Annotated in this window: 190 protein-coding genes, 6 tRNA genes, 1 other RNA gene, 3 pseudogenes and 1 riboswitch (2 of these 201 cut by a window edge); of the genes and pseudogenes, 81 read left to right on the forward strand and 119 right to left on the reverse strand. The window is 60.8% G+C overall.

Annotated features, from left to right (window positions below; genetic code table 11):
• From I6L39_RS17475 to I6L39_RS17530, 12 genes are all read left to right on the forward strand, one after another.
• A protein-coding gene (locus I6L39_RS17475; protein WP_216990367.1) for a hypothetical protein crosses the window boundary here: on the forward strand, window positions 1–82 show its final stretch. 119 nt of this gene lie to the left of the window's left edge; only the last 82 of its 201 coding nucleotides appear in the window; its start codon lies beyond the left edge, outside the window; its stop codon occupies window positions 80–82.
• Window positions 83–552: 470 nt separating this feature from the next.
• On the forward strand, window positions 553–1,995 hold the full coding sequence (gene nrfA, locus I6L39_RS17480) for an ammonia-forming nitrite reductase cytochrome c552 subunit (protein ID WP_216991832.1): 1,443 nt from the start codon (window positions 553–555) through the stop codon (window positions 1,993–1,995).
• Window positions 1,996–2,046: 51 nt separating this feature from the next.
• Window positions 2,047–2,679, forward strand: a complete 633-nt coding sequence (gene nrfB / locus I6L39_RS17485; RefSeq protein WP_042076464.1) for a cytochrome c nitrite reductase pentaheme subunit — start codon at window positions 2,047–2,049, stop codon at window positions 2,677–2,679.
• Window positions 2,676–3,368, forward strand: coding sequence for a cytochrome c nitrite reductase Fe-S protein (gene nrfC, locus I6L39_RS17490; protein WP_216990368.1), 693 nt, complete (start codon window positions 2,676–2,678; stop codon window positions 3,366–3,368). Before nrfB ends, nrfC begins: the two co-directional genes overlap by 4 nt.
• A gap of 87 nt (window positions 3,369–3,455) precedes the next feature.
• Window positions 3,456–4,409 carry a cytochrome c nitrite reductase subunit NrfD gene (gene nrfD, locus I6L39_RS17495; protein WP_216990369.1) on the forward strand — a complete coding sequence of 318 codons (954 nt, stop codon included), beginning with the start codon at window positions 3,456–3,458 and terminating at the stop codon, window positions 4,407–4,409.
• 162 nt (window positions 4,410–4,571) lie between these two features.
• Entirely contained in the window at window positions 4,572–6,533 is a 1,962-nt protein-coding gene (gene nrfE, locus I6L39_RS17500) for a heme lyase NrfEFG subunit NrfE (RefSeq protein WP_216990370.1), read from the forward strand.
• Complete coding sequence (locus tag I6L39_RS17505) at window positions 6,530–7,105, forward strand: DsbE family thiol:disulfide interchange protein (RefSeq protein ID WP_216990371.1); 576 nt, start codon at window positions 6,530–6,532, stop codon at window positions 7,103–7,105. The genes nrfE and I6L39_RS17505 overlap by 4 nt, the downstream gene beginning before the upstream one ends.
• Window positions 7,102–8,292 (forward strand): heme lyase NrfEFG subunit NrfF, encoded by a 1,191-nt coding sequence (gene nrfF / locus I6L39_RS17510; protein ID WP_216990372.1) that lies wholly within the window; start codon window positions 7,102–7,104, stop codon window positions 8,290–8,292. Before I6L39_RS17505 ends, nrfF begins: the two co-directional genes overlap by 4 nt.
• A gap of 349 nt (window positions 8,293–8,641) precedes the next feature.
• Window positions 8,642–9,562 (forward strand): serine hydrolase, encoded by a 921-nt coding sequence (locus tag I6L39_RS17515; RefSeq protein WP_042076471.1) that lies wholly within the window; start codon window positions 8,642–8,644, stop codon window positions 9,560–9,562.
• Between the two features lie 160 nt (window positions 9,563–9,722).
• Window positions 9,723–9,863 carry a DUF2256 domain-containing protein gene (locus I6L39_RS17520; protein ID WP_216990373.1) on the forward strand — a complete coding sequence of 47 codons (141 nt, stop codon included), beginning with the start codon at window positions 9,723–9,725 and terminating at the stop codon, window positions 9,861–9,863.
• Entirely contained in the window at window positions 9,863–11,383 is a 1,521-nt protein-coding gene (locus I6L39_RS17525; RefSeq protein ID WP_216990374.1) for a cryptochrome/photolyase family protein, read from the forward strand. The genes I6L39_RS17520 and I6L39_RS17525 overlap by 1 nt, the downstream gene beginning before the upstream one ends.
• A gap of 153 nt (window positions 11,384–11,536) precedes the next feature.
• A complete protein-coding gene (locus I6L39_RS17530) occupies window positions 11,537–12,790 on the forward strand; it encodes a D-amino acid dehydrogenase (RefSeq protein ID WP_216990375.1) in 1,254 nt (417 codons plus the stop codon).
• Between the two features lie 67 nt (window positions 12,791–12,857).
• Here I6L39_RS17530 and I6L39_RS17535 read toward each other — a convergent pair whose 3' ends face one another.
• The gene (locus I6L39_RS17535; protein ID WP_216990376.1) at window positions 12,858–13,532 is read right to left on the reverse strand and encodes a TetR/AcrR family transcriptional regulator; all 675 of its coding nucleotides are present in this window, start codon (window positions 13,530–13,532) and stop codon (window positions 12,858–12,860) included.
• 166 nt (window positions 13,533–13,698) lie between these two features.
• Here I6L39_RS17535 and I6L39_RS17540 point away from each other — a divergent pair, with 166 nt between their 5' ends.
• Window positions 13,699–15,633, forward strand: a complete 1,935-nt coding sequence (locus I6L39_RS17540; protein WP_216990377.1) for an amidohydrolase — start codon at window positions 13,699–13,701, stop codon at window positions 15,631–15,633.
• A 30-nt stretch (window positions 15,634–15,663) separates the two neighbouring features.
• On the opposite strand, the gene I6L39_RS17545 is transcribed toward I6L39_RS17540, so the two are convergent.
• A complete protein-coding gene (locus I6L39_RS17545) occupies window positions 15,664–16,788 on the reverse strand; it encodes an HPP family protein (protein ID WP_216990378.1) in 1,125 nt (374 codons plus the stop codon).
• 360 nt (window positions 16,789–17,148) lie between these two features.
• Complete coding sequence (gene metE, locus I6L39_RS17550; RefSeq protein ID WP_216990379.1) at window positions 17,149–19,413, reverse strand: 5-methyltetrahydropteroyltriglutamate--homocysteine S-methyltransferase; 2,265 nt, start codon at window positions 19,411–19,413, stop codon at window positions 17,149–17,151.
• A 161-nt stretch (window positions 19,414–19,574) separates the two neighbouring features.
• Between metE and I6L39_RS17555 the strand changes: the two genes are divergently transcribed.
• The gene (locus I6L39_RS17555) at window positions 19,575–20,510 is read left to right on the forward strand and encodes a LysR substrate-binding domain-containing protein (protein ID WP_216990380.1); all 936 of its coding nucleotides are present in this window, start codon (window positions 19,575–19,577) and stop codon (window positions 20,508–20,510) included.
• 90 nt (window positions 20,511–20,600) lie between these two features.
• On the opposite strand, the gene I6L39_RS17560 is transcribed toward I6L39_RS17555, so the two are convergent.
• From I6L39_RS17560 to I6L39_RS17570, 3 genes are all read right to left on the reverse strand, one after another.
• Window positions 20,601–21,395, reverse strand: a complete 795-nt coding sequence (locus I6L39_RS17560) for a siderophore ferric iron reductase (RefSeq protein WP_216991833.1) — start codon at window positions 21,393–21,395, stop codon at window positions 20,601–20,603.
• 65 nt (window positions 21,396–21,460) lie between these two features.
• Window positions 21,461–23,605: a TonB-dependent siderophore receptor gene (locus I6L39_RS17565; RefSeq protein ID WP_216990381.1), complete on the reverse strand. Its 2,145-nt coding sequence runs from the start codon at window positions 23,603–23,605 to the stop codon at window positions 21,461–21,463.
• A 264-nt stretch (window positions 23,606–23,869) separates the two neighbouring features.
• Window positions 23,870–24,778, reverse strand: coding sequence for an AraC family transcriptional regulator (locus I6L39_RS17570; RefSeq protein ID WP_216990382.1), 909 nt, complete (start codon window positions 24,776–24,778; stop codon window positions 23,870–23,872).
• A 250-nt stretch (window positions 24,779–25,028) separates the two neighbouring features.
• Here I6L39_RS17570 and I6L39_RS17575 point away from each other — a divergent pair, with 250 nt between their 5' ends.
• Complete coding sequence (locus I6L39_RS17575; RefSeq protein ID WP_216990383.1) at window positions 25,029–25,769, forward strand: SDR family oxidoreductase; 741 nt, start codon at window positions 25,029–25,031, stop codon at window positions 25,767–25,769.
• Between the two features lie 63 nt (window positions 25,770–25,832).
• Here I6L39_RS17575 and I6L39_RS17580 read toward each other — a convergent pair whose 3' ends face one another.
• Window positions 25,833–26,732: a LysR family transcriptional regulator gene (locus I6L39_RS17580; protein WP_216990384.1), complete on the reverse strand. Its 900-nt coding sequence runs from the start codon at window positions 26,730–26,732 to the stop codon at window positions 25,833–25,835.
• Window positions 26,733–26,833: 101 nt separating this feature from the next.
• On the opposite strand from I6L39_RS17580, the gene I6L39_RS17585 reads away from it, so the two are divergent.
• The 3 genes from I6L39_RS17585 to I6L39_RS17595 all read left to right on the forward strand — a co-directional run bounded on the left by I6L39_RS17585 (window position 26,834) and on the right by I6L39_RS17595 (window position 30,209).
• The gene (locus I6L39_RS17585; RefSeq protein ID WP_216990385.1) at window positions 26,834–27,472 is read left to right on the forward strand and encodes an NAD(P)-dependent oxidoreductase; all 639 of its coding nucleotides are present in this window, start codon (window positions 26,834–26,836) and stop codon (window positions 27,470–27,472) included.
• Window positions 27,473–27,885: 413 nt separating this feature from the next.
• Window positions 27,886–28,956 (forward strand): isopenicillin N synthase family oxygenase, encoded by a 1,071-nt coding sequence (locus tag I6L39_RS17590; protein ID WP_216990386.1) that lies wholly within the window; start codon window positions 27,886–27,888, stop codon window positions 28,954–28,956.
• Between the two features lie 89 nt (window positions 28,957–29,045).
• Complete coding sequence (locus tag I6L39_RS17595) at window positions 29,046–30,209, forward strand: PLP-dependent aspartate aminotransferase family protein (protein WP_216990387.1); 1,164 nt, start codon at window positions 29,046–29,048, stop codon at window positions 30,207–30,209.
• Window positions 30,210–30,290: 81 nt separating this feature from the next.
• On the opposite strand, the gene folD is transcribed toward I6L39_RS17595, so the two are convergent.
• The gene (gene folD / locus I6L39_RS17600) at window positions 30,291–31,148 is read right to left on the reverse strand and encodes a bifunctional methylenetetrahydrofolate dehydrogenase/methenyltetrahydrofolate cyclohydrolase FolD (RefSeq protein ID WP_216990388.1); all 858 of its coding nucleotides are present in this window, start codon (window positions 31,146–31,148) and stop codon (window positions 30,291–30,293) included.
• 203 nt (window positions 31,149–31,351) lie between these two features.
• On the opposite strand from folD, the gene I6L39_RS17605 reads away from it, so the two are divergent.
• The 6 genes from I6L39_RS17605 (at window position 31,352) to I6L39_RS17630 (ending at window position 37,361) form a co-directional block, all read left to right on the forward strand.
• Window positions 31,352–31,428 (forward strand) — tRNA-Pro (locus tag I6L39_RS17605).
• Between the two features lie 37 nt (window positions 31,429–31,465).
• Window positions 31,466–31,542: transfer RNA gene (locus tag I6L39_RS17610), tRNA-Arg, on the forward strand.
• 123 nt (window positions 31,543–31,665) lie between these two features.
• Window positions 31,666–31,741, forward strand: a tRNA-His gene (locus I6L39_RS17615).
• A gap of 149 nt (window positions 31,742–31,890) precedes the next feature.
• Window positions 31,891–33,108 carry a J domain-containing protein gene (locus I6L39_RS17620; protein ID WP_216990389.1) on the forward strand — a complete coding sequence of 406 codons (1,218 nt, stop codon included), beginning with the start codon at window positions 31,891–31,893 and terminating at the stop codon, window positions 33,106–33,108.
• Between the two features lie 381 nt (window positions 33,109–33,489).
• A complete protein-coding gene (locus I6L39_RS17625; RefSeq protein ID WP_254203679.1) occupies window positions 33,490–35,487 on the forward strand; it encodes a DEAD/DEAH box helicase family protein in 1,998 nt (665 codons plus the stop codon).
• A 17-nt stretch (window positions 35,488–35,504) separates the two neighbouring features.
• The gene (locus I6L39_RS17630; protein ID WP_254203680.1) at window positions 35,505–37,361 is read left to right on the forward strand and encodes a DEAD/DEAH box helicase family protein; all 1,857 of its coding nucleotides are present in this window, start codon (window positions 35,505–35,507) and stop codon (window positions 37,359–37,361) included.
• 23 nt (window positions 37,362–37,384) lie between these two features.
• Here I6L39_RS17630 and I6L39_RS17635 read toward each other — a convergent pair whose 3' ends face one another.
• From I6L39_RS17635 to I6L39_RS17720, 18 genes are all read right to left on the reverse strand, one after another.
• A complete protein-coding gene (locus tag I6L39_RS17635; protein ID WP_216990390.1) occupies window positions 37,385–38,434 on the reverse strand; it encodes a hypothetical protein in 1,050 nt (349 codons plus the stop codon).
• A 43-nt stretch (window positions 38,435–38,477) separates the two neighbouring features.
• Complete coding sequence (pglZ, locus tag I6L39_RS17640; RefSeq protein WP_216990391.1) at window positions 38,478–40,520, reverse strand: BREX-1 system phosphatase PglZ type B; 2,043 nt, start codon at window positions 40,518–40,520, stop codon at window positions 38,478–38,480.
• Window positions 40,521–40,552: 32 nt separating this feature from the next.
• Complete coding sequence (locus I6L39_RS17645) at window positions 40,553–41,161, reverse strand: hypothetical protein (protein WP_216990392.1); 609 nt, start codon at window positions 41,159–41,161, stop codon at window positions 40,553–40,555.
• The gene (locus tag I6L39_RS17650) at window positions 41,158–42,438 is read right to left on the reverse strand and encodes an AAA family ATPase (protein ID WP_216990393.1); all 1,281 of its coding nucleotides are present in this window, start codon (window positions 42,436–42,438) and stop codon (window positions 41,158–41,160) included. Before I6L39_RS17650 ends, I6L39_RS17645 begins: the two co-directional genes overlap by 4 nt.
• A 10-nt stretch (window positions 42,439–42,448) precedes the next feature.
• Complete coding sequence (locus I6L39_RS17655; RefSeq protein ID WP_216990394.1) at window positions 42,449–45,874, reverse strand: DNA methyltransferase; 3,426 nt, start codon at window positions 45,872–45,874, stop codon at window positions 42,449–42,451.
• A 126-nt stretch (window positions 45,875–46,000) separates the two neighbouring features.
• Window positions 46,001–49,474, reverse strand: coding sequence for a BREX system P-loop protein BrxC (gene brxC, locus I6L39_RS17660; protein WP_216990395.1), 3,474 nt, complete (start codon window positions 49,472–49,474; stop codon window positions 46,001–46,003).
• A gap of 17 nt (window positions 49,475–49,491) precedes the next feature.
• Window positions 49,492–50,040 carry a BREX protein BrxB domain-containing protein gene (locus I6L39_RS17665; protein ID WP_216990396.1) on the reverse strand — a complete coding sequence of 183 codons (549 nt, stop codon included), beginning with the start codon at window positions 50,038–50,040 and terminating at the stop codon, window positions 49,492–49,494.
• Window positions 50,041–50,053: 13 nt separating this feature from the next.
• A complete protein-coding gene (locus tag I6L39_RS17670) occupies window positions 50,054–50,818 on the reverse strand; it encodes a hypothetical protein (protein WP_216990397.1) in 765 nt (254 codons plus the stop codon).
• A 186-nt stretch (window positions 50,819–51,004) separates the two neighbouring features.
• Entirely contained in the window at window positions 51,005–51,436 is a 432-nt protein-coding gene (locus I6L39_RS17675) for a hypothetical protein (protein ID WP_254203681.1), read from the reverse strand.
• Between the two features lie 248 nt (window positions 51,437–51,684).
• A complete protein-coding gene (gene rmuC, locus I6L39_RS17680; RefSeq protein WP_216990398.1) occupies window positions 51,685–53,508 on the reverse strand; it encodes a DNA recombination protein RmuC in 1,824 nt (607 codons plus the stop codon).
• A gap of 308 nt (window positions 53,509–53,816) precedes the next feature.
• The gene (locus I6L39_RS17685; RefSeq protein ID WP_216990399.1) at window positions 53,817–54,761 is read right to left on the reverse strand and encodes a hypothetical protein; all 945 of its coding nucleotides are present in this window, start codon (window positions 54,759–54,761) and stop codon (window positions 53,817–53,819) included.
• Between the two features lie 155 nt (window positions 54,762–54,916).
• Complete coding sequence (locus I6L39_RS17690) at window positions 54,917–55,789, reverse strand: hypothetical protein (protein WP_216990400.1); 873 nt, start codon at window positions 55,787–55,789, stop codon at window positions 54,917–54,919.
• Complete coding sequence (locus tag I6L39_RS17695; RefSeq protein WP_216990401.1) at window positions 55,786–58,548, reverse strand: hypothetical protein; 2,763 nt, start codon at window positions 58,546–58,548, stop codon at window positions 55,786–55,788. Before I6L39_RS17695 ends, I6L39_RS17690 begins: the two co-directional genes overlap by 4 nt.
• Entirely contained in the window at window positions 58,545–59,153 is a 609-nt protein-coding gene (locus tag I6L39_RS17700; protein WP_216990402.1) for a hypothetical protein, read from the reverse strand. The genes I6L39_RS17695 and I6L39_RS17700 overlap by 4 nt, the downstream gene beginning before the upstream one ends.
• A complete protein-coding gene (locus I6L39_RS17705) occupies window positions 59,150–60,406 on the reverse strand; it encodes a hypothetical protein (RefSeq protein WP_254203683.1) in 1,257 nt (418 codons plus the stop codon). The genes I6L39_RS17700 and I6L39_RS17705 overlap by 4 nt, the downstream gene beginning before the upstream one ends.
• 348 nt (window positions 60,407–60,754) lie before the next feature.
• A complete protein-coding gene (locus I6L39_RS17710; RefSeq protein WP_216990403.1) occupies window positions 60,755–61,237 on the reverse strand; it encodes a hypothetical protein in 483 nt (160 codons plus the stop codon).
• A 72-nt stretch (window positions 61,238–61,309) separates the two neighbouring features.
• Window positions 61,310–62,245: a cell division protein FtsZ gene (locus I6L39_RS17715; protein WP_216990404.1), complete on the reverse strand. Its 936-nt coding sequence runs from the start codon at window positions 62,243–62,245 to the stop codon at window positions 61,310–61,312.
• A gap of 129 nt (window positions 62,246–62,374) precedes the next feature.
• Window positions 62,375–62,644, reverse strand: a complete 270-nt coding sequence (locus I6L39_RS17720; RefSeq protein WP_216990405.1) for a DUF4258 domain-containing protein — start codon at window positions 62,642–62,644, stop codon at window positions 62,375–62,377.
• Window positions 62,645–62,799: 155 nt separating this feature from the next.
• Between I6L39_RS17720 and I6L39_RS17725 the strand changes: the two are divergent.
• Window positions 62,800–62,999: pseudogene (locus I6L39_RS17725) on the forward strand (IS3 family transposase); the annotation flags it as partial.
• 107 nt (window positions 63,000–63,106) lie between these two features.
• Here I6L39_RS17725 and I6L39_RS17730 read toward each other — a convergent pair.
• From I6L39_RS17730 to I6L39_RS17750, 5 genes are all read right to left on the reverse strand, one after another.
• Window positions 63,107–63,988 carry a GIY-YIG nuclease family protein gene (locus tag I6L39_RS17730; RefSeq protein ID WP_216991853.1) on the reverse strand — a complete coding sequence of 294 codons (882 nt, stop codon included), beginning with the start codon at window positions 63,986–63,988 and terminating at the stop codon, window positions 63,107–63,109.
• An 87-nt stretch (window positions 63,989–64,075) separates the two neighbouring features.
• Window positions 64,076–66,292 carry a tetratricopeptide repeat protein gene (locus I6L39_RS17735; protein WP_216990406.1) on the reverse strand — a complete coding sequence of 739 codons (2,217 nt, stop codon included), beginning with the start codon at window positions 66,290–66,292 and terminating at the stop codon, window positions 64,076–64,078.
• Window positions 66,293–66,414: 122 nt separating this feature from the next.
• Window positions 66,415–66,606, reverse strand: coding sequence for a hypothetical protein (locus I6L39_RS17740; RefSeq protein WP_216990407.1), 192 nt, complete (start codon window positions 66,604–66,606; stop codon window positions 66,415–66,417).
• A gap of 308 nt (window positions 66,607–66,914) precedes the next feature.
• Window positions 66,915–67,280: a hypothetical protein gene (locus I6L39_RS17745; protein WP_216990408.1), complete on the reverse strand. Its 366-nt coding sequence runs from the start codon at window positions 67,278–67,280 to the stop codon at window positions 66,915–66,917.
• A gap of 184 nt (window positions 67,281–67,464) precedes the next feature.
• Window positions 67,465–67,674: a DUF4258 domain-containing protein gene (locus tag I6L39_RS17750; RefSeq protein ID WP_216990409.1), complete on the reverse strand. Its 210-nt coding sequence runs from the start codon at window positions 67,672–67,674 to the stop codon at window positions 67,465–67,467.
• A 101-nt stretch (window positions 67,675–67,775) separates the two neighbouring features.
• On the opposite strand from I6L39_RS17750, the gene I6L39_RS17755 reads away from it, so the two are divergent.
• Entirely contained in the window at window positions 67,776–68,693 is a 918-nt protein-coding gene (locus I6L39_RS17755; protein WP_216990410.1) for a WYL domain-containing protein, read from the forward strand.
• A gap of 66 nt (window positions 68,694–68,759) precedes the next feature.
• On the opposite strand, the gene I6L39_RS17760 is transcribed toward I6L39_RS17755, so the two are convergent.
• The 4 genes from I6L39_RS17760 to I6L39_RS17775 all read right to left on the reverse strand — a co-directional run bounded on the left by I6L39_RS17760 (window position 68,760) and on the right by I6L39_RS17775 (window position 71,506).
• On the reverse strand, window positions 68,760–69,038 hold the full coding sequence (locus I6L39_RS17760; RefSeq protein ID WP_216990411.1) for a hypothetical protein: 279 nt from the start codon (window positions 69,036–69,038) through the stop codon (window positions 68,760–68,762).
• Window positions 69,039–69,162: 124 nt separating this feature from the next.
• On the reverse strand, window positions 69,163–70,053 hold the full coding sequence (locus I6L39_RS17765; RefSeq protein WP_254203684.1) for an HDOD domain-containing protein: 891 nt from the start codon (window positions 70,051–70,053) through the stop codon (window positions 69,163–69,165).
• The gene (locus I6L39_RS17770) at window positions 70,037–71,281 is read right to left on the reverse strand and encodes a DUF3596 domain-containing protein (RefSeq protein ID WP_216990413.1); all 1,245 of its coding nucleotides are present in this window, start codon (window positions 71,279–71,281) and stop codon (window positions 70,037–70,039) included. The genes I6L39_RS17765 and I6L39_RS17770 overlap by 17 nt, the downstream gene beginning before the upstream one ends.
• A gap of 15 nt (window positions 71,282–71,296) precedes the next feature.
• The gene (locus I6L39_RS17775; RefSeq protein WP_021140683.1) at window positions 71,297–71,506 is read right to left on the reverse strand and encodes a hypothetical protein; all 210 of its coding nucleotides are present in this window, start codon (window positions 71,504–71,506) and stop codon (window positions 71,297–71,299) included.
• Window positions 71,507–71,637: 131 nt separating this feature from the next.
• On the opposite strand from I6L39_RS17775, the gene I6L39_RS17780 reads away from it, so the two are divergent.
• The gene (locus I6L39_RS17780; protein ID WP_010674971.1) at window positions 71,638–71,838 is read left to right on the forward strand and encodes a helix-turn-helix transcriptional regulator; all 201 of its coding nucleotides are present in this window, start codon (window positions 71,638–71,640) and stop codon (window positions 71,836–71,838) included.
• Between the two features lie 490 nt (window positions 71,839–72,328).
• Here I6L39_RS17780 and I6L39_RS17785 read toward each other — a convergent pair whose 3' ends face one another.
• From I6L39_RS17785 to I6L39_RS17800, 4 genes are all read right to left on the reverse strand, one after another.
• Window positions 72,329–75,637, reverse strand: a complete 3,309-nt coding sequence (locus I6L39_RS17785; RefSeq protein WP_216990414.1) for a tyrosine-type recombinase/integrase — start codon at window positions 75,635–75,637, stop codon at window positions 72,329–72,331.
• The gene (locus I6L39_RS17790; RefSeq protein ID WP_043133682.1) at window positions 75,622–78,000 is read right to left on the reverse strand and encodes a site-specific integrase; all 2,379 of its coding nucleotides are present in this window, start codon (window positions 77,998–78,000) and stop codon (window positions 75,622–75,624) included. Before I6L39_RS17790 ends, I6L39_RS17785 begins: the two co-directional genes overlap by 16 nt.
• Entirely contained in the window at window positions 77,993–78,571 is a 579-nt protein-coding gene (locus I6L39_RS17795) for a hypothetical protein (protein WP_043133680.1), read from the reverse strand. Before I6L39_RS17795 ends, I6L39_RS17790 begins: the two co-directional genes overlap by 8 nt.
• Window positions 78,572–78,902: 331 nt before the next feature.
• The gene (locus tag I6L39_RS17800; protein ID WP_021140686.1) at window positions 78,903–79,355 is read right to left on the reverse strand and encodes an antitoxin Xre/MbcA/ParS toxin-binding domain-containing protein; all 453 of its coding nucleotides are present in this window, start codon (window positions 79,353–79,355) and stop codon (window positions 78,903–78,905) included.
• Between the two features lie 254 nt (window positions 79,356–79,609).
• Here I6L39_RS17800 and I6L39_RS17805 point away from each other — a divergent pair, with 254 nt between their 5' ends.
• From I6L39_RS17805 to I6L39_RS17815, 3 genes are all read left to right on the forward strand, one after another.
• Window positions 79,610–80,917: a Fic family protein gene (locus I6L39_RS17805; RefSeq protein WP_021140687.1), complete on the forward strand. Its 1,308-nt coding sequence runs from the start codon at window positions 79,610–79,612 to the stop codon at window positions 80,915–80,917.
• Window positions 80,918–80,995: 78 nt separating this feature from the next.
• On the forward strand, window positions 80,996–81,247 hold the full coding sequence (locus I6L39_RS17810) for a type II toxin-antitoxin system Phd/YefM family antitoxin (RefSeq protein WP_010674977.1): 252 nt from the start codon (window positions 80,996–80,998) through the stop codon (window positions 81,245–81,247).
• Window positions 81,248–81,599: 352 nt separating this feature from the next.
• Complete coding sequence (locus I6L39_RS17815; RefSeq protein WP_216990415.1) at window positions 81,600–82,694, forward strand: helix-turn-helix transcriptional regulator; 1,095 nt, start codon at window positions 81,600–81,602, stop codon at window positions 82,692–82,694.
• Between the two features lie 75 nt (window positions 82,695–82,769).
• Here I6L39_RS17815 and I6L39_RS20300 read toward each other — a convergent pair whose 3' ends face one another.
• Window positions 82,770–94,877, reverse strand: coding sequence for a tandem-95 repeat protein (locus I6L39_RS20300; RefSeq protein ID WP_254203685.1), 12,108 nt, complete (start codon window positions 94,875–94,877; stop codon window positions 82,770–82,772).
• A gap of 91 nt (window positions 94,878–94,968) precedes the next feature.
• Between I6L39_RS20300 and I6L39_RS20305 the strand changes: the two are divergent.
• The 5 genes and pseudogenes from I6L39_RS20305 to katG all read left to right on the forward strand — a co-directional run.
• Window positions 94,969–95,420 (forward strand): annotated as a pseudogene (locus I6L39_RS20305) (transposase); the annotation flags it as partial.
• A 155-nt stretch (window positions 95,421–95,575) separates the two neighbouring features.
• A complete protein-coding gene (locus I6L39_RS17950; RefSeq protein WP_216990417.1) occupies window positions 95,576–95,830 on the forward strand; it encodes a helix-turn-helix domain-containing protein in 255 nt (84 codons plus the stop codon).
• Window positions 95,830–97,140 (forward strand): type II toxin-antitoxin system HipA family toxin, encoded by a 1,311-nt coding sequence (locus tag I6L39_RS17955; protein WP_216990418.1) that lies wholly within the window; start codon window positions 95,830–95,832, stop codon window positions 97,138–97,140. Before I6L39_RS17950 ends, I6L39_RS17955 begins: the two co-directional genes overlap by 1 nt.
• A 358-nt stretch (window positions 97,141–97,498) precedes the next feature.
• Window positions 97,499–97,574, forward strand: a tRNA-His gene (locus I6L39_RS17960).
• A 600-nt stretch (window positions 97,575–98,174) separates the two neighbouring features.
• A complete protein-coding gene (gene katG, locus I6L39_RS17965) occupies window positions 98,175–100,346 on the forward strand; it encodes a catalase/peroxidase HPI (protein WP_216990419.1) in 2,172 nt (723 codons plus the stop codon).
• Window positions 100,347–100,571: 225 nt separating this feature from the next.
• On the opposite strand, the gene I6L39_RS17970 is transcribed toward katG, so the two are convergent.
• The 4 genes from I6L39_RS17970 to I6L39_RS17985 all read right to left on the reverse strand — a co-directional run bounded on the left by I6L39_RS17970 (window position 100,572) and on the right by I6L39_RS17985 (window position 104,281).
• A complete protein-coding gene (locus I6L39_RS17970) occupies window positions 100,572–101,141 on the reverse strand; it encodes a hypothetical protein (RefSeq protein WP_216990420.1) in 570 nt (189 codons plus the stop codon).
• 507 nt (window positions 101,142–101,648) lie between these two features.
• A complete protein-coding gene (locus I6L39_RS17975; RefSeq protein WP_209792619.1) occupies window positions 101,649–102,632 on the reverse strand; it encodes an autotransporter outer membrane beta-barrel domain-containing protein in 984 nt (327 codons plus the stop codon).
• Between the two features lie 857 nt (window positions 102,633–103,489).
• Window positions 103,490–103,577, reverse strand: a tRNA-Ser gene (locus I6L39_RS17980).
• Window positions 103,578–103,825: 248 nt separating this feature from the next.
• Window positions 103,826–104,281, reverse strand: a complete 456-nt coding sequence (locus I6L39_RS17985; RefSeq protein ID WP_209428955.1) for a YbjN domain-containing protein — start codon at window positions 104,279–104,281, stop codon at window positions 103,826–103,828.
• Window positions 104,282–104,441: 160 nt separating this feature from the next.
• Between I6L39_RS17985 and I6L39_RS17990 the strand changes: the two genes are divergently transcribed.
• Window positions 104,442–105,779, forward strand: coding sequence for a flavohemoglobin expression-modulating QEGLA motif protein (locus I6L39_RS17990; protein ID WP_216990421.1), 1,338 nt, complete (start codon window positions 104,442–104,444; stop codon window positions 105,777–105,779).
• Between the two features lie 56 nt (window positions 105,780–105,835).
• Here I6L39_RS17990 and I6L39_RS17995 read toward each other — a convergent pair whose 3' ends face one another.
• Window positions 105,836–106,417: a thymidine kinase gene (locus I6L39_RS17995; protein WP_216990422.1), complete on the reverse strand. Its 582-nt coding sequence runs from the start codon at window positions 106,415–106,417 to the stop codon at window positions 105,836–105,838.
• An 85-nt stretch (window positions 106,418–106,502) separates the two neighbouring features.
• A complete protein-coding gene (locus I6L39_RS18000) occupies window positions 106,503–108,083 on the reverse strand; it encodes a Na+/H+ antiporter NhaC family protein (protein WP_216990423.1) in 1,581 nt (526 codons plus the stop codon).
• An 87-nt stretch (window positions 108,084–108,170) separates the two neighbouring features.
• A riboswitch (Lysine riboswitch) is annotated at window positions 108,171–108,342 on the reverse strand.
• 319 nt (window positions 108,343–108,661) lie between these two features.
• Here I6L39_RS18000 and I6L39_RS18005 point away from each other — a divergent pair.
• Window positions 108,662–109,066 (forward strand): H-NS family nucleoid-associated regulatory protein, encoded by a 405-nt coding sequence (locus I6L39_RS18005; protein WP_216990424.1) that lies wholly within the window; start codon window positions 108,662–108,664, stop codon window positions 109,064–109,066.
• A 73-nt stretch (window positions 109,067–109,139) separates the two neighbouring features.
• Here the strand turns inward: I6L39_RS18005 and I6L39_RS18010 are convergent, their stop codons facing one another.
• From I6L39_RS18010 to I6L39_RS18030, 5 genes are all read right to left on the reverse strand, one after another.
• Window positions 109,140–109,703: a cob(I)yrinic acid a,c-diamide adenosyltransferase gene (locus I6L39_RS18010; protein ID WP_216990425.1), complete on the reverse strand. Its 564-nt coding sequence runs from the start codon at window positions 109,701–109,703 to the stop codon at window positions 109,140–109,142.
• Complete coding sequence (locus I6L39_RS18015) at window positions 109,700–109,930, reverse strand: DUF3820 family protein (protein WP_042076511.1); 231 nt, start codon at window positions 109,928–109,930, stop codon at window positions 109,700–109,702. Before I6L39_RS18015 ends, I6L39_RS18010 begins: the two co-directional genes overlap by 4 nt.
• Window position 109,931: 1 nt before the next feature.
• Window positions 109,932–110,603, reverse strand: coding sequence for a 7-carboxy-7-deazaguanine synthase QueE (gene queE, locus I6L39_RS18020; protein ID WP_216990426.1), 672 nt, complete (start codon window positions 110,601–110,603; stop codon window positions 109,932–109,934).
• Window positions 110,604–110,664: 61 nt separating this feature from the next.
• Complete coding sequence (gene queC / locus I6L39_RS18025) at window positions 110,665–111,372, reverse strand: 7-cyano-7-deazaguanine synthase QueC (RefSeq protein ID WP_042076649.1); 708 nt, start codon at window positions 111,370–111,372, stop codon at window positions 110,665–110,667.
• Between the two features lie 52 nt (window positions 111,373–111,424).
• Window positions 111,425–112,084: a tRNA-uridine aminocarboxypropyltransferase gene (locus I6L39_RS18030; RefSeq protein ID WP_216990427.1), complete on the reverse strand. Its 660-nt coding sequence runs from the start codon at window positions 112,082–112,084 to the stop codon at window positions 111,425–111,427.
• On the opposite strand from I6L39_RS18030, the gene rrtA reads away from it, so the two are divergent.
• Window positions 112,050–112,628, forward strand: coding sequence for a rhombosortase (gene rrtA / locus I6L39_RS18035; protein WP_244462922.1), 579 nt, complete (start codon window positions 112,050–112,052; stop codon window positions 112,626–112,628). The two genes, I6L39_RS18030 and rrtA, sit on opposite strands and share 35 nt — an antisense overlap.
• A 104-nt stretch (window positions 112,629–112,732) precedes the next feature.
• On the opposite strand, the gene pyrF is transcribed toward rrtA, so the two are convergent.
• From pyrF to cmk, 6 genes are all read right to left on the reverse strand, one after another.
• A complete protein-coding gene (pyrF, locus tag I6L39_RS18040) occupies window positions 112,733–113,431 on the reverse strand; it encodes an orotidine-5'-phosphate decarboxylase (RefSeq protein WP_042076513.1) in 699 nt (232 codons plus the stop codon).
• Window positions 113,432–113,577: 146 nt separating this feature from the next.
• The gene (gene lapB / locus I6L39_RS18045) at window positions 113,578–114,744 is read right to left on the reverse strand and encodes a lipopolysaccharide assembly protein LapB (RefSeq protein WP_042076514.1); all 1,167 of its coding nucleotides are present in this window, start codon (window positions 114,742–114,744) and stop codon (window positions 113,578–113,580) included.
• A 9-nt stretch (window positions 114,745–114,753) separates the two neighbouring features.
• The gene (locus I6L39_RS18050; protein WP_042016623.1) at window positions 114,754–115,038 is read right to left on the reverse strand and encodes a LapA family protein; all 285 of its coding nucleotides are present in this window, start codon (window positions 115,036–115,038) and stop codon (window positions 114,754–114,756) included.
• 156 nt (window positions 115,039–115,194) lie between these two features.
• Window positions 115,195–115,479 (reverse strand): integration host factor subunit beta, encoded by a 285-nt coding sequence (gene ihfB / locus I6L39_RS18055; RefSeq protein ID WP_005337145.1) that lies wholly within the window; start codon window positions 115,477–115,479, stop codon window positions 115,195–115,197.
• Window positions 115,480–115,571: 92 nt separating this feature from the next.
• Window positions 115,572–117,242 carry a 30S ribosomal protein S1 gene (rpsA, locus tag I6L39_RS18060; protein ID WP_011705690.1) on the reverse strand — a complete coding sequence of 557 codons (1,671 nt, stop codon included), beginning with the start codon at window positions 117,240–117,242 and terminating at the stop codon, window positions 115,572–115,574.
• 93 nt (window positions 117,243–117,335) lie between these two features.
• On the reverse strand, window positions 117,336–118,028 hold the full coding sequence (gene cmk, locus I6L39_RS18065; RefSeq protein WP_042076515.1) for a (d)CMP kinase: 693 nt from the start codon (window positions 118,026–118,028) through the stop codon (window positions 117,336–117,338).
• A 263-nt stretch (window positions 118,029–118,291) separates the two neighbouring features.
• Here cmk and ribA point away from each other — a divergent pair, with 263 nt between their 5' ends.
• Window positions 118,292–118,885, forward strand: coding sequence for a GTP cyclohydrolase II (gene ribA / locus I6L39_RS18070; protein ID WP_042076516.1), 594 nt, complete (start codon window positions 118,292–118,294; stop codon window positions 118,883–118,885).
• Between the two features lie 64 nt (window positions 118,886–118,949).
• Here ribA and I6L39_RS18075 read toward each other — a convergent pair whose 3' ends face one another.
• Window positions 118,950–119,858 (reverse strand): LysR family transcriptional regulator, encoded by a 909-nt coding sequence (locus I6L39_RS18075; protein ID WP_209792631.1) that lies wholly within the window; start codon window positions 119,856–119,858, stop codon window positions 118,950–118,952.
• A gap of 93 nt (window positions 119,859–119,951) precedes the next feature.
• Here I6L39_RS18075 and I6L39_RS18080 point away from each other — a divergent pair, with 93 nt between their 5' ends.
• Window positions 119,952–121,193 carry an MFS transporter gene (locus I6L39_RS18080; protein ID WP_216990428.1) on the forward strand — a complete coding sequence of 414 codons (1,242 nt, stop codon included), beginning with the start codon at window positions 119,952–119,954 and terminating at the stop codon, window positions 121,191–121,193.
• Here the strand turns inward: I6L39_RS18080 and I6L39_RS18085 are convergent.
• From I6L39_RS18085 to I6L39_RS18105, 5 genes are all read right to left on the reverse strand, one after another.
• Window positions 121,178–121,732 carry a VOC family protein gene (locus I6L39_RS18085; RefSeq protein ID WP_216990429.1) on the reverse strand — a complete coding sequence of 185 codons (555 nt, stop codon included), beginning with the start codon at window positions 121,730–121,732 and terminating at the stop codon, window positions 121,178–121,180. The genes I6L39_RS18080 and I6L39_RS18085 overlap by 16 nt on opposite strands.
• Window positions 121,726–122,490: a hypothetical protein gene (locus I6L39_RS18090; protein WP_042076523.1), complete on the reverse strand. Its 765-nt coding sequence runs from the start codon at window positions 122,488–122,490 to the stop codon at window positions 121,726–121,728. The genes I6L39_RS18085 and I6L39_RS18090 overlap by 7 nt, the downstream gene beginning before the upstream one ends.
• Before the next feature lie 153 nt (window positions 122,491–122,643).
• Window positions 122,644–123,369: an oxygen-insensitive NADPH nitroreductase gene (gene nfsA / locus I6L39_RS18095; RefSeq protein ID WP_216990430.1), complete on the reverse strand. Its 726-nt coding sequence runs from the start codon at window positions 123,367–123,369 to the stop codon at window positions 122,644–122,646.
• A 67-nt stretch (window positions 123,370–123,436) separates the two neighbouring features.
• Window positions 123,437–124,999, reverse strand: coding sequence for an AbgT family transporter (locus I6L39_RS18100; RefSeq protein WP_209792638.1), 1,563 nt, complete (start codon window positions 124,997–124,999; stop codon window positions 123,437–123,439).
• A 154-nt stretch (window positions 125,000–125,153) separates the two neighbouring features.
• Window positions 125,154–127,094, reverse strand: coding sequence for a bifunctional diguanylate cyclase/phosphodiesterase (locus I6L39_RS18105; RefSeq protein ID WP_216991839.1), 1,941 nt, complete (start codon window positions 127,092–127,094; stop codon window positions 125,154–125,156).
• A 289-nt stretch (window positions 127,095–127,383) separates the two neighbouring features.
• Here I6L39_RS18105 and I6L39_RS18110 point away from each other — a divergent pair, with 289 nt between their 5' ends.
• From I6L39_RS18110 to I6L39_RS18125, 4 genes are all read left to right on the forward strand, one after another.
• Complete coding sequence (locus I6L39_RS18110) at window positions 127,384–127,965, forward strand: DUF2982 domain-containing protein (protein ID WP_245195876.1); 582 nt, start codon at window positions 127,384–127,386, stop codon at window positions 127,963–127,965.
• 82 nt (window positions 127,966–128,047) lie between these two features.
• The gene (locus tag I6L39_RS18115; RefSeq protein ID WP_042076529.1) at window positions 128,048–128,992 is read left to right on the forward strand and encodes a LysR family transcriptional regulator; all 945 of its coding nucleotides are present in this window, start codon (window positions 128,048–128,050) and stop codon (window positions 128,990–128,992) included.
• Between the two features lie 46 nt (window positions 128,993–129,038).
• Entirely contained in the window at window positions 129,039–130,061 is a 1,023-nt protein-coding gene (locus tag I6L39_RS18120) for a response regulator (RefSeq protein ID WP_042076531.1), read from the forward strand.
• Between the two features lie 53 nt (window positions 130,062–130,114).
• On the forward strand, window positions 130,115–130,546 hold the full coding sequence (locus I6L39_RS18125) for a PAS domain-containing protein (RefSeq protein ID WP_042076534.1): 432 nt from the start codon (window positions 130,115–130,117) through the stop codon (window positions 130,544–130,546).
• A gap of 63 nt (window positions 130,547–130,609) precedes the next feature.
• On the opposite strand, the gene ltaE is transcribed toward I6L39_RS18125, so the two are convergent.
• The 3 genes from ltaE to I6L39_RS18140 all read right to left on the reverse strand — a co-directional run bounded on the left by ltaE (window position 130,610) and on the right by I6L39_RS18140 (window position 132,902).
• Complete coding sequence (ltaE, locus tag I6L39_RS18130) at window positions 130,610–131,626, reverse strand: low-specificity L-threonine aldolase (RefSeq protein WP_216990431.1); 1,017 nt, start codon at window positions 131,624–131,626, stop codon at window positions 130,610–130,612.
• An 86-nt stretch (window positions 131,627–131,712) separates the two neighbouring features.
• A complete protein-coding gene (locus I6L39_RS18135; RefSeq protein WP_216990432.1) occupies window positions 131,713–132,420 on the reverse strand; it encodes a short-chain dehydrogenase in 708 nt (235 codons plus the stop codon).
• A gap of 74 nt (window positions 132,421–132,494) precedes the next feature.
• On the reverse strand, window positions 132,495–132,902 hold the full coding sequence (locus I6L39_RS18140) for a transcriptional regulator (protein ID WP_042076539.1): 408 nt from the start codon (window positions 132,900–132,902) through the stop codon (window positions 132,495–132,497).
• Window positions 132,903–133,059: 157 nt separating this feature from the next.
• On the opposite strand from I6L39_RS18140, the gene I6L39_RS18145 reads away from it, so the two are divergent.
• Window positions 133,060–133,959 (forward strand): aldo/keto reductase family oxidoreductase, encoded by a 900-nt coding sequence (locus I6L39_RS18145; protein WP_216990433.1) that lies wholly within the window; start codon window positions 133,060–133,062, stop codon window positions 133,957–133,959.
• 70 nt (window positions 133,960–134,029) lie between these two features.
• Here I6L39_RS18145 and I6L39_RS18150 read toward each other — a convergent pair whose 3' ends face one another.
• Both I6L39_RS18150 and I6L39_RS18155 read right to left on the reverse strand, forming a co-directional pair.
• The gene (locus I6L39_RS18150; RefSeq protein ID WP_042076544.1) at window positions 134,030–134,275 is read right to left on the reverse strand and encodes an RNA-binding protein; all 246 of its coding nucleotides are present in this window, start codon (window positions 134,273–134,275) and stop codon (window positions 134,030–134,032) included.
• 244 nt (window positions 134,276–134,519) lie between these two features.
• Entirely contained in the window at window positions 134,520–135,062 is a 543-nt protein-coding gene (locus I6L39_RS18155) for a hypothetical protein (RefSeq protein WP_216990434.1), read from the reverse strand.
• Window positions 135,063–135,235: 173 nt separating this feature from the next.
• Here I6L39_RS18155 and mepA point away from each other — a divergent pair, with 173 nt between their 5' ends.
• The 6 genes from mepA (at window position 135,236) to I6L39_RS18185 (ending at window position 139,589) form a co-directional block, all read left to right on the forward strand.
• Complete coding sequence (gene mepA / locus I6L39_RS18160; protein ID WP_216990435.1) at window positions 135,236–135,979, forward strand: penicillin-insensitive murein endopeptidase; 744 nt, start codon at window positions 135,236–135,238, stop codon at window positions 135,977–135,979.
• Between the two features lie 42 nt (window positions 135,980–136,021).
• Window positions 136,022–136,627, forward strand: a complete 606-nt coding sequence (locus I6L39_RS18165; RefSeq protein ID WP_216990436.1) for a LemA family protein — start codon at window positions 136,022–136,024, stop codon at window positions 136,625–136,627.
• Window positions 136,624–137,358: a YgcG family protein gene (locus I6L39_RS18170; RefSeq protein ID WP_216990437.1), complete on the forward strand. Its 735-nt coding sequence runs from the start codon at window positions 136,624–136,626 to the stop codon at window positions 137,356–137,358. The genes I6L39_RS18165 and I6L39_RS18170 overlap by 4 nt, the downstream gene beginning before the upstream one ends.
• A gap of 22 nt (window positions 137,359–137,380) precedes the next feature.
• Window positions 137,381–137,998, forward strand: a complete 618-nt coding sequence (locus I6L39_RS18175; protein ID WP_042076556.1) for a TPM domain-containing protein — start codon at window positions 137,381–137,383, stop codon at window positions 137,996–137,998.
• 145 nt (window positions 137,999–138,143) lie between these two features.
• Window positions 138,144–138,231, forward strand: a tRNA-Ser gene (locus I6L39_RS18180).
• A gap of 83 nt (window positions 138,232–138,314) precedes the next feature.
• Window positions 138,315–139,589, forward strand: a complete 1,275-nt coding sequence (locus I6L39_RS18185) for a site-specific integrase (protein WP_234925030.1) — start codon at window positions 138,315–138,317, stop codon at window positions 139,587–139,589.
• A 79-nt stretch (window positions 139,590–139,668) separates the two neighbouring features.
• Here the strand turns inward: I6L39_RS18185 and I6L39_RS18190 are convergent, their stop codons facing one another.
• A complete protein-coding gene (locus I6L39_RS18190) occupies window positions 139,669–140,709 on the reverse strand; it encodes an IS481-like element ISAs19 family transposase (protein WP_216990438.1) in 1,041 nt (346 codons plus the stop codon).
• A 662-nt stretch (window positions 140,710–141,371) separates the two neighbouring features.
• On the opposite strand from I6L39_RS18190, the gene I6L39_RS18195 reads away from it, so the two are divergent.
• The 15 genes from I6L39_RS18195 (at window position 141,372) to nuoN (ending at window position 158,335) form a co-directional block, all read left to right on the forward strand.
• Complete coding sequence (locus I6L39_RS18195) at window positions 141,372–142,130, forward strand: flagellar motor protein (protein WP_042076558.1); 759 nt, start codon at window positions 141,372–141,374, stop codon at window positions 142,128–142,130.
• Window positions 142,105–142,983 (forward strand): flagellar motor protein MotB, encoded by an 879-nt coding sequence (locus I6L39_RS18200; RefSeq protein WP_216991840.1) that lies wholly within the window; start codon window positions 142,105–142,107, stop codon window positions 142,981–142,983. Before I6L39_RS18195 ends, I6L39_RS18200 begins: the two co-directional genes overlap by 26 nt.
• Before the next feature lie 260 nt (window positions 142,984–143,243).
• Window positions 143,244–143,648, forward strand: a complete 405-nt coding sequence (locus tag I6L39_RS18205) for an NADH-quinone oxidoreductase subunit A (protein ID WP_042076561.1) — start codon at window positions 143,244–143,246, stop codon at window positions 143,646–143,648.
• A 29-nt stretch (window positions 143,649–143,677) separates the two neighbouring features.
• Window positions 143,678–144,352 (forward strand): NADH-quinone oxidoreductase subunit B family protein, encoded by a 675-nt coding sequence (locus I6L39_RS18210; protein ID WP_042076564.1) that lies wholly within the window; start codon window positions 143,678–143,680, stop codon window positions 144,350–144,352.
• A 38-nt stretch (window positions 144,353–144,390) separates the two neighbouring features.
• Entirely contained in the window at window positions 144,391–146,160 is a 1,770-nt protein-coding gene (gene nuoC, locus I6L39_RS18215; RefSeq protein ID WP_209428957.1) for an NADH-quinone oxidoreductase subunit C/D, read from the forward strand.
• A 72-nt stretch (window positions 146,161–146,232) separates the two neighbouring features.
• Window positions 146,233–146,772, forward strand: coding sequence for an NADH-quinone oxidoreductase subunit NuoE (gene nuoE, locus I6L39_RS18220; protein ID WP_084202673.1), 540 nt, complete (start codon window positions 146,233–146,235; stop codon window positions 146,770–146,772).
• Window positions 146,769–148,154, forward strand: a complete 1,386-nt coding sequence (gene nuoF / locus I6L39_RS18225) for an NADH-quinone oxidoreductase subunit NuoF (RefSeq protein ID WP_216990439.1) — start codon at window positions 146,769–146,771, stop codon at window positions 148,152–148,154. Before nuoE ends, nuoF begins: the two co-directional genes overlap by 4 nt.
• A 57-nt stretch (window positions 148,155–148,211) precedes the next feature.
• Window positions 148,212–150,941, forward strand: coding sequence for an NADH-quinone oxidoreductase subunit NuoG (nuoG, locus tag I6L39_RS18230; RefSeq protein ID WP_216990440.1), 2,730 nt, complete (start codon window positions 148,212–148,214; stop codon window positions 150,939–150,941).
• A complete protein-coding gene (gene nuoH / locus I6L39_RS18235) occupies window positions 150,938–151,903 on the forward strand; it encodes an NADH-quinone oxidoreductase subunit NuoH (protein WP_042076569.1) in 966 nt (321 codons plus the stop codon). The genes nuoG and nuoH overlap by 4 nt, the downstream gene beginning before the upstream one ends.
• A 10-nt stretch (window positions 151,904–151,913) precedes the next feature.
• Window positions 151,914–152,456: an NADH-quinone oxidoreductase subunit NuoI gene (gene nuoI / locus I6L39_RS18240; protein WP_042076570.1), complete on the forward strand. Its 543-nt coding sequence runs from the start codon at window positions 151,914–151,916 to the stop codon at window positions 152,454–152,456.
• Window positions 152,457–152,465: 9 nt separating this feature from the next.
• Window positions 152,466–153,005 carry an NADH-quinone oxidoreductase subunit J gene (gene nuoJ, locus I6L39_RS18245; protein ID WP_042076572.1) on the forward strand — a complete coding sequence of 180 codons (540 nt, stop codon included), beginning with the start codon at window positions 152,466–152,468 and terminating at the stop codon, window positions 153,003–153,005.
• 79 nt (window positions 153,006–153,084) lie between these two features.
• Window positions 153,085–153,393, forward strand: a complete 309-nt coding sequence (gene nuoK, locus I6L39_RS18250; RefSeq protein ID WP_010675036.1) for an NADH-quinone oxidoreductase subunit NuoK — start codon at window positions 153,085–153,087, stop codon at window positions 153,391–153,393.
• Window positions 153,390–155,237, forward strand: a complete 1,848-nt coding sequence (nuoL, locus tag I6L39_RS18255; RefSeq protein WP_216990441.1) for an NADH-quinone oxidoreductase subunit L — start codon at window positions 153,390–153,392, stop codon at window positions 155,235–155,237. Before nuoK ends, nuoL begins: the two co-directional genes overlap by 4 nt.
• A 73-nt stretch (window positions 155,238–155,310) precedes the next feature.
• A complete protein-coding gene (gene nuoM, locus I6L39_RS18260) occupies window positions 155,311–156,828 on the forward strand; it encodes an NADH-quinone oxidoreductase subunit M (RefSeq protein WP_216990442.1) in 1,518 nt (505 codons plus the stop codon).
• 43 nt (window positions 156,829–156,871) lie between these two features.
• A complete protein-coding gene (gene nuoN, locus I6L39_RS18265) occupies window positions 156,872–158,335 on the forward strand; it encodes an NADH-quinone oxidoreductase subunit NuoN (RefSeq protein WP_042076576.1) in 1,464 nt (487 codons plus the stop codon).
• Between the two features lie 247 nt (window positions 158,336–158,582).
• On the opposite strand, the gene purL is transcribed toward nuoN, so the two are convergent.
• On the reverse strand, window positions 158,583–162,476 hold the full coding sequence (gene purL / locus I6L39_RS18270) for a phosphoribosylformylglycinamidine synthase (RefSeq protein WP_216990443.1): 3,894 nt from the start codon (window positions 162,474–162,476) through the stop codon (window positions 158,583–158,585).
• A 149-nt stretch (window positions 162,477–162,625) separates the two neighbouring features.
• On the opposite strand from purL, the gene mltF reads away from it, so the two are divergent.
• Window positions 162,626–164,119, forward strand: a complete 1,494-nt coding sequence (mltF, locus tag I6L39_RS18275; RefSeq protein ID WP_216990444.1) for a membrane-bound lytic murein transglycosylase MltF — start codon at window positions 162,626–162,628, stop codon at window positions 164,117–164,119.
• 324 nt (window positions 164,120–164,443) lie between these two features.
• Here the strand turns inward: mltF and I6L39_RS18280 are convergent, their stop codons facing one another.
• The 20 genes from I6L39_RS18280 to trmJ form a co-directional block, all read right to left on the reverse strand.
• Window positions 164,444–164,674, reverse strand: a complete 231-nt coding sequence (locus I6L39_RS18280) for a zinc ribbon domain-containing protein (RefSeq protein WP_216990445.1) — start codon at window positions 164,672–164,674, stop codon at window positions 164,444–164,446.
• A gap of 106 nt (window positions 164,675–164,780) precedes the next feature.
• Window positions 164,781–166,277: a ribosome biogenesis GTPase Der gene (gene der, locus I6L39_RS18285; protein ID WP_216990446.1), complete on the reverse strand. Its 1,497-nt coding sequence runs from the start codon at window positions 166,275–166,277 to the stop codon at window positions 164,781–164,783.
• A 74-nt stretch (window positions 166,278–166,351) separates the two neighbouring features.
• On the reverse strand, window positions 166,352–167,536 hold the full coding sequence (gene bamB / locus I6L39_RS18290) for an outer membrane protein assembly factor BamB (protein WP_209792666.1): 1,185 nt from the start codon (window positions 167,534–167,536) through the stop codon (window positions 166,352–166,354).
• Window positions 167,529–168,179: a tetratricopeptide repeat protein gene (locus tag I6L39_RS18295; RefSeq protein WP_042076593.1), complete on the reverse strand. Its 651-nt coding sequence runs from the start codon at window positions 168,177–168,179 to the stop codon at window positions 167,529–167,531. Before I6L39_RS18295 ends, bamB begins: the two co-directional genes overlap by 8 nt.
• Window positions 168,180–168,182: 3 nt before the next feature.
• Window positions 168,183–169,460: a histidine--tRNA ligase gene (hisS, locus tag I6L39_RS18300; RefSeq protein WP_042076595.1), complete on the reverse strand. Its 1,278-nt coding sequence runs from the start codon at window positions 169,458–169,460 to the stop codon at window positions 168,183–168,185.
• A 138-nt stretch (window positions 169,461–169,598) separates the two neighbouring features.
• Window positions 169,599–170,714, reverse strand: a complete 1,116-nt coding sequence (ispG, locus tag I6L39_RS18305) for a flavodoxin-dependent (E)-4-hydroxy-3-methylbut-2-enyl-diphosphate synthase (RefSeq protein ID WP_042076598.1) — start codon at window positions 170,712–170,714, stop codon at window positions 169,599–169,601.
• Between the two features lie 10 nt (window positions 170,715–170,724).
• Window positions 170,725–171,654, reverse strand: a complete 930-nt coding sequence (locus tag I6L39_RS18310) for a RodZ domain-containing protein (protein ID WP_209792669.1) — start codon at window positions 171,652–171,654, stop codon at window positions 170,725–170,727.
• Window positions 171,644–172,435, reverse strand: coding sequence for a PilW family type IVa pilus biogenesis/stability lipoprotein TapF (gene tapF / locus I6L39_RS18315; protein WP_216990447.1), 792 nt, complete (start codon window positions 172,433–172,435; stop codon window positions 171,644–171,646). Before tapF ends, I6L39_RS18310 begins: the two co-directional genes overlap by 11 nt.
• 11 nt (window positions 172,436–172,446) lie before the next feature.
• Complete coding sequence (locus I6L39_RS18320) at window positions 172,447–173,550, reverse strand: bifunctional tRNA (adenosine(37)-C2)-methyltransferase TrmG/ribosomal RNA large subunit methyltransferase RlmN (RefSeq protein WP_042076601.1); 1,104 nt, start codon at window positions 173,548–173,550, stop codon at window positions 172,447–172,449.
• A gap of 166 nt (window positions 173,551–173,716) precedes the next feature.
• On the reverse strand, window positions 173,717–174,145 hold the full coding sequence (gene ndk, locus I6L39_RS18325; protein WP_042076603.1) for a nucleoside-diphosphate kinase: 429 nt from the start codon (window positions 174,143–174,145) through the stop codon (window positions 173,717–173,719).
• A gap of 268 nt (window positions 174,146–174,413) precedes the next feature.
• The gene (gene pepB / locus I6L39_RS18330; protein WP_216990448.1) at window positions 174,414–175,706 is read right to left on the reverse strand and encodes an aminopeptidase PepB; all 1,293 of its coding nucleotides are present in this window, start codon (window positions 175,704–175,706) and stop codon (window positions 174,414–174,416) included.
• Between the two features lie 103 nt (window positions 175,707–175,809).
• Complete coding sequence (pepB, locus tag I6L39_RS18335) at window positions 175,810–177,114, reverse strand: aminopeptidase PepB (RefSeq protein ID WP_216990449.1); 1,305 nt, start codon at window positions 177,112–177,114, stop codon at window positions 175,810–175,812.
• A gap of 156 nt (window positions 177,115–177,270) precedes the next feature.
• Window positions 177,271–177,609, reverse strand: a complete 339-nt coding sequence (gene fdx, locus I6L39_RS18340) for an ISC system 2Fe-2S type ferredoxin (RefSeq protein ID WP_042076608.1) — start codon at window positions 177,607–177,609, stop codon at window positions 177,271–177,273.
• Between the two features lies 1 nt (window position 177,610).
• The gene (gene hscA, locus I6L39_RS18345; RefSeq protein WP_216990450.1) at window positions 177,611–179,461 is read right to left on the reverse strand and encodes a Fe-S protein assembly chaperone HscA; all 1,851 of its coding nucleotides are present in this window, start codon (window positions 179,459–179,461) and stop codon (window positions 177,611–177,613) included.
• Between the two features lie 28 nt (window positions 179,462–179,489).
• Entirely contained in the window at window positions 179,490–180,008 is a 519-nt protein-coding gene (gene hscB / locus I6L39_RS18350; RefSeq protein WP_216990451.1) for a co-chaperone HscB, read from the reverse strand.
• A gap of 131 nt (window positions 180,009–180,139) precedes the next feature.
• Entirely contained in the window at window positions 180,140–180,463 is a 324-nt protein-coding gene (iscA, locus tag I6L39_RS18355) for an iron-sulfur cluster assembly protein IscA (protein ID WP_042076614.1), read from the reverse strand.
• Window positions 180,464–180,478: 15 nt separating this feature from the next.
• A complete protein-coding gene (gene iscU, locus I6L39_RS18360) occupies window positions 180,479–180,862 on the reverse strand; it encodes a Fe-S cluster assembly scaffold IscU (RefSeq protein WP_010675059.1) in 384 nt (127 codons plus the stop codon).
• 53 nt (window positions 180,863–180,915) lie between these two features.
• Window positions 180,916–182,130 carry an IscS subfamily cysteine desulfurase gene (locus I6L39_RS18365; protein ID WP_209792677.1) on the reverse strand — a complete coding sequence of 405 codons (1,215 nt, stop codon included), beginning with the start codon at window positions 182,128–182,130 and terminating at the stop codon, window positions 180,916–180,918.
• A 52-nt stretch (window positions 182,131–182,182) separates the two neighbouring features.
• Complete coding sequence (gene iscR, locus I6L39_RS18370) at window positions 182,183–182,686, reverse strand: Fe-S cluster assembly transcriptional regulator IscR (RefSeq protein WP_025327241.1); 504 nt, start codon at window positions 182,684–182,686, stop codon at window positions 182,183–182,185.
• Between the two features lie 94 nt (window positions 182,687–182,780).
• Window positions 182,781–183,515: a tRNA (cytosine(32)/uridine(32)-2'-O)-methyltransferase TrmJ gene (gene trmJ / locus I6L39_RS18375; RefSeq protein WP_042076617.1), complete on the reverse strand. Its 735-nt coding sequence runs from the start codon at window positions 183,513–183,515 to the stop codon at window positions 182,781–182,783.
• Between the two features lie 181 nt (window positions 183,516–183,696).
• Between trmJ and I6L39_RS18380 the strand changes: the two genes are divergently transcribed.
• Entirely contained in the window at window positions 183,697–184,107 is a 411-nt protein-coding gene (locus I6L39_RS18380; protein ID WP_216990452.1) for a hypothetical protein, read from the forward strand.
• Here I6L39_RS18380 and I6L39_RS18385 read toward each other — a convergent pair.
• A complete protein-coding gene (locus tag I6L39_RS18385) occupies window positions 184,078–184,596 on the reverse strand; it encodes an SCP2 domain-containing protein (protein WP_209792695.1) in 519 nt (172 codons plus the stop codon). The two genes, I6L39_RS18380 and I6L39_RS18385, sit on opposite strands and share 30 nt — an antisense overlap.
• A gap of 189 nt (window positions 184,597–184,785) precedes the next feature.
• Between I6L39_RS18385 and I6L39_RS18390 the strand changes: the two genes are divergently transcribed.
• The gene (locus tag I6L39_RS18390; protein ID WP_042076621.1) at window positions 184,786–185,781 is read left to right on the forward strand and encodes a peptidase U32 family protein; all 996 of its coding nucleotides are present in this window, start codon (window positions 184,786–184,788) and stop codon (window positions 185,779–185,781) included.
• Between the two features lie 12 nt (window positions 185,782–185,793).
• Window positions 185,794–186,666, forward strand: coding sequence for a U32 family peptidase (locus I6L39_RS18395; protein ID WP_216990453.1), 873 nt, complete (start codon window positions 185,794–185,796; stop codon window positions 186,664–186,666).
• 70 nt (window positions 186,667–186,736) lie between these two features.
• Here I6L39_RS18395 and nlpI read toward each other — a convergent pair whose 3' ends face one another.
• From nlpI to queA, 7 genes and pseudogenes are all read right to left on the reverse strand, one after another.
• Window positions 186,737–187,669: a lipoprotein NlpI gene (gene nlpI / locus I6L39_RS18400; RefSeq protein ID WP_280136285.1), complete on the reverse strand. Its 933-nt coding sequence runs from the start codon at window positions 187,667–187,669 to the stop codon at window positions 186,737–186,739.
• Window positions 187,670–187,759: 90 nt separating this feature from the next.
• Entirely contained in the window at window positions 187,760–188,128 is a 369-nt protein-coding gene (locus I6L39_RS18405; protein WP_042076660.1) for a rhodanese-like domain-containing protein, read from the reverse strand.
• 105 nt (window positions 188,129–188,233) lie between these two features.
• A complete protein-coding gene (gene secF, locus I6L39_RS18410) occupies window positions 188,234–189,181 on the reverse strand; it encodes a protein translocase subunit SecF (protein WP_042076626.1) in 948 nt (315 codons plus the stop codon).
• A 9-nt stretch (window positions 189,182–189,190) separates the two neighbouring features.
• Window positions 189,191–191,043 (reverse strand): annotated as a pseudogene (secD, locus tag I6L39_RS18415) (protein translocase subunit SecD).
• An 18-nt stretch (window positions 191,044–191,061) separates the two neighbouring features.
• On the reverse strand, window positions 191,062–191,397 hold the full coding sequence (gene yajC, locus I6L39_RS18420; RefSeq protein WP_042076628.1) for a preprotein translocase subunit YajC: 336 nt from the start codon (window positions 191,395–191,397) through the stop codon (window positions 191,062–191,064).
• Between the two features lie 50 nt (window positions 191,398–191,447).
• Window positions 191,448–192,584 (reverse strand): tRNA guanosine(34) transglycosylase Tgt, encoded by a 1,137-nt coding sequence (gene tgt, locus I6L39_RS18425; protein WP_042076631.1) that lies wholly within the window; start codon window positions 192,582–192,584, stop codon window positions 191,448–191,450.
• 118 nt (window positions 192,585–192,702) lie between these two features.
• Window positions 192,703–193,770, reverse strand: coding sequence for a tRNA preQ1(34) S-adenosylmethionine ribosyltransferase-isomerase QueA (gene queA, locus I6L39_RS18430; RefSeq protein WP_216990454.1), 1,068 nt, complete (start codon window positions 193,768–193,770; stop codon window positions 192,703–192,705).
• A gap of 211 nt (window positions 193,771–193,981) precedes the next feature.
• On the opposite strand from queA, the gene I6L39_RS18435 reads away from it, so the two are divergent.
• From I6L39_RS18435 to ahpF, 3 genes are all read left to right on the forward strand, one after another.
• Window positions 193,982–194,428 (forward strand): CBS domain-containing protein, encoded by a 447-nt coding sequence (locus I6L39_RS18435; RefSeq protein WP_042076634.1) that lies wholly within the window; start codon window positions 193,982–193,984, stop codon window positions 194,426–194,428.
• A gap of 629 nt (window positions 194,429–195,057) precedes the next feature.
• A complete protein-coding gene (gene ahpC / locus I6L39_RS18440) occupies window positions 195,058–195,624 on the forward strand; it encodes an alkyl hydroperoxide reductase subunit C (protein WP_042076637.1) in 567 nt (188 codons plus the stop codon).
• Window positions 195,625–195,766: 142 nt separating this feature from the next.
• Entirely contained in the window at window positions 195,767–197,347 is a 1,581-nt protein-coding gene (ahpF, locus tag I6L39_RS18445; protein WP_216990455.1) for an alkyl hydroperoxide reductase subunit F, read from the forward strand.
• A gap of 69 nt (window positions 197,348–197,416) precedes the next feature.
• On the opposite strand, the gene I6L39_RS18450 is transcribed toward ahpF, so the two are convergent.
• Window positions 197,417–198,736: an MFS transporter gene (locus tag I6L39_RS18450; RefSeq protein ID WP_216990456.1), complete on the reverse strand. Its 1,320-nt coding sequence runs from the start codon at window positions 198,734–198,736 to the stop codon at window positions 197,417–197,419.
• Window positions 198,737–198,854: 118 nt separating this feature from the next.
• Here I6L39_RS18450 and I6L39_RS18455 point away from each other — a divergent pair, with 118 nt between their 5' ends.
• A complete protein-coding gene (locus I6L39_RS18455) occupies window positions 198,855–199,100 on the forward strand; it encodes a hypothetical protein (protein ID WP_042076661.1) in 246 nt (81 codons plus the stop codon).
• Between the two features lie 133 nt (window positions 199,101–199,233).
• Here I6L39_RS18455 and I6L39_RS18460 read toward each other — a convergent pair whose 3' ends face one another.
• Together I6L39_RS18460 and I6L39_RS18465 are read right to left on the reverse strand one after the other, a co-directional pair.
• Window positions 199,234–200,802 carry a diguanylate cyclase gene (locus I6L39_RS18460; protein ID WP_216990457.1) on the reverse strand — a complete coding sequence of 523 codons (1,569 nt, stop codon included), beginning with the start codon at window positions 200,800–200,802 and terminating at the stop codon, window positions 199,234–199,236.
• A 309-nt stretch (window positions 200,803–201,111) separates the two neighbouring features.
• The gene (locus I6L39_RS18465; RefSeq protein WP_216990458.1) at window positions 201,112–201,861 is read right to left on the reverse strand and encodes a class I SAM-dependent methyltransferase; all 750 of its coding nucleotides are present in this window, start codon (window positions 201,859–201,861) and stop codon (window positions 201,112–201,114) included.
• Window positions 201,862–202,292: 431 nt separating this feature from the next.
• On the opposite strand from I6L39_RS18465, the gene I6L39_RS18470 reads away from it, so the two are divergent.
• Window positions 202,293–202,505, forward strand: a complete 213-nt coding sequence (locus I6L39_RS18470) for a hypothetical protein (protein ID WP_157005364.1) — start codon at window positions 202,293–202,295, stop codon at window positions 202,503–202,505.
• Window positions 202,506–202,552: 47 nt separating this feature from the next.
• Entirely contained in the window at window positions 202,553–203,041 is a 489-nt protein-coding gene (locus I6L39_RS18475; RefSeq protein WP_216990459.1) for a VOC family protein, read from the forward strand.
• Between the two features lie 85 nt (window positions 203,042–203,126).
• Here the strand turns inward: I6L39_RS18475 and gcvP are convergent, their stop codons facing one another.
• The 6 genes from gcvP to I6L39_RS18505 all read right to left on the reverse strand — a co-directional run bounded on the left by gcvP (window position 203,127) and on the right by I6L39_RS18505 (window position 211,482).
• Window positions 203,127–206,003 (reverse strand): aminomethyl-transferring glycine dehydrogenase, encoded by a 2,877-nt coding sequence (gene gcvP, locus I6L39_RS18480; RefSeq protein ID WP_216990460.1) that lies wholly within the window; start codon window positions 206,001–206,003, stop codon window positions 203,127–203,129.
• Window positions 206,004–206,237: 234 nt separating this feature from the next.
• A complete protein-coding gene (gene gcvH / locus I6L39_RS18485) occupies window positions 206,238–206,627 on the reverse strand; it encodes a glycine cleavage system protein GcvH (RefSeq protein WP_042076214.1) in 390 nt (129 codons plus the stop codon).
• Between the two features lie 74 nt (window positions 206,628–206,701).
• Window positions 206,702–207,802, reverse strand: coding sequence for a glycine cleavage system aminomethyltransferase GcvT (gcvT, locus tag I6L39_RS18490; RefSeq protein ID WP_216990461.1), 1,101 nt, complete (start codon window positions 207,800–207,802; stop codon window positions 206,702–206,704).
• A 381-nt stretch (window positions 207,803–208,183) separates the two neighbouring features.
• Window positions 208,184–209,404: an FAD-dependent 2-octaprenylphenol hydroxylase gene (locus tag I6L39_RS18495; RefSeq protein ID WP_216990462.1), complete on the reverse strand. Its 1,221-nt coding sequence runs from the start codon at window positions 209,402–209,404 to the stop codon at window positions 208,184–208,186.
• Between the two features lie 100 nt (window positions 209,405–209,504).
• Window positions 209,505–210,728, reverse strand: a complete 1,224-nt coding sequence (gene ubiH, locus I6L39_RS18500; protein ID WP_216990463.1) for a 2-octaprenyl-6-methoxyphenyl hydroxylase — start codon at window positions 210,726–210,728, stop codon at window positions 209,505–209,507.
• Window positions 210,729–210,912: 184 nt separating this feature from the next.
• The gene (locus I6L39_RS18505; RefSeq protein WP_216990464.1) at window positions 210,913–211,482 is read right to left on the reverse strand and encodes a UPF0149 family protein; all 570 of its coding nucleotides are present in this window, start codon (window positions 211,480–211,482) and stop codon (window positions 210,913–210,915) included.
• A 173-nt stretch (window positions 211,483–211,655) separates the two neighbouring features.
• Here I6L39_RS18505 and zapA point away from each other — a divergent pair, with 173 nt between their 5' ends.
• Window positions 211,656–211,988: a cell division protein ZapA gene (gene zapA, locus I6L39_RS18510; protein WP_042076205.1), complete on the forward strand. Its 333-nt coding sequence runs from the start codon at window positions 211,656–211,658 to the stop codon at window positions 211,986–211,988.
• A 16-nt stretch (window positions 211,989–212,004) separates the two neighbouring features.
• A non-coding RNA gene (gene ssrS / locus I6L39_RS18515) (6S RNA) lies at window positions 212,005–212,187 on the forward strand.
• A 132-nt stretch (window positions 212,188–212,319) separates the two neighbouring features.
• Here ssrS and emrD read toward each other — a convergent pair.
• From emrD to I6L39_RS18535, 4 genes are all read right to left on the reverse strand, one after another.
• Window positions 212,320–213,519 (reverse strand): multidrug efflux MFS transporter EmrD, encoded by a 1,200-nt coding sequence (emrD, locus tag I6L39_RS18520; protein ID WP_216990465.1) that lies wholly within the window; start codon window positions 213,517–213,519, stop codon window positions 212,320–212,322.
• Window positions 213,520–213,879: 360 nt separating this feature from the next.
• The gene (locus I6L39_RS18525; protein WP_010675092.1) at window positions 213,880–214,542 is read right to left on the reverse strand and encodes a glutathione S-transferase family protein; all 663 of its coding nucleotides are present in this window, start codon (window positions 214,540–214,542) and stop codon (window positions 213,880–213,882) included.
• A gap of 31 nt (window positions 214,543–214,573) precedes the next feature.
• Window positions 214,574–215,182, reverse strand: coding sequence for a glutathione S-transferase family protein (locus I6L39_RS18530; protein WP_209792725.1), 609 nt, complete (start codon window positions 215,180–215,182; stop codon window positions 214,574–214,576).
• A gap of 124 nt (window positions 215,183–215,306) precedes the next feature.
• Complete coding sequence (locus I6L39_RS18535) at window positions 215,307–215,762, reverse strand: hypothetical protein (RefSeq protein WP_216990466.1); 456 nt, start codon at window positions 215,760–215,762, stop codon at window positions 215,307–215,309.
• A gap of 201 nt (window positions 215,763–215,963) precedes the next feature.
• On the opposite strand from I6L39_RS18535, the gene suhB reads away from it, so the two are divergent.
• Window positions 215,964–216,767: an inositol-1-monophosphatase gene (suhB, locus tag I6L39_RS18540; protein ID WP_042076198.1), complete on the forward strand. Its 804-nt coding sequence runs from the start codon at window positions 215,964–215,966 to the stop codon at window positions 216,765–216,767.
• 102 nt (window positions 216,768–216,869) lie between these two features.
• On the opposite strand, the gene I6L39_RS18545 is transcribed toward suhB, so the two are convergent.
• Both I6L39_RS18545 and I6L39_RS18550 read right to left on the reverse strand, forming a co-directional pair.
• Window positions 216,870–217,745: an OmpA family protein gene (locus I6L39_RS18545; RefSeq protein WP_209428953.1), complete on the reverse strand. Its 876-nt coding sequence runs from the start codon at window positions 217,743–217,745 to the stop codon at window positions 216,870–216,872.
• A 68-nt stretch (window positions 217,746–217,813) separates the two neighbouring features.
• Window positions 217,814–219,787, reverse strand: coding sequence for a methyl-accepting chemotaxis protein (locus tag I6L39_RS18550; RefSeq protein WP_216991841.1), 1,974 nt, complete (start codon window positions 219,785–219,787; stop codon window positions 217,814–217,816).
• Window positions 219,788–219,932: 145 nt separating this feature from the next.
• Between I6L39_RS18550 and rnt the strand changes: the two genes are divergently transcribed.
• Both rnt and I6L39_RS18560 read left to right on the forward strand, forming a co-directional pair.
• On the forward strand, window positions 219,933–220,592 hold the full coding sequence (rnt, locus tag I6L39_RS18555; RefSeq protein WP_042076194.1) for a ribonuclease T: 660 nt from the start codon (window positions 219,933–219,935) through the stop codon (window positions 220,590–220,592).
• Between the two features lie 244 nt (window positions 220,593–220,836).
• Entirely contained in the window at window positions 220,837–222,159 is a 1,323-nt protein-coding gene (locus tag I6L39_RS18560) for a Na+/H+ antiporter family protein (protein WP_042076192.1), read from the forward strand.
• 69 nt (window positions 222,160–222,228) lie between these two features.
• Here the strand turns inward: I6L39_RS18560 and I6L39_RS18565 are convergent, their stop codons facing one another.
• The 6 genes from I6L39_RS18565 to I6L39_RS18590 form a co-directional block, all read right to left on the reverse strand.
• Window positions 222,229–223,401: an MFS transporter gene (locus I6L39_RS18565; RefSeq protein ID WP_254203687.1), complete on the reverse strand. Its 1,173-nt coding sequence runs from the start codon at window positions 223,399–223,401 to the stop codon at window positions 222,229–222,231.
• 104 nt (window positions 223,402–223,505) lie between these two features.
• The gene (locus I6L39_RS18570; protein ID WP_216990468.1) at window positions 223,506–224,411 is read right to left on the reverse strand and encodes a LysR family transcriptional regulator; all 906 of its coding nucleotides are present in this window, start codon (window positions 224,409–224,411) and stop codon (window positions 223,506–223,508) included.
• Window positions 224,412–224,612: 201 nt separating this feature from the next.
• On the reverse strand, window positions 224,613–226,526 hold the full coding sequence (locus tag I6L39_RS18575) for a DEAD/DEAH box helicase (protein WP_042078831.1): 1,914 nt from the start codon (window positions 226,524–226,526) through the stop codon (window positions 224,613–224,615).
• A 180-nt stretch (window positions 226,527–226,706) separates the two neighbouring features.
• A complete protein-coding gene (locus I6L39_RS18580; protein WP_216990469.1) occupies window positions 226,707–227,168 on the reverse strand; it encodes a hotdog fold thioesterase in 462 nt (153 codons plus the stop codon).
• A gap of 126 nt (window positions 227,169–227,294) precedes the next feature.
• Entirely contained in the window at window positions 227,295–227,783 is a 489-nt protein-coding gene (locus I6L39_RS18585; RefSeq protein WP_042078829.1) for a hypothetical protein, read from the reverse strand.
• Window positions 227,783–230,686, reverse strand: partial view of an FAD-binding and (Fe-S)-binding domain-containing protein gene (locus tag I6L39_RS18590; protein ID WP_216990470.1) — the 3' portion only. Its footprint extends 156 nt past the window's final position; only the last 2,904 of its 3,060 coding nucleotides appear in the window; its start codon lies beyond the right edge, outside the window — the gene reads right to left on this strand; it ends in the stop codon at window positions 227,783–227,785. The genes I6L39_RS18585 and I6L39_RS18590 overlap by 1 nt, the downstream gene beginning before the upstream one ends.

Raw genomic sequence — 230,686 nt, forward strand, 5'->3', positions numbered from 1 at the left:
TATTCACCAAAATAAAGACCTGTTTTCTCCTGCGGAGGGAAAGGATGGCCCTTCTGGCTCCCTCTGGCGCGACAGCTTCTGACACGCGCCGCCCTCGCCTCCAGGGTGCGCTATTTCAGCAGGCTGAGCATCTCGTCCTCTCCCCTGTCGACATAAAATGAATATTTACTCAATACAGACCTGTCTAGACCAGGGGGGCCGCCCATCTCCCGCCTCCCCCCGGCACCTCCTCCTACCTGGCGCCACTCCCTTGCCATCCCCCCTGACGAAGGAAAAAGGTGGGACTAACCATCGGATGGATTTCAATAATTCAACCTGGATCCCACTTTTTGGATCCTCCCCCCCTGCCAATTGATCTAGCGCAACTCCCGGGGGGATAAATGATTATCCATTTTACCCATTTGGTATTATCTCCGGGAGCAATTGCATAAACAGCATTTTCTATGCAGCCATAACAATTAATCGGCCTGCCATGCCCGTCGATGATGAGCACAGATGTCCACAGCTAGATGGAACGGTCAGGCCCGACATGGACTTTTTTATCTGGGAGTGATGACCGTGGGTTCATATAACAAAGCTTGCAGACAGGGCCTCGCCGCTCTGCTGCTGACCGCCCTGCTCGGTGCCGGCACTCTGGCGCAGGCAGAGGAGGCCGCCCCCGAGGGCAAGGTAGAGGCGCGCAGCGAGCTGTTCGCCAAGGATCACGCCGATCAGTTCACCAGCTGGAAAGGCACCAGCGAGAGCAAGGAACGCACCGACGCCCTGGCGGAAGATCCGCAGATGGTGGTGCTCTGGGCCGGCTACCCCTTCTCCAAGGATTACAACAAGCCGCGCGGCCACTTCTATGCGCTGACCGACGTGCGGGAAACCCTGCGTACCGGCGCCCCCAAGACCGCCGAAGACGGTCCGCTGCCCATGGCCTGCTGGAGCTGCAAAGGCCCGGACGTGGCCCGCGTCATCGACGAGAAGGGTGAGGATGGCTACTTCAAGGGGATGTGGGCAAAAGGCGGCCCCGAGATCGTCAACACCATCGGCTGCGCCGACTGCCACGACACCGCCTCGAAAGAGTTCAAGGAAGGCAAACCTGCCCTGCACCTCTCCCGTCCCTATGCCGACCGCGCCATGACCGCCATCCACAAGCCGTTCAAGGAGCAGGGGCGCTTCGATCAGCAGTCCCAGGTGTGCGGCCAGTGCCACGTGGAGTACTACTTCAGCGGCCCCACCAAGGCGGTGAAATTCCCCTGGGACAAGGGCACCACAGTGGAGCAGACGGAGCAGTATTACGATGAAATAGGCTTTGCCGACTGGACCCATGCCCTCTCCAGGACCCCCATGCTCAAAGCCCAGCACCCCGAGTACGAGACCTGGCGCGCCGGCATTCACGGCCAGAACAACGTCGCCTGCGTCGACTGCCACATGCCCAAGGTGCAGAACGAGCAGGGCAAGGTCTACACGGATCACAAGGTGGGCAATCCCTTCGATCGCTTCGAGCAGACCTGCCGCAACTGCCACACCCAGAGCAAGGAGATGCTGCAAGGGGTGGTCAAGCAGCGCAAGGATGCCGTCACCGAGATCAAATTGAAGGTCGAGAAGCAGCTGGTGCACGCCCACTTCGAGGCCAAGGCCGCCTGGGATGCCGGCGCCACCGAGGCCGAGATGAAGGACATTCTGCAGGACATCCGTCACGCCCAATGGCGCTGGGACTTCTCCATCGCCTCCCACGGGGTGCAGATGCACGCCCCGGAAGTGGCGCTGCGCATGCTGGGAACCGCCCTGGACAAGGCCGCCGACGCCCGCACCAAGCTGGCACGCCTGCTGGCCGCCAAGGGGATCAGCCACGAGATCGCCATTCCTGACATCTCCAGCAAGGAGAAGGCCCAGGCCGCCCTTGGCATGGACATGAAGCAGATGAACAGCGACAAGGCCCAGTTCCTCAAGACCACAGTCCCCGCCTGGGATGCCGAGGCCAAAGCGGCCGGACGGCTCGCACAATGACGAGGCATGCGGGCCCGCAGTGTCGGGCCTGCAGCCGGATGGAGGCTTCCTATGGGTGATTTAACGATGGATTTCTTACGACTGATGCTGATGGCAGCCATGCTGCTGACCAGCCTGCAGGGCCAGGCCGCCGATGCGGCAACCGCCCCGGCACCGACTACACATGAAGTGGAATTTCTGCGCAGTGCCGACAAGGCCTGCACCGACTGCCACAAGGAGCAGGTCGAAGGGATGCACGGCAAGCACGGCCAGGCGACCAACCCCAACAACCTGGCGCCGGTCACCTGCACCAACTGCCATGGTCAGCCCTCCCCCCAACACAGGGAAGGGGTCAAGGATGTGATGCGCTTTAGCGACAGCTTCAATGACAAGCAAAGCGTCCTGGCAGACAAGCAAAGCGCCTTGGCAGAAAAGCAGAGCACCGAGAGCTATCCCATCGCCGAGCAGAACGGGGTCTGCATGAGCTGTCACGAGCCCAAACCGCTGCGCGAGGCGCTCTGGGCCCACGACGTGCACGCCACCAGGCTCACCTGCACCAGCTGCCACCAGCTGCACCCGGCCAAGGAGCCCATGGTGGCAATTCCGGAGAAGTCCCGCATCAAGCTCTGCGTCGACTGCCACAGCAAGCAGCATCAGGCCAAGGCAGCCAACCAGACTGCCAGCCTGGGCAAGGAGGCGCCATGAGCTGCTCTCGCCGTGACTTCATGGCGGGCATGGGCGCGGGGGCCCTCATCATGATGACGGGGGCTGCTCGTGCCAACACCCGCTCCCTTGCCACCACCCTCGCCCACAGCCAGACCATCGACGGGATCCGCTTTGGCATGCTCCACGACGAGACGGCCTGCATCGGCTGTACCGCCTGCATGGATGCCTGCCGGGAGGTGAATCAGGTGCCAGAGGGGGTCTCGCGCCTCGAGATCATCCGCTCCGGCCCCATCGGTGAGTATCCGGATGCGGAGTACCACTTCTTTCGCAAGTCCTGCCAGCACTGCGACAACGCCCCCTGCGTACACGTCTGCCCGACCGGTGCCTCCCATATCCGCAAGGAGGATGGCATCGTCGACGTCAACCCGGATCTCTGCGTCGGCTGCATGTATTGCCTCGCCGCCTGCCCCTATCAGGTGCGCTTTATCAACCCTGTCACCAAGGTTGCCGACAAGTGCGACTTTTGCCGCAAGACCAACCTGGCGGCGGGCAAGGAGCCCGCCTGTGTCGAGTCTTGCCCCACCAAGGCGCTGGTGTTCGGCAATCTGGATGACCCGGACAGCCCCATCGCCAAACGGCTGGTAAAGGAGACCACCTATCGCTACAAGCAGGCACTCGGCACCTCGCCCAAGATGTACCGCGTGCCCAAAGGGGAGATAACGTCATGACGCTGCAAGAGGCATTTCACTTCCCTTCCCTCGTGTGGGGATTTGTCCGATCGCCATCTACTGCAGTAACAGAAGGAGGAATGGATCATGTTGCATGACGCATTTCATTTCCCTTCCCTCGTCTGGGACTGGCCGATCGCCATCTATCTCTTTCTGCTCGGCATCTCCGCCGGGGCCACCACCCTCTCGGTGCTGCTGCGCCGCAAGGGGGCCGGCAGCGAGAGCGGCATCATCAAGGCGACCGCCATTCTGGCGCCGGTGAGCGTGGTGCTGGGGTTACTGATCCTCATCTTCCACCTGGCCCGTCCCTGGACCTTCTGGAAGCTGATGTTCCACTACCAGTTCGACTCCGTGATGTCGATGGGGGTCATGCTGTTTCAGGTCTACATGGCGGTGCTGTTCGCCTGGCTGGCGGTGGTGTTTCGGACCGAGATCGAGACCTTGCGCCGTCACCTGCTGCAAGAGAAGTTCGCCTTTGTGGATGATCTCATCGCTTGGCTTGCCCGCATCGAGCGGCTGCTGGCGCCGCTCTTGTTGCTGCTTGCCGTGCTCTTGGGGGCCTACACCGGCTTTCTGCTGTCGGCACTCAAGACCTATCCGCTCTTGAACAACCCGGTGCTGCCGGTGCTGTTCCTCATCTCCGGCGTCAGCTCCGGCATCGCCTCCACCATCTTGCTGGCGGTCACCCTGTTCAAGGAGAACCATCACAGCCAGGGGGTGAGCTTTGTCCACCGCTTCGAGCGGCCGGTGCTGGCGGTGGAGGTGTTGCTGCTGGTCTGCTTCTTTACCGGCCTCTACTTCGGTGGCGGCCAGAAGGAGGCAGCCATGTGGGCCGCCATCGGCAGCGGCTTCTGGGCTCAGGTGTTCTGGCTCGGGGTGGTGGGCATCGGCATGCTGCTGCCCCAGTTGCTGGCCCTGCTGGCCCCCGCACCGCTGCGGGCCAAAAATGGCTATCTGGTGCTGGTCTGCAGCCTGACTCTGGTGGGGATCCTGCTGCTGCGCTACTTCGTGCTCTACGCCGGTCAAATGACAGTCGTATAACGGTATGATCACCAGCGCCAGCCACCCTCGGGTGACTGGCGCTTATTTGTTGCGATGAGTTGTTGCGATTGATTGTTGCCAGAAATGTGGATGTTATTCCCCAGCGCCGGTACGGTGCAGACGCTGCGGCATAACATAGACGAATGATTGACTGGAGGTTGTGTGCTGGCGGAGCTCGGCTATCTCTCACTGTTGCTGGCGACCGGGCTCGCCCTGCTGCAAGGCACCCTGCCCTGGCTGGGGCTGCGGCTCACCTCACGGCCGCTGCTGGGCTGCGCAACACCGCTGGCCCTCCTGGTCGCGCTCCTGCTGTTGGCCGCCCTGCTGCTGCTCGCCAGCTGTTTTGGCCAGGATGACTTTACCCTGGTCTATGTGGCCCAGCACGCCAACAGCGCCCTGCCCCTTGGCTTCAAGCTGGCGGCCGTGTGGGGCGGCCACGAGGGCTCCATGCTGTTCTTCGTCTTTGCGCTGGGGCTGTGGGGCGCCCTGGTGGCCCTTTGCTCCAGACGGGTCGATCCGCTGATCCGCACCCGGGTATTGGCCATCATGGGGCTGATCGTCGGGCTGTTCGGCCTCTATACCCTGATCTTCTCCAGCCCGTTTGACCGCCAGTTCCCGGGGCCACTGGAGGGGCGCGATCTCAACCCCATGCTGCAGGACATCGGCCTCATCATCCACCCGCCCCTGCTCTATCTCGGTTATGTCGGCTTTGCGGTCAACTTCGCCTTCGCCATGGCGGCGCTGCACTCGGGTCGGCTCGATGGCGCCGTGGCCCACTGGAGCCGCCCCTGGGCGCTCGGCTCCTGGGTGTTTCTCACCGCCGGCATCGTGCTGGGCTCCTGGTGGGCTTATTACGAGCTCGGCTGGGGCGGCTGGTGGTTCTGGGATCCGGTGGAAAATGCCTCCCTCTTACCCTGGCTACTCGGCACCGCCCTGCTGCACGCCCTGGTGGTGTGCGAGAAGCGCGGCGCTTACGGTCACGCCGTACTGCTGCTCTCCATCTTTACTTTCTCGCTGAGCCTGCTCGGCACCTTCGTGGTGCGCTCCGGGGTGCTCACTTCGGTACACGCCTTTGCGGTGGACCCCAGCCGCGGCCTCACCCTCTTGTTGCTGCTCGGCTTGCTATTGACCTGCGCCCTCACCCTGTTTGCCCTGCGGGCGGACATTCGCGCCCCCTATGCCCGCTTTGGCTTGCTGTCAAAAGAGGGGCTGCTCGGTGCCACCATCCTGCTGCTCAGCGTGGCCTGCGCCAGCGTGCTGCTCGGCACCTTCTACCCCATGGTGTTCCAGTCGCTCCATCTGGGCTCGCTCTCGGTGGGCGCCCCCTATTTCAATACCATCTTCGTGCCGCTGGCCCTCTGCCTGATGGCGCTGATGACCCAGTTGCCGCGCCTGCGCTGGCAGCATCTGGCAACCCAGCGCCGCATCAAGGTGCTGCTCCCATGCCTGTTCGGCCTGCTGGGGGGCGCCTTGCTGAGCCTCGCCTATCCCGAACCGCTGCGAGCAAGCTGGCTGGGGCTTGCGGCCAACGTGCTGAGCCTCTGGCTGATGGCCAGCCTGCTGCTCCCGCTCTTGCAACCGACGTCGCGGCGCGAGCTCACCCTCAATCGGTTCGGCAGCCTGCTGGCCCACCTCGGGGTGGCGGTATGCGCCCTCGGCATCGCACAGGTGAGTCACCACAGTCAGGAGGGGGGCGCCGTGCTCGCCGCAGGCCAGCCCTATCGGCTCGGCGCCTTCGAGTTTCGCTATGAGGGGAGCGAGCCCATTATCGGCCCCAACTACACCGCCGAGCGCATCACTCTCAGCGTGCATAAGGACGGTAAAGAGGTGGCGCGGCTGACGCCGGAGCGGCGTCACTACAGCGTGCGCACCATGAACATGAACGAGCCCGGCATCGCGTGGGGAATGCTCGGCGATCTCTACGTGGTGCTCGGCGATAAGATGGGACCCGGCGCCTATGCCATGCGGCTGCACTACAAGCCGCTGGTGCGCTGGATCTGGCTCGGCGGCCTGCTGATGATGGCGGGCGGCGCCCTGCGCCTGCTCGCCCGCCGGCCGCTGCTGGCTAGCCATCCAGCCCCAGCTGCCGCCCCCAACCCTCGGCTTGAACAGGAGTCCTTATGAACGCCCGTTTGCGCCTGTTCGTGCCGCTCGTGCTCACCCTGGGGCTCGGTGCCCTGCTCTGGCTCGGCCTTGGCAACAACCCCTACAGCCAGGATGAGGCCGTCGCAGGGCGTACCCTGCCAGCCTGGCAGAGTGACGATCTGTTTGGTGGCGCCCCCATCCACACCGCGGCGCTCAAGGGGGCGCCCTTCGTGCTCAACGTCTGGGCCAGCTGGTGCCCCAACTGCCGCGCCGAACATCCGCTGCTGGGTGAGCTGGCCAGCGCCGTGCCCCTCTACGGCCTCAACTACCGGGACAAGGGAGATGCCGCCCGCGCCTGGCTGGCAAAGGCAGGCAACCCCTATCGCGCCGTGCTGGCCGACCCCGACGGCCGACTCGCCCTGGAGCTCGGCGTCTACGGCACGCCGGAGACCTATCTCTTCGCCGGCGACGGTACCCTACTGATCCGTCATACCGGCCTGCTCACCCGGGAGATCTGGCAACGCCAGTTTGCCCCCCTGCTTGCAAAGGCCCGCAGCAACACCGCCGGCCAGCCCGAAGTGGAGAGACAAGCGCAGGAGAGCAAGCCATGAGCCGTCTCGGCCACACCCTCATCGCGCCGCTCTTGCTGGCATTAAGCCTCGGAGCCCTTGCCAGCGGGGTCGACACCTATGAGTTTCGCCACCCCGAGCGGCAGACCCGCGCTCAGGATCTGGCCCGCGCCCTACGCTGCCCCCAGTGCCAGAACCAGAACCTGGTGGAGTCCAACTCCCCCATCGCCCGGGATCTGCGGCTCGAGGTCTATCGCTGGGTGGACGAGGGGCAGTCTGATGAGCAGGTGATCGCCCGCATGACGGAGCGCTTCGGCGATTTCGTGCGCTACGATCCCCCCTTCAAGCGCAGCACGGCGCTGCTGTGGGGCGGCCCCGCCCTCTTGCTGTTGCTGGCCCTCAATCGCCTGCGCAGGAGCCTGCATCGCCGGCAACCGGCGCGGGTGCCGCTTATCGGCGACAGAGCCGAGGGGGCGCTCGCCCACGACCCCAGGGCCGAGCTGAACCGGCTGATCATGGCCGAGCAGCAGGCGGGGCTTGCCCCCCACAGCCGCCTCTACCGGGAGCTGGAGCTGGCCCGCCTCGCCAACGCCACCCCAACCGCCGAGCAAACTCTGCGCGATCGGCTGGTAAGGGATCGCACCGCTCGTCCGCAGCTCTGGCTGCGCGCCTGGATACTGCTTGGGGCCCTGCTGCTGGCGCTGATGGCCGGTATTTATGCCGGCACCGGCCGCTATCAGGCGTGGCAGGCTTATCAGTCGCGCCCCGATCCGCTGGCGGGATTGAGCCCGCGGGATCTGCAAGACAAAGAACTGGGCGCCCTGCACCAGCGTCTGCAAGCCAACCCCGCCGATCTCGAGGCCTGGGCGGCGCTCGGGCAGTTGTATCTGTATCGGGACGAGTACGACAACGCCCTGCTCGCCTACCAGCGCCTCGCCCTGCAGGAAGGGGGGGCCAGCGCCGCGACCCAGGCCGCCCAGGCCACAGTGCTCTACTACCAGGCGGGCCAGCAGCTGACCCCGGAGGCCAAGCGCCTGCTCGATAGTGCGCTCAAGCAGGACAAGGGTGAGGTGAGCGCCCTGATGCTGCTCGCCTCCGATCACTTCCTGCACGGCCGCTACTCCCGGGCCATCGCCCTCTGGCAGCAGTTGCTGGACGAGGAACGCCCCCGCATCAACCGGGCCGCGCTGATCGAGGCCATTCAGACCGCGCGGATGATGGGGGGCTGAGTCGGCCCCGACGGCTGCAAAAACGGCGCCCCCTTTTCCCTGCGCTGACGCTGTTTCCCCCGTCATCAGGGTCATTAATGGCGTTTTCGACGGGGCAATGCTTCCTGAGGTGCGAAAAGAGTCGTCAGCACGGCCATCACCGGCTTATAGTGCGCACCGTGTCGGGAGCACAACGGACCTAGGCCGGTCCGTCATGACTCCCCTGGGTGCGCCCATAGCCCCGAAGCAGGTTATTTCAAGGTGCGCCAACCCATAAAATTAAAATATCGGGCCGCCAGACGTTGTGAAGCGTCAATTACCGTCATATAACTTAGCCAAATGTCCCTGTGAGTCGTAGTAGAGTCCAATCATGAACCTTCGCCCTTTTCTTCCCCTGCTGCTCGGCGCCTTCCTCCTTCCCGCCAGCATGGAAAGCGCCCATGCCAACCCGTTTTCTGCGACCTCTTCTTCCACCAACAGCCTGCTCGAGCCTCGCACCAATCTCGCCCTGAGATCCGATGCCTACGTGGTCGCCAACCCGAAAACCGGCGAGATCCTGGCCGAACGCAACGCCAACCGGGTGATGTCCATCGCCTCCATCACCAAGCTGATGACGGCGCTGGTGGTGCTGGACGGCAACCAGCGCCTCAACGAGACCCTGACCGTCACCATGGACGACGTGGACAGACTCAAGGGCACGGGCTCGCGCCTCGCGGTGGGCTCGCGCCTGAGCCGCGCCGACATGCTGCACATTGCCCTGATGTCGTCGGAGAACCGCGCCGCCTCGGCATTGGGACGGCACTACCCGGGTGGCCGCAAGGCCTTTATCGAGGCAATGAATGCCAAGGCCCGCATGCTCGGCATGTGGAGCACCCATTTCGCCGACAGCACAGGTCTCAACCCGCGCAACGTCTCCACCGCCCACGATCTCGCCAAGCTGGCCGCCGCTGCGTCCACCTACCCGCTGATCCGCCAGTACACCGCCTCCGAGCAGCGCCTGGTGCGCAACGGCAAGCGCCAGCTGCACTATCTCAACTCCAACCGCCTGGTCCGGGAAGGCGAATGGCCCATCCTGGTCTCCAAGACCGGCTATATCCGCGAGGCGGGTCGCTGCCTGGTCATGGGCACCCGGGTCAACAACGAGCCCGTGGTCATGGTGCTGCTCCACGCCAACACCACCAATGAACGGGTGGCCGATGCCAGAAAGATCAAGAGCTGGCTGGAGACCTCGGGCCGCATGACCCTGACCGCCCAGTCCACGCCTCCCGCCAAGCTGTTCAGCAACCAGTAACGGCCACAGAAGGCCCCCGCACCTGCCGGTGCGGGGGCCTTCTCATTGCGCCTCTCCCCTCACGAGCCGCAGCGCCGCCTTTCCCGTCCCGCGGTGATCCCATCCTGGCTGCGCTTCGTTATGCAGGCAGAGATAGTCAACCCAGTGAACGAGGCGGAGCATGCACCTCAAACCCCATCTACCCGAGAAGATCTGTCCCGTCTGCCAGCGTCCTTTCGCCTGGCGGCGCAAGTGGGCGCGCTGCTGGCAGGAGGTGCGCTACTGCAGCGAACGCTGCCGCCGTCAGAAGGAGCACGCCTGATGGAGCTGCGCCTCATCCTCGGCGATCAGCTGAATGCCGGCCACAGCTGGTTTCGTACGCCGGATCCCAGGGTCTGCTACCTGATGGCGGAGCTGCGCCAGGAGACGGACTACTGCCGCCACCATCGCCAGAAGGTGCTCGCCTTCTTTGCCGCCATGCGCGCCTTCGCCGCCGCCCTCACCCAGGCGGGCCACCGGGTCTGCTACCTGACCCTGGACGAGAGCGCCCCCTGGCCCGACTTGCCCACCCTGCTGACGGCCCAGCTCGAAGCGCATCAGGCCGAGCGCTTTGCCTGGCAGAGCCCGGACGAGTGGCGCCTTGCGAGCCAGCTTACCCAGTGGGCTGCGGGCCTCGCCATCCCGGCCCGCGAGGTGGACAGCGAACATTTTCTCACCCCCCGTGATGGCTGGCAGCGCTACCCCCACGGCCGGATGGAGTTCTTCTACCGCGCCCTGCGAAAGCAGTACCAGGTGCTGCTCGATGAAGGCGGCCAACCCCTTGGCGGGCGCTGGAACTTCGATGACGAGAACCGCGCCAAATTACCGGCGAGCCAGCCCATCCCGACGCCCCTCACCTTTGCCAACGAGGTGAGGGAGATAGACGCCATGCTGACCCGCCACGGCGTCAGCACCATTGGCACAGCCGATGCCGACGCCCTGCCCTGGCCCGTCACCCGGCGCCAGAGCCGCGCACTGCTCGAACACTTTCTGGTGCACTGCCTGCCCCACTTCGGCCGCTATCAGGACGCCCTGAGCGAGCGGGGCTGGAGCCTGTTTCACAGCCGCTTGTCATTTTCGCTCAACAGCAAGATGCTCCATCCCCTCGAGGTGATCCGCGCAGCCGAAGCCCATTGGCGGGGCAACCAGGCCACCATTTCGCTCTCCCAGGCGGAGGGCTTCATTCGCCAGATCCTCGGCTGGCGCGAGTTCGTCCGCGCCCTCTACTGGGAGCAGATGCCGGACTATGGGCGCGTCAATTTTCTGGAGGCCGATCGCCCCCTGCCCGGCTTTTTCTGGAGCACAGAAACTAAAATGGCCTGCGTGCGCCACGCCATCCGCCAGTCTCTGGATCACGCCTATGCCCACCACATCCAGCGGCTCATGGTGACCGGCAACTTCGCCCTGCTGGCGGGTATCCACCCGGATGAGGTGGACGCCTGGTATCTGGGCATCTACGTGGACGCCATCGAGTGGGTGGAACTGCCCAACACCCGCGGCATGAGCCAGTTTGCCGATGGCGGCCTGATGGGCAGCAAGCCCTACGCCAGCAGCGGCACCTATCTGGCGCGCATGGGCCACTACTGCAAGGGGTGCCGCTATGAGGTGAAGGCCCGCAGCGGGCCGGACAGCTGCCCGTTCAACAGCCTCTACTGGCACTTTCTTTGGCGCCATCGGGACAAGCTGGGAGCCAATCCCCGCCTCACCCTCCCCTATGCCAACTGGGACGGCCAACCCGAGGCGCAGCGGCAGGCCATACTGGCGACGGCGGAGCACCATCTGCTCCACCTGGAGCGGCTCTGAATCGACCGGATTTCATGCCAGAAGGTGAGTGAATGACAACATTGAGAGCCAGTTAACAAAATGTGAATAGCAATAACCACCAATGACATCGACACCAGTTGAATATCCTGTGGCGGCTGATTAAGGTGGAGGCCCCAGTCAAGGAGAGACAAGATGGACATAGTGGTACTCGGTGGTGGCGTGGTCGGCGTGACCAGCGCCTGGTATCTGGCCAAGGCCGGTCACAAGGTGACCCTGCTGGAGCGACGTGACGGGGTGGCCCTTGAAACCAGCCATGCCAATGCGGGTCAGATCTCCCCGGGTTATGCCTCTCCCTGGGCGGCTCCCGGGATCCCCCTCAAGGCGGCCAAGTGGTTGCTGCAAAAACACGCCCCCTTCACGGTGCGCCCCACGTCGGATCCCTTCCAGCTGAGCTGGATGCTGAAGATGTTCGCCAACTGCACTCCGGCCGCCTATGCGGTCAACAAGGGGCGCATGGTGCGGCTGGCCGAATACAGCCGCGACTGCATGAAGGCCCTGAGGGAGGAGCTGGCCCTCGAGTACGAGGGACGCCAGCTCGGTACCCTGCAACTGTTCCGCAGCCAGGCCCAGCGCGATGCCAGCCAGCGCGACATCGCCGTGCTGGAAGAGTACGGCGTCCCCTACCAGTCCCTGGATGCCAGCGGCTGCGAGGAGGTGGAGCCCGCCCTGGCACGGGTACGCGGCAAGGTGGTGGGGGGCCTGCGCCTGCCGGGAGACGAGACAGGGGACTGCTTCCGCTTCACCCGGGCCCTGGCTGACGAGGCTCGTCGGCTCGGGGTGACTTTCGTCTTCAACTGCCCCATCGACGAGGTCGAGATCGCGAAGGGACGCGCCGTGGCGGTCCGGGCCGGCGAGCGGCGCTTCCAGGCCGACGCCATCGTCTGTGCCCTCGGCAGCTATGGCACCGGCTTCCTGCGCCCCCTCGGGATAGCGCTCCCCGTCTACCCGGTCAAGGGCTACTCCCTCACCCTGCCGATGACGGATGCCAATGGTGCCCCCCGCAGCACTGTGCTGGACGAAACCTACAAGGTGGCCATCACCCGTTTCGACGAGCGGATCCGGGTCGGCGGCATGGCCGAACTCTCGGGCTTCAACCTGGCGCTCAACCCCAAGCGCCACGACACCCTGGCCATGGTGGTAAGAGACCTCTTCCCCGAAGGGGGCGATCTCGCGCAGGCCAGCTTCTGGACCGGGCTGCGCCCCATGACCCCGGACGGCACGCCCCTGGTGGGCCCGAGCCCCATCCCCGGGCTCTGGCTCAACACCGGCCACGGCACCCTGGGCTGGACCATGGCGGCGGGATCGGGCCAGTTGCTCAGCGATCTCATCTCGGGCAGCGCCCCCGCCATCAGCGACGAGGGGCTGACCCTGGCCCGCTACGGCTAGCTCTGCCACCGGGTTCAGACGAGAGAGGGAGTGCCAGGCACTCCCTCTCTCGTATTTTCACGCCTCGTCAGGGCACGGGTACCAGCCCGGGCAGGGAGTGCCAGACCCGCGCCGGATCCGGCTCGGCGATGGCCGTCGCCACCAGTTGCTCGCTCCAGCGCCGATGGAGTTGCCACAGTGCGCTGCCCGCCTCCCCCTGCCCCTTGGTACACTGCCTGGCCACGTCTGCGGTGCGGTAGAAATAGCGCACCAGGGTGGTGAGCTCGGGCTCTGGCCAGCGGCAGCCGAAATGGCGCAGCCGCTCGGACCAGAACGCTATCTGGCGCCCCTCGTGCTCCTGCTCCACCTGGTGCAGGGCGGGGATGAGATCCATCGCCTGCCACAGCGCCCCGTAGCCGACGAAACGCGCGTCCAGCGCCTCCAGCGCCTCATCCAGCAGCAGGAGTGTCTGCGGCCAGCTGTCGGCCTGCGTGCGGATGACCTCCTGGGCCTCGCACACCGCCGAAAGCCAGGCCATGGCCAGCTGGCAGATGATCGCCTCCTTGTTGGGGTAGAGATGGTAGAGGGACTTGATCCCCACCCCGGCCCGGGCGGCGATGGCATTGGTGTTGAGGGCCGCGAACCCCTGCTCCTGCAGCAGATCCAGGGTGGCCTGCTCGATGCGCGACGCCACCTCCTGACTGCGCTGCTGCCTGGGCTGGCGCCGCATGCAGAGGCCGTCAGGCAGCGAATGTTCCCCCATACCATTTCTCCCGCCATGGTGACTGTCTTTCATAACTACATGATGAGACAAGATAAACACAAGTCAAAAAAAGTGCAGCAATCACTGGCATTTTCACCAAAGGCTGCAATAACCATAGGTGCCCATATTTGCAGTAATCACTGTAATCAACCCAGGAGAGCACGCTATGGATAGCCCATTCCCCCCCTTCAGGCCGGGTCTCATCGCCCTGCTGGCCGGCACCCTGCTGATCGGTTGCCAACAGGACAGCAGTGAACCGCCGCCGGCCAACACCCTCTACCTCAACGCCAGGATCCACACCCAGGATGACGCCCGCCGCCAGGCCGAGGCCATGGTGGTGCAGGGCGGCAAGTTCACCTATGTGGGCTCCCGCGAAGGGGCCGAGGCCCTCAGGAACCAGGCCACCCGGGTGGTGGATCTGCAGGGCAGGATGGTGCTGCCCGGCCTGCACGACAACCACATCCACCTGCTCGGCACTGTGGCGCTCGACATGTGCGATCTGGACGGCGAGGCCGTCAATCTGGATCAGCTCGTGGCCAAGGTCAGGGAGTGCCTGCCCCGCTACGCCCCCGAGAAGGGGGACTGGCTGGTGGTCAACCAGTGGTCCCCCTATGACGGCAACGCCCCCACCGCCGCCCATGCCACCCTGCTCGCGGCCCTGGACGCGGCGGCACCGGACAATCCCGTGATGCTGGCCGGGGTCGACGGCCACGCCGGCGGTTACAACAGCCTGGCGCTGGCCCAGGCGGCGGACAAGGACGGCAATGTGGTCGGCTTCAACCCCGCCACCCTGGCGCCCGGCGGCGTGTTCGAGGCCTTGATCCCCTATGTGGATCTGGCCAGCGGCGTCGTGCGGGACGCCGCCCGCAGCGCCATCGCCGTGCCCGACACCGGGGTGCTGAGCGCAAGCGGCGAGCAGGCCGCGGCCCAGTACGACCAGATCCTCCCCGCCATCGCCGAGCTGATGGCGTCCCGCGGCATCACAGGGGTGCAGGACGCCTGCGCCAGCGACTTCATCCGCGATCGGCTGCGCACCATGCAGGAGCAGGGGCTGCTGCACATGAGGATCACCGCCGCCACCTGCTTCCACCAGGATGACTACGCCGGCAGGCTGGACATCGAGGGGCACCTGGCCAAGGCGAACCAGGTGCGCGATGCCTTCGCAGGCAACCCCCTGATCAAGGCCGACACGGTGAAAATCTTCCTCGACGGGGTGCTGGAAGGGGATCCCTTCACCACGCCCCCCTTCCTGCCCAACGCCGGCATGCTGGAGAACTACCTGCACCCACACCTCGCCCTGGACCCCGCCAGCGGCGAGGTGAGCATCACCGCGGACAGCGAGGACGCGGGCAGCAACGGCATCGTCAACTACCGGGAGGCGGATCTGGCGCGCTACGTCACGGCGCTGGATGAAGCCGGTTTTGGCATCCACATGCACAGCATCGGCGATCGCAGCACCCGGGTGGCCCTCGATGCCCTGGAGGCAGCTCGCTCCCACCACGGCGACAGCGGCATTCCCCACACCCTGGCCCATCTGCAGGTGGTGCATCCGGACGATCAGCGCCGCCTCGGCGCGCTCGGCCTCTACCTCACCTTCACCTACGCCTGGACCACGCCCCAGCTCGCCTACGACATGCTGGTCACCCCCTTCATCCAGCCAGGCAAGGCGGGGCAGCCCCTCACCGAGGCGCTCTACGATCCCCAGGGCTACCTGCACGGCGCCCTCTACCCGGTCGAGAGCAGCCGCAAGGCGGGAGCCGTGCTGGTGGCCGGCAGCGACGCCCCGGTGGACAGCCGGGATCCGCGCCCGTTCGAGAACATGGCGGCCGGTATAGTGCAGTCCGCCGGCAGCGGCGATGAATATCGCGCCAGCCAGCGCACCTCGCTGACCGAGATGCTGGCCGCCTACACCATCAACGGGGCCAGGGCGGTACGACAGGGGGACATCACCGGCTCCATCGAGGCGGGCAAGTCGGCGGACTTCATCGTGCTGGACCGAGATCTGTACGCCCTGATTCAGGCCGGCACCCCGGAGCGGATCGCGGACACCCGGGTCGAGCAGACGGTCTTCATGGGGGAGACCGTCTACCGCAAACCCTGAACGACACGGGCCCCTCGCGGGGCCCGTTTCTTATGGCTCGCTGGCGGGAGCCCCCTCTTTCGCCATTCCGGGTTTCAGGGCCAGGGTGAACAGGGCCGCCACCATGTCGGACTGGGTGATGATCCCCACCAGTTTGTCCCCTTCCACCACCGGCATGTGGTGCAGGCCGCCGTCGGAGAAGGCCTCCACCAGATCGTAGAGCGGCTGGTAGCGCCGCGCCGTGCGCACCTCCCGGGTCATCAGATCCGCCACCCTCAGCCGCTCGAGCTCGGCGCGAGCCCTGGGCTGGCGGCCTGCCCGGTCGATCATCAGATCGTGCAGGGTGATGATGCCGACCAGCCTGCCCTCCTCGTCCGACACCGGCAGCGCCTTGATCTGGTGGTGGGAGAGCAGGTGCCAGGCGGTCATGGCAAACGCTGTCGGCGCCGTGACGACGAGATCCCGCGACATCACATCCTGGCAGCGCACCGTGCCCACCCGCCCCCGCAGGGCGTGCAACTGGGCCTCCTGCAGCAGCTCCTGCAGATCCTGGCGGCTGATGTCCAGCAGCTCCCCGTGCTTCTCCAGGGCGAAGTCGATGTCCCCGGTGGCGAGCCGGGCGCTCGGCTGGGGATCCGCGGTCTGGTGGCGGTTGGGGGCCACCTTGCCGCCATGGGGATAACGGCGTCCCAGCAGCCGGTTGTAGAGCAGCCCCAGACTCAGCAGCAACAGGGAGTTGAGCAGCACCGGCAGCAAGACGTAGCTCACCCCCAGCGCCCGGATCCCCTCCCCGCCGATCACGGCGGTCAGGGCCACGGCGCCGCCGGGCGGGTGCAGACTGCAGGTGATGAACATGGCGGCGATGGCCAGCATCACCGCCAGGGCCGAGGCGAGGGCCATGTCCTGCACCAGGCTGGCACTCAATACCCCCATCAGCGCCGACACCCCGTTGCCCACCAGGATGGACCAGGGCTGGGCCAGGGGGCTGGCCGGGGCGGCAAACAGCAGCACGGCGGAGGCCCCCATGGGGGCGATGAGCCAGTGCACCTCGAGCCCCAGCCCCCACCGGCACAGCCAGGCGGTGCCCAGCAACCCGACGAGGGCGCCGAGGGCGCCGTAACAACTCTCTTTGAGGCTGGTATTGGTCGATACCGGCAAGAAATCCCTGAACTGCATCCTGCTCCCGCTGACGATAAGATTTATTTGAAATGCGCGATTCTAGCCATTTCTCCCCGCCCAGCACCAGCGTGGGCGTCATCGCGGCCTCAGGATCCCGGCGCCCCGGGCCCGGCACGCCTCAATCCGGTGATCGGGGATCGCAATGCCCCTCGACATCCGCTGGCTGCCTGGGCGCGTGGACGGCCCCTGAGGCTCGGGTGCCGCGCCGCTCGCCAGGCCGCCTCCCGAGAAGGACGCCACCACGCAAAAAAGAGGGAAGGCCTCGGCCTCCCCTCCCTCATTGCGCGGGTTTTACTCGTTATCGGTGCTTGGACCCACTGGATGCCTGTGTCGCCTGGCCGGTCAGATGCCCGCGGCTCAGGCCAGCTCGGCGCGCAGCGCCCGGGTCGCATCGACCATCACCTTCAGAGCTGCGGTGGTCTCTTCCCAGCCGCGGGTCTTGAGGCCGCAGTCCGGGTTGACCCAGAGCCGCTCGGCCGGGATCTGTCTGGCCGCCCTGCGGATGAGGTCCTCAATCCAGCCCTGGCTCGGCACGTTCGGCGAGTGGATGTCGTAGACGCCGGGGCCGATCTCGTTCGGGTAGTTGAAGCGCTCGAACGCTTCGAGCAGCTGCATCTGGCTGCGGCTGGTCTCTATGGTGATCACGTCCGCATCCAGCGCCGCCACCGCCTCTATGATGAGATTGAAGTCGCTGTAGCACATGTGGGTGTGGATCTGGGTGCTGTCCGCCACCGGGCTGGCGCTCAGCCGGAAGGCCCGCACCGCCCAGTCGAGATAGGCCTGGTGATCCTGCTTGCGCAGGGGCAGCCCTTCGCGGATCGCCGGCTCGTCGATCTGGATGATCTTGATGCCGGCGGCTTCCAAGTCAGCCACCTCGTCGCGAATGGCCAAGCCAATCTGCAGGGCGGACTGTTCGCGACTCACGTCTTCCCGCGGGAAGGACCAGCAGAGGATGGTCACCGGGCCGGTCAGCATGCCCTTGACCGGCTTGTCGGTCAGACTCTGGGCAAACTGGGCCCACGCCAGCGTCATGGGGGTCGGACGGTCGATGTCACGGGTGATCACCGGCGGCTTGACGCAGCGGGAGCCATAACTTTGCACCCAGCCGAAGCGGGTGATGGCAAAGCCGTCCAGCAGCTCACCGAAATACTCCACCATGTCGTTGCGCTCGGCTTCGCCGTGCACCAGCACGTCCAGCCCGATGGCCTCTTGACGTTCGATGGCATCCTTGATCTGGGCCTGAATGCCCGCCTCGTAGGCCCCGTTGTCGATGCGACCGGCACGCCACTCCTGGCGCAGCCCCCGGATCGCGGCGGTCTGCGGGAAGGAGCCTATGGTGGTGGTGGGCAGGAGCGGCAGCTTGAGATCCGCGCGCTGGGCCTCGGCACGCACCGGGTAGGCGCTCTGGCGGCTGAAGTCGCTGTTGGTGAGGCTGGCCAGCCGCGACTGCACCGCCTTCTTGTGGACCCGGCTGTCGGACTCCCGATCCACGATGGGCTGGCTGTAAGCCTCGATCTTGTCCAGGGCGCCGCCGTCCAGGTAGTCCGCCAGCAGCCCCAGCTCATAGCACTTTTGCAGGGCGAAGGCGAACCAGCTGCGGGTCTGGGGATCCAGCTCGTGCTCCAGGGTCAAATCCACCGGGCTGTGCAGCAAGGAGCAGGAGGAGCCGACCCAGAGCCGCTCGCCGAGCCTCTCTTTCAATGCCTTGAGGGTCGGCGCCAGCCTGGCCAGGTTGGCGCGCCAGACGTTGCGGCCGTTGATGACGCCAGCGGAGAGCACCCACTGGGCCGCTAAATGCGGAACGAGCGTCTCTAGCTGCTCGGGGGCTGCCACCAGATCCAGGTGCAGGCCGTCCACCTTCAGGCTGGTGATGATGTCGCGCTGATGAGCCACCGAACCGAAATAGGTGGTGAGCAGCAGCTTGCAGGGGCCGCTCAGGCGCTCATACGCCTTGAGGTAGGCCAGGCGCCACTCATCCGGCAGGTCCAGCGCCAGGGCCGGCTCGTCGATCTGTACCCACTCCACCCCCTGGGACGCCAGTTTGGCCAGGATCTCCTGGTAGACGATCAGCAGGCGATCCAGCAGTTCGAGACGGGAGAAGCCGCTCTCTTTCTCCTTGCCGAGCCACAGGTAGGAGACGGGGCCCAGCAACACCGCCTTGACCGGCAGCCCCAGGGCCTTGGCCTCTTCCACCTCGTCAAAGAGCTGGCTCCAGCCCAGCTTGAAGCGCTGGTCACGGTAAAATTCCGGCACCAGGTAGTGGTAGTTGGTGTTGAACCACTTGGTCATCTCGGCAGCCGCCGCCGCCGGGCCGGTCGGCGCACGGCCACGGGCCACCCGGAACAGGGTGTCGAGGTCGGTGTCGCCGTGGCGGTGACGGGCAGGCACGGCGTCCACCAGCAGGCTGGTACCCAGCACCTGATCGTACCAGGCAAAATCCCCCACCGGCAGCAGGTTGACCCCGGCGGTACGCTGGGCATGCCAGTGGCGCTCACGCAGGCTCTTGCCCACGGCGACCAGCTCGGCCTGAGTGGTTTCGCCACGCCAGTAGGATTCGAGGGCAAATTTCAGTTCGCGCTTGGCGCCGATACGGGGAAAGCCCAGGGTGTGTGCGCAGGTCATAGGTTCCATTCCTTATGCTCGTTTATCTGATGAGGATCTGGATTGTTTGGCCATCCAGATGTTTACACATCCAAAATGACAAGATAAGGTGGCCCTGGCTATTGAATCCTCTTCAACTGGCTCTCAAGAATTTCTCAACTGACGCACAAAGGAGCAGTGCCATGGTCGCGCCCACCCCATCCAGCCCCCCTCAGAGCAGCAATCCGGGCATCGATCTCAAACACCTGAAGACCATCAGCGCCCTGGCGGAGCAAGGGTCCCTGGCCGGGGCCGCGCTCACCCTCAACCTCACCCAGTCCGCCCTCTCCCACCAGCTCAAGGAGCTGGAGACCCGCCTCAATCTGGAGCTGTTTCTTCGAAAGAGCCGCCCCCTGGTGCTGACGGCGGCAGGCCAGCATCTGCTGGCCCTGGCCCGTCAGGTGCTGCCCGCCCTGGCCCAGACCGAGCGCCAGTTGCTGGCCCTGCATAGCGGAGAGGCGGGCAGGCTGCACCTGGCGCTGGATTGCCACAGCTGCATCCAGTGGCTGCTGCCGCTGTTGCCGGACTTTCGTCGCCAGTGGCCCGGGGTGGATCTGGAGGTCGAATCGGTCCCCGGCTTCGATGCCATCAGCGCCCTGCTCGGCGGCCAGCTCGACCTGCTGCTCACCTCGGATGTGCAGGCCCGCGGGGATCTCCACTTCGACCCCCTGTTCGCCTTCGATCTCGAACTGGTGATGGCGCCGGATCACCCCCTCTGCCAGCAGAGTGGCATCGCGCCGGACGACTTGCGCGCCGAGGTGCTGCTGGTCTACCCGGTGGAGCGGGCCCGCATGGACGTGTTCAGCCGCTTCCTGCAACCCGCCGGGGTGGAGCCCGCCCGCTGCAAGCCGGTGGACAACACCTCCGTCATGCTGCAGATGGCTGCCGCTGGCCTCGGGGTCGCCGCCCTGCCCCGCTGGGCCAGCGAGGAGTTTGTCCGCCAGGGGTTGCTCCAGGCCAGGCCCCTGGGCGGCGGGATCCGCCGCCATATGTATGGCGCCGTGCGCGCCGCCGACCGGGATCAGCCCTGCCTACAGAGCCTGTTCGAACGCATTCGCACCCGGATGGCCGCGCAGTAACAGGGCATGAAAAAGCCGCCCCTCGGGGCGGCCAGATGCCACAGGCGCAGGGCCGTGGCGTCACGACCCCTTGCTGCCCACTCTTCCTGCTTAAGTCTCCACCCCCTCGCAACTGCCCTGGCCGTGTCGCCGTGGACAGTTGTCGCACAGCTCCCCGTCCCGGCGCTTGTAGTGCAGACAGCAGCGCTGGCGCACATAGCCGGGGAAGACCGCCTCCAAAGGCCGCACTGCCTCGCGCCAACCCGCCAGATGCGAGGCCGGCAGGCCGCAGGCGGCAAGCCAGCGCGGTGCATGAGCCGCTACCTCGTCCCGGTTCACCTCTCCAAAGAAATCGGGCACCCTGACCAGGGCCGCCAGCAGATCGTCCGCCAGGAGCGGATGCACGAATCCGGGCCGCAGTCGCTGCACCCCGGCAAACAGCTCGAACAGCTGCTGCCAGTGGCTGCGCACCCGTGTGCCCGCCGCCTTGATCAACACATCGACCTCCCCCTTGATCATGGGCTCCCGGGGCAGACAGAAGCCGGACACCAGCCCGGCCTCATACCCCTGCCCCAGTCTGTCCAGCGCGGGCACGGCGCCGACCCGATAGACGGCCACCATGGCCAGATAGATGGACTGCCAGCAGAGCATGCCCCAGCTGCGGGTCAGCCAGTAGGCGGGGCCCGCCTCCGGGTGTGCCTGCCGCCAGTGGGCATGGAGGGCGGCCACCACCTCGGTCGGGGTCGCCTCGGTGTGAGTGGCCAGCAACGGAGGCCGACTCCCCGCCGCCAGTCCTTGCCCCCTGAGGGAGGGGATCAGGCTGGCCGCCGCCGCAAACAGGGTGTCGTGATCCGCCGCCAGGGTGCGCTCGGCATGCAGCGCCAGCGCCCCCAGGCCCCGTGGCAGGACGTGCTTGCGGTCATCGCCGCCCGCAGAGGGTGAATGCCCCGGACGCAGCCCGGGGCGCAGGGTCAGAATGCGTATTTGAGTCGAGCCTCCAGGTTGCGCTGTGCCCCGAACCAGCAGTTGTTCTGGTCGTAGCAGGAGTAGTAGGTCTTGTTGAGCAGGTTGCTGGCGCTGAGCGACACCCCCACCCCCTTCAGGCTCGCGCTGAGGGCGGCAAGATCGTACGAGGCGGACATGTCCATCAGCAGGTAGTCCGGCACCTTGTCGGTGTTGGCGGCATCCATCTCGGCCTCCCCCACGTAGCGCAGGCCGGCGCCCACCCGCATCCCCTCCAGGCTGCCGCCCAGCAGGTAGTTGCTCCAGAGCGACGCCATCTGCTCGGGCACCCAGACCGGGGTCTTGCCCTGCAGGCTGGTGGTGTCACGGGTGATCTCCATGTCGATGAGGGTGTAGCTGAAAGCCAGGTCCAGCCGGCTGGTGAGATCGGCACGCCCCTCCAGCTCGACCCCCTTGGAGACGGTCTCGCCGGTCTGCAGCTTGGGCCCGTAGACGTTGTCCGGATCCGTGACCAGGGCGTTCTCCTTGGTGATATGGAAAGCAGCGACAGTAAAGGTCTTGCTCATGTCCTCGGAGAGGAACTTGAGCCCCCCCTCCCACTGGTGGCCGGTGGCCGGCTTGAACGCCTTGCCGTCCTTGTCTGCCCCCGGCACCGGCTCGAAGCTCTCGGCATAGCTCACGTAGGGCGAGAGGCCATGGTCCAGCTCATAGAGGGCGCCGAGACGCAACGAGAGGTTGTCCTGATCGATCTGGGCCAGGGACTGGCTAGCCGCCCCCAGGTAGAGGGTATGGCTGTCGGTGTCCATCCGGTAGCGGTCGTAACGGGCGCCACCGATGGCCACCAGGCGGTCGAGGCGCACCTGATCCTGCAGATAGACGCCGGTCTGGGACTGGCGGATCACCTTCTGATCCTGGTAGTTGAAGGTGAGTGCTCCCGGCACTATCTGGCTGTGGTCCGGGTTGAAGATGTCGATGCCGGGGGCCGAGTAGTCGAGGGTGTCCCGGTAGAGGATGTGGGCATCCAGATACTGGTAGTCGACCCCGAGCAGCAGGTTGTGCTGGGCCGCGCCGGTCTGCACCTTGCCCGCCAGCTGGTTGTCGATGACAAAGCCGCGGGAGTCTTCATCCGTCAGGTAGGCGTTGCGCGCCAGGGTGCGGTAGTCCGCCGCCAGGGCCGCGTTGTAGGTGTTGCGCTGATAGGCGGACGCATCCATGTAGCGGGCATTCTGCAGCAGCTGCCAGTCGGCGTTGAGGTCGTGGCTCAGCTTGTAGCCGAGCAGGGTCACGTCCCTGTTGTATTCGTTCCAGTTCTCGTCGCCGAGGAAGGTGTCGCTGCCAAGCTGCCCCAGGGGATTGCTCTTGACCGAGCCGCTGGCGGGCACTGTGGTGTAGATGCCGGCGGCGGGATCCTTCTGGTAGTAGAGGTTGAGGTTCAGCAGGGTGCGCTCGCCGAGCTGCCAGTCCAGGGAGGGGGCGAACACGTAGCGCTCCTCTTCGGAGGTCACCGCCTGGCCCTCCTTCTGGCGGGCCAGCCCCACCACCCGGTAGGCGAACCTGTCGTCGATGGCCCCGGTGCTGTCCAGGGTCATCTCCTTGAGTGCGCCAGTGCCGGTCGCCAGGCTCACGTTGTGGCTGGCCTCCCGCTGGGGGCGCTTGGCGATGAGGTTGACCATGCCACCGGGGGGCATGCTGCCATAGAGCACCGAGGTCGGCCCCTTGAACACCTCCAGCTGCTCCATGGCCACCGGATCTATCTGGGGTTGCAGGTTCCACTCGTTGTATTGCAACAAGAGACCGTCATAGAAGTTCTGGTAGTTGTCAAAGCCGCGGATGTTGAACAGATCCAGCCGGTTGACCGCCCCGCCCCGCAGCTCGGTGTTGACGCCAGGCACGTAGCGCAACGCCTCGCTCACCGAGCTCACCCCCCGCTGCTCCAGCGTCTCGCCGTCCACCACGGAGATCGCCTGGGGCGTTTCGATGGGGTCGAGCCGGGTCTTGGTCGCCGTGTTGCGATAGGTCTGACCCAGCACGGTCAGGGTCTCGTCGGCACGCGCCGCTTCGGTGCTCGCGGGAGCGGCGGCCAGCGCCGGGCCAGCCAACAGGGTGGAGATGGTCGCGGCGACCACGGTCAATGGGGGGTGAACAAGTTGCATCTGATCCTCGACTGCCTACTGCATGTGAATAGTAACAAATATCATTTGCATTTTATTGTTCTATTTCGCCCCGAAATTAACAATTTGGGGCATCTTGGCGGGAAAAGCGGAGAAATCAGGAGGAAGTCAGCCTCAACCGACAACATCCATCGGCAACGGGCGGCACGGGTGGGTTCAAATGGTCATCTGTCTCGGGCTCGATACGCCTTGGGTCCTGGGGCGCAGACTGATGACACCCGGCATGAGGGCGGCAGGAGCAGGCGATCAAGGCTCTTCGCAAGGGGCGATGGGCAACCAGTACTCCATGCGGGCGTCCGGCTGCCTGGCGTCGAAATCGGGGGGATAGCGCTCCAGCTCGAAGCCATCCAGCCCCCGGTAGGAGGAGCCCGGCAGCCAGTGCTGGATGAACCAATTGAGACTCTGCCCCAGTTGCTCGATGGGGCCCAGGTGAGTGAGCACCGCATACTCCTGGGCCGGCACCTCGAGGCGCGACAGGCCTGGCGGCGGTGTCCCCTCCCCGGCCGCCATCCCGGCCCAGTAGGGCAACCTCGGCCCCGCCCCCGAGACGTCCACCACACCCAGCCATTCCCTCGACGGGCACAGACCGCCGGCCTCCCGCAGGGCATGCCAGATGGCGGGCACCGTCTGCTGGAAGTCGGGCTCCTTCGCAAAGAGGCCCAGGATCTCCCCCCTGACGCCGTGCAGGGTGAAGCCGGGCTGGCTCTCGATCCGCACCTGCACCAGCCTGGGCGGGGTGGGCAGCGCCGCCGCCCGCACCAGCGGGGTGCGCAACCCCAGCCGCAGGCCGCGCTTGCGATAGGCCAGGGGCGAGCAGCCAAACTGCTGCTTGAAGGCGCGGCTGAAGCTCACCTCTGAACCAAAGCCATGGCTGAGCGCCAGATCCAGCACCCGCTGCCGGGTCGAGAGCAGCGCCTCCGCCGCCTGGCTCAGCTTGAGTTCGCGCACATAGTGGGCCACCGTCTGGCCGGTCTCGTGCAGGAACACCCGCTGCAACTGCCAGCGGGACCAGCAGCTCTGCTCGGCCAGCAGCTCCAGGGAGAGCACCTGATCCAGGTTGGCGTGAATATAGTCCAGCACCCGCTCGATGCGAGTGAGGTGGGCATGCGCCTCGGGCGCCTGGCCTGGGGATGGAAGGGGGGATGTCGGTGTCATGATGCGCTCGAAACCACTGCCGGCAGGGGCTCGCTCGCCCGGGAGGCCACATTAAACATGGCCGCCGTGCCGGCGGCAAGCCTTCGCCGGCGACGGCGGGACGAGGCGCCGCTCTCCTCGTCCGCCAACCGCCCTCCTGGTCTGTCACAAAAGTGACGCCTTCTCCTGCCACAGTGGATGCCGACAACATTGTCAATTGCCCGGGCAGTGCAGGGCACTCTTCCCGTCGTGACATGCCAAGGAGAGCAGCATGAAGAAAATCGCCTTGATCACCGGAGCCCGTGGCGGCATCGGCACCGCCATCACCACCGCCCTGCTGGAGCAGGGCTATCGCATCATCGCCACCCACTCCAGCACCAGCGCGGCGGCGGCGAGGGAGTGGTTCGACACCCAGGGGCACCAGCCGGATCGGGTGCGCCTGCTGGCGCTGGACGTGGCCGACACCGCCATGTGCCGCGAGACCCTGGGCCACCTGCTGCAGGAGGAGGGACGGGTCGACGTGCTGGTCAACAACGCCGGCATCACCCGGGACGGCGCCTTCAAGCGGATGACGCCGGATCAGTGGTTCGAGGTGATCCACACCAACCTGTGCAGCCTCTACAACGTGACCCAGCCGCTGTTCGACGCCATGTGCGAGCAGCGCGACGCCCGCATCATCAACATCTCCTCGGTCAACGGCCAGAAGGGGCAATTCGGCCAGGTCAACTACTCGGCCGCCAAGGCGGGCATGCTGGGCTTCACCAAGGCGCTGGCGGCGGAGGGGGCCCGCTTCGGAGTCACGGTCAACGCCATCGCCCCCGGCTATACCGCCACCCCCATGGTGGCGGCGATCCGCACCGATGTGCTCGACAGCATCAAGGCCGACATTCCCATGCGCCGCCTCGCCAAGCCCGAGGAGATCGCCGCCGCCGTGGCCTTCCTCGCGAGCGAAGCGGGGGCCTATATCACGGGGGAGACCCTGGCCATCAACGGCGGGCTCTACATGAAATGAGCGCGGGCAAGGGACGGGGGCGCACGGGCGATCCCGATCGCCCTTGCTCGCTCCCGCGGCCACTCACTGGGCGCGGCTCTGACCGTGCTCGGCGAAGTGGCTGCGCAGGGCGCTGATCACCCGCCGCACCTTCTCCGGGATCTCCCGCTGGGGCGTGATGGCGTGGATCTCCATGGCGGGCGCCCGAAAGCCGGGCAGCAGTGCCAGCAGGCGGCCCGAGGCGAGATCCTCGGCGATCTCTCCCTCGGGTTGCAACGAGATCCCCTGTCCCGCCAGGGTGAACTGGCGCAGGGGCAGCACGTTGTTGCACAGCACCCTGGGCCTGGGCTTCACCTTGTGGGGCTGCCCTTTCTCATCCAGCAACAGCAACCCTCCCCCCAGCATCTCCGAGGCCAGCCAGTCGTGGGTCAGCAGATCCGCCGGGCTGCGCGGCGTCCCCTTGCGCGCCAGGTAGGCGGGGGCGGCGCACAGCAGCATCCGGGTCTGTCCCAGCCTGCGAGCCACCAGGGTGGAATCTTCGAGCGTGCCGACCCGCAGCGCCACGTCGATGCGATCCTTGATGAGATCCCGCTTCTCGTCGTCGGCGATGATCTGGATGCACAGGCCCGGATGCGCCTGCAGCAGCGGCGAGAGCGCCCGTGCCAGAGGTTGACCCGCCATCCCCACCGGGGCGGTGATCCGCACCTCCCCAAGCAGGCTGTCGCGTACCTCCGAGAGGCGCAGCTCGGTCTGGCTCAGGGTTTGCTGCAGGGACTGGCACCCCTGCCATACCACCTCCCCCGCCTCGGTCAGGCTGAGGCGGCGGGTGGAGCGGTGCAGCAGGGGCAGGCCGAGCATCCCCTCGAGCTGGCCGATATGCTGGCTGACGGCGGACGGGGTCATGCCGAGGGCCTTGGCGGCGCCGGTCATGCTGCCCGCCTCCACCACGGCGGCGAAGATGGCGTAGCGTCTGAGCTGATCCATTATGAAGCCCTGCTTACAAGTGAATGCAATTTTCAGTGGATTATTAAATTACATCCGGGGGCGTAGGATAGCCCCATTCCCACAGCGAAGGAGAGTTTCCCATGAAGATTGCCCTCATCGGTGCCAGCGGCTTTGTCGGTTCCGCCATCCTCCAGGAGGCCGTCAGCCGCGGCCATCAGGTCACCGCCATCGTGCGTGACGTGAGCAAGGTCACAGCCCATCCCCAGGTCCGCGCCGTGGCGGTGGATGCCCAGGACAGCCAGGCCCTGGCCCCAGTGCTCGCGGGGCACGATCGGGTGATCAGTGCCTACAACCCCGGCTGGACAGTGCCGGACATCTACGACCAGTACCTCAAGGGTGCCAGCGCCATCGTGGCGGCGGCCAAGGCGACCAGCAGCTGGTTGCTGGTGGTCGGCGGCGCCGGCAGCCTGGAGATAGCGCCGGGCGTGCAACTGGTGGATACCCCGGAATTTCCGGCCGAGTGGAAGCAAGGGGCGCTCGCGGCCCGCGACGGCCTCAGGGCACTGCGCCGGGAAACCGTCCTCGACTGGCGTTTCGTCTCCCCGCCCGTGTTCCTCGAACCCGGCGAGAAGCGCGGCGGCTATCGCCTCGGTGCCGATCGGGTGCTGTTTGACGGTGACAAACCCGCCGGGATCTCGGTCGGCGATCTGGCGGACGGCGTACTGAACGAGGCGGAGCAGCCGGCCCACCTGCGCCAGCGCTTCACCCTGGGCTACTGAGCCCAGGCTGTCGCGCGTCGCCAGTCAGCAGGCTCAGCTGTTGATCCATGACGGCGGGGTTCATACCTGACCGTCCACCGCGGGGAGGCATCAGCCTCCCCGCAGCTTTCCCTTGTCCCTCTCCCTGTCGCCGTCCCGGGTGGATGGCAGCCGTGCCCGCACCCGGCAGGGTTGCACAGTCGGCAGAGGGCCACTTTTCCCGTTTCATCCTCCAGCACCCCCACGAGGGTCGAATTCTATTTCGAATTTTGTATATAACTAAGAATAATTCGTTGTTTTGCCGTTATAACTCCGAACCGTAGTATCACCTCAGTTCAATTGGCGCCCCCACCCAGGATCCACTTCGGATGGCGCGCCGCCGTGTTAACCGGTCAGGGATCAAGGTTCCCGGCCCGATAGCTGAGGAGATGCAGATGGAACATTCATCACTGCCGATCATCGATCTCGCCGCGCTCCAGGGCGCCCCCGAGGTACGTCGCCAGATGCTGGCCAAGCTGGGCCGGGCGGCCCGCGAGGTCGGCTTCTTCTATCTGGTGGGTCACGATCTTCGCGAGGAGGAGCAGCGGGAGACCCTGGCACTCGCCGCCCGCTTCTTCGCCCTGCCTACGCAGGAGAAGCTGGCGGTGCAGATGGTGCACTCCCCCCATTTTCGCGGCTACAACCAGGTGGGGGCCGAGCTGACCCGGGCGCGGCCGGATCAGCGGGAACAGTTCGATATCATGAACGAGGAGGCCGCGCTCGATACCGCCCAACTGACCCATCCCTGGCAGCGGCTGATCGGCCCCAACCAGTGGCCTGCCGCCCTGCCGGGGATGAAGGCGCAGTTGCTGGCCTGGCAGGATCGGCTGAGCGCCATCACCCTCACCCTGCTCGATGCCTTCGCCGAAGTGCTGGAGCAGCCGGCCGGGGTGTTTGACGAGAGCATTCGCGGTGCCCCCTACCAGCACATGAAGCTCATCCACTACCCGGGACAGGAGGCGGGGGGCAGCGGCCAGGGGGTGGGCGCCCACAAGGATCCCGGCTACCTGACCCTGGTGATGCAGGACGATCACTCCGGCCTCGAGGTGGAGACGGCCCAGGGCTGGATCCCGGCGCCCCCCCTGCCGGGGGCCCTGGTGGTCAACATCGGCGAATTGCTGGAGCTCGCCTCCGACGGCTACCTCAAGGCCACCCTGCACCGGGTGCAGAGCCCGCCGCCCGGGGTGTCACGCCTCTCCTGCGCCTTCTTCATGGCGGCCAGGCTGGACGCGACGGTGCCGCTGCTGTCACTCTCCCCCGAGTTGGCGGCGCTGGCCGAGGGGCCCCAGAGCGATCCCGCCAACCCGCTCTTCTACCAGGTGGGGGAGAACGTGCTCAAGGGACGGCTGCGCTCCCACCCGGATGTGGCGGCCCGCCACTATGGCGTCGCCCCGGCGTCCGCCAATCCGCAGACAACCAGCGGGCAGACGGCAAAGAGCGAGCGGCGCGAGCCACAGCTCGCCTGACGCAGCCATGCAGCATTAATACGGGGGCGCCGCGGCGCCCCGGATAACACAAGCAGTTGGGCCACAGCCTGGCAATGACGGAGTCAAAAATGAAATTCAAGACCATGAGCGTGCACAGCGGCCAGCGGATCGACCCCCAGACCGGCGCCCTCACCACCCCGCTCTACCAGAGCAGCACCTTCAGCTACTTCAACGCCCAGGCGGGCAAGGAACGCTTCGCCGGTCAGGCCCCCGGCTTCATCTATAGCCGCTTCGGCAACCCCACCACCGCCGAGCTGGAGCAGAAGCTGGCGGCCCTGGAGGGCGCCGACGAGGCCCTGGTGGTGGCGAGCGGCATGGCGGCGGTGAGCGCCATCATGTATGCCCTGGCGGACAGCGGCGATGAAGTGGCCTATATAGGCCCGCTCTACGGCGGCACCGATGCGTTTCTCAAGCAGACCTTCAGCCGCGCCGGCATCAAGGTCACCGCCTACGAGAGCGATCAGGATCTGCTGGCCAACATCCGCACCGCCACCAAGGTGGTACTGTTCGAAACCCTGACCAACCCCACCCTCAAGGTGGTGGATCCTCGGGTGGTGGTGGAGGCGGCCCGCAAGGTGGGCGCCATCACGGTGTGTGACAACACCTTCCTCACCCCCTACCTGCTGCGCCCGCTGGAGCTCGGCGTCGATCTGGTGATGCACAGCGGCACCAAGTACCTGGGTGGTCACGGCGACATCATCGCCGGGGTGGTGGCGGGCTCCCACGCCCTGATGAAGTCGGTGCGCACCGTGGCCCTCAAGCATATCGGTTCCCCCATAGGCCCCCAGGAGGCCTACCTGCTGCAGCGCGGGGTCAAGACCCTGCCCCTGCGCATGGATGCCCACCTGCACAATGCCCAGAAGGTGGCCGACTTCCTCGCCGCCCACCCGGCGGTGAAGAAGGTGATCTACCCGGGGCTGGCCAGCCATCCGGGCCACGATGCCCTCGGCGCCTTCGCCAGCGGCTTTGGCGGCATGGTGAGCATCGAGCTGGAAGGCGGATTTGAGCGCTGCGCCACCCTGCTCGACAACCTGCAACTCTTCGTGCAGGCGGTGAGCCTCGGTGATCTCGAGAGCCTGGCCTGCCACCCGGCCAGCACCACCCACGCCGCCATGGACGAGGCGAGTCGCCTCGCCGCCGGGGTGAATGACGATCTCATCCGCTTCAGCATCGGGGTGGAAGACGCCGACGATCTCATCGCCGATCTGGCGGCGGCGCTGGCGCTGATCTGACCTTCGGGGAACAGAGACCGCGCAATGAAAAAGGGAAGGCCAGGCCTTCCCTTTTTGCTGTTTGCGCCAGAGGGCGCTGACTCAGGCGTCGTGATAGTCCTGGCAGGCGCTCAGGGTATTCTCCATCAGGCTGGCCACCGTCATGGGGCCCACACCGCCGGGCACAGGGGTGATGAAGGCGGCGTGACTGCGCGCAGTTTCAAACTCCACGTCCCCCACCAGGGAGCCGTCGGCCAGACGGTTGATGCCCACGTCGATCACCAGGGCGCCGGGCTTGACCCACTCCCCCGGAATGAAGTTCGGCTTGCCCACCGCCACCACCAGCAGATCGGCGCGGCGTACCTGGGCCTCCAGATCCTGGGTGAAGCGGTGGCAGGTGGTGGTGGTGCAGCCTGCCAGCAGCAGCTCCAGGGTCATGGGCCGGCCGACGATGTTGGAGGCCCCGACCACCACGGCGTGCAGACCGTGGGTCTTGACGCCGGTCGCCTCGATCAGGGTCATGATCCCCTTGGGGGTGCAGGGGCGCAGCGCCGGAATGCGCTGGGCCAGACGGCCCACGTTGTAGGGGTGGAAGCCATCCACGTCCTTGTCGGGGCGAATACGCTCCAGCACCTGGGTGGTATCGCAATGGGCCGGCAGGGGCAATTGCACCAGGATGCCGTCCACGGCCGGATCCTCATTGAGTTTGTCGATCAACGCCAGCAGCTCGTCCTGCGTGGCCGTGGCGCTGAGATCGTAGGAGCGGGAGACGAAACCCACCTCTTCACAGGCACGACGCTTGCTGCCCACATAGACCTGGGAGGCCGGATCCAGCCCCACCAGGATCACCGCCAGACCCGGTGCCCGCTTCCCCTGTGCCAACCGCTGTTGGACTTGCGCGGCGACCTGGTTGCGAATCGTTTGCGCAACCTGTTTTCCATCAATGATTTTGGCAGACATCGTTCTTCACTCATCCTGTGTTCAACTGCGGCGCATTGTCGCATTTTTTTGGCGCGGGTGTTAGCGGCTCTCGCCTGACGGGCAATAAGTAGGCACTTGAATTTACTGGCGGAAAAAGTCGTTGACGCTGACTTTGGCGCTTGGGTATGATGCCCGCCCGTTGCCCAGTGGTGCCGCCGAAGGTATGCTGGAGCACGAATTTTCGGTGATTAGCGCAGCCCGGTAGCGCATCTGGTTTGGGACCAGAGGGTCAAAGGTTCGAATCCTTTATCACCGACCAGGTTCATCGGGAAGTCCTTAGGATTTCTTGATACAACGCGCCCTTAGCTCAGTCGGATAGAGCAACGGCCTTCTAAGCCGTGGGTCGCAGGTTCGAATCCTGCAGGGCGCGCCATTTAAAATGTGTTTTAAATCAGTGTGTTATTGATGGTGAAGGTGATTTTTAGCCCGTTCATCAATATCTCCCTCGATAGCCTTGGCGAGTCCTTGGCAAACACAGATGGCAAAGATTTCAGTGGTGGCTGTAGCTCAGTTGGTAGAGTCCCGGATTGTGATTCCGGTTGTCGTGGGTTCGAGCCCCATCAGCCACCCCATTATTTCTCTGTTGCTGGTAGCAGATGGCTTTGATATTGCCAGCCGCTTATCAGCAAGACAGACCCGTGCAATTTATGCGCGGCGATAAACCGGCCCCGTGCCGGTTTTTTTGTTTTAGCGAACATAATCACGCCCATGGAGGCGGCCTATGTCTCTTCGTAATCCAGCTCGCAAGCAGCCCGCTCGCCAGCCCTCCCCCACGACGGGTAACCCCGCCCTCGACCTCTTCCACCGCAACTGGCAAGCGCTCGAAAACCTACAGGCAAAAATCGACAAGCAAGCCCTCAACGGCCGCGATATCTATCAGCGCTTCACCTCCGAAATAGAGCCCCTTGAGCGTCAGCAGTGCGAGCTCATCTTTACCCTCGCCAAGCGACTGGTCGACTTTACGGCTCGCAAGAGCTTTACCCAATGGCAACGGGAGACATTGCACCACTGGATCCACGATCTCATCAACTATCTCGAGTCCAATCCGTTTCGTGGCGAGATGGATTTGGCCCCCCTCTATCACCAAATCCAAACCAATACCGCCCTGCACATGGATGACGAACAGCTCGAATATCAGTGTGATGAACTTACCCATATGCTGATGGAAACTTGTGGTCACTGCCCCGAAGACATCGACACCTTGCGCGATATGGTCAAAAACCCCGATCTGTTGCACGAGTACCTGATAAACGCGGCGAAGCAGAAAATGGCCAACGGGAGTGACACCGCTGGTGAGGAAGAGGATGCCCTCTTCGACGATGATGAGTTGTTCTCCGATGAGTCCCCCTTCAGCGCTGAGCAGCAAGATGCTTTTGCCCACACGCGCACCCGTCGTGAGCAAGAGGAAGAGACGCGCATCGAACAGTTGTTCAGCAAATCCAGCCTCAAGCAGCTCTATCGCAAGCTCGCCCTGGCGCTGCACCCGGATCGGGAACCCGACCCCGCCATGCAGGCGGAAAAGACCCGCATCATGGGCCAACTCAGTCAGGCTTGGGAAAACAAAGAGATGTTCACCCTGTTGCAGCTGGCCCACGCCCACCTACCCGAGTTCGATAACCTGCTCAGTGACGAGAACCTTGCTTACCTCAACCCGATGCTGAAACGCCAGCTACGCGAGCTCGAAGTCAGCTACTACGGCGGGCAAGACGGGCTGATGGGCGCGGTGCTGCACAAATTCAAGCAATCATCCAAGAAAAAGACCGAGCAGGCCTTTGCCGAACATCGGGACTATTTGCTGCGTGATATCGACCACCTGACTACCCAGCTGGCCGAGATCACCACCCTGCAGACCCTCAAACCCTATCTGGCGGCCCGCTGGGATCAGCAGCAAACGAGGTGGCGTGAGGAAGAGGACGATATGGAATGGCTGTTTCGGTAACGGCCAGCGCTGACCGACCATCTCCCCAAACAATCAAGGCGCCACTGGCGCCTTGATTGTTTTCACACTGCTTGTTTTTACACTGATCGTGCTATCGGATAGCCAGCCTTAAATCGAGTCAGTGCCATTTCAGACAATCCGCAGTACGGGAAGGCCAACTGGCACCTTGATTATCTTCCCACTGATTGCAGCGACCAGAGTGATCTGCTCTTGGACAAGTAGAATCTTCACCACGAATTTACACCTGGATGGCTTGAGGCCGGTTCGCGCCCCAATAAACCGGCGATAAGCATCGTACGTTCTACGGACTCTTTGTTGGAGTCAGCAACGAGCTGTGTGAAACTAGTGGTATCACTCATTAACTGAACTGACCTCTCTTCCATGACAGCTAAAGCCGACTCTTTGCGACAAAAAGTTAACGCCATCCTTACAGGAAAAAAATTACACGATCATCAACGTATCGCAGCACAAAAAACATTCGATGCACTGAGTGGTAATGTCCGAGCGGTTATCACTGCTGCAGAGATGCAAGCTGGTAAGTCTGGTGTGGCACTCGCTCTTTGTTGTTTGCAGCGTCTCTCACTGACTGATGAAGAGATCTGCGACCGAACTAAGCTCAAAGACACTCTATATTTGGTGACCATGCCTGACGTTGCCTTGTTAGAGCAGGCAGAAAAAGATCTGACGGATGCCAAAAACGTTGTTGTGAGTAACTTTATTCGATTCGACCAAGATTTAGAGCGAAGTTTTAAAGGCAATCCGCCCAAACTGATCCTGATTGACGAGTGTCACTATGGCTCAAATGCAGCAGCTATTCGGTACTGCAAGGTTTTTGATTACCTCGAAAAAGAGAATAAAGATTGCAAAGTAGTGTTTATCTCTGCGACGCCATTTGGGGCTCTCTATGCGGCAGAGACTGAATATGATGTTGCCAAGCACGAAGAAGAAATAGCAAAACATAATTACAGAGATAAAGAGGCTATCGAAGCTGCAGAAGCAGCCGAAGAGGCAGCTCGCAACTCAATTTTACGGCGTGATTTTAATACCAAATTGGTATTCCATCGCACCAGTAACGAGTACTACGGTGTTCGGGAAATGCTGCGTTGCAATAAAGTCACGGGATTGGATTCTGACTCGAGGAATATTCTTGATGACTCGCCTGCTAAAGAAAAACTATTGAGCTTACTTGAACAACATGAAGGTGCTGGATGGGTATTGGTCAGGGTGCCACCAGGTGCCGCTATGGAGGCAAAAAATGGTTTTATTCAAGCTGGATTTGCAGATCAGAATGTTCATATTCTTGGCAAAGATCTCAGTGGTGTCCCAGAAGACCAATTAACGACTATTGAACGGTTTAAAAAAGAGTTCGATGAGTGCATCGACTTTGACGAAAAGCTTATTGCGATTACTGTAGCTGGCTGTCGAGCAGGGATTAACTTTGGTCAAGATATGAAACAGCGCCTAATTGCTACCTGGGACAGTACCGTCACCAGTGTCGCCGCTGTGGTGCAAGCTAACATTGGCCGTGCCTGTGGCTACCATGACAATCGAGATGCACATCACTTTACCAGTTTAAATGCTGCCCAAGCCTATGGGGCAATCCTGGATTACCTTGATAAAAACACCAGTGAACATGCTGCCTCTGATTTTGACGGTCTAAAGGAATTTTTTGAAGATGTATGCCAAGAGTTTAATGTCAATGGTTTGGATGTAGGGTTAACGGTTAAGAATAAGCGACGTCGCCCCATTGGTGATGTTGAAACTTACATGACCGATAGCTACGTTGCCGTTCCAGCCAAGTTGCTTGAGCCTGATTACGACTTCACACAACACACCGATGACAAATTAATCCTACAGGCCATAGCACTGCTGCGCGAAGAGCTACTCAGAGATTCTGGTCCTTCGGTAAAGTCTTCTCGTGCCATGCGTGGAGCCAAGAAAAACTGGGTGAAAGCACAATGGGTCAATGGCGATACTTATGATAATAAAGAAAAAGCCCTAAAAGAGGGTACGATGAGAGAAAGGACTCTGAAGTTCACGAAACAACTGGATGATAATTCGCCACTGGAGTTCAATACCATTGTCATGCCTGGCTCTGGTGAATACACAGAGCAAAAACTTGTCACTGCCACTATATTCAGCATTTATAACATGTCTCGGCGAAACAATGTCAAAAAATGGGTCATGACTGAAGATGATGTTCATGAAATGTGTGATCATTTTGGTATAGAGCACGATAGCACCATGTTCGTACTCTATAAGCGTGGTGAATATAATGCCGAGGCAAGCCGTATGAAAGCAGCCGCCAATGAACTGCCAGAAAATGAAACTATCATCCATGATGAGTCACAATTTTCTGAGCAACAGCGCAACGCTTAAGCGAGTTAGACAGTCACATGAACAATCAGGTTACACGGCATAGAGAAAAAGTTGCATCAGTACTATCTGGTCATACTTTTTCACATCAGATAAATGCGGCGCAGCGTGCTTTTCGTCATTTTGAAAATGGTTCAAGAGCGGTCGTCATCGCGGCAGAGATGCAATCAGGAAAATCCGGTATTGCCTTGGCACTCAGTTGCCTGCAGCGGAATTCATTATCTGACAGTGACTTATGTGATCGTCGTAAGTTAAAGGATACCTTGTACTTGGTCACGATGGCTGACCTTGCGCTGTTAGATCAAGCCAAGTCTGACTTCGCTGCATGCCCCAACATAGTGGTAAGCAACTTTACAAACTTCAGGTTTTCCCTGGCATCCGAGTTTAAGCATCAACCACCACGATTGATCATCGTCGATGAGTGCCACTACGGCACTCATCAAGATGGCGTTCGCTACAGCGATGTATTCAATTACCTTGATAGTGAAAATAAAGATTGTAAGATTGCATTTATCTCTGCAACACCTTTTAGCGCTCTCTATGCCGCTGGCGCTGACTCTATTCTAAAACATCAGTACCACACTCAACTGGTATTTCACAAAACAAGCAACGACTACCACGGTATTCGGAGCATGCATAAGCGTCATCAGATCGTGAAACTTGATCCGACACAGCGCGATTTTTGCCAAGACTCGTTATTACGAAGACGATTTATTAGACAATTCCTTGAACATCAAGGCCCTGGTTGGAGTCTAGTTAGGGTACAAAGTGGTGCAGCTGCTTCAGTGAAGGCCATACTGCTCGAGCAAGGAATTGCAGAGGACCAGATTTTTATCATTGGCCAAAAGCTAGCTGGCGTCGAAGAACATGAAATTAGCTCGATTCAAGACTTCAAATACGCTTATGATGCAGCCAGCCTCTTTGATGATAAACTCATTGCCATTACCGTGGCAGGCTTTCGAGCAGGAATAAACTTCGGCTCAAAAATGAAAGAGGAGCTAATCAACAGCTGGGATAGTACCATCTCCAATATCGCCGCAATCGTCCAAGCAAATATTGGTCGTGCCTGTGGCTACCATAACAATATCACAGCAATCCATTATACTAACCTTGATGCTATCGGGGCTTACAGTGAATTACTGGATCATCTTGAGTCTCAATCTGAACACTGTGACTTTGCAGCCTTACAAGCGCAGTTTGAACATATCTGCGAACGCTACGAGGTCTCTGGTTTTGACCGAGGCCTAACCATTAGCAGTAGTGTCGACCATACCGTAAAAACATCTATTCAACGGGACCAGCTTATCTATTTAACTGAGCGATATCGCATCGTCCCAGCAAAATTGCATGAAACAGAACCAGACTTCAGCAAATACAATCTCGATAGTGATGAATTAGAAGCGATTAGGCTTATTCGAGAAGAGTATCTTAAAGATGGTGGGCCTTTTATAAAAAGTGGCCGGGCTATGCGAGGGGAACATCAAAACTGGATTAAGGCACAGTGGGTCAATGGTGCAACCTACAATGACTTTACCGAGAGTTGTGCCAAAGAACGAACTTTATCATTTATTAGAAACCTTGATCAGGGTGAGCCACTATTATTTAACCAGATCGTCTATCCTGGTGGTGGTGAGAGTACAGATAGCAAGCGATTGATGGCGACAATTTTCAGCGTTTATAACTTATCACGGCAACAGAGTGCCTATAAACGCACCATGGATGAAGATGACCTTATTGAATTATCTGCTGCACTAGATATTGACTACGATGACACCATCATCGTTTTATTTAAGCGGGGTGTGGCGCTGGCATCGTCAACTGATGAAACCAACATATCATCGACAAGGATTAAAAGTCACTCCATTTTCAAAAAATGATTTCATACACTTGGCCATTTATTTTAAGTAGATGGCCAATCCCACATCATATCAACATAGTACTTATCTCTTAACCAAGAGAGATCGCTTTCCCACTCACTTATTGCACATCGCATATCGGCCCTTGTTTTTCTTTTTGCATTTCTGACCAGCGCAGCAATAGTATATGCGATTTTATATAGCCTTTGCGATGATTTAGGAGATCCCCACTCATCCATATAGGACTGGCTTTCGACCAATGGCAATTGGTTTTTATATACTTCATTTAAAATCTTTTGTCGTTCATTTTTAAACAATCCTTTATCGCCGACTCTATACCCAACCGCTTGTAGGATGCCAATCTTAGGCCAGTTAATCTCCGTCAAACTGTGATTTGACGTGAGTATAGTGGTCGTGGGCCACGAAAATTGTGCCACATTCCCTACTTTACGCAGAGTTAAAATATCACGTCCAGAACCTTTATTTTTGAATTTTTTGTTTTCAACACTCCGTGTTATCGGGGTCGTGTTTAACTTTTTGAATAAATAATCCCGATGATGGTAGACTCTAATATACTCATCAAACTCAGATTGAGCTGACTCTCTTGAATAAGGCCAGTCATTAGAAAGCGATATAGAAAGAGAAGATGCTATACCTTGCCTCTCATTGTAATCATGAAGTTGATTCAGCTCTGCTAGTTCGATGAGTAAGTTATCTATAGCTGACGCAGGAAATATAAATGATGGCGGTCCTTTTATACGCAATAAAGTTAATACTTTTCGTTTGTTCTTGTTCTTTTTGGGAGGCTTAAAATTGACATTACCAACTATCGGAGTCGTATTTAACTTTCTAAATAGATAATCCCGATGATGGTAAATTCGAATATAACCCTCCGCGTCAGTAGACGATCCAGCCGTTGAGTAGGGCCATCCGCTCGCTGGTGATATAACAAAAGGCAGTGCCTCATCTTGTGCGTGATGGGGCAACTGATCCTGGCTCACAGCGGCAGCAATATTCCAGATACTTCTCGACTCTACGCCACCACGATGCGGGACGATAGGTGCTACTTTTTTACCTACTTTTTTCTTTGCCATCTCAAACAGGGAGTTGTACCAACAACTCCCACCTATACCCTTGTTACCTTGAAACCATCAGCTCTGGCGTTAAACACTCCTGCAGACTCACACCGCCGTGATTATAGTGATCCCCCGCCTGGAACAAACTGATCCCGGGGGCCATCACTACTCGCACTGCGGGGTTCCAATGCCAGGGGCATTGCAGGTAGTCACTCTGGCCATTACCTTTCAAAATGGCGCAGCGCGGAGTGCGCAGTTCCGTCATGTGTTTGGTCAGCTCAGCCTTAGGTAACTTCCCTGGGCTCCATAACCAACCATGGTCGGTCACCACATGTACCCTCGTCCAACCGGCCTCCAGCAGGCTCACTATCCGCTCAACCACCCCTTTTAAGGCATGATCGATAAATTTCGGCAGGCTTTGCTGACGCTCGTGGCCCAGATTATCCAGGTCGCCACATTGCACCCAGGCCTTACCTTGCTCTGGCTCACCACAATCGTGACCTTCCAGATATTGCCAACCGGCTTGGGTTAGCCCCTTCTTGAAATGATGGCTCGAGAAATCGGCGCCACTGTCGGCAAACTGCGGGACAAAATCGTCGTTTTCCAGATCACCGGTCAACAAGGGGCTAAGGGGCGTCACTGCGGCTTTAGCGGTCGCAGTCAAACTGGGGAGCGCACTCCAACGGGTTTTCAAGCTGGCTTGCAGGGTAGCCTTCTCCAGTAGATGCTGAAGACGGTAGCCCATATCAAGACGCAAGCCATCGACAAAAAAGAGCACGGTACTGGCGCCCTGATATGATCCGACTGGCTCTTGCACTCCCTGACCACCAGGATAGCCCTGGCTCTTCACCAAGTGCTGGAAGTGCAGGGTCACAGCCTCCAACCAAGGGGTATAAAGTTTGCCAAGCAGCGCGGCGGCCACCTGCTCCATGGCGCTATCGCTCGCCAAGGCCATCACCTGCAGGGCAAGATCATCGGTCTGCCATACCTTCTCCTGGTAATGGCTGGCCATGGTCTCGATATCCGGCCCGCCCAGTGGTTGACGAGTCAGCTCGGCAAGTTGAGCCAAGGGGGCAAGCAGCATCGCCCAGGGCGAGAGCCCGAGCCCGGCCCATAACCACTCACGCCGAGTTGCATGCTCAACGTTGAGCGACATTAGGCGAGTGCGGAGGATTACGACCTCTTCTGCTACCAAGGCGGTGAGCGTCTGCGCCAACCGTTGCTCTTCATGCTGATTACAAAAGGGGTAACGGGCAGGCTCAAAGATCAATTCGCTGGGTTGCACCTGATGCAATGTTCTAACCAACGAAGCGTGGTGTGTGGCCGTGTCGCTAAAACGCTCCCACACGGCTTGCCATGGGCCCTGCGCGTCACAAAGCAGCGGTAACAACGCAGCTATCTCAGCTTTTGCAGGATCAACACCAAACGCATCTTGGCTCTGCCCACAGAAGTGCTGCCAGCGGTTGCTCTGCTGCCACTCCTTTTGGATGGCTTCAGGCTCATTGAGCCAAGCCAGCATATTGCGGATTGGGTCGCCCCCCGCCAACGCATAGAGATCGCTAGTTTCTAACCGTTTGCCCTGCAAACTAGCGGCCTGGGCTTCAAGCAGATCAGGCAACACCTCTAGCAACGCTTGCTGGGTTTTACCATCTTTAGCGACATCAAGCTGCAACCCCACTTTGGGATTACTTAAAAAAGAGCCCACGCTCCAATCCCGACCGGCAGTGTTATAGGCCCACCAGCAGCCGCGATATTGCAATTCGGCAAGAGGCTGCAAGGCAAGCGAGCATTGGTCGATGGCTCGCAAATCTTTGCGACTGACGCCGGGCAGATAGAGGATCGGGATGGTATCAGTAGGTAGGGATTGCTCTGGTGCAGTACCTGCAATCATGCACTTTAGCCAAATGGCAGGACCGGTACGCTCGGCGGGTCGATACTCCCCCAGCTCGAGCAGCTCGGGTAAATAGCGCTTGATAATCGGCATGGCGGCTTGCCACTGCCGGGTTTCATCGGTCCAGAGCACCACTGCGGGCGGTACCTGCACCTGAGAGTTATAACGCGCACTGTCGCGCAATTGGGTAACCAGATAGTCGATAACTTGCATGGAATTCTCGATTCTGTTTCGCGCCTTAAGGCTTAAGCCAACCCCTGGCGGATCAGCTCGCCATGAACAAAGGGAGAGTGGCGTTGTAAAAAAGCGAGCGAACAGTCATTTCTCAGATAGTTGTCATAATGGCGGGCGCGCATCTGGTTATGCTCCTGGCTATCCAGCTTGAGACGGGTAATGGTCTCAGCGGCGGCATCGGCATGCGGTGTTCCGGCAGGATAACGCGCATGGTTGACCGCAATCTCACCATTGGCAAAGTTGATGATAAAGGTCTCAGGGGCCAAACCGATGGGGTCTAGCACATCATCAAACTTATTCTTATTGCGGTTCGGACCAAAGGCGCTCAGGCGGTAGTTATCCCACTCATAGGCCTCACCCGCATTCTGCGATTTGGCCACAAAGTGATCGGTCGAGGCCGCGCCAATAACCCACTCAAAATAGATCGCCAAATAGGCGCAGACACCACTGTAGGCATCCCACAGCTGCTTGTTAGAACGCGTCCAATAGTTGGGCAAATCCGATGCCACTGGTGGTGGGGCATTGGGCGCTATGCCATTAGTGGCTAACCAATCATGCCCCGGCTGGCGCACTCTGGCATCAAAATCAACAGGCTCAGGTTGCAATTGCACCGGGATCATAACTGCCAGCCCTTCTTATCGCAGATGGCACGCCAGCGAAATAGAAACTCATCGGTCGGCTTTAACGCGAGCAGCAATTTCTGATACATGGCAGCGAGCGCCTGGGGATCCGGAGCCGCTTGCCCCAAGAGCGCCGAAGCTTGCTTGATCAACTGTTCATACTCTTGCGGTCGCCCACTGGGTAAGTCAAAGGCATCACTGGTTAACCAACTGGTGACATCCCCCTGCTTCTCAAAAGCTCGCCGGGTGAGCATCACCTCGCCTTGGGCCAGATCCAGATCAAACCAGGCATCTTGGCTGGCATCAAACAGCGGCTCGACCGAGGCCATCACCAAGGGGGAATGGGTCGCGGTGATCAACTGCACCTTGGCCTGTTTATCAAGCAACCCCATGACGCTCAGCAAGGTGGGCACTATGCTGCGCTGCCAGCTGGGGTGCAGGTGAGATTCAATCTCGTCGATCAAAAAGGTGATCTGGGGGGTCACCGGTTCCCCCAGTTGCTTGGCCGCCTGCTGATGCTCTTGCCAGGCCCACACCAGCAGATAGGCCAGGGCTAAGATACGCCGCATCCCTGATGAGGCATGCACCACCGGAACATCTTTTTGGTACGGCATGCGGATGGTCGGGATATCCCGCGCATCATCCAGGCTGATCCGGGTTAGCTCTCCCAGGGTCAGGATCTCATCAGGAGAAGGGGAGAGCGCCTTAAGTACCGCTTTCAGGTGTTTAAATGCCGCCCCTTTCTCTTTTTGCCAGCTGGCTAGATCGCGAATAAGGCCATTACACAACCAACTGCCATCGCTACTGGCCAGGCCATCCCATACTTCACTGGGGCTTAAGACATAAGCGGGCAGACGCTCTTGAATATCGAGCTCTCCCTGGGTGCGCCAGTAGTTACGGTGCGGATCCCACAACGCGAAACTCCCGTCAGCCATGGCATAGAGCACCAGGCCAGGGTTGGCAGGCCGCCCGGGGCGGCCGGTCCAGCTCTGTTCACGGCGGGCAAAGGTACTCTGGTACTCTTCACGTTTACTCTTGGCGGTAAATGAAAAGCTGATGCTCGCCTCCCCAACCTCACTGGGCAGGGCTTTACGCCCTGTGGTGAGCTTAGGGTTGATCTCAGCTGGCCAGCGGCGAGTCAGCGCCCACCAGGCGATATCCAGCAAAAAGCTCTTACCCAAGCCATTATCGCCGGTGAGCAGATTGAGCCGCAGGCCAAAGGCCAGCGACAAGCTAGGGGCAGGGCCAACATTGACCGTCTTGAGCGTATCGATCATAGGGCTTCCATCATTTGGGTTGGTTTGCTCTGGCGGCGCGTTTGTCTTCTAGCGACAAGTGGTGATCGTTAATACGCGCCCCCTCTTTTTCACCATATTGCAGGCCCAGAGTGTACCAAGGGGCTGTGGCGACGTCGTTACCGCGATCCTTGTTCCAGTTGATATTGGGCTTAAAGCGCAGGATACCGGCGCCTTTTTTGCCGACATCGGCCGCTTTGAGGAAGGGACGGATATTGAGGCGCACGCCGTCATTGAGGTCCGGCTCCCAACCGATGGGTTGTTCGGCTAGGGTCTTCCAGCGCACAAAGATATCGAGCCCCTTTTCACCGGCCAAGATGGCCTCGAGGCGCTGTTGCAGGTTTTTGGCGGCGGTCAGGCGCTCTTCGGCACCATCACGGGCTTCTTTTACCCCCTGCTCCTGGATGCGGATCCAGTCGCCCAGGTAGGTGTAGATCAGGCGCTCTAAGCCGGAGCGATCGAGCTTGTGATAGTTGACCAGGGCGGAGAAGCCATCTTTTAGGCCGTCCCAGATATGCCAGATAAAAGGTCTATGTTGGAACAACTTGCAGTGCTGCTCGAAGAACTTATCGCGCAGCCAAAGCTCCAGGCTCTTGCTACCTACGGCGGTCAGCAGCTTATCCAGGGCACCGTTTTTCCAGTCATCCTCGTAGGCCGCCACCAACAATTTTTCCAATCGGGTATGGGCCGGAGCTTCACCGCGCACAGCTGGGAGGCAGACGATACCATCTTCATCGGCAAAGGCGTTCAGCTTGGTCACCTCATCGACCAGCTGACGTTGCTCATCGGCCAGCTCCATCTCTTCGTCCAGCTCGGCAGGCCACCGATAGCCCAGCAGGCGCGCTACCGCGACTTGCAGCACTGTCTCATCGAAGCGTACCGGCCCCTCTTTGGTCCATTTACTGCCCTCATCCCAAATCACCGATGCACAGGGGTGTCCATGGAAAATCCATTGAGTTGGATCATTCGTGTAGGATTTTGGTAGCCCGTTTGGATATTGCTTTTCGGCGACTTTGGACCAATATCCGAGATCGAAGGGCACTTTAGTAATCGTCGCTGCCGTAACTTTTAAAGCCTGGTCAACCGCTCTAACATTGCTATGAAATTGCTCCGACTCTACATAGGACCAAATAGCAGGTAAAATATCCTCATTAGAAGGGCAAATTGGACAAATGTTGTCATCAAATGCCTCTCCGGCATACAAAAATGGTTCGAGCTTGCGCATCTTATTAACGACAACACCATTTCTGTTAAAGACATTTTGTCCATGTAATCTACATCCCAGTTGAGACGTAAGTTCTACATCATCAAGAGAAACTTTACAGACTTGCTCTCTACCTGACCAAAATGAATTACCATTTGGGGAATTTAACCAATACACGTGTTTTTTGGTTATTAAAGGGAACTCCCAATAATTAAAGAGGAATCTTGGACCATCACCTGTAGTGCTTCCCTTCCCATAATCCGCTAAACTAGCCAAAAGTAATTCATTGAATGATTGATCAAAAGACACTCGCGAGTCCGGATTCTCCAACTGCTTCACTTGCTCCACGCTCTTAAGCGGTTCAATCAGCAGTTGTGCGGATTTGTCAGCGGCGGTTTTGGGGGCGGAGACATCCACCCCACGCAGCAACGCCTCTTTAGGCGCCACACCTTTGCTTAGGGTAATTAATATCGCCTGAACCACCTCACCGGAAATAGTTTCAAAAGCTCGTGGGCCAAGGCGAGCTAATAGATTCCAGGTCTGTTCGGTTAATAGCTTCTCGCGGAACTTCTTATAGCTGGTTAAAAACAGCCAGTTTTGCGGTAAGACAATCGTCGAGCTGCCGCCTTGGGGGTTAAAGTCCAGGCAGCGCTCCAAAAATACGGTGGCCAGATCGGCTTTGGCTTCCGAGTAGTACTCTTCACAAAAATCCTGCAACTCGCTGCACTGCTTACCACGCCCCAAATAGGGGACATTGGTAGCCACCAGATGGAAATTGCCCGCCAGCAACCTAGCCGCCAGGGCCAAGCCTTGAGCCGCGACTTGTGTCTCTTTGCTCTCATCGTCGCTCTCTGCTGCATTCTGCGCCTGGGCATCGAGCAATTGCTGCCAGGGGGCCGGGGCTCCTTGAGCCTTGCCTTCGTAGTGGGCACGTTTGATATCGATCAGGCTGCCCAGCACGGGAGCGTCGCTAAACTGGCGCATCAGCCAATCGAGAGCGGGTTCTAACTGCGGATTTTGTTTGGCGAGCTGCAGCCACTCATTGCTGGCGGCCAGCACATCTTGCCCGGAGCAGGCGATCTGCAAGGCAGGCAGTGGCCGATAACCACCGGCATTGGGGAAGCGCCAGGCTTCCAGCGCCAGGGCAAAGGCGGCTATCTCGATGCAGCGGCCATCCAGCTCCAAACCATGTAGGTTTTGCGCGAACACCCGCTCAATCGCCGTGCGCGCATCACAGCCTTCCAAGTGCATGCGCATCGGCACCAGCATCAAAAACAGCGCCACCAGGAAGTGGCCAGAGCCGCAGCAAGGGTCGAGGGTTTTTAGCTCGCTGATATCTTCAGGCCAGGCGTCGTACCAACCACCGGCAGGCTGCCAGCGCTCGCCTTCGGAATCCGTCACTTTAACAAAGCGCAGGTAAGAGAAGGGCACACCAGGGATCGCGGCGCGCTCGCGCAGTTCCTGCTCATCGCTGGCATGACGCAGGTGATCATCGGTGAGGCGACGTTTGGCCCACCAGCCACCCAGGGCGTTATCCAAGAGGAACGAGACCATATAGGGCTCGGTAAAGAGCTGGGTGACCGGGCTCAGTTCATCGGCACCGATGGGCACACCCGAGTCGTTCACCTCTTTTTTACGCTTGGTCTGCCAAAACTGATAGCACCAGCCCAGGCTGTCTTGTGCCTCGAACACCGCAGGTAGCAAGGCCATGATCAAGCCTTCTAGGGTGCGCTGATGGTTGATGGGCAGGCGCACCGCCAGCACAGGAGAATCAACCCTAAACACCTGGGGCAACATCTTGGCTGCCAAGCGCCCTGCTAGCTCCCAGGCACTGGCGCAGTCGGGCTCTTCTTCTAACAGCTCTGCGCACTCATCCAGGGTGACCGGGGTATAAGCGTCATACATCAACAGGTTGTTTTGCTCGAGAAAACGGGCAAACAGCATGCGGTGCCACTGCTCGTAAGCCATCTCGGCCAGCAGGTGAGCTGTCTCTTGCTTGCCATTATCGTGAAGCGGGTCGCCCAGTTGGCGAGCGTGGGCCCGCAGGCGGTTACGCAGCTTGCGCTGTCCGTCGTTCAGAAAGGTGGGCACAGTGGCATCAGCCACCCCTAAGCGCTCAATCTCTTCCCGGCAGGCGGTTTCAACTACCTCACGGGCAGCGAGGACGGTGCTTTCCAGCTGGGTTCTGAGAGTCTTATCCAGGGCTTGTCTCATGGTGTTAGCTCGATATGTGGAAGATGGGTGACCCCATGTTCCTTAAATAGAATGCAGGGATTGGGCTAAGCGCCGATGCGGCAAGTCTGCCGCATCGGCCTTATTGTTTCTCTTTTGTTCAGCGCACTAGCTGACGCGTACCGGGTTACCTTGGGCCAGTTCGCTACGCACCTGATCTTCTACCTGGGTCAGCCAGGCTTTCAGATCTTGTTCTGATTCAATCAGCGGCTTTGGCAGCGAGATATGGCGGACCTTGGGTTTGAGTAGGGTGACTGCATCGCTCAGGGCCTTATCAAAATAAGAGGTCAAGGCTGAAATTCGATCGTTCCACCCCTGCCAGGAGCAGTTATCCAGGCTCTGCTGCACTTCTTGCAAGCTACCCAGTTTGAGTGCTGGCAACTTGGCAATGCCGTGCTTGGTGAGCAGTTGACTCTGCTGATCGCCGGTGAGCTTGGCCCAACTTGGGTCACTGTCGAGTTCGCGGTAGCAGGCCTGGTACTCCTGCTCATAGCGGTCACAGTGCGCCATGATGGCATTACGCAACGCGTCTATGGCTTTGTTGAGTAGCGGCTGCACCGGGGAAGGGCTTTGCAGCAGGGTACGACCGGCACGCAGCGCCTCGCACTCTTGATTCAGCTCAGCAAACACCGCCAGTTCACGGCAGTAGGGCAGCAGACCTTGCAGGTTGTCCCACTGCTCTTTGCGCTCGGCCACCAGCTCAAGCTGTGCTTTCCAGCTCTCGTATTCGGCTTGCAGCGCCTCTTTGCTTTCAAACGCGGCGAGCAGTTGATCATTGCCCGAGAGCTCCAATAGCTTATCGAGTTGCAGGGTTGAGGGGGGCTGTGGCAAGGGGGCCTCCCCCCCCAGACGGCGAGCCAGCGCCTTGGCCTGTTGTAATGCCTCGGCAAGCTTGCTGCTCTCTTCCCCGGCGTTACAACTCACCCCCAAGCTGTTGATCAGGCTCCGCACCTTGATCAATTGTACCTTGCCGATGGTGGCTGTTTCGGGGCGGAACTGGGTCGGGCCGACCTGGGCACGCTCCAGGCTGCGCGCATCAGTGGCGTTGAGTTTGGCATCGCTGGCTTTGAGTACGCCAGCGGCCAACATGGCAAAGAGTGCGCCATCAATGGCATCGCGGGACCAGCCGTAAGGGGCTTTACCAAAGTGTTCGCGTACCTCACCACCGGTTTTCATCACTCCGATAAACTTTTTGATTTCACGGCAGACCGGGTGGTTTTGCGCCTCGCCCTGGTGGCCAATAACCTCTAGCGCATCGGCATCCCCCTGGCTGGCACGGGTATAGACCTTGGCCCACTCCTTGTGATCGGCCATATCGAAGTTGCGATAGAGGCGCACGCAGGCCGTTTCTGCCCCTGCTTGAAGTTGCGCCACCAAGGTATCGCCCCCCACTTCACTGCCACCGGAGAGACGCAGCCACATCATCCCTTCCATCTCAGCGGTCAAGCGCTTGACCTCGGCTTCGGCATTGCGCTGGCTCGACATCATAGCGGCACGGGCCTCTTTACCCGCTTCGGTCACCACCGCATTTTGTTTGACGTCCAGGGTCATGGTAGCCGCCTGTTTCTCAACGATGGCTGCGTTAAGCTTGCTCTTACCTTCTGAGGGGATATAAAGATAAAGGGTGCCATTATCAGCGCTATCGGCGCGCGCCAAATCTTGCAGTTGCCGCTCCGGTAATCCCGGTGCCCAGACGTAGAGCTTCTCTTGTGCATCGTTGGGCAACTCATCATCGAACGCAACATTCAGGGTGCGCCCCTCTGCCACCTGGCCTTGGGTAAGGCGTACTTGGCTGACCAACTTGCGCACTATGGTGCGCACCAGTTGATTGCGCAGGCCATCGAGTCGTGCTGGATCGGCACGGAGCTCCGCTTGCTGCTGACGATACATGTCATACCAAGCCTGGCTCTCGGCCGTTTGCAGGCGATACTCAACGCCACTTGCAGACTGCACCGCCATGATCAGCGAGGCTTTTTCCAACGCCTGCAGCGCCGCATTGACCCGTGGCCGCAGGTCGTGTTTCTCATTCTCCAAATCTTCGATCAGCAAGTCAGCCAGGGTTTCTGCACTGGCGTGAATGCCGTAGTCAATTTCGCTTGGCAATTTGCTGATCATCAGGATGAGGGAGAGGATCCGCCCCTGCAGGACCTCTTCAGGCGAGCCATCTTTGAGCTTGCCAATCTCGGCATAGATCTCTTGCCCCACCACCCCGCTATTGACTAGATCATTGACGATTTGATCGTAAATAAAATCGGCAGGGATCAGACAGCCAAGCGGCTTTTCTGCCCCGTAACGGGTCGCATCATGGGTGATACGCAGTTGGTTACGCAGCTGTGAGCCGGTACCGGTTTTATCCAGTGCGGGCAGCAACTTTTCCCAGAAACGACGACGCACCGGCAGCAGCGGATAGTCGGCTACCATCCACTGTTCGTCATCGCGCTGATGTTCAAACTTGGAGCCCCGCAGATGGCGGCTGATCTCACCCAAATTTTTCTGGATCATTACCTCGACGGCGCCCTTGGCACTCTCTTTTTTCTGCAGGATCACTTTGCGGATAACCGCATCCACATCGGTGTCGGCCAGCTGTACCTTAACCACAAAGCGGCCCATCAGACGTTGCAAGTTGGGAGTGTCACTTAGCGCACTTTGCCCTGTGGCGACAAACAGCATCTTTGATTTGAAGGCACTGTCTTTACAGCAGGTTTCGATGACCTCCTGCACGACATGAGCCCGATCTTCATCGCTACCAACAAACTGTTGCACTTCATCCAGCACGATGAGGGTCAAAGGTAATTGGCCATTGCGTGCCAGGGCGTCCATCACCGCATCCACCATCTCATCATTGGTAATGGTGGCCACATTGGGGTATTGAGCGCGCAGCGCTTTACCCACTTCGGCGATCGACGGCGCCAGATCCGGAAATGCCTGTAACAAGGCAGCCGCCAGAATGGGCGAGACATAGAGATTGCGCAGCTCTTTTTGCCAGGCGTCTTGTTCACCTACGGCTTTGGCATGCAAGCGCACATACTCTTGCACCTGCGGCAACACACCTTCGGCTTTCAACCACATGACAAACCGCGCCAGGTGGTACTGCTCCGGCAGGCCAACGGACTTGAAGATGATGGACAAGAACGCCAGGCGCACGTCGCCCTTCATCCCCGCCCCCAGGGTACCCGAAGCGGCATGCAAGCCCTGATACTGGTGAGAGCGTTCGGCAAGCTTGGCAAACTGCTCGCGGATGCCGGCAGGGAGATCGGCCAGGCTCAAGGGATCGGCACCATCAGAGAAGCGTTGATTGGTCCAGAAGGTGCGTAGCATCTTGGCCAAATGAGATTTACCCGATCCGTAGAAACCGCTGATCCAGACACCTGACTGCTCAACCTTGGCGTCTAGCTTGCTCAGATAGGCCGCCAGAATTTTCTGCATGCCCGCCTCATAGGCACCATCACAGACAAAGGTTTTAAGCTCATAACGCAGGGTTGCGAAGGACTCGGCACTCTGATCATCGTTGACGACGGCCACACCGTTGTTGGCCAACTCAGATTGCAGCGGATCGTTGCTGTAAATCTCTCTATTTAGCATCCCGTAATTCCTTGTTGTTATTCGTTATGGTGACAGATGGCGGTGGCGTGATACCCCCACCCATCCTTGGCATCTAACAGGCTGAAGTTGTTGTCGTGATATTCGCCGGGGAAGAAGACCACCAGCTTGCCCTTTACCGCAGGAGAAAGCGCCTTCACCAGCTCAGAGACAGAGGCAAAACCAAACAACGTGCCAGTACCCAGCAGGGCCACTACATCGTTGCTTCCCAAGGTTTTATCGACTTCCTCTTTCAGGCGCTCGGCCAGCTCTTCGGCAAAAAATTCATAACTGCCCACCAGCAACTCCGGCTCGTCAAAATAGGCGTCTGCATAGTCGTGTTCCCCCATCCACTTGGGGAATGCATCTGTGATATCCAGCAACTGCCAGCGGTGGCCATGTTGTTCTACCGCCAGTTGGAACTCTGGCACGCGGGCACGCAGCTTGAGCTCATCCTCTTTGTGATACACAACGAAGACGGCACGTTCTTCGGCGGATAGCACGGAACGCCAGGGCACCGATATATAAGTGGTAAAACGCTTAATCAGTTTTGAGAGGCGATCACTCATGCCCTCGTTCTCCTCAAGATGCTGGTGCTATTGACCATAGGGGGAAGCGGATTTCGACAATGCCACTGGCCTGCTTATAGCTAATTACGCCATGCAGCGATGCCATGTAGGCCAACTCATATCCCTCTGCCGGATCCAGGCCTAGCAGTTGAAACCAGGGAGTCTGAAACAGCCCTTGCCCGGCACGCCCTTCACAGTGACCGAGAAAGAGTGCAAATGCCGCATTGACATAGGCCACGACCGGACTGGTTCTCACCTTTTTGTATTTGCCTTGTAGGAACCCGGCGTGTGTCCAACTGCCGTTGATATTCTGGGCAAACGAGCGCAGGGAAGCCGGGCTGAAACGGTTAGGGTCAGGGGCGGCTAAAACGTGTTCCACCTGTTCACGTTCCAGCACCTCTCCCAACGGGGTCGTACTAATCAACGACTGGGTCTGCCTTAATAACGGGTCCCTGGCCAGCGCAAGTTGCAAGGTCAACAGAGGTTGAGCCTCTTCACTTCGCTCCCATAGCTGGCGAAACACGTGAAACAAAGGGATCTCAGGGGAGATACCATACAGATCGACCAGGTGGCGGAACGTCAACTTGCGGGCATTGTCGCTGCTTTTATGCAGCACATTGTAAAGCTCGATATCTTGCTGATAGTCATGCCGGGTTGCCTGCTCAGGGCGACCATCCAGCAGCGTTTTGAGCTCGCTATACATCAAGCTTCTAGCCGAGTGAGCCCCATTTTTACCAAATTTAAAGCCCAGCTTAACCAGGTGTTCTTCGCTACTCATAAGTGCTCTATTGACCCTAACGGCGCTCAGTTCAAGCTATCAAAGGAGCGTCATTCTACCCCTCAGAGGGCGATTGCTCTATGAAGCCAGGTCACCAAAATCGATCATTTCTACTGTTTGGCCAAAATGCACGCTGCGTCAGCGATTCATCTTGGCGGTCTCGCAGGTCAGAACTACAGCCTGAGTTCACTTTGCACCAAACACTGCTGGCGGTGTGCTCGGGCCATCGCACCTGACCTGCCCCAAGGAGTTGGTGCGACAGCGAGTGCCATCGGAGGAACGCAGATTGCCAAGGCTATCCTTGCGCCAGGTGACGGTCTCGCCGGTGCCGGGATTGCTAACCCGCACATTACCCAGACTGTCTCTGCGGTAGGTGGTGCCCTCGCTGCTGCGGACATTGCCGAGGGAGTCTTTGCGCCAGGTGGTGCCACTTTCCGAGTCTCTGACGTTACCAAGACTGTCTTTGCGCAGAGTGCCGCTCTTGCCATCATCACACTGGTAACGGGTATTACCGAGGCTGTCTTTGCGATAGGTGCAGTCGGCAGCCCCAGCACTCTGGGCCACCAGCAGTAACAGGACACAGGCGCACAGGCCGAGCGGAGTTAAAGAGGGGGACATAAGCGCGCTCCTTGATACGGGTTGGGACTCTCTTCAAGCGGGGCCAGTATATGCCGCCTGTAACCCCACGCCGATACTGGTTACATGAACATGTCGCATTTTGGCGCAGATGCGGGGGGCCTGAGCACCGCGCCGACATTCATCGGTTCTTGATGTCTGTTGGATGACGGCGGTAAGGATTTGCAGCCCAGACAATCAAGGCGCCTAGGGCGCCTTAATTGTTTAACGCAAGCTGCAACTTTAACGGGCTATGCCGTCGTCGCCGTTTCCTCTATGGCGATCGTGCCGGGCTCTTCCAGTGCCTCGACGATCAATGACAGCCGATCCTGTTCGAAGTCCATATGCACGGCGTCCAGTTGCGGCAGTGTCTTGCTGGCCTTCGCCGAGAGTTTGTTGAATCTCTCCACTTTGCCATACAGACCTTGTTTGCCCACCAGCGCCTTGACCGTGTTGTTGTAGTGATTGCTGGCGGTGTTGAGCGTGCCGCCCAAGCTGCTCAGACGTTCGGCAACGAGACAGACCTGGTTGTAGATGTCGCCGGCTTTTTCACTGATCTCGCGAGCCTCGGTATTGCTGCGTTCGATCATCCACAGATTTGATACCGTGCGCAGGATGGGGATCAGGGTTGTATGCGAGACCAGTACGATGCCCTTGTTGTATCCATACTCGAATAAATCCTTATTGTGCTTCAACGCTTCGATATAGGCGGGTTCAATCGGCATGAACATCAGCACAAAGCTGGGGCTGTGCATGCCAATCAGGTTGATGTAATCCTTCGATGCCAGATCGTCGATATGCTTGCGCACCGCTTTGAGATGCTCTGCCATCGCCAGTTGATACGCTTCCGGGCTCTCGGCCGCGACCGCCCGGTCATAGGCCACCAGGGAAACCTTGCTGTCGATGATGATGTGTTTGCCATCCGGCAGTTTGATCAGATAGTCGGTCTGCTTGTGCTTGCCTTCCGCATCCTTGAAGCTGCTCTGCACTTCGTAGTGGGCCTCTTCAATCAGCCCACTCATCTCCAGTGTGCGGCGCAGTTGCGCTTCCCCCCAGGCTCCGCGCTGCTGTGAATCACCCTTGAGGGCCGACGTGAGGTTGTTGGCCTCCTTGCTCATATTCAGACCAATTTCCAACACCTTCCGGATCTCGGCATTGAGCTGAGCGCTGCCTTGCACCGAGACATCGTGCACCTCGTTGATCCGTTTCTGGAATCCTTCGATCTGCTCGCGAAATGGCTTGAGCAGGCTATCGATCCCGATCTGGCTGCTCTGAGTGAACGACTTGCCCTTCTCGTCAAAAATCTTGTTGGCGAGGTTTTCAAACTCCTGTGCCAGTGTCTTCTTGGCATCGGCAAGTTGCCCCATCTGCTCCTGGAAGTGCTCTTCCCGCTTTTGCAGCGTGGTCTTGAGCTCGGTGTGTTCGTTATCAACCTGATGCAGCCGCTCCTGCAGGCCGAGAATGGCGTTCTCACGCTCTTTCAGGGTCTGTTTGGCATCCAGCAGTTGTTCACGGACTTCGCGCTCCGCGCTTTGCAGGGATTGCGCATGTTTGCCTTCATTGGCCAACTTATCCTTGAGCTGGTTGATCGCATCTTGGGCGGCTCGGTTTTGCTCATCCGCCAGATTCAAGCGTTCACGCAAGTCGGCGATCTGCTCTTTCTGACCACGGTTTTCGGCCTGTGCCGTCTCCAGACGCTTTTCCGCGTCATGTTGCTGCTCCTTGGCCGCGCTCAACTGCTGCTGCAAGGCCTCGCAGTCAACCTTACGTTCGCTCACTTGCGCCGCCAACTCTTGCAGCTGCTCTTTGGCACCCTGTAGCTGGGTCTGCACCTTGCCAGCCTCCACCTGCTGCCCATGACATTGCTGTTCCGCCGCCTTGAGCTGCTCCTGAGCCTGTGCCAATTGCTGTGTCAGCAAGCCCTGTGCCTGCTGCGCCTGCCCCAGTTGGCTTGTGAGCTGACCGAGCCGGTTGCCGTGGCGCAGCGCCGCCACAAAGTAGCCAATCACGCAGCAAGCGACTGCAATGATGACGCTGATGACAATGATCTCCGTAGTCCACTGGCTGATTTGCATGAACACTCCTTAGCGTGCTTGAAAGGCAGGTGTAAGTGGTGCGAATAGTGCTTTTGCCCGGCGATAACCACGATAATCGCGTCAATGCCCATGCTGGCCACTATTGTGCAACAGGCTAACACGCCCGATTTCATGGAAACCGATGGTGACTCACACTCCCGCCTGCTGATGCTCAACTGAGCAGAATGTTTATTAAAAATCCCGTTGGATGGCGACGTTCACAGGCTTGTCGGCCGCACCTTTGAGCATGGCGTCGAGCTTGTCGACGGGCTGGGATGGTATGCGGTCCCCGGGGTTGGCTCATCTTCCTATTCGACGTCTTCTTCGTCCGCTCGCGCGTGGCTCATGGCGCGGCCTTGGGCCGCAAACTCACTGCGGCGCGCCCAGCTGAAATCTGCCAACACCAGATCCGGGTAATAGGCGCTGTTAGTGCCCATCATGACGCTGACCACAAAGTCCTGTATCACCTTCAAATACTGAATGAGGCCATCAAGCGTGGGGGATGGCGTATGGATAAAGGCCTGAACCACCCCAGATACATGAATGCTGACGGCAGCCAGCCCCTCACTGAGCGTGAAGGCGAGATCTTCCCCTGCGTGCCACCCCTCATCCAACTCGAAGTAATGGATGAGGGCCTTGCCAAGTTGCTCCGCCGTGCGCCATGCCTCCAGGCCGTGCACCTCCCCGGTCTGCCCGCTAATCGCACGCGTTACCCGTTTATTTTCCTCCACAACATCGGCAACGCTTCGCGCTGGGATGCCCTCGATATGCGGCGCCACCCCCTTGCAGAACAGACAATGGAAGAAGGGAAACAGCAATTCATGCACGACGCTGGGCGAGCCGAAATAACCCGCTTGGGACGCCGTTTGCAGCATCTGCGCAAAGCCATCGGCGGGGACTTGCCCGGCGGCATAAAAGGCAATTTCGCTTTCAATGATCGATTTAGCCTCCTCCAAAGACCAGCCGAAATGATCAGGATCCAGCGACAACCGCATTCTCGATGCCAACCACCAACCTTCACTGTCACGCACAAAGAGCACTTCCAACGCCTTGCTCCCCGTCCAGCTCCGGTATAGGTGGAGAGTTTCTCCTTCGAAATAGCAAAACCATTTGTACTCCATCGCCGGAGGGATAAATCCCTGTCGGATGTTGGCCATCTGCTCATCGCGAAAGCGCAGGCTCAGCGGAAGGGTGAGCGCATCTCGATGCAATGGTTGTAACCCTTGCCAATCATGCCGTGTCGCCGCCTTCATCCTTTATCTCCCAAGTCATCAGTTAAAACCCAGATGACTATATCGTTCGAGCAAAGCCGCTTCGATACTGGGGTTTTGCACATGTCGTATTTTCAAGCAGATATTTTCAAACTAATAGACAGATAAGAGGCAGGCGAGACGGACGGGGCAGTTCCTCACAACCACACGGCTTCCTGCTCCAGCGCCATCCCGCTGGCTTGCATTGACCGGATCAATTGCTTCACTTCCACGTCGAAATCGGCTGTCGCAGGGTGTGTCAGCATGGCGTTGAATTCGCGCTGGGTATCCTGCCAAAGCGTGGCACAGCCGAAACGCTCGAGACGAGATGGCCACTCGGGCATCAACCACAGGGCCACGCTGTGGCCAAGACGGCTGCGAAGCCGGGCAAAGTTGAGCAGACCCACTCCGTCGTAGTCGGGAAAGAAGTGGATCGCTGGCGCCCGCTGGCGCAAGGCGAGCCAATCCAACAACGTGTTGGGCAATTGGCCACTGTAATAAGCAACACTGGCGGGCTGGGCGCAGGGTAGCCAGTCCAGCTGGTCAAACAGCGCCTGATTTTCCACTAGCCATAGCGGATGTTCGGTATACCAGGTGCTGTCGGCGTGCACAGTCAGAGCGGCGACGCCCAATTGATCGGTGCTCAGTCGCAAGTCCAGCCGGCTGTCTTTATCGTTTCGCCACGCCACCTGACCAGGCCCGGCCTTTAACAGCAGATAGCTGAACTCATGCCCATGGTCTGCCCCCTTGCTACGGCGAGTTCCGGCGATGTTACGCGCTCGGCGTGGCAGTCCATCGGCCAATTCGGCTTGCTCTATCGGCACCAGTTGTCGCCATTGGTGTTCCACCACGGCGGGCAGCCTTATCTCAAATACGACTCCCCTGCCCTCGGGCCGCATCTGTATGCTACCGGTAGCTCGGGCAAAGCTGCTCAACTCACGTCGTTGCCCCTCGCTCAGTTGTGAGCTGGCAAGCCCTCCTCCAGGGGCTTGGCGCAATTTGCGCAAGGCGGCGATCAAACTACGGCTCATGGTCGCTCCTTGGGAGAAAGCACCAGCCAACTCTGCCGATTGATATGGTTCTTGCCGGCATGGTGATGAATAGGTACGCAATAGCGTGCCGTGGTCAACGGGGCTGGCGAGGCGCAGATCAGGGCAAAACCGAATTCTGCCGCCACATCGATCAGATTTTTCTGGTTGCGGGTATCCAGCGCCAGCGCCTCATCCAGATAACAGATGGTGCGGATGCGCTTGTTCTTGTGATGCATCAGGTGGAGCATGGCCAGCCCGGTCACTAGCTTGGCCATCAATACAGTTCCGTTGGAGGCCGCACTGTCTATCTCGGTGAAGGACTCCTCCTGCTGTTCCTGCTTACCTATCACAAACTCCAGGCGAAACAGATCGGCGACACGGAGCCCTTGCCGGGCGTTGCCCTCATCAAACAAGGTCTGTTTGGCGCGATCCAATCGCACATCATCCAGCACGCTTTGCTGATTAAACAGATCGAAGCTTTCCCCCGTCTCCACCTGAGCGGACTTATCGAGCAGGGTTTCGATGGCTTCCACCAGGTGTGCTTCATCCCTGGGCTCGATTTTGAAGACCCTGAGGTCGGACAGTTGACGCTGACTCACCAGTCGGTTGAAGCCCCGCATCTGCGCCTTGAAAGCATTCAGCCCCTGTCTGAGCTGTTTCAGGCTGGCGGTGACATTGATCACGGCACTGCGGGCCTTCTTCTCCAATGCCTCGGCTTCTTTTGGCAACATCTGATGGAAATCGAGGATCCGGCTCCACTCCTCGTCCTGAGTCGGGCAGTGTTCATACTTGGTTAGTCCGCCAGCGTGCAAATCCTGCAAACCGCGCTGCAACGCGCTGTTCAACGCCAACAATTGACGACTATCGGTCTGGAATTCTTGCAAACGGGTATATAGAGTATCCAGCGTTCTGGTGGATCCCCCAAGCCAAGGATGGTAGGAAAGAGATTCCAGATAACCGAATTCTGGCCCCTGATCCTCGCGCTGGTTACGCATAGTGACGATGCCGTTATGCTGATCATCCAGTCGCATCTGCGCTTGTCGCAAAGCATTGAGTTGATCAACCAAGCTCAATTGCTGCTGGTTAATCGCTGCCAACTCGGCCTGTAGCCTATCCAGCTCTTGTTCATGGGCTATCAACTGCTCTGCTCGCTGGTCACTCTGGGCCAATAAATGCTGCCAGGTGTCGAAGTCGGCCAGCTCCTGCCGCAGTTGTTGCAGCTCCTGCTCTAATCGTTGCTTGTGTGACTCGGCCTGGTGACGCTGCTCGGCTGTTTGCCGCTGCCCCTCCAAACTGGCGATATGCCTGTCGGTATCCCTGATCTGCTCCTCCAGCTCGGCTTCACTGAGTTGCTGAAACTGGGGGTGCAACTGATGAAGGTTGATGCGCAGGCCAGCCAGCATCAGCGTCTCGCCCGGCGTCTGTGACAACTGTTGTGTCAACCGGGGCATATCAAGTTCGAAATCTGCCGGTCCCAACTGCATCACTCCGGCCTGGAGCACCCGGTTTAGTCGCAGTAACTCCTCTTCACTCAGATGCTCAGCCATGTGTCGATAGAGATTGTCGGTCAAGGTCTCCTGCTGCCGATGCAGGCTCATCGACAACTGCTGTTGCCGACGTAAATCTCGCCTTATGTCCTCTACGCTGCGGCTCTTGACCTGCCCCAGCAGGGTGATCTGAGCCTCCAAATTCTCCTTGACCGCCGCCAGCTGTGTTTCAAGTTGCTCACGTCCCGAGAGCAGGGTAAACCGACGCTCCAGCTCCGCTTGCTGCTGATTAAGCGCCAGCAGCTGAGTATGGGACTGCTGCTTTACGACCCGTTCGACACTCACCTCCTGAATACGGATCCCCGATTGCTTTTGTGCCGTCTCGCATTGCAACACCTTGGCTGCCAATTCCTCTGCTGTGGACTCATAGTAGGAGTGCCACTGCTTGAGGTCTGCTTCTATCTGTGGGCGCCAGACAATGAGCTTGCCTCTGAGCGTCAAACGCTCTTGCACTTGTTTGGCCAAGCTCACGATCCGTGCAGACTGATTGACCGCCGCCTGATACTGAGCCCGTTCACTATTGACCTCGCTAAATGCCTTTTCCCACTCTTGCCGAAAGTCGATGGCCGCATCCGACAAGTCCCGTTTGAAGATTTCCAACAGATAATTTTTGACATCGGCCGAGGTGAGCCTATCCAGCCGTAAGGTACGAGTGAGGACCTGTCTATAGGCAGCAGCATCCGATTGATGCTCCAGATGAAAGAGGGTGAAATCGGGCTCGCTGGCGGCCCGCTTGCGACGACCACCATACAGGGCATCGCGAAAATCATTGGAACTCTTGTAGACAAACACCAGCCGCTGGCGCGTGGCCAGGTGGTTTACCAGTTGGGGCTCCGCCACCAGAGCGCCGCCGTCCAACCGATAGTCATCCAGATCCAACGCTCCCTTGTAGGCAAAGTACTGATAGTCATGGCTGACCCCCTTGCCGACACATCCCAGCACCACGGTCCCCGTTTCTGGCAGACAGGCTTCCAGCAGTATGTAGGCGCTGTTGTTGGGGAAGTAGAATCGTTTGGACTTCTCCAGATCGTGGGCGCCAAAGTCCATGCGTCGCTGGTCGATGATCAATAAAAACTGCAGCGCGTTGATGAGGCTGGTTTTACCTGTGTTATTGGGGGCGATGAGTGAGACGGCAGCATCCAGCGGCAACTCGGCTCTCTGATACCCGGCACTGCCCAACAATACCAGACGCTCAAACCCGTACTGGATCATGCTTCCTCCTCCTCATCCAAACCCACCTCTGCCGCTTCATCCTCCTCGCCGCCCTGCGGCTCATCGAATGAATCGTCTTGGCCAGATGCGATCAACGATTCGAAGTGTTCCAGATAGCGATAGACCGCCGGCAATAACTGCCAATAACCGTTAAGTGACAAGGCAAATCCGAGCTTGACCGCGCTGTCCAGCAACGCGATGAAGCCATCCAGCTCCAACCCCTCGGCCTCCAAGATCTCCTGATGACGCTCGTGAGCCTTGGCCAGCAAGGCCTTGTCTACCCGCCACTCCGTAAAGCGAGACAAGGGTCTGCCCTCATCAGCCTGGGTATCAAACAGGCACATCCATAACAACGCTAGGCGCTTGCTAGTCTTGCTGGCTTGGCTGGCGGGCTCCTCGATATGAAACCAGGCATAGCCACGTGGCTCGACTTTAAGCTCAAACCCCAGGGCGGCAAAAATGGCCTGATAGCTTTCCTGACACCGCTCCAGCTCGGCCCACAGGGCAGGCTCCGCCACCCGGTTGAGGTGCTTGCCGCTGTTGAACAGGCGAAACAGCTCACTCAGGGCACCGAGCGACTCCAGATGCGAAATAGAGGTAGTCATGATCTCTGGATCCTGTAGGGGTGATAACTGACCAGCACCTCTTGCAGATCCGTTGTGGTGCTATCTGGGTGAAGGCTCGCCAGCCAAAGGGGCTCACGCACCAGTTCGTGGTAGAGTCGCAACAAGGTGGCATCCGGCTGCTCGCCATAATGCTGTAGCAACCAGAGCATCAAGTTCTCTACTGGCAGGCTCTCTTGCAGATGTTGCGTGAGGGTCTCTTCATCAATGGGCTCTACCAGTGAGGCATCGAAGGGGACCTCCGTCGGGAAACGGATGTGTTCCGGTATGTACGCCAGGGCGCTGGCCATAAAATCCCTGACCTCGAAGCCCACACTAACGCGTCGCGGTCGCTCCTGCCGCCAGACAGGCAAGGCCCCCTTCGTATTGCGCAACGACAGAGCTCGCGTGAGGCCACGTTTGCGCACACGCCCCAACAACTGGCTGATGGCGGCAGACAGGCCATTATGCTCGCGCAGCTCTTCACGCAGCGGCAGCAAGGTGGCGGCACATTGCTGGGCCACCAACCTTCCCAACCGCTGCAACTCCTTGGCTTGATAAGAAACCTGGCGTAACTGTAACTGATGGGTATAAAGCCCACCTTGTATGGTGATGGCCTCTACAGCCCGATCCAGAGCCCTCTCCGCCTGCTCCAGAAAGGGATAGAAGTTGCCCGCAAGCCCGGAGTCCATCATCTCGTTCATGGGCTCCACATACTGGTCATAGGCTTCAAGCACTGAGCGATAACGTTGCGCTATTGGCATGGCTGCATCCGCAGACTTGGCCTGCTCGGCCAGCTCCAATATGGCATGGCGATCCTGATCCAACTGCAAACTGATCTGCCGCAACAGGTCTGACATCCTGGCTGAGCCCTGACGCAAATAATCGGAATTAAGTGGTTCAGAACCTTCCAGTATCTGTGCCGTCGCTTGTTTGATGGCCTCGATACGCGCCTTGAGCACGGCAGAAAGCCCTAACTCATGCTCACGTAACAGCCCTCGCGCAAATTCTTGCACCAAGGGGTTGACCTGCAGGGTATCGGTTCGCTCAAGCCACTGCAGGACATCGCTGCTACATAGGCTGCGCAAGATTTCTCCACACTCAGGCTCGCTGTCACTGCCCCGGCTGGACTTGCCAATCAGCCTCAGCACCATCGCCTCATCGAAAGCAGGCCATTCCCGCGACGCCCGAACCAATGCTTCGATGACGTCCCAATGTTTATGCAGTTGGAATATCAGACTTTTGGGATTTGCCATGCGGTATCCTTGTTCACTCCCTTGGCCCCAGTCCAAAGAATCATGCGATGGACAGCTGGCGTCATTTGACCACAAGAGCATAGAAAGCTACCCAGCTGGCAACAATACTGGATACTTCTACATGTCGTTTTTTCAAGCAGATATCTGACAACACGGGTTTCATCCCAAACGACTGCCAGGCAAATGGATGCTTAGATGGGGCCAAAAAAAGAAAAAAGCTAGCTGACTTGAGATCTGAGCCTGTGCTTTCAGCTTGCATCCGCGTTGATAATTACCCCTCGATTGAGACTCATTCCTTTTACACTACCTTTAATTGCCCATCAGGGGTATTGAGCGATATCGCCGCAACTATCGCCTCACCATTCCATCGAAACCTTTTATGAAAATCTCTTTGCCATCCGAGAAATCATAGGGAACGAAGCTAAGGGGGATCACTTCATTGACCCTCGGTGTTCGGCTGCGGCTATCTAGGTGTACCTCGCCAGTATCAGTGCAATTACCTATCCAGTTTTTACCACCCCGTTCATCGAAAATAGCATCCTGCTCCGCGCACCATGTCAGCACCCCGTCCTCATCGACATCGAAGACCCTCACCCACCAGGTCACCACTTTGCCATCGATGGCTTCGGATCCCTGTTGCCGGAGCAACTCTGTGCCATCAGCGGGATAGAACCTGCGTTTGTACTCGGCATAATCGAGGTTGCTGGCGCCATTTTTAAAGGTGAATAGTCGATCGAATGTATCGCTGGCCTTGGTAACTCCCCACACGAGCAATACGGCCAGTAATAGCGGGGCGCAACCCGAGTGATTGTTATATCTTCTTGTTCCCATCGAGTGATTCCGCAGTTGGCCATGGGCCTTTGATTTAACGGTTTGATATTACGCGGTACGCTGGCAGCAATCTCAGGCCACACCGACGGCGTTTTTCAAGGTACCTGTCGCCACCAAGGTGACCCGCAATCCCCCCTGCATCTCGGGATCGATCACTGACCCGACGATGACTGTCGCGTGTTCGGCTGCCTGGGCCTTCACGGCATTCCCCACCGCCTCAAATTCTTCAATCGTCATGTCGAAATCAGAGGTGATATTGACCAGAATGCCGCTGGCTCTGGCTAATTCACCCTCTGCCGCTGACAGGCCGTGGATGGCTCGCTTGACCGCTTGCTCTGCGCGATCGTCACCGAAGGCTGTGCCCATCCCCACCATGGCTTGCCCCATCCCAGCCATCACTGCCCTCAGCTCTTCCATGTCAACGTTGATCAGGCCCGGGCGGGAGATCAGTTCTACGATGCCCCGTATCGCAATCGCAGCATTAGTCGCGCCATGCCCCTCCTCCCCTCTGTGTGCGCCACCGGACAAGGTAAACAGGGTGTCCGCATGTCTGAAAATTTTCGCACTCTGTTGTCTGGCTGTGATCATGGGCTGTTCGCTCTCCACCGTGCAGGGATCGAGCGCCATGGCCACCGTCAGAATGCCCATCTGCTGCGCTACCTCTGCTGCGACTGCGGCTATCTGGGTAGCAATTGTCTCCGCCATGCCGGCGATGATGAATACCATGTCGGTCCCCGCCAGCAGTGTTCGCAGCTTTTCGCTGTCTGCCTGGCTGATTAGCTCTGCAACCTCAACATGGCTATCAGATCCGTTGCTCTCGCCATCGAGCAGCAGGGCACAGTTGGCGTTGACACGGGCAAGGACCTGGGGGTCGGTATCCACCACGATATAGTGCACGCCGTCAACGCTATCGCGCATCACCTGCTCAATGATGCCGATACCTGCGCCGCCGATACCAACCACCTTGATGATGGCTTCATCACTTTGGCTATCGATAAATTCAAACATGTGGCCTCTACAAAATAGTTACTTAAGGTTATGAAATAAATGTGTTTTTTAAGTTATGACCAGTTCTGGCAAGAAGCTGCCTAGCCTTGGTGAAAATCCAATGCAGCGTGCGCGTTCCCCTGCTTACGCTCAGTGACGATCCCGCTTAAAGTGGGTCGTGCGATGGCCCACCGTGACCACCTCCCCCCCTTGCAGCACCAGATAGTGGCGACGCAGTTGCTGACAATCCTGCCAGCTCCACTCACCGCTGCGGCTTAGTCGTGCCAAGCTGTGATGATCGAGAAAGACCACTTCCCGCCCCTTGTGATAGTGAGAGCTACCAAAGCTCAGTAGCACGTCGACCACTTGCTCGCTGATCCCACGTTGCTGCATACGTTGCAGTGCATGCTGGCTGTACATAGCGCTCTCCTTTGCTTCACAGAGTTGGTAAGGCCAGTATATGTCGCCTGTATACTCATGCCGATACTGGTTACATTCACATGTCGCATTTTGGAGCACATATGACCGCTGGGGCGCTCACCTGGGATTAGACTTTGCATTTTCGACTGCTGGAGATCGTGCTGATGTGTGATCAGGGCAGCCAGTTTACTGGCGGGGAATGGCAGGAGTTCCTAAAGGTTCACAACCTGAGTTGTAGTATGAGCCGACGTGGAAACTACCACGACAACGCCGTCGCCGAGAGCTTCTTTTAGTTGCTCAAGCGGGAGAGGATCAAACGAAGGATTTACCGACAAGAGACAAAGCTCGCAGCGACCCTGTCTGTCAACACTCCTTTCCCAAGATCCCGCGAAGAGCCTTTTTAAGGGCCCCGAATGACAAATACCTTAGTAAGGCCACTTATGATAGGCACACATGTTTCGCTCAATATTTCACGATGCTTACCCTTGAGAACCATGAGCACAAATCTGCGATCCGCTCCTCTGGCTCGCCAGTCTTAAAGCAAAGTTTGGGTTCAAAATCGCGAAAGCGACCTTCACCTTGCACTTTTTTATTCTTCGCATCTCCAAGCAGAAGCACGGATCCATCGAACACGATCTTTCCGTTTCTCAGAAACTCTCTTGTTGACGCTGTCGTAGCGACAGTAATACTAGGGAGACACGTCTTAGACATCATGACGATAAAATCAACGCCATCGATGCGCACCAGCAATCCTAACCACCCATTTGACTCTCCTGGGGCGTAAGGACGATCTTCTTGTTCTGTAAATTTTCTGACGGCAAAACCGGCATTCTCTAGGCGCTGGGAAATTTTCGTCATGAAGTCATATGCACCAACCTTGCATAGCGCCTCGACCTTTTGCCTTGAGAACTCGCCATCATTACTCCGCTCCCGTGGTGGGACATCAATTCCAGGCAGTTGAGCGTGATTGCCAAAAGGGCGTATGAATGCATTGCGGTATCCGCGGTTCAGATTGGTTAATGCATCGAATCCATACATCCAGTTTATCAGTGTTGCTTCCACCGATAGTGCCTCCACCTCAGTCTCATAGCGGCCTACGACCAGTTGAACAGGCTCCTGCCCGCTGTTGGCAATCTGCGTCAACCGTGTCTGTTTGGGGCCCTCAGATGATTCCCCCTTATCGAGCGCACGACGAGCCTCCGCCCAGTGACTGTTCACTCGTTCGCCTTGACCTTTACCTACATAGAACACTTCGCTGTTTGCAGGATCAATTAGCACATAGACATAGTACGGAAAAAGTACTGGATCCATTGCGGGTAGATCGGAAAATAATTGTTCAGACATGTAGTCATCCTTATAAAGATGGAAAGTAATTCTTGCCTTATTGGTATCGATTAGTCTTATCGATATCATGGAATGCGAGACTCAAAATCAGCTTAGGCGAGTATGCTTATATTCAGATGCTGCACGAAACCAATTCGCGGCCTGCTGATAGTCCTGGGTGACGCCTTGCCCAGTAAAATACATATCACCCAGTTTACACCGCGCCTCATCATCTCCCTGTGCTGCTGCTTTGTGGTACCAGAGCGCAGCTTGTTGGTAATCTTGTTCAGCAAAATAGTGGTCACCCAACCTGATTTGTGCCTTGGCATAACCCTGTTCTGCTGAGTTGTGATGCCATAAGAGCGCCTGCTGAAGAGTCTGGTCGTTAGTATGCATCTGGTTCAGGTTAAACTGCGCCTCAGTATGCCCCTGCAAAGCAGCTTCATGAAACCAGGCTGCAGCTTGCTGGTCATCTTGAGGAATACCTTGACCGTAGAGGTACAATTTCCCCATGATGCATTGAGCTTCTGGATCGCCCTGTCCAGCCTGTTGCCTTATCAACTGCTGTGCATACTCATCGCCATTGCCCGCTGCATTACGAAGCCACAATGCCGCCTGTTGGGGATCCTGTGGAACACCTCGCCCATCTCGATATATTTCCCATAGCTCACGTTGGGCCTTAGCATGGCCTTGCTCGGCCGCTAGCTTGAGCCAGTACACCGCCTGCCTATTATCCTGCGTGATGAAGTGCCCCCATAAATACTTGAGTCCCAGATAAAATTGGTCGTCGGCTATGCCCTGTTCGGCTGACTGGCTGAGACCATTTAATGCTTCGCAGCACCAAGATTCACACTTCTGCCTGTCTTGTGGAACACCGTCTCCCCTGCGGTACATATCCCCGAGGGCAATTTGTGCATCAGCTTGACCCTGTTCAGCCGCACGCTGATACCAAGAGATCGCCAGCTGTAGATCTTGAGGGATGCCCTCTCCAAGGTAATACATCTTTCCTAAGGCATTCTGGGCGGCAGCGAGCCCCTGCTCTGCTGCGCAGTGGTACCAGGAGGCTGCCTGCTGAAAATCCTTTGAGACAACCTCACCACAATAGTACATATTGCCCAACGCATACTGCGCATCCATATGCCCTTGTTCGGCTGCTCGTTGATACCAATCTTTGGCCTGCTGATAATCCTGCTCGATCTCCTGTCCAAAGTAATACGCATCTCCCAAGGCAAACTGTTCATCAGCAATGCCCTGATTGGCACCAATATGCGCCACTTTTAATTGTGCCAGTCTGTCACCATTCTCGGCCGCTTTGCGATACCAAAACTCAGCCTGCTGATCATTAGTTGGCGTACCTTGTCCGCTCGAATACATCTCACCCAGGCAACGTTCGGCCAAGCTATGCCCCTGTTCAGCCGCTTTACGACCCCAGAATATGGCCTTCTGATAGTCCTGCTCCGTACATTCGCCTTTAAAGTACTTTCGCCACAAAGTGAATTGAGCGTCCGCATGGCCCTGCTCGGCCGCTTTATGGCACCAAGACATGGCCAGCAGATCGTCCTGTAAGTCAGAATCCTCGTCGGAAAACAGGTGCCCCAAGTTGTATTGGGCATCAGCATGTCCCTGCTCAGCCGCCTTTTGGTACCATGACATGGCCTCATGCTCGTCTGGCGGGAGACCTACTCCGCAGAAATATAATTCTCCCAGCCTGAATTGAGCTTCAATATGTCCCTGCTCGGCCGCTTTACGGTACCATGGCTCGGCCTGCACCTCATCCAGCGCAACTCCTAGTCTATTGCAATACATTGACCCAAGAATGAATTGGGCTTCTGCATCCCCTTGCCAAGCAGCCTTGTGGTACCAGACAAAGGCCATTTTATAGTCTTGTGGAATGCCGATCCCATTGAAATACATTTCCCCCAGTTTTATTTGCGCCTGCAGATCCCATTGCTCGGCCGCCTTACTCAACCAGTACGTGGCCTGCTGGTATCCCTGCGTAACCCCCTGCCCGTCAATATACATGCGCCCCAGCTTGAACTGAGCTTCAGAGTGACCACGCTCTGCAGCACTACGGTAATAAGATGCTGCCTCCTGGCAGTCCTTCGGTATGCTTACCCCGTCGTAATACAAATCCCCTAACTTTAATTGAACATCAGGATTGCCTTGTTCGGCTGCCTTACCAAGCCAGAATACAGCCTTTTGGGTGTCCTGAGGGACTTCTCGCCCTTCAAGATACATACCTCCTAAGAAGGCTTGTGCAAAAGCATTACCCTGCTCAGCTGCATCATGAATATCCTGAACGGTTTCTAATTTCGATTCTGACATTTGCGGCTCCGGTAAGGGTCCTGTTAAAGGGTTCAATACAGCAATGTAGGAAGTTATACCACAGGAAATGGTAGGAAAAAGAGCATCAGTGATTTAATTACAAAACATCGCTTACCTATCACTCATATCAAAGTAACAAGTAAGTTACCTGTGCCAATGATATGCCCATTTTTATTTTTGGTGGTATTCGTTCTTGGATCATAGACACCTTTTACATACCCATTCTTATCCTTGATAGTTTGTACACTTGCATACCCAGTTGAGATAAAACCAATAATATAGCCTGAGCTATTTTTCAAAACCTGGTCAGTCAATTGATGCCTCATTTATTACCCGACTTAAAAATATGCTTGTACTCAACGAACTTATATCCGCTACGATTCCGACCATCTTAATAATGGTTTCTTCGTTAATATCATCAATACCATCGAATATGGACACCCTCCAAATTGTTTTTATTATTCATCTAGCGCATTATTTAAACCACAATTAACACTCTATAGTTCATTCTATCTCTAGGAGAAACATCCTATTCAGATAGGTGAACATGAATACCCCCATGGCAGTAAAAATAAAAATCACTACCTTTCAATTAGTTACGCTGGACTCCTTGATAGTCCGATTAGGTATTTTCACTTCCCACAATGGAATCAATAACTTTAAGTACATATTCTACATCATCCTCACTGGTGAGTTCCATTTTGATCCATCGTTTGCCAGTAGGTGGCGGTACTATATCAGTAATGTTGATTTCGTGTTTTGGCCCTGGTATTGCAGCGCTATCAACACGCATTTTTACACGCAACGAAGATGACCTAATCATTGGTTTTAATACGCAAAACACGTAATTGTAACATGGATGTTTTATACGATAATCTGGACTGTTAGTTGTATAGGGCTTGGCAAAAAAACTAACTTTTTTATCAAACCTATAAAACAATTTTTGAATTTTTTCCTCTGAATTATTTAGAATTTCTGTAAACGACATTATCCTATTCCTATATTAGATAACAAAGCTAAAGATGGTACATGCCTCCACTAGCGCATAGCATAATCCATCTGTTCAATCAACTTAGCACGAATCAAAGCTATTAACTTATCGAGATCACATCTTAGTGACGATCCCGCTTGAAGTGGGCAGTATGATGGCCCACTGTGACTACCTCTCCCCCTTACAGCACCAGGTAGTGGCGACGCAGTTGTTGGCAATCCTGCCGGCTCCACTCACCACTGCGGCTTAGTCGTGCCAAGCTGCGGTGATCGAGAAAGACCACTTCACGCCCCTTGTGATAGTGAGAGCTACCAAAGCTCAGCAGCACGTCGACCACTTGCTCGCTGATCCCACGTTGCTGCATACGCTGCAGTGCATGCTGGCTATACATAGCGCTCTTCCTTGCTCCACACAGTGGGTGCGCCCAGTATATGTCGCCTGTATACTCATGCCGATACTGGTTACATTCACATGTCGCATTTTGGAGCACATATGACCGCTGGGGCGCTCACCTGGGATCAGACTTTGCGTTTTCGACTGCTGGAGATCGTGCTGATGTGGGAGGGGCGCCTGACCACCAACCACCTCTGCACCGCCTTCAACATTGGCCGCCAGCAGGCGTCGAGGGATATCAACCGCTATATCCAAGAGTTCTCGCCACAAGGGCTGGAGTACGACCGCAATCTCAAGGGCTACAAACCTACCGCTCAGTTCAGCCCTCGCTTTAGCGAAGGCAAGGTGGATGAGTATCTGTTGCTGCTGCACCGGGAGAAGCAGCATCAGCGCCAGCATAAGGCAGGTGTCTTGGCACTGCCGCTGATGGACCTGCGTTACGGCCATATCGAGATCCTGGATGTGCCTAACCGTCATATCGACCCCGTTATCGTGCGCGGTCTGGTGCAGGCGGCTCGCAGCCAGTTACGGGTGGATGTGGATTATGTGTCGCTCAGTTCGGCCGAGCGTAGCGGGCGCAATATCGTTCCCCATACCCTGGTCTATGACGGCATTCGCTGGCATGTGCGGGCGTATTGCGAGAAGAAGAGGGATTATCTGGACTTTGTGATGAGCCGCTTTCGGGGCAAGCCGGAGCTACTCGACGCCTCGGCCCACGGCCGCGATCAGGATCTGGAGTGGAACAATCGGGTGGTCGCCGTGGTGACCCCCAATCCCTGTCTGGGTGATGAACAGCAGGCCATTATCGCCAGCGACTATGCGATGACCGACGGCAAGTTGCTGATAGGACAGCGCGTCCCCTTGATGCATTACGCTCTGGAGCGGATGCAGGTGAGCTACAACGGGGAACATGCTAATAATCCCCTGCTCTACCCACTGGTGCTCGCCAACCGGGAGGAGCTGATCCGGCAAGGCTGTATCTTTAAGCTCAAGAATGCAGATCTGCAAATTTCATAGCGGGCTGGTGCTTTGTAGTGGCCCAGCTCACAACGCCACTACGAGCACCTGACTGTTTATCCGTCATTACACCCGACCAAAACGATCAGGATCGGCTGGAACATAATCGTCCTCAAACATATTCTGCAAGCGATGGTTTTGACGCAAACACGCAAGCGTCTCAAAGAAACAATCTTCACAGAGATGCACTTCGTATCTCTCGCCATCGTGCCGTACCGAGTCATACCCCCAGTGGGCTGACAATGTGCCGTATTCCTGTGCCATTGTCTTTGTCGTGCTGTCACCACACACATCACAGATCACATCTACGACCTGCTCCGTCGGAACTATCGCTTTTACCAACATATTGCCTCCCGCATTATCTCAACACGCAACCTGTTTACCCCCGGCAAGAGCCCCATCGGACGTTGTGGGTGATGCCATCTTGCCAGCTCTTCTTTAAAGCCAGTTTAAGCCCACAACCACGCCGTCAATCCAGCCGCTTGTATATCCGCGTATCGCTGGTCGATTTCCGAAACCAGTAAAAATCGGGCAATCCTGCAAACACCCTGCGCCAGTTGAATACTTCGGCTGATAATCGATCCGCCATCTTGACGATAGTCTCCGGCATATACTGGATAAGCGGCTTGCCAATCGATGCGGACAAGCAGGCCGACAGGGCTTCAAATGCCCGGGGATCCTGGCTCATCAGACATTGCAGGTGTGGCTCCAACTTCATGAAGTTCAGGGCTTCATGCTGGGAGCAGATCCCCTCGCCGGCTTCCACGTTGTAGTAGAGGTAGAGTTTGCCCACATCGTGCAGCAATCCCCCTAGGAAGGCGACGTCGGCGGTGCGTCCATCAAGCCGGTATTGACGACACAACATCCTGGCTGTCATCGCCACTTCTACACTGTGCTCCAGCAAGCCACCCACATGGTCATGATGATGGTGATGGCTCGCCCTGCCTCGATAAAACCCGGTGATAAAACGCCGGTCACGTAGGATCCCGAGGGAAAAGCGCCGTAACCCGCCGGGCGGTAACATGGTATAGAAGCGCCACAGTGCCTGGATCATCTGGCCATGCGACTCATTGAGGGCCAAACCAAGGTGAAACTCCCACAGTTGACGCCCCTCGTCCCCTGTGATGCCTTCCAGAGCGCGACAACTGCGCAATGTGACAGACTGCTGATCCATCCCCAGCATTGCCAGTACCAGCTGCCCCGACGGCGCAATAGTTGCCATGCATTTATCTGAGACCGAGACTCGATGGACGGCCTTTGGCGATAACAATTCCCAACACTCATACTCGCCCTCGCTATCCGCCAGTCTGGTTGCCCACATCAGTTCGCCGCAATCCGCATATTCAGTGACGTGTACCATGACCCGCCTCCCCATCGTGTGAATCCCACCTTTCCGCCAGCGCCTTCGAGGCAAGCCGCTGCTGCTCGAATCCCGCCAACATCTGCTCAAAGGCATGCCCATCCCGACCCGACAGATCAGGCACGTAACGGGAATAGACCCGGAATAACATCTGAGTGCTGTTATGGCCCAGTTGCTTTGCTATCCACTCAGGGCTCTCACCTGCCGCGAGCCAGAGCGTGGCGGCGGTATGCCTTGTCTGATAGGGCTTGCGCTTCTCCAGCTTTAACAACGACAGCAATGGGTACCACACCCGATTGGCCACATTGCGATCCTCGAACGGGCTGCCGTGCTTCGTGCAGAAAACAAACCCATCTAGTGAGACCTTGCCATCGAAGCGGTCGCGTTGAGTGAGAAATGCCTGATAAACCTGCTCACTCATCTGCACCGCGCGATAGGAGCCATCGGTTTTCGTCGGGATCAGTTCATTGCGGACCCATGCCTGATACACCAGGATCTGCCGGCGCTCGAAATCGATGTGGCGCCAGGTTAAACCATGGATCTCGCTCGAACGTAGCCCGGTAAAAAACCGGATGGTGTAATAAGGGCGAAAGTCAGCCCTCACCACTGCCAGCAGTCGACCAATCTCTTCAAGACTGAAGGGCATGATGTTGCTACGGGGGATCTTGAGTGCTCGGATATTGCGCCAGGGCGAGTCAAAACCGAACCGATCTGCCGCATCTGCCAACATCATGCGAAGCGGCGTCATGATGTGGTTGACCCGTGAAGCTGAGATCGGCTTGCCACCTCTCCCGGGCAAACGAGCGATCATCGTCCTAAATGCCAAGATCGCAGACTTATCGATCACGCTCAGCGGTTGATTGCCAAAGTGCGGCAGCAGATGGCAATCAAGAATGTCGCGAATGGTCTCCTGCTGGGAGGTTCGCCACTCGGCCGATTTTTCCTGGTACCACTGCTCAGCAAAATCAGACAACAGAGGGCACCCAGCCCGCAACACGGCTTCCCGCTCGGCCAGTTTGGTGAAGTAGCCACAACGCGGGCTGTTTGGGAAGGTTTTGCAAAAATCAAACTGCCCGAGGGTGATTTGTGCCTCCAACCGTTCACAATACTGCTTCAGTTTGTGGCGATTTTGGCTTGTATCGGGTAACCCAGTGCGCTCACGACAGCGCTTCCCCTTGAAGCAAAAATCGAGGTAAAGCAATTGGTTAAGGCTATATACTGTTGCCATAAGAATCCACCTCCCCTAGCCCTGAAACGACTCGAACATTGCGCTGTGCTTGAGCATTTCCTCTTCGATAGGCTCCCAGAGAAACAACAACTTACGACCGCCAAACGGGCGAATATAGTGCAGCCCTTCGAGCAGGACAGAGTCTTTCAGCTGATTGCGGATAGTACGTGGATCGAACTTGATGCGAGCAGAGAGCTCTTCTGTTGTCAGGTAGGTGTATGCCATAATCATTCTCCAAACGCTGATTTATCTAACTTGGAGATTAAATTGATCTCCTGCAGAACAATCTAGACACAAGAAAACACAATTGCAAGCCATTTTAATCTTCAGGAGATTATTTTGATTACGGAGAGAGCATGATTAAGTGTCATTTATCCAAGATCATGGGTGAGAAACGGCTAAAAATTGCCGATGTTGCCAGAGAGACAGGACTCAATAGAGGCACAATTACGCGCATGTACAACGAAACTGCGACTAGAATAGAACTTGATGCTATTGAAACATTATGCCGTTATCTCAATGTAAAGATTGAAGATCTGTATGAGTTCGTTGATTAACGATAGCTATCTTTACCAACTGAGAGCTAGGACGCAGACAAAGCGTCAAGTCCTCAACCCGCTTTCGTCGAACACACTTGGCAGTGCAAAAGTGAAGAGCCACGAGCTACCTCAAACGAAACGCATTATGAGGGCAAGAAATGAGCCGAAGTCGACGAAAGACCCCCATGTTTGGCTACACAACAGCGACGTCTGAAGCTGAAGACAAGCGGATTTGGCACAAACGCTGGCGCGCTCAGTTGCGTGGCCAGCTATCACGCGACGCAACGACGGATGACTTTTTGCCAATACTCCAATGCGCCGTTTCGAGCCCTTGGAACATGGATAAGGATGGGAAAAGCTGGTTCAGCCCTCGACAGCAGCGCCGGCAAGCAGAGCAATTCCTGCCCCTTCAGGGCCTATCCACATCAGATGCGCAGCGCGCAGTGGTCAGGCAGCTGGCAAAATGGCGAAGCAAATAGATTTTATTCTATTTCAGCATGTTGCACGTTCAATCTGTAAGCTCACGCGCGGTTTGACGTGCAAAGTCGGCTTTCTTCTTGTTACCTAGCGATACCAGCTCTTGGATGCTCATTACTTTCAGCGCCACGACATAGGCGACTGTCCGCAGCAACGGAGTGCTGTAGCGCGCCATTGGTTTTACCGTGTCAGCATTTTGCTGCCGCTCAGTAGAACGCTGACAGATACCCGCCTCGTCAGGATGAATTATTCGCAGTAGTGCCCGGTTAGCCCCACTTTTTTCAATGAATTCACTCTTCACGCGATAGCGTGAGATGACCTCCCGCCATGGGGATTTTTCACTCCGTTTGGCGCCACATCGTACCTCGATCGCAATCCGTGTCGCTGGCAGCAGTAACACCGTCACACTCAGGAAGGCTTGCAACATCTGTGGATCCGTGAAGGGGATCCCAGTGTTGCGAGTATTGCTTCGGACTAGCAGATAGCCAATCCATTCGATGAAAGCCGCTCGTTGCTCGCGATAGACCTGGCGAGCCAGTTTAACCACTTTACGGAGTTCGACTTGCTCCTTATGACTGCGCAAGGCTCCAGGAAGCAAATTCAGATGATGTGACGTTGAGTAGAGCAATCGCTGTGCTCCCCGCTGAGTCTTAAATGCTTTAAGTAAATGAATTTTTTCAACTAACTCATCGACCATAGCGGGTGTGAGTTGATAACGATTGAGTTGATCGGTGATATCTTCATGTCGTGCGAACCGTGCGATCAGCTCCAGAGCGGCATCAAAATCCAGCTTGTGTTTAACCAAGGGAGGGTAAGGTGCACACTCCATCAGGACCCAGGAGACCTGTTGAAGATAAGGCGAAAGCGACTGGAGCAGGGCCTCCCGGCAGCGCTGCCATGTCAAGGGCCCCTCCAACCAGTCGTTCTGTGTGAGCTTTGCACGAGACAGCCCGGTGAAGTGGTGTCGCAGTGACAAAGACCAGTCGTACTTGGCCTGCAACAGACACGCTGCATTGACCCAGTGGGTAAAATGCAAATATGAGTGCAACGTCGTCTCCGGGCTCTGATGGCCAGCAAACTGGGCCAGCGCCCAATAATCCCCCTGAGTGGATGAGTGTGTGATGGTCTGGTAGATAGCGGTACACTGTGCGGCCGACCAAGGCAGGAAATGTGCCCACCCTGGCAAACTGTGCAGTGCCAGAGCTTCGTGATGTAGCAGCAGTTGCAGGCGGCTCAATGCCGTATGCCGCAGATGATGGAAGGTATAGTATTTCCCACCAACCTGCCGAAGGATACTGGTTAACGGCCCCCTGATCTCTTCATCCGACATCGGTATCAACCAACCGCTCTGTGAGGGAAACGCCAGCGCGTTCGCGTTTTTCGCCTTTCGCGGCCATAACCCAGACAAGTGCGCATCCAATCGAGTACGCTCTTCCGGGGTCAGCAAGACCCCCAGGGGGATCTTGCGGGTGGCACTGTCACTCTTGCCATCATCAAGCCGGGTATCGCGGATATATAGCCAGCACTCTGGACTGCGTTCGATATCTTTTAACCTGAGCTTTTGGATCTCGCTCAAGCGCAGTCCAGCACGATAAGCCACGATGTATAACGCGCTCAGACACTCTCGGTAACTCGATGAGGTGTGCGTCATCCGCTCCATTCCACGCAGCAACTGTCGAAAGAGAGGTTCACTGAGATAGGTGGCACGCACATGGGGCCTCTGGCGCTCGCGCGGGACCAGCTCCTCCGGCAATGGGGCCAAGTGGTAACTCGCCACCGCATAGCTGTGCAGGCTGGTCAAGCGTGCAGCCATGTAGCTGACAGCATTCTTTTGGCTAACGGGCGCCTCGGAAGAGGAACTTTCCGGCTCTGCGGAGGAGGATCTTTCCAGGTCCGTCCGTTCAACCGCACCAGAGAGCGCCGGGTCGACGACCAGATTTGAAGTCCCCCCATACTCTTCCAGCAATGCTCGATAACAGCTCAGAAAACGATCGCCATCCCATAAGCCGAGATCATGATCAAAGCACCGAACAAGCCATTGCTGACCACCGCGACTAAGGTAACTGCGCAGCGTCGAAGGCTTGTTTTTGTTCTTTGCGATGCATTGATGTAGCCACCCAACCAGGATCTGCTCTGACTTGCTGAGGGTCTGCTCATTGCGCAACCGGTTCAGTCCTGCGAGGCAGCTTGCCTTCGTCTGCTTGCGAGTCGCGCTCTCCTTTTCCGCCAACACCGTTCGCAACCGAGCCAGTAAGGATGAATAAGGGTGGTCTTCGCCATGGTAGCGCCAACGCTTGGAACTGCCTGCCGTCAGGTTATCGACTAATCCGGTACTCGCCTCCTGCGCCAAACACACCACTTGGTGACCATCCGCAACCGTCGGATGATGCAGTGAAAGCCAGTTTTCATGAGGCAGCGGTACACTGTGTAACGCCCCAGATGCCACATGAGTCAGGATCTGTGGCCAGCGGACCCCGGCTTGCCCACCGGTTACCAGACTCGCCCCTTGGCAAAACTCTTTGATCCCGCGCAGGGGTGCAGTCAGATGTCTCTGGGCCCATAAGCTGAATGTGTCGAGCTCAACGGCAAGCTCAAACGTTTTGCCGCGCCGACGATACCAGCGCTGTACCAACCCCAGAGTCGGCAGGCTTAGGAAAATCTGGAGCTCGGTAACCCCCTTCCCTGCTCTATCGTGCGCATTGGTGGCCAACGCCTTGCTCTCTAACGTCAAAGGCAACCAAACAACTGAGCCATTCGTGCATAATCTTCGCCGCTCAGCGATGGCCAGCATCAGTGCGTGCAAAATCGCCGTCTGGTGTACACCGCAGTAAAACACCGCGCTATGAAGAATGTCGGCCAGTAAATCTTCAGCTTCGATCAGGCTAGTGTCGCGGGCCTCGATCTGTCTATGCCAGTTCAGCAGCGCTTGACTACAGCGCTGCGCTTTGTCAAACCACTTTTCAGTGTAAGGTAGCGGGCGCCGAAGCACCGTCAGGGGGATTGTCGGCAACGGCAACTGCCAATACCCGCTGGTATTGCCCTGCTGCAGGCAAAGCAGGATGGCTCGCAGCCCAGCCTTGAATTCAGACTGTCGCCTATACTTGCCCGTCAACGTGCTCATCGCCAATGGCCACAGATACTCAAACCCTCGGACATCGGCTGGCTCCTTGAATAGGCCGGGCAAATGTTGCAACAGCGCATCCAGTGCTCGACGCTCTATTTGCACCTGAGCACGTTTGAGACGATCCCGACGCATAGCCCGACCAGACCGAAGAACGTTCGCTGCACGCTCATCTTCCTTTCGAAGCTGTTCACGCCAATCGATCAGTGGATTGTCCATTCGCCCATCACCTTCAACCCGAGGGTTTGATGCCATTTGTCCAGCACGTCCGTCAGGGTAAATAGATCGCTCAACGCCGCACTACTGTACTGGTTTGTGAACTCTGTCCCCATCTCCTCATGACCAAGCAGCGCATCGATAAACTCGGTGGCCACGCCTTGCTCCAGCAGGTGGCTGCGCACCGAATGGCGATGCCAGTTTGGCGCCAGGGGCAACAGATTTTCGAACTGCCTCATCATCGAATTTGGGGTGACGATTTCTGTGCCTTCCAGGCTGCCATCTTTGGCCTCGACCGCCCAGAACAGGAGCGCTCCAGCTCCACTCAATGCTTGCTCCGCCGCCGACACTAACGGCGCCAGCAGCGGCTCACGCTGACATGCCAAATATGTCAAATAGCGCTCCCAGGCTTGCAGTTGCTGCACTGCCAACGCTGACAATGGCACCAACCTGGCCGAGCTCACAGATCGTCCCTCTTTGTCTGTCAGCCGGATAAAGCGACTGATGAGGCAGTAATCGCCACGCCTGCCGTACATCTCCGTCACGGGCCTGGCGGCAGTAGAAAGATGGAGGATCAACAAACTGTGGCGCACGAGGAGGTTATGATATTGCGTCAGCGTTGGACGCTGCTGCCGTGACCCACTGAGTCGTGCACAGAGGTACTGCTGATAATTTCCTAGGAGTCGAGCAAGCTCGCCAACGCTAGGATAGAGGCGTGATCCGACAGCTCCTTGTTCTAATTCCGGTGCCAGCACCACCGCGGTCATCCCCATGGAGGCCAAATAACGGCGCCAGATCTGCAACACGTCTTTACGTGGCACATGACTGTAGGCCATAGGGGAACATTGCTGAGCCGCCTTGCCACGCAGGATACCGGCAATGGCGCTATCAATCCCCTCTCTTTGCAACCAAGCACGCTGGTAGTTTTGCAGCTGTCGCATGGTCAAGGCCGTGCCAGCTCGCTCATTTGCTCGCGCTAAACAATCCACCTGCGCGCTACTACTCAATGTCCTCCAACCGTGTCCAACCAATAAATGAGTGGCCCATTTTGGCAAAGGTAGCTGCAAGAATAAGTCGCTCTTTGGCAAAAAAGAGTGCAATTTCCTATGCACTCGGCTGTGGGCAACCTCTACATAGCGTTGTAGATACGCCCCATGAGGAAGCCGCCAAATACCACTGGCATTCTTTGAGGGTCCGTCGTCATCGGCAAATCGAGAGCCAGGAGCAGGCAATTTAATCTCAGTACTCGGCCAGACCGGCAGCTTGTGCAAGTCCTCGCTACTCGTGCCCATCACCAGTTGCAGCAGGATCGACAGCGCCGGCAACGCCGTTTCATCGACCGCCTGAGGCATCAAGGCATCGACGAGGCGTGTGATCTGTGACGCTGTGGCAATCCAAAGGTTGGCCGGCAACTGCAGATGACGCATCGACATGGAGAGCGCTATCGAGGCGCTTTGCAAAACCCTCGCCTGAATATCCATCAACCCCTGTGGCTGAGAGGACACCAGCAGCGTCTGCTGCTCAGGGAGGGTTCCTCGCTCCTCTTCACCCTCCCACTCGGTCAGTTTGACTTTGCCGCGCTGCAGCAGAACCTCCCGTAGCAACAGGATTTGGGTCTGCTCGTCGAGCTGCTCTTGATAACGCGCCTCCAGTTGGAACCGCTGGCGTTCGCCGGTTGACCGGGTACCCGTTTTGATCTCTTTGGCTCGCGCCTTATAGAGTCGGCTCAGTAGGGCCTCCAAGGCCCCTGTATTGACGCTCACCTGCTTGTTATTGGCATATTGCTCTCTCTGGATCTTGATGGCTTGCAATAGCGTCAGTATCGGCTGCGTAAAATCGACCTCAGACAGGGCCTTGATCATCACCTCGCGCTGATTGTTCGCCATCAGCCTGACGTTGCGCAGCGCCTCTTCGACCGTTTGGTCCCGCTCGGCAATACCCTGAGAAAAATTGATATGTGATAACGCCAAGACGGCCAGGATCGTCACGGACTTGAGCTGAGCAAATAGCTCACCGTTGAGGCTATGGCCACTACGCAATTCCGCCAAGATGGCGTCAACGAGATAGAATTGGCTGAGTCTCCGATCTTTACTCAACCGCTCACGCATTTGCATGGCAGAGAGTGGCGATGGGGGCAGCATCTCTTTGGATGAGACAGAATCGATCCACTGCAGCTCGGCGGCCAACAACGCGGTCAGTGTTGGATCCAATCCCAGGATCCCCTGACAGCAGGCTTGCAACGATTCAAGGATTTGCCGGTGCCACTCGGCCAACGCCTCCGGAAACACCAGCTGTCGGGTAAGGGAACGGGCGGGTTCAGCGTCAAGACCCTCCACTGCCTGCTCCTGCGAAAGGTCATCACTCATCGGCTAACCTCTGCAAGAAGAAGTTAGGTTCGGGCACCGATACCATCCCGTTCTTTTTGTCTTTTTGCCGGGACTTGCTCAGCGCCTCCTGAGCATGCGCCAGCTGTTCCCGGGACAACCCGCACACCTTGGCCCAATAGTCTTGAGACAACCGCTTCTTCTGAAACCAGTTAAGACGCTGCTCGTCTGTCAGAACGCGATTGAAAATTCGTCGGCTGCATTCGATGAGACGGGGCTCCCCTAACAGCGTCATCAACCTCAGCCACTCCCCGGCCAGATGCTGATCGACCTCACCATCATTCAGCCCGCAGGGGATCAATCGTTGCCCAGGCGGCGGTTTGATTGGCGACGGCCAAGACAATACTGGCAACAATGGCCCTACGATCATAAGCGCACTGCCCACATCATCGCCTGACGACAAGGGACGATAGAGAATAATGGCTGACTCCCAGAGCGTATGGAATTGATCGGCAATCGGCAGCCCAGTCTTGAAGCCCAACTCCAACCACGCCTCACGAAACGCGACTAACGCCGGATGGATCTGATAGTTCCCTGACTCCTTCGTCCTCATGTAAACCCCGTGTATCACCCGTTACTAACACATTACATAAAAATGTATTTTGTTTTCAAACAGTTCCTTAGCGATAAACCGATTCAGCCACACACCGAACCTCTGAACCTGCGCATGGCAGGCCTACCGCAGGCAGGTACTGTGAATGAAGTCAGGAATGGAGATGCAATTCACCAAGTGGGTAATCGTCGAGGGAGCGGGATCATTTAGCCGATATGCAAGGGGGAATGTGACTGACTCGGGTGACGTCAATTGAACAATGCTTGGCTTTCTCCTGCACATGCTGGACACCGCTGTCGAGCGGTAACGCCTTCAGCGAGATAGGTCGCCATCAAACGACGACGCCATGCTCAATCTGACCGATGAGATCGATAACTGCCTGAGCTCCGACAGCGGTCGTCAGGAAAGTAGCAGGAGGGTTTCCTCCCAGCGCCCGGGCAGGTTTGTTCAACCACTCAAGCGCCTTCCCCCTGTCCCCCTCGAACAGCGACTCCGCAGCCTCCATCACACTAACGAATGAATAGATACGGGCACTCTGAGCGCGGGACAGCAGGGCCGCCGCAGTGCGCTTGCGTGTCACCGTCGAGCGGTCAATGCCAACCAGCTGACAGACTATCTTGACGTCGCAGCCCAGCAACGCAGCCAGTTCATTGACGATGGAGGGAGCCATTCCAGCCACAATGAGATGATGCGCCCCCACAAGCTCCTGGGGCAAGGCCAGCGAGGCCATCAGCCCCTTCGGTTGGCGGATCTGGCGAACAGAACGATAAGCAGCGTAGGACATGGCGAGGCGGCTCCCTGTATCATTGCGCCTTTAAACTAGCCCATCTAAACCATACCATCAACGATGCAGGACTCTTTCAAACCCCAAACGTTAACCTATGAAGCCACCGCAAAACTGCGCCAAACTTGCCACTAAAACTGGCGCAGTTTAGTTAACTGCGCCAAAATGGCGCCATATATATGAAAAACGCGCCAACAAACACGATGTCAGCGACCACAGACCTACTAGAGACTATCAGGGGATCCGAAAGCGGATTGACGCTGGCTGAACTGCTGGGCCGCCACCCGAGCATAGCCAGACGCACCGCACAGCGCCTGATAGCCAAGCTGATTGAAAGCGGCCACATCACAGCCCAAGGCGAAGGACGGGCTCGCCGCTATCATGCTGACTCCGAGAGCCATACCGAGCCCCGGATAGCCAAGGTGGACAGTTTCCCCGCGTTCATCCCACTCTCTGCCGACAGCCTGGATATCCTTGCCTATATCGACCAGCCCCTCCCAGCCCGCAAGCCCGTGGGCTATCAGCATGATTTCTTGCAGGCATATCATCCCAACGAAACCTGTTACCTGTCCGAATCACTGCGCCGTCAGTTGCACAACATGGGCAAGACCACAGACATCGATGAGCCTGCCGGCACATACAGTCGAGCGATCCTGAACCGTTTGTTGATCGACTTATCATGGGCATCGAGCCACCTGGAAGGTAATACCTATAGCAGGCTAGACACCCGTGAACTTATCGAGCACGGCAAGGCCGCGCGGGGTAAGGGAGCCATCGAAACGCAGATGATCCTGAACCATAAAACCGCGATCGAGTTACTGGTCGAAAACATCGACAGTGCCGAATTTAACCGCTACACCCTGATGAACTTGCACAGCGCCCTGGCGGAAAACTTGCTACCCAACCCTGCCGATGAGGGGCGCATTCGCCAACATGCTGTCGACATCAGTAAAAGTATCTATCGCCCGTTATCCACGGCACAACAAATCGAAGAGGTGCTGGACGAGGTGCTGAGCAAAGCCAATCAGATCCACGATCCGTTTGAACAATCGTTTTTCATGATGGTGCACTTGCCCTACCTACAACCTTTTGCCGACATCAATAAACGCACTTCCCGCCTGGCCGCGAATCTCCCCCTGTTTCGTGGCAACCTCTGCCCGCTCACCTTCCTCGATGTACCAGAACAGGCCTACAGCCGCGCCACCCTCGGTGTGTACGAAATGGCCCGCATCGAACTGCTACGCGACCTGTACGTGTGGGCTTATGAACGTTCAACCCAAGAATATCTTGCCATCAAGCGGGATCTCGCCGAACCTGACCCACTTCGCCTAGCATGGCGGGATCTTATCAAACAGACTGTCCGTGGGGTCGTCACGTCGATCCAACTTGATCCACTCAGCACCATTGAACAAGCGGTGTCAGAGAACGTCCCGCAGCAAGAGCGATCGGCCGTACAGGCACTGATTGTTGAAGAGTTGCGAAGGCTGCATGAAGGTGTTCTGGCACGCTATGGTTTACGGCCCTCGGAGTTTATCGCGTGGAAAGCGCAACATGGGCGCTGATTGATACTGTGACAATCGTCGAGTTGAGTATCTATTAAGGTATTCCATAGTGCGGTGCTCTATGCCGAGGACATCATCATGAGTTACCAAAGCCTGGCAGCCACCACTGCCAATATCACAGAGCTCAGACGCAATCCAATGGGGACCATCAAAGAGGGAAAAGGCGATGCCGTCGCCATCCTCTATCGTAACGAGCCAGCATTCTATTGTGTGCCGCCTGAGCTCTACGCCTACTATCTGGAACTGGCCGAAGATGCCGAGCTGAACCGTATTGTCGATGAGCGAGTCAAACGGTCGGAGTTCGTCAGCGTCAACCTGGAGGACCTATGATTTAGAATCTGTTCACGATCACCTGAACAGGGGAACCAGAAACGCTAACTGGATGAATTGCAGGCTGATGTTGAGTTTTCGTTCGCAGTTATTGCAAAATTGAAAATCCAGGTAAAGAGGGCATCAACTGACATCACATGGCTCCAGAAAAAAGCACACAAGATCATAGTCAGATCGTGGGATCAAACCTATTTACCTGATTAAAAAACACTCACGCCCCGCCATTGCGGCTCCATAGGAATCCACGCCACGCTTCGGTAACAGCGCCTCGTGCTATGATAAACATTCTGACTAAATTGCCAACAAGACCAAATAATAACCATGGTCGTTTGCAAGCAAAACAGGAGGTCCTATGCGAGATCAGGATGAGATCTACGACAGGTTGTTAGAATGCTGTTACTCCACTGTGCTGAATCCCAGCGCTTGGCATGAGTTGCTCGCGGGAATGGCTGATGCAACAGGGCGACAGCAGGGTGCGTTATTATTCTGGGATCCGCATAATCCAACAGGTGAAATATCAAAGACTTATCAACTCGATAAAAGTGTTACAGACGCCTATAACAGCTACTACTGCAATCTTGACCCTGCTCGTTCAATTATCGAAAACTGGGGAATTGGGCACTGGTATCATGACGAGCTGGAGCTGGGGGTAGAACGCATGCGCCGAGACCCATTTTATCAGGAGTTTCAACGACCATTTGGTTTGAGAAGTGTTTCCAGTACGAAGCTGTATGAGACGAATGACGCCAGATTTTTCTTTACGCTACTGCTCACAATCGATGCACCTCAACCATCACGGTCACAACAAAACCTGCTAAAACGGATGACCCCCCATTTACTCAAAGCTGCAGATTTATCCAGTCGTATTACTCAGTTGGAGTTACATGTGGCCAAGCGAGACCTTCTGCTTGAGAAGCAATCTGTTGCACTCTGGTTGTTAGAACCTGATGGGCGGATAATCCACTGTAACACGTTGGCCGAACGCGCCATGCAGCAGGAAAACCACCTTCTTTACCAAGATAAAGGGCGCTTGCTATGCAGATCTCACAATGGACTTCTGCAGCAGGCATTGCACAAGGCTGGCGGAAGCCACGGGCCAAGAAAAGCAAATTTGCTGCACTTCACAACACCAGTGCGTAGAGATCTGTTGGTGACTCCTGTTGCGGCTGACTCCCCTTTCAACTCCCTCTTCCAAAGACCGCTGGTTATGCTCGCGGTACTAGAAAACCGCATTCGAGAGGAGTTGCTGGCTGAGCTATTTCAAGCATCTCCTGCAGAATTGCGTCTGGTACGACTGCTGGCGCAGGGATACAGCCCGGAACAGTGTGCAATTCAGCTTGGGATAAGCATCAACACCGTACGCAGTCAGTTGCGCTCTTTATATAGAAAAACGGGGACCGAGCGCCAAGGAGAGCTACTGAGTCTTATTGGACACCTGAGCGTCTAATTAAAATTTCTGCTGTTTTCATATATGTCCATGAACCAAGATGCGCACTGCCGCAGAGCAGTGCGCATCTTGATATCATACGTAGAACTTCACATCTTCCTGAGTCAGACTTGTTACTCCACTAAGAACCACCATTGCTTCAGCATTACCATTGACCAGACCGTCAGCATCGAAATACAACTGATGCTCAGACTGGTTGTAGATAAGCTTGGCCCCCTCCTGCTCAGTGACTGAACCAGTAACATTGACCAGCAGTGAGTCGAGAGATGCATCATCAGGGTTGTAGAGTAGGCTCGAAAGGGAAAGCGTATCCTGCCCCACGGTAAAATCATGGATAGTGACTAGTCCATCAGGCTCGGTGGAAAATTGGAAGATATCCTCGCCACTGTCACCGATCAGTAGATCTAGCCCACCGCCCCCTTCCAGTGTGTCGCTACCCGCCCCACCATAGAGGTAGTCATCTCCCACTCCCCCATTCAGGCTATCATCACCCTCACCGCCAGAGAGGTAGTCGGCGCCACCGCCACCCAGCAGGCTGTCGTTGCCATCACCACCGGAGAGGCTGTCATCACCCGCTTCGCCCTGCAAAACATCCTCGCCTAACCCACCATAGAGAATGTCGTTACCCTCTCCCGCCTGCAGGGTGTCATTACCACCATGGCCATAGAGATACTGAGTCCCAGCACCGGTGCTGATGCTATCGTCAGTCGCATCCGCCCCGACGTAGTAGCCCGCCATCTCCCTGATGGTCTGTCTATCCCAGACGGTACCATCGGCAAAACGGATTTCCTGCACACCATACTGGGTTTGTTGTATGTCGGTCGGCTGATAGGCGAGTACCTGATTGACAAGCCACAGCGTGTTGCTATTACCAAAAGTGAGGGTTGCACTGTTGCCATCACTACTGACGCTGACCGCCGATGGAAGAATGCCAGTCGCCAGCTCCAGCACATTGAAGTCATTACTGGTGCTTGGGTCGACATCATCGGACAGGTTGATAGTGCCACTGTCATCGACCCGGTAGGTATCGCTGCCTGCCCCTCCGGATAAGTACACATAGGTGCCCGCAGCAAGGGCCAGGTTATACGCCATCAACGTATCTGCACCATTGTCCCCATTGGCGTAACTGATGCCCGTCGCACCATCCAGTGTCAGGCTATCGTCACCCTCACCGCCAGAGAGGTAGTCGGCGCCACCGCCACCCAGCAGGCTGTCGTTGCCATCACCACCGGAGAGGCTGTCATCACCCGCTTCGCCCTGCAAAACATCCTCGCCTAACCCACCATAGAGAATGTCGTTACCCTCTCCCGCCTGCAGGGTGTCATTACCACCATGGCCATAGAGATACTGAGTCCCAGCACCGGTGCTGATGCTATCGTCAGTCGCATCCGCCCCGACGTAGTAGCCCGCCATCTCCCTGATGGTCTGTCTATCCCAGACGGTACCATCGGCAAAACGGATTTCCTGCACACCATACTGGGTTTGTTGTATGTCGGTCGGCTGATAGGCGAGTACCTGATTGACAAGCCACAGCGTGTTGCCATTACCAAAAGTGAGGGTTGCACTGTTGCCATCACTACTGACGCTGACCGCCGATGGAAGAATGCCAGTCGCCAGCTCCAGCACATTGAAGTCATTACTGGTGCTTGGGTCGACATCATCGGACAGGTTGATAGTGCCACTGTCATCGACCCGGTAGGTATCGCTGCCTGCCCCTCCGGATAAGTACACATAGGTGCCCGCAGCAAGGGCCAGGTTATACGCCATCAACGTATCTGCACCATTGTCCCCATTGGCGTAACTGATGCCCGTCGCACCATCCAGTGTCAGGCTATCGTCACCCTCACCGCCAGAGAGGTAGTCGGCGCCACCGCCACCCAGCAGGCTGTCGTTGCCATCACCACCGGAGAGGCTGTCATCACCCGCTTCGCCCTGCAAAACATCCTCGCCTAACCCACCATAGAGAATGTCGTTACCCTCTCCCGCCTGCAGGGTGTCATTACCACCATGGCCATAGAGATACTGAGTCCCAGCACCGGTGCTGATGCTATCGTCAGTCGCATCCGCCCCGACGTAGTAGCCCGCCATCTCCCTGATGGTCTGTCTATCCCAGACGGTACCATCGGCAAAACGGATTTCCTGCACACCATACTGGGTTTGTTGTATGTCGGTCGGCTGATAGGCGAGTACCTGATTGACAAGCCACAGCGTGTTGCCATTACCAAAAGTGAGGGTTGCACTGTTGCCATCACTACTGACGCTGACCGCCGATGGAAGAATGCCAGTCGCCAGCTCCAGCACATTGAAGTCATTACTGGTGCTTGGGTCGACATCATCGGACAGGTTGATAGTGCCACTGTCATCGACCCGGTAGGTATCGCTGCCTGCCCCTCCGGATAAGTACACATAGGTGCCCGCAGCAAGGGCCAGGTTATACGCCATCAACGTATCTGCACCATTGTCCCCATTGGCGTAACTGATGCCCGTCGCACCATCCAGTGTCAGGCTATCGTCACCCTCACCGCCAGAGAGGGTGTCGGCGCCACCGCCCCCCAGCAGGCTATCGTTGCCATCTTCGCCGTAGAGGGTGTCATCACCCGCTTCGCCCTGCAAAACATCATCGCCCAATCCGCCTGAGAGGTAGTCGTTACCCTCTCCCGCCTGCAGGGTGTCATTACCACCATGACCGTAGAGATACTGAGTCCCAGCACCGGTGCTGATGCTATCGTCGGTCGCATCCGCTCCGACGTAGTAGCCCGCCATCTCCCTAATGGCCTGTCTATCCCAGACGGTACCATCGGCAAAATGGATTTCCTGCACACCATACTGGGTTTGTTGTGTGTCGGTCGGCTGATAGGCGAACACCTGATTGACAAGCCACAGCGTGTTGCCATTACCAAAAGTGAGGGTCGCGCTGTAACCATCGCTACTGACACTAACTTCCGATGGAAGAATGCCAGTCGCCAGCTCCAGCACATTGAAGTCATTACTGGTGCTCGCGTCGACATCATCGGACAGGTTGATATTGCCACTGTCATCGACCCGGTAGGTATCGCTGCCTGCCCCCCCTTGTAAGTACACATAGGTACCCGCAGCAAGGGCCAGGTTATACGCCATCAACGTATCTGCACCACCGTCCCCATTGGCGTAACTGATGCCCGTCGCACCATCCAGTGTCAGGCTATCGTCACCCTCGCCACCAGAGAGGTAGTCAGTGCCACCTCCACCTAGCAGACTGTCGTTGCCATCTTCGCCATAGAGGGTGTCATCGCCCCCCTCTCCGTACACAACATCATCCCCCCCCTTGGCATACACAACGTCGTTGCCAGCCTTGGCATGGATCAGGTCAACGACCTCGGTACCATACAGAGGGTTATCATCGCCATCAGAACCTGAGATTGGGTTAAGCGATTGAGTAACAGTCGCCGTTGCAATACTCGACACACTTTCGGCAGTGCCACCACCATCGGTGTAGCTAGCGAGCACCCGAATGTGTTGGCCGAGCAGACCAGCATCCAGCACCAGACTGCTGCCAACAGCGCCCGATACATTACTCCATGTGATGCCATCAGGCGAACGTTGCCACTGATACACGACCATCCCCAGGCCATCGGCATCCACCAGGTTATGGCTAGCGGTCAGCGTTTCCCCCTGCAGTGCCGTGCCGGAGATAGAAACAGTGCCAGTCGGTGCATCGTTGAGCGGTGTGAGATCGATGGTCAGCATGTAAGTGCTGGCTGACAGGAGGTTACCATCGCTGACCTGGAAGCCAACCTGAGCATAATCATCGCCATACTCATCCTGGCCCGGCACAAAGCGCAGATGGCCCGCTAGGATATCGGCCGACGTAATCATTTGATTGAGGATGACGGCTACCCATGTCACGCCAGTAAAGTACTGCAACTGGCCATTCACCGGCAGCGTCGTAATCTTCACCGCTGCAAGGGGGGAACCCTCAGCATCCTGATAGTCACCAAAATCATTTAGTCCCAGCACCACAACGGCATCCTCTGCACTGGTGAGACTGTCGTGGGTGGTTGTCGGAGGTTGGTTATCTGCTGCGGCTACCGTCAGGGTAAATTGGCCACTGGCACTCAAGCCACCCGTATCGGTGGCGGTGACGCGCACACTGAGATTACCGACATCAGCACTATCCGGCGTGCCGCTAAAGGTGCGGGTGGCCGGATTGAAGCTAAGCCAGGTTGGCAACGGAGTGCCATCGGCCAGCGCCGCGCTGTAGCTCAGCGTGTCGCCGTCCACATCGGCAAAGGTATTGGCTGGCATGCTGTAACTGAACGCAGTACCTGCGCCTGCACTTTGTTCGGCAATCACGTTAGCAAGATTCGGTGCGTCGTTGACCGGTGCCAAGTTGATACTGGCAGACGTATTGACGGTCGCGCCAGCCGCATCGGCGATGGTCACCGCAAAGTTGACCGCGCCATTGCGATCCTGCACCGGGGTGAAGGTCCAGGTGCCGTTGCCGTTATAGGCCAGCGTACCATCCGCCTGGTTTACGCCGACACTCTGCACGTGCAGCGTGTCACCAACATCGACATCGTGAGCGTTGGCCAACAACTGTGCGGCGGTGAGGGTGACAGCGGAGTCTTCCGTGCCAGCAGGCAAGGTCACCGGGCCGGTCACGGTCGGTGCGGCGTTTGTCTCGACGATCTCAATAGCAGTGATGCTAGTTGCTGGGGCAAAGTTGTCGATGGTCAGACTGGCAGCCTGAGTGTTCTGCAAAATCGCCACCGTGCGCCAGCCCTGAGTGGCCACGCTTGAGCCGTCCCGGTCCCATTGCAGCAGGGTATCCACCCCCTGCTGCACTAGTCGCAGATAGCCCAGCGCCGGGTCGAAGGGGTTGCCCTCGCTGTAACCAGTGCTATTGACCAGCAGACTGTCGATGCTCAGTACATCACCATTGACCCCGCCAGCGAAGTCGGTGATGCGCAACTCGCCAAGCGAGTCTGGCCGTAGCAAATAGGTGTCACGCCCCTCGCCGCCAGCCAGAGTGCTGACCGAGCCCGCATTGGTTTGATTCACCAAGAAGCGGTCATTGCCTGCACCACCGTCCAGGGTATTGTTGACTTGAACGTTATCGCTGACAGAGAGGGTGTCGTCTCCGCCCCCTCCTTGCAGTTGGTTGTTGCCGGTGCCGCCATCCAGGGTGTCGTTGCCGGTACCGCCTGTCAGCGTATCGTCACCCTGCCCGCCATAGAGATAGTTATTGGTGCCGCCGTCGACCCGTAGTGCGTCATTACCGGTGCCGCCATCAAGGACGTTTTGATAGGTGCCACTGGCCTGAAGGGAGTCGTCACCCTGCCCGCCATAGAGATAGTTATAAGTACCGCCGTCGACCCGTAGTGCGTCATTGCCGTCGCCGCCATCAAGGACGTTTTGATAGGTGCCACTGGCCTGAAGGGAGTCGTCACCCTGCCCGCCATAGAGATAGTTATTGGTGCCGCCACTGGCCTGAAGGATATCGTTGCCTGCTTCACCATATAGATTCGATTGGCCATTGCTCGTCAGCAGCGTGTCGTTACCCAAGCCGCCATAGAGCACATTGTTGCCCTCCCCCCCATCGAGCAGGTCATCACCACCATAGCCGTAGAGCGTGTCATCCCCCGCCAGACCATAGATGGCGTCCGCCACCACGCTGCCGTACAAGGTGTCGTTCAAATTAGCCGGGTTACTGTCGCCATAAAGCGTCAATCCCTGCGTGCTACCATCAGGCGCGGCGGCCGGTGCAAAGTTGTTGATGGTCAGACTGGCAGCCTGAGTGTTCTGCAAAATCGCCACCGTGCGCCAGCCCTGAGTGGCCACGCTTGAGCCGTCCCGGTCCCATTGCAGCAGGGTATCCACCCCCTGCTGCACTAGTCGCAGATAGCCCAGCGCCGGGTCGAAGGGGTTGCCCTCGCTGTAACCAGTGCTATTGACCAGCAGACTGTCGATGCTCAGTACATCACCATTGACCCCGCCAGCGAAGTCGGTGATGCGCAACTCGCCAAGCGAGTCTGGCCGTAGCAAATAGGTGTCACGCCCCTCGCCGCCAGCCAGAGTGCTGACCGAGCCCGCATTGGTTTGATTCACCAAGAAGCGGTCATTGCCTGCACCACCGTCCAGGGTATTGTTGACTTGAACGTTATCGCTGACAGAGAGGGTGTCGTCTCCGCCCCCTCCTTGCAGTTGGTTGTTGCCGGTGCCGCCATCCAGGGTGTCGTTGCCGGTACCGCCTGTCAGCGTATCGTCACCCTGCCCGCCATAGAGATAGTTATTGGTGCCGCCGTCGACCCGTAGTGCGTCATTACCGGTGCCGCCATCAAGGACGTTTTGATAGGTGCCACTGGCCTGAAGGGAGTCGTCACCCTGCCCGCCATAGAGATAGTTATAAGTACCGCCGTCGACCCGTAGTGCGTCATTGCCGTCGCCGCCATCAAGGACGTTTTGATAGGTGCCACTGGCCTGAAGGGAGTCGTCACCCTGCCCGCCATAGAGATAGTTATTGGTGCCGCCACTGGCCTGAAGGATATCGTTGCCTGCTTCACCATATAGATTCGATTGGCCATTGCTCGTCAGCAGCGTGTCGTTACCCAAGCCGCCATAGAGCACATTGTTGCCCTCCCCCCCATCGAGCAGGTCATCACCACCATAGCCGTAGAGCGTGTCATCCCCCGCCAGACCATAGATGGCGTCCGCCACCACGCTGCCGTACAAGGTGTCGTTCAAATTAGCCGGGTTACTGTCGCCATAAAGCGTCAATCCCTGCGTGCTACCATCAGGCGCGGCGGCCGGTGCAAAGTTGTTGATGGTCAGACTGCTGGCTTGAGTATTCTGCAAAATCGCCACCGTGCGCCAGCCCTGAGTGACCACGCTTGAGCCGTCCCGGTCCCATTGCAGCAGGGTATCCACCCCCTGCTGCACTAGTCGCAGATAACCCAGCGCCGGGTCGAAGGGGTTGCCCTGACTGTAACCTGTGCTATTGACCAGCAGACTGTCGATGCTCAGCACATCGCCATCAACTCCGCCAGCAAAGTCGGTGATGCGCAGTTCGCCAAGCGAGTTCGGCTGCAGCAGGTAGGTGTCACGCCCCTCGCCGCCAGCCAGAGTGCTGACCGAGCCCGCATTGGTTTGATTCACCAAGAAGCGGTCATTGCCTGCACCACCGTCCAGGGTATTGTTGACTTGAACGTTATCGCTGACAGAGAGGGTGTCGTCTCCGCCCCCTCCTTGCAGTTGGTTGTTGCCGGTGCCGCCATCCAGGGTGTCGTTGCCGGTACCGCCTGTCAGCGTATCGTCACCCTGCCCGCCATAGAGATAGTTATTGGTGCCGCCGTCGACCCGTAGTGCGTCATTACCGGTGCCGCCATCAAGGACGTTTTGATAGGTGCCACTGGCCTGAAGGGAGTCGTCACCCTGCCCGCCATAGAGATAGTTATAAGTACCGCCGTCGACCCGTAGTGCGTCATTGCCGTCGCCGCCATCAAGGACGTTTTGATAGGTGCCACTGGCCTGAAGGGAGTCGTCACCCTGCCCGCCATAGAGATAGTTATTGGTGCCGCCACTGGCCTGAAGGATATCGTTGCCTGCTTCACCATATAGATTCGATTGGCCATTGCTCGTCAGCAGCGTGTCGTTACCCAAGCCGCCATAGAGCACATTGTTGCCCTCCCCCCCATCGAGCAGGTCATCACCACCATAGCCGTAGAGCGTGTCATCCCCCGCCAGACCATAGATGGCGTCCGCCACCACGCTACCGTACAGGGTGTCGTTATTGGGCGTGCCGATCATGGCATCCAGCAGGTTAAAGCTGAAGTCCTGACTGGCCGCTTGCCCGCTCGGGTCGGTCACCGTTACCAGAATGGCCAAGCTACTTGCGGCCAGCCCTGCGGGTGGCGTGCCGCTAAAGGTAAGAGTGGGCGCATCGAAGGCGAGCCAAACCGGCAGCGAACTGCCGTCAGCCAAGGTGGCGCTGTAGGCCAGTACATCGGCAGCATCGACATCCCCGAAGGCTCCGATGGGGATGGTGTAATTTAGCGGATGACCCAGCCCAGCGAGTTGGTCAGGAATGCCTTGCTGTACATTGGGGGCGTCATTGCTGCCGGTAAGGTGGATGACCACATCCTGATAGTCGCTAGCGCCATGACCATCGCTCAGGGTGATGCGATAGGTGAGGGTCAATACCTGACCTTCGGCTAAATCGTCCAAGGCAGCCGCGTCCACCTCGTAGGTCCAGTCGATGCGGCCGCTGCCATCGCCCGTGCTGACATCGGCGATCAGCGGGGTCAAGATGCCGCGGGCGACTGCGCCGCTGTTGAGTGAATCGTTCACACCGAGCAGGCTGGCGCTCAGGCTGTGACAGTCGAGCAAATCGACGTCGTTAAAGCTCAGGCTGCCACTGACGGCCAAGGTACCGCTGTTCTCTTCGACACTACCGTCGGCTCGCTCGCTGAGAGAGCTGCTGCCATCGGAGAGAATGGCGCCGGGCAAGCTGACCTGAAGTTGGTAACTGCTGCCAAGGGGGATTTCCGCGTCGGGGTAGGCGCTCACACCCAGGTAGTAGACGCCTGGCTGGGCGAAGGTGTAGCTCAGGTAGGAATCGACAGCCTCAGTGCTACCAGGGTCGAGGCCAAGGTCGCCATCGTCGTTGGTCGCCAGCAGGTTGCCCTCGGCATCGAACAGGTTAAGCAGCGTGTCCAGGTGCTGGCTACTGTGGTCGATGTCGAAGTGGGCGGTAGTACCAGGCTCGGTGACGGTGAACACGAAATAGTCGAAGGCATCGTTGCCTGTGGCCGTGATCGATGCCCAGGGGGTGGCCGGAGCATCGGTCACATCGGGATTATCGCCCAGCACAAATCGGCCATCGAGATTGAAGGCTGTTTCCAGGCTGTGATTGTCGAGCTCAGCTGGCAATGGTTGCACGCTGGCACTGACGGTGGGGGCATCGTTGCTGCCGACGAGGGTAACCAGTGCGACATGGCTGAGCACGGCATCGCTGTTGTCGATGACATCAAAACTGACTGGCAGCACCAACTCTTCTCCTACCGCCAAGTGCTGGAAGGACGGGTGGCTTGGATCGACCAGCAATTGAGTGCCAACCAGCGTCAGACTGGGTTGCAGTCCCTGAACATGGACCATGACCAGCTCGTCACCGGCATCAATGTCGCTCACGCCATCAAGCAGGTCGATCGCTGTAGGGGCTGAGTCCTCCTGCACCAACAGGTTTTGGATAACTTGGGCAGTGGGACCATCATTGGTCCCGGTGATAGAGATGGTCAGGCTTTGGCTGACGCTGCCACCGTGGCCATCGAGGATGTCGTAGGTGAGATGCAGTTCACGTACCTCGCCGACTGCCAGGCTCTGGAACGCCTGGTGGCTGGGGTCGATGGTCAGGACATCGCCACTCCTGACCAGACCGGGCACCAATCCTTGCAGATTACTGACACTGAGCTGGTCGCCTACATCAATATCGCTGGCGCCGGCGAGCAGGTTGATCTGCATCGGCGCGGCATCTTCCTCTGTTGTTGCCATCAAGGGAGCAACCACCGTAGGCGCATCGTTGGTATTGGCGATGTCGAGGGTAAACACGGCGCTGGCTTGCAACCCACCGGCATCGGTGGCGGTGATACGTATATCTAGGCTGCCGACATTGTCATTACCCGGCGTGCCACTAAACGTGCGGGTGGCCGGGTTGAAGCTGAGCCAGGCTGGCAGCGAGCTGCCGTCAGCCAGAGTGGCGTTGAGACTCAGGCTATCGCCATCGACATCGGTGAAGGCGTTGGCGGCCAGGGTGTAGCTGAAGGGGCTGTCTTCCGCAGCGTATTGTGCAAGAGGCGCGTTTTGCAATAGCGGGGCATCATTGACCGCTGCCAGATTGAACTGCTGGCTGGCCGGCACAATACCGCCCTGGCCATCGCTGACCTGATAGTTAAGCGTGATGATGCCGTTGTAGTTGCTCTCGGGGATGAAGGTCCAGGTGCCATCGCCATTGGCACTGATAGCGCCATGGTTAGCGATGAGTGACACGACCGAGAGACTATCGCCATCCACATCGCTAAAACCTGCCAGAAGCTCACTGCCTCTGATGAGATAGGCATTATCTTCACTGCCAGCGACAAGCACGGCCGTTGGCACACCGGTCGGGATATCATTGACCGCTGTGATGTCGAGGGTCAGGGTATAGGTGCTAGTGGAATATTTATTGCCGTCACTGACTAGGAATCCAATTTGGGCATAGTTGGCGCCAAACTCATTCTGAGTCGGCACAAATTGCAACCGACCTGACTGGATATCGGCAGCACTGATCACCTGATTGAGGCCGACGGCTATCCAACTCGTACCGTTATGGTATTGCAGCAATCCTTTGGTCGGCAGGCTGGTAATCTGCACCGCCATCAGAGGATTATTTTCCGGGTCTTGATAGGTGCCGAAATCGTTCAGACTTAACACCACCGTCGTATCTTCAAGGCTGGTGAGGCTATCGTTGGTCGCTGTCGGCGGCTGATTGAGAAGAGACTCTACCGTTGCCGGGGTCCAAACCGCGCCGTTAGCAAAGCGAATTTCGTCGATTTGGGCAGGTCCTCCCAGGAAGTAATCCAGCACTGTGACACGGTCATTGGCACTCAGGCTCAATTGAAGGTCATTGCCGATACGAGCCAGACCAACCTGCTCAGGTACGATACCTGCGCCGTATTCGATGATATCAAGATCCGTATTACCGGCCGTTCTGTTGTCGATAACATCTATCCCGTGACCGCTCACAAAGACATAGGTGTCGTTGCCCATGCCGCCTTCCAGTTGGTCATTGCCCGCATTGCCGATCACTCGGTTGTTCCCGCTATTGCCGATGATGCGGTTATTCAGGCTGTTGCCGGTTCCACTTAGATTGTCGGCGCCGGTGAGTTCGAGATTTTCAAGATTGTTGCCGAGGGTGTAAGCGATGGCACTGCGAACTGTGTCGGTTCCTTCTCCTGCTGCTTCAGTAACCGAATCACCGGTCTGTCCAACGACGTAAGTATCGTTACCTTGGCCGCCGGCCATACTGTCATTGCCTGCCCCACCGTCCAGCCAGTCATCACCGCCACCGCCTGCCAGTTGGTTGTTGCCGCTGTTTCCGATGAGGCGATTATTCAGACTGTTACCGGTACCACTGAGATTGCCGGTGCCGGTGAGCTCAAGATTCTCAAGGTGATTGCCCAAGGTGTAATTGATGGCACTGCGGACAGTGTCGTTACCCTCATTAACGGCCTCAGTCACGGTTTCACCGACTCGGTCGACAACGTAGGTATCGTCGCCCTTGCCGCCAATCATGGTATCTATCCCAGCACCGCCATCCAGCAGATTGTTACCATCGTTGCCAATCAGTGTGTTCTGCAGGGCATTACCCGTACCAGATAAATTACCGGCACCGGTCAGGATGAGTTGTTCGACGTTATCGGTCAGCGTATAGCTGATGCTGGCACGGACGGTGTCGGTACCGGCCTTGGCACCTTCAATGACTTGATCGCCTGCATCATCAACGACATAGGTATCATCATCTGCACCGCCATCCATGTAATCGGCACCGCTGCCGCCGTCGAGGGTATCGTTGCCGGTACCACCTTCAAGACGATCGGCCCCACTCCCCCCTTGCAGGGTGTCATTACCAGCCATGCCAATCAGAATGTCATCACCACCGAGGCCCTGTAAGCTGTCATTGCTCGCGGTTCCCTGCATCGTGTCAGGGCCTTCTGTGGGCCCTGCCGGTGGCGAATACAAATTGGCCAGGATATCGCTGCTGTTCCAACGGGTGTTATTAGCAAAACGAATTTGATCGATAGCGTGATCTGCATCGAGGAAATGTTGGGTAACACGTAGGGTCTCGCCTGAGGAAATGACGGTCAGCACCAAGTCATTCCCCTCCCGGGTCAGACGGATATCCGCGATATCGAGCCCCTGCAGCTCGATGGTGTCGGTGTCATTGGCAGCCCCGCCACTGTTGTCGATAACATCATGACCATATCCACTGGCGAAGTAATAGGTGTCACTCCCGTCCCCACCGACTAAGTGATCATCCCCCGCTCCACCATCCAGAATGTCATTTCCCCCCAGCCCCTGCAGCGTGTCGTTACCGGCGAATCCAATCAAGGAATCACGCTTGCTTGTTCCAACCAATGAATCATTGCTCGGAGTGCCCGTTACGTTTGCCATGGTATCAATCCCTTTCTCAATAAGGTGGCGTATCGGGGCTAAATCTAGTCAACGATTTTTTTGGATAAATCATTCAAATGAATGAAACCCTACAGAACATGAGCTCACGGGACACAGCTACGTGTACTGGTGGGTCGACGGGATATACAGCAACGTGCGGATGGATGACCTTTTCTGTTTGCTGGTCATCAGCGGAGTGTCAGAGCACGGGCGCAAAGGCTGGTCGTGGTGGAGGATGGTTATCGCGCGTCAGATGTGAGTCGGATTGGGATCCTTGCAGAACCACTAGTTCAAGGGTTCACCATCAGCCCCAAATTGGCCACAGAGGATGGAGCGTTGGTTTTTTGGAAGGCGCTGGTCAAACGCTACCCGAATACGGCGCATCAGCGTTGCTGGGTGCACAAGGCTGCGAATGTCTTATCCATTCGGCCTAAATCGGTGCAACCCAAGGACAAAGATGCCTTGCACGATATCTGGATGGCCGAAACCCGAGATCATGCCTACCAAGCATCCGACCGCACACTGATGCGGTTTGAGGCGAAGGGCGCCTTTGAATCAAGACTCCGACGTCCACGCCTGAGGATTAAATACCGTCTTTAGCGTGTGAGAAAACATTTACCTCCTAAAGCAGGTAAATATTGATATACCTGCCATGGCGTGTAAATTAAAAGAAATTATGCTACTAGGTAAGTCAAATCATGAAAGTAACCAGCGCCAAGCAGCTTAGTGCCTGTCTCAAGGATGCTAGGCTTTCGCAAAAGCTCTCCCAAGGCAAAGTGGCCGACAAGGTGGGGATCAGGCAGGATACGGTGTCCAGCTTCGAGCTCAATCCCGAGTCAACCAAGCTGGAGACCTTGTTCAAGATCCTCGCCGCACTGGAACTCTCCCTCGATATCAGGCCCCGCACCGATCCTGCGGAAAACACCGCGCCTGGCTGGAAGGAGGAGTGGTAATGGCCAGCCTAACGGTCTACATGAACGGATACCGGGTAGGTACCTTTACCAAGGCAACCAATGGTGCTCACCAATTTCAGTACGATGAATCGTGGGTGAAGTTGCCAGGCAGCCGCCCCATCTCGCTCTCCATGCCATTACGCCAGCAGCGCTACCAGGGCGATGAAGCCTATAACTTCTTCGATAATCTGCTGCCAGATAACCCGGAAGTAAGAAACCGGGTGGTGGCGCGCTATCAAGCCGATTCCACCCAACCCTTTGATCTGCTCAGTTGCATTGGCCAGGACAGCGTGGGGGCATTGCAACTGGTGGCTCAGGGCAGACCTGTTCCAGACGTTAAGCGCATTGAGTGCAAGCCGCTCTCTGACGCCGAACTGGAGCAGATCCTGACCAGCTACCAGCAAGGGATCCCGCTTGGTATGGTCAGGGAAGAGGACGATTTTCGGATATCCATCGCCGGGGCTCAGGAAAAGACCGCGTTACTCTACCTCGACAACCGTTGGTGCTTACCGCATGCAGCGACCCCAACCACCCACATTATCAAGCTGCCCATTGGCAAGATCGAAAGCCACTCCTACTCGATAGACCTCTCCCAGAGCGTAGAAAACGAATATCTCTGCACCCTGATCGCCAAAGCATTGGGTCTTCCGGTTCCCCATTGCTTCATCATGCAGGTCGGCAAGGTCAAGGCTCTGGCGGTGGAACGCTTCGATCGGCGCTACGCCACGGATCGCAGTTGGATCATGCGCCTGCCCCAAGAGGACTTCTGCCAGGTGTTGAATGTACCGTCAGCACGCAAGTACGAGAGCCATGGTGGACCCGGCATTGCTGACATCATGACGACCCTGCTGGGATCGGCCACGCCGGAGCAGGATCGGTACCTGTTTATGAAGTCTCAGGTGTTGTTCTGGCTGCTGGCAGCCACTGACGGCCATGCCAAGAATTTCTCGGTGTTTATCGAACCTGAAGGGCGTTTCCGGCTTACGCCGTTTTACGACATCCTTTCCATGTATCCTGCATTTGGTGGTAAAGGATTACATCCCCGTGATGCCAAGTTGGCCATGGGGCTTGCTGCAACCAAGGGCAAAAAATACGCGATAGAGCAGATATTTCCTCGCCATTTTTATCAAACGGCCAAGGCGATTGGTTTTGAACAAGCACAGATGGAAAAAATCATCAGGGAGCTGACGGATAATCTGGATGAGGTAATATCAATCGTTCGTCAGCAATTGCCTGATACATTTCCCACTGAGATTGCAGATTCAATTTTGGGTGGACTCAGTTCGAAAGCTCAACGCTTAAAACGATAATTAACCAATGTGACAAATGCCTCTTGCATCGCCCCAAATGAGCCCCTATCGAGGCTCATTTTTTTTGTGTACGAGCGAGTGAATGATCCATTTTAGATCAAAAAAACAACTAAAAATGCAGAAATCTGAAGTGCCAATTTTGGCAACATAAAATTTCCTCAGCTAACCTAGAACGACATAATGGCAATAAAGTATTGATTTTAAAGCACTATATTAATTTGGTGCTTGACGTATCCTGATGACATTTTAACTCTATTAACAGGTACGGCCTTCTAAGCCGTGGGTCGCAGGTTCGAATCCTGCAGGGCGCGCCATTGATGCGACTCCTTGAGAGCGGCATCGAAGGCAGATTTCAGTGGTGGCTGTAGCTCAGTTGGTAGAGTCCCGGATTGTGATTCCGGTTGTCGTGGGTTCGAGCCCCATCAGCCACCCCATCATTCCCCTTTCAGGTTGTCTGCAACCTGATGCCGCAGCACTCGATGCTGCCCTTTCAGACCGGCCAAGTGCCGGTCTTTTTGTTTTCCGCCCCTGACCCCCCCTTCTCCTGACATGCTCATCGCCTGGCGGCCCGCCAAGAGGAAGTGCCCCTGCCCTGCCTGTCCCATCGCCGTTATTCCCCTATGTCTTCACTGCCTGCCCAGCACGGCGCACCACCACACGCCGGCCACGTCGCCAGGCTCTCGAGGGCCTGCGTCACAAAAATACGCGAGTGCCCCGCCCCAAGGCCGGGAACCCGGCTCGCCATGATGCAGCGCAAATTTGGACCCGGATGGCCATGATATGGGTAAAAAGATGAACAACAGCCGGACGCACCACCCGCACGGGGCACCGGCAGATCGCCAAACTCGATGGCCGTGATTCATCTTTTCGTAATCTGCCCCATAAAAATCAACCAATTAATTGAAAAATAAGGAGTAATTGACACTACACCGTCGCGCCATGAGGCATTCCCTGCCATGGCGTCACACCGCACGGTGGAAATGTTTCCATACTAAGTTGTCAGCAATGTAGATGCCCTCCAAGGAGAGACCGAGATGAGTGACGAAAGCAAATGCCCCTTCAACCACACCGCCGGCGTCGGCAGAACCAATCGTGATTGGTGGCCGAACCAGTTGCGGCTGGATCTGCTGCACCAGCATTCCCCCAGCTCCGATCCCATGGGCAAGGACTTCGACTACGCCAAGGCCTTCGCGAGCCTCGACTATCAGGCGCTCAAGAAGGACCTGGTCAAACTGATGACAGATTCCCAGGAGTGGTGGCCGGCGGACTTCGGTCACTACGGTCCCCAGTTCATCCGCATGACCTGGCACGCCGCGGGCACCTATCGCACCACGGATGGGCGCGGTGGCGGCGGCCGGGGCCAGCAGCGCTTCGCCCCCCTCAACAGCTGGCCCGACAACGTCAACATCGACAAGTCGCGCCGCCTGCTCTGGCCCATCAAGCAGAAGTACGGCGACAAGATCTCCTGGGCCGATCTGCTGATCCTCGCCGGCAACGTCGCCCTGGAATCCATGGGGTTCCGCACCTTCGGCTTCGGCGGTGGCAGGCCGGATGTGTGGGAGCCGGATCAGGACGTCAACTGGGGGGATGAGATTGCCTGGCTCGGGGTCGACCCAGATCGGGTCAAGGGCGACCGCGAGCTCAGCCCCCCCTTCGGCGCCACCCACATGGGCCTGATTTACGTCAACCCGGAAGGACCGAACGCCAGCGGCGACTATATGGAGGCGGCCAAAGACATCCGCTCCACCTTCGGCCGCATGGCGATGAATGATGAAGAGACGGTGGCCCTCATCGCAGGCGGTCACACCTTCGGCAAGGCCCATGGCGCCGCGCCCGAATCCCACAAGGGGCCAGAGCCCGAAGGCGCCCCTATGGAGGCACAGGGCCTCGGCTGGATGAGCGACTACGGCAGCGGGCACGGCAAGGACACCGTCTCCAGCGGGCTCGAAGTGACCTGGACCAAGACCCCGGCGCTGTGGAGCAACAACTTCTTCGAGAACCTGTTCAAGTACGAATGGGAGTTGACCAAGTCGCCGGCCGGTGCCAAGCAGTGGGTCGCAAAAGATGCCCCGGAGATCATTCCCGATGCCCACATCCCGGGCAAGTTCCACAAGCCGACCATGCTGACCACCGACCTGACCCTGCGCTTTGACCCCGAATTCGGCAAGATCTCCCGCCACTTCCACGAAGACCCGCAAGCCTTCGCCGATGCCTTTGCCCGCGCCTGGTTCAAACTGACCCACCGAGACATGGGTCCCATCACGCGCTACCTGGGGCCGGAAGTGCCCAAGGAGGAGCTGATCTGGCAGGACCCCATTCCCGCCGTCAACCACCCCCTGGTCGATGACAAGGACGTGACAACGCTCAAGGAGAAGATCCTGGCAGCCCCCCTCTCCGTGGCCGAGCTGGTCTCCACCGCCTGGGCCTCCGCGTCCACCTTCCGCGGCTCCGACAAGCGTGGCGGCGCCAACGGTGCCCGCATCCGCCTCGCCCCGCAGAAGGATTGGGCGGTCAACCAGCCGGCGCAGCTGGCGAAGGTGCTTCAGGCCCTCGAAGGGATCCAGCAGGCCTTCAACGCCTCGGCCACCGGTGGCAAGAAGGTATCCCTGGCCGATCTCATCGTGCTGGCGGGTGGTGTCGGCGTCGAGCAGGCGGCGAAGAAGGCCGGTGTCTCCGTGACCGTGCCCTTCACCCCGGGTCGCATGGATGCCTCCCAGGCCCAGACGGATGTCGACTCCTTTGCCGTGCTCGAGCCCCTCGCCGACGGGTTCCGCAACTACGGGGGCGAGTGCGCCACCTTCGCGGAGACCATGCTGATCGACAAGGCACAGTTGCTCACCCTGAGTGCCCCCGAGATGACGGTGCTGGTCGGCGGCATGCGGGTGCTCGGCACCAACGTCGGCAACTGCCACGGGGTATTCACCGCGACCCCGGGCACCCTGTCCAACGACTTCTTCGTCAACCTGCTCGACATGGGCACCGAGTGGAAGCCGGCGGCAGACAAGGGCGTCTACGAGGGCGTGGATCGCAAGAGCGGCCAGGCCAGGTGGACGGGCACCCGGGTCGATCTGGTGTTCGGCTCGAACTCCCAGTTGCGGGCCCTGGCGGAGGTCTATGCCAGCTCGGGCGCCAAGGAGAAGTTCGTGAAGGACTTCGTGGCGGCCTGGACCAAGGTCATGAACCTGGATCGCTTCGATCTCGCCTGATCCCGGGCGCCGTTCCCAGGCCCGCCAGGAATCGGCGGGCCTGTTTCCCGGGAATGGCGCGAGAAATAACCGGATGACGCAACACAGACAACAACCCGACCGTCAGGTCGGGTTTTTATCGGGTGGGGTATCGTGAGGGCCTTGCTCCGGGTATGACGGTCACCTGGGGCCGAGCAAGTGGCTCTTGGGGAGCTGACTTCGGGATGCGAGCCTTGCCAGAAGCCTTCAGTACGTGTCCTGACTGATATTGAGGTCACTCTTACTCATTCTGATTGCTCTTGCCGTAATTGAGGCTGACACACCACCATCAGACAATATATGTACGGAATATTCAGGAATAATGCCACTCGACGCCCCTTCCATCGCAGCAGTGCCAACGGAAGCCTCACCACCGATGTCGAATACCCAATGGTCATTTTTTACTTTGTCAATGACATCTTGCGAATACAGCAAGACTAAGACCTTGTAAGAACGAGCCCCCCAACCGGCACCCAGATCCCATCGCTGAACACGATAAAAAACAGGTTCTTTTTCTGCCTTTACAAACAGCACGCCCTCGCCACTCCCCACGCCAACGGCAGGTATCTTAGTCACCTTCATATTGACGACAAGATAGGCCAACGACTCCTCGAATGATTTATTGAGTTTTTCATCCTGTGCCATCAACTGATGAAGGGTACTGTCCGCCATTTCATTTATACCCTGTCGTTTTATACCCCGTTGTTCATCATCCAAATGACTGCAACCCGTGATAAAAAGGGCCATCGCTATCAACAAACACTGCTTTATTTTCATCCGTCATTCCGCCCCTGATTTTGACATGTTAAAATGGTGACATAAGCAGATGAACTGAAGTGAAACCTGCTCTCACCAACAAGTCCATGGGTTGACACACGATGGCTCAACACCCCACTCCATAATTATCTAAGGTAAAGCAATACAATCTAATCTTCTGACTTTGTTCTCCGCCCCGGAAGGAAGTTTCTAAAAAGCGATCATCCTCCTGACATATGTAAGACTTGACCAAGGGAGCATTTAAAAACAACCATATGAACTAACTTGTTATTTCTCCCCACAAGTCGAGTTATCATTAATCGTGGAATATCAACCTTGTTATAAATTAAACAATCACGTCGAAAAACATATTCCATCACAGAACAAAGCAGCATTATGAATAGTTTGATGCTGTACCAGAACTCCTGATAAAAATGCGACATGGGCGAGCACGGCAAACAGGACGAGTGGACACCTCTCCATTGAGATGCAAGACATATCAAGGGACTCCTACCGCCATGCCTCCGCCTACCACCGATAGTCCAGCATCATTACCATGCTGGTTCGCTCAGGGCCGACATTGAGCTCTGCCACCACACCATAGTTTCTGGCCAGGTTCCAGTTCAGCCCAACCACCCCAGCCCATTCATTTTCGTTTTCGGAAGAGATGCTGTAAGCAATGTTATAGCCAAAAGGTTCAGACTGCTGAGTAAATCCTTCCACTTTCATATAAGAGAAGCCCACAAAAGGGCTCACTAAACCCAAGTTATCGAGGTGGAATGAGCGGCCAACTCGTGGGCTCACCAGCAGTGCCTTACTCTCGGTTCGCTTATCATCGGTTTCCGATCGGGTATAGCTGACCGGCAGAACCGCAAAATACTGGCCGAAGCCGGCGGTAAAATTCGTATTCACCCCATAATTCCAGCCTGAAAAATCAGGTGAAAAATGAATCGTCTCAAGACCTGGCTTGATATGCTTAAACACCGAATCAGGAATGGTGACTTCCAGATCAGAGTCGCCATCAAAACGTCCGGCGTGCACTCCAACCTGCATGAATGGCAAGATCCACGAGCTGAGTTTCAGTTGCCATGTCCGGGTATGGCCTTCTGGATGACCGAAGTCGATCTCATCCAGATTTAGACGGCCAAAATCGATATCCGGACGATCGGGAATGGCCAGCTTCAAATCGGAGAAGCTGAACCCTTGTTGCATATACGTTGGCACAATGGAGAGAGAGAATGGCAGAGGCAGATCAAACCCGAGATCAATCGCACTCTGCGCATAAAAAGGTAACGCATGCTCCCATTTGCGATTCAGTCTCTGTTGGTTTGACGGAGCTGGCCGAGTGATGGAGGGGAGAACATCGGCTGGAATGGTGGCTTTTCGCGCCGCTTTGCGTAATGCCCTGATCTGCTTCTGGCTATCATCCAGGCCTGTCGCCTCTGATGATGGCTGCTCTGCTGCCGACACCATAGGCGAGGTGACAAGAAACAAAAAAGGCAGAAAATGCACACTTGTCATCCTTATTAACACAGACTGTCCAACAATATTCATACGAAGTATATTGCCAGCATAAAGTATTCTTCACTCGTGATTGCCGTTGAACATTGAATTTATTTTCAGGTCTTTCTTACCACTTTTCCTATTACATATCAGTGTATTCTGCTAACTGGATGATTTTAATGGTGCGACATTTTACTACGATCCTTGTGGGATAACATGTACAGGACCTTAAGAAAATACGTCATTTAAAATGCCCGCCAACACCCAGCTCCGAATTGACACTCTCAGCTCCACACGGCGAACATTGTTAGCCAGCTGATCGATGGCCGCTCCCGCAGCCCTCATTTCTCCCATGATGCCATGCGTGACTTTCATCGGCCCTGAGTCCCTTTCCCCAAGTGATAAAGGAATGGCTCCGGGCCCGGAGCTGGCTCACAGATCCTGTCTGGCTCCCTTCAACTGGTTTGGCCATCGAGAAACCGTATCGACCTGGGCAAGGGTACGCCCTTTACCTGGAGCTAAGGGAGGAATGATTCGCCACTGCGTGACTCACCCCTTCGGGCGACCTCTGGCCGTTCATCGCGGCAAGCCGCTTTGCTCTAACCCGGCGAGGCGGCTCACCCTCTCTTGTTGGCATCAGGGGATATGCAGGGCCCAGGATGCAAAAAACCGACCCCCAGGTCGGTTCGTTAAACATGGGGCTGGGTTGGAATTGACTCGCGCCCTTCCTTGCGCTCACCCTGTGGGCAGCCTTCGGCTATCCAGGCGGGCCATTCTGCCCAGTTGTCGAACCAGGGTTCAAACCGAGCCATTCATAGCCGGAAATGCAAAAGGGCCTGTCTTGCGACAGGCCCTTTTACGTTATTTGGCGGTGAGGGAGGGATTCGAACCCTCGATACGTTGCCGTATACACACTTTCCAGGCGTGCTCCTTCAGCCACTCGGACACCTCACCAAATTTTTACTTCTTTGAAGTGGCTTTCGGAACACGCTACGCGTGCTTTCTTGCCGACTTCGTCGGTGGGCAGCCACTAGGACAACTCACCAAATTTTGGTCTGTGGTTTAACGTGTTCAGCCAACACGGGTCACTGCGCCATCGCGCCGGAACGGGGCGTAATTTAGGGGAAAGGCCCGCCGGCGTCAACGGCTTTTTGACCGCAGCGAACCGTTCGCGCATTTAACGCACAGCGCCATCCCCGGGATCAGTGCACGGACTCCGGTGCCACCTGGATTTCAGGCAGGTTCAGGAAGCCCAGGCGCTCGCACTCGGAGACCACTTCGTGGGTCGCGGAGGTGGTGCTTTCCACGAACAGCAGGAACTGCTCCACGCTGAGCCCCGCCCTGGTGAAGACGGTATGGCCGACGATGAGACGCGGCAAGTTGTCGTCGATGATGTCGAGGAACACCTTGAGGGACGGGTATTGCATGTTGAGACGGCCCAGCTCGGCCACGAGCGACAGCAATGCCGAGGGGCGCACTTCCAGCTCGGATGAGAACAGCAGCCCTTCCTCTTCGACGAAGATCCGGCTCTCCTGGATGCCCTCGACGGACTGCAGGGAGACCATGTGGATGCCGTGGCACTGATCGCACACATAGTGCTCGATCCGGGCCTGCTGCAACCAACGCATTATCATTTCAGAGCTGGGGATATTCATCATTTCCACGACACAATAAGGATCAAGGGGCGCAGTCTAAACCAATTTTCAGGCAACCAAAAGTAGAGGGGCCGGATCGGCCGTCGTCCCGCTTCTTTTTGACTATCCCAATGCCTATACTCAGCCATTCTCGTAACGCACCCGCCTCCAACCAAAGAGTCCGATGACCATCCAAGAAAAGTATCGCCTGCACCTGAAATCCCTCTCGGATGAACTGCTCGCCCTGCAAAAACCCATCCGCATTCTGGATGCCATCAAGTGGCCCCGCCACCTGCAAGCCGACTTTCTCGCCAGGGGGGGGCAGGCGCTGCCCGCCATCGATGCCGACTTCTATCGCACCCTCCCCCTCGGCTTCGAGCCGCGCAACAAATACCTTGAGCTCAAGGAGCTCAGGGACAGGATCCGCAGGCGGCTCGGCCCCCAGGACGATCTGGGCCGGATCCTGCAAGAGACGGTGGATCAGTACATGGTGGTGATCGAGATGCTGCGCCAGCGCGGGCAGACGGACTTTCAGCGTTACAGCCAGCGGCTCTACGGCTCGGCGAGCGATCACCTGCGCGGTGATCGCAAGACCCTGAAAGAGCTGGGGGCCAGATTGTGCGACATCTTCTCCCTGCCGGGTGCCCGCCATCTGGTGCGCCCCTACCCCAAGGAGTTCGAGGGGGACGCGGCGGTGGCCAGGCTGCAAGGCAAGCTGTCGAACTATTTCAGCGACGGCACCGTGCAGGTCAAGCTCAGCGATGGCATCGTCTCCGATGCCGCCGCCGGGGGGGATTACATCAAGCTGAGCTCCCACGCCCGCTTCTCTGAGCTCGACCTGCAGGTGCTGGAGGTGCACGAGGGCTGGGTCCACGTGGGCACCACCCTGAACGGTCGGCAGCAATCCTATGCCACCTGGCTCGGGGCAGGCTCGCCGCGCATCACCGCCTGTCAGGAGGGGTTGGCCGTGCTTATCGAGACCCTCACCTTCAACTCCTTTCCGGACAGGGCCAAGCGCATCTCGGATCGGGTCATGGCCATCGACATGGCGGAGCGCGGCGCCGACTTCGTCGAGGTGTTTCGCCACTTCGTAGAGAAAGGCACCAGCGAGCACGACGCCTACAAGATCACCCAGCGGGTGTTTCGCGGCGGCATGGTGGCGGGGGGGGCCTGCTTTACCAAGGATCTCTCCTATGTGAAGGGCTATGTGGAGACCGTCAACTTCATCCGCAGCGCCGTGCTGGAGGGGGTCCCCGAGATCCTGCCCATGCTGTTCGTCGGCAAGGTGACCCTGGACGACATCCCGGTGCTCTACCAGCACTATCTGGAGGGGCTCATCGATGCACCGCGCTACCTGCCTCCCATGTTTCGCGATCTCACCGGCCTCTACGTCTGGTTCGGCTTCGCCTCCGGCATGTCGCTCGTCGACATAGGACGGGTGCAGCAACACTTCCGCCAGCTGTTCCACCGCCTGCCGGTGGCCGATCCCATCATCGCCCCCGTCGACATCGAGATCGACTGAGCCCCGGTCAAACAAAAGGGCGCCGGATGGGCGCCCTTTGTGGATGATGGCCAGCCTTACTTGAACGCACGTCCCTCCAGGTAGTGCTTGCGGCAAAGCGACACATAGCGATCGTTGCCGCCAATCTCCACCTGCTCGCCATCGCGCATCACCTGCCCCGCCTCGTTGACGCGAGAGTTCATATGCGCCTTGTTGCCGCACCAGCAGATGCTTTTCAGCTCCTCGAACTTGTCTGCCAGGCAGAGCAGGTGGTAGGAGCCGAGAAAGAGCTCCCCGCGAAAATCGGTCTTGAGGCCGTAGGCGATCACCGGGATGTCCTGCTCGTCCACGATGCGGGCGAGCTGGTAGACCTGCTCGCGGGTCAGGAACTGCGCCTCGTCGACGATGAAGACATCGATGTGCCGCTCGGCGTGGCGGGCCTTGACCATCTCGAACAGATCGCAGCTGTCGCTGAAGACCTCCACCCTCAACTCCAGCCCCACCCTGGCGCTGATCACCCCGACACCGAAGCGATCGTCGATGGCGGGGGTCATGGCCAGCGGAACCATGCCTCGCTCCAGGTAGTTGAAGTGCGCCTGGATGAGCTGGGTCGACTTGCCCGAGTTCATGGTGGCGAATTTGTAGTGCAATGAAGCCATGGTGGAGTTCCGATACGGGAATGATGGGGGGCATGCTAACGAAAGCCCCCGCCAAAACCAAGGGGCCCGAAGGCCCCTTGTTCTCTTATGCGACGGCCAGCGCGCGATGCTGCCGGGTTTTGCGCAGATGGTAACCTGAGAAGACCAGGAACCAGAGCGCACTGACGGTAAAGCCTGCCAGCACGGAGTGCATCAAGCCCATCACCAGATAGCCGAGGGCGGCGCCGAAGGCGATGGCCAGCGCATAGGGCAGCTGGGTCATCACGTGATCGATGTGGTGGCAACCGGCCCCCGTGGCCGAGAGGATGCTGGTGCTGGAGATGGGCGAGCTGTGATCGCCGAACACCGAGCCCGCCAGCACGGCGGCCAGCATGGGCAGCATCAGGCTGAGGTCGCTGGCGGCCGCCATGTCGCCGGCGAGCGGCAGCATGATGCCGAAGGTGCCCCAGCTGGTGCCGGTGGCAAAGGCCATGGCACAGGAGAGGATGAACACCACCGCCGGCAGCACCTCGATGGGCAGGTTGCCGTTGGCCAGGGAAGCCAGGTATTTACCGGTCTCCACGTCGCGCACCACGGCGCCTATGGTCCAGGCAAACAGCAGGATGTTGATGGCGGGCAGCATGGCCATGATCCCCTGAGGCGCGGCCTTCATCCAGTTGCTGGCCCCGAGCTTGAGGCGCATGGCCAAGCCGATGGAGACCACCAGACTGCACAGGGCGCCATAGACCAGGGAGGAGCCGACGTTGGTATTCTCGAACGATCCGAGCACGCTGAACGGCAGCCCTTTGCTCTCCAGCACGCTGGCACCGGAGTCGATCATGAAGTAGACGGTGGCCAGGGTGAGGGTCAGGATCGGCAGCACCATGTCGATCATGCCGCCGTTGCTCTCCTCCGGGCTCTCCATGTCCAGACCGATGGGACGTCCCTTGGACTCATCCCACAGCTTGCCCTCCAGGGCCCACTGCTCATGCTGGCGCATGGGGCCGATGTCGAGCTGGAAGGCGATCACCACCAGCACCATGATCAGGGTGAACACCGCATAGAGGTTCATCGGGATCATCTCGACGAAGGCGGAGATGGGGCTCTGCTCGGTCAGACCGTGGGCCGCCATGATGCCACCCACCAGAGCGATGATGTAGGCGCCCCAGGAGGAGATGGGCATCAGCACGCAGACCGGCGCCGCGGTGGAGTCCAGCAGGTAGGCCAGCTTGGCGCGGGAGATCTGGAAGCGATCGGTGACCGGACGGCAGATGGCCCCCACCGACAGACTGTGGAAGAAGTCGTCGATGAAGAAGGCGAACACCATCATGCCGGTGAGGGTCTTGGCTCCCTTGCGGGTCTTGGCACGGCGCTCGGCCCACTCGGCAAAGGCCCGGGTGGCGCCGGAGACGCTCATCAGGCTGATGAGGCCGCCGAGCAGCAACATGAAGAGGATCATGTTGACGTTGTCGCGGTTGAGCGCACCGTCGACCCAGAAGATCCTGAGCACGGTGTCGAGCATGTAGTGCAGTGACGCGAGGGGGGAAAACTGGTTGAGCAGCAGGCTGCCCGCGACTATGCCCACCCCCAGCGACACCAGGACGCGACGGGTGATGATCGCCAGGGCGACGGCCAGCAAGGGGGGAACGACGGACCAACCGGAGTCGGCGTAATGAATGATGTCCATGATCTCTTTGCACCTAAAGACAACAGGTGGAGATCTACCGAGAGGATCAAAGAAACAAAACCCATGGGGAGGGTATACTCCTCAGCCCCTTCAGGTAGCGCTCCATAGTGGATGACTATGGCAGTCCTGCACCTATTAGATGCAGAACCAGCAACCCGGTATGATGGCCTGGTCACTTCGGCGCCGACTCCTTTCATCGAGCATCACAGGCATCACCCTCCGCTCGGTTACTCATAGGCAGCGCGCCTCTACTTAAAGGTATTCGCGGCACATTTTATCGAGCTACCGGGTGATGGCAAGTTTTTTGATTAAATTTCAAGGCAGGTATGGCACAAGCAAGGCAAATGGTAGTCAAATGGTGCGCCATCGCTCATGTCGACGATATTTTCATCTGGTTGGAACTCATTCGGAAATGAACGCAGACAGATGCAGGAAAATATATCGCCACGAATATTTATCTGACTTAATTTATCAGGCTAATTAATTATTTCGGCAGGCTTGACTTGATGCCGAATCCCCCTATAGATTATCGAAAAAACAATCTCTTCCCCTAATATCTTGCTCGCGTGGTAGCCAATATGAACGAATTTTTGAAAGTACTGTTGAATATCCGTAGCCTGCGGGCGACTTGCCGCGAATTGACTCTGGAACAGCTGGAAGAAGGTTTGGAGAAACTCTCCGCCGTGGTGGCCGAACGTCAGCAGGATGAATCTGCCGAGCGCCAGGCCCGTGAAGAGCATCAAAAGAAAATTGCCGAATACGCCGAAATGCTGAAGGCAGCCGGGATCGATCCCGCTGAATTGGTCAATACCGTTGTCGCCGATGCTCCCAAGGCAAGCAAGGGCAAGCGAGCCCCCCGCCCCGCCAAATATCGCTATCTGGACAATGGTGTGGAAAAAACCTGGACCGGCCAGGGTCGCATGCCCTCCGTCATTGCCAAGGCCGTGGCCGAAGGCAAGTCGGTGGAAGAATTTGCCATCTGATCCCTGACACGCTGTCCCGCCCAATAAAAAACCTCGCTAGGCGAGGTTTTTTATTGCCCGCTCCATGAGCTCCTCAGCGCCTATCCGCCGCCTTGACCCAGAGAATCTCCGGCGTGCCCGAGGAGACCAGCAGGTATCTGGCTACGGTGAAAAACCAGTCACTCAGCCGGTTCAGATAGGGCAACACGGCGGGGTTCACCCGCTCCTCGCGGCTCAGGCCCAGCAGCAGGCGCTCGCAGCGACGGGTCAGGGTTCGCACTACGTGAGCCTGGGCCGCCGCCCGCGAGCCGCTCGGCAGGATGAAATTACGCAGTGCCGGCAACTGGGCACTATAGACATCGATCTGCTGTTCGAGCCTCTGCGTCCAGCGCTCGTTGACCTGCCACAAGGCGGGATTTTGCGCCTCGCTGGAAAAGGCCAACTCGCCCCCCAAATCAAACAGCTCCTGCTGCAACAATATCAATTCGGCCAATAATGCCGTCTCGTCGGCGGGTATTTCGGCCATCAAGAGCCCTATCTGGGAATTCAGCTCATCGATGGCGCCATAGGTTTCCACGCGCCGATCATCTTTAGCCAGAGACGTGCCGTCGGCCAGCCGCGTGAGTCCTTTGTCCCCCTGCCTCGTATATATTCTCATTCTGACATCCTGTTAATAATGGGAATAATCATCGACTCCAGCCCATTGAGTTTTATCTCGTAGGCCAGCGCCAATGACTGGCCAAGGGCACCGGCCGGAAAACCGCTGCGCGCCAGCCACACCAGATAAGGCTCCGGAATATCGATGATGCGTCGCCCCCGATATTTCCCGTAGGGCATCTTGCTGGCCAGGGTGAGCAATACCCGTTCATCGGAGAGTCCGTCCATATCAATCGATATTCAGGTATTTGTGGGTCTGGATGGAGAGCCGCCAGTTGCGGGCGATGCAGGTCGCCATGGCCAGCTCGGTGGCCCTGGGCTTCTGGCTGATGGGTTGCAGTGCGATCACCACGTCGGGGCGCAACCGGGCAGTCGCCAGCAGGGCATCCAGCTCCTCGATATGGTGCTCGGTCGCCACCGGATGCTTGATCTCGTTGGCCCGCTCGAGGGCCGACACCAGCACCGGCAGGCCCCCCTTCATGCCGATCTTGGGGGAGACAGTCACCCAGGTCTGCTCGTGGGTCAGGATCTCGCTGGTACCGCTGGTCTCGATCTGAACCTGGTAGCCCGATGCCACCAGGACCGACGAGAGCTCGTTCAGATCATAGAGGCAGGGCTCGCCGCCGGTTAACACCACGTGGCGCGCAAGGTAGCCAAGCCGTTGGAAGCTGGCCAGGATATCCTCCGTGCTCATCCTGCTCCAGCCATCGGATTCGTTGGATCGATCGAGCACCTCGTCGCGCGCGACCTCGCGCTCGGGATCCACGACCCAGGTATGGCGGGTATCGCACCAGGGGCAGCCCACAGGGCAGCCTTGCAGGCGTACGAAGATGGCGGGCAGGCCGGTGAAGACCCCCTCCCCCTGGATGGTCTGGAAGATCTCGTTGATTGGGTAGTGCATCTTGATCACGACTGGCTGCAAAAGCCGCGGATTATACCCCAAAGGCTGCCGAGGCGCAGGCTCAAGATCCGCTTTTCTCGCCGAGCCCGGTTTTCTCAAACAGCCTGGCCCGGATGCCCCCCTGATCGGCCAGATAGCGATCGAGCCCCCGCCGCCGCAGTTCGCAGGCGGGACAGGTGCCACAACCGTCCCCCTGAATGCCGTTGTAGCAGGTGAGGGTCTGGTGGCGCACGGTGTCGAGGTGGCCATAGTGATCCGCCAGTGCCCAGGTCTCGGCCTTGTCGAGCCACATCAGGGGGGTCTCGAAGCGAATGGCGCGATCCAGCCCGAGCGACACTGCCTGGTTGAGCGCCTTGACGAAGTCGTCGCGGCAATCGGGATAGCCGGAGAAATCCGTCTCGCACACCCCGGTGATCACCGCCTCGGCACCGACCTGGTAGGCATAGATGGCGGCCAGGGTCAGGAACAGGATGTTGCGCCCCGGCACGAAGGTATTGGGCAGGCCGTTATCCTGCAGTTCACCGCTGACCGGTATGTCGTCCCGGGTCAGGGCAGAGATGGCCAGCTCCCCCAACATGGTCACGTCCATCACCTTGTGGGCGGCGATCCCGAGCGTCCCGGCCAGCTGGCGGGCGGTCTCTATCTCCGCCCGGTGGCGCTGGCCGTAATCGAAGGTGATGGCGTGCACTTCGTCATACCGGGCCTGTGCCTGCACCAGGCAGGTGGTGCTGTCCTGCCCCCCACTGAATACCACGACGGCTTTTTTCACGTTGATCACTCCTCTTGGCCCCCTGACGAGCAGGCGGCGTACTCTGGACAGTTCATCGGCGGCGGCCATCGGCAAACTCATGCCACTGCCGGTTCAAATGGGTAAAGAGCTCCATCAGCGGGGCGAAGCGCTCGGCGTCACCCTCCCACTGGGATAACAGATGGTAGCCCGCCTCCAGGGTCGACAAGGCCCCTGTAAAGGGGCTTTTGCGAATGGAATATTGCCCGGCGATGGCGCCGAGCGTGATCCGCGGCAGCCCGAGCAGGGCCGGGTTGCGGTGCAACATGCGATAGGCCTTGCGCCAGGTGCCGTCGAGCAGGATAAAGTGCGCGCTCGCCTTCCCTTGCCCTGCGCGGCGCGCAAGGTGCGCCCTGGCCTGAAGCGGAGTCAGCGCCTCGTCATCTGGCCACAACAGATAACACTGCACGTCGGGGTCGGCCAGCAGGGCGTTGAGCCCTTCGTCCCCCTCAAAATCCTCTCCCACATGGATGCGGGCATGGCCGAGCGAAGCGGCCAGCAGCGCCGCCGTCCCCTTGGGGTGACCCACCTCGGTCGGGTGTTGCAGAATGTGGAGCGGAGCATGATGGGGCACTTGCCGAACATATTCGCACAGGCACGCTTTGAGGGCTCGGGTACAGCGTGTACAGTATCGGCTCTCTTTGTCGTTGGGCTGTTTCATGTTGTCAGAAAAATCGGGTCTGCTCTGGGTCATCACGCTTTCGCTCGTCACTGCCTTGCTCTTCTTCACCGTGCCAAACCATCAGCTCGCCTTCGATCGCAACCTGATCGCCCAGGGGGAAGGGTGGCGCATCATAACAGGCAATCTGGCCCACACCAATCTGTGGCACCTGCTGCTCAACCTGAGCGGACTGGCGGTCCTCTACAGCCTGTTCCAGGAGTACCTGGCGGCCTGGCGCCTGCCCGTGCTGCTGTTGCTGCTGGGCGCGGCCGTGGGGCTGGGGATCTGGTGGTGGTGCCCGCAGACCCAATGGTACATGGGGCTGTCCGGCCTGCTACACGGCCTGTTCGTGTGGGGTGCCATGCAGGACATCCGTTACCGCCGCTATTCCGGCTGGCTGATGCTGGCGGGCATCGTCATCAAGCTCGGCCTGGATTTCTACAGCGCCGGGGAGAGCCCGGTCTCCGCCCTCATCGGTGCAAGGGTACACATCGAATCCCATTTCATCGGCTCGGCCGCCGGCCTGCTGCTCGGCCTCTTCCCCCTTGGTCTGGGTGTGCAGGCCGTCAAGTCTTGAACCCTGCGGGTACGAGGTTCACCCGCTCGCAGCAGCACTAGTCTTCCCATCAAAATGCAACAGGCCGGATCGGGATCCGGCCTGTTGCATTCGGGCGACACAAACTAGCCGTTGAGCTCGGCGTTGATCGCCCCCAGCACGGCGGCTGGCTCCGCAGCCTGGGTGATGGGTCGACCGATCACCAGATAGTCGGCCCCCGCCTCCACCGCGGCCCGCGGTGTCATGACGCGGCGCTGATCCCCGGCGGCCGAGCCGGTCGGACGAATGCCCGGGGTCACCAGCTTGAAGTCGGCGCCGAGCAGGGCCTTCAGCGCGCTCGCCTCTTCGGCGGAGCAGACCACCCCGTCCAGTCCCGCCGTCTTGGCAAGGGTGGCCAGGCGGATCACCTGCTCGGCCGGGGTCACATCCAGACCCAGAGGAGCCATGTCGGACTGCTCCATGCTGGTCAGCACCGTCACCCCGATGAGCAGGGGCGCCTTGTCACCATAGGGCAGCAGCGCCTCCCTGGCGGCCCGCATCATGCGCTCGCCACCGCTGGCATGGACGTTGACCATCCAGACGCCGAGCTCGGCGCTGGCGGCCACGGCCTTGGCGACCGTGTTGGGGATGTCGTGGAATTTCAGATCCAGGAAGACGTCGAAACCCTTGGCCACCAACTGGCGCACGAACTGGGGACCAAACAGGGTAAACATCTCCTTGCCCACCTTGAGACGGCACTGGGCCGGGGAGATCTGCTCAATGAAGGCGAAGGCATCGGCCTCGTGCTGATAATCCAGCGCAACCAGTACTTTGGGGTCTTGCATGTCACTTCCTATGGGTTGTTATGCCATCTCCAGGCGCAACACGAGCCGGGGCCCCGGTTGCACGCTGGCATCTGAATCACTTGGATAGCCCTGTTCGTCCGGGGCTCAGGCCTGCTAAGCCCAAGAGGCAAGGCACCTTGTGCCCTTCATTCCCCATCCAGACCGCGGATCGGCTTGATGGTGCCCCACTGCCGGCAGGAGGGGCACTGCCAGAACAGCGAATGGGTGGCGAAGCCACACTGGCGGCACTTGTGGGTCGACTTGATCTTGATCTGCTCGCCCACCAGTTGCTGCAGCAGCTCGAGGCTCTCCTTGGCCGGCCCCTCCTCGGCGCTCGCCAGCTGGAAGCCCACCAGTTGGTAGAAGCCCTTCATGGAGGGGTGGCGCCGCAACTGGCGCAGCACCAGGGCGCGGGCCTGGCTCAGGCCGTCGCGCGCCTCCACCAGATTGGCCAGGGCCAGGGTCACGCTGACGCCGGCATGATCCTCCACCGCTTTCTCCAGCAGCGGGATCAGCTCCTGGCTGCGGCCCATCTGCTGGTAGCACCGAAGCAGTTTTGGCATGGCTTCGGAGGCAAAATCGATGTCCTGCTCGAACACCCGCAGCAGATCCTTGCTGGCCTCCTCGTACCTGCCCTCCTCCATCGAGAGCTCAGCAAGGCGCAGGCTGGCGCGCGCGCAGGCCGGGTGGGCGACGAGCGCACGTTTCAGTCTGGCGATGCCCGCCGACTTGTCGCCGTCGCGCAAGGCGCTCTCCGCCTGTTCGCAATAGAAATGGGAGATGGGCTCGGCCAGCTTCTTGCCCTGGAATTTCTGCAGGCGAATGGCCACCTCGATGGCCCTGTCCCAGTCGCGCAACTGCTGATGGATCACGAGCAACTGGGAGAGCGCCGTCTCCTCGAAGTCGCTGTCCTCGCACAGCTCCTTCCAGATGGCCTCGGCCCGATCCAGCAGGCCGGCAGCCAGAAAATCGCGGGCCAGCTCCTGCAGCGCGAGCTGGCGCTGCTCCCGGGTCAGCTGGCGAGCAACCAGGTTCTGGTGGATCTTGATGGCGCGATCGACTTCGCCCCGCTGACGAAACAGGTTGCCGAGGGAGAGGTGGGTTTCGATGGTATCGCTGTCGACTTCCAGCAGCTGGATGAAGAGGTCCACCGCCTTGTCGGATTCGTCGGACAACAAATAGTTGAGACCCGCCACGTACTGGCGGGAAAACTGGTTACTCTGTTGCTGGGTGTCCTGGCGAACACTCCTGCGTCCCATATACCAGCCATAACCGGCGGCGATAGGCAACAGCAGGAAAAGCAGTTCAAGCATCGAGGGACGTTATTCCTTGGCTGTCGACCGGGCAAGCTCCAATTCACGAGATTGACGACGCATGGTTCGGTTCAGGGTGCGGTTTTGCAGCTTGAGGCGCAGGAACAGCAGGCCGAAGACCAGCCAGCCCAGCAGGAAGCCACCGGCAAAGAAGAAACCCAGCAGCATGGACAGCGAGAACTCACCCTGAGCTATCAGATAATTGAACTGAACCAGCTGACCATTTTGCGATCCTATGGCCAGGGTCAATACAAACACCAGCACCAATGGGATGAGGGCCAAGATACGCTTCATAGGAGCTCCCTGTCTGTAGCTAATGAGAGACTGATTATCCTTAAAATCGCAGGCAGACTCTAGAGCGAATGGGAAAAGAGTTCGAGAAACCCGACAATGAACGGCCTCAATGTCGTAAAAATAAAAAAGGCATACCCTTGTATGCCAATTTCTGCATTATTCGACGATGTTGACGCGCTCGCGCAACTCTTTGCCAGGCTTGAAGTGCGGGACATATTTCCCGGTCAGTTCAACCTTGTCCCCTGTCTTGGGATTACGGCCCACGCGAGGCGCACGATAGTGCAGTGAGAAACTTCCAAATCCTCGGATTTCAATCCGGTCGCCGTTTTGCAAGGTCGATGCCATCTGCTCAAGGATCTCCTTGATGGCGGCTTCAACATCCTTGGCCGGCATGTGCATGCGGCTGGCTGCCAGTTGTTCGATGAGATCTGATTTGGTCATAAGGTTAAATCTCCTTCCCCGATCACATGCAATAATCATTTTGCCAGGATAAAAAAGGGCGGCGCAATGCCGCCCTTTTCTTGCATCAAGGATTATTCACCCTTGGCGGCTTTGAACGCTTCAGCCATGGCGTTGCTGAACACAACTTCTTCTTGCTGGTTCAGGCTGTCGATGGCAACACGCTCGTCAGCCTCGTCCTTGGCACGGACAGACAGGCTTACGGTACGGTTCTTGCGATCAACGCCCATGAACTTGGCTTCAACTTCGTCACCAACAGACAGCACCAGAGTGGCGTCTTCTACGCGGTCACGAGCAGCGTCGGAAGCACGCAGGTAGCCTTCCACGCCGTCAGCCAGTTCGATCACGGCGCCCTTGGCATCAACCTCGGTAACCTTACCCTTCACGATAGCACCTTTCTTGTTGTCAGACAGGTACTTGTTGAACGGGTCTTCTTCGATCTGCTTGACGCCCAGGGAGATGCGCTCGCGCTCCGGGTCCACTTGCAGAACAACGGCTTCGATCTCGTCGCCCTTCTTGAATTCACGCACGGCCTCTTCGCCCTGGTTGTTCCAGGAGATGTCAGACAGGTGAACCAGGCCGTCGATGCCGCCATCCAGACCGATGAAGATACCGAAGTCAGTGATGGACTTGATCTTGCCGGAAACACGGTCGCCCTTGGCGTGAGTTTCGGCAAACAGCTGCCACGGGTTGGACTTGCACTGCTTCAGACCCAGGGAGATACGACGACGCTCTTCGTCGATGTCCAGAACCATCACGTCAACCACGTCGCCAACGTTGACAACCTTGGACGGGTGGATGTTCTTGTTGGTCCAATCCATCTCGGATACGTGTACCAGGCCTTCAACGCCTTCTTCGATTTCAACGAAGCAGCCGTAGTCGGTCAGGTTGGTCACGCGGCCAGACAGACGGGTGGTCTCCGGGTAACGCTTGGCGATAGCAACCCAGGGATCTTCGCCCAGTTGCTTCAGACCCAGGGATACACGGGTACGCTCGCGGTCGAACTTCAGAACCTTGACTGCGATCTCGTCGCCAACGTTGACGATTTCGGAAGGATGCTTAACGCGCTTCCACGCCATGTCGGTGATGTGCAGCAGGCCGTCAACACCGCCCAGATCTACGAATGCACCGTAGTCGGTCAGGTTCTTGACGATACCCTTAACTTCTTGACCTTCTTGCAGGTTGGCCAGCAGGCTTTCGCGCTCGGAGGTGTTCTCGGTTTCGATCACGGCACGACGGGAAACCACAACGTTGTTGCGCTTCTGGTCCAGCTTGATGACCTTGAACTCGAGTTCTTTGTTTTCCAGGTGAGCGGTGTCACGGATCGGACGCACGTCAACCAGAGAACCCGGCAGGAAGGCACGGATGCCGTTCAGTTCAACGGTGAAACCACCCTTGACCTTGCCGTTGATGATACCGATAACGGTAGCTTGCTCTTCGTAAGCTTTTTCAAGCTGCAGCCAGGCTTCGTGGCGCTTGGCTTTTTCGCGGGACAGCTTGGTTTCGCCGAAACCATCTTCGATAGAGTCCAGAGCCACGTCAACGGAGTCACCTACGTTGATTTCCAGCTCGCCCATGGCGTTCTTGAATTCTTCAGCCGGGATAGCGGACTCGGATTTCAGACCGGCGTCAACCAGTACGAAACCATTTTCGATAGCAACGACAGTGCCCTTGACGATGGAACCTTGACGGGTTTCAACGGCGTTCAGGGACTCTTCAAAGAGTTGAGCAAAAGATTCGATCATTGTTTATGTCACAAATGAAACATCCACTCGCAATCCGGCACAAGCGGGGTTGTTTTTAATTATCTGCGCCATCCGTGGTGCAGACGACTGGCATCAGCTCGCGCCGATGTCACCAAGTTGTTGCTCCGCATAGGCGAGTACCGTCACCAGCACTTCATCTATGGTCATAGACGTTGAGTCTACCACAAGAGCATCTTCCGCGGGTTTCAGGGGGGCGACGGCGCGATTTCTGTCGCGATCATCACGCTCCCGAATCTCGGTTAAAAGACGCTCAAAGTTAACATCAAAGCCCTTATCTTGCAACTGCTTATAGCGGCGCTGGGCCCGCTCCTCGGCGCTGGCGTCGAGGAAGATCTTCACCTCGGCCTCGGGGAAAACCACTGTGCCCATGTCGCGGCCATCGGCGATGAGGCCGGGAGCCTGGCGGAAGGCACGCTGACGGCGCAGCAGGGCTTCGCGCACCCGGGGGAAGACGGCGACCTTGCTGGCGGCATCGCTCACTTCCTGGGAGCGAATGGTACGGGAGACATCCTCCCCTTCCAGCACCACCTTGACCAGATCCCCATCGACCTGGAACTGCACGTCCAGGTTGGCGGCCAGGGGGACCAGCGCGGCTTCGGAGTCAAGCTCCACATCGTGATGCAAGGCCGCCAGGGCCAGCACCCGATAGATGGCTCCGGAGTCGAGCAGGTGCCAACCCAGTTTCTCTGCCAACAGCTGGCACAGGGTGCCCTTACCGGCTCCACTCGGGCCATCAATTGTCATAACAGGGGCCATACGAGCCATAACTTTTCTCCTGCGTACTCGGCATCTTGACGGGTTGCCCGCATCCCTGATCGGGATGGGATAATGGGCGCCGATTATACCCGAATGCATCGACGCTGGCAGTTGTCAGGGCGCACAATTGCGCAAAAGTCGTCGCGATTGCGCCTATTATGACCAATCTGCTAACCCCCTCCTCGCGCAAGGTTTTGTTCTTATGGTTGTTATGCACAAGGCGCGCTACACTAGCCGCCCTTTTTCAAGCAGCTGTAGTCAGGAGCAACCATATGAGCAGCGTTACCCTCGTGGCCAAATCCAAGTTGCCGACCCCCTGGGGCACTTTCACGCTGGTTGGTTTTCAGGAAACCGGCACTGGCAAGGATCATGCCGCGCTGGTGATGGGCGACATCACGAACGGTGAGCCCGTGCTGGGGCGCATCCATTCCGAGTGTCTGACCGGGGATGCCCTGTTCAGCCTGCGCTGCGACTGCGGCTTCCAGTTGCAGGCCGCCCTGGAGAAGATCGCCAAGGCAGGCCGCGGCGTCCTGCTCTATGTCCGTCAGGAAGGGCGCGGCATCGGCCTGCTCAACAAGATCCGCGCCTATCACCTCCAGGATCAAGGCGCCGACACCGTCGAGGCCAACGTGGCGCTGGGCTTTGCCGCCGACATGCGCGACTACACCATCTGTGCCGATATGCTGAAGGCCCTGGAGGTCAAGTCCCTGCGCCTGATGACCAACAACCCGCGCAAGATGAAGGCGATGGAATCCTTTGGCATTCCGGTGGCGGAGCGCGTGCCGCTGCAGGAAGGGCGCAACCCCCACAACGAGTTCTACCTCTCCACCAAGGCGAACAAGCTGGATCACCTGTTCAAGAAGTGATGCCCGGCGAGTCAGCGCCGACATGAAAAACGCCTCCCGTTGGAGGCGTTTTTTGTGGGTGCCGTCACCGCGGGCGGCGGTCCCTGGCGGGGCCATCCTCGGGCGAGGCCTGGGACAATAGAAAATCCCGCAGCGCCCGATTGGCCATGGAAAGCGGGTCCCCCCGCCGCCAGGCCACGCAGAGGTCCAGGAAGATGGGCGGCGCGAAAGGCACGCCGGTGAGCGCCGGCTCCTCTTCCAGCGCCATGCGCAGGAAGGTGGTCACGGCGAATCCCTGCCGCACCACCGCCTTGAGCAGTGGTATGAGATTGCTCTCGAAGGCGATATTGGGCTCTAGCCCAAGCCCCTGCGCCAACACCTCCATGTGCTCCCTGTGGTAGAACCCCCGCCGGAACATGGCGAGCTCCTGTTCGAAGAACTGCGCCAGCGAGACCGCATCCGCGCCTCGCAGCGGGTGCTCCTCCCCTACCACCATCAACATCTCTTCGCGCAGCAGCTGGGCCCCCTCGAGGGCCGGCGGCAGATCGCTGGTGATGAGAATGGCGAGATCCAGGCTGCCGTCCACCATGCGGCTGAGCAGTTCCCGGGTGCCCGCCTCCTCCACCCGGATCCTAAGACCCGGATAGCGGTGCTTGAAGGCCATCAGGATAGGGGGAAAATAGTAGGACCCCATCATGTAGGGGATGCCGATGCGCACCTCCCCCCGCTCCAGCCCCTTGAGCTCGGCCATCTCGGCCTCGGCCTGGTGCATCTGGCGCAGCAGCCGTTCGGCATGACGGCAGAGCACCTCTCCCTCAGGGGTGAGGCGCACGCTGCGATCTTGGCGGTCGAACAGCCGCAGATCGAGCTGCTGCTCCAGCTTGGCGATGGCCATGCTAACGGCCGGCTGGGCCACATGCAGTGCCTGGGCTGCCCGGGTGAAGGAGCCGGCATCGCGCACCGCCAGCAGATAACCTAGCTGTTTCAGATCCATATCAATTCCATTTATCAGACTGATAACTTAAATATATTATATTTATATAAAGCGACCCACTACTCTGCATAAAAGTCGTCGGGACACCTCCATATGATCGAAGTCGGAAGTCGCGAATGGATACGCGCCACCCTGGCCCTCAGCCTGGGCTCCTTCCTGGTATTTCTCAATCTCTACCAGACTCACCCCCTGCTCCCCCTCCTGGCCGAGGTCTTCTCGGTCAGCTCCCTGTCCGCCAGCTGGACCCTCGCCGGCTGCACCGCCGGGCTCGCGGGCTCCCTGCTGATCTGTGCCCGTCTGGCGGACCGATTCGGACGGCGGCGGATCATGTTGTGTAGCCTGATCGGCGCCATCCTGCTCTCCCTGTGCATCCCCTGGGTGACCCGCTTCGATCTGCTGGTGAGCCTGCGCATCCTGCAGGGGGCACTGCTGGCGGGGCTGCCGGCCACCGCCATCGCCTACATGGGGGAAGAGTTCAGCAAGCGTGCCCTGATCGTCGCCGTCGGAGTCTACATCGCCGCGAACTCCCTCGGCGGCATCGCGGGCCGGGTGGTCGGCGGCCTGCTGGCCGGCTGGTTCGGCGACTGGCAGCACACCTTCCTCGGCATCGGGGCCATCAGCCTGACCCTGTTGCCCCTGGTCATCTGGCTGCTGCCGGCCCAGACCCGCTTCGTGGCCGTGGAGCCCGCCCCCGGCCAGTTGCGCCGCGCCATCCAGAGTCACCTAGGCAATCCACTCCTGGTTGGAGCCTACCTCATCGGCGGCCTCAACTTCATGGTCTTCTTGAACCAGTACAGCTACCTCACCTTCCTGCTGGCCAAGGCCCCCTTCTCCCTGCCGACCCAGTGGCTCGGCATGCTGTTCCTGACCTACCTCACCGGCACCCTAGCCTCCTCCCTGAGCGGCCGCGGCGCCCATCGCTTTGGGGCACAGCGCATGCTGCTGGCGGGAATAGCCCTGATGGCGCTCGGCAGCCTCGCCCTGTTGCAGGGAACCCTGGTCGCCATCATAGGGGGACTGCTGGTCTCGAGTTTCGGTTTCTTCCTCGCCCACGCCTGCGCCAGCGCCTGGGTCGGCCAGCACGTGGAGCACGACCGGGCGCTCGCCTCGTCGCTCTATCTGGTGGGGTACTACCTGGGGGCCAGTCTGGGTGGGCTTTATCTGCATCCCTTCTGGGAGCGGGGGGGACTAGGGGGATTGGTGCTCGGCATCGAGCTGGTGCTGGGGGTGACCGCAGGCTTGAGCCTCTGGCTCGGCCGGTTGAAGGGGCGCATGGCGCCGCCCCCTCCCGTCACCCGGCACGGCGTTCGGCCGTCAGTTCACAGGCCGTCGTAATAGTCCAGCGGGACCGGCACCACGGCGCCGGTACACAGCTCTTCGTCGATCACCTCGCTCAGAGGGCGCAGATGAAACTTGATCTGCCCCGAGGGCAACATCAGGCCCACGTCCGGGTTGCGCCTGTCGTCGATGTTGGCCGTCTTGAAGGCCACGCCGGGATGGGCCGCCACCAGGGCGTGCAGTGACGGCACCACCAGCTCGATATGCTCGAGACCGGCCTGATGGCTGCGACCCGCCTTGGGGGCGGCCAGCTCGATGCAGGGCACGGTGACCCGCTGCCAGCAGACGGGCTGGTGCAGGCGATAGGTGGCGATGGGGCGGCCTCCTATCATCCCCTCCACCAGCAAGACCCCGTGGGCAGCCAGTGCCTCTTTCAAGTCCAGGTATTCCGGCAGGGTGGCAGCCCGGTAGCAGAGGTGATCCACCACGGGGAACGCGGAGCCCCCCATGACGGCCTGCATTTCCGTGAGCAGTTGGCAAACGAATGGGGCCATGGGCCCCAGCGTGGAATCCAGTGGATGAGACATGATCACCATTTCTTCTTCGGTTGGAACAGGACGTCCAGTTCGTCCGCCTCTTTGTCCTTGATGTTCTGCAGCTCCTTCTCGCTGTGCTGCTGCAGGTGTTCTTCCAGCTGCCGCATCCCCTGGCGCATGTCCTCTTCCCGCGCCAGCAGGTAGGGATCCTTGTCGGAGACATTGGCCAGGGCGCCGAGCCCCTTGGTGTAGAGCTGACGGCAGGTGCCGTACTGCCCCTGGATCTGGGCATCCATGGCCCGCTTGAGCAGGTTGGCGATGTTGATCTTGAGCTGCATCAACTCGAGGCGGCGATCCTCCTGGGCGAACCCCTGGGGATCTATCTTGCCCTTGTTGTGCTCCACCCGCAGCACGGCTCGCATCTTCTTGGCCAGTTGCAGCATCTGGATGGCCTGGCGGTCGGACTCCGGCGTCTTGAAGTGCCCCTCGTCCTGGCTGCTGTAATTCTCCTGCACATTCTTGATCTGGGTCTGGACGTCGGCGATGCGCTGCTTGATCTGCACGTTGGGCATCACCAGGGCGATGGCGCGATAGGCATCCAGGATGCGGTGCTGCATCAGCAGTACCATGTTCTTGGAGAAGGGCACCAGGTTGACGTTCAGCAACAGCTCTTCGGTCTCGTCCGCCACGGCCTTGTGACGGGCGATGGCCTGGCGCTTGTCGGCCTCGGCCTTCTGTTTGTATTGCTGCACCACGTTGTAGGCGATGACCAGAAACAGGAGTGCGCCGATTGACAGCAATATCAAGGTTAAAATCATAGGGTGTTCACACTCCAGTCCCAATCCAATTGCGAGATCCTACAACAGCTTAGCCCCGTAGGGTAGCGCCCAGATCCCAGCTTGTCTCACAACAACGCAACCAAGTGACAGCCATCTCCATGGCGTCATGCTCCATATCGCCCGCCGCCCCCATTACTTGAGGCAAAAACCCTTCGACTGCAGGAATCCCAGCATGAAGGGCCTCGCCTCCTTGCCCAGGATCCCCCTGATCTGCCCGCTCCAGGTCTGATCCTTGTTGTTGCTGCTGCGGGCCTGGTAGTAGTCGTGGATCTGCCCGTCGTACCTGGCCAGCAGGGCGCGGTCCAGGGTGGCAGGATAGCGGTTCTCGTGCACCACCAGCGCCCGGGGCAGCCGCGGTTTTTGCTCCGGCCGCTGGGCGGGATGACCCAGGCAGAGGCCAAACAGGGGGATCACCTGATGGGGCAGACCCAGCACCTCGCTCACCTCGGCCGGATTGTTGCGAATGCCGCCGATATAGACCCCGCCCAGCCCAAGTGACTGGGCCGCCAGCAAGGCATTTTGCGCCATCAGGGCGCCGTCGATGGCCCCGATCATGAGCTGCTCCACGAAGCCGGTCCGGGCCTCCGGTACTATCTGGCTGTGGCGCTGGTAGTCGGCGCAAAACACCAGGAACTCCGCCGCCTCGGCCACGTAGGCCTGGTGGCCGGCCAGCTCGGCCAGACTGGCGCGCAACCCCTTGTCCGTCACCCGGATGATGCTGTTGGCCTGCAGGAAGCTGGAGCTGGCGGCGCTCTGGGCGGCGCTCAGGATCTGATCGAGTTGCTCGGCACTGACGGGCTCCGGCGTGAACTGGCGAATGGAGCGATGGGAAAGGATGAGATCGATGGTCGGGTTCATGGTACCTCCGCAGTGGAGGCCACACTGTACCCAAAAAAAGCGAGGGGCCCAAGGCCCCTCGCCGCCCTCAGGGGGCAGGATAGACATAGGGAGCCTGCAACCCGAGCGGGAACCCCAGCGCCCAGTAGAGCAGCAGGAAGCACGTCCAGCTCACCAGGAAGGCCAGGGAATAGGGCAGCATCATGGAAACCAGGGTACCGATGCCCGTGCTCTTCACGTACTGCTGGCAATAGACCACCACCAGGGGGAAGAAGACCATCAGCGGGGTGATGATGTTGGAGGCGGAATCCCCCACCCGATACGCGGCCTGGGTCAGCTCCGGCGAGATCCCCACCGCCATCAGCATGGGCACCAGAATGGGGCTGATGAGGGCCCACTTGGCGGAGGCCGAGCCCACCACCAGATTGACGGTGGCGGTGAGCAGTATCATGCCGACTATGGTCACCTCGCCGGGCAGTGCCAGGGCGTGCAGCACCTCGGCGCCGGAGAGGGCCAGCAGGGTTCCCAGGTTGGAGTCACCGAACGCCTTGATGAAGAGGGCGCAGAAGAAAGCCATCACCATGTAGGAGCCCATCTTGTTCATGGTGGCGGACATGGCATCGATCACGTCCTTGCCGCTCCCGAAGCTCCCCGCCACGAAGCCGTAGACGATGCCAGGCAGGATGAAGAGCAGGAAGATGAGGGGCACGATGGACTTCATCACAGGGGCGGCGAAGGTGGTGAGAGAACCGTCCGGCGCCCGCAGCGGCGAGTCGCCCGGCGACAGAGCCAGCCCCAGCAGCACCACGGCCGCCAGCATGGCGAAGCCGGCCCAGTTGAAGGCTCGGCTCTCCCGTGCGCTGTAACGCCCCATCTCGTCGGCGCTCGCCAGATCCTCGTTGAGCGCGACGTGCCTGAGACGCGGCTCCACCACCTGCTCGGTGACAAACCAGCCCACGCAGATGATCAGCAGGGAGGAGGCACCGGTGAAGATGATGTTGCACAGGGTGTTGACCATGTAGCCGGGGTCGAGCAGCTGGGCGGCCGACTGGGTGAACCCCTGCAGCAAGGCGTCCCCGCCGGAGGGGAGGAAGTTCGCGGCGAAGCCGCCGGAAACCCCGGCAAAGGCCGCGGCGATCCCCGCCAGCGGGTGGCGACCCGCCGCGTGGAAGATGATGCCGCCGATGGGGATCACCAGCACATAGCCCGCATCCGCCGCCGTGTGGCTGACGATGGCCACCAGGATCAGCATGGGGGTCAGGAAGCGCGCCGGGGTGACCTTCAGGAGTTTCTTGAGGCCGGTGTTGATGAAGCCGGACTGCTCGGCCACCCCGACCCCCAGCATGGCCACCAGGACGATGCCAAGCGGCGCAAAGCCGGTGAAGGTGGTGACCATGCTGGCGAGAAACTCGGCCAGGCCCGCCCCGGTCAGCAGGTTGTTGACCACCACCGCCTCCCCGGTGCGGGGGTTGACCAGATCGAAGGTGAACTGGGAGAGCACCCAGGAGCCGACCCAGACGATCAGCAGGGCGTAGAGGAACAGCATGGCGGGATCCGGCAGCTTGTTGCCCGCCTTCTCGACCCCGTTCAGGAAGCGGTTCAACCAGCCACCCGGGCTGGCGGGACGCTCGTTCACTGCGGCTTGACTCATTGTGGTGATACTCCATGACCAGGAAATGAGCGCGCAGGCTAGCGATAACGTCTAATGAATCCCATGATATGAGACAAATATTCGATTAATTATGTTTAATTTGGCATGTCACACTTCATAAATGGGACATGCCGCACACTTATCGGCAAGGATCTCAACGACTTGCCAGCGGATAGTGACCGATCCGGCACCGGACGCCGAACCCAGATGCCACCACCTCTTCCGGGGTCATGGGCGGGCTGAACAGGAATCCCTGGAAGACGTGGCAACCCTGGGCCTGCAGGGCCGCCAGCTCGTGCTCGTCCTCCACCCCTTCCGCCAGGATCCCGAGCCCCAGGCTGGTGGCCATGGCCACCGTGGCCCGGATCACCGGCAGGTTGAGGCCGACCACGAAGGAGCGGTCCAGCTTGATGGTGTCGATGGGCAGGCGGTTGAGGTAGGCGAGCGACGAGTAGCCGGTGCCGAAATCGTCGATGGCGATCTTGATCCCCTGCTCGCTCAGGGCGTCGAGGATCTCGATGCAGCCCTTCATGTCCAGCATCAGCACCGTCTCGGTCAGCTCCAGGGTCAGCAGGCCGGCATCGACCCCGAACTCCTCGAGCTGCTGGGCCACCAGCTCGGGCAGGGCCGCGGAGAGCTGGAAGCCCGAGAGGTTGACCGAGACAGGCACCCGCCGCTGCCACTGGCGCTGCCACTCCCCCATCTGGGCCAGCGCGGTGGAGAGCACCCAGCTCCCTATCTCGCGGATGAGGCCCATCTCCTCGGCCAGCGGGATGAACTCCGCCGGCGAGACGTGGCCAAGCACGGGGTTGTACCAGCGCACCAGCGCCTCCAGCCCGATGAGCCGCTGCTGGGCCACATCCACCTGGGGTTGATAGCGCAGGCTGAGCTCCCCCCGGCCGACGGCCTTGGCCAGAAACTGCTTCAGGGTCAGCTTGCGGTGCAGGCTCTGCTGCATGCTGGGAGTGAAGCGCTGCCAGCGCAGGCGCCCCATCTGCTTGGCCTGGTACATGGCCATGTCAGCGCGGGTGATGAGGTTGTCGCCGTCATCGGCATCGTCCGGGTAGATGGCGATGCCGATGCTGCCGCCTATGGTGACCTCGGGCACGCCGCTCAGCTGCAGCGGCTTGCTCATCTGGGAGAGCATGAGATCCGCCACCTCCTGGGCCCGCTCGCTGGCCTGGCTGAGGGGTACCAGGGCGGTGAATTCGTCCCCGCCCAGGCGCGCCAGCTCCACGTCCCGCGGGCAGATCTGCTTGAGCCGCCCGGCCACCCGCTCCAGCAGGCGATCCCCCGCCTTGTGGCCGTAGTTGTCGTTGACCAGCTTGAAGTTGTCCAAGTCCATGAACACCAGGGCGAAGCGCCCCCCCATGCCGCAGTAGGCTTCGAGGGATTTCATCAGCCCATAGCGGTTGAGCAACCCGGTGAGGGAGTCGTGCCAGGCCAGGTGGCGGTGCTCGAGCTCCTCGAGCTTGCGATCCGTGATATCCCTCATGGTGAGCAGGATCCGCGCCCCCTGCTGGATGTGGCGGAACTGGTACTGGAACCAGCGCATCCCCTTCTGGGTGCGGCACTCCCCCTCGGCCACCACCTCGTCCAGACGGGAGAGGCGACGATAGAAGGCCTCGTCCGCACCGGTGAAGATCTGGGGCAGGCTCTGGACACCGCCACCGAAGCACATGTCGAAGTGATGGTTGCCGCTCTCGAGTCGCCCCTCGTTGTCAAACAAGCAGGCCAGGGTATCGCCGGTGGCGAGGGAAGACTCCTGATAGAGGGTGTCCGCATCGATGACCGCCTCCGCCATCATCATCTGCCGTCCGGCGAGCTGGATGCCGGAGAGGCGCAGGTAGACCTGCTTCTTGACCCCCTTGGGAGAGAGGGTCCACCACTCGTTGTAACTGCGGTCCTGCTGAAAATCCCCGAGATAACGCTGCAGCAGCAGGTCGATGGCGGCAGCCATGTCGGCCGAGAAGTCCCGGGACTGCAGCTCGGCAAGGGAGCTCGCCTCCCACAGCCCGAGCGCGGAACCATTGGCCCAGTAAATATGATGACGCTGGATGTCGTAGACCCAGACTGGCGTGTGGAGCACGTCCATCACGGTGAGCAGGCGTTCGTCTAGCGTATTCATGTTGAGTGATGATTCATGCTGAAAACTCATGGCCGAACCAGCCGGGATCCCCCTCTGGCAGGAGCGATCGCGCTGGTACAAAATCCGTTCCGGCCCATAATCGGGTAACGAGCATGTGAAAAAAGGCCGAAATCATATGAAAACGCTACATGTGATCCCCATGGTCAGAAGAAATGGACTCACACTGGTATTGTTGGGCATGGTTATAACCATTGCTATGATTTTTATACTTTTTTTCCTTCGTGAACAACTACTAATGCCCGCCATTTCCCTCCTCCTGGCGGGCCTGGTGACAGTTCTTGTCGGGGCGCTGAAACTGGGTGAGCCTCATTTTAGTCTCTCTTTGTGTCAGGATTGCCTGCAATATCACCACAAGTACGGCGGCTGGATACTGAAATGGAGAAATATTCAGCGAATTGACCAACCGCGTATCCATTTGGGGTGGGATCTGGTGGCGTTGCCCTACATAGGCCTGAAGATCAAGGATTACGACGCTTTTTTGACGCTGATCACACCCAGGCTCGCCGTCCGCCTGCTGACCGAGCAGCGCGCCGTGCTGCTGCAGGCCATGCAGAGCGAGCGCCCAGATTGCCCCCTCGGGGGCTGCGGCAGCGGGCTGCTGGGAGAGGGTCTGCTGGAAGAGAGCCGCTTTCGCTCCCCCTCGGGCCGGCATTACGAGGGAGTGATCGCCATGCTGGGCAACCGCATGACCCGATTGCGGGATCTGCTGGGCTACGACCTGCTGGTGCCGGACAACAGCCTGGACAGACCCCCCGCCGACTTCGTCCATCTGCTCCATCAATACCAGCGCGAGTCGAATCTAATCCAGATCAATTAAACGCCGGATTGCGCTTGCCAAGCCTGGTGACTCTTCATAAGGTCACTGGTTTGTCACAGCCAGAACACCCCCTGAACCGCTTATGAAGTACATCGAAGAGTTCTATCTGTTCGTCAAGGTGGTGCAAGAGGGCGGTTTCTCCCACGCCGCCACCGCGCTGGGCATGCCCACCGGCACCATCAGTCGACGGATCTCCCAACTGGAAGAGCAGCTCGGATGCAGCCTGCTGCACAGATCCACCCGCAAGCTGCGCCTCACCGACGAGGGGCTGCGCTACTACGAACGCCTGTGCACGCCGCTGGCCGAGATCGAGCAGGCCACCGGCGAGATCCGGGGAGAGGAGACGGACATCAGCGGCCTAATCCGTCTCGCCGCCCCCATCGCCCTCTCCAACACCATACTGGTCGACATGCTGGCCGACTTCGGCCTGCGCTATCCCGGGGTGCAGTTCGACATCCGCCAGGCCAATGACCATGCCCCCCACTGCGATCAGGACAGGGACCTGGTCTTCTTCAACGGCGAGCTCTCCCAGACCCTGCCCAATGCCCTCTGCCTGGGCCACATCGAGTACGGCCTCTTCGCCTCCCCCCTCTATCTCGAGAAGAAGGGGGTACCCTCCCATCCGACCCAGCTGGAAGAGCACGACCTCATTCACTGCTGGCCCCATCAGTACTGGCAGTTGAGCGGACGGGACGAGCAGACGGTCTGCATCAAGCGCCCTCCCCGCCTTTGCATCGACCAGACCCAGGCCGCGGTGCGGGCGGCCCGGCGCCACCTCGGCATCGTCAACGCCCCGCAGCACTACGTGCACCCCTTCCTGCAGGATGCGCAGCTGGTCCCTGTGCTGCCGGACTGGCAATCGGGGAAGCGTCCCTTCTACATGCTCCATTGCCAGCCCCAGTTCACCCCGTTGCGTGTTAAGATGTTCGCCGATTTCGTCGAGAAATATTCCGCACGCTATCGCACCCATCGGCGGGACGATCAATTTTTACCGGCGCTGCCGCTGCCCGTTGCATCTGACGGCTGATGACCCACACTTAGCGCAATCTTCGTTGCACAGGTCGGCTAACACTATGAATGTATTGATATGTGATGACTCCGGGTTCGCACGCAAACAGCTGGTGCGCGCCCTGCCTGCCGACTGGCCTGTCACCCTGCACCAGGCCGCCGACGGCCTGGAGGGCGTCGAGCAGATCCTGATGGGCCACGGGGACCTCATCTTTCTGGATCTCACCATGCCCGAAATGGACGGTTACGGCGTGCTGGAGACCCTCCGGCAGGAGGGGCTGCGCAGCAAGGTGATCGTGGTCTCCGGCGACATCCAGCCGGAAGCCCACGAGCGCGTCATGGCGCTCGGGGCCCTCGACTTCATCAAGAAGCCGGCCTCCCCGGAAACCCTGCTTGCCCTGCTCCAGCGGCACGGCCTGTGGCAGCCGGCGGTGCGGACGCCCCTCTCCCTCACCCAGCCCGTTGCCGGACAAGTCCCCGTCGACGCCCCCGCCCTGCTCACCCCCGAGCTGCGGGATGTCTATCAGGAGCTCGCCAACGTCGCCATGGGCCAGGGGGCGGATCTGCTGGCCCGTCTGCTCGGTGCCTTCGTCCAGCTCCCCATCCCGAACGTCAACGTGCTGGAGGTCTCCGAGCTGCACATGGCGCTCTCGGCGGCCGCCGAGTCGGACACCCTCTCCGCGGTCTGCCAGGGCTTCATCGGTGCCGGTATCGCCGGCGAGGCGCTCCTGCTGTTCCACGACGCCAGCTTCCAGGATATGGCGCGGCTGATGAACCATCAGGGGGCGCTGGATCACGGCGCCGAGCTGGAGCTCTTGATGGATACCGCCAACGTGCTGATCGGCGCCTTCCTGCGCGGCTATGCCAACCAGCTCGACACCCCCTTCAGCCAAGGCCACCCCGTGGTGCTGGGCCAGCACAGGCCCATCCAGGAACTCATTCGCACCAACCAGAGCCGCTGGCGCCGCACTCTGGCCATCGAGATCAACTACCGGGTGCAGGGCTACGCGGTGCAGTGCGACCTGCTGCTGCTGTTTACCGAAGACTCCATCGCCACCATGAACCACAAGATCATGCATATGCTCTGACCGCTCCCCGGCGGCAGCAACCATCAACCCAGGCACAACCACCAGGAGTGACCATGGAAATTCGGGAATTTCATTGGCTGATGAACATAGTCCAGAACCTGGACGTGGGGCTGGTCGTGCTCGACAGGGAGTACAGGATCCAGGTGTGGAACGGCTTCATGGAGAGCCACAGCGGACGGCTGGCCGGCGAGGTGCGCGATCAGGGACTGTTCGCGCTCTTCCCCGACGTGGACAAGGCCTGGTTCGAACGCAAGGCCAACATGGTGTTCAAGCTCAACAACCGGGCCTTCAGCACCTGGGAGCAGCGCCCCTATCTGCTGCGCTTCTCCAACTACCGCCCCATCACGGGCTCGGCCCCCTACATGTACCAGAACCTGACCCTGGTCCCCCTGGCCGACTTCACCGGCGAGGTCACCCACCTTGCCGTGATGATCTACGACGCCACCGACGAGGCCATGCTGATCACAGGCCAACGCCAGGGCTGATCCCGCGGAACGACCACAACAAGGGCGCCATCAGGCGCCCTTGTTGTATGGTGGTGACCGCACTCAGTCGCTCACAAACTCGGTGAACGCGTCGATCACCTCGTCGATGTCGTCGTCAGTGATCTGCAGGTGGGTGACCAGCCTGAGTTCCCCGTAGCCGGAGAAGAGGATGCCGCGCTCCTTCATGAAGGCGAGCAGCTCTGCACTCTCCCCCTTCGCCAGGCGCAGGAACACCATGTTGGTCTGCACCTCACCGCCACTGAGCTCTATGCCCGGCAGGGCGGCCAGCCCCTGCGCCAGGCGCCTGGCGCGGCGGTGATCGTCCGCCAGCCGGGACACATGCTGATCCAGGGCGAACAGGGCCGCCTGGGCCAGGATCCCCCCCTGGCGCATGCCGCCCCCCAGCATCTTGCGCAGCCGCCTGGCCCGCGCGATGAAGGCATGGGAGCCCACCAGCAGGGAACCGACCGGTGCCCCCAGCCCCTTGGAGAGGCAGACGGAGATGCTGTCGAAGGGGGCCGCGATGGCCGCCACCGGCTCCCCGCTCGCCACCACCGCATTGAACAGGCGGGCGCCGTCCAGGTGCAGCGCCAGGCCGTGCTCGTCGACGAACTCGCGCATGGCGTGCAGGTAGTGCAGGGGCAGCACCTTGCCGTTATGGGTATTCTCGAGACAGACCAGGCGCGTCTGGACGAAGTGGGCGTCGTCGAGTGCGATGGCGGCCCGCACGTCCTCGAGTGCCAGGGTCCCGTCCGCCTGCATGGGGACGGATTGCAGCGCCACCGAGCCCAGCACCGCGGAGCCCTGCGCCTCGTAGCGATAGATGTGGGAGGCCGCTCCCAGCACGGCCCCTTCCCCGCGCTGGCAGTGGCTCATCATGGCCAGCAGGTTGGACATGGTGCCGGATGGCACGAACAGGGCCGCCTCCTTGCCGAGCAGTTCGGCCCCCCGGCGCTCCAGCGCGTTGATGCTGGGATCTTCCCCGTAGACATCATCACCCACCTCGGCATGCAGCATGCTCTGGCGCATGGCCTCCGTGGGCTGGGTCACGGTATCACTTCGTAAATCGATATAGCGCATGTCATCCTCCTGATGCAGGACGATGACATTAACCAGCCGGGACCCGACTGGCAAGAAACGGGAGGCGGGAATGTGAGCCCGGCGGTCTACCAGGGCAGCGGTTGGCCCTGCAGATCCAAGAAGCTGCCGGACTGGGACGGGGTGAGGGTGCCGATGAGATCCAGCAACCGAGGAGCCACCAGGGCGGGATCCTGCAGCAGGGCCGGATCCGTCTCCTGGCGGAAGGGCTGCTGCATGGGGGTATCCATGAGCCCGGGGTGCACAGTGATGACGCCGGCACCCGGAAAACGTTCGGCCCACTCCCCCGCCAGGATCCGGGATCCCATGTTGAGGGCGGCCTTGCTCATCCGGTAGCTGTAGCGGCGCATGGGCTCCTGATGGGCGGCCCCCAGGCTGCCCGCCAGATCGGAGAGGGTGCAGAGCCAGAGCCGGCTCTCGGACGTCATCAGCCTGCTCAGGCTGGCCCCCAGGGCCAGGTGGGGCCAGGCATTGGCCTGCAGGCTCTCGCAGAGCCACCCCGGCTCCACCTCCTCCACCCGTCGCTCCGGCATGTGGGCGAGATCGTGCAGCAGGCCTATGGTGTTGATCACCACTGTGGGCAGGGAGTCCCCGTCATAGAGGGTGAACAGGGCCTCGAAGGAGAGCGGGTCCACCTCCTGCAGCGGGAAGTAACAGGCGGGATCCAGCCCCCTGGGCAACTGCCTGCCCGCCAGCAGCCACTCGTCGCCCCGCCTGGCGAGCTCATGGGCCAGCGCGATCCCCAACCCGCCACTGCCCAGGATCAGATAGCTCATCTGCGTGTCCTTGGATTTGTTCACTGCTTAGAGGGTATCAGAAGAATGGCGGGCTGCCGCATGCAGCCCCGGGCTCAGGCCTCCGCCAGATGGCGACCGAATTCCCGCGCCCGCGCCAGATCCAGAAAACCGTCCGCCTGCTTGTGGCTGCGCAGGAACTGGTAGTAGGCGAGCAGGGTCACCAGCTGATCCTCGTCCGGCATCGGCTGCCCGGGGTGTTTCTCCTGCACCAGGGTCCCCGCCGCCGCCAGCGCGTCCCTGTCCACCACCTCGGCCTGACGATAGAGGTAGCCGCAACCGGTGGCGAGCCACTCCAGGGAGCAGTTGGCCCCCATGGCGATCTGGTTCGCCTTGCCAAGGCCGGGCTCGGCCCCCTTCAGATATTTGCGGATCAGGGCCTCGCTCAGCCCCACCTTGCGGGCGAAGGCGCTCACGCTGCCCTCCCCGATCAGGCTCTGCAGCCTGGCGGCAAATCCTTCCATCACACTCTCTCCGTCATGCCGGCCCCCTGGGAAGCTCAGAACCATAGTTCGAATTCACGCAGGGGGCATTATTGCCTTGTCCGCCGGAAGAGACCAAGATGCTGGCAATATTCTTTGTCCCTTTCGTTGTCGTCTCGTTATCCGTAGAGGAGTCACCATGTCCGTATCCCGCCTCGCCTTGCACGATCAGGGCCCCACCTTCTCCCGCCTCATCATGGGCTACTGGCGCCTGATGGAGTGGCAGCTCTCCCCGGCCGCCCTGCTGGATCTGATGAAATACCACCTGGACCTCGGGGTCACCACCATAGATCACGCCGACATCTACGGCGGCTACCAGTGCGAGGAGGCCTTTGGCCATGCCTTGCGCCTGGAGCCCTCCCTGCGCCACAAGATGGAAATCGTCAGCAAGTGCGGCATCGCCCTCACCGCCAACCCGGCCCACGCCCTGAACCACTACAACACCGGCAAGGCGCACATCGTCGCCAGTGCCGAAGCCTCCCTGCAAAAGCTCGGCACCGATCACCTGGATCTGCTGCTGATCCACCGCCCCGACCCCCTGATGAACGCCGACGAGGTGGCCGAGGCCTTCATCGCGCTCAAGCAGGCGGGCAAGATCAAGCACGCCGGGGTCTCCAACTTCACGCCCCATCAGTTCGCGCTGCTGCAGTCCCGCCTGCCCTTCCCCCTGGTCACCAACCAGCTGGAGATCTCGCCGCTGCATCAGGAAGGCACCCTGGATGGCGCCCTGGATCAGTGCCAGCAGCTGCGCATCAAGCCCATGGCCTGGTCCTGCCTCGGCGGCGGGCGACTGTTCAACGATCCCGCCTGTGGCGCCCTGCGCGCAGAGCTCGAGCAGATCAGACAGGAAGTGGGCGCCCAGCATATCGAGCAGGTGGTCTACGCCTGGGTGATGATGCTGCCGAGCCAGCCGCTGCCGCTCATCGGCTCGGGCAAGCGGGAGCGGATCGCCGCCGCCGTGGCGGCCGAGTCCATCCAGCTCAGCCGTCAGCAGTGGTTCCGCATCCGCAAGGCGGCCCTGGGGTACGATGTGCCCTGATCCCGCCAGAGGACAGTGAAAACAAAAACGGCATGGAGCAATCCATGCCGTTTTCCGTTATCGAGACGATTCAACGATGGCGCTGGGGGCGACCACGGGGTGCATCTGTCTTCGGTTTGGCCTGATTGACCGTGATGGTGCGGCCGCCGACCTCGGTGCCATGCAGCCCGGCGATGGCCTTCTCGGCATCCCCGTTGACAGGCATTTCAATGAAGCCAAAACCCTTGGACTGACCGGTATCCCGGTCGATGATGATATCGACCTTGTCTACCTGCCCAAATTGGCTGAACACGGTTGTCAGTTCGTCGGCCGTCATCCGGTACGACAGATTACCTACGTAAATCTTCATGCCATCCACTCTCGATTCAAGGTGCCTTGTCTATGCATCCACCGATCAGGGAGTAAGGGCACAACCCCCTGCCGGACCCGCCATGGCATCATGCCGTGGCACTTCCCGCTTCGCATTCCAAGTGGTTGATCTCTTGGACTATCGGAGCAGAAAAGATCAAATCGGATCAGAGGCAGTATCTGAGCTTTGGGTTGAATTGTCGAGAAAATAGTCAGGTCGGGTGCAGGGTGGCCAGCAGCCTGTCCAGCGCACGGCGACCGTGCCACGCCCGCTTGAAGCCGAAACGATAGACCCCGGGGGCCACCTCGTGGGTGCCCTCCCGGGTCAACCCCAGCAAGGCGGTGGCCTCGGCCAGGGCCTCGTCATCCAGCCCCAGATCCAGGCTGACATCGAGCCACTGGCCGTCGTGACCCACCTTGCGCTCCCGCACCATGGCCACCAGCGCGGCTCTGGGCAGGGCCAGCGCCCTGTCCTCGCCGCCGTTGAGCAGATAGAGGTGGCTCTCATCCCAGGCGAGCTCCGCCAGCCGCCACCGCTGCCAGTTGCGCGGCAACGCCATCATCACCAGCACTATGCCGCCAAACACCAGCCCCACCCAGGGCAGCAGCCCCATCTCGGGGTACCCCAGCCAGAGCGCGGCCACTACTGTGCCCAGGCTCGCCAGCAACAAGACGCTCATGACCCCGTAGAAGCGCCGGGCCGGGGGCATCAGCCAGTTCACGTTCTCCTGCGTCGCCAGCTCGCTGACTCTCATGTGTCCTTCTCCTCATGTGATGCAAACGGCCATGCCGTTTCGCGTTGCCGCGCATTGTGCGCGAGCCGGCCCGCGCGTTGCAACCGATGCGCGGCGCGGATGACGGCCGGCAGGCACTCTTGGTATGCTTGGGGCTGTCTGAGCCCGCACAGGGCGCCATCCCCGGGAGTCCCATGTTCGCCACCGCCCTGCTGTTCACCACCAGCGCACTCTATGCCGAAGCCATCGGCGGCTACTCGGCCGGCTGCCTGAGAAATGCCGTGGCCCTGCCGCTCGAAGGCCCTGGCTATCAGGTGATCCGCAGCAAGCGGCTGCGCTATTACGGCCACCCGGATCTCATTCACTACCTGCAGGGGCTGGCGAACCGGACCAGGCTGGCCGGCATGCCGGATCTCTACATCGCCGATCTCGCCATGATGCAGGGGGGCCCCTTCACCTCTGGCCATCGCAGCCACCAGACCGGCCTCGACGCCGACATCTGGTTCCGGATGGCCGACAGGCCCATCAGCAAATGGGAGCAGGATGCCCCCAGGGAGTGGGCGCTGATCGACGAACCCAGCTACCGGATGCTGCCCGGCCGATTCGGCCCGCGGCAGCTCAACCTGCTGCGCCTCGCAGCCGATCGTCCCGAGGTGGCGCGCATCTTCGTCAACCCCGTCATCAAGGCCGAGGTGTGCAAGCAGGCTCCCGGTGAACCCTGGGTCGCCAAGCTGCGCCCCTGGGTCGGCCACTTCAGCCACTTTCACGTGCGCCTGCGCTGCCCGGCAAACAGCCCGGACTGCCAGCCCCAGGCCCCCATCCCCCCCGGCAACGGCTGCGGGGAGGAGCTGGCCTCCTGGCTCAAGGACAAGCCCCAGTTGCCCAAGGTGTTGATGAGCTACCGCGCCCCCGTGCTGCCCAAGCGTTGTGAGGGCTGACCACAAACTGTTATGGTGAGCCGATACCCGCTAAAAATCTCAATGGAGAACAACAAGATGGCCACTTCACTCTGGCAGCGGAGCACCCGCGTCCTGCTGACCCTGACCCTGCTGCTGGGCTTGACCGGCTGCGGCGTGAACACCATTCCCACCCTGGACGAGCAGGTCAAGGCGAGCTGGGGCCAGGTGGAGAACCAGTACCAGCGCCGGGCCGACCTCATTCCCAACCTGGTGGCCACCGTCAAGGGGTACGCCAGCCACGAGCAGGAGACCCTGAAGGCGGTGACCGACGCCCGTGCCCGGGTCGGCAGCGTGCAGGTGAGCGACCCTTCCCAGCTCAAGGCGTTCGAGGCCGCCCAGGATCAGCTCTCCAGCGCCCTCTCCCGCCTGATGGTGGTGGTCGAGCGCTACCCGGATCTGAAGGCCGATCAGCAATTCCTCACCCTGCAGGCCCAGCTGGAGGGCACCGAGAACCGCATCGCGGTGGCCAGGCGGGACTACATAGAAGCGGTGCGCCGGTTCAATACCGAGATCCGCACCTTCCCCGGGGTCATCTGGTCCAAGCTGCTCTACTCGGATCTGGAGGCCAAACCCACGTTCAGCGCCAAACCCGGCACCGATGAGGCGCCCAAGGTCAGCTTCCAATGAACCAGATGAAACGCTGGCTGGCGCTCTGCCTGCTGCTCTTTGCCTCGGCACTGCAGGCCGCCCCCGACTTCCCGCCCCTCACCGGGCGAGTGGTGGACGAGGCCAACCTGATGTCCCGCAAGCAGGCCCACCAGCTGACCCAGCAACTGGCCGCCTTCGAGCAGCGCAGCGGCATCCAACTGGTGGTGGTCTCCATCGACAGCCTGGATGGCGAGACCATAGAGGAGTACGGCTACCAGCTTGGCCGTCACTGGGGGATCGGCCAGAAGGGCAAGGACAACGGCGTCCTGCTGCTCATCGCCCAGGACGAGCGCAAGGTGCGCATCGAGGTGGGGTATGGCCTGGAAGGGGCCCTGCCCGATGCCATCGCCGCCAACATCATCCAGACCCGGATCCTGCCCGCCTTCAAGCGCGGCGACATGGTGGCCGGCATCGTTTCCGGCAGCCAGGGCATCATGCAGGCCCTGGCCGGGGAGTATCAGCCCGTGGACAACGCCAGCAAGGAGGATAAGCCGGGCGGCCCCTGGCTCTTCATCCTGGTGGTGATTGCGATGATAGTGCTGCACCACCTGCGCGGGGGGGGTGGAGGTGGCGGCCGCGGTCGTCGCCGCGCCGCCTACCTGGCCGGTGGATTCGGTGCCGGATCCTTTGGCGGCCGCTCTGGCGGTGGTGGCGGTTTCAGTGGCGGCGGTGGCAGTTTTGGCGGCGGCGGTGCCTCCGGCGGTTGGTAATCAGGGAGCAAGAGACAACACAATGATTTCGAAACAGTTTTTCCACACCTTGCAGGCCAGGGTGCGACAGGCAGAGCTCGCCACGGACGCCGAACTGGTCACAGTGCTGGCCCCCGCCAGCGACGGCTATCGCTACATTCCGACCCTGTGGGCCGCCCTGCTGGCCATGCTCACCCCCCTGCTGGTGTTCCAGCTCGGCTTCTGGCTCGGCTGGTACGAGATCCTGCTGGTGCAGTGGTCGGTCTGGCTGCTGCTGAGCCTGCTGTTCCACTGGACCCCCATCAAGATGCGGCTCATTCCCAAGAAGGTGCGTCAGCACCGCGCCGCCCTGATGGCCCGCCTGCAATTCGTCGAGCAGGGGCTGCACCGCACCCGCGACCGGCTCGGGGTGCTGATCTTCGTCTCGGTGGCGGAGCACTACGTGGAGATCCTGGTGGATGACGGCATCGCCCAGCACATCGACAACGCCCAGTGGCAGCAGATCATCGACGACTTCGTGGTACGGGTGCGCAACAAGGAGGTCGAGCAGGGTTTCCTCGAGTGCGTGGAGCGCACCAGCGCCATCCTGACCGATGCCTTCCCCGCCACCCGGGATCAGAACGAGCTGCCCGACAGCCTGATCATCCTGGACAAACCCTGATCGGGTTTAAAAAACCGGCATTCTGCTCAAGGGATAGGCATTCGATAAAGATGATGAAAAATAAGGGGAAAAATGATTGACCCCAATCCCGCTTTCCCCTACATTACGCCCCGTTCCGGCGCAACGGCGCTGTGAGCGAAAATTTGGTGAGGTGTCCGAGTGGCTGAAGGAGCACGCCTGGAAAGTGTGTATACGGCAACGTATCGAGGGTTCGAATCCCTCCCTCACCGCCAAATATAACCCGTTGAATTTCAACGGGTTTTTTCATTTCTAGACTTACGTGATTTTTTTCCTGGATCAACTGGGTGGAACAATCATGTATCTGAGTAAAAATGCCTCCGGCACCTACTACACTCGTCTCCCGCTGCCTAAGTCATTACGTGACCGTGGCTTGCCCTTCGCTATCCGTACTTCCCTTTGCACCAAAGATCGTCAGCTCGCCGTAGACCGCAACCTGGCAGTGGCAGCTCGTACTCGCGCACTTATCGCGGCTACTCCTGCCGATACTGCCCCCCGCAGTTTCTATCGCTGGATCCGCGCCGATCTAGACGCGTTCAAAGCAGCGGGGTTCATCCCTCCTCAAACACCTTCCACACCTCGTGAACCTTCTGTTGATGCCCCAGCTTGCCCCAGCAGTGGGATCATGCTCACCCACGCATTGGCGAGATTCATCGAGACTAAAACCAGTGAGGGGATCCAGCATAGGTCGGTGGGCCAGCTCCAACTTCGGATCAACGCCTTCGTCACCTGGGCCAAAGGGGTTAAAGTCGATGAGGTGACGCCCGCGCTGGCACAGGAGTACCGCAACAGCTTGCTGCGCAAGACCAACCTCAGTTTCAAAACCAAAGGAGATTACCTCGCCGCCCTGAAACAGTTCTTCCGTTGGTGCGTGGCGCTGGACTATTGCAGCCGTAACCCTTTTGATGGGTTGACGGCAGGCAAGAAGCCGCACAAACGGGCGGATGAGGAGCGAGTGCGCTGGCATCGCCCTCAACTGGCTCAGCTGTTTGCCAGCCTGCGCAGCAAACAATCCCAGAAAGGCAAAAAATTGAGAGTTCAAGACTGGTGGGTGCCCCTGCTGTGCCTGTATGCCGGGCTGCGACCCTCCGAGGCTTGCCAGCTCAAAACTCAGAACATCAAACAGGTTGAGGGGATTTGGTGTCTGATGGTCGATGCGGGAGAGGTGGATCAACAGCTCAAGAGTGCCAATGCGTACCGTACCGTGCCGCTACATAGTGCGTTGATCGGACATCAATTCCTGGACTATGTGGAGAGTCGTCGCGGTCAGGGGCAGGTATTTTTGTTCGACGACAAACCATCAGGCAAAGACGACGACTGGGCGCATAACATCACCTGTCGCTTCCAACGCCACCTCAATGATGCTGGCATCGTAGGTCAGGGCCGTCCCACGCTTTACGGGCTGCGGCATAGCTACATCGATGAGTTACAGCAGGCGGACGTTGCTGAGCATATTGTGGCTGAGTTGGCGGGACATAGTAAAACAGGGATCACTTTTGGCCGCTATGGTAAACGGGTAAGCGTATCTCTTTTGAAAGAAAAGATAGAGTTGATTCCCAGAGACTTAGTATAAGTGTCAATCCAGTACCGTCTGGTGAACTTTTGTACAGATCTAGTTATCACCTGACACCGGCCTCAAACCGGTGTCTTGTTTACGCTACTTTAGTGCGCACTTCCTTCGGTATCAATTTCAGACCCTTCTTGAACATGCTGTAAGGCATCTGTCCCTCCATCATCCTGCCCTGATGTGGCCGCTGGGTGTTGTAGTGTTCCAGGTAGCTATCCAGGTCTGTCTGCATCTGTTCTACCGACTCATACCAGGTCGTCCTCCCCTTGATACGGAAGTGTTCATCCAGCAGTGTGCGATGCAGCCGTTCGATAAAGCCGTTGCTCTGCGGCCTGCGTACCTTAGTTGTCCGGTGCTCAATCCCCTCCAGTTGCAGGAACAGCTCGTAGGGATGGTGGTCAGCTCGTCCACAGAACTCGCGCCCGTTATCCGACAGGATGGTATAGACCCGTGCCTCGTGGGCCTCGAAAAACGGCAGTACCGTTTCATTGAGCACATGAACCGAGGTCACCGGCAGCTTGCTGGTGTAGAGCCGTCCCCAGGCGTGGCGGCTATAGCAGTCCAGCACGGTTTGCAGATACACCTTGCCAACCCCCTTGAGCGCGCCGACGAAGAAGGTGTCGACCGCCACCAGTTCTCCGGTGTAGTGAACCTCAATCTGGCGTTCGCGAAACTCGGGGCTGAAGCGTTCGAGCAGGCGAATCTGCTCGTCATTGAGCTCAATGGTCTGCTCCCGGTGAGTTTTCTCAAGGCGCAGCAAGCGGTCGTGTTTGGAGAGCAAGTCGTGCCGTTGCCACACGCCACGCACACCGCCCGCACTGACATTGATGCCTTGCAGAGCCAGTTCTTGCGCGACCCGCAGCGGGCCATGAGTTGGTCTGGTGAGGGAGTAATCGAGGATGGCCTGTTCAATCTCGGGAGCGACCCGATTGGGATGAGCCCCTTTACAGCCGGGCAATTTGTCGAGCAATCCCTCGGCGCCATAGGTCTGGTAATTACGGCGAATTTCGTAGAACTGCTGACGGCTGTAGCCGATGAGCTTGCAGGCTTTGCTGACATTATTGAGCTCTTTGGCGAGCTCTAGCAGGCTGAGTTTGCGACGTGCTACTTTCTCGTTGGTGGTCATACGGTGACTCCAGATAACACGGTAGGGGTACCGTTTTGTTATCCGGTTTGAAGCCGTATGACCACTCCCTTTTGTGGGCAACTGTCAGGTGAATACCATCTCCATACACCGAAATAAAGTAAAAGGGCCTGTCGCAAGACAGGCCCTTTTACTTTATCCGGTGATGGGCGGCTCGGTTCTAACCCTGGTTCGACAAGGGGGCAGGACAGCCCCCTTGGACAGCCCCCTTGGACAGCCGCAGGCTGCCCGCAGGGCGAGTGCCAGGGACGGCGCGAATCAATCCCGACCCAGCACCAAATTCTAAAGAACCGACCTCAGGGTCGGTTTTTTGCTTTCCACACCGGCCTGCCCGCAAATGCCGCAAGGGAAAAGCCAGCCCCCTCACCGGGTGCAGACAAGGCGACTGGCCTCAAAACGCAGTCCGCAGCCCCCCCTTCGCTTTCCAGCGTTGCACAAGCCCGCCCTCGCCCCATCGCGCCCGATGGACAAGCCCGTCATCCTCGTTTTCCTGCCCTTATGATCTTCCCGTTCTGGCCGACACAGGGAGGTGTCTCCCTGTCGGTGCAGCCCCCCGGATATTTGCTCACCGATTGGATATCGTTTTGAAAAACTGATAGTTAAATAGCTACACTAGCCACACACATCGCATAGGATATGGACAAATGAGTCTGATTGGTCTGCTGCTGGCCCTGGCTGCCATCCTGGGCGGCAACATCATCGAAGGGGGACATCCCAGCGCCCTGCTCGATCTGCCCGCCTTTCTTATCGTCATCGGCGGGACCGTGGGGGCGGCGCTGACTCAATTCCCCTTCTCGGTCGTCGGCAAAACCTTCAAACGCTTCAAGTGGCTCATCTCTCCCCTGCGCCTCGACATGCTGGAGCAGGCCCAGCTGCTCGAGACCCTCGCGGGCAACGCACGGCGCAGCGGCATGCTGGCGCTGGAGGGGATGATCGACGACATCAAGGATCCCTTCCTGCAGAAGGGGGTCCAGATGATGGTGGATGGTTACGAGAAGACCAAGATCCACGAGGTGCTGGAAAACGAGATCGAGTTCGAGCAGGAAGATCTCGAGCAGACCGTCAAATTCTACGAGGCCATGGGGGGCTACTGCCCGACCATGGGGATCGTCGGGGCCGTGTTCGGCCTCATTCACGCCATGGGGCTGCTGGATGCGCCGGACAAGCTGGGGGGCGCCATCGCGGTGGCCTTCATCGCCACCATCTACGGGGTGGGCGCCGCCAACCTGATCTTCCTGCCCTTTGGCAACCGCTACAAGGGCTTCGCCCACCAGATCCGCCACTACAAGGAGATGACCCTGACCGGCATCCTGTGCATCGTGGACGGCGAGTCACAGCAGCGGCTGCAAGTGACCCTTGAACCCTACCTCGGAGGCCATGGTGGCGAAAAAGAAAAAGGCTGAGGCGCCGGAGAACCATGAGCGCTGGCTGGTCTCCTACGCCGACTTCATGACCCTGCTGTTCGCCCTGTTCGTGGTACTCTACTCCTTCGCCATGGCCAAGCAGTCGGAGACCCGGGTACTGATCCAGGGCTTTATCGAATCCCTCGGCAAGATAGGCCTCATCTCCCTGCCCGCGGGCTCCCCCGTGATGCAGGGGGGAACCGGCATCCTGGAGCCCGAGTCCAAGACCACGCCGGGGACCTCCGACAAGGAGAAGGTGCTCGAGACGGAGGCCCCCGCGTCGGCCGCCGATCCCTTCAACGAGACCATAGGCGCGTCCGAGAAACCCAGCGCGACCGAATCCTGGCCGCACAAGACCAAAGAGCAGGACTGGACCACCAGCACCAAGCAGAAGCTGGAGCAGCAGCTAAAGAGCCAGATCGAGTCCAAGGAGATCGAGGTGGAGCAGCTCGGCAGCCAGCTGGTGATCCGCATCGGCGAGAAGACCCTGTTCCCGGCGGATTCAGCCTTCCTGCAGCCCCAGTTCATCCCCCTGGTCAACAAGGTCTCCGACGTGCTGGCGGACATCCCCGGCATGGTGGTGGTCACCGGCCACACCGACAGCTCCCAGGCCCCGGTGGAACTCTACCGCAACAACTGGGAGCTCTCGGTGCTGCGGGCCGCCACCATAGTCCACACCCTGCTGACCAACCCCAAGCTCGACTCCCGCCGGGTCATCGCCCAGGGTGTGGCCGACACCCAGCCCCGCTATCCCAACGACACCCCGACCCACCGCCAGGCCAACCGGCGGGTGGAAATAGTGCTCTCCCAGGGCAAGGCCGCCGAACAGGCGCTTCCCCTCCTCACCCCCTGACAACAGACCCCGCCCTGGCGGGGTCTTTCATTTGCGCTGATTAGTTTATTTTTCAAACGTTCTCGCGATTTCCCGCACCTCATGGTCGTTATTGAAAATGACTCTCAAATGGGAAACTTGACCCCGCTAGCAAAACCAGATTTTCATCTTGGTGATTAATAATTAATCCTTTGAAATGACATGTAAATCAGTACGAAAGTGGCATACTACGTAACACCCTTGTTAAGTCACATGATTAATTTGGTTAGGGAAAAACCTATATGTTTGCTGATATTGCCGTCCAGCATTGGGCTTTTGCTGTCTACATCATTGGCGCCATCTGTATCTGCCTGACCATGATAGGCCTGGCAGCCTTGCTGGGGGGGCGAGCCTATGGTCGAGCCAAGAACAAACCCTTCGAATCCGGGGTGGATTCTGTCGGCAACGCCCGCCTGCGCTTCTCCGCCAAGTTTTATCTGGTCGCCATGTTCTTCGTCATCTTCGATGTCGAGGCGCTCTACCTGTTTGCCTGGTCCGTCTCCGTGCGGGAGAGCGGCTGGGTCGGCTTCATCGAAGCCACCATCTTCATCACCTTGCTGCTGGTAGGCCTCATCTATCTGTGGCGCATCGGCGCCCTCGACTGGGCCCCGAAGAAGCGTGTCCTAACTGACAAGAAACCAGACTGAACTACCGATTATCTCTTTGAGGTTGCACCATGAAGTACACCCTGACCCGGATTGACCCGGATGCGCCCGTCGAGCGCTACCCCCAGGAACAGCGCCAGACCGTCGATGATCCACTGGCGCAGCAAGCGACCCGCGGCATCATGATCGGGCGTCTCGAAGAGGTGCTGCAAGACACCGTCAACTGGGGCCGCAAGAACTCCCTCTGGCCCTACAACTTCGGCATCTCCTGCTGCTATGTGGAGATGTGTACCGCCTTCACCTCCCCCCACGACGTGGCCCGTTTCGGTGCCGAAGTCATTCGCGCCTCGCCCCGTCAGGCGGACTTCATGGTGATCGCCGGTACCCCCTTCATCAAGATGGCTCCCGTCATCCAGCGACTCTATGAGCAGTTGCTCGAACCCAAGTGGGTCATCTCCATGGGAGCATGCGCCAACTCGGGCGGCATGTATGACATCTACTCGGTCGTTCAGGGTGTCGACAAGTTCCTGCCGGTCGACGTCTACATCCCGGGCTGCCCGCCCCGTCCCGAGGCCTTCCTGCAGGCCCTGATGCTGTTGCAGGACTCCATCGGCAAGGAGCGCCGTCCCCTCTCCTGGGTGGTCGGCGATCAGGGGATCTACCGTCCCCAGATGCAGGCCGAGAAGGATCGCAAGCGCGGCGAGCGCATCCAAGTCACCAACCTGCGCACGCCGGATGAGATCTGACCATGAAACTGACTCGAGAATTCCCAAGCAACTACACCATGGCCCAGTGGCAGACCTCAGATCATGGCGATGCCCAGGTGGTCGGCGAGCTGTTCGCCCACTTCGGGGCCGAGCGCTTCACCGTGCAGAGCACCCGTACCGGTGTGCCGGTCATCTGGCTTTCCCGCGAGCTGCTGCTGGACGTGATGGGCTTCCTGAAAAAGCTCCCCTCCCCCTTCGTGATGCTGTTTGACTTGAGCGCCACCGACGAGCGGATGCGCAGCCATCGCCACGGCCTGCCGGACAGCGACTTCACCGTCTTCTATCACCTCATCTCCATCGACCGCAACGCCGACGTCATGCTGAAGGTGCCGCTCAAGGAGGGCGATCTGAACCTGCCCACCGTCACGCGCCACTTCCCCAACGCCAACTGGTACGAGCGGGAGGTCTGGGATCTGATGGGCATCACCTTCGAGGGTCACCCCCATCTCACCCGCATCATGATGCCCAAGAGCTGGCAGGGCCACCCGCTGCGCAAGGACTATCCGGCACGGGCCACCGAATTCGACCCCTTCATGCTCGATGCGGTCAAGCAGGATCAGGAACAGGACAACCTGCTGTTCAAGCCCGAAGAGTGGGGCATGGCCCGGGGCAACGAGAACGAGGACTACATGTTCCTGAACCTCGGCCCGAACCACCCCTCCGCCCACGGCGCCTTCCGCCTGGTGCTGCAGCTCGACGGCGAGGAGATCCGAGACTGCGTGCCCGACATCGGCTACCACCACCGCGGCGCCGAGAAGATGGGCGAGCGCCAGTCCTGGCACAGCTACATCCCCTACACCGACCGGGTCGAGTACCTGGGGGGCGTGATGAACAACCTGCCCTATGTGCTGGCGGTCGAGAAGCTGGCAGGCATCAAGGTGCCGGCCCGGGTCGACATGATCCGGGTCATGATGGCGGAGCTGTTCCGCATCCAGAGCCACTTGCTGTTCCTCGGTACCTACATCCAGGACGTGGGGGCCATGACCCCGGTCTTCTTCACCTTCACCGACCGGCAGAAGATCTACACCATCATCGAGGCCATCACAGGCGCGCGCATGCACCCGGCCTGGTTCCGCATCGGCGGCGTGGCCCACGATCTGCCGGTGGGCTGGGCCCGCCTCATCCAGGACAACCTGCTGAGCTGGCTGCCCAAGCGGCTGATGGAGTATGAGAAGGCGGCCATGCGCAACAGCATACTGCGCGGCCGTACCATAGGCGTCGCCGCCTACAACACGGCGCAGGCGCTGGCCTGGGGCACCACGGGGGGCGGTCTGCGCGCCACCGGCCTCAACTTCGACGTGCGCAAATGGCGCCCGTACTCCGGCTACGATCAGTTCGAGTTCGAGGTGCCGGTGGGCGCCAACGGGGATGCCTACGACCGCGCCACCGTGCGCATCGAGGAGATCCGCCAGAGCCTGCGCATCATAGAGCAGTGCATGAAGAACATGCCGGAAGGGCCGTTCAAGGCGGATCACCCGCTCACCACTCCGCCCCCCAAGGAGCGTACCCTGCAGGACATCGAGACCCTGATCACCCACTTCCTGCAAGTGTCGTGGGGCCCGGTGATGCCGGCCGCCGAGTCCTTCCAGATGATAGAGGCGACCAAGGGGATCAACAGCTATTACCTGACCAGCGACGGCTCCACCATGAGCTACCGGACCCGGATCCGCACCCCGAGCTTCGCCCACCTGCAGCAGATCCCCTCGGTGATCCGCGGCCAGATGGTGTCGGATCTCATCGTCTACCTGGGCAGTATCGATTTCGTTATGTCAGATGTGGATCGTTGAGTCCTCTCGCCCCGACCGACGGGGCGAAGGGCAAGACGCGCAGTAAAGGGAAAAGCCACAAAAGGTCAAGTCATGAGCCAATGTCAGTGTCACAATAACCAGACCCCACAAGGGCAAGGGGCATGCAGCAGCAAACAGGGCGATTTCGTCCTGAGCCAGGCTGAACGCGATGCCATCGAACACGAGAAACACCACTACGAAGATCCCCGTGCCGCCAGCATCGAAGCGCTAAAGATAGTGCAGCAGGCCCGCGGCTGGGTGCCCGACGGCGCCATCCACGCCATCGGTGCCGAACTCGGCATCCCCGCCAGCGACGTGGAGGGGGTCGCCACCTTCTACAGCCAGATCTTCCGCCAGCCGGTGGGTCGCCACATCATCCGCGTCTGCGACAGCATGGTCTGCTACATCAACGGCCACGAGCAGCTGCTGGCCGGTCTGAAAGAGGTCGTCAATCTGGCCCCCGGCCAGACCTCCCCGGACGGCCGCTTCACCCTGCTGCCCGTCTGCTGTCTCGGCAACTGCGACAAGGGGCCGGCCATCATGATCGATGACGACACCTACGGCGGGCTCGACGCCGTCAGCCTGCTCAAGACCCTGGAGGCCTACCCATGAGCATCCAGCCAGGCAAGACACTCGCCTCCCTCGGCACCGCCAACCGCATCCCCCGCGCCGCCGAGACTCACCCGCTCACCTGGCGGTTGCGGGACGACGGCCAGCCGGTCTGGCTCGAGGAGTACCAGGCCAAGCAGGGCTACGAGGCCGCCCGCAAGGCGCTGGGCCAGATGAGCCCGGACGACATCGTCAGCACCGTCAAGGACGCCGGCCTCAAGGGGCGCGGCGGCGCCGGCTTCTCCACCGGCGTAAAATGGGGCCTGATGCCCAAGGACGAGAGCATGAACATCCGTTACCTGCTCTGCAACGCCGACGAGATGGAGCCGAACACCTACAAGGATCGGCTGCTGATGGAGCAGCTGCCCCACCTGCTGATCGAGGGGATGATCATCTCGGCACGGGCCCTCAAGGCCTACCGCGGCTACATCTTCCTACGCGGCGAGTACGTGGATGCCGCCATTCACCTGCGCCGCGCCGTGGAAGAGGCCAAGGCCGCCGGGCTCCTCGGCAAGAACATCCTGGGCTCGGGCTTTGACTTCGAGCTGTTCGTCCACACCGGCGCCGGCCGCTACATCTGCGGCGAAGAGACGGCGCTTATCAACTCCCTGGAAGGACGGCGCGCCAACCCGCGGGCCAAGCCCCCCTTCCCCGCCGTCTCCGGCGTCTGGGGCAAGCCCACCTGCGTCAACAACGTCGAGACCCTGTGCAACGTGCCCGCCATCATCGGCAACGGTGTCGAATGGTACAAGGGACTGGCGCTGCCTGGCTCCGAGGATCACGGCACCAAGCTGATGGGCTTCTCCGGCAAGGTGAACAACCCCGGCCTCTGGGAGCTGCCCTTTGGCATCACGGCCCGCGAGCTGTTCGAGCACTATGCCGGCGGCATGAAGCCCGGTTATCGCCTGAAAGCCTGGCAGCCTGGCGGCGCCGGTACCGGCTTCCTGCTGCCCGAGCACCTGGATGCCCAGATGTATGCCGGCGGCATCGGCAAGGTCGGCACCCGGATGGGGACGGGCCTCGCCATGGCGGTGGACGACAGCATCAACATGGTGAGCCTCTTGCGCAACATGGAGGAGTTCTTCGCCCGCGAATCCTGCGGCTGGTGCACCCCCTGCCGCGACGGCCTGCCCTGGAGCGTCAAGCTGCTGCGGGCGCTGGAGCGGGGCGAGGGCCAACCCGAGGATCTCGCCACCCTGGAGCAGCTGGTCAGTTTCCTCGGCCCGGGCAAGACCTTCTGTGCCCATGCCCCCGGCGCCGTCGAGCCCCTTGGCAGTGCGATGAAGTACTTCCGGTCCGAATTCGAGGCCGGGGTCAAGGCGCCCCACGACAATCACAAGCTGTTCAAGGGTATCCAGCCCAACCTGCTGGGCGAGCGCTGGTAAGCGCCAGGACGCATCGGGCAATAGCCGATTTCACAAAACAGGTTTCAGGGAAGTTGTATGGCAACCATTCATGTAGACGGTAAAGAGTACGAGGTAGACGGGGCAGACAACCTGCTGCAAGCCTGTCTGTCGCTGGGTCTGGACGTCCCCTATTTTTGCTGGCACCCGGCGCTGGGTAGCGTCGGTGCCTGCCGCCAGTGCGCGGTCAAACAGTATCAGAATGCCGACGACAAGCGCGGCCGCCTAGTCATGTCCTGCATGACCCCCTCCACCGATGGCACCTATATCTCCATCGAGGACGAAGAGGCGAAGGAGTTTCGCAAGACGGTGGTGGAGTGGCAGATGACCAACCACCCCCACGACTGCCCGGTGTGTGAAGAGGGCGGCGCCTGCCACCTGCAGGACATGACGGTGATGACGGGCCACAACAGCCGCCGCTACCGTTTCACCAAGCGCACCCACCAGAACCAGGATCTGGGCCCCTTCATCAACCACGAGATGAACCGCTGCATCGCCTGCTACCGCTGCGTGCGCTACTACAAGGATTACGCCGGTGGCGAGGATCTCGGGGTCTATGGCGCCCACGACAACGTCTACTTCGGCCGGGTCGAGGATGGCACCCTGGAGAGCGAGTTCTCCGGCAACCTGGTGGAGGTCTGCCCCACCGGCGTCTTCACCGACAAGACCCACTCCGAGCGCTACAACCGCAAGTGGGACATGCAGTTCGCCCCCAGCATCTGCCAGGGGTGCTCGGTCGGCTGCAACATCAGCCCGGGTGAGCGCTACGGCGAGCTGCGCCGCATCGAAAACCGCTTCCACGGCGCCCTCAACCACTACTTCCTGTGCGATCGCGGCCGCTTCGGCTACGGTCACGTCAACCTGGCCGACCGCCCCCGCCAGCCCCTCTTGCAAGATGGCGGCGACAAGCTGGCCATCACGGTGGACGGTGCCCTGAACCGCGCCGCGGACGCCCTGCGCACCGCCTCCGGCGTCATCGGCATCGGCTCGCCCCGCGCCTCCCTGGAGAGCAACTTCGCCCTGCGCGAGCTGGTGGGCGCCGCCAACTTCTACTCTGGTGTTGAGCAGAGCGAGTGGGCCTGCCTGCAGAAGATGCTGCAGATCCTGGAGCAGGGCGGTGTGCGCACCCCCAGCCTGCGCGACATGGAGGAGGCCGACGCCGTGCTGGTGCTCGGCGAGGACGTCACCCAGACTGCCGCCCGCATCGCCCTGGCCCTGCGCCAGGCGGTCAAGGGCAAGGGCCGCGAGATCGCCCGCAAGCTGAAGGTGGATCTCTGGCAGGTCGCTGCGGTGCAGACCCTGGCCCAGAATGAACGCTATCCCCTGCTCATCACCAGCCTGGACGCCACCCGTCTGGACGACGTGGCGAGCGGCACCCTGCACGCCCCTCACGCGGATCAGGCGCGCCTCGGCTTTGCCATAGCGCACCTGCTTGACGGCACCGCCCCGGCGCCGACGGATCTCGCCCCCGAGCAGCAGGCCCTGGCCACCCGCTGGGCCGAACTGCTGGGCAGCGCCAGGAAGCCCCTCATCATCGCAGGCAATGGTGCCCGTTCACTGGCGCTGGTCGAGGCGGCCAGCAACATCGCCCGCGCCCTCAAGGGCCGCGGCCAGGCCGTGGAGCTCGCACTGGTGGCCCAGGAGGCCAACAGCCTGGGGCTGGCCATGCTGGCCCGGGATGCCGCCCCGCTGGAGAGCGCCCTCGAGCGTATCGAAAGGGAGGAGCAGCTCGCCCTGGTGGTGCTTGAGAACGATCTCTACCGCCGTGCGCCGCGCAGCCGGGTGGATGCCGCCCTGGATCGCCTGCAGCACCTGCTGCTGGTGGACCACCAGGACACCCAGACCGCCAAGAAGGCGAGCCTGGTGCTGCCCGCCGCCAGCTTCGCCGAAGGCGACGGGACGCTTATCAACATGGAAGGCCGCGCCCAGCGCTTCTTCCAGGTCTATTCCCCCGCCTTCTACGACGCCGACATCCAGGTGCGCGAGGGCTGGCGCTGGCTGGCCGCCCTGCAGGGGACGCTGGCGCGCAAGCCCCTGCGCTGGAGCACCTTCGACGACGTGAGCGCCGAGTGCGCCGCCAGCACCCCGCAGCTCAGCACCATGCGCGAGCCTGCTCCCAACGCCGGCCTGCGCATCCGCGGCATGAAGCTCGCCCGCGAGCCGCACCGCTACAGCGGCCGCACCTCCATGCTGGCGGATCAGAACGTGAGCGAGCCCAGGGTGGCGCAGGATCCCGACTCCCCGTTCGCCTTCTCCATGGAAGGCTACGCCGGTGCCCGCCAGCCCCTCTCCCAGGTGCCATTCGCCTGGGCACCGGGCTGGAACTCGCCCTCCGCCTGGAACAAGTTCCAGGACGAGGTGGGTGGCAACCTGCGCGCCGGGGATCCCGGCCGTCGCCTGCTGGAGCCGGGCGAGAACAGCCTCGGCTGGTTCGATGTCATCCCCGCCCCCTTCCACGCCCAGGCAGCCCTGCAGGTGGTGAGTTACGATCAGCTGTTCGGCGGCGAAGAGCTCTCCGCCCGCAGTCCGGTCATCCAGGCCCGCATGGGCGAGCCCGCCCTGGTGCTGAATCCGGCCGACGCGGCGCGTCTGGCCCTGGGCGCCGGCAGTCAGGTCGCCTTCTCCTGGGGTGGCAACCACTGGCGCCTGGCCCTGCGCCTGAGCGACAAGCTGGCCCAGGGTCTGGTGGGGCTGCCGCTCGGCGTCAACGGTCTGCCGACCGCGCTGCACCACGCCCTTCTCGATAACCTGCAGGAGGTGATCGCATGAGCGATGCGCTGATTGATCTGTTGCTGGAAATCGGCAAGGCCCTGATCGTGCTGGTGGGGATAGTGGGGGCCGGTGCCTTCATGAGCTTCATTGAGCGCCGTCTGCTGGCACTCTGGCAGGATCGTTACGGCCCCAACCGGGTTGGCCCCTTCGGCTTGCTGCAGCTGGCGGCCGACATGGTCAAGATGTTCTTCAAGGAGGACTGGATCCCGCCGTTCGCGGATCGCCGGATCTTCGTGCTGGCCCCCATCATCGCCTTCACCGCCTTCATCCTGGCGTTTGCGGTGGTGCCCATCACCCCCACCTGGGGCGTGGCGGATCTCAACGTGGGCCTGCTCTACATCCTGGCCATCGCGGGGCTGGCGGTCTACGCCGTGCTGTTCGCCGGCTGGTCGAGCAACAACAAGTACTCATTGCTCGGCAGCCTGCGCGCCTCGGCCCAGACCCTCTCCTACGAGGTGTTCCTGGGACTGTCGCTCATGGGCATCGTCATCCAGACCGGCAGCTTCAACCTGCGTGACATCGTCGAGGCCCAGGCCGGCATGTGGAACGTGATCCCCCAGATCCTGGGCTTCGTCACCTTCCTGTTCGCCGGGGTCGCCGTCACCCACCGCCACCCGTTCGATCAGCCGGAAGCCGAGCAGGAGCTCGCCGACGGCTATCACATCGAGTACGCGGGCATGAAGTGGGGTCTGTTCTTCGTAGGCGAGTACATCGGCATCGTGCTGATCTCTTCGCTCATCGTGACCCTCTTCTTCGGTGGCTGGCACGGCCCCTGGCTGCCGCCCTTCATCTGGTTCGCCCTGAAGACCGCCTGTTTCATGGTGTTCTTCATCCTGCTGCGGGCCTCCCTGCCCCGCCCGCGCTTCGACCAGGTGATGTCCTTTGGCTGGAAAGTGTGCCTGCCCCTGACCCTGCTCAACATGCTGGTCACAGGCGCAGTCGTGCTGCTGAACATGTAATGAGGCACCAATGAAAATTACGAGCATTATCAAGGGTGTCGGCACCCAACTGCGCAGCCTAGGGATGGTCTTCTCCCATGCCTGGCGCCCTCGCGAAACCCTGAGCTACCCGGAACAGCCGGTCTATGCCGCCCCGCGTTTTCGCGGCCGCATAGTGCTGACCCGCGACCCTGACGGCGACGAGCGCTGCGTGGCGTGCAACCTGTGCGCCGTCGCCTGCCCGGTCGGCTGCATCTCCCTGCAGAAGGCGGAACGGGAAGACGGCCGCTGGTACCCTGAGTTCTTTCGCATCAACTTCTCCCGCTGCATCTTCTGCGGCCTGTGCGAGGAGGCCTGCCCCACCACCGCCATCCAGCTGACGCCGGATTTCGAGATGGGGGAGTATCGCCGCCAGGATCTGGTGTACGAGAAGGAAGATCTGCTGATCAGCGGCCCCGGCAAGTACCCGGACTACAACTTCTACCGCATGAGCGGGATGGCCATCGACGGCAAGCCGAAAGGGGATGCCGAGAACGAAGCCAAGCCCATCGATGTCAAGAGCCTGCTGCCCTAGGAGTCAATCATGGAACTGGCATTCTATGCCGCGGCCCTGGTCGCCGTTTACAGCACGCTGCGGGTGATCAGCACCAGCAACCCCATGCACGCGCTGCTCAATCTCATCATCTCCCTCATCGCCGTGGCCATGATCTTCTTCTGCCTGGGCGCCGCCTTCGCAGGGGCCCTGCAGGTGATCGTCTACGCCGGCGCCATCATGGTGCTGTTCGTGTTCGTGGTGATGATGCTGAACCTGGGCTCGGCCCAGGATCAGGAGAAGAAGTGGCTCACCCCCACCACCTGGGGCGGACCCGCCCTGCTCTCCCTCGTCCTCTTGGGTTTCCTGGCCCAGGGCATCCTCGGGGTGACCGGCGGCACGCTGGGCCAGACCGACGTCAGCGCCAAGGAGGTCGGCATCGCCCTGTTCGGTCCCTACGTGCTGGCGGTGGAGCTCGCCTCCATCCTGCTGCTGGCGGGCCTGGTCACCGCCTATCACCTGGGCCGCGAGGACAAGAGCGGGGAAGTGCTCTCCGTGCCCCGCACCACACAAGAAGGAGGTCAGCAATGAGCGGCATTCCCATGGTGATGCATGGCCTGCTGCCGGCGGCCTGCCCCCTTTCCATCCAGCAAGCACAAGGAGAATGGCGATGAGTGGAATACCCATGGAGCATGGCCTCCTGCTGGCGGCCATCCTGTTCGCCATCGGCCTGTGCGGCTTGCTGATACGCCGCAACCTGCTGTTTATCCTCATGAGTATCGAAATCATGATGAATGCGTCCGCCCTGGCGTTCGTGGTGGCGGGTAGCCGCTGGGCCCAGGCCGACGGTCAGATCATGTACATACTGGTGATTTCTCTGGCGGCAGCGGAGGCCAGTATCGGCCTCGCCCTGTTACTGCTGCTCTATCGTCGTTACCACACCCTGAACGTGGACACTGTGAGCGAGATGCGCGGATGAGCCTCCTATACCTGACTTTTCTGTTCCCCCTGTTGGGATGGCTGCTGCTGGCCTTCTCCCTCGGCCGCCTCGGTGAGCGCACCTCGGCGCTCATCGGCGTCGGCAGCATAGGCCTGTCGGCCCTGACCACTGTCTGGGTCGGGTTCGACTTCCTCAATCACCCGCCGGAAGGCGGTGTCTATACCCAGACCCTGTGGCAGTGGATGACGGTGGGCGAGTTCCAGCCCGCCTTCCGCCTCTCCCTGGACGGGCTGTCGCTGACCATGCTGGGGGTGGTGACCGGGGTGGGCTTCTTCATCCACCTGTTCGCCTCCTGGTACATGCGCGGGGAAGAGGGTTATTCCCGCTTCTTCACCTACACCAACCTCTTCATCGCCAGCATGCTGTTCCTGGTGCTGGCAGACGATCTGCTGTTCGTCTACCTGGGGTGGGAAGGGGTGGGCCTGTGCAGCTACCTGCTGATCGGCTTCTACTACCGCAACCCCGCCAACGGGGCGGCCGCCCTCAAGGCGTTCGTGGTGACCCGGGTCGGTGACGTCTTCCTCGCCATCGGTCTGTTCGTGCTCTACCGCGAGCTCGGCACCCTCAACATCCACGAGCTGCTGGTGCGGGCCCCGGCCATGTTTGCCGAAGGCTCCCCTGCCCTGTCGTTCGCCTGCCTGATGCTGCTCGGCGGCGCGGTCGGCAAGTCCGCCCAGCTGCCGCTGCAGACCTGGCTGGCGGACGCCATGGCGGGCCCGACCCCGGTCTCCGCGCTGATCCACGCGGCCACCATGGTGACGGCGGGGGTCTACCTCATCGCCCGCACCCATGGCCTCTTCCTGCTGGCCCCCGAGATCCTGCATCTGGTGGCTCTGGTCGGCGCCATCACGCTGGTGCTGGCAGGCTTCGCGGCCCTGGTGCAGACCGACATCAAGCGGATCCTGGCCTACTCCACCATGAGCCAGATCGGCTACATGTTCCTGGCCCTCGGCGTCGGTGCCTGGGAAGGGGCCATCTTCCACCTGATGACCCACGCCTTCTTCAAGGCACTGCTGTTCCTCTCCGCCGGTGCTGTCATAGTCGCGACCCACCACGAGCAGAACATCTTCAAGATGGGGGGCCTTCGCAAGAGCCTGCCTCTGGTCTATGCCTGCTTCCTGGTGGGGGGCTCGGCCCTGGCCGCGCTGCCGCTGGTGACCGCCGGCTTCTACAGCAAGGACGCCATCCTGTGGCAGGTGCAGGCCAGCGGCCAGAGCGCCCTGCTGTGGGCGGGTCTGGGCGGGGCCTTCCTGACCTCCCTCTACACCTTCCGCCTCATCTTCATCGCCTTCCACGGCAAGGTGCAGACCGAGGCTCACGCCGGTCACGGCCTGGCCCACCAGCTGCCGCTGCTGGTGCTGCTGGTGCTCTCCACCGGGGTCGGCGCCCTCATCGTGCCGCCCCTGGCCGGGGTACTGCCGGCGGGCCCGGGGGATCATATCGAGGAGGGCCGTCACGCCCTGGAAATAGCCTCCGGCGTCATCGCCGTGGCGGGCATAGCGCTGGCCGCCTTCCTGTTCCTCGGTGAGCGTCGCCTGGTGAAGGGGATCGCCGAGAGCGGGCCTGGCCGTCTACTGAGCACCCTCTGGTTCAATGCCTGGGGCTTTGACTGGCTCTATGACCTGGTCTGGGTCAAGCCCTACCTGCTGGCCACCCGGCTGCTCGGCAAGGATCCGCTGGACAGGATGATGAACCTGCCGGCCGTGCTGGCACAAGCCGGCCACCAGCTGCTGGCCTGGACCGTCTCCGGCAAGCTGCGCTGGTACGCCGCCTCCATGGGGATGGGCGCCGCCCTGATCCTGGCCCTGCTGCTGCTCGGTTGATCCCATGGCATTTCAATTTCACGCAGGCCTGCGGGCCTGCACAACGACCAGAACATAGACGAGAGCTGATATCGTGACCTTACTCTGGATCTTGCTAATTCCCTTCATCGGCGGCTTGCTCTGCTGGCAGATGGAGCGGCTCGGCGGACAATTCGTCCGCTGGGTGGCCCTCGCCTCCATGAGCGCCTGCCTGGTGCTCTCCAGCGCCATCTGGCTCGGCGGTGACTTCACCCTGGCCAACCCCGGCCTGCCCGTCTGGGCCGCCGAGTGGCAACAACCCTGGATCCCCCGCTTCGGCATCTCATTGCATCTGGCGGTGGACGGCTTGTCGCTGCTGATGGTGATGCTCACCAGCTTCATCGGCGTACTGGCCATCCTCTGCTCCTGGAAGGAGATCGTGCAGCGCATCGGCTTCTTCCACCTGAACCTGCTGTGGATCCTGGGGGGCGTGCTCGGCGTCTTCATGGCGGTGGACCTGTTCCTCTTCTTCTTCTTCTGGGAGATGATGCTGGTCCCCATGTACTTCCTGATCGCGCTCTGGGGCCACTCGGTCACCGACGGCAAGTCGCGCATCAACGCCGCCACCAAGTTCTTCATCTACACCCAGGCGAGCGGCCTCATCATGCTGGTGGCCATCCTGGGCCTGGTGCTGACCCACCACGCCACCACAGGCGTCTTCACCTTCAACTATCAGGAGCTGCTGAACACCCCCATGAGCAGCACGGTCCAGTGGCTGCTGATGCTGGGCTTCTTCATCGCCTTCGCGGTCAAGATGCCCCTGGTGCCGCTCCATGGCTGGCTGCCTGACGCCCACAGCCAGGCGCCGACCGCGGGCTCCGTGGACCTGGCAGGCATCCTGCTCAAGACCGCCGCCTACGGCCTGCTGCGCTTCACCCTGCCGCTCTTCCCCGAGGCCTCCGCCGAGTTCGCCCCCTACGCCATGGGCCTCGGCCTCATCGGCATCGTCTACGGCGCCCTGCTGGCCTTCGCCCAGACCGACATCAAGCGGCTGGTGGCCTACACCAGCATCTCCCACATGGGCTTCGTGATGATCGCCATCTATTCCGGCAGCGAGCTCGCCCTGCAGGGCGCCGTGGTGCAGATGATCGCCCACGGCCTCTCCGCCGCCGGTCTCTTCATCCTGTGCGGCCAGCTCTACGAGCGCCTGCACACCCGGGATCTGCGCCAGATGGGCGGCCTCTGGGGACGCCTGCGCTACCTGCCCGGGGTCATGCTGTTCTTCTCGGTCGCTTCCCTCGGGATGCCGGGCACCGGCAACTTCGTCGGCGAATTCCTGATCCTCATCGGCAGCTTCCAGGTCGCCCCCGTCATGACCGTCATCGCCACCTTCGGCCTGGTACTGGCATCGGTCTACTCCCTCATCATGCTGCAGCGCACCTGCTTCGGTACCCCCAAGGAGGAGAGCGTGCTCAAGGGGCTGGACAAGCGGGAGCTGGCCATGATGCTGACCATAGCCGGCCTGCTGGTACTGCTCGGCCTCTATCCCCAGCCAGTGCTGGACACCGCCAGCAGCAGCCTCCTGAGCGTGCTGCACTGGTATGCGCTGCCAGACACGGGAGCGCTGCAATGATGCTTTCTCTTTTGCCTTCCATGTCCATGTCGGGAGCCCTGTCATGACGTTTACTGTTTCTCAACTGCTGGCCCTGCTGCCCCTGTTGCTGACCACAGGGGCCATGGTGGCCCTGATGCTGGCCATCGCCTGGAAGCGCTGCGACGACACCGCCTTCGTGGTGACCATCGCCGGTCTCAACCTGGCGCTCTTCTCCCTGCCCGTCGTGATGGCCCAGGGGGATCAGGGGGTCACTCCCCTGCTGCAAGTGGACAGCTATGCGGTCTTCTACATGGGGCTGGTGCTCATCGGCGCCCTGGCCACCTGTACCTTCGGCCGCACCTGGCTCAAGGGCTACCCGGACAACCGGGAAGAGTTCTACCTGCTGCTGCTCATCGCCACCGCCGGTGGTCTGGTGCTGGCAGGCTCCCGTCATCTCGCGTCGCTCTTCATCGGGATCGAGATGCTGACCCTGCCCATGTTCGGTCTGGTGGGCTATGCCTATCGCGAGCGCCATTCGCTGGAGGCCAGCATCAAGTACATGGTGCTCTCCGCCAGCGCCACCGCCTTCCTGCTGTTCGGCATGGCGCTGCTCTACGCCCAGGCCGGCAGCCTCAGCTTCAGCGATCTCGGCCTGACCCTGTCCCAGAGCCCGGCCCATCACCCGCTGCTGATGGGGGGCTTCGGCCTGATGCTGGTGGGCTTTGCCTTCAAGCTCTCCTTGGCCCCCTTCCACCTCTGGACCCCGGACGTCTACGAGGGTGCCCCTGCACCGGTCGCCACCTTCCTCGCCACCGTGAGCAAGATCGCCGTGTTCTGCGTGCTGCTGCGCTTCTACCTGGCGGTGCCGGCCACCTCGGATCCCATGATCCACTGGCTGCTGGCGGCCATGGCGGTCATCTCCATCGTGGTCGGCAACCTCCTGGCGCTGATCCAGACCAACATCAAGCGGATGATGGGTTACTCCTCCATCTCCCACTTCGGCTATCTGCTGGCGGTGGTGGTGGCGAGCCGCCTCGGCCAGATCCCGGTGGAAGCGGCGGGGGTCTACCTGCTGATGTACCTGTTCACCAGCCTGGGGGCCTTCGGCGTCATCAGCATGATGTCCAGCCCCTACCGCGGCAAAGATGCGGACTCCCTGCACAGCTACCGCGGCCTGTTCTGGAAGCGCCCTTATCTCACGGCGGTGATGACGGTGATGATGTTGTCGCTCGCGGGCATCCCCATGACCCTCGGCTTCATCGGCAAGTTCTACCTCATCGGCGTCACCGTCGAGGCGCAGCTGTGGTGGCTCTCCGGCGCCATCGTGCTCGGCAGCGCCCTGGGTCTCTACTACTACCTGCGGGTCATGGTCACCCTCTACCTGCGCGAACCCGGCATGCAGCTGCGCGATGCCAGGGCCGACTGGGCCTTCTCCTCCGGGGGCCTGGTGGTGTTGCTCTCCGCCATCCTGGTGGTATTGCTCGGCATCTACCCCCAGCCCGTCATCAGCCTGGTGCAGGGCTTCCAGCACGTGGTGCTGCGTTAAGCCTCAGGCACACAACAAAAACCGGCCCCCGTGGCCGGTTTTTTTATTCCCGATCCGAGACGATATTCATCCTGCTCCAGCCGGTAACGTGCGCCCTCCCCTTTCCCCCTCGCCATCCAGGGTCAAAGCACCGGGGCTGCTACATGCTGAGCCCTGAATCAGGATCATTCACGCAACGCTTGTGCTGCGCCCATAAAAAAACCGGCCTGTTGGCCGGTTTTCCATGGTTGCTGTGTACGCGGAGGGATTAACCCAGACGCACCCGGGCGTTTCTGAACATCCGCATCCAGGCGCCATCCTCGCCCCAGTGGTCCGGGTGCCAGGAGTTCGCCACGGTGCGGAACACCCGCTCCGGGTGCGGCATCATGATGGTGGCGCGCCCGTCCGTGGTGGTCACCGCTGTGATGCCCGCCGGTGCGCCGTTCGGGTTGGCCGGATACTGCTCGGTCACGTTGCCGCGGTTGTCGACAAAACGCAGCCCCACCAGGCCGCTCTGTTGCAGCGCCTCCAGATGGGCGACGTCGCGCACCTCCACCCGCCCTTCCCCGTGGGAGACGGCAATAGGCATCACCGAGCCCGCCATGCCGGCGAAGAAGGCGGACGGGGAGTCTTGCACCTGCACCAGGCTGAAGCGCGCCTCGAAGCGCTCGGAGCGGTTGCGCACGAAGCGCGGCCACAGATCAGCCCCAGGGATCAGGGTGCGCAGGTTGGACATCATCTGGCAACCGTTGCACACGCCCAAGGAGAGGGTATCGCCGCGCTCGAAGAAGCGCTGGAACTGCTCGCGGGCGTTGTCGTTGAACAGGATGGACTTGGCCCAGCCCTCGCCCGCCCCCAGCACGTCGCCGTAGGAGAAGCCGCCACAGGCCACCAGGGTCTGGAAATCATCCAGCTTGATGCGACCGGAGAGGATGTCGCTCATATGCACATCGACAGCGGTGAAGCCAGCGCGGTCGAACGCCGCCGCCATCTCCACGTGGGAGTTGACCCCCTGCTCGCGCAGCACCGCCAGACGGGGGGAGACCCCGCGGGCGATATAGGGGGCGGCCACGTCCTCGGACGGGTTGTAGGTCAGTCTGGCCTGCAGACCCGGATCGGTGGCGTCCTGGCGCGCGGCGTGCTCCTGATCCGCGCACTCGGGGTTGTCACGCAGGCGCTGCATCTGCCAGCTGGTCTCGCCCCAGAGGGTGCGAAGGGCGGTGCGGCTGGCGCGATACACCTCTGTCCCGGCACGCTGGAACAGGATGAGGTCGTCTTCGCGCACCGTGCCCAGCACGTGGGAGCAGGCCGCCAGGCCGTGGCCGGCCAGCAGGGTCAGCACCGCCTCCTTGTCGTCGCGGCGCACCTGGATGACGGCGCCCAGCTCCTCGTTGAACAGGGCCGGCAGCAGTTCACCGCCGATGCGGTCGAGCTGCAGGTCGAGACCGCAGTGACCGGCGAAAGCCATCTCCACCAGGGTGACGAACAGGCCGCCGTCGGAGCGGTCGTGGTAGGCAATCAGCTTGCGATCCGCCACCAGCGCCTGGATGGCGTTGAAGAAGCCCTTGAGCTGAACCGGGTTGTCCAGATCCGGGGCACTTTGCCCCAGCTGGCGATAGACCTGGGCCAGGGCGGAGGCGCCGAGGCGCTGCTTGCCGTTGCCAAGGTCGATCAGGATAAGGTCGGTCTCACCGAGATCGGTCCGCAGTTGCGGGGTCACGGTATTGCGCACGTCCTCGACCCGAGCGAAGGCGGAGATGAGCAGGGAGAGCGGCGAGGTGACGCTGTGCTCCTTGCCATCCTGCTGCCAGCGAGTCTTCATGGACATGGAGTCCTTGCCCACCGGGATGGTGATGCCAAGGGCCGGGCAGAGCTCCTCGCCCACGGCCTTCACGGCTTCGTAGAGACCGGCATCCTCCCCCGGGTGACCGGCGGCGGACATCCAGTTAGCGGAGAGCTTGACCCGCTTGAGGGAACCGATGTGGGCCGGGGCCAGGTTGGTCAGGGCCTCGGCCACCGCCATGCGGGCCGATGCGGCGTGGGAGAGCAGCGCCACCGGGGTGCGCTCGCCCATGGACATGGCTTCGCCGTGGTAGCTGTCATAGGTGGCGGCGGTGACGGCGCAGTCGGCCACCGGGATCTGCCAGGGACCGACCATCTGGTCACGGTTGACGAGGCCCGTCACGGTGCGATCGCCGATGGTGATGAGGAAGGACTTCTCCGCCACGGTCGGCAGGCGCAGCACCCGCTCGGCCGCCTCGGACAGGGTGACGCCATCCAGCGCCAGCGGCTTGCCCTGGGCCGGCAGACTCTGCACGTCGCGGTGCATCCTGGGCGCCTTGCCGAGCAGCACGTCCAGGGGCAGGTCGATGGGCTGGTTGTCAAAATGGGCATCCGAGAGGGTGAGATGCTTCTCTTCGGTGGCCGTGCCGATCACGGCATAGGGCGCGCGCTCGCGCTCGCACAGGGCCTTGAACAGGGGCAGCTTGTCCTGGGCCACGGCCAGCACGTAACGCTCCTGGGATTCGTTGCACCAGACTTCCAGCGGGCTCATGCCCGGCTCGTCGTTCGGAATGGCGCGTAAGGAGAAGCGACCGCCGCGATCCCCGTCGCTCACCAGCTCCGGCATGGCGTTGGAGAGGCCGCCCGCCCCCACGTCGTGGATGAAGACGATGGGGTTGTCGTCCCCCAGCTGCCAGCAGCGGTCGATCACCTCCTGGCAGCGGCGCTCCATCTCGGGGTTGTCACGCTGCACCGAGGCGAAGTCGAGATCTTCGGCAGACTGGCCGGAAGCCATGCTTGATGCGGCGCCGCCCCCCAGGCCGATGTTCATGGCCGGGCCACCCAGCACGATGAGGGCCGCCCCCACCGGGATCTCGCCCTTCTGAACGTGTTCGGAGCGGATGTTGCCGATGCCGCCCGCCAGCATGATGGGCTTGTGGTAGCCGCGCACCTCGACGCCGTTGTGGCTCGGCACCTGCTCTTCGAAGGTGCGGAAGTAGCCGAGGATGGCCGGACGGCCGAATTCGTTGTTGAAGGCGGCGCCGCCGAGCGGCCCCTCCTGCATGATGTCGAAGGCGCTGACGATGCGGCTCGGCTTGCCGAAATCCTGCTCCCAGGGCTGCTCGAAACCGGGGATCCGCAGGTTGGAGACGGAGAAGCCCACCAGGCCCGCCTTGGGCTTGGCGCCACGGCCTGTCGCACCCTCGTCGCGGATTTCGCCGCCGGAGCCGGTGGCGGCCCCCGGGAAGGGGGAGATGGCGGTCGGGTGGTTGTGGGTCTCCACCTTCATCAGGATGTCGACGCGCTCCTGGTGATACTGGTATTCGCCGCTGGCGGGGCTCGGGAAGAAGCGGCCCCCCTGGCTCCCTTCCATCACGGCGGCGTTGTCTTTGTAGGCAGACAGGACATGATCCGGCGTCTGCTCGAAGGTGTTCTTGATCATCTTGAACAGCGACTTGGGCTGCTGCTCACCGTCTATGGTCCAGTCGGCGTTGAAGATCTTGTGGCGGCAGTGCTCGGAGTTCGCCTGGGCGAACATGTAGAGCTCGATGTCGTTGGGGTTGCGGCCAAGCCGGGTGAAGTTCGTCACCAGATAGTCGATCTCGTCGTCCGCCAGGGCCAGCCCCAGGGCCACGTTGGCCTCTGCCAGGGCGGCGCGACCGCCACCCAGCACATCCACCTGGGTGAAGGGACGCGGCTCGTGGTGGGCAAACAGGGCGGCGGCCTCGTGCATCTCGCCGAACACCATTTCCATCATGCGGTCGTGCAGCAGGGCCGCGACCTCGCCGCGCTGTGCCGCGCTCAGCTCACCCTTGGCCTGCACGTAGTAGGCGATGCCGCGCTCGAGTCGCTTGACCTGGCTGAGGCCGCAGTTGTGGGCGATGTCGGTTGCTTTGGAAGACCAGGGGGAGATAGTGCCGGGGCGGGGGGTAACGAGGAACAGCTGACCGCTGGGGGTGTGTTCCGGAATGGTCGGGCCGTAGCGCAGCAGCTGGCCCAGGGTCGCTCGCTCCGGGGGCGACAGCGGACTCGTCAGCTCGGCAAAATGCACGTATTCGGCATAGACGCTTGCTATCTCTACTCCTCTCTGTGCGCAGCTCTGCAGCAGCTTGTGGACACGAAACTCAGACAGTGCTGGGGCACCACGCAAGATTTCCATATACCTTTCTCACCAAGTTTTAGAGTGTGGGGGGATTTGAGACGCGCGTATTATAGGGATCAGGTCCAGCCCGAACAAACGTTTTTCTCGCCCCGCACGATGTGACTCCCTCCGGACTCTCTGGTATAAAGGGGCCTCTCTTTTGACAAATGCCGATTTTTTCAACAAGGGTACTCACCTACTTGCGCTGCATTTTTCGACTGCTTACCGGGATGATGTTGACGCTGGCCCTGGCCGGTTGCGACTTCCATACCCCCTCCAGCCAGCTGGAACAGATCCGCCAACGGGGCGAGATCCGGGTCGGCACCCTCTATGGCCCCACTTCCTACTACCAGCGTGACGACGTCGCCCAGGGCTTCGACTACGAACTGGCGCAGCTCTACGCCGACTGGCTGGGGGTCAAGCTGACCATAGTGCCTGCCTACAGCACCGCCGAACTGGTCGAGCAGTTGCAAAAGGGCAGGCTGGACTTGGCCGCGGCGGCCATCGTCGTGACCCCGGAGCGGCGCAAGCTGTTCCGCTTCGGCCCCGGCTTCTATCAGGTCTCCCCCAAGCTGGTCTACCGCAACGGTGCCCCCAGGCCCAAGGATCTGGGGGACATCAAGGGCAGCATAGTGGTACCGGCCGGCTCCACCGGCGAGGATCTGATGAAGGAGCTGGCCAAGCAGCATCCCAACCTGAACTGGAGTACCAACCGGGACGCCGACGTGGAGGAGCTGCTCAAGCAGGTGGCCGATGGCGAGGTGGACTACACCGTGGTGCAGGACACCATACTGGCCCGCACCCAGCGCTACTACCCCGAGCTCACCGAGGGGCTGACCCTCGCCAACAAGCAGACCGTGGCCTGGGCCATGACCCGGCTGCCCGATGACAGCCTCTACGCCAGCGTCATCGACTTCTTCGGCCAGCGCTTCATGGACGGCGCCATCGCCAAGCTGGACGAGAAGTACTTCGGCCACGTGCAGAACTTCGATTTCGTCGACACCCGCACCTTCCTCAAGCGCGCCAAGAGCCTGCTGCCCAAGTACCAGGCGATGTTCCAGACCCACGCCAGGGAGATCGACTGGCGGCTGCTGGCGGCCATCAGCTATCAGGAGTCCCACTGGGACCCCCAGGCCCGCTCCTACACCGGGGTGCGCGGCATGATGATGCTGACCGAGCCCACCGCCAAGGCGATGGGGGTCAGCGACAGAACCCATCCGGAGGAAAGCATCAAGGGCGGTGCCCGCTACCTGGAGGAGATGATGGAGAAGGTGCCGGACTCGGTACCGGCCGACGAGAAGGTGTGGTTCGCCCTCACCGCCTACAACATCGGCTACGGCCACATGATGGATGCCCGTCGGCTGACCAAGCAGCTCGGCAAGAACCCGGACGCCTGGAGCGACGTGAAGGAGGTGCTGCCCCTGCTGCAGCAGTCACGCTGGCATCGCAAGGTGCGCTACGGCTATGCCCGGGGCGGCGAGGCGCGCAACTATGTCAACAACGTGCGCCAGTACTACCAGAGCCTGCTCTGGCTCGACAACGAGCAGCAGAAGGCCCACCGCCGAGAGGAGCTGGATGAGGACGACAGCAGCGAGCCGGCCGCCCCGGCAGAGCGTCCCGCCATCATCGCCGAGGTGGTCAAGCAGATCATCACCCCCTAGCCCTGGGGGGTGTGTTTTCCCGGCAGATTCTCTGTTAACATCCAACCAGATCCGAGGGGACGCGAGTCTGGCTTATTGCAATGTATTCATCACGTTGCATTACCTGCCCAGCCACCCTTCGGCCGAGGAGACCAGGGAGGATAACAAGATGCGAGCACGCAGAAGAGCCATATTGGCCCGAAAAACCAAATGTGCCTGGAGCCCGAGACGCAAGCTCAAGCTGGCCGACATGAAGCGCAAGATCTGGCACAGAAATCGCTCCTTCACGCTGCTGATAGCGGAGCACACAGTATAAACCCGGCATCCGCCGGGTTTTTTATTCCCTCATGCCCCCGCCGCCAGCGCCTCGAACTGCACCCTGCGCTTGGAAACCAGGGTATTGCAGTGATTGCAGAAATAATCCACGGCGCCGCAGGCCCGAAGCCGCTCCAGCGCCTGCTGGCAGGTCGGACACAGGGCCCGGATGCGATAACGGATCTGGCACTGGCAGCAACAGGTCTCGTCACTGCGGCTGTCCAGCTCCCCCCGGCAGGCCGGGCAGACAAGATGGCTCATGATTGGCTCCTCGCAAAGTGAATGTGCGCTGGGCGGGCCCACTGCACATTCCCCTCCTCCATCGACCCCAAGAAAAACGGCTGCCGGTGAGGGCAGCCGCAGGGCCTTACTTCTTCGCCTTGGCCTTGAGCAGACGCTTGCGCTGACGCTCCTGGCTCAGGGTCAAGGTGTTCTTCTTGCCCTCGAACGGGTTGACCGACTCCTGGAACTCGACCCGGATCGGGGTGCCCATGATCTTCAGGGACTTGCGGAAATAGTTGATGAGATACCGCTTGTAGGAGTCCGGCAAGTCGTTCAGCTGGTTGCCGTGGATCACGATGCGCGGCGGGTTGTAGCCACCGGCGTGGGCATACTTCAGCTTGACCCGGCGACCGTTCACCATGGGCGGCTGGTGATCTTCCTGGGCCATCTGCATGATCCGGGTCAGCATGGCGGTGCTGGTGCGGCGGGTGGCGGACTCGTAGGCCTCGTTGATGGACTCGAACAGGTGGCCGACGCCGCTGCCGTGCAGGGCGGAGATGAAGTGGATGCGGGCGAAGTCGATGAAGCCCAGACGACGGTCCAGCTCGTTCTTGACGTCCTCTTTGACCTTCTGATCCAGGCCGTCCCACTTGTTCACCACCAGCACCACGGAGCGGCCGCTGTTGAGCACGAAGCCGAGGATGCTCAAGTCCTGATCCGTGATGGTCTCGCGGGCGTCGATCACCAGCAGGCAGACGTTGGCATCTTCAATCGCCTTGAGGGTCTTGATGACGGAGAACTTCTCCACCGTCTCGTGCACCTTGCCGCGGCGGCGCACGCCGGCGGTGTCGATGACCACGTACTTCTGCTCGTCGCGCTCCATGGGGATGTAGACGGAGTCGCGGGTGGTGCCCGGCATGTCATAGACGATGACCCTATCTTCACCCAGCATGCGGTTGGTCAGGGTGGACTTGCCGACGTTGGGGCGACCGACGATGGCAAACTTGATGGGCAGGTCGGCGAACGGCGTCTCCTTGGTGTCCTCTCGGGTGTCCAGCTCGCCCGTGGCCAGCATGCGCACCAGCGCCTCTTCGTCGAACTCCTCCTGCTCCTCGTCCGCCGCCTGTTCGGCCGCAGACTCCACCAGGGTCTCCAGATGGGGGGCCAGCGCCAGCTCCAGCAGGCTCAGCACGCCGCGACCGTGGGCGGCCGCCATCTGGTAGACCTCCCCCAGGGCCAGGCCGTAGAACTCGGACACCGCGGAGTCGCCGTCGATGCCGTCTGTCTTGTTGGCCACCAGAAACACCTTCTTGTGGGTCTTGCGCAGGTGCTCGGCGATGGCCTGATCCGCCGCGGTCAGGCCGGCGCGCGCATCCACCATGAAGAGCACCACATCGGCCTCTTCGATGGCCAGCAGGGACTGCTCGGCCATCTTCAGCTCGATCCCCTCCTCGGTGCCATCGATACCGCCGGTGTCGACCACGATAAATTCCAGCTCGCCCAGCTTCGCCTGGCCGTATTTACGGTCCCGGGTCAGGCCGGGGAAGTCGGCCACCAGGGCATCCCGGGTACGGGTCAGGCGGTTGAACAGGGTGGATTTCCCCACGTTGGGGCGGCCCACCAGGGCTACTACAGGAGTCATAAAAGCCTCATTCTCAAGACGACAAAGGCTCCGGGTCCGAAGACCAGGAGCCGGAGATTCATATTAACGGGCGCTCAGGGACGCTTGACAGCGTACAGCTTGCCGCCACGGCTCTGCACATACAGGGTGTCGCCATCCACCAGGGGGGCGGCGTACAGACCACTGCTGTCGAGCTGCTGCATGGCCTTGATGGAGCCGTCGGTACGGTCCAGCCAATACAGATAACCTTCCACATCCCCGACCACCACATAGTCACCCAGGATGACGGGGGCGGTCACGGTGCGGTTTTCCAGCTGGGTGTTGGACCACAGCTCGAGCCCGTTGCGACGGTCCACCGCAAACAGGTGGCTGCGGCTGTCGGTCAGCACGATGGCATTGCCAGTCACCGCCATGTCGCGGTAGCCGGAATACTTGCGCTTCCATACCTCGTCGCCGCTCATCAGCTTGCGGGCCATCAGCTGGCCATTGTAGGCGATGGCATAGAGCTCGTCGCCGGCGATGAGGGGGGCGGCATCCACGTCCACCATGCGATCCAGCTCGGTGGCGCCGCGCGGGTCGGCCACCTTGGACTGGCGCACCGGCTGACCATTGCTCAGCAGGGCGATGCCCACCTTGCCATCGGCGCGGCCGTACAGCACGGCGCCGTTGGTGATGACGGGGGCACCGGCACTGCGCAGGGTCAGGGGCGGCTGCTCTTCGGACAGGGTCCACTGCAGCTTGCCCTCGTCGGTATCGAGCGCCACCAGGCGGCCCGAGGTGGTCAGCACCACCACACGGCCATCCTCGACGGCGGGGCTCGCCACCACCTCACCCGGTACCGTGGTCTGCCACAGCACCTCCCCGTTCTCCGCGTTCAGGGCGTAGACCACCCCGTTCTCGGAGCCGAGGAACAGCTTGCCGTAGCGAGAGACCAGGCCGCCGGAGAGACGGGCGCTGCGCTTGTCGGCGTTGATGGGCAAGTCAGCCAGATCCACGCTCCACAGCTCCTTGCCGCTGTCGCGCTCGAAGGCGGTCACGTCGCCATCCCGGGCCGCCGCATAGATGCGGTCCTCTTCCACCACCGGCTTGAGCTGGGAGTAGAAGTCGCCGATGCCATCCCCCACCGAGGAGGACCAGGCGGTGTCTGCCGTGAACGCGGACTCCACCGTGGGCAGGGGCGCCATGGGGTTGAGATCCTCTTCGGAACTGAACAGGGAGCACCCCTGCAGGGCCAGGGAGACGGCCGCCCCCAGCACCACTCGCTTGTACAGATTACGCATCCGGAGCCTCGCCCGCAGTGACCGCTGGCAGCGCCAGATCGTCCATCTTCAGCTTGAGTTCGCTGCTCGACTGCAGGCCGCCGGCATCGGCCGCCGCCTGGTAGGCATCGCGGGCCTCTTCGGCCTTGCCCTGCTTCTGCAGGATGTCGCCGCGCACTTCCGCCACCTGGGCCTTGAAGGCGTCGTTGCCGATCTTGCCAAGCTGGGCCAGGGCCTCGTCGGCCTTGCCCTGATCGTTCAGGACGCGGGCCAGGCGCAGGGCGGCGATGGGCTTGATGCTGTCGTCACCGTTTGCGGCGACCTGGGTCAGCTGCTCGGCGGCCAGATCCAGCTTGCCCGCCTTGACCGCTGCTGCGGCCAGCTGCAGGGAAGCCAGCTCGGCATAGGCGTCGCCCTGATGGGCGGCGATGAAGCTCTTCGCCTGCTCCAGGGCGGCGTCGTCCCCCTTGGCGAGCTGGGCAGTCATGGCGTTGTAAGCCTGGGAGGCGGCTTCCTGGTTGCTCTGCTGCATCTCGTTGTAGTAGCGCCAGCCAAACAGCCCCACCAGACCGATCACGGTCCCGGCGATCACCGAGGTGCCGTTCTCTTTCCACCAGCTCTTGATGACCTCAACCTGTTGTTCTTCGGTGGTATAGACTTCCACAGCTTACTCTCCTTTAGCTGCCAGCAGGGCGATGGCGGCATCGACCGAGACGGTCTGTTGCTCGGCCTGGCCACGCAGATATTTGATGGTGATCTCCCCGCTTTGCACCTCGGTCTCGCCGAGGATCAGGGCAATGGCCGCGCCGCTCTTGTCGGCACGCTTGAGTTGTTTCTTGAAGTTGCCGCCGCCGCAGTGACTCATCAGGCGAAGGTCAGGCAGGGCATCGCGCAGCCGCTCGGCCAGGGCAAAGCCCGCCTGCTCGGTCCCCTCGCCCACCATGCAGAGATAGACATCCACCGCCGGGCGGATGTCGGCGTTGAGCTCCAGGGTCTCCAGCATCAGTACCAGACGCTCCATCCCCATGGCAAAGCCCACCGCCGGGGTCGGTTGGCCGCCGAGCTGCTCCACCAGGCCGTCGTAGCGACCGCCGGCACAGACGGTGCCCTGGGCACCCAGGCTGTTGGTGACCCACTCGAACACGGTGAGGTTGTAGTAGTCGAGACCGCGTACCAGACGCTCGTTCACCTCGAACTGTATGCCGGCGGCCGTGAGCAGGCGCTTGAGCCCTTCGAAGTGAGCCAGGCTCTCTTCGCCCAGGTGATCGAACAGGCGCGGCGCCCCGACCAGGATGGCCTGCACCTTCTCGTCCTTGGAGTCCAGCACCCGCAGGGGGTTGCTGTACATGCGGCGCTGGCTCTCTTCGTCCAGCTGATCCTTGTACTGCTCCAGGTAGGCCACCAGGGCATCGCGATAGGCGGCGCGCTCGGCACTCTGACCAAGGGTATTGAGCTGCAGGGTGACGTGATCCTGGATGCCGAACAGACGCCACAGGCGATGGGTCAGCATGATGAGCTCGGCGTCGATGTCAGGCCCGTTGATGCCGAACAGCTCGACCCCGAACTGGTGGAACTGGCGATAGCGGCCCTTCTGGGGACGCTCGTGGCGGAACATGGGGCCCATGTACCACATCCGGCGCTCCTGGTTGTAGAGCAGGCCGTGTTCGATGCCGGCGCGCACGCAGCTGGCGGTCCCTTCCGGACGCAGGCTCAGGCTGTCACCGTTGCGATCTTCGAAGGTGTACATCTCTTTTTCGACCACGTCGGTCACTTCACCGATGGCGCGCTTGAACAGATGGGTCTGCTCGACGATGGGCATGCGCACTTCGCTGTAGCCATAGCTGGCCACGACCTGGCGCAGGATCTGTTCCACTTTCTGCCATACCGGGCTCTGCTCCGGCAGGCAATCATTCATACCGCGAATCGCTTGGATCTGTTTTGCCACGTTGATACTCGAGAAAAAGAGGTAAAATTTGGCCGCATTATAGGGATTTTCGACCCCGAGGTAAAATCGGGTGCCCGGATGCGGGATTCAAAATCAATAACCTAAAGCCGGGGCCACCCCAGGTGGCCCCTTCATGGTTCAACCTTTGTCCACCTGGATCTGGTTGGCCGGATCCAGCATGGCCGCCCGGGCACGGATGCGTCGCTCCAGGGTCGGCACGAGATCCTTGTTATCGAGCCGGTCGACCCGCTGGCCCCCCTCGTAGAAGGCGCTCTTGTTGGCCGCACCGGCGAGGCCCAGATCGGAGACCAGCGCCTCCCCCGGGCCGTTCACCACGCAGCCGATGATGGAAACATCCATCGGGGTGATGATGTCTTCCAGCCGCTCTTCCAGGGCATTGACGGTGCCGATGACGTCGAACTCCTGACGGGAGCAGGAGGGACAGGCGATGAAGTTGATGCCGCGGGAGCGGATACGCAGGGATTTCAGAATGTCGAAGCCCACCTTCACCTCCTCCACCGGATCGGCGGCGAGCGAGATGCGCAGGGTGTCACCTATGCCCTCGCTCAGCAGCATGCCGAGGCCGATAGCGGACTTGACCGCACCGGCTCTGAAGCCGCCCGCTTCCGTGATACCCAGATGCAGGGGTTGATCGATCTGCTTCGCCAGCAGGCGATAGGCACCGACGGCGAGGAAGACGTCGGACGCCTTGACGCTCACCTTGAAGTTGTCGAAGTTGAGGCGATCCAGATAATCCACGTGGCGCATGGCCGATTCCAGCAGGGCCTCGGGAGTCGGCTCGCCGTACTTCTCCTGGAGATCTTTCTCCAGGGAGCCGCCGTTGACGCCGATGCGGATCGGGATGTTGTAGTGACGGGCGCAGTCGACCACGGCGCGCACCCGCTCCTCGTTACCGATGTTGCCCGGGTTGATGCGCAGGCAGTCGGCACCGTACTCGGCCACTTTCAGGGCGATGCGGTAGTCGAAGTGGATGTCGGCGACGATGGGAATGCGGGTCTGCTGCTTGATGAGCCGGAAGGCCTCCGCCGCCTCCATGGTGGGTACGGAGACCCGGACTATGTCGGCACCGACCCGCTCGATCCGCTGGATCTGCTCGACGGTGGCGGCCACGTCCGTAGTCTTGGTGTTGGTCATGGTCTGCACCGTGATGGGGGCATCGCCCCCGACCGGTACGTTGCCGACCATGATCTGCCTGGATTTGCGACGAACGATGGGAGATTCGTGTGCGGACATGGCGAACAGATTACTCCTGCGGCAGTGAGAAGCGGGCAGTTCGGCCGTTGTTGTAACGGCTCATGTCGAAGGACTTGCCCTGGTATTCGAGATTGACCGCCATGGGCGCGCCAATGATGAATTTGAGTGGCTCGGGTCCTTCCAGCACAAGCTCGTCGTTCGCCTTCTTCAGGCCGCTGAACAGGGTCTTGCCGTTGGCATCCTTGACATCCAGCCAGCAGTCGGCGGTGAAGCTCATCTTGAGCTGCGGCGCCTTGGCCGGCTCTGTGGTCGCGCTCTCGGCAGGGGACGCTGTCGCCACCGCGGCAGAGGCATCCGTCGTCACGGCGGCGCTGGGCGCGGCCACGGCGACCGGCACAGTGGCGACGGCATCGCTCACCGCAGGCGCGGTGGAGACGGCATCAGAGGTGGCGGGCAGCACGGGCGCGGCGACCTCGACCGCAGTCGGGACGGCGGCGCTCGGGGTGTTGTCGATGCCGCTCATCTCGGTGGCGGCCAGGGCCTCGTCACCGGCGGAGCGGCGCGCCGTGCTCTGCCACCACCAGGCGACGGAGAGGGCGATCAGCACCAGGATCACCAGCCAGGTCACCACCTTGAGCCGGCTGTCGTTGGCCTGCTGGCGGGAGCGGCGGGAGAAGCTCTGCATGTCGATGTTGTCGGGAGGCGTCAGTCCCAGCTTGTCGTAAGCGGCGAGGATTGTCTCCTCGGGAATGCCGACGAGCTTGGCATAGGCGCGCAGATAGCCACGAATGAAGGTGTGGGACGTGTGCTTGTCGTAGGTATCCGCCTCGATGGCGGCGATCAGGGTCAGACGAAGGTGAATGCGGGACGCAACCTGTTCCCGGGTCCAGCCGAGCTGTTCACGGGCGTTGCGCAGCAGCTGGCCTGGGCCCGCTGCCTGGGAGTCGTCTTGGAAATCGTGTGGCTGTTCAGTAGTCATTGGCTAAGTAACGCTTGGCTTGTTGCGAAGTGGGATATTGCCTTACCAGCTCAGTCCCGAATTGGTGAAGTAATGCCGGTTTGTCCATGGCCTGGGCCAGCCGCAGCCGGAGCCAGAGGCTCTCCTCGTTTTCCTCCGCCACTTCGGCAAAGCGAACGAGGTAAGACTGAACATCAGGCAGCTTGCCATCTTTCATGGAAAGCTCCGCCATGTCCAGCAATAACCTAGGATTGCGGGGATTATACCCCAAGGCCAGGCGATAATACTCACTCGCCTTGTCATTTCTGTGATTTTGCATCGAGCAGAGCGCCGCATTCTCGTAGGTATCGGCGATTTTCACGTAATCGGGCTGGCTGACCGCCTGCAGGAAGGCTCTCTCCGCCTCCTCGAAACGACCGCGATTGCAGAGGAAGGCGCCGTAGTTGTTCATCGCGTCAGCATTGGTCGGGTCCATGGCCAGCGCTTTCTTGTAGTTCTCCTCGGCCGCCTTGAAATCCGACACCTGTTGGTAGAAATAGGCGAAACCGATATAGACCTGAGGGTTGCCGGGATCGTACTGGAGGGCGCGGTCGAGGTTGAATTTGGCCTGCTCGGCATTGCCCTGACGCAGGTACTGGATCCCCAGATCGAGGCGAGTCTGGGCGGCGGCCTTGAGATCGGGACCCACCTCGCGCTGGGTCGAATTCTGCCCGGCATAGGTGGTCTCGGTGACACAGCCTGGCAGCGCGCAGAGCGCTGCCACTACGATCAATGTACGGATATCCATTTCCTGTCTATACAATGGCTTAGGAGTTAAACCATTTTGACGGAAATCCCATCCTGTTGCATCCGATTTTTCATGGTGCGCTTGGTGCGGTCGATCACCTCCCCCACCAGCTGGCCGCAGGCGGCGTCGATGTCATCGCCGCGGGTCTTGCGCACTATGACGGTCAGGCCGTATTCCATCAGCACCTTGGAGAAGCGGTCGATGCGGCTGTTGCTCGGCTTGCCGAACGGGTTGCCCGGGAAGGGGTTGAACGGGATCAGGTTGATCTTGCAAGGGGTTTCCTTGAGTACCTTGGCCAGTTCATGGGCATGCTGCATGTCGTCGTTGATGTGATCGAGCAGCACATACTCCACGGTGACCCGACCGCCGTTGGCGTTGGACTTGGCCAGATAGCGGCGCACCCCGGCAAGGAAGGACTCGATGTTGTACTTGTCGTTGATCGGCATGATCTCGGAACGCAGCTTGTCGTTCGGCGCATGCAGGGAGATGGCCAGGGCCACGTCGATCTGATCCCCCAGCATGTCCAGTGCCGGCACCACCCCGGAGGTGGAGAGGGTGACGCGGCGCTTGGAGATGCTGAAACCGAAGTCGTCCATCATCAGCTTCATGGCCGGCACCACGTTGGCCAGGTTCAGCAGCGGCTCGCCCATGCCCATCATCACCACGTTGGTGATGGGACGCTTGCCGCCCACCACTTTGGCGGCACGCCACACCTGGCCGATAATCTCGGAGACTTTCAGGTTACGGTTGAACCCTTGCTGGGCGGTGGAGCAGAAGGTACAAGCCAGGGCGCAGCCTACCTGGGAGGATACGCACAGGGTAGCGCGGTCCGCTTCCGGAATGTAGACGGTCTCCACTTCCTGATCGCCGACCTGCAGGGCCCACTTGATGGTGCCATCCGCGGAGCGCTGCTCGCGGCTGATCTCGGGGGCACGGATCTCGGCGATGGCCTTGAGCCGCTCGCGCAGCGCCTTGTTGACGTTGCTCATCTGATCGAAATCATCACAACCGAAGTGATAGATCCACTTCATTATCTGGTCTGCCCGGAACGGCTTCTCGCCCAACTCGACGAAGAAGGCACGCATGGCATCCCGGTCGAGATCCAGCAGGTTGGTTTTTGTTTCGCTCATCAGGGGCCTCAGCTCACACACTTCATAAATTATCGGCTGACCTACGTCAGGGGGCGGCATTGTACAAATAATGGGTCCGACTTTCCACCTGGAGAATAAGAGGTTATTGGGCGGAGGGCCAAAAAACAAAAGGGAGCCGAGGCTCCCTTGGTCACACCTGACAACATCAGCCGCGCGGGCAGATCTCGTCGTCGGAGAAGAAGTAGGCGATTTCACGGGCGGCAGAGGCCGGGGCATCGGAGCCGTGGACGGCGTTGCGATCGATGCTCTCGGCGTAGCAGGCGCGCAGGGTACCGGCCAGGGCCTCTTTCGGGTTGGTGGCGCCCATGATTTCACGGTGGCGGCGGATGGCGTCTTCCCCTTCCAGCACTTGCACCATGACGGGACCCGAGGTCATGAAACCGACCAGGGCATCATAGAAAGGCTTGCCCTGGTGCTCGGCGTAGAAACCGGCGGCCTGCTCGCTGCTCAGGTGCAGCATCTTGGCGGCAACCACTTTCAGACCCGCGCTCTCGAAGCGGCTGTAAATGGCACCAATCAGGTTCTTGCTGACCGCATCCGGCTTGACGATGGAGAAGGTACGTTCGATAGCCATTGAGTTCTTTCCTTAACTACAGAGTTTTATTGTAGGAATCCATGTTCGGCGGCGATTATACGTAAACAAAAAACGAAATAACACACAAAAAATCAACTTTTTGTTAAACAAAAGAATCCTTGAAACAACATGGTGACTCATCTTGTATCGGGGCGTTAAGAAAAAATGTGCGCTTGCGCACGATCATCATGCTAATGCCTCAAAACGCCATCAATTGCTCACCAAACCAGCAGTTGTGAGAAGGGCACCCTGGGGTGCCCTTCTGCCGTCAGGTGGCCGAACGCGTCTCCGCCAGCAGGGCGTGCGCTATGGTGCGCATTCCCAGGGTGTTGGCCCCGGGGGCCCAGAGATTGTCACCGTTCTCGCTGAAGCAGGCGGCCAGATCCACGTGCAACCAGCCCTTCCCCTCATTGGGGACGAAGCGGGAGAGGAAGCCCGCCGCGTTGGAGGCCCCCCCCGGTCCGCCGCCCGGCACGGGGCGGCTGTTGGCGGTGTCGGCATAGTGGGACGGGCACTGCTGGCGGTGCCAGGGTTCCAGCGGCAGGGGCCAGGCCGGCTCCTGCTCCGCATCCGAATAGGCCATGGCGCGGCTCACCAGCCCCTTGTCCAGACCGAACAGGGCATTGTAGCGCCCCCCCAGCGCCATCACGGCCGCGCCAGTGAGCGTGGCGGCGTCGATGATGAGGGGGGCACCGGACTCCCCGGCAAGCTGCAGGCCGTCCGCCAGCACCAGCCGCCCCTCGGCGTCGGTGTTGACGATCTCCACTGTGGTGCCGTTCTTGTAGGTGAGGATGTCACCCAGCTTGTAGGCATGACCGGAGACCAGGTTCTCGGCGCAGCAGAGGATGAGCTTCACCCGCTTGTCGAGGCCGCGCAGAATCGCCAGCGCCAGGGCGCCGGTCACGATGGCGGCGCCCCCCATGTCGTGCTTCATGGTGAGCATGCCCTGGGAGGTCTTCATGGAGTAGCCGCCGGAGTCGAAGGTGATCCCCTTGCCCACCAGGGCCGCGGCCACGGGGGCCTTGGGGTCACCGCAAGGGTTGAAGTCCAGCTCCAGCATCACGGGCTCGCGCTCGCTGCCACGGCCGACCTGATAGAGACCGACCCAGCCGGCCTGTTGCAGCGCCTCGCCCTTGAGGATGCGATGGCTGATCTTGTCCGGCGCCAGCTCGGTGAGGAAAGCGGCGGCTTCCACCGCCAGCTCCAGCGGCCCCAGCTGCTCCGGGGTGGCATTGGTCATCTCCCGCACCCAGCGCCCGCACAGCCAGCGCGCCTCCAGCTCCTCCCTGTCCTCCTCGGACGAGGTGGCCCACTGCAGCACCACCTCCGCCTTGGGCGTCTGCAGCCCCTGGGCGAAGGCCCACTGCTGCTCGCGCTCCCAGTGGCCGGCCAGGACTACCTGCTGGATCCCCTGGCTGCACAGGCGCCGCGCCGCCTGCTGGATGTCCAGCAGCGGAGTGGCGGTCACCAGGTGGATCACCATGCCATCGGCGCGGTGGGAGATCAGCGCCCCCTCGCCCCACTCGGGGGCGGCAAATTCACGGCTCAGCCAGACGTTCATTCAGCCACCTCCGCAAGCCAGCGAGCGACCGATAATACGCAGGCCGTGGCACTTTTCGCCGATTGCCCGAAGCCTTCACCACATTCTTGATTCAGCCAGACTCTCATTCACTCACCTCCTGCAACCAGCGGGCAATCGTGCGCAGGCCATGGCCCTTGGCACCGGTCGCCCAGAGATCGTTGCCGGACTTCTGATAGGAGGCAGCCAGATCCAGGTGTACCCAGCCTTTGCCCTCGTCACGCACGAAGCGCGACAGGAAGGCGGCGGCCGTGGTGGCGCCGGCGGTGCCTTCGGCGGAGGCCACATTGCCCAGATCGGCGAAGGCCGAGGTGAGCTGGCCCGCGTGCCAGGACTCGAGCGGCAGGGGCCAGGCCTTCTCGTGCTCGGCACGGGCGGCGGCGAGGGCGCGCACCTGCTCTGCCTCATCCAGGGCGAAGACGGCGTTGTAGTCGCGGCCCAGCGCCGTCTTGGCGGCGCCGGTCAGGGTGGCGGCGTCGAGGATATGGGCGGCGCCGCTCTCGCTCGCGGCCAACAGGCCGTCCGCCAGCACCAGGCGGCCCTCAGCGTCGGTGTTCTGGATCTCCACCGAGATGCCGTTGCGATAGGTCAGGATGTCGCCGAGCTTGAAGGCGTGGCCGGAGACCAGGTTTTCCGCGCAGCAGAGGATGAGTTTGACCCGCTTGTCGAGGCCCCGGCTGATGGCCAGCGCCAGGGCACCGGTCACCATGGCGGCCCCCCCCATGTCGGACTTCATCGGCAGCATGTTGTCCGAGGACTTCATGGAGTAGCCGCCGGAGTCGAAGGTGATCCCCTTGCCCACCAGGGCCGCCACCACGGGGGCATTGGCATCCCCGGTCGGGTTGTAGTCGAGCTCCAGCAGCACGGGCTCGCGCTCGCTGCCGCGACCCACCGACCAGATCCCGATATGGCCGGATTCGCGCAGGGCCTCCCCGGCGGTGATGCGGGCCGTCACCCTGTCACCGGCGAGGCTGCGGATGAGCAGCAGGGCGGACTCCGCCAGGCTCATGGGGTAGATTGCCTCCGGGCAGCCGTTGGTCACCTCGCGCACCCAGTGGGTCGCCTTGAGCAGGGCCGCCAGCTCGCCGGCCTCCTGGCCGTTCTGCTCGCCGAAATCGAGCTCGCGCACGCCCTTGGCGGCATAGAAGCCCTGGGCAAAGGCGTAACGACGTTCCAGATCCCACCCTTCTCCGGCCAGTCTGACCTGCTTGATGCCGGTCGACTCGAGCCGACGCGCCGCACGCTGGACGGTGCGCAGCACGTCCTGCTCCTGAAGGACGCCGCCCAGATGGATCAGGGCCTGGTCACCACTGAAACTGAGTTGGGCCCCCTCCCCCCAGACAGCAGCGGCAACCTGGGTGGATAACTGTACGTTCATCATGTCAGCCATGTTCTCTTGCTTCCTTTGTATTGGCACTTCATCAACGAATAGGGAAATCACGGGCACAAAAAAGGCCGCGCCCTCAAGGGTCACGGCCTTCACCATATCACTACTTCACCGCCGAGTGCTGCACGCGCACTTCACTCATGTGTAATCAGGCGGCCGTCAGTGGCGTTCGGAGGCAAGGTTGATGGTGTACTTTGGCAGCTCCACCACCAGGTCCTCGTCCGCCAGCCTGGCCTGGCAGCTGAGACGGGATTCCGGCTCCAGTCCCCACGCCTTGTCCAGCATGTCGTCTTCCAGCTCGTCGCTCGGCTCGAGGGAATCGAAGCCTTCGCGCACTATGCAATGGCAGGTGGTACAGGCGCAGGACTTCTCGCAGGCGTGCTCGATCTCGATGCCGTTGCGCAGGGCCACATCCAGAATGGTCTCGCCGCTCGCACCTTCGAGGGCCGCGCCGTCAGGACAGAGCTCGGGATGGGGCAGAATAATCAGTTTTGGCATATCACACCTTGTTGACGTTTTGTCCGGTCAGCACCTTGCGGATGGAGGCGTCCATCCGGCGGGCTGCAAATTCGCCACTGGCGGCATCCGCCGCCTCGATGGCCGCTTTGATTTGATCGGTTGTTCCCGCGTTGCGCATGGTCAGCAGATGGGCGATGGCAGCATCAATCTCGGCCCGCTCGGCGGCGTTCAGCAGCGCCTCGCCATCGGCGGCCAGGGCGGCATTGAGGCTCTCGACCACCCGATCGGCTTCCACCTGCTGCTCCGCCAGCATGCGGGCATCCATGTCCTGCTGGGCGTTGGCGATGGAGGCGCTCAGCATGCTGAGGATGTCCTCCTCCGCCAAGCCATAGGAGGGCTTGACCTGGATCTCGGCCTGCACGCCGGAGGATTTTTCCATGGCGCTGACCGACAGGAGACCGTCCGCATCCACCTGGAAGGTGACGCGAATGTGGGCCGCCCCCGCCGCCATGGGCGGAATGCCGGTCAGGGTGAAGCGGGCCAGGGAGCGGCAATCCGCCACCAGCTCGCGCTCCCCCTGCACCACGTGGATCGCCATCGCGGTCTGGCCATCCTTGAAGGTGGTGAACTCCTGGGCGCGGGCCACCGGAATGGTGGTGTTGCGCGGGATCACCTTCTCGGCGAGACCGCCCATGGTCTCAAGCCCCAGGGAGAGCGGGATCACGTCCAGCAGCAGCATCTCGGCATCGGGCTTGTTGCCCACCAGGATATCGGCCTGGATGGCGGCACCGATGGCCACCACCTTGTCCGGGTCGATGCTGGTGAGCGGCGGACGCTGGAAGAAGTCCCCCACCAGCTCGCGCACCAGGGGCACCCGGGTCGAGCCGCCGACCATCACCACCTCCAGCACCTCCTCCTGTTCAAGGCCGGCGTCGCGCAGTGCGCGGCGACAGGCCAGCAGGGTGCGCTTGACCAGGGGGGTGATGAGGGCGTCGAACTGGCTGCGGGTCACTGTGCCCTGCCAGCCGGCGAAGGCGCAAGGGACGCAGTCTGCATCGGTCAGGCCGTGCTTGACGCTGGCGGCCAGGTCCAGCAGCTCGCGCTGGGTGCGGGCGTCGAGTTGGCCGGACAAACCGGCTTGTTCTTTCAGCCAGTCCGCCAGCAGGTGATCGAAGTCATCGCCGCCCAGGGCGGAATCACCGCCGGTGGCCATCACCTCGAACACGCCGCGATGCAGGCGCAGGATGGAGATATCGAAGGTGCCGCCACCGAGGTCATAGACGGCGATCACCCCTTCCTGACCGGAGTCGAGGCCGTAGGCGATGGCCGCGGCAGTGGGTTCGTTCAGCAGGCGCAGCACGTGCAGGCCGGCCAGGCGGGCCGCGTCCTTGGTGCCCTGGCGCTGGGCGTCGTCGAAATAGGCGGGCACAGTGATGACCACGCCGTCGAGATCGCCCCCCAGGGTACGGGCACCGCGCTCGGCCAGGGCTTTGAGGATCTCGGCCGAGACCTGCACCGGGTTGACCAGCCCCTGGCGGGTCTGCAACTGGGGCATGCCGTTCTCGGCGGCCACGAATTCATAGGGTTGCTGACGGGTATCCATGTCCGCCAACGCCTTGCCCATCATCCGCTTGACCGAGACGATGGTGTTGTGGGGATCGAGGGCGGCTTCACGCTTGGCATCGAAGCCGACCCGCACCTTGTCGTCAGACTGGTAGTGCACCACCGAAGGCAGCAGGAAACGCCCCTGCTCGTCGCAGAGGGTATCGGCCTGGCCGCTGCGCACGGCGGCAACCAGGGAGTTGGTGGTGCCGAGATCGATGCCGACGGCCCGTTTATGCTGATGAGGCGCGGCGCTCTGGCCTGGCTCGGCGATTTGCAGTAATGCCATGGGTAATCACAATTCCTGCGTTAGAGGGTCAAGACTCGAACAGCGAGTCTTCGAATCGTTCCAGCTCCTCGAGGAGCTTGTCGACAAACTTGAGCTTGCGGACGCAATCCGCGGCGATCAGATCCTCACCCGAGGTGAGAGCCCGGGTCAGCCGTTGCATCAGAGACTGGTGATCATGCCTGATCTCGCGGCGAAAATCTTGGATCGCCCCCTCAGGATCCGCCTCTCCTTTTAGCTCGGCCAGCCGTTCACGCCACTCCAGCTGCTGCATCAGGAAGACCGGATCTTGCAGCGTCTGCTGTTCGCCACGCAGTTCGGTGCCGCGCAGGGAGAGCAGGTATTCGGCTCGGCGCAGGGGCGCCTTGAGGGTGGTGAAGGCATCGTTGATCTGGGCGGCACGCTGCACCGCAGCCAACTGCTCCCGTTCGGAGGCGGTGGCAAAACGATCGGGGTGGAACCGGGCTTGCAACTGACGGTAGGTGTCAGCCAACTGGCGAGTATCGAGCTCGAAGCCCTCTGCCAGCCCGAACAGCTCGAAATGATTCATCGTACGTCCTCAGACAATACCGCTGGTACCGCAATCACACTCGTCTTAGAGAGCGGCGGCATGGGCGGGCGCCCATGCCACCGTGTTGATGAGCAAGACATCAGGCACTGACACCTGGCCGTCAGGCCCGCCTACACGCTGAAACTTTCGCCACAACCGCATTCGCCTTTCGCATTCGGGTTGTTGAACTGGAAACCCTCGTTGAGGCCTTCCTTCACGAAGTCCAGCTCGGTGCCATCCAGGTGGATCAGGCTCTTGGCATCCACGATGATCTTGACACCTTTCTGCTCGAACACCTGATCCTCGGCGGCCAGCTCATCCACGAACTCGAGCACATAGGCCAGGCCCGAACAGCCGGTCGTCTTGACGCCGAGGCGCAGGCCTATGCCCTTGCCCCGGTTGGTCATGAAGGAGGAAACCCGTGCCGCTGCGGCATCTGTCATGGTTATGGCCATACTGCTCTCCGGACCTTAAAGACCTTTCTTCTGCTTGTAATCGGCGATGGCGGCCTTGATGGCATCCTCCGCCAGGATGGAGCAGTGGATCTTCACCGGCGGCAGCGCCAGCTCTTCGGCGATGTCGGTGTTCTTGATGCCGGCCGCTTCGTCCAGGGTCTTGCCCTTGACCCACTCGGTCACCAGGGAGCTGGAGGCGATGGCGGAGCCGCAGCCGTAGGTCTTGAACTTGGCATCTTCGATGATGCCGTCGTCGCTGATCTTCAGCTGCAGCTTCATCACGTCGCCGCAGGCCGGCGCACCGACCATGCCAGTGGCGACGCTGGGGTCATTCTTGTCGAACCCACCGACGTTGCGGGGATTCTCGTAGTGGTCGATTACTTTTTCACTGTAAGCCATATCTAACTCCTGCTAATTCCGTTGTTCACCAAACACTTGCCAATTGGCAAGGATCAGTGATGTGCCCATTCGACCGTGTTCAGATCGACGCCGTCCTTGAACATCTCCCACAGGGGGGACATCTCGCGCAGACGACCGATGGAGTCGCAGATGAGCTTGATTGCGTAGTCGATTTCCTCTTCCGTGGTGAAGCGGCCGATGCTGAAACGGATGGAGCTGTGTGCCAGCTCGTCGTTCAGGCCCAGGGCGCGCAGCACGTAGGAAGGCTCCAGGCTGGCAGAGGTACAGGCCGAGCCGGAAGAGACCGCCAGATCCTTGAGCGCCATGATGAGGGATTCCCCTTCCACGTAGGCGAAGCTGACGTTCAGGTTGCCCGGCACACGGTGGTCCAGATCCCCGTTGATGTAGACTTCTTCGATGTTCTTGATGCCATTCCACAGGCGCTGACGCAGGGCCATGATGTGCTGGCTCTCGCTCGCCATCTCTTCCTTGGCGATGCGGAAGGCTTCGCCCATGCCGACGATCTGGTGGGTCGGCAGGGTACCGGAGCGCATGCCGCGCTCGTGGCCACCACCGTGCATCTGGGCTTCCAGGCGCACACGGGGCTTGCGACGCACGTACAGGGCACCGATCCCTTTCGGGCCGTACACCTTGTGGGCGGACATGGAGAGCAGGTCGACCTTGAGTGCTTCGACGTCCACCGGGATCTTGCCCACGCTCTGGACGGCGTCCACGTGCAGCAGGATCTTGCGGGAGCGGCACAGTTCGCCGATGGCGGCGATGTCCTGCACCACGCCGATCTCGTTGTTGACGTGCATGATGCTGACCAGGATGGTGTCATCGCGCAGGGCCCCTTCGATCTGTTCCAGCGTGAACAGGCCGTTGGGCATGGGCTCGAGGTAGGTCACCTCGTAGCCTTCGCGCTCCAGCTGGCGGCAGGTATCCAGAACGGCCTTGTGCTCGGTCTTGGAGGTGACGATGTGCTTGCCCTTGCCGGCGTAGAAATGGGCGATACCCTTGATGGCCAGGTTGTTGGACTCGGTCGCACCGGAGGTGAAGACGATCTCGCGCGGGTCGGCACCGATCAGCTCTGCCACTTGATTACGGGCCAGATCCACCGCCTCTTCGGCCTGCCAGCCGAAACGGTGGGAACGGGAGGCAGGATTGCCAAACAGGCCGTCCATGGTGAGGCACTGCATCATTTTTTCTGCGACACGCGGGTCCACCGGACAGGTTGCCGAATAATCAAGGTAAATAGGCAGTTTCATCTTTTTCTCCGTTACGACGGGGTCACACAGCGACTCGTCGTGGAAAGCACGTTTATAGTTGGACTTTCAAGCTCACATCACCGCGTTCCGCCCGGTCAACCAGGGACAACACGGTCTTCATTTGTTCATCTTGCTTGCCGGCAATGCGGCGCACGTCGGCCTGACCGACCAGCTCGGCCAGGGTGATGTCCCCCAGGAAGCTGGAGATGCGCTCGCTCAGATCGCGCCACAGGGAGTGGGTCAGGCATTGGGTACCGCCGTGGCAGCCCCCCTTGCCGAGACACTTGGTGGCGTCCACCGACTCATCGACCGCGGTGATCACCTGACCGACCGAGATCTCGCCGGGGGCCAGACCGAGGCGATAACCGCCGCCCGGGCCGCGTACGCTGCTCACCAGACCATGCTTGCGCAGACGGGCAAACAGCTGTTCCAGATAGGACAAGGAGATGCCCTGGCGCTCTGAAATATCGGCGAGGGGAACGGGCCCCTGCTCTGCATGCAACGCCACGTCGAGCATGGCTGTCACTGCGTAACGTCCTTTTGAGGTCAGTCTCATATGCCTTACCGTCTAGCAAACCAATCAATATAAGGCACATGGTCACATACCCGACTAAATCAGTCAAGTATATGCTTGAGTAAATCAGTCGGGATTAATCCTGCGGCCTGGGTTTCTGGACCGAGGTGAGGATGCCGCGCAGGATATTCAACTCGGCGGCTTCCGGCCGTGCCCGATTGAACAGGCGGCGCAGCTTGCTCATCACGTGACCGGGGTGGTCATCGGCAATGAAGCCCGTCTTTTGCAGCGTCTGCTCCAGGTGTTGATAGAAGCCTTCCAGTTGAAGGGCGCTGGGATAGGCCACCCGATCCGCGTCCGATTCCGACGAAACCTGCTCCTGCACCGCAAGCCAGCGCATCCGCACCTCGTAGCAGAGGGTCTGCACCGCCATGGCCAGATTTAGCGAGCTGTACTCCGGGTTGGCCGGAATGGCCACGTGGTAGTGACACTTCTGCAACTCGTCGTTGGTGAGGCCGGTGCGCTCGCGGCCGAACACCAGCGCCACCGGATGCTGCATCCCCTCGGCAACCAGCTTCTCGCCCGCTTCGCGGGGATCCAGCATGGGCCAGCTCAGGGTGCGGGAGCGGGCACTGGTGCCGATGACCAGGCCGCAGTCGGCGATGGCCTCATCCAGCGTCGACACGATACGGGCGCCGGCCAGGATGTCGCTGGCTCCCGCCGCCAGGGCGACGGCCTCCTCGTCTGGCAAGGCTTGCGGATCGACCAGTACCAGCTGGGTCAGCCCCATGGTCTTCATGGCCCGCGCCGCGGATCCCATGTTGCCGGTGTGAGAGGTGTTTACCAACACGATTCGAATCTGATCCAACATGCCCAGTCAATCTTCAGTCAAAAATGGCGCGCAATTGTAACATAACCAATCGCTATTTTGGCACCGCTTCTGGCCCTGCATTTCAGAACAAAAAGGGCTCTTCGTATAACCAACCGGCCTTAGAGAGAAGATCCCGCGGGCTAACCTTAACAGGATGGAGCCGCAGTCACGGAGCCCGCCCATGCTTCCTCCCTGGATCTACGAACAGTTGCCGCAGGCTTATCTGCTTCTGGCAGCCCTGCTCTGGCTCTTAGCCCACTCTCCCCTGCTCTGGCTCGCGGCCGCCCTGCTCTTCGTGGTGGGAGCTCTCATCTGGATGATGCGATCCAATTACAGGCGCACCGATCTGGTCATCTTTCCGGCCAAGCGCTGGCTGCAACCAGAATGGTTCTATGAGGCGCAGCCCTTTCTGTGGCTGGCGCTGGGACTGATGCTGCTGCGCCTGCCGGACACCACGCCGCTGCTGGCACTGCTTCCCTGCCTCTGGGGCTGCCGCTGTCTGTGGGCACGACGCCTTCACCGCCACCATGCCAGAGGCCTGGCCAGGCAACTGAAACGCGGCTCAGACCGCAGGCACCGGCTCCCGCACTGATTGTCCGTCGGCACGGACGCGCTCTATCAGGCTCGCCAGATCCATCAGGGGATACTTCATCAACCCCAGCCCGTCGAGATCCAGGCTGTCCATCAGGTTTTTCACCTCCAGACCCAGCTCGGTATCGCCCTCGATCTTCAGCCTGCGCTGGAAGAAGAGGGAATCGGGGTCTTCCTTGCGGCCAGCAATCAGGATGAGATCCTGGCTATTGCCACTGAAGCAGACATGGGGTCGCTCGCACTGGCGGGCCACCACCAGCTTCCCGTCCCGTTCGCTGATAAACCAGCAGAGATCGAGATCCGTAACCTCGACCTTGAGCCACTTGCCCGCCAGGAACGCGAAGTCCCCATCCGCTATGGCCTCTCTGAAAACCTGTGCCAGCAGGGCTTCCATCAGGTTCTGCTGCAGGGTGAAGGGCACCAGCCTGAGGGGGCGGCGCAAGAGACGGGGGGCCTGTTCGACCAGGTGGCGTTGCAGTTGTTGAAACACGATAAACTCCCAGTTTTTTGCGCATTCAAGCACAGCCCCTTCATCAAGATCCTGTTGAAAATCAAACTTGTGCCCACTTACCTCGAGAAGGGTAAAGCCACCTAAAGCTGCCTCAGGTCAAAAAGTGGGGACGCAAGCATGAATACAATCGGGCCACTTTTGCATTTTTGCCCTCTCGGAGCGTACCCGATGGAATTACTCTGCCCGGCAGGCAGCCTGCCGGCACTGAAGACAGCCGTGGATAACGGGGCCGATGCCGTCTATATCGGCTTCAAGGATGACACCAATGCCCGCCATTTCGCCGGTCTCAACTTCACCGACAGCAAGCTGGAAAAAGCGGTCGACTACGTGCATCAGCATGGCCGCAAGCTGCACATCGCCATCAACACCTTCGCCCACCCGGGCTCCGACGCCCGCTGGAAACAGGCGGTGGACAAGGGCGCCGCACTGGGCGCCGATGCCCTGATCATCGCCGATCTCGCCGTGCTCGATTACGCCAGCCGCCGCCATCCCGATATGGAGCTGCATGTCTCGGTCCAGGCCAGCGCCACCAATGCCGCCGCCATCCGCTTCTACCAGCAGCATTTCAACGTCGGCCGGGTGGTGTTGCCGCGGGTGCTCTCCATGCACCAGGTCAGGCAGCTCGCCCGCGAGACCGACGTCGGCCTCGAGGTCTTCGCCTTCGGCAGCCTCTGCATCATGGCGGAGGGGCGCTGCTACCTCTCCTCCTACATGACGGGTGAGAGCCCCAATACCGTCGGCGCCTGCTCCCCCGCCAAGTTCGTGCGCTGGGAGGAGACCCCGGAGGGTCTCGAATCGCGGCTCAACGAGGTGCTGATCGATCGCTACGGCCGGGGCGAGAACGCCGGCTACCCGACTTTGTGCAAGGGGCGCTTCGAGGTGGATGGCCAGACCTATCACGCCCTGGAGGAGCCCACCAGCCTCAACACCCTCGGCCTGTTGCCCGAGCTGTACCAGACCGGGATCCAGTCGGTCAAGATAGAGGGGCGCCAACGCAGCCCCGCCTACGTGGAGCAGGTAACCCGGGTCTGGCGCGCCGCCATCGACGCCTATCAGGCCAACCCGGACGCCTACCAGGTCAAGGGCGAGTGGGATGCCCAGCTAGCCCGCGTCTCCGAGGGGAGTCAGACCACCCTCGGCGCCTACCATCGCCAGTGGCAATAAGGAGCCCTGCCCATGAAATTCTCTCTCGGCCCCCTGCTCTTCTACTGGCCCAAAGCCGACACCCAGGCCTTCTACGAGGCCGCGGCCCAGAGCCAGGCCGACATCGTCTATCTGGGGGAGACGGTGTGCAGCAAGCGCCGCGAACTCAAGGTGGATGACTGGATTGCCCTGGCCCGCCAGGTGGCGAGTTCGGGCAAGCAGACGGTGCTCTCCACCCTGGCGCTGATCTCGGCCCCGTCAGAGCTCAGGGAGGTCAAGCGACTGGTGGACAACGGCTCCTTGCTGATCGAGGCCAACGATCTCGGCACAGTCCAGCTCGCCCGTGAAGCCGGCCTGCCGTTCGTCTGCGGCCCGGCCATCAACGCCTACAACGCCGAGGTGCTGCGCCTGCTGCTTAAAAATGGCATGCAGCGCTGGGTGATGCCGGTGGAGCTCTCCCGGGACTGGCTGGTGCAGCTTGCGCAGGATCTGGGCAAGGAGCGCCAGCAGTTCGAGGTGGAGGTGTTCGCCTACGGCCACCTGCCGCTCGCCTACTCGGCACGCTGCTTCACCGCCCGCTCCCTCGACAAGCCCAAGGACAACTGCGAGCTCGCCTGCATCCACTACCCCACCGGCCGGCTGGCCAACAGCCGCGAGGGGCAGAAGGTGTTCAACCTCAACGGCATCCAGACCCAGTCCGGCTACTGCTACAACCTCGGCAACGAGCTTGCGGGCATGGACGGCCTGGTGGACGTGGTGCGTCTCTCCCCCGAGGGGATGGGGACCCTGGAGATGCTGGCCCGCTTCAAGGCCAATCAGCACGGCCAGGCACCGCTTCCCCTGCAGCAGGAGCGGGACTGCAACGGCTACTGGCGCCAGATCCCGGGCATGAGCCTGGTGGAATAAACCGGCGCCCAGACCGCAGACAGCAAAAAGGCCTCGCAATGAGGCCTTTTTCACAGGGGTGACAGACGCATCACGCCTTGCCGCTCTTGCCCTGGGCACCCGGCGGCAGGGGCTTGCGCGCCATCAGCTCCAGCTCCAACAGGGCATAGCGGTGCTCGATGAAGTCATAGACGTTGTTGGCGAGCGCCAGCTTGAAGTAGCTGATGGCCTCCTTGCGGTTGCCCTTGGCCAGCTCGAACTTGCCCAGGTAGAAGTAGGTCTCGCACAGGCGCTCGGCAAGCTCCCGGTTGTCCTTGACCCCCTTCACCACGTTGCTCATCAACTGGGTGGCATTGATCTCGCCGGTATAGAGGCGCACCAGATCCCAATTCCAGGCGTCGTCGTCATATTTGTTGAGCCGCTCGCGCATCCTGCTCATGGCCGCCGGCCCGTTGAGCTTCTGCTCGGCCAGGTAGAGCCAGAGCACCCGGTAGGGATCTTCCGGCTGCGCCTCGTAGAAGCGCTTCATGTCGGCCGTGGCCAGCTCGGGGCGGTTGCCGTAATAGAGGGCGATCCCCCGGTTCAGATAGGCGTAGTCGTAATCCGGGGCCAGCTCCAGCGCCGAGTCGAACGCCTCGTAGGCCTCGTCATAGTTCTGCTGCTGCACCAGATAGACGCCGATGAAGTTGTAGGCCTCGGCAAAGTCGGGCTTCTCCCGCAGGGCGCGGTTGAAGTCGAGCCGTGCGAGGGAGCGCAGGCCCACCCGGTCAAACACCACGGCGCGCTCATAGAAGAGTTCGGCCCGCTGTTCTGTCGTCAATTCCATTTCACTGAGCATCTGCCCGAGTCGCGCCAGCGCCAACTCGCTCTGGTAGGAGACCTGCAAGGGGGTCGCCAATACCAGTGAAGCGGGTTGCGGCTTGGGAACTTGAGGCGCTTGTACCTGACTGCTACTGCTGCAACCCCACATGGGGAGCAACAACAGGATACCCGTGAGGTATCCAATCCCTATCCTGACGTTCAATGAACACTCCGACGCTTACGCTTGACCCCGCATATGGTAAAGATCACGGGGCCGTTTGTCATGTGGCTGAGCCCCTATCCCTCAAATAAATCAGGATTCGACAGGGTATCCGGCCTCGCTCCAGCCACGAAAGCCTCCATCGACGCTGACGACCCGGGAATACCCCATCTTCTGCAGGTTTTCCGCCACCAGAATGGAGCGAAATCCCCCACCACAATAGAGGTAGAGCTCGGTGTCAGGGTCCGGATAGCGCGTCTCTATGTCCCGCTCTATCACCCCGCGGCCAAGGTACTCGGCCCCCGGCAGATGGCCCCTGGCCCATTCGCTCTCCTCGCGCACGTCGACGAGGTGAAAGGCGCGGCCCTCGTCCTGCCAGCGCTTGATCTGGTGCACGTCTGTCTCCTTGACCCGGGGGCGGATGGCCTCGACCAGTGCCAGAAAACGGGGATTGTGCTGCATGCCTTGCTCCTTATGTTGATTGATGCCACTCATCTTGCTCATGGTGAGAGCATCATGGCGCAGTCCGGCCATAAGAGAAAGGGCGCCTTGCGGCGCCCTTGTCTGTTACGGCAGGATCTCTTGCTGATCCGCCCCCTCTTTTTCCACCTGGGTCGGCAGCATGTGCTCCCGCTTGACCCCGAGGTACATGGCGGAGGCGCTCGCCACATAGATGGAGGAGTAGGTCCCGAAGGCCACCCCGATCACCATGGCGATGGAGAAACCGTGGATGAGCGGCCCGCCCTTGAGCAAGAGCGCCACCACCACCACGAAGGTCAGACCGGAGGTGATGATGGTCCGGCTCAGGGTCTCGGTCATGGAGAGATCCATGATTTCGGCGGTATCCCCGCGGCGTACCTTGCGGAAGTTCTCCCGCACCCGGTCGAACACCACTATGGTGTCGTTCAGGGAGTAACCCACCAGGGTCATCAATGCCGCCAGCACGGTCAGATCGAACTCGTACTGGAAGTAGGCGAAGATGCCGAGGGTGATGATGACGTCGTGGGCCAGGGAGAGGATGCCCCCCGTGGCCAGACGCCACTCGAAGCGCACCGCCACGTAGATCAGGATACAGAGGATGGAGGCCAGCATGGCCAGGGCACCGTCGGTCGCCAGCTCGTCACCCACGGAGGGGCCGACGAACTCGACGCGCTTGAGCACGGCGTCCTGGTCGATGAGCTTGGCCGCCGCCAGCACCTCGTTGCCCTGCTGCTCCACCTTGATCCCCTCTTTCGGGGCCATGCGCACCAGCACGTCGCGGCTGGAGCCGAAGAATTGCAGGGTCGCCCCCTCAATCTTCTGCTGATCCAGCGCCTCGTGCATCTTGTCCAGGCTCACCGACTGCTGGAACCCCACCTCTATGGTGGTGCCACCGGTGAAGTCCAGGCCCCAGTTCAGGCCGCGATCGAACAGGATGTAGAGGGCGAACACCGTCACCAGCGCAGAGAAGACCATACCCAGCTTGGCGAAGCGCATGAAGGGGATGGGCTTTTCAAAATGCAGAATTTGAAACATGTCTCTTCCTTAGATCGGCAGCTTGTCGATGCGTCGTCCGCCCCAGGCCAGGTTGATGATGGCGCGGGATACCGTGATGGCGGTAAACATGGAGGCGGTCAGACCGATCCCGAGCGTCAGGGCGAAGCCCTTGATGGCGCCGGTGCCGATACCGAACAGGATCACGCAGGTGATGAGCGAGGTGACGTTCGAGTCGGCGATGGTCGAGAAGGCGCGGTCAAAGCCCATGTGAATGGCTTGCTGCACCCCGCGACCGTTGCGGATCTCTTCACGAATGCGCTCGTAGATCAACACGTTCGCATCCACCGCCATGCCCAGCGTCAGGACGATACCGGCGATGCCCGGCAGGGTCATGGTGGCCCCCGGGATCATCGACATGATGCCGACGATGAGCACCAGGTTCATGGTCAGCGCCAGGTTGGCGACCCAGCCGAAGGCACGGTAGTAGATCCCCATGAACAGCACGATCACCAGCATGGCCCAGCCGATGGTTCCATGCCGCTGTCGATGTTCTGCTGACCCAGGCTCGGACCTATGGTGCGCTCTTCCACGATCTGGATCGGGGCGATCAGGGCACCGGCACGCAGCAGCAGCGCCAGGTTGTGGGCTTCGTTGGCGTTGTCGATGCCGGTGATGCGGAACTGGCTGCCCAGGCGCGACTGGATGGTCGCGACGTTGATCACCTCTTCCTGCTTGCGGAACTTGCGCTTGCCGTCCGGACCCGGCTGACCCACAGGCTTGTACTCGATGAAGACGGTGGCCATGCCCTTGCCGACGTTGTCCTTGGTAAAGTTGGCCATCTTGTTGCCACCCTGGCCATCGAGCTTGATGTTGACCTGGGGGCGGCTGTACTCATCGAAACCGGACTGGGCACCCACGATGTGGTCACCGGTCAGGATCACGCGCTTGTGCAGCACCACGGGGCGTCCGTTGCGATCGTTGTAGACCTTGGAGCTCGGCGGCACCCGGCCACTGGCGGCGGCCTGGATGTCGGCGGCCTCGTCGACCATGTGGAACTCCAGGGTCGCGGTGGCGCCCAGGATCTCCTTGGCACGGGCGGTGTCCTGGATCCCCGGCAGCTCCACCACGATGCGCTCGGCACCCTGCTGCTGGACCAGCGGCTCGGCCACCCCCAGCTCGTTCACCCGGTTGCGGATGATGGTGATGTTCTGCTCGAGGGCGTACTTCTTCACTTCCTTGATCTTGGCTTCGCTCAGGCTGGCCAGCAGGATGAAGTCATCCCCCTTCTGTTCGCCGGTGAAGACAAGATCCGGATTCTGACGGCGCAGATGGGAGATCGCCTTGGCCTGATCGGCCTCGTCACGGAACACCACCTGCACCTGATCGCCGACCCGGCGCACGCCGGAGTAACGGATCTTCTGGGTGCGCAGCTCGGAGCGGAAATCCTGCACCATCTGCTCCTGCTGCTTGGCCAGCGCCTCGGCCATGTCCACTTCCATCAGGAAGTGCACGCCGCCGCGCAGGTCCAGACCGAGCTTGAGGGGAGCGGCGCCGATGGCTTCGAGCCAGGCCGGGGTGGAGGGCGCCAGGTTGAGGGCCGTGATGAAGTTGTCCCCCAGCTTGTTGGCCACGATGTCGCGGGCCTTGAGCTGGTCTTCGGTGTTGTTGAAACGGATCAGGATGAAGCCGTGTTCGAACGCCGCATGCTTGACCGGGATCCGGGCCGCCTCGAGCGTCTCCTTCACCAGGTCAAGGGTGTCGAGCTTGACTTCGGCACCACGGCTGGCAGAGACCTGGAGGGCCGGGTCTTCGCCGTAAAGATTGGGGGCTGCATATAGAAAACCGATGGCGATCACCACGATCACCATCAGGTATTTCCACAGCGGATAGCGATTTAACACGCTGTGCTCCTCGGGAGATTAGAGGGACTGGATAGAACCCTTGGGCAGAACGGCAGAGACGAAGTCACGCTTGATGGTGACCTGGGTCTGATCGTTCAGGGCCAGCACAATGTAGTCGCTGTCGGCGGAGACCTTGGCGATCTTGCCGACCAGGCCACCGGAAGTGAGCACTTCGTCGCCCTTGGTCAGGGAGCTCATCAGGTTGCGATGCTCCTTGGCGCGTTTGGCCTGGGGACGGTAGATCATGAAGTAGAAGATGAGACCGAACACGGCCAGCATGATGATCATTTCCATGCCACCACCCTGTGCCGCCGGAGCCGCGCCTTCTGCATACGCCTTGGAGATAATGCTCATTTAACAACCTCTTATTGATGTAGATTTGATAACTAACTTATATGTCGTTGTTATTTCACGTCATTTTCAGCCAGTGGAGGCACAGGCTTCCCTTGCCGACGGTAAAACTCAGTTACAAAGTCGTCTAATTTACCCTGCTCGATCGCGTCCCGCAAACCCTGCATCACACGCTGGTAATAACGCAGGTTGTGGATGGTATTCAGACGGGCACCGAGGATCTCGTTGCACTTGTCCAGATGGTACAGATAGCTGCGGGTGTAGTTCTTGCAGGTGTAGCAGTCGCAGTCCGCATCCAGGGTGCTGGTATCCTCGCGATACTTGGCGTTGCGGATCTTCACCACACCGTCCGTGGTGAACAGGTGGCCGTTGCGGGCGTTGCGGGTCGGCATCACGCAGTCGAACATGTCGATGCCGCGGCGCACCCCTTCCACCAGGTCCTCCGGCTTGCCCACCCCCATCAGGTAGCGCGGCTTGTCGGCCGGGATCTTCGGGCAGACGTGGTCGAGGATGCGGTGCATGTCCTCTTTCGGCTCACCCACGGCGAGACCGCCGACCGCGTAGCCATCGAAGCCGATCTCCAGCAGGCCGTCTAGCGACACATCCCGCAGCGGCTCGTAGACGGAGCCCTGGATGATGCCGAACAGGGCGTTCTTGTTGCCGAGGGCATCGAACTTGGCGCGGGAGCGCTTGGCCCAGCGCAGGGACATCTCCATGGACTTGCGCGCCTCTTCGTAGGTGGCCGGGTAGGGCGTGCACTCGTCGAAGATCATCACGATGTCGGAACCGAGATCGTACTGGATCTCCATGGACTTCTCGGGGTCCAGGAAGATCTTCTCGCCGTTGATGGGATGACGGAAATGCACCCCCTCCTCGGTGATCTTGCGGATGTGCCCCAGGCTGAACACCTGGAAGCCGCCGGAGTCGGTCAGGATGGGTCCCTGCCAGTTCATGAAGTCGTGCAGGTCGCCGTGGGCGCGCATCACTTCCTGCCCCGGCCGCAGCCAGAGGTGGAAGGTGTTGCCGAGCAGGATCTGGGCGCCGGTCTCGCGCACCTCTTCCGGGGTCATCCCCTTGACGGTGCCGTAAGTGCCGACCGGCATGAAGGCCGGGGTCTGGACCACGCCGCGCTCGAATACCAGCTGGCCGCGGCGGGCGCGACCGTCGGTGGTTTTCAGTTCAAATTTCATTGCTACCTCGATTCAGTCAGAGAAACAGTCTGACAACGGAGGGCCCGAGGGCCCGGTAATAAAGAAGCCGGCCGGGATCCTGACAAGCAGACCCTGAACGGCTTCTGAAGGGCGAGGCTTAACCTTGCGCCCGGCGACGGGTGACGAACATGGCGTCCCCGTAGCTGAAGAAACGATACTGCCCGGTCACGGCGGCCTGATAGGCGGCCATCACATTGTCATAGCCCGCGAAGGCGCTGACCAACATGATCAGGGTGGATTCGGGCAGGTGGAAGTTGGTGATCATGGCGTCGACCACCTGGAACTGGTAACCAGGGAAGATAAAGATGTCGGTGTCGCTGAAGAAGGGTGCCAGCGGCTTGCCCTGGGCCAGGGTCGCCTTGGCCGCGCTCTCCAGCGAACGTACCGAGGTGGTGCCCACGGCAATCACGCGGCCACCGCGCGCACGGGTCGCCGCGATGGCGTCCACCACCTCCTGCGGCACTTCGGCGTATTCCGAGTGCATGTGGTGATCTTCAATCTTCTCCACCCGCACCGGCTGGAAGGTGCCCGCCCCCACGTGCAGGGTCACGAAGGCCAGCTCCACCCCCTTGGCGCGGATCTTCTCGAGCAGCGGCTCGTCGAAGTGCAGGCCGGCGGTCGGCGCCGCCACGGCACCCGGCTTCTGGTTGTAGACGGTCTGGTAGCGCTCCTTGTCGGCGTCCTCGTCGGGGCGGTCGATGTAGGGGGGCAGCGGCATGTGGCCGATGGCTTCCAGAATGGTCAGCACGGGGCGCGGATCCAGGAAATGGATCTCGAACAGGGCGTCGTGGCGGACACGCATCTCGGCCTCCACCTTCTCCCCATCGGGGGCACCGTCCAGGATCAGGCGGGTGCCGGGCTTGGGGGACTTGGAGGAGCGGACGTGGGCCAGCACGCTGTGCTCGTCCAGGATGCGCTCCACCAGCACCTCCAGCTTGCCGCCGCTGGCCTTCTGACCAAACATGCGCGCCGGGATGACACGGGTATTGTTGAACACCAGCAGGTCGCCGGGATTGAGCTGGTCCAGCACATCGACAAATTGACCGTGGCGCAGGGCGCCGGTTTGACCATCGAGCTGCAGCAGGCGGCTGGCGGTCCGCTCCGCCATCGGATAGCGGGCAATCAGCTCGTCTGGCAGATCAAAATGAAAATCGGATACTTGCATCTTTCACCTCGGGGGAATCGGCGGCTAGTCTAGTTATCCCCCTCTTGCAAGGCAACCCAAAAGACCAAAAACCCAAGGCAGACAAGGGATAGCGGGCAATTATGTGAGGCAACACCCGTTAAAAAATCTTTAATCTTTTGTATTGACCCCGATCATGTTCTGCCCCTCCGGGCTGGGCTAGGGTGAAGATAGATACACAAGGAGGCCCACCATGATGACCCTCTCCGAGATCATGACCGAACACCCCTTCACCCTGGGTCCGGAAAACAGCGTCAAGCAGGCGATGGAGCTGATGCAGCAGGAGCGGATCCGCCACATCCCCATCGTCGATGAGCACCAGCATCTGCTGGGACTGGTCACCCTCTCCGACATCCTGGCCACCCGCGAATCCAAGCTGCTGCTGATCAACCCGGAGCGGGAGGCGGAGTTCACCGACAGCGTCCAGCTCGACGAGATCATGACCCGCCAGGTGGCGAGCGTGGACCCCCACGCCGGCATCAAGGAGGCGGCCCTCTACCTGCAGCGCCACAAATATGGCTGCCTGCCGGTACTCAAGGGGCGCAAGCTGATCGGCATCGTCACCGAGTCTGACTTCATCGCGGTGGCCATCAACCTGCTGGAGCTGATGGAAGAGCAGGAGCCCCCCACCGACTTCTGATCACTGATTTATGAAATTAAATTACAATAAAAGCGTTTTCAGCCTTATTTTTCGGCTAAAACACTGAAACACTTTCAGTTTGATTGAAAAATTACACCATATTCTTGCTTTGTGATCCTCATCACACTATGATGCGACCCATGCAATGGTTGCCGAAGAGGTGATGAGGATTGTGCACCCACGTCTTCTCTTCATATATCCGCAAGTTTGCACACCCCGTAGTTAGTCTTTGCTGTAAAGCATTTTTATCGCCATTCCTTGTTTGATGACCCGGCCCTGTCCTCGCGACCGCGCCGGGATTTTTTTGCCCGCGTTCTTCCCTTGCCCGCCGCGTCTGCGGCACGCCCATGCATGCCATCCATAAAACAAGATCCCATCCGGGACTTGAAAATGTGAACTGCAGGACAGAAATTGAACTTCGACAATGAGTTATCTCAGAAGACTTGAGATATTCATGTTAGGTACAGTTGGGATGGACTATCTAATAAATAGATTTAAGTGATTCAAAATTGTGGCTTTGACCGATTAGCGAAAAGCCCTATGATGCCTCCATCGAAAGTTAAGCGCCTCGTCTGGCACGACTCTTCAACTACCAGACCGGCATATGTACATCACCAAGGAGCAAATACATGTCTACCTACATCAACACTGAAATCAAGCCGTTCAACGCTACCGCCTACCACAATGGCAAATTCGTTCAGGTGTCTGACGCTGACCTGAAAGGCAAGTGGTCCGTGGTCTTCTTCTACCCGGCTGACTTCACCTTCGTCTGCCCGACCGAGCTGGGCGACCTGGCCGACAACTACGCTGCCTTCAAGAAGCTGGGCGTCGAGATCTACGCTGTCTCCACCGACACCCACTTCACCCACAAGGCCTGGCACGACACTTCTGACACCATCAAGAAGATTCAGTACCCGATGATCGGCGACCCGACCGGCACCATCACCCGCAACTTCGGCGTGATGATCGAAGAGGCTGGCCTGGCTGACCGCGGTACCTTCGTCATCGACCCGAACGGCGTCATCCAGATCGTCGAGATCAACGCCGGCGGTATCGGCCGTGACGCCCTGGAGCTGCTGCGCAAGGTCAAGGCTGCCCAGTACGTTGCCGCTCACCCGGGTGAAGTGTGCCCGGCCAAGTGGCAGGAAGGCGACGCCACCCTGGCCCCGTCCCTGGATCTGGTAGGCAAGATCTAAGCCTCCCCGCTCCAAAGACCGGCCCGTTTCAGGGCCGGTCTGTTTTCCGGCCTAGCTCAAGGGTGACGGCCTGCTTTTCGGCACAGTCTTTTCAGTATTCAGCCATACCGCCGACCCGCATTCAGACAGAAGGAATTCGACCATGTTAGATACCAACCTCAAACAACAACTCAACGGTTACCTGCAGTACATCGTCAATCCCATCGAGATCAGCGTGTCCGGCAACGACAGCGACAAATCCGCAGAGCTCCTGGCATTGGCCACCGAGATAGCCGAGATGTCCCCCAAGATTTCCCTGACCGATGGTACTGCCGCCCGCAAGCCTTCCATGAGCATCGCGCCCCAGGGGCAAGCCCCGCGCGTGCACTTTGCCGGCATTCCCATGGGTCATGAATTCACCTCCCTAGTGCTCGCCCTGCTGCAAAGCGGCGGCCACCCCTCCAAGGCCGATCCGGCCGTGCTGGAGCAGGTCAGGAACCTGAAGGGTGAGTTCCACTTCGAGACCTACATCTCCCTCTCCTGTCACAACTGCCCGGACGTGGTACAGGCCCTGAACCTGATGGCCACCCTGAACCCGGGCATCAGCCACACCATGATCGACGGTGCCCTGTTCCAGGACGAGGTGAACGAGCGCCAGATCATGGCGGTCCCGAACGTCTACCTGAACGGCCAGCCGTTCAGCCAGGGCCGCATTTCGCTGGAAGAGATCGTCGCCAAGCTCGACACCGGCGCCGCCGAGCGCAAGGCCGCCGAGCTGAGCGAAAAAGCGCCTTACGACGTGCTGGTGGTGGGCGGTGGCCCGGCCGGCGCCGCGGCGGCCATCTATGCCGCCCGTAAAGGCATTCGCACCGCCATCGTCGCCGAGCGCTTCGGCGGCCAGGTGATGGACACCGTCGGCATCGAGAACTTCATCTCCGTGCCCTACACCGAAGGCCCCAAGCTCGCCGCCAGCCTGGAGCAGCACGTCAAGCAGTACGGCGTGGAAGTGATCACCGAGCAGCGCGCCGCCGCCATCAGCAAGGATGGCTACGTCAACGTGGATCTCGCCTCCGGTGCCACCCTGAAGAGCCGCGCCGTGATCCTGGCGACCGGCGCCCGCTGGCGTGACCTAAACGTGCCGGGTGAGGTGGAATACCGCACCAAGGGCGTGGCCTACTGCCCCCACTGCGACGGCCCCTTCTTCAAGGGCAAGCGGGTCGCGGTGATCGGTGGCGGTAACTCCGGCATCGAGGCGGCCATCGATCTGGCCGGCATCGTCGAACACGTCACAGTAGTGGAGTTCGCCGATACCCTGCGCGCCGACGACGTGCTGCAGAAGAAGGCCCGCTCCATGGGCAACATCGACATCATCATGAGCGCCCGCACCACCGAGGTGATCGGTGACGGCAGCAAGGTGGTGGGCATGGATTACGAGGATCGCACCACGGGCGAGATCAAGCACCTCGCCGTGGCCGGCATCTTCGTCCAGATCGGCCTGGTCCCGAACACCGAGTTCCTGAAAGGGAGCGAGGTGGCCCTGACCCGCTTCGGCGAGATCGAGATCGACACCAAGGGCGCCACCTCCCTGCCCGGCGTCTACGCCGCAGGGGATGCCACCACAGTGCCGTTCAAGCAGATCATCATCTCCATGGGGGCCGGTGCCACCGCCGCCCTGGGGGCGTTCGATTACCTCATCCGCACGCCGGCCCCCGAGGCCGCCAAGGCAGAGGCCGTGACCGCCTGATAGGCTCCGCCAGCAAAAAGCCGACTCCCTGAGTCGGCTTTTTTATCCCCGTCGTTGGGCCGGCAGCCTTCAACGCCCCCGCGGCGCGTCCCTCTCCTGCACCTCTTCCCTTATCGTCCTCTCTTCTGCGTCAGGCGCGGCATAACTCGCGGGTACCGCCTCCCCTGCCAGATCCGTTCTCGGCTCCAGCTCCGCCGTCATGGGGGTGTTGGGGGGCACCGGCATGAACACCTGGTGTTCCGCCAGCGGAATGGGGGCCCGCTGCCGCCTGCGCCAGCCCAGATACCCCGCCAGCAGCAGGCCGCACAGGGCGAAGTAGACGAACAGCCCCTGCAGCCCGAACAGCCCCATGACCGAGGGGGCCAGCAGCGGCCCTATCATGGCCCCCAGGCTGTAGGCGAGCAGCAGCCCCTGGTTGGCCCCCAGCACCTGATCCGGGCGCAACTCGTCGCAGGCGTGGCTGAGGCTCAAGGGGTAGATGGAGAACGCCATCCCCCCCAGCAGAAAGATCAGGCCTCCCTCGATCGGCGCGCGCCAGGCGCCTGGCAGCAGCGCCATCATGAGGGCGAGCAGGGTCAGCGCGCTGCACAGCAGCAGGATCACCAGCCGCCTGTCATGGCGGTCGGACATCCGGCCTATGGGGTATTGCAGGCACATGCCCCCCAGGATCACCAACGCCATCATGTCCGCCACCCGCGAGAGCGTGGCACCGCTGTCGGTAAAATAGAGCGGCAACAGGCCGTAGATGGCACCGAGCACCAGGCCCGAGGTGAAACTGCTGCCCATCCCCGCCGGAGTGAGGCGCACCAGCTCCCGCACCCCGACCCGTTGGGGGGCCACCATGGCCGGGGTCGATACCCGGGATAGCGCCAGGGGCACCACCGACAGGGTCGCCGCCATGGCGCACAGGGCGAAAGGGGTCAGCACCATGGGGTCCACCCACTTGAGCAGCTGTTGCCCCATCGCCAGGGAGCCATAGAGCAGGATCATGTAGAGGGACATCAGCCGTCCCCGGTTGGCCGGGGTGCTGGAAACCAGCATCCAGGACTCCAGCACCACGAAGATCCCGCCGGTGGCAAAGCCCCCCACCAGCCGCAGCACGGTCCAGGCGATGGGATCCACCACCATGCCGTGAAGCAGAAACAGGAAGCAGAGCAGGGAGGCATAGGCCGCATAGGCCCGGATGTGGCCCACCCGTATGATGAGACGGGCGTTGACGAAGGCCCCCAGCACCAGGCCGCCGAAGTAGGCCGCCGACACCAGGCCGATGGCCTGGGCGGACACCTGCTCGGCGGAGAGGCGCACCGTCAGCAGGGTGTTGAACAGGCCGTGACCCAGGATGAAGACCACCAGACTGGTCAGGGGTGAGAACAATCTCGTGAGTGCCATGACGCCTCCCCTCGGGGTAAAACGGTCATGGTAGCGTCTGTTTCTTGCCCACTTCAACCGACCGCCCCCATTTTTGAGAGGCTATCCTTAACGGGATCCCATCATGGAGGTCGTCAAGATGAGACTCACGCTGTTGTTGGCAACTTTGCTCTTCTCCGCCAGCGCCCTCGCCTTCCACTGTCCCATGGACATGAAGAAGATCGATGACGCCCTGGCCACAAACCCGGCGCTCAGCGCCGAGCGGCTGGCCGAGGTGAAGCAGCTCAGGGCCGAAGGAGAGAGCCTGCACAAGGCAGGCAAACATCAGGAATCCGTCGATAGCCTGGCCAAGGCCATGGCCATTCTCGGCATCGACGAGGGCTAGTCGCCGGCTCGCCGCGCGACGGTCTGCCCTGCATCGCACCGATGTGGCAGGCAGCCCACTTGACACAAGGCCCTCGTCCCCCGTGGCGAGGGCCTTGTCATGAGCGGGGTGGCGGCAGGCAGACGCTCGCTACCTATGCCTCCTCGATGCGATGGATGCGGTTCTTGCCGGCACGCTTGGCCTGATACATCGCCTTGTCGACCAGGGCTATCAGCACCTCGGGGGATCGTCCCTGGCTGGTGCCGATACCGGCGCTGAAGGTGACCCGCATCCCCTTCTCCCGCCATTTCTGCTCGCTGAGCTGGCACCGCCACAACTCCATCAGCCGCTCGGCCTCTGCCAGCGAGTGCTGCTCGAAGAGGGCCACCAGCTCCTCGCCACCGTAGCGGCACAGTAAGACCCCCTCCCCCAGTAACGTCTGTCCCAGCTCGACACAACGGCACAGCGCCGCATCGCCGCCGGCATGGCCGTAGACGTCGTTGAGCTGCTTGAAATTGTCCAGGTCGACCAGGGCCAGGACAAAGCTGTTCCCCTCCTCGTGCAGCTGGCGCAGACGCTGATCCAGAAACCGCCGATTGTAGCTGCCGGTGAGTGCGTCCCTGTGGGCCAGGTCAAAGGACTCTTGCAGGTGATCTGACACCTGATCCAGCTCCTGATCCAGCAAGGCCATCTCCGGGAAGGCGGGCAGCACGCTCACCGGCCGAGCCTCTCGCGAGCCGGCACCGAGTCGACGGATCCGGCCGGCCAGGTTGTCGATGAGCACCAGCAGGCGCAGGCGGAAGAAGGCCGACATGGTGATGAAGAGGGCGCTGGCAATGACCAGCAGCCCGAGCGCCAGGCCTCCCCCCATGGCGGCAACCGAGTCTCGCCTTGGCTGTACCGTGATGGCCATCCAGTGCTCCCGGTCCGGCAGGGTGGCGTAGGCCACGTATTCGTTGCCAGGGTCCGAGTAGAAGGAGCCGGAGTGCGCCGTCAGGCGCGCCAGCCAGGGGGCCTGCAGGATCTGGCCGTTGTAGGCCGACTGGGAACTCACCAGGATCTGGTGGGTGCGCCGGTCAATCACCATGTGGCTCACGGCATTGTCCCCATACAGCATGTCCCTGAGCATCTTGGACCACTGTGCAACGTTCACGTCGATGCCGATGACCCGCTCCCCCTGCTCACCCTGCTGCCGGCCATCCGTCAGACGATGAGCCAGGGTCAGGATGTAGTCGCCCGTCAAGATGTCCTGATAGGCCGGGGTCCAGTAAAACGTCCGGGCCTCCAGCGCCCCCTTGAACCAGGCTCTGGATCGCACATTGGCCCTGGCATTGACCCAGGCCTGGTCCGCCTCTTTGCTGCCGGAGAAGAAATAGCCGTTCGAATCGGCATGAAAGATCAGGGTCACCAGGGGATCGAGGGCCGCCATGTTGCCCCACCGCTCGCGATACACCTGCCTGGCCTCGCTCGAGGAGAACACTGGGGTCAGCAGGTCCGCCGTGACCTCGACGGACATCAGCTGCTCGAGGTGGTCGAGCATCCTGTCTTCCGTCACCACCGCCATGCCGTTCAGGCTGGCCAGTTTCTGCTCCACGACCACGCCGTGGTTGTAGACCGACAGGGCAAACAGGCCGCCAATCCCGAGCAGCATCGGCAAGGCCAGCAGCCAGAGATAGCCCGTGATGAAGGTGAAATTTTTCTGCGTGCGTCTGAACGTCAACATACCCTGGATCCTGCCCATTACCCTTTTCGCTTGCCCCGAGATACCGACAGGGCTGCCATCAAAAGGCGCGCAGTATGCCGTTATCACTTTCGAGAGGGCGAATCCTTTCGCGGCCTTGTTCAAGCACGATTCAGGCAGATTTGGGGGGTAAATGCGGTTTTATCTGATAAAACAGGGAGATGCTGAGTGTTTTCTGGTCAAGGAAAAACCTGGGCGACGGCGCTGATCTCCGGGCCAGGAAAAGCGCCGACACAGGGGCAGGCGATCGACGGCCCGGCCGTCCTCCCGCCCCCTTCCACTCGCGCTTCGCTATACCCGGCCGCTGTAGACCAGGGTGCAATAGTTGAACGCTATCTTGCCGTTCACTGCATGGCGCTCAAACGCACGGCGGATGAGCGCCGTCATCTGATCGTGGGCCCGGGTGCCGACGGCTGGGGCATAGGAGGAGGAGTTGAGCCGCCCCAGCACGCCGTCGAGATCGAACAGCTGCTGGTTCTCGAAGCGATCGAGCCGATACTCCCCCTCGAAGAAGGCACGAAAATCCGTCTCGCCCAGGTTGCGGTGATTGACCTCCTCGTAATCCCCCGAGTAGGCGTGCAGCCCCTCCTCGTACGCCTCGAGAAACGGGGTGTTCATCAGCCGATCGTTCCAGATGAGGGCGACCCGGCCACCGGGTTTGAGCAGGCGCTGGCACTCCAGTCGGAAGGCTGTGCGATCGAACCAGTGAAACGCCTGGGCGACCGTCACCAGATCCACCGAGCCCGCCGGCAGGCCGGTGGCCTCCGCACTGCCGTGGGACCAGCCGACGTTGCCCACATCCGCCAGCAGCCGTCTGGCGGCCGCCCGCATCTCGTCATTGGGCTCCACCGCCCAGACTCGCGCCACCCGGGGCGCCAGCAGGGCCGTCAGGATGCCGGTGCCCGCGCCGATATCGGCCACCTGGGCCTCGGGCCCCATGGCCAAGTCGCGGGCCAGAAAATCCAGCATGGCCGCGGGATAACCGGGGCGGTATTTCACATAGGCCTCGACCCGGGTCGAGAATCGCTGGGTACTGTCCATCGCTCGCTCCTTGTGGTGGATCACGCGAGTCGCATGATGCCGTTAAGGCATCCTGCACCAACATCCAGAGTCGGGGCAACCGCATGAGGGCACTTGACTGCCACAAAAAAACGGTATCGGCCAGGGTAAGTTCCGTCAGCATCGGCGCGTGCCATGCACTGCGCCTTGATGATATCCCCCTTGAGCATGGGCTCATCGGGAACTGGTAGAGTGGTCGCGACAGCCAGACCGCAAGGGCAGGGCATTCAAGCTAGGACAAGGCTTTAACCTGGCAGAGGCCACTGTGATGAGGCATTGACCCATGACGGAGTGAGACGGAAGGGATTGACGCCTCTTCGAGCTTCCCTATTCACTCTGGCACTACACTCAACCCTGAACGGCCTCGCCGAGGGAGGCGCACACCATTGACCACCAGACCGTACGGGGGATCCATGTCGACATCCAGATACCTGCTGCCACTCATCGCTGCCCTGTTGACCGGGTGCGGCGGCGAATTGCTCAGCACGGCGGCAACCACCGGAAAACTCCAGGCGGAGCAGGCCAATCAAGCCAGGGCGCAACTGGATCAGTTCAACGAGGCACTGAGTGCCGCCGTCGACGCCACCGAGGCGGCGTCCGTATCGGCCGCCCCTCCGGCCCAATAGCAACGCCTGGCCGGCAACTGTTCCGCTGTTTTCAACGGAGAAATGAGATGACGCAAGCTGCAAAGAACCGGATCTGCCTCTGGTACGACGGGGATGCCGAAGAGGCGGCGCACTTCTACGCCCTAACCTTCCCCTACTCCACCGTCGGTGCCGTACACCGGGCCCCGGCCGACTATCCCGCCGGCAAGAAAGGGGACGTGCTGACGGTCGAGTTCAGCGTGATGGGGATCCCCTGCCTCGGCCTCAACGGCGGGCCCGGGGTCAACCACAACTGGGCCTTCTCGTTTCAGGTGGCCACCCAGAGCCAGGCCGAAACGGATCGCTACTGGCACGCCATCATCGACAGCGGCGGTCAGGCGAGCGAGTGCGGCTGGTGCCAGGACAGGTGGGGCATCTCCTGGCAGATCACCCCCCAGGTCCTCATCGAGGCGATAAGCGATCCCGATCCCGAGGCAGCGAGACGCGCCTTCGAGGCCATGATGCAAATGGGCAAGATTGATATTGCCACCATCGAGGCGGCGCGCCGGGGCGAGTAGCCCGTTCGCGCGGGCGCCACACACAACAAGGCCACCCCTGGGGGTGGCCTTGTGCATATTGGCTGTCAGTCCTACTGCGCCGCGATTACTTGGCGTAATCCTCGGTGGGCACGCAGGAGCAGAACAGGTTGCGATCGCCATAGACATCGTCGATGCGGTTGACCGACGGCCACAGCTTAGCGGCGCGCACGGCGTCGGACGGGAAAACCGCCTCGGCACGGCTGTAGCCACGGTTCCACTCTGCATCCATCACGTCGTCCTGGGTGTGCGGCGCATGGACCAGGGGGTTGTCGGCGAGGCTCCAGTGACCGTCCTGCACCCGGGCGATCTCGGCGCGGATGGCGGTCATGGCTTCCACGAAGCGATCCAGCTCGCGCTTGGATTCGGATTCGGTCGGCTCGACCATCAGGGTGCCCGCCACCGGGAAGCTCATGGTCGGCGCGTGGAAGCCGTAGTCCATCAGGCGCTTGGCCACGTCCATCTCGCTGATGCCACTGGCTTCTTTGAGCGGGCGGATGTCCAGGATGCACTCGTGGGCCACCCGACCGTTGCGACCTGTATAGAGCACGGGGAAGGACTCGCCGAGCTTCTTGGCCAGGTAGTTGGCGTTGAGGATGGCCACCTGGGTGGATTTCTTCAGCCCCTCGTCACCCAGCATGGCGATATACATCCAGCTGATGGGCAGGATGCTGGCCGAGCCGAACGGGGCGGCAGACACGGCGCCGTTGTCACGGCTCTCCTTGTCGGTCTTGACCACGGCGTGACCGGCCACAAAGGGTGCCAGGTGTTTCTTCACGCCGATGGGGCCCATGCCCGGACCGCCACCGCCGTGGGGGATGGCGAAGGTCTTGTGCAGGTTGAGATGCGACACGTCCGCCCCGATAAAGCCTGGCGCCGTCAGCCCGACCTGCGCGTTCATGTTGGCGCCGTCCAGATAGACCTGACCGCCGTACTGGTGAACGATGTCGCACACCTCCTTGATGGTCTCCTCGTACACCCCGTGGGTGGAGGGATAGGTCACCATCAGGCAGGAGAGCTGGTCACCCACCTCGGCAGCCTTGGCACGCAGGTCGTCCAAGTCCACGTTGCCGGCCTTGTCACAGGCGGTGACGATCACCTTGAGGCCCGCCATCTGGGCGGAGGCCGGGTTGGTGCCGTGGGCGGAAGCCGGGATCAGGCAGACGTCGCGATGCCCCTCGCCGCGGGACTCGTGGTATTTCTTGATGGCGAGCAGGCCCGCGTATTCCCCCTGGGCGCCGGAGTTGGGCTGCATGCAGACCGCATCGTAGCCGGTCACCTTCACCAGCCAGTCTTCCAGATCTGCCAGCAGCAGCTGGTAGCCCCTGGCCTGCTTGAGCGGCGCGAAGGGGTGCAGCTTGCCAAACTCGGGCCAGGTCACCGGGATCATCTCGGCGGTGGCGTTGAGCTTCATGGTGCAGGAGCCGAGGGAAATCATGGCATAGTTGAGGGCCAGATCTTTCGCTTCGAGACGGTGGATGTAGCGCAGCATCTCGGTCTCGGAGTGGTACTTGTTGAACACCTCGTGGGTCAGCACGGCATCGGTGCGCAGCAGCGCCTGCGGGATGGCGTGATGAGTCTGGGCCGCCTTGTCCAGCGCCTCCACATCCAGGCCATGGCCTTGTCCCAGGAAGAGGTCGAACAGCTCGGCCACGTCACCCCGGGTGGTGGTCTCGGAGAGCGACACCCCCACAGCGCCGTCGAGATCCGCGCGCAGGTTGATGCCGAGCCCTTCGGCCTTGGCAATCAGCGCCGCCTTGTCCGACGTCAGGACTGTGAGGGTATCGAACCAGCTGTCGTGCTTGAGGGCCACGCCCTTGGCTTTCAGGCCGAGCGCCAGGATCGTGGTCAGACGATGGACGCGGGAGGCGATGGTCTTGAGCCCCACAGGGCCGTGATAGACGGCGTAGAAGCTCGCCATGTTGGCCAGCAGCACCTGGGCGGTACAGATGTTGGAGTTGGCCTTCTCGCGGCGGATGTGCTGCTCGCGGGTCTGCATGGCCATGCGCAGGGCGGCCTTGCCGCGGGCATCCTTGGAGACGCCGATGATGCGGCCCGGCATGGAGCGCTTGTAGGCATCGCGGGTGGCGAAAAACGCCGCGTGGGGGCCGCCGTACCCCATGGGCACGCCGAAGCGCTGGGCACTGCCGAACACCACGTCGGCGCCCAGTTCACCCGGGGAGGTGAGCAGCAGCAGGGAGAGCAGGTCGGCGCCGACGCAGGCCAGCCCCTTCTGGGCCTGGACGGCTGCAATGAGGGAACGCAGATCGGTCACATTGCCGGTGGTGGACGGGTACTGGAACATGGCACCGAACACCTCTTCGCTCACCGCCTCGCCCGCCGGGCCGACGACCACGTCGAAACCGAAGTGCACCGCGCGCTCCTTGACCACGTCGATCACCTGGGGGTGCACGTCGTCGGCCACGAAGAAGAGGTTGGACTTGGATTTCGCCATGCGCTTGGCCAGCGCCATGGCTTCGGCGGCGGCGGTGGCTTCATCGAGCAGGGAGGCGCTCGCCAGATCCATGCCGGTCAGATCCAGGGTGAGCTGCTGGAAGTTCAGCAGCGCCTCGAGGCGGCCCTGGGCCAGCTCGGGCTGATAGGGGGTGTAGGCGGTGTACCAGCCCGGGTTTTCCAGCACGTTGCGCAGGATGACGTGGGGTACATGGGTGTCGTGATAGCCCATGCCGATGTAGCTCTTGGCGATCTGGTTCTGGGCGGCATAGCCCTTGAGCTTGGCCAGGGCCTCCACCTCGGTCATGGGGGCGCCGACACCGAGCGGGCCCGGGCGGCGGATGGCGGCGGGGACCGTCTGCTCAATCAGATCGTCCAGGCTCTCGGCGCCCACGGTGGCGAGCAGGGCGCGCATCTCTTCCTCACCCGGGCCTATGTGGCGGCGGATGAAATCGGTTTTTTGCTCGAGTTCAAACAGTGACTGGGTCATTTCCCTATTTCCTGGTAAATAAGTCCTGGTATGAAGGCCTGATAACCAAGACCTGATGTTCCTGATAGCCGGCAGATACCGGCTCCACTCATGTTCTCTGTCCGCCGCAGGCAGACGGGGGATGCGGCAAGGGCATCCCGAAGGCGCAGAGGCTGCGCCCTTCCTGCAACCTCCATGGCCGCAGGATGGCAGTCATACAAGAGGGCCCTGCTGTGTTGGCAGGGCCCGGGGGCATTACTCTTCGTCCACCACGTTCTGGTAGCCGTCGGCATCCAGCAGGTTGGCGAGCTCGCCCGCGTCGTCCAGCTTGATGCGGAACAGCCAGCCGGCGCCATAGGGGTCGGAGTTGACCAGCTCGGGGCTGCCTTCCAGCTCTTCGTTGACGGCCAGGATCTCGCCGCTCACCGGGCTGTAGATGTCGGAGGCGGCCTTGACGGACTCCGCCACGGCGCAATCTTCACCGGCGCTCACCTGCTTGCCCACTTCCGGCAGATCGACGAACACCATGTCACCCAGCAGATCCTGGGCGTGCTCGGTGATACCGACCACGGCTTCGCCGTTGGCTTCGACACGGACCCACTCGTGGGAGGTGGCATATTTCAGTTCGCTCGGGATATGGCTCATTTGTGCTTCCTTTATGCTCTTGGATCGCTTCAACAAAAATGGGTCGGCGAAGGGACGCCCCTCGCCGCAATGAATCATGACACTAGGGGCTGGCCGTTGCGCACGAAGGCCGGCTTGGTGACTTTCACGGTGACCAGCTTCTTGCGGATCTCCACCTGGGCCTGTTCGCCGATATCGCGGGGCACCCGCGCCAAGGCGATGCTGTAACCCAGGGTCGGCGAGAAGGAGCCGGAAGTGATCACCCCTTCACGCACTTCGCCGCTCTCGCTGGTGAAGGTGACCGGCATGCCGCTGCGCAGCACGCCCTTCTCCTCCATCACCAGGCCCACCAGCTTGGGCTGGTTGCCGGCAGCCTTCTGGGCCTCCAGGGCGGCGCGGCCGATAAACTGGCGATCGCTGGGTTCCCAGGCCAGGGTCCAGGCCATGTTGGCGGCGAGCGGAGAGATTGACTCGTCCATGTCCTGGCCGTAGAGGTTCATGCCGGCCTCAAGGCGCAGGGTATCGCGAGCACCCAGGCCGCAGGGGGCCACGCCGTTGTCCAGCAGGGCCTGCCACAGATCGCACGCCTTCTCTTGGGGCACCACTATCTCGTAGCCATCTTCACCGGTATAGCCTGTGGTGGCGATGAAGAGATCCCCTGCCTGCACGCCGAAGAAGGGCTTCATGCCCTCAACCGCGGCATTCTGCTCAGGGGTGAACACCTTGGCCGCCTTGGCCTTGGCGTTGGGGCCCTGTACGGCGATCATGGCGAGCTCGGGGCGCTCGGTCACGCTCACGGCGAAGTCGATGGCGTGGTGGCGGATCCAGGCCAGATCCTTCTCGCGGGTGGCGGAGTTCACCACCAGGCGATAGAAGGTATCGGTCAGGTAATAGGTGATGAGGTCATCGATGACGCCGCCTTCCGGATTGAGCATGCCGCTGTAGAGGGCCTTGCCGGGGACGGTGAGTTTGGCCACGTCGTTGGCCAGCAGGTGTTGCAGGAAGGCTTTGACCCGCTCGCCGGTCAAATCGACGATGGTCATGTGGGAGACATCGAACATGCCTGCATCGGTGCGCACCGCGTGGTGCTCTTCCAACTGGGAACCGTAGTTGATGGGCATCTCCCAACCGTGGAAGTCCACCATCTTGGCACCCGCTTCCAGGTGTTTCGGATGCAATACAGTAGTCTGGATCATCGCTGTGTTTCCTTAAGCGTTCGCGACAACACTCGCAATCCGCCCCGGCACGTCGGGCAAAACGGACCACAAGCTCTGTGCTCGTCCCCGCCCGGGCGGGCAGGAGTGATTCCTTGAACGGTGCGGATTATATGACAAGCGCGCCGGGGCGCCGCTCAAAAAAAACTAATCCCCACCTGACAAACTGACACCAGACACTAAGGCAAAAACAGTGATAAAAACAGTGCAAACCGAACATTGGCGAGATTTAATGTTGATTTTTACCGTTTCGTCACAATTTACGGAAAAACGTTTCGCTTCTTGCCAACATTAAAGGCTGACACCACGAGGGGGCATACTGCCCCATCAGATTAGTTTTATTGTCAAAACCCCGGGGTAAGATTAGATTTTTTCACCCTTGGCCAGGGCGGGCAGCTCCCCGTCCAGCCCCATGGCGGCCCGGATCATGCCCTGCTTGAGGGGGCCGAGGGCGTCGACGGCACAGAGCCCCACCCCGCGCACCAGCTTCTTGAGGGGGTTGCTGCCTGCAAACAGCCGCTTGAGCCCCTCCATGGCCGCCAGCATGCGGGCCGCCTCGCTCTTGCGCCAGCGTTCGTACCCGCGCAGGTTGGCGTGCAGGCCGATGTCCGCGCCCTTGCCGTGATGAATGAGGATCTGCTCCGCCAGGGCGGCGGCATCCAGCAAGCCCAGATTCACCCCCTGCCCCGCCAGCGGGTGTATGGTGTGGGCCGCATCCCCCACCAGCACCAGCCGCTCGCGGGCAAAGTCGCGGGCGTAGCGGGCGGTGAGCGGAATGGCGCTGCGGGCCCCCTCCACCTTGCACAGCCCGAGCCTGCCATCGAAGGCGGCGGTGAGCTGGCGGCTGAACCGCTCGTCATCCAGGGCGCACAGCGCCTCGGCCCGTTTGGCCGGCACAGACCAGACGATGGAGCAGAGATCGGGTTCCCACAGGGGCAGGAAGGCGAGCGGCCCCTGGGGGGTGAAGATCTGGCGCGCCACCGCCTCGTGGGGCTCGGCACAACGTACCGTCGCCACCAGGGCGTGGTGGCCATAATCCCAGCTGGTGAGGGGAATGTCCGCCTGGCGGCGCACCCAGGAGTGGGCGCCGTCGGCGGCCACCACCAGGCTGGCCGAGAGGGCGCGGCCATCCTCGAGCAGCAGCAGGGCGCCCGCCGCACTGCTCTGCAGGCTCTTGGCCCGGGCCGGGGTCAGCAGCTGGATATTGCCTGCGCCGCCGATGGCTTCCAGCAGCGCGAGCTGGATCACCCGGTTCTCGACGATGTGGCCGAGGGCGCCCTGGCGCAAACTGGCGGCATCGAACGCGATCTGGCCGAAGCTGTCCTGCTCCCACACCTGCATCCTCTCGTAGGGCTGCAGGCGGCGCGCCGCTATGCCGTCCCAGGCGCCGACCCCCTGCAGGATCCGCTGGCTGGCGAGGCTCAGGGCGCTGACCCTGTTGTCAGGCGCCGCCCCCAGCACGGGATCCGGCAGCCGGCCTTCCACCACGGCCACCCTGAGTGTGCTCTGCTTGAGGGCGGCGGCGAGCCCCAGGCCCACCATGCCGCCCCCCACGATCACCACATCTACCTCTTGCATCTGCATTCTCTTATGTCCTTTCGTGGCTGATCACCGGGATCAGCGGAGGCACGCCCGCGGGCGTCCCTCCTCAAATATGTCGAGTCCGCCGCCGGGGGCGCGCACCTCATTGGCGACACAGGTCGGTGACGAATCCCAGGGTGCGGGAGGCCAGCGGTGCCTTGAGCCAGGGCACTCTGCCCATCAGGGAGAGCGCCAGGTTGCGGCCCACCACCAGAGGAGCGTGATGGTTCGAGAAGAGCTGGGCCAGGGAGGAGGTGAGCCAGACGGTCTGGGCCTGATCCTCCCGGCGCGACTGCCAGTAGCCGCTCAGTACCTCGAAGCTGCCGATGTCCTCCCCCGCCGCGAGCGCCCGGCCGACGGCGCGGGTGAGCAGGTCAAGGTCGCGCATGCCGAGGTTGAAGCCCTGACCCGCGATGGGATGCAGCAGGTGGGCGGCATTGCCCACCAGCACGGTACGCTGGGCCAGGGGATAATCGGCCACCGTCAGCACCAGGGGATAGAGGTGACGCACGCCGGTGCGCTGGAAACGCCCGAGACGCCAGCCAAAGGCCTGCTGCAGACGGGCGAGAAAGGCGGCATCGTCCAGCCCCATCAACGCCTGCGCCTCGTCCCGCGGGACGCTCCAGACCAGGGAGGATAGCCCGTCCTGCATGGGCAGCAGAGCGAGCGGCCCCCCGTCGGTGAAACGCTCGAAGGCCCGCCCGGCGGGATCCTGGGCCGTCTTGACGGTGGCGATGACGGCACTCTGGCCATAGTCGTGGCGACTGACCGGCATCTTGAAGTGCTGGCGCACGAAGGAGTGACCCCCATCGGCCGCCACCAGCAGCCGGGTGCGGTAGCGCGCGCCATCGGCCAGGGTCAGCATCACCCCCTCCTCTTCGGGCTCTATGTTCGCGAGCTGGGCCGGACAACACACCCGGATCTGCGGGGTGGCCGCCATCGCCTGCTGCAACTCGATGCCGGCCGCAGAGAGCTCGATCACCTGGCCGAGTGCAGCCAGACCGTATTCCACCGCCGACAGCCTGGCCTGGCCGCAGTGGCCCCGATCCGAGACATGGATGTCGGTGATGGGCGCGCAGTGGGGGGCGAAACGGGGCCAGAGCCCGTGACGGGCCAGGGCCTCGCAGGTGCCGGCGGAGAGCGCGATGGCACGGGCGTCGAAACCGGGGTGAAGGTTGAGCTCGGGGGCGCTCGCCTCCAGCAGCAGGATCTGCAGGGGGGCCGCGTCCGGCCCCTTGAGGGCGGCGAGGGAGAGGGCCAGCACGGCGCCGCTCATACCGCCACCGACGATAGCCACGTCGACGTGAACCAGATCAGATTGAGACATGAGAAGAGGGCATGGACGAAAAACGTGGACCAATCCTACCACAAAGCCGGCAGGCAGGATGCGAAGCCACGGGCAAAAAACCGATTCGGCGCCGTCAGTTAGCGAGTCATGGCGGCCCTGACCGGCAAAACAAGGAGAGCGCCTCGTGGCGCTCTCTTGTCAGACATCCCGACGGGGCGGGCGATCAGTGCAGGGTCGGCGGGCTGCTTGGCGAGTCCGGACGCTTGCCGAACTCCTCGAACGCCATCATGACCCCCAGGCGCACGTGCTCGTAGAGCACCAGGAAGGAGGCCTCGTTCTCGTCATCCTCCTGATCGAACTCCGCCGAGATCTGGGTGATGCTGGCGATGTCCTGGATCATCTCCTGCAACTCCTCGGAGGCCTTGGAGAGTTCCTGCTGCACCACGCCAAAGCCGGCCAGGAAGGCCTGGGACCAGTCCACCAGCGAGTCGATGCGCTCGTCGAGCGGCGCCTCATCGCTTGGCAGCAGCAGCTCGACCCCTTTCTGGGCCATCAGGCTCTCGATCACCTCGTGGTAGAGCTCGGTCATCACCTGGCGCACCGGTGCCGGCAACCCGAAACCGTCGTTGATCAGATCGTTGAAATGGGGCAGCCAGCTCTTGTCGTCCAGGGCCACGCCACCGCACACCAGGCCGCAGATCACGCCATGGGCCTCGACGGCCGTCGCCATCAGTTCGTGCTGTGCCATCAGGTCGGCCAGGGTCGCATATTTCAGGGGGGTCGTTTTGCTCATCTAGGATCCGCTCAAAGTTCAGGCAAATATGCAGAATTTATGGCCGAGATCCTAGCATTCTCCCCTTCCCAGAGCCAGCAAGGCCTTGAAACTTCTGCATCTGCGCTATATAGTCCCGCCCAGTTGTCCACGTGGATAAAGGCGGAAATCAGCCCCGCCGTATTGAGGAAGGCATGAGCATAGAGGCCGTAGAAATCGTCATTTTGGGACGTCCCTACAAGGTGTCTTGTCCCCTGGGACAACAGGATGCCCTGCGCCAGGCCGCCGACCAGCTGACCGACAAGCTCATCGAGCTGCGTCAACGCTCCAAGGTCTCCAGCAACGAACAGCTGGCCGTCATGGCGGCACTCAATTTCTGTCACGAGCTCTGCCTTGAAAAAGAGAAAAACCACCAATACTCTGAGACCATGGACAAGCGGATCAAGATGCTGCAACGCACCATAGAAGCAGCCTTGATCGAGCACGGACAATACGGTGAATCCGGCGAAGAGGCGCAACAGCCCTAATCGCACCGAGTTTTGAAATTCCCTGGAGTGTTTGTCAGCCGGTTCAAGTCCCCGAGCCGATATTCATACCAAACAGGGGGTCTGCCTTCTGGCTATTGAGCATGCTCGGCCCGACCGAGAAGCCTGCGGCCAGATTAGATCTCCGCCTTGAACCGACGGTTCAAGGGCCCAAACCGGCAACGGCATCTCCGGGGTACCTACCCAAAAAGCCCGTCATCGCGACGGGCTTTTTCTTTGCCTGCGCGGCCCCCCCCTTCCACTCGCCTGCGGCGTCTCGCCACCCGGCAGGAGGCAGTAAAAAGCCCGCCAACGGGGCGGGCTCTTGGCCGTGTCAGACGGCCATCTGTTCCCGGGGGGCGCCGTGGTGGCGCAGCCAGAGGAAGCTCAAGGCCACGATCAGCACCATCAGGGTCATGATGGCCCCCAAGGTGACCTGCCCCTCCATGGGGAAGCTGGCCGCCAGCAGGGTGACCACGCCGGCCCCCAGGTTCTGCATGCCGCCGAGGATGGCACCCGCGGTGCCCGCCTGACCCGGGAAGGGCTCGATGGCGCAGGAGGTGGCGGTCGGATAGAGGATGCCGCTGCCGATGAAGTAGACGGCGGCGCCGCCTACCAGGGAGGCCGCGCTCACCATCCCGAGCAATCCGGGCACCAGGATGATGAGGGAGCCCAGCGCCAGGAAGGCGATGCCAAGGCGCATCAGCTTGCCCTGGCTCAGGCGGTAGCTCAGGCGGGCGGAGAGCCAGGCGCCGAACAGATAACCCGGCAGCGGCAGCACGAACAGCACGCTGACGGTGCGGGCACTCAGTTTCAGCACGTCCCCCAGCAGCACGCCGGCCGCCGCCTCGAATACCGCGAGCCCCGCGAAGGTGGCCATCAGGCAGAGCAGGTTGCCCTGGAAGCGCGGGTTGCCGAGCACGTGGCGATAGGCCGCGCCGACCCGCAGCGGCTGCTGGCGGGCGGATGCTGGCAGCGTCTCGCCAAACCAGGCCAGCAGCGCAAGCGTGGTCAGGGTGCCGAAACCGAACAGGAACCAGTAGCCGGCACGCCAGTGGAACAGCTCGGTGAGCCAGCCGCCCAGCACAGGCGCCAGCAGAGGGGAGAAGATGACCCCCATGCTCACCAGGCTGTTGGCCCGGTTGAGCTCGGCGCCGCTGTAGCGATCCCGCATCACGGTCCGGCTCATGGCCCCCCCGGCGCCGGTGCCCAGCCCCTGGATGAAGCTGCCCGCCAGCAGGGCCGCGAAGTGCGGGATGAGCTGGATGACCAGGGTGCCGGCCAGGAACACCATCATGCCGATGAGCAGCACGGGGCGACGACCGATGCGATCCGACAGGGGACCGTAGACGAACTGGGAGAGACCGTAAGGGATGAGGTAGCAGGCCATCACCGCCTGCAACTGACCGGAGGCCACATGAAAGTCCCCCGCCATCATGGGAATGGAGGGCACATAGAGGGTCTGGGTCATCTGACCCACGGCGACCATCAGAATGGTCAGGAAAAACAGGGGGTAGAAACTGTGCCGATACATATGTCGTCCGAAAAAATCAAAAAGCCACCGCCCTCCGGGCAGAGATCTGCAGGAGGATCCAGACAAGGGGTCGTTGAAGGATTGAAACAAGGCGGAGGACCCGCACCAGCCGGGAGCAGGACGCTCTTTGGCTTGCGATAATCTTAGTGATTCATGTCACAAAATACGAACGAATCTTTATAATCTGCTTCCACAAGTTTTTCTAATGTGACGTGCCTGAGTCCCCGTTAGCCGGTAGTTCACAGGGTCGTAATCGGTATCGCGACGGCGCAAGGCGGGCACTGGGGAAAGAGATGCAAGGAAGGAGGGATAACAGGAGGGCAGAAAAAGAGATGGCCCATCGCAGGCCATCTTCTTGCATCAGCGGGTCACCATCTGCTGTGCCCGCTTGACCTGATCCTCGGGGCTCTCATTGCGCGGCGGTATGGTGATGCCCTTCTGGCAGGCGGGCCTGGCCTCCATGCGCGCCATCCAGGCCTGCAAGTGCACCAGACCCTCGATGGAGATGCCGCTCCAGTCGTGAATGCGCACCCAGGGCCAGGTGGCGATGTCGGCGATGCTGTACTCGTCGGCCAGATACTCATGGTGTGCCAGATGACCGTCGAGCACCTCGAACAGGCGTCGCCCCTCCTTCTGGTAACGCTCTATGGCGGCCGGGATCTTCTCGGGGAAATAGCGATAGAAGACGTTGGCCTGCCCCATCATGGGACCGACGCCCCCCATCTGGAACATCAGCCACTGGATGGCCTGGGAGCGGCGCTTGGGATCCTGCGGCAGCAGCTTGCCGGTTTTTTCCGCCAGATAGATCAGGATGGCGCCGGATTCGAACACGGCGAAGTCGCCGTTGTCCCGATCGACGATGGCCGGGATGCGACCATTGGGGTTGATGGCCAGAAACTCGGGCTTCTTCTGCTCCATGGTCGAGAAATCAAGGGGAATGACCTTGTAGGGCAGTCCCAGCTCCTCGAGGGCGATCGACACCTTGAACCCGTTGGGCGTGGCAGCAGTGTACAACTCTATCATCTTGGACTCCTTGGATGTGCAGAGGTAAGGATCAGGCCTGAGCGCTGGGACGGGTGCTCACCCGCTCATGCCAGGCCTGCAAATTGGGTTGTTCGGGGGTGATGCGAAGGCCGACGACCTTGCCAAAGTCGAGAGTGCACAGGGCCAGGATGTCGGCAATGGTGAAGCGATCCCCGGCAACATAGGACACCTCGGCAAGACGGGCATCGAGCTTGTCAAACCAGGCCAGCGCCTGTTGCTTGCACTCTTCACCCCACTCGGGAAAAACGGTCTCCCTGTCCTTGTAAAAACCGGTGATGTGGCGAAACGCCATGCCGGTCGGCAGCCAGAGGTTGAACTCGATGAAGCGGCTCCACATCTCTATGGTGGCGCGCTCGAGCGCCGTGCGACCAAACAGGTTGGGTTCTGGGTTGAGCTCTTCAAAATAGCGGCAGATGGCCAGGCTTTCACTGAGACAGGTACCGTCATCGAGTTCCAGCACAGGAATGCGTCCCGCCGGATTCTTGGCCAGGAAGGCGGGCGCCAGGTTTTCCCCCGCCCCCAGATCGACCTGATGATAGGCCATCTCTATGCCCTTCTCCGCCAGAAACATCCTGACCCGGCGAGCATTTGGGGCCCGCTTCAATTCATAGACCTTCATCTCACCCCCTGTGGCGGGACAGATCGGAGCCATCTCCCACAGGCGAACATGGGCCATGGCGCAATATCGGTCTGTTATGACAAATATTGCGCCGTTTGAACAGTCCACATTGAGGGGGAAACGACTAGCTGCACATCGCCATGGGCTGACGCTGACGCAGCAGGATGAGACGGGAAAGCAGCGGGAAATAGGACTCGAGCTTGCTCTGCAGCACTAGGCTGCAGGCGGGATCCGCCAGCTCCGCCTCATCCAGCACTATGCCATTGGAAACGAAGTAGAAGTGGGGATCCCTGACATCCGGCCCCCGGGGGGGATGGTCATATTGTCGATGCACCAGGAGGGGCAGCACCGGCAATCCCAGCGCCTCGCCGCTGGTGCTCCAGGCGGGAGCCGGCCATGCACCGCCATCTTCTTCCAGCAGCAAGATGGCTGCTTCCTCCTTCGATGGTTGCCACTGCCCCGGCTGTGACACCCGGATCTCGCTGAAGTAATCCCCAAATCCGCTGGCGCTGCGCAAGGCGGCCAGCACACTCAATGTCGTCGCTGCCGACGGTTTTTGACTGACTAATGACAGATTCATGGCTCATATCCCTATGCTCACCACAGCCTGTTCTCCGGCTGTCGCGATAAGACTAGACGAAGATGAGCCTTTATTGGAGCCGTCAGATCTGTCAGTTCCGAACGTGATCGCGCCCGGGCATAACGGTTGCTATTCCCGGATATCTTGGTAAGATATCGCGTCCTTTTATCCCCCCGTTCTTTAACATCCAGTGGTGAACCTATGCATCCGATGCTGAATATCGCCGTGCGCGCTGCGCGCAACGCCGGTCAAGTAGTAGTAAAAGCCTTCTCTCAACCCGAGAACATCGAGGTTATCCAGAAAGGCAGCAATGACTTCGTGACCAACGTTGACCGTGACGCCGAAGCGGCCATCATTCATACCATCAAGAAATCTTACCCGGAACACAGCATCGTGGCTGAAGAGTCCGGCGAGATCGCCGGTACCAATCCGGATTACCAATGGATCATCGACCCACTGGATGGCACGACCAACCTGGTCAAGGGCATTCCGCACTTTGCCGTCTCCATCGCCCTGCGCGTGAAGGGCAAGACCGAGCAGGCCGTCGTCTACGATCCCATCCGTGACGAGCTGTTCACGGCCACCCGTGGCAACGGCGCCCAGCTGAACGGCTACCGCATCCGGGTCGGCAAGGCCAAGGATCTGTCCGGCACCATCCTGGCGACCGGCTTCCCGTTCAAGCAGAAACACCACATCGAGTCTTATCTGAAGATGTTCCAGAGCATGTTCATCGAGTGTGCCGACATCCGCCGCGCCGGCTCGGCCGCGCTGGATCTGGCCTATGTGGCCGCCGGCCGCGTCGACGGCTTCTGGGAGATCGGCCTCAAGCCCTGGGACACCGCAGCCGGTGAGCTGCTGGCCAAGGAAGCCGGCGCCATCGTCACCGACTTCGTCGGCGGTCACAACTACGAGAACTCCGGCAACATAGTGGTGGCCAACCCCCGTGTGTTGAAAGAGATGCTCGGCAAGATCCGCGAAGAGCTGCCGGAATCCCTGGCCAAGTAAGCTCGCGTTTCGCTCAAGAAAAATGCCAGTCGGCCCGGCCGACTGGCATTTTTTTATGGCTGCGTGAAGTGGATGATTCGCCAGCCCGGGTACGCGACGCGCTCAGATGGTGCCGTTACGGCCCATGTTGATCACCACCCGCCGGTTCTTGGCACGGCCTGCCTCCGTCTCGTTGGAAGCCACGTGCTGCTTCTCGCCGTGCCCCTCCACCGAGACCTTGCCCTCCTCGATGCCGAGATCCACAAACACCTGCTTGATGGCATCGGCTCGTTTCTCGGACAGCTTCTGGTTCGGCCAGCGACCGCCATAGCTGTCGCTGTAGGCGTCGATCACCACCACGTCTATGCTCTTGTCCGCCTTCACGTACTCGCCGATCATCGCCAGCCGTCGCTTGGACGCCGGCGACAACTGGTCGCTGTTTTTGTCATAGGAGAGCACGCTGAAGGCGATGTCGTTGAAGCTGTAGGGCAGCAAACCGCTCAGGCAGTCCATGAAGGCCTGGTATTTGACCCTGAAGTTGACCGACGAGAGAGAGACCCTTACCGGCCTGTCCTGGCGGTACCAGTCGCGATACTGGAAGGTCGGCATGCGCCCGCCTTCCAGCTCGTCCAGCATGGTCCAGGCGGTCTGGCCCGCGACCAGGCCGTCGAACTGCTGGTAGAACTGCAGCTGGCTTATCTGCCTGCCGGAGACCCCGGGACGCCAGCTGGGCGGCATGATCCCGAGGCTCACCGTCTGGGTACGCGCCTGGGGCCGCTGCCCCTTCAGCTCGAAGTCCAGATTGATCTTGCGCCCTGCCCGGCTGACGAAGGCCCCCGTCCCCCAGCGGGGAATGGGATGCTCCAGCCGGCACTCCACCTGTGTGTCCGAGGTCAGGCGCCAGACGGACTGATCCAGGCCGGCGCCGAATTCGGTCACTCCCGCCTGCAATGGCATACTCACGGATATGCTGATCAACCCCAACATCCAAGCATTCAACGGCTTGCCCTCCACACTATCTCGAATTACCTATCGGCCGTGGCGGGGCAAGCTTTAGGGCAAAACGCTCAGTCGGTGGGAGAACGCGCCATCAGTTTGAAGCTGGCGAGACGCTCCGCGAGCTCCCTGGCCAGGGTGTCCAGCTCGGCGCTGTGCTGCTGCAGGGTTTCCGAATGCTGGCGATGGGCCTCATAGACCTCGCGGATGGTCATCACGTTGTGCTGGATATCGTCGGTCACGTAGCGCTGCTCCTCGGTGGCGGTGGCCACCTGGGCTGTCATGTCGCTCACCTTGCGCACCTCGTCGACGATGACATTCAGCTCGCTCCCCGCCCGCCTGGCCTCTGTCACGCTCAGACCGGCCTGCTCTGTGCCCATGTGCATGGCGGTCACCGCCTGATTGGCCCCCTGGCGCAGACGGCCCAACATCTGCGCAATGTCGTCCGCGGCCTGCTGGGTGCGGGAGGCGAGCGCCCTCACCTCTTCGGCCACCACCGCAAAGCCACGGCCGGACTCCCCGGCGCGGGCCGCCTCGATGGCGGCATTGAGGGCCAAGAGGTTGGTCCTGTCCGAGATCTGCTTGATGAGGTTCAGGGCCTCTCCCACCGCCTCGGTGTCCTGATGCAGGCTGTCCACCAGGTGCCGGGTGTCGACCAGGGTGCCCGCCACCTGCTGGATGGCGTTGATGGTATGATCCACCTCCCTGTCCCCCTGCCGGGCCCGGCCGATGGCCTGCTGAGTCGCCTGGGAGGTCTGGGTGGCGTTGCGGGCTATCTCGGCCACCGTCGAGGCCATCTCGGTGGCGGCGGTCGCCACCAGGTCCACCTGGCCAAATCCCCTGACCACGCCGGCGTTCACCTCGGCGATGACCCCTGCCGAGACGGCGGCGCTGCGCCTCAGCACGTCGCAGGAGTGGCGCACCGCCAGCAGCAGGCTCTCCAGGTGGGCGAGGAAGCGGTTCAGATCCCGCGCCAGCGCCCCCAGCTCATCCCCCGAGCGCCAGTCGACCCGCACGGTCAGGTCGTTCTCCTGCACCAGCCGCTTGAAGGTCTGGTGCAGGGTCATGAAGCCCAGATGCAGATCCCGCACCACCCGCCAGCAGACGAAGGTGGTCAGGACGATGCACAGCAGCACGCCAAACGCCCCCCACCAGAGCGCGCGGGCGCTGTCTGCCCGCATCTGCTCGACCCGCTCGAAGAGCTGCAGATAGAGGCGATCCTCGATCTCCTTGAGCAGGCCTATCTTGTCGGTGCTCAGGGCAAACCAGGCCTCCGCATCCACCCCGAAACCACCGGTGGCCGCCTTGTCGAGCGCCAGTTTCTCCATGGCGGCCACCTTGGCTACCACGGGCGAGGCCAGGCTGTCGGCCAGCAGCTGGCGCTGGGAGGGGCTCGCCACTGCCTGGAAGCGCTCAAGATAGGTATTCTGGGCCGCCAGCAGCGAGATAAACTGCTGCAGCAGCGCCGGTGTGAAGCTGTCTCGGCCGAACACGTTGCTTAACGTCGCCCGCTCCAGCCCCATGCGCTCCTTGCTCTGCAGGAAGGCGGCGTAGGCGTTGGTCTGCAGCGCTATGGTGGCGTCCCGGCTGTCGACGCTGATCCCGTCCACCACCGCCAGCAGCTCCGTCACGAGGCGGGTGTAGAAGCCGACCGGCTCCGCCACCTCGACCCCGAGATCACTGACCCGCTCACGCATGGCGGTGAGCCCCGCCAGAGCCTGCTGCACCTCGGTCAGGGCCAGCAGGGCCGGCTCCTGGCGAAAACGCTGCAACAGGGTGTCCACCACCTTGCGCTGGGCGGGCAGCGCATCGCGGAACTTGTTGCCGCCGGACCCCAGGAAGCCGGCCGACATGCCACGCTCCTTTTGCAGTTCGTGGGCGAGCTGCGCCGCCTCCTTCACCACCTCCAGCGCGGCCCTGGCCTCGCTCATCTCCTGCTCGACCCGGTAGCGCTCATAGACATAGCGACCGGAAAAAAACAGCAGGGCCAGCAGTGGCAGACAGACTACCAGCAGCATCTTGTGCGCCAATCCCAGCTTCATCATCGCCTCTCCCTCCATGGTTGAAGTCGCCAATTATAAGCTCAAGCGCTTCAAAGAGAACCAGATGCCGGCCCCATGACGGCGGATAAGGGACAAGGGCCCGCTTTTTTGCCATAATGCCGCCTCCTTTCATGCCGACCGAGATACCATGACCGACGCCGTTCACACCCTCAAGGGCCGCTTTCGTGGCTTTTACCCCGTCGTCATCGATGTTGAAACCGCCGGATTCAATGCCAAGACCGATGCCCTGCTGGAGATAGCCGCCCACACCCTCAAGATGGATGAACAGGGCTGGCTAGTGCCCGATCAGATCTTCCATTTTCATGTCCAGCCCTTTGAGGGGGCCAACCTGGAGAAGGCGGCGCTGGAGTTCACCGGCATCGATCCCTTCAACCCCCTGCGCGGCGCCGTGGATGAGAAGGAGGCGCTCACCGAAATCTTCAAGGGGGTGCGCAAGGGCATGAAGGAGAGCGACTGCGGTCGCGCCATCATCGTCGCCCACAACGCCACCTTCGATCACGGCTTCGTGATGGCCGCCGCCGAGCGGGCCGGCCTCAAGCGCAATCCGTTCCACCCCTTCGCCACCTTTGACACCGCCGCGCTCTCGGGCCTGGCCCTGGGACAGACGGTGCTGGCCAAGGCGTGCCAGAGTGCGAACATCCCCTTTGACAACAAAGAGGCCCACTCCGCCCTCTACGACACCGAGCGCACCACCGAACTGTTCTGTCATATCGTCAACCGCTGGAAGAGTCTGGGGGGCTGGCCCCTGGCCACCCCGGATGACAGCAGCGACGACGCCGGGGTCTGAGAGTCCCGACCTGCCCAGACAGGCTGCCGGACGGCAGCCTGTCTGCGTTACAGCGGTCCGATAGGGGGTGAACAGGTTGGACCAGGAGAGGCGAAGCCCAGGCACCGGGTTGCCAGCAACCTTGTGCCACAAGATGCTGCCGATGGCCGGGATCCGCCGATTTTTTTCTCGACATTTGTCCGGTTTTTCGCAAACTAGCTGCCTTTCACTCGACAGACAGCAATACAAACCATAAGGAAATCAAATGAATCCTGTTGTTATCGCGGTGGCGCTGATGCTGGTGCTCAGCCTGCTGCGGATCAATGTGGTGGTCTCCCTCGCCATCGGCGCCATCGCGGGTGGCCTGCTCGGCGGCCTCTCCCTCGAGAAGACCCTCAGCACCTTCACCGGCGGCCTGGGTGGCGGCGCCGAGATCGCCCTCTCCTACGCCATGCTGGGGGCTTTCGCGGTGGCCATCTCCCGCTCCGGCATCACCGATCTGCTGGCCCGCAAGGTCATCAGCCAGCTCGGCAAGGATGCCAGCAGCTCCCGCATTCTCTGGGTCAAGAGCCTGCTGATCACCTCCCTGCTCGCGGTCTCCATCTCCTCCCAGAACCTGATCCCGGTGCACATCGCCTTCATTCCCATCCTGATCCCGCCGCTTCTGCACGTCATGGCCCAGATGCAGATCGATCGTCGCCAGGTGGCCTGCGTCATCACCTTCGGCCTCACCGCCACCTACATGCTGCTGCCGGTGGGCTTTGGCGGCATCTTCCTCAACAACATCCTGGCCAAGAACCTCGTCGACAACGGCGTGCCGGTGGAATACAGCCAGATGCCGCTGGCCATGGCCATCCCGGTGTTCGGCATGTTCGTCGGCCTGCTCATCGCCGTCTTCTTCAGCTACCGCAAACCGCGCCAGTACGATCTGGAGAAGATCCTGGCCGCCGAGCCCGAGACGGTGGAGCTCAACCTGAACCACATCTGGGTGGCCCTGCTGGCCATCGCCGTGGCGCTGGGGCTGCAGCTGATGACCAACAGCATCGTCCTCGGGGCGCTGGCGGGCTTCGTCATCTTCACCTGCGGCGGCGTCATCAAGTTCCGTGAGAGCCAGGATGCCTTCACCCAGGGGGTGCGCATGATGTCCCTCATCGGCTTCATCATGATCTCCGCCGCCGGCTTCGCCGCCGTGATGAAGGAAACCCACGGGGTGGAGAGCCTGGTGCAGTCCGTCTCCGGCATGATGGCGGGCCACAAGGGACTGGCCGCCTTCCTGATGCTGCTGGTGGGTCTGCTCATCACCATGGGGATCGGCTCCTCCTTCTCCACCGTGCCCATCATCGCCACCATCTACGTGCCCCTGTGCATCCACCTCGGCTTCTCGCCCATGGCAACCATCGCCCTGGTGGGAACCGCCGGTGCGCTCGGGGATGCGGGCTCCCCCGCCTCCGACTCGACCCTGGGCCCCACCTCGGGCCTCAATGCCGACGGCCAGCACGACCACATCTGGGACAGCGTGGTGCCCACCTTCATCCACTACAACATCCCGCTGGTGATCTTCGGCTGGGTTGCCGCCATGGTGCTCTAACCACCAGCACAGGATGCAAGGCTGAAAAAGGCGACCCCGGGGTCGCCTTTGTTGTCTCCGGCACCGCCATCAGCCGGCAGCTTGCAGAGGACGCCGCCCGGCCAGGGCACAGAGACAGGCCACCAGCGCCAGCCCCATGCCCACCGAGCCCACCCCCACCCAGTGCCCCTGCTGCCAGGCCAGCATGGCCAGAGTCGACCCCAGGGTGCCTCCCAGAAACATGCCGGTCATGAAGAGGGTGTTGACCCGCCCCCTCGCCTCGGCCCTGAGGCCATAGATCCGCTGCTGATGGGCGACCAGTGCGCTCTGTACCCCGAGATCCAGCAGGATGACTCCGCACGCCAACCCGGCCAGGGAGATCCAGGCCTCGAAACAGACCCAGGCCAGCGCCACCAGCACGGCCCCTCCCAGCACCACGGGCCTGGCCCCCAGGCTGTCCGCCAGCCGGCCCGCCAGCGGGGCGGCCACCACCCCCGCCACCCCGATGGCGCCGAACAGGCCGGCGACATCGGCCCCCAGCCCGTAGCCCGGTTCGGCGAGATAGAAGGCCAGCACTGTCCAGAAGGCGCTGAAGGAGGCAAACAGCAGGGCCTGGATCAGGGTGGCACGGCGCAAGGCGGGCTCCTCCCGCCACAGGCCCATGAGCGAGCGCAGCAGACGGCCATACCCCAGGGTGGTGCGCGGCAACCCGAGCGGGATCGTCCTGGCCATCAGCAGGGCCTCCAGCAAGGCCAGGGGTACGGCGAGCCAGAACATGGCACGCCAGCTGCCGTAGGCGGTGACCAGCCCGGCGAGGGTGCGGCTGAGCAGGATCCCGGCGAGCAAACCGCTCATCACGCTGCCGACCACGGCGCCACGCCGGGCCGGAGCCGCCAGGGTCGCCGCCACCGGCACTATCTGCTGGGCCGCCGTGGCACCGATGCCGAGCAGCACAGAGGCCAGCATCAGGCTGATGGCCCCGCTGGCCGTGGCGGCCAGCAGGGAGGCCAGGGCGATCAGCCCGAACTGCCCCACGATGAGCCAGCGGCGCTCGACCACATCGCCAAGCGGCACCAGGAGCAGCAGGCCTGCGGCATAGCCGAGCTGGGTCAGCATGGCGATCAGGGCGATGGCGGGCTGCCCGGGAAAGTCGTTGGCCATCACCGCCAGCATGGGCTGGTTGTAATAGATGTTGGCGACCGCCAGGCCGCACGACAGGGCCATGGCGAAGAGCAGGGAGGGGCTGGGTTGCGATGTGCTCACGTTGTCATCCTCTTGGCTGAATGGATCCCGCGCTGAGGCGGGCCGGATGCACACAGCCTACCCAGGGACGCGGGTCGCCAGTAGGCGACCTCACGCCATAACAGCTATTCCGCCTGTGCATGCCCCAGGCCACAGTGGCCTGCCACGAAGCTCAGGAAGGCGCCGGCCTTGGCGCTGAGCTCGCGGCCAGCCGGCAGCAGTGCCCAGAGATCCAGCGTGGGCAGTTGCCACGCAGGCAGCACCGCCACCACCTCCCCGCTGGCGAGCTCGGGGGCGAACATCCACTCCGATGCGATGCCAAGCCCCAGCCCTGCCAGCACGGCGGCGCGCATGCCCTCGGCCACCGAGACCGTCAGCCGGCCACGCCCCGACACCTTCACCTCCTCCTCCCCCCGATGAAACCGCCACTGCTGCCCCATCCCGGGTTTCGGGCTGTAGATCACCAGCTCATGGTCTTGCAGATCCCCGGGAGAGGCCGGCGCCCCCCTGGTCGCCAGATAGGCCGGGGTGGCCAGCACCCGCATCCCGCACCGGGAGAGGCGGCGGGCCACCAGCGCTGAGTCCGCCTGTGCCCCCAGCCGCAAGGCGACGTCGATGCCGGCCGGGATGAGATCGATGTTGCCGTCATCCAGCAGGATCTCGAGCTCCAGTCCGGGATGGTCCGCCAGAAAGCCGGCAAGACGGGGGATGATGTGCAGGCGGGCGAAGGTGACGGGGGCGCTCACCCGCAGGCGTCCGCTCAGCCCGGCCCGGCACTGCTGCACCATGGCCTCGGCCTCGTTGACCTGGAGCAGGATCTCCCTGGACTTCTGGTAATAGGCCTCCCCCGCCTCGGTGGGCATCAGGCCGCGGGTCGAACGCAGCAGCAGGCGGCTGCCGAGGTGCTCCTCCAGCTGGGCGATCAGCCTGGAGACAGTGGGCTGCCCCAGCCCCAGCCGGCGGGCCACCGCCGAGAAGGAGCCTGTCTCCACCGCCAGCACGAACACCTCCATCATCCCCAATCGATCCATGCTTCCCCCTCAATCCACGGCTACGACGGCGTCACGCCGCCCGGCCAAGGTAACACCAGGCCCTGGCCGGCTCCACTCCTGCGTTGCGGCACCAGAGGCAACAGGACGTCGCCAAGGCGGCGAGGAGCGAGTCCGCCCTGCGCAGTGCGCATAAAAAAAGGCCGCTCATCATGAGCGGCCTCTTGTCAGCAGGATCCGGACTCAGCTGTCGCGGCGCTTGCTGAACTTGCGATCCTTGTTGAAGCCACCTTCACGGCGCTCCCCACCCTTGTTGAAGGGACGGTCACCGCTGGGACGGCGATCCTTGTTGAAAGGACGCTCCTTGTTGAAGGGGCGGTCACCACGGGGCGGACGGGGGGCCGTGTTGCTGCCGGCCGGCACTTCGGTGTAGCGGGTGATCTGCAGCGGACGCTGGCAGACACGGGCCTTCTTGATCACCTCCAGCACCTCGGCGCTGATGCCCTTGGGCAGGTCGACGGTGGAGAAGTCGTCGGCGATGTCGATGTTGCCGATGAAGCGGCTCTCGATGTTCGCCTCGTTGGCGATGGCGCCGACGATCTGGCCCGGCTTGACGCCGTGATGGGCACCCACGTCCACGCGGTAACGCTCCATCTCCACGTCCGGGTTGTCCTTGAGCGGACGCGGCTCCAGGGACGGCATGCGACGGGCCGGGCGATCGCCGCGGTCACCGAAGTCACGGTTGCCGAAGTCACGACCACCGCGGTCGTTGAACTCACGGCGCTCGAAGCCACCGCGATCGTTGCCGGCATTCAGCAGCGGATCCGGGATGGAGTCGTCCAGCAGCAGCGGCTGATCGCCCTGCACCAGCTTGGCCAGCGCGGCAGCCAGCTCCAGCGGATCGGCGGAATCCTCTTCGATCAGCTCGTTCACCAGGTTGTGGTAGATCTCGAGCTCCTCGCCCATCATGGTCTCGCGGATGCGCTCCTTGAACTTGGCCAGACGGTGCTGGTTGATGTCCTCGGTGCTCGGCATCTTCATCGGCTCGATGGCCTGGCGGGTGGCGTGCTCGATGGCGCGCAGCATACGGCGTTCGCGAGGAGCCACGAACAGGATGGCCTCGCCCTTGCGACCGGCACGACCGGTACGGCCGATACGGTGCACGTAGGATTCGGTGTCGTAGGGGATGTCGTAGTTCACCACGTGGGTGATGCGCTCGACGTCCAGACCACGGGCGACCACGTCGGTGGCGATCAGGATGTCCAGCTGGCCCTGACGCAGCTTGTCGACGGTGCGCTCACGCAGCTTCTGCGGGATGTCGCCGTGCAGCGCCTCACAGGCGTGACCGCGGGCGGCCAACTTGCCGGCCAGCTCCTCGGCGGCGTTCTTGGTACGCACGAACACCAGCAGGGCTTCGTAGGATTCCACTTCCAGCAGACGGGTCATGGCGTCCAGCTTGTGCAGACCGGTCACCTGCCAGTAACGCTGGCGAATGGTGGTGGCGGTAGCAGTCTTGGAGGCGATCTTGATCTCTTTGGGCTGCTTCAGGTGCTTCTGGGCCACGCGACGGATCTGCTCCGGCATGGTGGCGGAGAAGAGCGCGACCTGACGACCGGCCGGGCACTGATCCATGATCCAGTCCACGTCGTCGATGAAGCCCATGCGCAGCATTTCGTCCGCTTCGTCCAGCACCAGGGCCTTCAGGCCGGAGAGGTCCAGGTTCTTGCGACGGATCAGGTCCATCACGCGGCCCGGGGTACCGACGACCACCTGGGCACCGCGGCGCAGGGCGCGGGTCTGGGTTTCATAGGAGGCGCCGCCGTAGATGGGCAGCACGTGGAAATCGGGCATGTGGTGGGCATAGCGTTGGCACGCTTCAGCCACCTGCAGGGCCAGTTCGCGGGTCGGCGCCAGCACCAGGATCTGGGTGTTGCGGTTACCAGCTTCCAGACGAGACAACAGAGGCAAGGCAAAGGCAGCGGTCTTCCCTGTACCGGTTTGCGCCTGCCCCAGCAGATCGTGTCCCGCCATCAGGTGGGGAATTGCTGCGGCCTGGATGGGGGACGGGCGCTCATAGCCCACGTCCTGCAGCGCTTTCAATACGGGCGCGGCCAGTCCAAGCTCACTAAAAAGGGGCAGTTGTTCGGTATCAGACATAGATTCTTCCAGATTAAGGCAGGCGGCTAACACCGCGGAATAGCAAAAAGGCGGCGATTATAGCGCCACTTTGTTCTGCTGTCTTGAAAAATGTGATAGGCCTCTCAAGACGTTGGCAATTATAGAGGGATCTCGCGACTATGGCTTGCTTATTTTGCACTCATGGTGCGTTATTGCCGATCACTCATCACTCGAGTCCTTGCCCCGCTTGTGTTTGAGCACCGCCATGGTCAATCGGCTGGTGCACAATAAACGCCCACGTTCATCGCGGATTTCAATCTGCCACACCTGGGTGGTCGCCCCCAGATGCAGCGGCGCACAGCGCCCCGTCACCACCCCTTCCCGCTTGGCCCTCAGGTGGTTGGCATTGACCTCCAGCCCCACGCAGTAGCTCTCCTCCCCCACCGCCATGTTGGCGGCCAGAGACCCGAGCGTCTCCGCCAGCACCACGGACGCCCCGCCGTGCAGCATGCCGAGCGGCTGATGGGTACGGTGATCCACCGGCATGGTGGCCTCCAGCCAGTCGGGACCAAAGGCGGTGTAAACGATGTCGAGGTGGGCCATCAGGGTATTGTGGGAGCTGGCGTTGAGCCCCTCCAGGCTCATGGGCTTGCGCCAGATCGGGGCGTTCTCTTGACTCATGGCGAGCGGACTCCTTGCGTGATCAATGGGTTATCGTCGAGCTGTGTCGGCGAACGTGCAGTGTCGGCGAAAAAGGACGGAAAAAAAAGATGCCCCGCGTGGGGCATCCTGTATCCGGGCTGGAGATCACCAGGGATAGGTCACCCCTGGCCACTCGGCCCAGGGCAGTTCCCGTCCCGGCAGGCGGGGCTCGGGCCAGCGCCACACCTTGCCGAGCCAGGCGCGCAGCTCGGCCTCAAGCTCGGCATCGGTGAGCGGCGCCTCGGCCACCTTCCAGAAGAAGAGCTCCACCTGCACCTCCGGCAGCACCGAGGGATAGAGGTAGACGCCGCCCCAGAACTCGGGCTCCCGATCCGGGCTCCAGAGGCCGTAGGCAAAGGAGCGCTTGGCGAGAAACTCCGAGCGCTGCCACTCCAGATCGGCCTCGTGCTGGCTCAGGCCGAAGTGGTCGGAGGGCCAGACGTCGTCCGGGCGAAACAGCTGATGGAGCTGCTCGCGCTCGCGCAGCATGGCGACGAACTCCACCACCGCCTGATCCGGGCTGACCGGCAGCAACAGAAAATGCGGGTGCCGATGGGCCTTTGGCACCCGAAATCCCTTGGGGAGGCTGAGCATCAGAGCAGTTCCAGCAGGGCCTGCAACGGGTGCTTGAGCTTCTCCCCCTCCATCCGCTTGACCTGGCTACGGCACGAATAACCGGTGGCCAGGCAACGCTCCTTGGGCAGGCGGGCCAGGGGCTCGGCCCAGCTGAGGCCATAGATGCCCTTGGAGTTCTCCACCTGTTTGGCATCGTGACCATAGGTGCCCGCCATGCCGCAGCAACCCACCGAGACCGGCTGCAGCCGGGCACCGAAGCGGCCAAACAGGGTGCCCCAGTCGCCGTGGGTGGAGGGTTTCGCCGTCTTCTCGGTGCAGTGGGCAAACAGATACCAGGGCTCGGCAGCGGCTTGCGCTTCTCGCACCGGCAGCACCTCTGCCGGCAGGGAGAGCAGCCACTCCTGGGGCAGCAGCACCTGGAAGTCGCCGCGGGCCGGGCCCAGCGCCTTCACATACTCGTCCCGATAGCAGAGCACCAGGGAGGGGTCGACCCCCACCATGGGGATGCCGAGCGCCGCCACCTTGTTGAGGAACTGGGCGCTGCTGGCCGCAGTGCGGGCAAAGGCGCGCAGGAAGCCCTTCACGTGCTGGGGCTTGCCATTGGGCTTGAACGGCAGCAGATAGGGCTGCAGGCCGAGCTTGCTGGCGAGCTTCACCAGGTCACGCACCACGGGGGCGTCGTAATAACTGGTGAAGGGATCCTGCACGATGAGCACCACTTTTTTACGCTGCTCGGGGCTCATGGCCTCCAGACCCGGCAGGTCGAAGTAGCGGGCCTTGTGATCGCGCAGCTCCTCGGCCAGGGTCGGTACCGAGAACAGCGGCACGTCCACCATGCCGATGCTCTTCTCGCTCGCCTTCTGGGCCCACTCTTTCTCGAGGAAGAAGTTGACCAACTTGGGGGCCTTGGCGAGCAGGGGGGTATAGCTCTCGACGGTGCCGACGAAGTAATCCTTGGGCCCGCGCAGGTAGCGGCTGTGATAGAGCTGCATGAAACGGGCGCGGAAGGTGGGCACGTCCACCTTGATGGGGCACTGGCTGGTGCAGGCCTTGCACGCGAGGCACCCCTCCATCGCCTCCATCACCTCGTGGGAGAAGTCATACTGACCGCGGGCGCGGGCCAGGGTGTTGCGGAACTTGTCGACGATCTGCTTGACGCGCAGGCCGCCGCTTTGCAGCGCCACCTCCTCGGCCAGGGGATCGAAGCCCTGCTGTGCGAGCTGGCGCAGCCATTCGCGCATCAGCCCTGCCCGCCCCTTGGGGGAGTGACGCCTGTCCTTGCTTATCTTGACCGAGGGGCACATGGGGGAGTCGGTCTCGAAGGTGAAGCACAGACCGTTGCCGTTGCAATCGAGGGCCCGAGTGTAGCTGGTGCGCACCGCCAGCGGGATCTGGCGATCGAACTTGCCGCGCTTGGGCCCGTCCACCGAGACAAGCGAAGCGCCGCTGCCATAGGGCATGCAGATCTTGCCGGGGTTGACGCGGTTCTGGGGATCAAAGGCGCCTTTGACCCGTTGCAGCTCCTCCCACAGCTCGCCGAAGAAGGCGGGGCTGTATTCGGAGCGGAACCCCTTGCCGTGCTCACCCCACATCAGGCCGCCATATTTGGCGGTGAGCGCCACCACCTGATCGGAGATGCGCCGCAGCAACACCTCCTGCTCGGGGTCGCACAAGTCCAGCGCCGGGCGCACGTGCAGCACCCCGGCATCGACGTGGCCGAACATGCCGTAGTCGAGGCCGTGGGCGTCCAGCAGGGCTCGAAATTCCATGATGAAGTCCGCCAGCGACTCCGGTGGCACGGCGGTGTCTTCGGTGAAGGCCACCGGCTTCTTGCGCCCTTCGGCGTTGCCGAGCAGCCCCACCGACTTCTTGCGCATGGCGTAGATGGTCTCGATGCTCGGCAGGTGATCGCACACCTGATAGCCGATGATCCCCGCCTCCCCCCTGGCCAGCAGGGCGTCGATGCGCCGACACAGCTCGGCCACCTTGGCCTTGTGTTCGGCCTCGTCGGTATCCGCAAACTCGACGATGTTGAGCCCCTGCAGATCCTTGCCGGGCACATCCTGGATCAGATTTTTGACCGAATGCCAGATGATGTCGGCGCGGGCCAGCCCCAGCACCCGGGAATCCACCGTCTCCACCGACAGGGCGTGAGCCTCCACCATAAAGGGGGCATTGCGCAGGGCCGACGGAAAGCTGTCGTACTTGACGTTGACCAGGGTTCGGTAGCGCGGGATGGGGGTGATGTTAAGCCTGGCTTCGGTGATAAAGCCGAGGGACCCTTCGGAGCCGCACAGCACCCGGCTTACGTCCAGGGTGTCGCTCTCGGGGATATAGAGATGCTTGAGATCGTAACCGGTCAAGAAGCGGTTCAGCTTGGGGAAGGTGGCCTCGATGTCGGCGCGGCGCTCCTTGCCGATGCGATAGAGGGTGCGATAGATCTCCCCCTCGCGGCTCTCCAGGGCCAGCTTGTCCGCCAGACGCGTGCCGCTGACCGGCTCGGTGGCCATGATGTCGCCGTTCTCCAGCACGGCTTTGAGGCCGAGCACGTGATCCGAGGTCTTGCCGTACACCAGCGACCCCTGCCCCGAGGCGTCGGTGTTGACCATGCCCCCCAGGGTGGCGCGGTTGGAGGTGGAGAGATCCGGCGAGAAGAAGTAGCCGTGGGGTTTCAGATAGGCGTTGAGCTGATCCTTGACCACCCCTGCCTGGGCCCGCACCCAGCCCTCTTCCAGATTAATTTCCAGGATCTGGTTCATATGGCGCGAGAGATCGACGATAATGCCGCCGCCCAAGGACTGGCCATTGGTGCCGGTACCGCCGCCACGAGGGAAGAAACTCAAGGCCGCGTACTCGAGCCCCTGGGCCAGCTTGAGCATCACCGCTATGTCATCCGCGCTGCGCGGATAGAGCACCGCCTG

The organism is Aeromonas sp. FDAARGOS 1409, from assembly GCF_019048705.1.
Lineage (GTDB): Bacteria > Pseudomonadota > Gammaproteobacteria > Enterobacterales > Aeromonadaceae > Aeromonas > Aeromonas sanarellii.

Excerpts from the sequence above, each read along its gene's own strand:
- I6L39_RS18080 (WP_216990428.1), top strand. The coding sequence starts at position 119,952 with ATGATCGAAGTCGGAAGTCGCGAATGGATACGCGCCACCCTGGCCCTC.
- ispG (WP_042076598.1), bottom strand. The coding sequence starts at position 170,714 with ATGTCCGCACACGAATCTCCCATCGTTCGTCGCAAATCCAGGCAGATC.
- I6L39_RS17775 (WP_021140683.1), bottom strand. The coding sequence starts at position 71,506 with ATGGCATACACCTACCTGACAACAGAAGAGCTCTCTGCTCGCATCAAG.
- I6L39_RS17565 (WP_216990381.1), bottom strand. The coding sequence starts at position 23,605 with ATGCAACTTGTTCACCCCCCATTGACCGTGGTCGCCGCGACCATCTCC.
- rpsA (WP_011705690.1), bottom strand. The coding sequence starts at position 117,242 with ATGATCGAATCTTTTGCTCAACTCTTTGAAGAGTCCCTGAACGCCGTT.
- rnt (WP_042076194.1), top strand. The coding sequence starts at position 219,933 with ATGACCGACGCCGTTCACACCCTCAAGGGCCGCTTTCGTGGCTTTTAC.
- I6L39_RS18010 (WP_216990425.1), bottom strand. The coding sequence starts at position 109,703 with ATGAGAATATATACGAGGCAGGGGGACAAAGGACTCACGCGGCTGGCC.
- lapB (WP_042076514.1), bottom strand. The coding sequence starts at position 114,744 with ATGCTTGAACTGCTTTTCCTGCTGTTGCCTATCGCCGCCGGTTATGGC.
- nuoC (WP_209428957.1), top strand. The coding sequence starts at position 144,391 with ATGGCCCAGTGGCAGACCTCAGATCATGGCGATGCCCAGGTGGTCGGC.
- I6L39_RS17955 (WP_216990418.1), top strand. The coding sequence starts at position 95,830 with ATGGCCAGCCTAACGGTCTACATGAACGGATACCGGGTAGGTACCTTT.
- pglZ (WP_216990391.1), bottom strand. The coding sequence starts at position 40,520 with ATGCAAGTTATCGACTATCTGGTTACCCAATTGCGCGACAGTGCGCGT.
- I6L39_RS18405 (WP_042076660.1), bottom strand. The coding sequence starts at position 188,128 with ATGCAGCACAATCCCCGTTTTCTGGCACTGGTCGAGGCCATCCGCCCC.
- I6L39_RS18495 (WP_216990462.1), bottom strand. The coding sequence starts at position 209,404 with ATGCAGATGCAAGAGGTAGATGTGGTGATCGTGGGGGGCGGCATGGTG.
- I6L39_RS17810 (WP_010674977.1), top strand. The coding sequence starts at position 80,996 with ATGAGTTACCAAAGCCTGGCAGCCACCACTGCCAATATCACAGAGCTC.
- I6L39_RS17540 (WP_216990377.1), top strand. The coding sequence starts at position 13,699 with ATGGATAGCCCATTCCCCCCCTTCAGGCCGGGTCTCATCGCCCTGCTG.
- I6L39_RS18280 (WP_216990445.1), bottom strand. The coding sequence starts at position 164,674 with ATGAGCCATCTTGTCTGCCCGGCCTGCCGGGGGGAGCTGGACAGCCGC.
- queE (WP_216990426.1), bottom strand. The coding sequence starts at position 110,603 with ATGCACTACCCAATCAACGAGATCTTCCAGACCATCCAGGGGGAGGGG.
- I6L39_RS17995 (WP_216990422.1), bottom strand. The coding sequence starts at position 106,417 with ATGGCTTCATTGCACTACAAATTCGCCACCATGAACTCGGGCAAGTCG.
- I6L39_RS18155 (WP_216990434.1), bottom strand. The coding sequence starts at position 135,062 with ATGAGAGTCAGCGAGCTGGCGACGCAGGAGAACGTGAACTGGCTGATG.
- I6L39_RS18135 (WP_216990432.1), bottom strand. The coding sequence starts at position 132,420 with ATGAGCTATCTGATCCTGGGCAGTGGCGGGTTGGGGATCGCGCTGGCC.
- I6L39_RS18125 (WP_042076534.1), top strand. The coding sequence starts at position 130,115 with ATGGAAATTCGGGAATTTCATTGGCTGATGAACATAGTCCAGAACCTG.
- I6L39_RS17675 (WP_254203681.1), bottom strand. The coding sequence starts at position 51,436 with ATGTCCCCCTCTTTAACTCCGCTCGGCCTGTGCGCCTGTGTCCTGTTA.
- I6L39_RS18525 (WP_010675092.1), bottom strand. The coding sequence starts at position 214,542 with ATGATAGAGTTGTACACTGCTGCCACGCCCAACGGGTTCAAGGTGTCG.
- I6L39_RS18535 (WP_216990466.1), bottom strand. The coding sequence starts at position 215,762 with ATGAATCTGTCATTAGTCAGTCAAAAACCGTCGGCAGCGACGACATTG.
- I6L39_RS18560 (WP_042076192.1), top strand. The coding sequence starts at position 220,837 with ATGAATCCTGTTGTTATCGCGGTGGCGCTGATGCTGGTGCTCAGCCTG.
- I6L39_RS18450 (WP_216990456.1), bottom strand. The coding sequence starts at position 198,736 with ATGGCACTCACGAGATTGTTCTCACCCCTGACCAGTCTGGTGGTCTTC.
- I6L39_RS17555 (WP_216990380.1), top strand. The coding sequence starts at position 19,575 with ATGGTCGCGCCCACCCCATCCAGCCCCCCTCAGAGCAGCAATCCGGGC.
- I6L39_RS18170 (WP_216990437.1), top strand. The coding sequence starts at position 136,624 with ATGAACCAGATGAAACGCTGGCTGGCGCTCTGCCTGCTGCTCTTTGCC.
- I6L39_RS17695 (WP_216990401.1), bottom strand. The coding sequence starts at position 58,548 with ATGATCCAGTACGGGTTTGAGCGTCTGGTATTGTTGGGCAGTGCCGGG.
- I6L39_RS17585 (WP_216990385.1), top strand. The coding sequence starts at position 26,834 with ATGAAGATTGCCCTCATCGGTGCCAGCGGCTTTGTCGGTTCCGCCATC.
- I6L39_RS18115 (WP_042076529.1), top strand. The coding sequence starts at position 128,048 with ATGAAGTACATCGAAGAGTTCTATCTGTTCGTCAAGGTGGTGCAAGAG.
- rmuC (WP_216990398.1), bottom strand. The coding sequence starts at position 53,508 with ATGCAAATCAGCCAGTGGACTACGGAGATCATTGTCATCAGCGTCATC.
- I6L39_RS18470 (WP_157005364.1), top strand. The coding sequence starts at position 202,293 with ATGTCGACATCCAGATACCTGCTGCCACTCATCGCTGCCCTGTTGACC.
- ihfB (WP_005337145.1), bottom strand. The coding sequence starts at position 115,479 with ATGACCAAATCAGATCTCATCGAACAACTGGCAGCCAGCCGCATGCAC.
- I6L39_RS18365 (WP_209792677.1), bottom strand. The coding sequence starts at position 182,130 with ATGAAACTGCCTATTTACCTTGATTATTCGGCAACCTGTCCGGTGGAC.
- nuoJ (WP_042076572.1), top strand. The coding sequence starts at position 152,466 with ATGGAACTGGCATTCTATGCCGCGGCCCTGGTCGCCGTTTACAGCACG.
- nrfB (WP_042076464.1), top strand. The coding sequence starts at position 2,047 with ATGGGTGATTTAACGATGGATTTCTTACGACTGATGCTGATGGCAGCC.
- I6L39_RS18570 (WP_216990468.1), bottom strand. The coding sequence starts at position 224,411 with ATGGATCGATTGGGGATGATGGAGGTGTTCGTGCTGGCGGTGGAGACA.
- I6L39_RS18050 (WP_042016623.1), bottom strand. The coding sequence starts at position 115,038 with ATGAAGCGTATCTTGGCCCTCATCCCATTGGTGCTGGTGTTTGTATTG.
- iscU (WP_010675059.1), bottom strand. The coding sequence starts at position 180,862 with ATGGCTTACAGTGAAAAAGTAATCGACCACTACGAGAATCCCCGCAAC.
- gcvH (WP_042076214.1), bottom strand. The coding sequence starts at position 206,627 with ATGAGCCATATCCCGAGCGAACTGAAATATGCCACCTCCCACGAGTGG.
- I6L39_RS17580 (WP_216990384.1), bottom strand. The coding sequence starts at position 26,732 with ATGGATCAGCTCAGACGCTACGCCATCTTCGCCGCCGTGGTGGAGGCG.
- I6L39_RS17760 (WP_216990411.1), bottom strand. The coding sequence starts at position 69,038 with ATGTTGGTAAAAGCGATAGTTCCGACGGAGCAGGTCGTAGATGTGATC.
- I6L39_RS18105 (WP_216991839.1), bottom strand. The coding sequence starts at position 127,094 with ATGGACGTGCTCCACACGCCAGTCTGGGTCTACGACATCCAGCGTCAT.
- I6L39_RS17785 (WP_216990414.1), bottom strand. The coding sequence starts at position 75,637 with ATGGACAATCCACTGATCGATTGGCGTGAACAGCTTCGAAAGGAAGAT.
- gcvT (WP_216990461.1), bottom strand. The coding sequence starts at position 207,802 with ATGATCCAGACTACTGTATTGCATCCGAAACACCTGGAAGCGGGTGCC.
- ahpC (WP_042076637.1), top strand. The coding sequence starts at position 195,058 with ATGTCTACCTACATCAACACTGAAATCAAGCCGTTCAACGCTACCGCC.
- I6L39_RS17780 (WP_010674971.1), top strand. The coding sequence starts at position 71,638 with ATGATTAAGTGTCATTTATCCAAGATCATGGGTGAGAAACGGCTAAAA.
- nrfA (WP_216991832.1), top strand. The coding sequence starts at position 553 with ATGACCGTGGGTTCATATAACAAAGCTTGCAGACAGGGCCTCGCCGCT.
- I6L39_RS18585 (WP_042078829.1), bottom strand. The coding sequence starts at position 227,783 with ATGCTCAGCCTCCCCAAGGGATTTCGGGTGCCAAAGGCCCATCGGCAC.
- I6L39_RS18310 (WP_209792669.1), bottom strand. The coding sequence starts at position 171,654 with ATGACTACTGAACAGCCACACGATTTCCAAGACGACTCCCAGGCAGCG.
- I6L39_RS18175 (WP_042076556.1), top strand. The coding sequence starts at position 137,381 with ATGATTTCGAAACAGTTTTTCCACACCTTGCAGGCCAGGGTGCGACAG.
- tgt (WP_042076631.1), bottom strand. The coding sequence starts at position 192,584 with ATGAAATTTGAACTGAAAACCACCGACGGTCGCGCCCGCCGCGGCCAG.
- I6L39_RS17505 (WP_216990371.1), top strand. The coding sequence starts at position 6,530 with ATGAACGCCCGTTTGCGCCTGTTCGTGCCGCTCGTGCTCACCCTGGGG.
- I6L39_RS18460 (WP_216990457.1), bottom strand. The coding sequence starts at position 200,802 with ATGTTGACGTTCAGACGCACGCAGAAAAATTTCACCTTCATCACGGGC.
- nuoF (WP_216990439.1), top strand. The coding sequence starts at position 146,769 with ATGAGCATCCAGCCAGGCAAGACACTCGCCTCCCTCGGCACCGCCAAC.
- I6L39_RS18475 (WP_216990459.1), top strand. The coding sequence starts at position 202,553 with ATGACGCAAGCTGCAAAGAACCGGATCTGCCTCTGGTACGACGGGGAT.
- I6L39_RS18090 (WP_042076523.1), bottom strand. The coding sequence starts at position 122,490 with ATGATTTTAACCTTGATATTGCTGTCAATCGGCGCACTCCTGTTTCTG.
- I6L39_RS17985 (WP_209428955.1), bottom strand. The coding sequence starts at position 104,281 with ATGATGAATATCCCCAGCTCTGAAATGATAATGCGTTGGTTGCAGCAG.
- I6L39_RS18145 (WP_216990433.1), top strand. The coding sequence starts at position 133,060 with ATGTCCGTATCCCGCCTCGCCTTGCACGATCAGGGCCCCACCTTCTCC.
- pepB (WP_216990448.1), bottom strand. The coding sequence starts at position 175,706 with ATGAACGTCTGGCTGAGCCGTGAATTTGCCGCCCCCGAGTGGGGCGAG.
- I6L39_RS17630 (WP_254203680.1), top strand. The coding sequence starts at position 35,505 with ATGAACAATCAGGTTACACGGCATAGAGAAAAAGTTGCATCAGTACTA.
- nrfC (WP_216990368.1), top strand. The coding sequence starts at position 2,676 with ATGAGCTGCTCTCGCCGTGACTTCATGGCGGGCATGGGCGCGGGGGCC.
- I6L39_RS17590 (WP_216990386.1), top strand. The coding sequence starts at position 27,886 with ATGGAACATTCATCACTGCCGATCATCGATCTCGCCGCGCTCCAGGGC.
- I6L39_RS18100 (WP_209792638.1), bottom strand. The coding sequence starts at position 124,999 with ATGAGTCAAGCCGCAGTGAACGAGCGTCCCGCCAGCCCGGGTGGCTGG.
- I6L39_RS18455 (WP_042076661.1), top strand. The coding sequence starts at position 198,855 with ATGAGACTCACGCTGTTGTTGGCAACTTTGCTCTTCTCCGCCAGCGCC.
- I6L39_RS17750 (WP_216990409.1), bottom strand. The coding sequence starts at position 67,674 with ATGTATAGCCAGCATGCACTGCAGCGTATGCAGCAACGTGGGATCAGC.
- I6L39_RS18085 (WP_216990429.1), bottom strand. The coding sequence starts at position 121,732 with ATGGTGATCATGTCTCATCCACTGGATTCCACGCTGGGGCCCATGGCC.
- I6L39_RS18075 (WP_209792631.1), bottom strand. The coding sequence starts at position 119,858 with ATGGATCTGAAACAGCTAGGTTATCTGCTGGCGGTGCGCGATGCCGGC.
- rrtA (WP_244462922.1), top strand. The coding sequence starts at position 112,050 with ATGTTGTCAGAAAAATCGGGTCTGCTCTGGGTCATCACGCTTTCGCTC.
- I6L39_RS17515 (WP_042076471.1), top strand. The coding sequence starts at position 8,642 with ATGAACCTTCGCCCTTTTCTTCCCCTGCTGCTCGGCGCCTTCCTCCTT.
- I6L39_RS17595 (WP_216990387.1), top strand. The coding sequence starts at position 29,046 with ATGAAATTCAAGACCATGAGCGTGCACAGCGGCCAGCGGATCGACCCC.
- I6L39_RS18505 (WP_216990464.1), bottom strand. The coding sequence starts at position 211,482 with ATGAGCAAAACGACCCCCCTGAAATATGCGACCCTGGCCGACCTGATG.
- I6L39_RS17575 (WP_216990383.1), top strand. The coding sequence starts at position 25,029 with ATGAAGAAAATCGCCTTGATCACCGGAGCCCGTGGCGGCATCGGCACC.
- I6L39_RS18030 (WP_216990427.1), bottom strand. The coding sequence starts at position 112,084 with ATGACCCAGAGCAGACCCGATTTTTCTGACAACATGAAACAGCCCAAC.
- katG (WP_216990419.1), top strand. The coding sequence starts at position 98,175 with ATGAGTGACGAAAGCAAATGCCCCTTCAACCACACCGCCGGCGTCGGC.
- cmk (WP_042076515.1), bottom strand. The coding sequence starts at position 118,028 with ATGGCTCGTATGGCCCCTGTTATGACAATTGATGGCCCGAGTGGAGCC.
- ribA (WP_042076516.1), top strand. The coding sequence starts at position 118,292 with ATGAGCAGCGTTACCCTCGTGGCCAAATCCAAGTTGCCGACCCCCTGG.
- I6L39_RS17655 (WP_216990394.1), bottom strand. The coding sequence starts at position 45,874 with ATGAGACAAGCCCTGGATAAGACTCTCAGAACCCAGCTGGAAAGCACC.
- I6L39_RS18000 (WP_216990423.1), bottom strand. The coding sequence starts at position 108,083 with ATGGACATCATTCATTACGCCGACTCCGGTTGGTCCGTCGTTCCCCCC.
- I6L39_RS17745 (WP_216990408.1), bottom strand. The coding sequence starts at position 67,280 with ATGTCGTTTACAGAAATTCTAAATAATTCAGAGGAAAAAATTCAAAAA.
- I6L39_RS17530 (WP_216990375.1), top strand. The coding sequence starts at position 11,537 with ATGGACATAGTGGTACTCGGTGGTGGCGTGGTCGGCGTGACCAGCGCC.
- pyrF (WP_042076513.1), bottom strand. The coding sequence starts at position 113,431 with ATGCAAGACCCCAAAGTACTGGTTGCGCTGGATTATCAGCACGAGGCC.
- I6L39_RS17635 (WP_216990390.1), bottom strand. The coding sequence starts at position 38,434 with ATGGCAAAGAAAAAAGTAGGTAAAAAAGTAGCACCTATCGTCCCGCAT.
- nrfF (WP_216990372.1), top strand. The coding sequence starts at position 7,102 with ATGAGCCGTCTCGGCCACACCCTCATCGCGCCGCTCTTGCTGGCATTA.
- I6L39_RS18140 (WP_042076539.1), bottom strand. The coding sequence starts at position 132,902 with ATGGAAGGATTTGCCGCCAGGCTGCAGAGCCTGATCGGGGAGGGCAGC.
- I6L39_RS18200 (WP_216991840.1), top strand. The coding sequence starts at position 142,105 with ATGGTGGCGAAAAAGAAAAAGGCTGAGGCGCCGGAGAACCATGAGCGC.
- I6L39_RS17535 (WP_216990376.1), bottom strand. The coding sequence starts at position 13,532 with ATGGGGGAACATTCGCTGCCTGACGGCCTCTGCATGCGGCGCCAGCCC.
- suhB (WP_042076198.1), top strand. The coding sequence starts at position 215,964 with ATGCATCCGATGCTGAATATCGCCGTGCGCGCTGCGCGCAACGCCGGT.
- I6L39_RS18550 (WP_216991841.1), bottom strand. The coding sequence starts at position 219,787 with ATGATGAAGCTGGGATTGGCGCACAAGATGCTGCTGGTAGTCTGTCTG.
- I6L39_RS17700 (WP_216990402.1), bottom strand. The coding sequence starts at position 59,153 with ATGACTACCTCTATTTCGCATCTGGAGTCGCTCGGTGCCCTGAGTGAG.
- I6L39_RS17690 (WP_216990400.1), bottom strand. The coding sequence starts at position 55,789 with ATGAGCCGTAGTTTGATCGCCGCCTTGCGCAAATTGCGCCAAGCCCCT.
- I6L39_RS17735 (WP_216990406.1), bottom strand. The coding sequence starts at position 66,292 with ATGTCAGAATCGAAATTAGAAACCGTTCAGGATATTCATGATGCAGCT.
- I6L39_RS17525 (WP_216990374.1), top strand. The coding sequence starts at position 9,863 with ATGGAGCTGCGCCTCATCCTCGGCGATCAGCTGAATGCCGGCCACAGC.
- I6L39_RS18575 (WP_042078831.1), bottom strand. The coding sequence starts at position 226,526 with ATGTCTGATACCGAACAACTGCCCCTTTTTAGTGAGCTTGGACTGGCC.
- I6L39_RS18380 (WP_216990452.1), top strand. The coding sequence starts at position 183,697 with ATGCTTCCTCCCTGGATCTACGAACAGTTGCCGCAGGCTTATCTGCTT.
- I6L39_RS17520 (WP_216990373.1), top strand. The coding sequence starts at position 9,723 with ATGCACCTCAAACCCCATCTACCCGAGAAGATCTGTCCCGTCTGCCAG.
- nuoG (WP_216990440.1), top strand. The coding sequence starts at position 148,212 with ATGGCAACCATTCATGTAGACGGTAAAGAGTACGAGGTAGACGGGGCA.
- nrfD (WP_216990369.1), top strand. The coding sequence starts at position 3,456 with ATGTTGCATGACGCATTTCATTTCCCTTCCCTCGTCTGGGACTGGCCG.
- nuoE (WP_084202673.1), top strand. The coding sequence starts at position 146,233 with ATGAGCCAATGTCAGTGTCACAATAACCAGACCCCACAAGGGCAAGGG.
- der (WP_216990446.1), bottom strand. The coding sequence starts at position 166,277 with ATGACTCCTGTAGTAGCCCTGGTGGGCCGCCCCAACGTGGGGAAATCC.
- I6L39_RS18530 (WP_209792725.1), bottom strand. The coding sequence starts at position 215,182 with ATGAAGGTCTATGAATTGAAGCGGGCCCCAAATGCTCGCCGGGTCAGG.
- nuoN (WP_042076576.1), top strand. The coding sequence starts at position 156,872 with ATGACGTTTACTGTTTCTCAACTGCTGGCCCTGCTGCCCCTGTTGCTG.
- I6L39_RS18185 (WP_234925030.1), top strand. The coding sequence starts at position 138,315 with ATGTATCTGAGTAAAAATGCCTCCGGCACCTACTACACTCGTCTCCCG.
- fdx (WP_042076608.1), bottom strand. The coding sequence starts at position 177,609 with ATGCCAAAACTGATTATTCTGCCCCATCCCGAGCTCTGTCCTGACGGC.
- I6L39_RS17645 (WP_216990392.1), bottom strand. The coding sequence starts at position 41,161 with ATGATCCCGGTGCAATTGCAACCTGAGCCTGTTGATTTTGATGCCAGA.
- I6L39_RS18210 (WP_042076564.1), top strand. The coding sequence starts at position 143,678 with ATGAAGTACACCCTGACCCGGATTGACCCGGATGCGCCCGTCGAGCGC.
- nuoK (WP_010675036.1), top strand. The coding sequence starts at position 153,085 with ATGAGTGGAATACCCATGGAGCATGGCCTCCTGCTGGCGGCCATCCTG.
- trmJ (WP_042076617.1), bottom strand. The coding sequence starts at position 183,515 with ATGTTGGATCAGATTCGAATCGTGTTGGTAAACACCTCTCACACCGGC.
- nuoI (WP_042076570.1), top strand. The coding sequence starts at position 151,914 with ATGAAAATTACGAGCATTATCAAGGGTGTCGGCACCCAACTGCGCAGC.
- I6L39_RS18465 (WP_216990458.1), bottom strand. The coding sequence starts at position 201,861 with ATGGACAGTACCCAGCGATTCTCGACCCGGGTCGAGGCCTATGTGAAA.
- hscA (WP_216990450.1), bottom strand. The coding sequence starts at position 179,461 with ATGGCATTACTGCAAATCGCCGAGCCAGGCCAGAGCGCCGCGCCTCAT.
- I6L39_RS17800 (WP_021140686.1), bottom strand. The coding sequence starts at position 79,355 with ATGTCCTACGCTGCTTATCGTTCTGTTCGCCAGATCCGCCAACCGAAG.
- I6L39_RS17570 (WP_216990382.1), bottom strand. The coding sequence starts at position 24,778 with ATGACACCGACATCCCCCCTTCCATCCCCAGGCCAGGCGCCCGAGGCG.
- I6L39_RS17770 (WP_216990413.1), bottom strand. The coding sequence starts at position 71,281 with ATGGCAACAGTATATAGCCTTAACCAATTGCTTTACCTCGATTTTTGC.
- ltaE (WP_216990431.1), bottom strand. The coding sequence starts at position 131,626 with ATGCGCTATATCGATTTACGAAGTGATACCGTGACCCAGCCCACGGAG.
- I6L39_RS18005 (WP_216990424.1), top strand. The coding sequence starts at position 108,662 with ATGAACGAATTTTTGAAAGTACTGTTGAATATCCGTAGCCTGCGGGCG.
- I6L39_RS17665 (WP_216990396.1), bottom strand. The coding sequence starts at position 50,040 with ATGAGTGATCGCCTCTCAAAACTGATTAAGCGTTTTACCACTTATATA.
- zapA (WP_042076205.1), top strand. The coding sequence starts at position 211,656 with ATGAGCATAGAGGCCGTAGAAATCGTCATTTTGGGACGTCCCTACAAG.
- iscR (WP_025327241.1), bottom strand. The coding sequence starts at position 182,686 with ATGAGACTGACCTCAAAAGGACGTTACGCAGTGACAGCCATGCTCGAC.
- yajC (WP_042076628.1), bottom strand. The coding sequence starts at position 191,397 with ATGAGCATTATCTCCAAGGCGTATGCAGAAGGCGCGGCTCCGGCGGCA.
- I6L39_RS17670 (WP_216990397.1), bottom strand. The coding sequence starts at position 50,818 with ATGAGTAGCGAAGAACACCTGGTTAAGCTGGGCTTTAAATTTGGTAAA.
- I6L39_RS17730 (WP_216991853.1), bottom strand. The coding sequence starts at position 63,988 with ATGTCTGAACAATTATTTTCCGATCTACCCGCAATGGATCCAGTACTT.
- ubiH (WP_216990463.1), bottom strand. The coding sequence starts at position 210,728 with ATGTCTCAATCTGATCTGGTTCACGTCGACGTGGCTATCGTCGGTGGC.
- I6L39_RS17715 (WP_216990404.1), bottom strand. The coding sequence starts at position 62,245 with ATGTTTGAATTTATCGATAGCCAAAGTGATGAAGCCATCATCAAGGTG.
- I6L39_RS17720 (WP_216990405.1), bottom strand. The coding sequence starts at position 62,644 with ATGTACAGCCAGCATGCACTGCAACGTATGCAGCAACGTGGGATCAGC.
- I6L39_RS17710 (WP_216990403.1), bottom strand. The coding sequence starts at position 61,237 with ATGGGAACAAGAAGATATAACAATCACTCGGGTTGCGCCCCGCTATTA.
- ahpF (WP_216990455.1), top strand. The coding sequence starts at position 195,767 with ATGTTAGATACCAACCTCAAACAACAACTCAACGGTTACCTGCAGTAC.
- I6L39_RS17990 (WP_216990421.1), top strand. The coding sequence starts at position 104,442 with ATGACCATCCAAGAAAAGTATCGCCTGCACCTGAAATCCCTCTCGGAT.
- I6L39_RS17650 (WP_216990393.1), bottom strand. The coding sequence starts at position 42,438 with ATGATCGATACGCTCAAGACGGTCAATGTTGGCCCTGCCCCTAGCTTG.
- I6L39_RS18150 (WP_042076544.1), bottom strand. The coding sequence starts at position 134,275 with ATGACGGCCGACGAACTGACAACCGTGTTCAGCCAATTTGGGCAGGTA.
- I6L39_RS18320 (WP_042076601.1), bottom strand. The coding sequence starts at position 173,550 with ATGAGCGAAACAAAAACCAACCTGCTGGATCTCGACCGGGATGCCATG.
- I6L39_RS17765 (WP_254203684.1), bottom strand. The coding sequence starts at position 70,053 with ATGGTACACGTCACTGAATATGCGGATTGCGGCGAACTGATGTGGGCA.
- I6L39_RS17795 (WP_043133680.1), bottom strand. The coding sequence starts at position 78,571 with ATGAGGACGAAGGAGTCAGGGAACTATCAGATCCATCCGGCGTTAGTC.
- mltF (WP_216990444.1), top strand. The coding sequence starts at position 162,626 with ATGCCGATTTTTTCAACAAGGGTACTCACCTACTTGCGCTGCATTTTT.
- hscB (WP_216990451.1), bottom strand. The coding sequence starts at position 180,008 with ATGAATCATTTCGAGCTGTTCGGGCTGGCAGAGGGCTTCGAGCTCGAT.
- bamB (WP_209792666.1), bottom strand. The coding sequence starts at position 167,536 with ATGCGTAATCTGTACAAGCGAGTGGTGCTGGGGGCGGCCGTCTCCCTG.
- ndk (WP_042076603.1), bottom strand. The coding sequence starts at position 174,145 with ATGGCTATCGAACGTACCTTCTCCATCGTCAAGCCGGATGCGGTCAGC.
- I6L39_RS17755 (WP_216990410.1), top strand. The coding sequence starts at position 67,776 with ATGACCGCTGGGGCGCTCACCTGGGATCAGACTTTGCGTTTTCGACTG.
- I6L39_RS17970 (WP_216990420.1), bottom strand. The coding sequence starts at position 101,141 with ATGAAAATAAAGCAGTGTTTGTTGATAGCGATGGCCCTTTTTATCACG.
- I6L39_RS17950 (WP_216990417.1), top strand. The coding sequence starts at position 95,576 with ATGAAAGTAACCAGCGCCAAGCAGCTTAGTGCCTGTCTCAAGGATGCT.
- secF (WP_042076626.1), bottom strand. The coding sequence starts at position 189,181 with ATGTTTCAAATTCTGCATTTTGAAAAGCCCATCCCCTTCATGCGCTTC.
- I6L39_RS17815 (WP_216990415.1), top strand. The coding sequence starts at position 81,600 with ATGCGAGATCAGGATGAGATCTACGACAGGTTGTTAGAATGCTGTTAC.
- I6L39_RS18205 (WP_042076561.1), top strand. The coding sequence starts at position 143,244 with ATGTTTGCTGATATTGCCGTCCAGCATTGGGCTTTTGCTGTCTACATC.
- I6L39_RS18435 (WP_042076634.1), top strand. The coding sequence starts at position 193,982 with ATGATGACCCTCTCCGAGATCATGACCGAACACCCCTTCACCCTGGGT.
- pepB (WP_216990449.1), bottom strand. The coding sequence starts at position 177,114 with ATGGCTGACATGATGAACGTACAGTTATCCACCCAGGTTGCCGCTGCT.
- I6L39_RS18165 (WP_216990436.1), top strand. The coding sequence starts at position 136,022 with ATGGAGAACAACAAGATGGCCACTTCACTCTGGCAGCGGAGCACCCGC.
- mepA (WP_216990435.1), top strand. The coding sequence starts at position 135,236 with ATGTTCGCCACCGCCCTGCTGTTCACCACCAGCGCACTCTATGCCGAA.
- I6L39_RS18195 (WP_042076558.1), top strand. The coding sequence starts at position 141,372 with ATGAGTCTGATTGGTCTGCTGCTGGCCCTGGCTGCCATCCTGGGCGGC.
- brxC (WP_216990395.1), bottom strand. The coding sequence starts at position 49,474 with ATGCTAAATAGAGAGATTTACAGCAACGATCCGCTGCAATCTGAGTTG.
- emrD (WP_216990465.1), bottom strand. The coding sequence starts at position 213,519 with ATGTATCGGCACAGTTTCTACCCCCTGTTTTTCCTGACCATTCTGATG.
- I6L39_RS18390 (WP_042076621.1), top strand. The coding sequence starts at position 184,786 with ATGGAATTACTCTGCCCGGCAGGCAGCCTGCCGGCACTGAAGACAGCC.
- I6L39_RS18190 (WP_216990438.1), bottom strand. The coding sequence starts at position 140,709 with ATGACCACCAACGAGAAAGTAGCACGTCGCAAACTCAGCCTGCTAGAG.
- gcvP (WP_216990460.1), bottom strand. The coding sequence starts at position 206,003 with ATGACCCAGTCACTGTTTGAACTCGAGCAAAAAACCGATTTCATCCGC.
- iscA (WP_042076614.1), bottom strand. The coding sequence starts at position 180,463 with ATGGCCATAACCATGACAGATGCCGCAGCGGCACGGGTTTCCTCCTTC.
- I6L39_RS17705 (WP_254203683.1), bottom strand. The coding sequence starts at position 60,406 with ATGGCAAATCCCAAAAGTCTGATATTCCAACTGCATAAACATTGGGAC.
- nuoH (WP_042076569.1), top strand. The coding sequence starts at position 150,938 with ATGAGCGATGCGCTGATTGATCTGTTGCTGGAAATCGGCAAGGCCCTG.
- nuoL (WP_216990441.1), top strand. The coding sequence starts at position 153,390 with ATGAGCCTCCTATACCTGACTTTTCTGTTCCCCCTGTTGGGATGGCTG.
- I6L39_RS18580 (WP_216990469.1), bottom strand. The coding sequence starts at position 227,168 with ATGAGTCAAGAGAACGCCCCGATCTGGCGCAAGCCCATGAGCCTGGAG.
- nfsA (WP_216990430.1), bottom strand. The coding sequence starts at position 123,369 with ATGAACCCGACCATCGATCTCATCCTTTCCCATCGCTCCATTCGCCAG.
- I6L39_RS18395 (WP_216990453.1), top strand. The coding sequence starts at position 185,794 with ATGAAATTCTCTCTCGGCCCCCTGCTCTTCTACTGGCCCAAAGCCGAC.
- I6L39_RS18120 (WP_042076531.1), top strand. The coding sequence starts at position 129,039 with ATGAATGTATTGATATGTGATGACTCCGGGTTCGCACGCAAACAGCTG.
- metE (WP_216990379.1), bottom strand. The coding sequence starts at position 19,413 with ATGACCTGCGCACACACCCTGGGCTTTCCCCGTATCGGCGCCAAGCGC.
- folD (WP_216990388.1), bottom strand. The coding sequence starts at position 31,148 with ATGTCTGCCAAAATCATTGATGGAAAACAGGTTGCGCAAACGATTCGC.
- queA (WP_216990454.1), bottom strand. The coding sequence starts at position 193,770 with ATGCAAGTATCCGATTTTCATTTTGATCTGCCAGACGAGCTGATTGCC.
- I6L39_RS17685 (WP_216990399.1), bottom strand. The coding sequence starts at position 54,761 with ATGAAGGCGGCGACACGGCATGATTGGCAAGGGTTACAACCATTGCAT.
- I6L39_RS17790 (WP_043133682.1), bottom strand. The coding sequence starts at position 78,000 with ATGAGTGATGACCTTTCGCAGGAGCAGGCAGTGGAGGGTCTTGACGCT.
- purL (WP_216990443.1), bottom strand. The coding sequence starts at position 162,476 with ATGGAAATCTTGCGTGGTGCCCCAGCACTGTCTGAGTTTCGTGTCCAC.
- I6L39_RS18015 (WP_042076511.1), bottom strand. The coding sequence starts at position 109,930 with ATGGACGGACTCTCCGATGAACGGGTATTGCTCACCCTGGCCAGCAAG.
- I6L39_RS20300 (WP_254203685.1), bottom strand. The coding sequence starts at position 94,877 with ATGGCAAACGTAACGGGCACTCCGAGCAATGATTCATTGGTTGGAACA.
- I6L39_RS17545 (WP_216990378.1), bottom strand. The coding sequence starts at position 16,788 with ATGCAGTTCAGGGATTTCTTGCCGGTATCGACCAATACCAGCCTCAAA.
- I6L39_RS17625 (WP_254203679.1), top strand. The coding sequence starts at position 33,490 with ATGACAGCTAAAGCCGACTCTTTGCGACAAAAAGTTAACGCCATCCTT.
- I6L39_RS18110 (WP_245195876.1), top strand. The coding sequence starts at position 127,384 with ATGCCCGCCATTTCCCTCCTCCTGGCGGGCCTGGTGACAGTTCTTGTC.
- I6L39_RS17620 (WP_216990389.1), top strand. The coding sequence starts at position 31,891 with ATGTCTCTTCGTAATCCAGCTCGCAAGCAGCCCGCTCGCCAGCCCTCC.